The 175,924-nt window shown below is 60.0% G+C and carries 151 protein-coding genes; 90 read left to right on the forward strand and 61 right to left on the reverse strand.

Annotated features, from left to right (window positions below; genetic code table 11):
- The first annotated feature begins 90 nt into the window (after positions 1 to 90).
- Together recQ and JBO08_RS16335 are read left to right on the forward strand one after the other, a co-directional pair.
- The gene (gene recQ / locus JBO08_RS16330; RefSeq protein ID WP_065881174.1) at positions 91 to 2,217 is read left to right on the forward strand and encodes a DNA helicase RecQ; all 2,127 of its coding nucleotides are present in this window, start codon (positions 91 to 93) and stop codon (positions 2,215 to 2,217) included.
- A gap of 121 nt (positions 2,218 to 2,338) precedes the next feature.
- Entirely contained in the window at positions 2,339 to 2,773 is a 435-nt protein-coding gene (locus JBO08_RS16335; RefSeq protein WP_028617350.1) for a MarR family transcriptional regulator, read from the forward strand.
- Positions 2,774 to 2,958: 185 nt separating this feature from the next.
- On the opposite strand, the gene JBO08_RS16340 is transcribed toward JBO08_RS16335, so the two are convergent.
- A complete protein-coding gene (locus JBO08_RS16340; RefSeq protein WP_065881172.1) occupies positions 2,959 to 5,148 on the reverse strand; it encodes a patatin-like phospholipase family protein in 2,190 nt (729 codons plus the stop codon).
- Between the two features lie 84 nt (positions 5,149 to 5,232).
- On the opposite strand from JBO08_RS16340, the gene JBO08_RS16345 reads away from it, so the two are divergent.
- A complete protein-coding gene (locus tag JBO08_RS16345) occupies positions 5,233 to 5,520 on the forward strand; it encodes a SelT/SelW/SelH family protein (protein WP_065873766.1) in 288 nt (95 codons plus the stop codon).
- Between the two features lie 10 nt (positions 5,521 to 5,530).
- Here the strand turns inward: JBO08_RS16345 and JBO08_RS16350 are convergent, their stop codons facing one another.
- Positions 5,531 to 6,415 (reverse strand): DMT family transporter, encoded by an 885-nt coding sequence (locus JBO08_RS16350; RefSeq protein ID WP_065881170.1) that lies wholly within the window; start codon positions 6,413 to 6,415, stop codon positions 5,531 to 5,533.
- 99 nt (positions 6,416 to 6,514) lie between these two features.
- A complete protein-coding gene (locus tag JBO08_RS16355; RefSeq protein ID WP_065873764.1) occupies positions 6,515 to 7,264 on the reverse strand; it encodes an AraC family transcriptional regulator in 750 nt (249 codons plus the stop codon).
- Between the two features lie 150 nt (positions 7,265 to 7,414).
- Between JBO08_RS16355 and JBO08_RS16360 the strand changes: the two genes are divergently transcribed.
- Positions 7,415 to 8,224: a UDP-2,3-diacylglucosamine diphosphatase gene (locus tag JBO08_RS16360; protein ID WP_049712134.1), complete on the forward strand. Its 810-nt coding sequence runs from the start codon at positions 7,415 to 7,417 to the stop codon at positions 8,222 to 8,224.
- A 125-nt stretch (positions 8,225 to 8,349) separates the two neighbouring features.
- Here the strand turns inward: JBO08_RS16360 and JBO08_RS16365 are convergent, their stop codons facing one another.
- The 3 genes from JBO08_RS16365 to phhA all read right to left on the reverse strand — a co-directional run bounded on the left by JBO08_RS16365 (position 8,350) and on the right by phhA (position 10,803).
- Positions 8,350 to 9,543 (reverse strand): amino acid aminotransferase, encoded by a 1,194-nt coding sequence (locus tag JBO08_RS16365; protein ID WP_065873763.1) that lies wholly within the window; start codon positions 9,541 to 9,543, stop codon positions 8,350 to 8,352.
- Positions 9,543 to 9,899 (reverse strand): 4a-hydroxytetrahydrobiopterin dehydratase, encoded by a 357-nt coding sequence (locus JBO08_RS16370; RefSeq protein ID WP_010208721.1) that lies wholly within the window; start codon positions 9,897 to 9,899, stop codon positions 9,543 to 9,545. The genes JBO08_RS16365 and JBO08_RS16370 overlap by 1 nt, the downstream gene beginning before the upstream one ends.
- A 97-nt stretch (positions 9,900 to 9,996) precedes the next feature.
- On the reverse strand, positions 9,997 to 10,803 hold the full coding sequence (gene phhA / locus JBO08_RS16375) for a phenylalanine 4-monooxygenase (RefSeq protein ID WP_220074772.1): 807 nt from the start codon (positions 10,801 to 10,803) through the stop codon (positions 9,997 to 9,999).
- A gap of 257 nt (positions 10,804 to 11,060) precedes the next feature.
- Between phhA and JBO08_RS16380 the strand changes: the two genes are divergently transcribed.
- The 52 genes from JBO08_RS16380 (at position 11,061) to yegS (ending at position 63,898) form a co-directional block, all read left to right on the forward strand.
- The gene (locus JBO08_RS16380; protein ID WP_065945451.1) at positions 11,061 to 12,626 is read left to right on the forward strand and encodes a sigma-54-dependent transcriptional regulator; all 1,566 of its coding nucleotides are present in this window, start codon (positions 11,061 to 11,063) and stop codon (positions 12,624 to 12,626) included.
- Positions 12,627 to 12,933: 307 nt separating this feature from the next.
- Positions 12,934 to 13,674 (forward strand): flagellar basal body rod protein FlgF, encoded by a 741-nt coding sequence (locus JBO08_RS16385; RefSeq protein ID WP_065873760.1) that lies wholly within the window; start codon positions 12,934 to 12,936, stop codon positions 13,672 to 13,674.
- Positions 13,675 to 13,732: 58 nt separating this feature from the next.
- A complete protein-coding gene (flgG, locus tag JBO08_RS16390; protein WP_065873759.1) occupies positions 13,733 to 14,518 on the forward strand; it encodes a flagellar basal-body rod protein FlgG in 786 nt (261 codons plus the stop codon).
- Positions 14,519 to 14,571: 53 nt separating this feature from the next.
- The gene (flgH, locus tag JBO08_RS16395) at positions 14,572 to 15,267 is read left to right on the forward strand and encodes a flagellar basal body L-ring protein FlgH (RefSeq protein WP_010208725.1); all 696 of its coding nucleotides are present in this window, start codon (positions 14,572 to 14,574) and stop codon (positions 15,265 to 15,267) included.
- 27 nt (positions 15,268 to 15,294) lie between these two features.
- Positions 15,295 to 16,383: a flagellar basal body P-ring protein FlgI gene (locus tag JBO08_RS16400; protein WP_175402991.1), complete on the forward strand. Its 1,089-nt coding sequence runs from the start codon at positions 15,295 to 15,297 to the stop codon at positions 16,381 to 16,383.
- Between the two features lie 4 nt (positions 16,384 to 16,387).
- Positions 16,388 to 17,659, forward strand: coding sequence for a flagellar assembly peptidoglycan hydrolase FlgJ (gene flgJ, locus JBO08_RS16405; protein WP_065881165.1), 1,272 nt, complete (start codon positions 16,388 to 16,390; stop codon positions 17,657 to 17,659).
- A gap of 10 nt (positions 17,660 to 17,669) precedes the next feature.
- Positions 17,670 to 19,718 carry a flagellar hook-associated protein FlgK gene (gene flgK / locus JBO08_RS16410; protein ID WP_065881163.1) on the forward strand — a complete coding sequence of 683 codons (2,049 nt, stop codon included), beginning with the start codon at positions 17,670 to 17,672 and terminating at the stop codon, positions 19,716 to 19,718.
- Positions 19,719 to 19,732: 14 nt separating this feature from the next.
- The gene (locus tag JBO08_RS16415; protein ID WP_065910394.1) at positions 19,733 to 21,361 is read left to right on the forward strand and encodes a flagellar hook-associated protein 3; all 1,629 of its coding nucleotides are present in this window, start codon (positions 19,733 to 19,735) and stop codon (positions 21,359 to 21,361) included.
- A 276-nt stretch (positions 21,362 to 21,637) separates the two neighbouring features.
- Positions 21,638 to 22,567 carry a ketoacyl-ACP synthase III gene (locus JBO08_RS16420; protein WP_015885203.1) on the forward strand — a complete coding sequence of 310 codons (930 nt, stop codon included), beginning with the start codon at positions 21,638 to 21,640 and terminating at the stop codon, positions 22,565 to 22,567.
- 265 nt (positions 22,568 to 22,832) lie between these two features.
- Entirely contained in the window at positions 22,833 to 24,257 is a 1,425-nt protein-coding gene (locus tag JBO08_RS16425) for a flagellin (protein WP_065873754.1), read from the forward strand.
- Between the two features lie 73 nt (positions 24,258 to 24,330).
- A complete protein-coding gene (locus JBO08_RS16430; protein ID WP_049712143.1) occupies positions 24,331 to 24,681 on the forward strand; it encodes a flagellar protein FlaG in 351 nt (116 codons plus the stop codon).
- Between the two features lie 80 nt (positions 24,682 to 24,761).
- Positions 24,762 to 26,165 carry a flagellar filament capping protein FliD gene (gene fliD / locus JBO08_RS16435; protein WP_065873753.1) on the forward strand — a complete coding sequence of 468 codons (1,404 nt, stop codon included), beginning with the start codon at positions 24,762 to 24,764 and terminating at the stop codon, positions 26,163 to 26,165.
- A gap of 140 nt (positions 26,166 to 26,305) precedes the next feature.
- Positions 26,306 to 26,710: a flagellar export chaperone FliS gene (gene fliS, locus JBO08_RS16440; RefSeq protein ID WP_065873752.1), complete on the forward strand. Its 405-nt coding sequence runs from the start codon at positions 26,306 to 26,308 to the stop codon at positions 26,708 to 26,710.
- A 25-nt stretch (positions 26,711 to 26,735) separates the two neighbouring features.
- A complete protein-coding gene (locus JBO08_RS16445; protein WP_065873751.1) occupies positions 26,736 to 27,032 on the forward strand; it encodes a flagellar assembly protein FliT in 297 nt (98 codons plus the stop codon).
- Between the two features lie 169 nt (positions 27,033 to 27,201).
- Positions 27,202 to 28,677, forward strand: coding sequence for a sigma-54 dependent transcriptional regulator (locus JBO08_RS16450; RefSeq protein WP_049712146.1), 1,476 nt, complete (start codon positions 27,202 to 27,204; stop codon positions 28,675 to 28,677).
- A 269-nt stretch (positions 28,678 to 28,946) separates the two neighbouring features.
- Positions 28,947 to 30,158 (forward strand): PAS domain-containing sensor histidine kinase, encoded by a 1,212-nt coding sequence (locus tag JBO08_RS16455; RefSeq protein WP_258407131.1) that lies wholly within the window; start codon positions 28,947 to 28,949, stop codon positions 30,156 to 30,158.
- Positions 30,159 to 30,165: 7 nt separating this feature from the next.
- Positions 30,166 to 31,542, forward strand: a complete 1,377-nt coding sequence (locus JBO08_RS16460; RefSeq protein WP_065873750.1) for a sigma-54 dependent transcriptional regulator — start codon at positions 30,166 to 30,168, stop codon at positions 31,540 to 31,542.
- A gap of 144 nt (positions 31,543 to 31,686) precedes the next feature.
- Positions 31,687 to 32,016: a flagellar hook-basal body complex protein FliE gene (fliE, locus tag JBO08_RS16465; protein WP_049712148.1), complete on the forward strand. Its 330-nt coding sequence runs from the start codon at positions 31,687 to 31,689 to the stop codon at positions 32,014 to 32,016.
- Between the two features lie 16 nt (positions 32,017 to 32,032).
- The gene (gene fliF, locus JBO08_RS16470) at positions 32,033 to 33,814 is read left to right on the forward strand and encodes a flagellar basal-body MS-ring/collar protein FliF (protein ID WP_065873749.1); all 1,782 of its coding nucleotides are present in this window, start codon (positions 32,033 to 32,035) and stop codon (positions 33,812 to 33,814) included.
- Positions 33,807 to 34,823 (forward strand): flagellar motor switch protein FliG, encoded by a 1,017-nt coding sequence (fliG, locus tag JBO08_RS16475; RefSeq protein ID WP_015885192.1) that lies wholly within the window; start codon positions 33,807 to 33,809, stop codon positions 34,821 to 34,823. The genes fliF and fliG overlap by 8 nt, the downstream gene beginning before the upstream one ends.
- Positions 34,824 to 34,833: 10 nt before the next feature.
- The gene (gene fliH, locus JBO08_RS16480) at positions 34,834 to 35,598 is read left to right on the forward strand and encodes a flagellar assembly protein FliH (RefSeq protein WP_065873748.1); all 765 of its coding nucleotides are present in this window, start codon (positions 34,834 to 34,836) and stop codon (positions 35,596 to 35,598) included.
- Positions 35,588 to 36,946 (forward strand): flagellar protein export ATPase FliI, encoded by a 1,359-nt coding sequence (fliI, locus tag JBO08_RS16485; protein WP_065873747.1) that lies wholly within the window; start codon positions 35,588 to 35,590, stop codon positions 36,944 to 36,946. Before fliH ends, fliI begins: the two co-directional genes overlap by 11 nt.
- Before the next feature lie 3 nt (positions 36,947 to 36,949).
- A complete protein-coding gene (gene fliJ / locus JBO08_RS16490) occupies positions 36,950 to 37,399 on the forward strand; it encodes a flagellar export protein FliJ (protein WP_065873746.1) in 450 nt (149 codons plus the stop codon).
- Between the two features lie 273 nt (positions 37,400 to 37,672).
- Entirely contained in the window at positions 37,673 to 37,978 is a 306-nt protein-coding gene (locus JBO08_RS16495) for an STAS domain-containing protein (RefSeq protein WP_049712153.1), read from the forward strand.
- A complete protein-coding gene (locus tag JBO08_RS16500; RefSeq protein WP_065873745.1) occupies positions 37,975 to 39,693 on the forward strand; it encodes a fused response regulator/phosphatase in 1,719 nt (572 codons plus the stop codon). The genes JBO08_RS16495 and JBO08_RS16500 overlap by 4 nt, the downstream gene beginning before the upstream one ends.
- A 30-nt stretch (positions 39,694 to 39,723) precedes the next feature.
- A complete protein-coding gene (locus JBO08_RS16505; RefSeq protein WP_065873744.1) occupies positions 39,724 to 40,071 on the forward strand; it encodes an Hpt domain-containing protein in 348 nt (115 codons plus the stop codon).
- 540 nt (positions 40,072 to 40,611) lie between these two features.
- Complete coding sequence (locus JBO08_RS16510; RefSeq protein WP_065945453.1) at positions 40,612 to 41,952, forward strand: flagellar hook-length control protein FliK; 1,341 nt, start codon at positions 40,612 to 40,614, stop codon at positions 41,950 to 41,952.
- 219 nt (positions 41,953 to 42,171) lie between these two features.
- Positions 42,172 to 42,672, forward strand: coding sequence for a flagellar basal body-associated protein FliL (gene fliL / locus JBO08_RS16515; RefSeq protein WP_065873742.1), 501 nt, complete (start codon positions 42,172 to 42,174; stop codon positions 42,670 to 42,672).
- Positions 42,673 to 42,681: 9 nt separating this feature from the next.
- A complete protein-coding gene (gene fliM / locus JBO08_RS16520; RefSeq protein ID WP_010208755.1) occupies positions 42,682 to 43,650 on the forward strand; it encodes a flagellar motor switch protein FliM in 969 nt (322 codons plus the stop codon).
- Between the two features lie 46 nt (positions 43,651 to 43,696).
- Positions 43,697 to 44,164, forward strand: a complete 468-nt coding sequence (gene fliN / locus JBO08_RS16525; RefSeq protein ID WP_049712158.1) for a flagellar motor switch protein FliN — start codon at positions 43,697 to 43,699, stop codon at positions 44,162 to 44,164.
- A 1-nt stretch (position 44,165) separates the two neighbouring features.
- On the forward strand, positions 44,166 to 44,597 hold the full coding sequence (fliO, locus tag JBO08_RS16530; protein ID WP_049712159.1) for a flagellar biosynthetic protein FliO: 432 nt from the start codon (positions 44,166 to 44,168) through the stop codon (positions 44,595 to 44,597).
- On the forward strand, positions 44,597 to 45,340 hold the full coding sequence (fliP, locus tag JBO08_RS16535) for a flagellar type III secretion system pore protein FliP (RefSeq protein WP_049712160.1): 744 nt from the start codon (positions 44,597 to 44,599) through the stop codon (positions 45,338 to 45,340). The genes fliO and fliP overlap by 1 nt, the downstream gene beginning before the upstream one ends.
- 4 nt (positions 45,341 to 45,344) lie before the next feature.
- Positions 45,345 to 45,614: a flagellar biosynthesis protein FliQ gene (gene fliQ, locus JBO08_RS16540; protein WP_010208761.1), complete on the forward strand. Its 270-nt coding sequence runs from the start codon at positions 45,345 to 45,347 to the stop codon at positions 45,612 to 45,614.
- 4 nt (positions 45,615 to 45,618) lie between these two features.
- Positions 45,619 to 46,404 carry a flagellar biosynthetic protein FliR gene (gene fliR / locus JBO08_RS16545; RefSeq protein WP_049712161.1) on the forward strand — a complete coding sequence of 262 codons (786 nt, stop codon included), beginning with the start codon at positions 45,619 to 45,621 and terminating at the stop codon, positions 46,402 to 46,404.
- 3 nt (positions 46,405 to 46,407) lie between these two features.
- Entirely contained in the window at positions 46,408 to 47,544 is a 1,137-nt protein-coding gene (gene flhB, locus JBO08_RS16550) for a flagellar biosynthesis protein FlhB (RefSeq protein WP_065873741.1), read from the forward strand.
- Between the two features lie 449 nt (positions 47,545 to 47,993).
- Complete coding sequence (locus JBO08_RS16555; protein ID WP_256548043.1) at positions 47,994 to 48,209, forward strand: cold-shock protein; 216 nt, start codon at positions 47,994 to 47,996, stop codon at positions 48,207 to 48,209.
- Between the two features lie 44 nt (positions 48,210 to 48,253).
- Positions 48,254 to 48,457, forward strand: coding sequence for a cold-shock protein (locus JBO08_RS16560; protein ID WP_065873740.1), 204 nt, complete (start codon positions 48,254 to 48,256; stop codon positions 48,455 to 48,457).
- A 190-nt stretch (positions 48,458 to 48,647) separates the two neighbouring features.
- The gene (flhA, locus tag JBO08_RS16565; protein ID WP_189683241.1) at positions 48,648 to 50,762 is read left to right on the forward strand and encodes a flagellar biosynthesis protein FlhA; all 2,115 of its coding nucleotides are present in this window, start codon (positions 48,648 to 48,650) and stop codon (positions 50,760 to 50,762) included.
- 12 nt (positions 50,763 to 50,774) lie between these two features.
- Positions 50,775 to 52,091, forward strand: coding sequence for a flagellar biosynthesis protein FlhF (flhF, locus tag JBO08_RS16570; protein ID WP_065891081.1), 1,317 nt, complete (start codon positions 50,775 to 50,777; stop codon positions 52,089 to 52,091).
- A 106-nt stretch (positions 52,092 to 52,197) separates the two neighbouring features.
- Entirely contained in the window at positions 52,198 to 53,031 is an 834-nt protein-coding gene (gene fleN, locus JBO08_RS16575; RefSeq protein ID WP_003192912.1) for a flagellar synthesis regulator FleN, read from the forward strand.
- The gene (gene fliA / locus JBO08_RS16580) at positions 53,028 to 53,768 is read left to right on the forward strand and encodes an RNA polymerase sigma factor FliA (RefSeq protein ID WP_049712165.1); all 741 of its coding nucleotides are present in this window, start codon (positions 53,028 to 53,030) and stop codon (positions 53,766 to 53,768) included. Before fleN ends, fliA begins: the two co-directional genes overlap by 4 nt.
- Positions 53,769 to 53,937: 169 nt before the next feature.
- A complete protein-coding gene (locus JBO08_RS16585; protein ID WP_015885173.1) occupies positions 53,938 to 54,312 on the forward strand; it encodes a chemotaxis response regulator CheY in 375 nt (124 codons plus the stop codon).
- An 18-nt stretch (positions 54,313 to 54,330) separates the two neighbouring features.
- Positions 54,331 to 55,119 (forward strand): protein phosphatase CheZ, encoded by a 789-nt coding sequence (locus tag JBO08_RS16590; protein ID WP_065873738.1) that lies wholly within the window; start codon positions 54,331 to 54,333, stop codon positions 55,117 to 55,119.
- An 11-nt stretch (positions 55,120 to 55,130) separates the two neighbouring features.
- A complete protein-coding gene (locus JBO08_RS16595) occupies positions 55,131 to 57,347 on the forward strand; it encodes a chemotaxis protein CheA (protein WP_220074771.1) in 2,217 nt (738 codons plus the stop codon).
- Between the two features lie 47 nt (positions 57,348 to 57,394).
- On the forward strand, positions 57,395 to 58,525 hold the full coding sequence (locus JBO08_RS16600; RefSeq protein WP_065873416.1) for a chemotaxis response regulator protein-glutamate methylesterase: 1,131 nt from the start codon (positions 57,395 to 57,397) through the stop codon (positions 58,523 to 58,525).
- The gene (locus tag JBO08_RS16605) at positions 58,525 to 59,265 is read left to right on the forward strand and encodes a flagellar motor protein (protein WP_033900785.1); all 741 of its coding nucleotides are present in this window, start codon (positions 58,525 to 58,527) and stop codon (positions 59,263 to 59,265) included. Before JBO08_RS16600 ends, JBO08_RS16605 begins: the two co-directional genes overlap by 1 nt.
- Before the next feature lie 15 nt (positions 59,266 to 59,280).
- Complete coding sequence (gene motD / locus JBO08_RS16610) at positions 59,281 to 60,168, forward strand: flagellar motor protein MotD (protein ID WP_049712169.1); 888 nt, start codon at positions 59,281 to 59,283, stop codon at positions 60,166 to 60,168.
- Positions 60,169 to 60,219: 51 nt separating this feature from the next.
- The gene (locus JBO08_RS16615) at positions 60,220 to 61,008 is read left to right on the forward strand and encodes a ParA family protein (RefSeq protein ID WP_065873415.1); all 789 of its coding nucleotides are present in this window, start codon (positions 60,220 to 60,222) and stop codon (positions 61,006 to 61,008) included.
- The gene (locus JBO08_RS16620; RefSeq protein ID WP_065873414.1) at positions 61,008 to 61,799 is read left to right on the forward strand and encodes a CheW domain-containing protein; all 792 of its coding nucleotides are present in this window, start codon (positions 61,008 to 61,010) and stop codon (positions 61,797 to 61,799) included. Before JBO08_RS16615 ends, JBO08_RS16620 begins: the two co-directional genes overlap by 1 nt.
- A gap of 80 nt (positions 61,800 to 61,879) precedes the next feature.
- Positions 61,880 to 62,362: a chemotaxis protein CheW gene (locus tag JBO08_RS16625; protein WP_003236843.1), complete on the forward strand. Its 483-nt coding sequence runs from the start codon at positions 61,880 to 61,882 to the stop codon at positions 62,360 to 62,362.
- Positions 62,363 to 62,755: a DUF2802 domain-containing protein gene (locus JBO08_RS16630; RefSeq protein ID WP_065873413.1), complete on the forward strand. Its 393-nt coding sequence runs from the start codon at positions 62,363 to 62,365 to the stop codon at positions 62,753 to 62,755.
- Positions 62,756 to 62,977: 222 nt separating this feature from the next.
- Positions 62,978 to 63,898 (forward strand): lipid kinase YegS, encoded by a 921-nt coding sequence (yegS, locus tag JBO08_RS16635; RefSeq protein ID WP_065873412.1) that lies wholly within the window; start codon positions 62,978 to 62,980, stop codon positions 63,896 to 63,898.
- On the opposite strand, the gene JBO08_RS16640 is transcribed toward yegS, so the two are convergent.
- The 3 genes from JBO08_RS16640 to JBO08_RS16650 form a co-directional block, all read right to left on the reverse strand.
- The gene (locus JBO08_RS16640; protein ID WP_065873411.1) at positions 63,857 to 64,516 is read right to left on the reverse strand and encodes a response regulator transcription factor; all 660 of its coding nucleotides are present in this window, start codon (positions 64,514 to 64,516) and stop codon (positions 63,857 to 63,859) included. The genes yegS and JBO08_RS16640 overlap by 42 nt on opposite strands.
- Positions 64,513 to 65,406: a sensor histidine kinase gene (locus tag JBO08_RS16645; RefSeq protein ID WP_065873410.1), complete on the reverse strand. Its 894-nt coding sequence runs from the start codon at positions 65,404 to 65,406 to the stop codon at positions 64,513 to 64,515. The genes JBO08_RS16640 and JBO08_RS16645 overlap by 4 nt, the downstream gene beginning before the upstream one ends.
- Before the next feature lie 355 nt (positions 65,407 to 65,761).
- Positions 65,762 to 66,211, reverse strand: a complete 450-nt coding sequence (locus JBO08_RS16650; protein ID WP_175403045.1) for a hypothetical protein — start codon at positions 66,209 to 66,211, stop codon at positions 65,762 to 65,764.
- Between the two features lie 539 nt (positions 66,212 to 66,750).
- Between JBO08_RS16650 and JBO08_RS16655 the strand changes: the two genes are divergently transcribed.
- Both JBO08_RS16655 and JBO08_RS16660 read left to right on the forward strand, forming a co-directional pair.
- On the forward strand, positions 66,751 to 67,689 hold the full coding sequence (locus tag JBO08_RS16655) for a chemotaxis protein CheV (protein ID WP_065873409.1): 939 nt from the start codon (positions 66,751 to 66,753) through the stop codon (positions 67,687 to 67,689).
- A 45-nt stretch (positions 67,690 to 67,734) separates the two neighbouring features.
- Positions 67,735 to 68,541 (forward strand): MOSC domain-containing protein, encoded by an 807-nt coding sequence (locus JBO08_RS16660; protein ID WP_220074770.1) that lies wholly within the window; start codon positions 67,735 to 67,737, stop codon positions 68,539 to 68,541.
- Between the two features lie 66 nt (positions 68,542 to 68,607).
- Here JBO08_RS16660 and JBO08_RS16665 read toward each other — a convergent pair whose 3' ends face one another.
- From JBO08_RS16665 to JBO08_RS16700, 8 genes are all read right to left on the reverse strand, one after another.
- Entirely contained in the window at positions 68,608 to 68,892 is a 285-nt protein-coding gene (locus JBO08_RS16665) for a pyrimidine/purine nucleoside phosphorylase (protein WP_058424671.1), read from the reverse strand.
- A gap of 63 nt (positions 68,893 to 68,955) precedes the next feature.
- A complete protein-coding gene (locus JBO08_RS16670) occupies positions 68,956 to 69,498 on the reverse strand; it encodes an exonuclease domain-containing protein (protein ID WP_065873407.1) in 543 nt (180 codons plus the stop codon).
- Between the two features lie 73 nt (positions 69,499 to 69,571).
- Positions 69,572 to 71,455, reverse strand: coding sequence for an acetyl/propionyl/methylcrotonyl-CoA carboxylase subunit alpha (locus tag JBO08_RS16675; RefSeq protein ID WP_220074769.1), 1,884 nt, complete (start codon positions 71,453 to 71,455; stop codon positions 69,572 to 69,574).
- Between the two features lie 368 nt (positions 71,456 to 71,823).
- Complete coding sequence (locus tag JBO08_RS16680; protein WP_220074768.1) at positions 71,824 to 72,585, reverse strand: enoyl-CoA hydratase/isomerase family protein; 762 nt, start codon at positions 72,583 to 72,585, stop codon at positions 71,824 to 71,826.
- The gene (gene atuD / locus JBO08_RS16685) at positions 72,582 to 73,739 is read right to left on the reverse strand and encodes a citronellyl-CoA dehydrogenase (RefSeq protein WP_065873404.1); all 1,158 of its coding nucleotides are present in this window, start codon (positions 73,737 to 73,739) and stop codon (positions 72,582 to 72,584) included. The genes JBO08_RS16680 and atuD overlap by 4 nt, the downstream gene beginning before the upstream one ends.
- 44 nt (positions 73,740 to 73,783) lie before the next feature.
- Positions 73,784 to 75,400, reverse strand: a complete 1,617-nt coding sequence (atuC, locus tag JBO08_RS16690; RefSeq protein WP_065891079.1) for a geranyl-CoA carboxylase subunit beta — start codon at positions 75,398 to 75,400, stop codon at positions 73,784 to 73,786.
- Positions 75,401 to 75,403: 3 nt separating this feature from the next.
- The gene (locus tag JBO08_RS16695; protein ID WP_065873402.1) at positions 75,404 to 76,276 is read right to left on the reverse strand and encodes an SDR family oxidoreductase; all 873 of its coding nucleotides are present in this window, start codon (positions 76,274 to 76,276) and stop codon (positions 75,404 to 75,406) included.
- Positions 76,277 to 76,290: 14 nt separating this feature from the next.
- On the reverse strand, positions 76,291 to 78,069 hold the full coding sequence (locus JBO08_RS16700) for an acyclic terpene utilization AtuA family protein (RefSeq protein ID WP_065873401.1): 1,779 nt from the start codon (positions 78,067 to 78,069) through the stop codon (positions 76,291 to 76,293).
- A 153-nt stretch (positions 78,070 to 78,222) separates the two neighbouring features.
- Here JBO08_RS16700 and JBO08_RS16705 point away from each other — a divergent pair, with 153 nt between their 5' ends.
- Both JBO08_RS16705 and JBO08_RS16710 read left to right on the forward strand, forming a co-directional pair.
- Positions 78,223 to 78,846 carry a TetR/AcrR family transcriptional regulator gene (locus JBO08_RS16705; protein WP_065873400.1) on the forward strand — a complete coding sequence of 208 codons (624 nt, stop codon included), beginning with the start codon at positions 78,223 to 78,225 and terminating at the stop codon, positions 78,844 to 78,846.
- A gap of 93 nt (positions 78,847 to 78,939) precedes the next feature.
- The gene (locus JBO08_RS16710) at positions 78,940 to 79,728 is read left to right on the forward strand and encodes an ABC transporter substrate-binding protein (RefSeq protein ID WP_083207168.1); all 789 of its coding nucleotides are present in this window, start codon (positions 78,940 to 78,942) and stop codon (positions 79,726 to 79,728) included.
- 128 nt (positions 79,729 to 79,856) lie between these two features.
- On the opposite strand, the gene JBO08_RS16715 is transcribed toward JBO08_RS16710, so the two are convergent.
- Positions 79,857 to 80,408, reverse strand: a complete 552-nt coding sequence (locus JBO08_RS16715; RefSeq protein WP_027603895.1) for an RNA polymerase factor sigma-70 — start codon at positions 80,406 to 80,408, stop codon at positions 79,857 to 79,859.
- Positions 80,409 to 80,710: 302 nt separating this feature from the next.
- Here JBO08_RS16715 and JBO08_RS16720 point away from each other — a divergent pair, with 302 nt between their 5' ends.
- The 5 genes from JBO08_RS16720 (at position 80,711) to JBO08_RS16740 (ending at position 103,111) form a co-directional block, all read left to right on the forward strand.
- Entirely contained in the window at positions 80,711 to 81,463 is a 753-nt protein-coding gene (locus JBO08_RS16720) for a thioesterase II family protein (RefSeq protein WP_065873398.1), read from the forward strand.
- A 52-nt stretch (positions 81,464 to 81,515) separates the two neighbouring features.
- Complete coding sequence (locus JBO08_RS16725) at positions 81,516 to 94,397, forward strand: non-ribosomal peptide synthetase (protein ID WP_220074767.1); 12,882 nt, start codon at positions 81,516 to 81,518, stop codon at positions 94,395 to 94,397.
- Between the two features lie 131 nt (positions 94,398 to 94,528).
- Positions 94,529 to 97,231, forward strand: a complete 2,703-nt coding sequence (locus JBO08_RS16730) for a hypothetical protein (RefSeq protein WP_256530425.1) — start codon at positions 94,529 to 94,531, stop codon at positions 97,229 to 97,231.
- A gap of 174 nt (positions 97,232 to 97,405) precedes the next feature.
- Positions 97,406 to 100,123, forward strand: coding sequence for a hypothetical protein (locus JBO08_RS16735; RefSeq protein WP_220074766.1), 2,718 nt, complete (start codon positions 97,406 to 97,408; stop codon positions 100,121 to 100,123).
- 321 nt (positions 100,124 to 100,444) lie between these two features.
- Positions 100,445 to 103,111 carry a hypothetical protein gene (locus JBO08_RS16740; protein WP_220074765.1) on the forward strand — a complete coding sequence of 889 codons (2,667 nt, stop codon included), beginning with the start codon at positions 100,445 to 100,447 and terminating at the stop codon, positions 103,109 to 103,111.
- A gap of 55 nt (positions 103,112 to 103,166) precedes the next feature.
- On the opposite strand, the gene dsbG is transcribed toward JBO08_RS16740, so the two are convergent.
- The 3 genes from dsbG to dsbD are packed head-to-tail and all read right to left on the reverse strand — an operon-like array spanning position 103,167 to position 106,477.
- On the reverse strand, positions 103,167 to 103,928 hold the full coding sequence (gene dsbG / locus JBO08_RS16745) for a thiol:disulfide interchange protein DsbG (RefSeq protein ID WP_065873395.1): 762 nt from the start codon (positions 103,926 to 103,928) through the stop codon (positions 103,167 to 103,169).
- Positions 103,904 to 104,749: a TlpA disulfide reductase family protein gene (locus JBO08_RS16750; protein ID WP_065873394.1), complete on the reverse strand. Its 846-nt coding sequence runs from the start codon at positions 104,747 to 104,749 to the stop codon at positions 103,904 to 103,906. The genes dsbG and JBO08_RS16750 overlap by 25 nt, the downstream gene beginning before the upstream one ends.
- The gene (gene dsbD / locus JBO08_RS16755) at positions 104,750 to 106,477 is read right to left on the reverse strand and encodes a protein-disulfide reductase DsbD (protein ID WP_220074764.1); all 1,728 of its coding nucleotides are present in this window, start codon (positions 106,475 to 106,477) and stop codon (positions 104,750 to 104,752) included.
- 162 nt (positions 106,478 to 106,639) lie between these two features.
- Here dsbD and JBO08_RS16760 point away from each other — a divergent pair, with 162 nt between their 5' ends.
- The 5 genes from JBO08_RS16760 (at position 106,640) to JBO08_RS16780 (ending at position 111,540) form a co-directional block, all read left to right on the forward strand.
- A complete protein-coding gene (locus JBO08_RS16760) occupies positions 106,640 to 107,320 on the forward strand; it encodes a response regulator (RefSeq protein WP_065873392.1) in 681 nt (226 codons plus the stop codon).
- Positions 107,317 to 108,639, forward strand: a complete 1,323-nt coding sequence (locus JBO08_RS16765) for an ATP-binding protein (RefSeq protein ID WP_065873391.1) — start codon at positions 107,317 to 107,319, stop codon at positions 108,637 to 108,639. Before JBO08_RS16760 ends, JBO08_RS16765 begins: the two co-directional genes overlap by 4 nt.
- A 124-nt stretch (positions 108,640 to 108,763) precedes the next feature.
- Complete coding sequence (locus tag JBO08_RS16770) at positions 108,764 to 109,531, forward strand: N-acetylmuramoyl-L-alanine amidase (RefSeq protein ID WP_065873390.1); 768 nt, start codon at positions 108,764 to 108,766, stop codon at positions 109,529 to 109,531.
- Positions 109,532 to 109,841: 310 nt separating this feature from the next.
- Positions 109,842 to 111,236, forward strand: coding sequence for an aspartate aminotransferase family protein (locus JBO08_RS16775; RefSeq protein ID WP_065873389.1), 1,395 nt, complete (start codon positions 109,842 to 109,844; stop codon positions 111,234 to 111,236).
- A gap of 82 nt (positions 111,237 to 111,318) precedes the next feature.
- Entirely contained in the window at positions 111,319 to 111,540 is a 222-nt protein-coding gene (locus JBO08_RS16780; RefSeq protein WP_065873388.1) for an MbtH family protein, read from the forward strand.
- A 144-nt stretch (positions 111,541 to 111,684) separates the two neighbouring features.
- Here the strand turns inward: JBO08_RS16780 and JBO08_RS16785 are convergent, their stop codons facing one another.
- From JBO08_RS16785 to minC, 8 genes are all read right to left on the reverse strand, one after another.
- Positions 111,685 to 113,022 carry an amidohydrolase gene (locus JBO08_RS16785; protein WP_220074763.1) on the reverse strand — a complete coding sequence of 446 codons (1,338 nt, stop codon included), beginning with the start codon at positions 113,020 to 113,022 and terminating at the stop codon, positions 111,685 to 111,687.
- Between the two features lie 17 nt (positions 113,023 to 113,039).
- Complete coding sequence (locus JBO08_RS16790; RefSeq protein WP_065873386.1) at positions 113,040 to 115,205, reverse strand: mechanosensitive ion channel family protein; 2,166 nt, start codon at positions 115,203 to 115,205, stop codon at positions 113,040 to 113,042.
- A 52-nt stretch (positions 115,206 to 115,257) separates the two neighbouring features.
- A complete protein-coding gene (locus JBO08_RS16795; RefSeq protein ID WP_175402976.1) occupies positions 115,258 to 115,434 on the reverse strand; it encodes a hypothetical protein in 177 nt (58 codons plus the stop codon).
- 146 nt (positions 115,435 to 115,580) lie between these two features.
- Positions 115,581 to 116,870, reverse strand: coding sequence for a M18 family aminopeptidase (locus JBO08_RS16800; RefSeq protein ID WP_220074762.1), 1,290 nt, complete (start codon positions 116,868 to 116,870; stop codon positions 115,581 to 115,583).
- 196 nt (positions 116,871 to 117,066) lie between these two features.
- A complete protein-coding gene (locus JBO08_RS16805) occupies positions 117,067 to 117,702 on the reverse strand; it encodes an RluA family pseudouridine synthase (RefSeq protein ID WP_065873384.1) in 636 nt (211 codons plus the stop codon).
- Positions 117,703 to 117,797: 95 nt separating this feature from the next.
- On the reverse strand, positions 117,798 to 118,052 hold the full coding sequence (gene minE, locus JBO08_RS16810) for a cell division topological specificity factor MinE (RefSeq protein WP_003175252.1): 255 nt from the start codon (positions 118,050 to 118,052) through the stop codon (positions 117,798 to 117,800).
- 3 nt (positions 118,053 to 118,055) lie between these two features.
- Entirely contained in the window at positions 118,056 to 118,868 is an 813-nt protein-coding gene (gene minD, locus JBO08_RS16815; protein ID WP_017737535.1) for a septum site-determining protein MinD, read from the reverse strand.
- A 200-nt stretch (positions 118,869 to 119,068) separates the two neighbouring features.
- Complete coding sequence (gene minC / locus JBO08_RS16820; protein WP_065873383.1) at positions 119,069 to 119,806, reverse strand: septum site-determining protein MinC; 738 nt, start codon at positions 119,804 to 119,806, stop codon at positions 119,069 to 119,071.
- 118 nt (positions 119,807 to 119,924) lie between these two features.
- On the opposite strand from minC, the gene JBO08_RS16825 reads away from it, so the two are divergent.
- A complete protein-coding gene (locus JBO08_RS16825) occupies positions 119,925 to 120,857 on the forward strand; it encodes a lipid A biosynthesis lauroyl acyltransferase (protein WP_065873382.1) in 933 nt (310 codons plus the stop codon).
- Positions 120,858 to 120,890: 33 nt separating this feature from the next.
- Positions 120,891 to 122,039 (forward strand): patatin-like phospholipase family protein, encoded by a 1,149-nt coding sequence (locus JBO08_RS16830; protein WP_065873381.1) that lies wholly within the window; start codon positions 120,891 to 120,893, stop codon positions 122,037 to 122,039.
- Between the two features lie 48 nt (positions 122,040 to 122,087).
- On the opposite strand, the gene JBO08_RS16835 is transcribed toward JBO08_RS16830, so the two are convergent.
- From JBO08_RS16835 to puuE, 7 genes are all read right to left on the reverse strand, one after another.
- Positions 122,088 to 122,873, reverse strand: a complete 786-nt coding sequence (locus JBO08_RS16835) for an outer membrane protein OmpK (RefSeq protein ID WP_049712208.1) — start codon at positions 122,871 to 122,873, stop codon at positions 122,088 to 122,090.
- 437 nt (positions 122,874 to 123,310) lie between these two features.
- Positions 123,311 to 124,657, reverse strand: coding sequence for a nucleobase:cation symporter-2 family protein (locus tag JBO08_RS16840; RefSeq protein ID WP_220074761.1), 1,347 nt, complete (start codon positions 124,655 to 124,657; stop codon positions 123,311 to 123,313).
- 182 nt (positions 124,658 to 124,839) lie between these two features.
- A complete protein-coding gene (locus JBO08_RS16845) occupies positions 124,840 to 126,123 on the reverse strand; it encodes a urate hydroxylase PuuD (RefSeq protein WP_065873379.1) in 1,284 nt (427 codons plus the stop codon).
- Positions 126,124 to 126,174: 51 nt separating this feature from the next.
- Positions 126,175 to 126,678 carry an ureidoglycolate lyase gene (locus tag JBO08_RS16850; protein ID WP_065873378.1) on the reverse strand — a complete coding sequence of 168 codons (504 nt, stop codon included), beginning with the start codon at positions 126,676 to 126,678 and terminating at the stop codon, positions 126,175 to 126,177.
- A gap of 184 nt (positions 126,679 to 126,862) precedes the next feature.
- Positions 126,863 to 127,858, reverse strand: coding sequence for an allantoicase (gene alc / locus JBO08_RS16855; protein WP_065873377.1), 996 nt, complete (start codon positions 127,856 to 127,858; stop codon positions 126,863 to 126,865).
- 41 nt (positions 127,859 to 127,899) lie between these two features.
- On the reverse strand, positions 127,900 to 128,415 hold the full coding sequence (gene uraD, locus JBO08_RS16860) for a 2-oxo-4-hydroxy-4-carboxy-5-ureidoimidazoline decarboxylase (RefSeq protein WP_065873376.1): 516 nt from the start codon (positions 128,413 to 128,415) through the stop codon (positions 127,900 to 127,902).
- Complete coding sequence (gene puuE / locus JBO08_RS16865) at positions 128,412 to 129,338, reverse strand: allantoinase PuuE (protein WP_065873375.1); 927 nt, start codon at positions 129,336 to 129,338, stop codon at positions 128,412 to 128,414. Before puuE ends, uraD begins: the two co-directional genes overlap by 4 nt.
- Before the next feature lie 386 nt (positions 129,339 to 129,724).
- Between puuE and uraH the strand changes: the two genes are divergently transcribed.
- Together uraH and JBO08_RS16875 are read left to right on the forward strand one after the other, a co-directional pair.
- A complete protein-coding gene (uraH, locus tag JBO08_RS16870; protein ID WP_065873374.1) occupies positions 129,725 to 130,078 on the forward strand; it encodes a hydroxyisourate hydrolase in 354 nt (117 codons plus the stop codon).
- A gap of 155 nt (positions 130,079 to 130,233) precedes the next feature.
- The gene (locus tag JBO08_RS16875; RefSeq protein WP_220074760.1) at positions 130,234 to 135,498 is read left to right on the forward strand and encodes a dermonecrotic toxin domain-containing protein; all 5,265 of its coding nucleotides are present in this window, start codon (positions 130,234 to 130,236) and stop codon (positions 135,496 to 135,498) included.
- On the opposite strand, the gene JBO08_RS16880 is transcribed toward JBO08_RS16875, so the two are convergent.
- The 3 genes from JBO08_RS16880 to JBO08_RS16890 form a co-directional block, all read right to left on the reverse strand.
- The gene (locus JBO08_RS16880) at positions 135,485 to 136,120 is read right to left on the reverse strand and encodes a LysE family translocator (protein WP_065891070.1); all 636 of its coding nucleotides are present in this window, start codon (positions 136,118 to 136,120) and stop codon (positions 135,485 to 135,487) included. The genes JBO08_RS16875 and JBO08_RS16880 overlap by 14 nt on opposite strands.
- 11 nt (positions 136,121 to 136,131) lie before the next feature.
- Positions 136,132 to 137,478 carry an NCS2 family permease gene (locus JBO08_RS16885; RefSeq protein ID WP_065873371.1) on the reverse strand — a complete coding sequence of 449 codons (1,347 nt, stop codon included), beginning with the start codon at positions 137,476 to 137,478 and terminating at the stop codon, positions 136,132 to 136,134.
- A gap of 169 nt (positions 137,479 to 137,647) precedes the next feature.
- Positions 137,648 to 138,082, reverse strand: a complete 435-nt coding sequence (locus tag JBO08_RS16890; protein WP_065873370.1) for a MarR family winged helix-turn-helix transcriptional regulator — start codon at positions 138,080 to 138,082, stop codon at positions 137,648 to 137,650.
- Positions 138,083 to 138,163: 81 nt separating this feature from the next.
- Here JBO08_RS16890 and JBO08_RS16895 point away from each other — a divergent pair, with 81 nt between their 5' ends.
- The 7 genes from JBO08_RS16895 (at position 138,164) to JBO08_RS16925 (ending at position 144,348) form a co-directional block, all read left to right on the forward strand.
- Complete coding sequence (locus JBO08_RS16895; RefSeq protein ID WP_065873369.1) at positions 138,164 to 139,330, forward strand: PLP-dependent aminotransferase family protein; 1,167 nt, start codon at positions 138,164 to 138,166, stop codon at positions 139,328 to 139,330.
- 10 nt (positions 139,331 to 139,340) lie between these two features.
- Entirely contained in the window at positions 139,341 to 139,943 is a 603-nt protein-coding gene (locus JBO08_RS16900) for a glutathione S-transferase family protein (RefSeq protein ID WP_065873368.1), read from the forward strand.
- A gap of 179 nt (positions 139,944 to 140,122) precedes the next feature.
- Positions 140,123 to 141,082 (forward strand): 3-oxoacyl-[acyl-carrier-protein] synthase III C-terminal domain-containing protein, encoded by a 960-nt coding sequence (locus JBO08_RS16905; protein ID WP_220074759.1) that lies wholly within the window; start codon positions 140,123 to 140,125, stop codon positions 141,080 to 141,082.
- Positions 141,057 to 141,317 carry an acyl carrier protein gene (locus JBO08_RS16910; protein WP_065873366.1) on the forward strand — a complete coding sequence of 87 codons (261 nt, stop codon included), beginning with the start codon at positions 141,057 to 141,059 and terminating at the stop codon, positions 141,315 to 141,317. The genes JBO08_RS16905 and JBO08_RS16910 overlap by 26 nt, the downstream gene beginning before the upstream one ends.
- Complete coding sequence (locus JBO08_RS16915; protein WP_065873365.1) at positions 141,310 to 141,954, forward strand: hypothetical protein; 645 nt, start codon at positions 141,310 to 141,312, stop codon at positions 141,952 to 141,954. Before JBO08_RS16910 ends, JBO08_RS16915 begins: the two co-directional genes overlap by 8 nt.
- Positions 141,951 to 143,303 carry an MATE family efflux transporter gene (locus JBO08_RS16920; protein ID WP_065873364.1) on the forward strand — a complete coding sequence of 451 codons (1,353 nt, stop codon included), beginning with the start codon at positions 141,951 to 141,953 and terminating at the stop codon, positions 143,301 to 143,303. The genes JBO08_RS16915 and JBO08_RS16920 overlap by 4 nt, the downstream gene beginning before the upstream one ends.
- A complete protein-coding gene (locus tag JBO08_RS16925) occupies positions 143,293 to 144,348 on the forward strand; it encodes an alpha/beta hydrolase (protein WP_065873363.1) in 1,056 nt (351 codons plus the stop codon). Before JBO08_RS16920 ends, JBO08_RS16925 begins: the two co-directional genes overlap by 11 nt.
- Positions 144,349 to 144,591: 243 nt before the next feature.
- Here the strand turns inward: JBO08_RS16925 and JBO08_RS16930 are convergent, their stop codons facing one another.
- Positions 144,592 to 145,137, reverse strand: coding sequence for a helix-turn-helix transcriptional regulator (locus JBO08_RS16930; protein ID WP_065873362.1), 546 nt, complete (start codon positions 145,135 to 145,137; stop codon positions 144,592 to 144,594).
- Between the two features lie 427 nt (positions 145,138 to 145,564).
- On the opposite strand from JBO08_RS16930, the gene JBO08_RS16935 reads away from it, so the two are divergent.
- From JBO08_RS16935 to JBO08_RS16950, 4 genes are read left to right on the forward strand one after another with little or no spacing between them, the layout of a single operon-like run.
- Positions 145,565 to 146,815, forward strand: a complete 1,251-nt coding sequence (locus JBO08_RS16935) for an efflux RND transporter periplasmic adaptor subunit (RefSeq protein WP_065873420.1) — start codon at positions 145,565 to 145,567, stop codon at positions 146,813 to 146,815.
- 44 nt (positions 146,816 to 146,859) lie between these two features.
- The gene (locus JBO08_RS16940; RefSeq protein WP_065873361.1) at positions 146,860 to 147,576 is read left to right on the forward strand and encodes an ABC transporter ATP-binding protein; all 717 of its coding nucleotides are present in this window, start codon (positions 146,860 to 146,862) and stop codon (positions 147,574 to 147,576) included.
- Position 147,577: 1 nt separating this feature from the next.
- A complete protein-coding gene (locus JBO08_RS16945) occupies positions 147,578 to 150,007 on the forward strand; it encodes an ABC transporter permease (RefSeq protein WP_065880805.1) in 2,430 nt (809 codons plus the stop codon).
- Positions 150,008 to 150,055: 48 nt separating this feature from the next.
- Positions 150,056 to 151,468 (forward strand): sigma-54 dependent transcriptional regulator, encoded by a 1,413-nt coding sequence (locus tag JBO08_RS16950; RefSeq protein ID WP_065873359.1) that lies wholly within the window; start codon positions 150,056 to 150,058, stop codon positions 151,466 to 151,468.
- Positions 151,469 to 151,478: 10 nt separating this feature from the next.
- On the opposite strand, the gene JBO08_RS28310 is transcribed toward JBO08_RS16950, so the two are convergent.
- On the reverse strand, positions 151,479 to 151,829 hold the full coding sequence (locus tag JBO08_RS28310) for a hypothetical protein (protein ID WP_274611402.1): 351 nt from the start codon (positions 151,827 to 151,829) through the stop codon (positions 151,479 to 151,481).
- Between JBO08_RS28310 and JBO08_RS16955 the strand changes: the two genes are divergently transcribed.
- On the forward strand, positions 151,812 to 152,786 hold the full coding sequence (locus tag JBO08_RS16955; RefSeq protein ID WP_256534315.1) for a PAS domain-containing sensor histidine kinase: 975 nt from the start codon (positions 151,812 to 151,814) through the stop codon (positions 152,784 to 152,786). The two genes, JBO08_RS28310 and JBO08_RS16955, sit on opposite strands and share 18 nt — an antisense overlap.
- 58 nt (positions 152,787 to 152,844) lie before the next feature.
- Positions 152,845 to 153,507, forward strand: coding sequence for a 4'-phosphopantetheinyl transferase superfamily protein (locus tag JBO08_RS16960; protein ID WP_246750220.1), 663 nt, complete (start codon positions 152,845 to 152,847; stop codon positions 153,505 to 153,507).
- Here the strand turns inward: JBO08_RS16960 and JBO08_RS16965 are convergent.
- The 20 genes from JBO08_RS16965 to JBO08_RS17060 form a co-directional block, all read right to left on the reverse strand.
- Positions 153,444 to 154,109: a GIN domain-containing protein gene (locus tag JBO08_RS16965; protein ID WP_065873356.1), complete on the reverse strand. Its 666-nt coding sequence runs from the start codon at positions 154,107 to 154,109 to the stop codon at positions 153,444 to 153,446. The genes JBO08_RS16960 and JBO08_RS16965 overlap by 64 nt on opposite strands.
- Positions 154,110 to 154,123: 14 nt before the next feature.
- Entirely contained in the window at positions 154,124 to 155,194 is a 1,071-nt protein-coding gene (locus tag JBO08_RS16970; protein ID WP_065873355.1) for a MupA/Atu3671 family FMN-dependent luciferase-like monooxygenase, read from the reverse strand.
- Complete coding sequence (locus tag JBO08_RS16975) at positions 155,178 to 156,485, reverse strand: cytochrome P450 (RefSeq protein ID WP_065873354.1); 1,308 nt, start codon at positions 156,483 to 156,485, stop codon at positions 155,178 to 155,180. The genes JBO08_RS16970 and JBO08_RS16975 overlap by 17 nt, the downstream gene beginning before the upstream one ends.
- Positions 156,475 to 157,422, reverse strand: coding sequence for a 3-oxoacyl-ACP synthase (locus JBO08_RS16980; RefSeq protein WP_065873353.1), 948 nt, complete (start codon positions 157,420 to 157,422; stop codon positions 156,475 to 156,477). Before JBO08_RS16980 ends, JBO08_RS16975 begins: the two co-directional genes overlap by 11 nt.
- Positions 157,419 to 158,210 (reverse strand): hypothetical protein, encoded by a 792-nt coding sequence (locus JBO08_RS16985; RefSeq protein ID WP_189683649.1) that lies wholly within the window; start codon positions 158,208 to 158,210, stop codon positions 157,419 to 157,421. Before JBO08_RS16985 ends, JBO08_RS16980 begins: the two co-directional genes overlap by 4 nt.
- A gap of 59 nt (positions 158,211 to 158,269) precedes the next feature.
- Entirely contained in the window at positions 158,270 to 159,484 is a 1,215-nt protein-coding gene (locus JBO08_RS16990) for an acyl-CoA dehydrogenase family protein (protein ID WP_225930647.1), read from the reverse strand.
- Positions 159,429 to 160,433, reverse strand: a complete 1,005-nt coding sequence (locus JBO08_RS16995) for a 3-oxoacyl-[acyl-carrier-protein] synthase III C-terminal domain-containing protein (protein ID WP_225930646.1) — start codon at positions 160,431 to 160,433, stop codon at positions 159,429 to 159,431. Before JBO08_RS16995 ends, JBO08_RS16990 begins: the two co-directional genes overlap by 56 nt.
- Positions 160,399 to 161,220 carry an alpha/beta fold hydrolase gene (locus JBO08_RS17000; RefSeq protein WP_065873349.1) on the reverse strand — a complete coding sequence of 274 codons (822 nt, stop codon included), beginning with the start codon at positions 161,218 to 161,220 and terminating at the stop codon, positions 160,399 to 160,401. Before JBO08_RS17000 ends, JBO08_RS16995 begins: the two co-directional genes overlap by 35 nt.
- Positions 161,221 to 161,229: 9 nt before the next feature.
- Positions 161,230 to 161,709: a hypothetical protein gene (locus JBO08_RS17005; protein WP_065873348.1), complete on the reverse strand. Its 480-nt coding sequence runs from the start codon at positions 161,707 to 161,709 to the stop codon at positions 161,230 to 161,232.
- Positions 161,706 to 162,833 carry an acyl-CoA dehydrogenase family protein gene (locus JBO08_RS17010; RefSeq protein ID WP_065873347.1) on the reverse strand — a complete coding sequence of 376 codons (1,128 nt, stop codon included), beginning with the start codon at positions 162,831 to 162,833 and terminating at the stop codon, positions 161,706 to 161,708. Before JBO08_RS17010 ends, JBO08_RS17005 begins: the two co-directional genes overlap by 4 nt.
- Complete coding sequence (locus JBO08_RS17015; protein WP_065873346.1) at positions 162,830 to 163,234, reverse strand: VOC family protein; 405 nt, start codon at positions 163,232 to 163,234, stop codon at positions 162,830 to 162,832. Before JBO08_RS17015 ends, JBO08_RS17010 begins: the two co-directional genes overlap by 4 nt.
- Before the next feature lie 122 nt (positions 163,235 to 163,356).
- Positions 163,357 to 164,874, reverse strand: a complete 1,518-nt coding sequence (locus tag JBO08_RS17020; protein ID WP_065873345.1) for an AMP-binding protein — start codon at positions 164,872 to 164,874, stop codon at positions 163,357 to 163,359.
- Positions 164,843 to 166,396: an AMP-binding protein gene (locus JBO08_RS17025; protein ID WP_065873344.1), complete on the reverse strand. Its 1,554-nt coding sequence runs from the start codon at positions 166,394 to 166,396 to the stop codon at positions 164,843 to 164,845. The genes JBO08_RS17020 and JBO08_RS17025 overlap by 32 nt, the downstream gene beginning before the upstream one ends.
- Positions 166,397 to 166,651 (reverse strand): phosphopantetheine-binding protein, encoded by a 255-nt coding sequence (locus JBO08_RS17030; protein WP_065873343.1) that lies wholly within the window; start codon positions 166,649 to 166,651, stop codon positions 166,397 to 166,399. It lies immediately after the preceding gene.
- Complete coding sequence (locus JBO08_RS17035) at positions 166,629 to 168,224, reverse strand: class I adenylate-forming enzyme family protein (RefSeq protein ID WP_256530426.1); 1,596 nt, start codon at positions 168,222 to 168,224, stop codon at positions 166,629 to 166,631. Before JBO08_RS17035 ends, JBO08_RS17030 begins: the two co-directional genes overlap by 23 nt.
- Positions 168,225 to 168,235: 11 nt before the next feature.
- A complete protein-coding gene (locus tag JBO08_RS17040; RefSeq protein ID WP_065945316.1) occupies positions 168,236 to 169,213 on the reverse strand; it encodes a 3-oxoacyl-ACP synthase in 978 nt (325 codons plus the stop codon).
- A gap of 1 nt (position 169,214) precedes the next feature.
- A complete protein-coding gene (locus JBO08_RS17045) occupies positions 169,215 to 170,123 on the reverse strand; it encodes a hypothetical protein (protein WP_065873340.1) in 909 nt (302 codons plus the stop codon).
- A 10-nt stretch (positions 170,124 to 170,133) separates the two neighbouring features.
- A complete protein-coding gene (locus JBO08_RS17050) occupies positions 170,134 to 171,441 on the reverse strand; it encodes a diaminopimelate decarboxylase (RefSeq protein ID WP_065880812.1) in 1,308 nt (435 codons plus the stop codon).
- A complete protein-coding gene (locus JBO08_RS17055; RefSeq protein WP_065873338.1) occupies positions 171,422 to 171,727 on the reverse strand; it encodes a hypothetical protein in 306 nt (101 codons plus the stop codon). Before JBO08_RS17055 ends, JBO08_RS17050 begins: the two co-directional genes overlap by 20 nt.
- A 193-nt stretch (positions 171,728 to 171,920) precedes the next feature.
- Positions 171,921 to 172,808 (reverse strand): LysR family transcriptional regulator, encoded by an 888-nt coding sequence (locus tag JBO08_RS17060; RefSeq protein ID WP_065873337.1) that lies wholly within the window; start codon positions 172,806 to 172,808, stop codon positions 171,921 to 171,923.
- Positions 172,809 to 172,919: 111 nt separating this feature from the next.
- On the opposite strand from JBO08_RS17060, the gene JBO08_RS17065 reads away from it, so the two are divergent.
- Genes JBO08_RS17065 through JBO08_RS17075 form a run of 3 tightly spaced genes read left to right on the forward strand, consistent with a single transcriptional unit; the run spans position 172,920 to position 175,856 of the window.
- Positions 172,920 to 174,212: a CitMHS family transporter gene (locus JBO08_RS17065; RefSeq protein WP_065880814.1), complete on the forward strand. Its 1,293-nt coding sequence runs from the start codon at positions 172,920 to 172,922 to the stop codon at positions 174,210 to 174,212.
- A 1-nt stretch (position 174,213) separates the two neighbouring features.
- Positions 174,214 to 175,539, forward strand: coding sequence for an acyclic terpene utilization AtuA family protein (locus JBO08_RS17070; protein ID WP_065910855.1), 1,326 nt, complete (start codon positions 174,214 to 174,216; stop codon positions 175,537 to 175,539).
- Positions 175,536 to 175,856, forward strand: a complete 321-nt coding sequence (locus JBO08_RS17075; RefSeq protein WP_065873334.1) for a hypothetical protein — start codon at positions 175,536 to 175,538, stop codon at positions 175,854 to 175,856. The genes JBO08_RS17070 and JBO08_RS17075 overlap by 4 nt, the downstream gene beginning before the upstream one ends.
- Positions 175,857 to 175,924 lie beyond the last annotated feature (68 nt).

Below are 175,924 nucleotides of genomic sequence, written 5' to 3' on the forward strand. Positions count from 1 at the left end.
GAAAACTTCGCTTACGGATTATTTCCCGTGAGACCGGGTTTTTTCGACCAGCCTGTACAGAGGGATTTCCGCACTATTTTGGAGTTTTACATGCTCGAGCAGGCTCAACGCGTCCTCAAGGACATCTTCGGCTACGACAGTTTTCGTGGCCGCCAGGGTGCGATCATTGAGCGCGTGGCCAGTGGTGGTGACGCACTGGTCTTGATGCCTACCGGGGGCGGCAAGTCGTTGTGCTTCCAGGTGCCGGCGCTGTTGCGCAATGGCCTGGCGGTGGTGGTGTCGCCGCTGATCGCACTGATGGACGATCAGGTGGCAACCCTGGAAGAGCTCGGCGTCGCTGCGGCGGCCTTGAACTCTACCCTCAGTGCCGAGCAACAGCGCGACCTGGCGGCCCGTATCAAGCGCGGTGAAGTAAAAATGCTTTACCTGGCCCCTGAGCGCTTGGTGCAGCCGCGCATGCTGGCCTTTCTACAGAGCCTGGAAATCGCCCTGTTCGCCATCGACGAAGCCCACTGCGTATCGCAATGGGGCCACGATTTCCGTCGCGAATACCTGCAACTGGGGCAATTGGCTGAGTTGTTCCCCGACGTTCCGCGGATTGCCCTGACGGCCACCGCCGACAAGCGCACCCGCGAAGAAATCGTCGAGCGGCTGCACCTGCAGAACGCCGAGCGCTTTCTGTCGAGCTTTGACCGGCCGAATATTTTCTACCGCATTGTGCCCAAGGAGCAGCCACGCAAGCAGTTGCTCGCGTTCCTGTCCGAGCGGCGCAGCGACGCGGGCATCGTTTACTGCCTGTCGCGTAAAAAAGTTGATGAAGTCGCCGCGTTCCTCTGCGAGCAAGGTTATCCGGCCTTGCCTTATCACGCCGGCCTGCCCAACGAAACGCGCTCTGCTCACCAGAAGCGCTTCCTCAATGAGGAGGGGCTGATCATGGTAGCCACCATCGCGTTCGGCATGGGCATCGACAAATCCAACGTGCGCTTTGTCGCGCACATGGACCTGCCTAAATCCCTCGAGGCGTACTACCAGGAAACCGGTCGCGCCGGCCGTGATGGCCTGCCGGCGGATGCCTGGATGGTCTACGGCCTGCAAGACGTGGTGATGCTCAAGCAGATGCTGCAGAACTCCGAAGGCGACGAGCGTCACAAACGCCTGGAGCAGCACAAGCTCGACGCGATGCTCTCGCTGTGTGAAGAGACCCGTTGCCGTCGCCAGACCTTGCTGGCGTATTTTGACGAAGACATGCCTGAGCCTTGCGGCCATTGCGACAACTGCATTGATGGCGTGCAGACCTGGGACGCCACGGAGCCGGCGCGTCAGGCTCTGTCCGCTATTTATCGCACGGGCCAGCGTTATGGCGTCGGTCATTTGGTGGACGTGTTGCTGGGCAAGGACAACGAGAAAGTGCGCAGCTTCGGCCACGAGAAACTTTCGGTCTACGGCGTCGGCAAGGCCCGCGCCGAGGGCGAGTGGCGCTCACTGTTCCGGCAGATGGTTGCGCGGGGCTTGGTAGACATCGATATCGAGGGCTTTGGCGGCCTGCGCCTGAACGACAGCTGCCGACCGTTGCTCAAGGGCGAAGTGAGCCTGGAGCTGCGCCGCGACCTCAAGCCGCAGACCACCGCCAAGAGCAGCACCAGCCAGGCCAGTCAGTTGGTGCGTGGCGAAGAGCGCGAGCAGTGGGAGGCCTTGCGCACCCTGCGCCGCAAACTGGCGCAGGAACACAGCGTGCCGCCGTACGTTATTTTTCCCGATTCCACCCTGCTGGAGATGTTGCGCGAGCAACCCACCAGCATGGCCGAGATGGCGCGCGTCAGTGGCGTGGGCGCACGCAAGCTGGAGCGCTACGGCCAGGCCTTCCTTGAAGTGCTCGGCGGCCAGGCCGAAGCGCCGAAGGAAGTCGCCGATATCCGCCACGAACTGATCAGCCTGGCACGCGCCGGCATGACCCCGATCCAGATCGCCGGCCAACTGCAATGCTCGGAAAAGAACGTCTACACCTTGCTGGCGGAATCCATCGGCAAGCAGCAGTTGTCGTTGGAGCAGGCGCTTGATTTGCCAGAGGATCTGCTCGGCGAAATCCAGGATGCGTTTCTCGACGGAGAGGGCGAATTGCCACCTGTGGCGGAGATCGCGCCGCTGTTTACCGGCCGTGTTCCTGAGGGTGTTTTGTACTGCGTGCGGGCGGCTTTGCAGTCTGAATTCGAGATTTAGTGCGCCAATTACGACAATGTAATAGATCAGTACATAGCAACTCTTGCCTACTGGCAAAGCTCATGCTTAGCTGACTAATAATTAGCCACACTTTATTTTCAGTCTAAAACAAGAGTTTTTTATGCCGTTAACCGATCAACACCGATTTGGCATGCAACTGGCGCAGATGTCTCGTGGTTGGCGCGCCGAGCTGGACCGCCGTTTGGCGGGGCTTGGCTTGTCCCAAGCTCGCTGGCTGGTGCTGCTGCACCTTGCCCGTTTCGAAGAAGCGCCCACCCAGCGTGAGTTGGCGCAAAGCGTTGGCGTGGAAGGGCCGACACTGGCCCGGCTGCTGGACAGCCTTGAAGGCCAAGGCCTGGTGCAACGCCAGGCGGTGGTGGAAGACCGTCGTGCCAAGCGCATCCTGCTGTGTGATACCGCCCGGCCACTGATCGAGCAGATCGAGACGATCGCCACGGCGTTGCGTCATGAGTTGTTTGTGGGGGTGGATGAAGCCGATTTGAGTGTGTGCATGCGCGTGCACGGGCACATCCTGGCGAACCTGGAAAAGTCCTGATACGGCGGATTGATAATGGGGCTTGCTGTGGCGAAAGAGCTTGCTCCCGCTGGGCTGCGCAGCAACCCCATGGCAGACCCCGGTCTATCTGAAAAAACGAGTTAATCTTTTTAGGGCCGCTTCGCGCCCCAGCGGGAGCAAGCTCCCTCGCCACAACAAGCCCATACATTCGTGCTGTGGCAGCCCTAGAACGTCTGCCCCAGGTTCAGATACACCGCCTTCTGATTGTCATCGTTGAACCCATAGCTGAAGTTCAGCGGCCCCAACGGTGTATCAAAGCCCAGGAAAATACTCGCCGCGTTGATATAGCCGCTGTCGAACTCATTGTCGTTGTTCCACGCCCGGCCGCGTTCCAGTGACGCCCCCAGGTACAACGGGAAATCCAGCGGCAGGTACGAGCGTGGCGTCAGCCGGCGGTAGTACACCGCCCGCATCAAGCTGATGTTCTGGCCCGAGATCGCATCCTGGCGGAAGCCCGACAACTGCCGCGCGCCCCCCAGCAGGAAGCTGGAAATCACCACATCCGAATCATCCAGTGTGCGCCCATAGCGCCCGCCCAGCACAAGTGTGTCCGGGCCGTGGCTCATGGCCTTGTCCAGCTTGAACTCCCATTGGCGGTAGCGCTGGTCTGAGCCCAGCCCCGGTTCGAATTCGCGGTAGGCCAGGCCGATGTCTTCGCCGGTGTGGGGGAAGTACACATTGTCCAGGGTGTCGAAGGAGTACTTCAGCTCATAGAAGCCCTCGCTGAAACTCACGCTGGGCAGGTCGCGGTCGCCGATGCGCACGTCCGCCTTGCCCCAGGCTTCACCGACGCCGAAGCGGATCTCGCCACTGTTGCCAATCTGGCGCCCTACGTTCAAGCCGAAACCGTAGCGTTCCAGGCGGTATTCGGAGATGGGGTCGTTGTCCAGGATCAGTTCGACGTTCTGCGCCTGGGCGCTGATATAAGGGGCGACAAAGTAACGCGAGCCAGTGTCCATCGGCTGGTAGAACTCGCTGTACAGCTCTTGTCGATCACCGATCTGCACCCGTGTCAGCCATTCGGCGCCGAGGCGGTTGATACCGTTCACGCGGTAGCTCGCGCCAAGGTTGAAGGCGCTATCGCCGCGCATGTCATCCGACAGGTTCAGGCCCAGGCGCAGGTAATCGGTGCCGCTGCGCTTGCCGCGCGCGCTGATCACCAAGGTGTTTTCCTTGCCTTTCTTGATCACGCGGTATTGCACTTGCTCGAAGTAATCCAGGCCATACAGGGTGCCCATGTCCGTTTGCAGGCGGCCCAGGTCCAGCGGCTCGCCCAGGTTCTGGCGGATGTAGTAGCGGATCACGTCGTCGCTGACTTTCGAGTCGTTTTCCACGCTGATGGCGGTGATTGTCGGCGTGCGTTCTCCTGGGGTACGGGCCGCCATCAATTGCGGGTCGATTGGCTCGACGGGGCGCAGATGGGCGAGGCGGGCATCGAGGGCGCGGGTAGCGCGGTAGCCGGCGTCGATCATGTCCTTGGCGCGGCCAAAGTCGGTCACGCCATAGGCAGCGAGCGGCGGCTGGATCAGCACGTCCTTGGGGTGCAGGTCCTTGAGTTGCTCTTCGGAGTTGCGCCGGGTCATCAGGGTGATGGATTGGTTAAGCACGTCCACCACCGTGGCCAGTTGCTTGCGCGAGCGCAGCGGGGTGCCGATGTCCACGACAATGGCGATATCCACGCCCATTTCCCGTGCCACATCCAGCGGGATGTTGTCGGTCATGCCGCCGTCCACCAGCAGTCTTCCGTCCAACTCCACTGGCGCGAACACGGCCGGGATCGACATGCTGGCGCGGATCACCTGGGGCAAGTGGCCCTTGCTGAATACCACCTTTTCGCCCGTGGTGATATCGGTGGCAACGGCTCTGAAGGGGATTGGCAGCTTGTCGAAGTTACGCGTGTTGCTGCTGTGGGCGAACATGCTTTCCAGCAGCAGTGCCAGGTTCTGGCCCTGGATCACGCCCAGTGGCAAGCCGAGGCTGCCGTCATCGCGGAAGCTGAGTTTCTGTTTGACCAGGAAATCCCGGTCATCCTGCTTGCGCCGGAACGGTACGTCTTCCCGAGGCGGTGCGTCAGACAGCGCCTGTTGCCAGTCGATACTCAGCGCAAGTTTTTCCAGCTCATCGATCTTGTACCCCGACGCGTACAGCCCGCCGATCACCGCGCCCATGCTGGTGCCGGCAATCGCATCGATCTGAATGCCTTGCTCCTCTAGCGCCTTGAGTACGCCGATATGCGCCAGCCCACGGGCGGCGCCACCGGACAGCACCAGGCCGATTTTCGGGCGTGGCGTTTCAACGGCATCGGCAACAAGGGGAAGCAAGCACAGAAACAGGCAGGACAGCAGGCGGCGCATCATGAATCTCAAGGCTGGACGATAAAGGCCGGTATTATAGCCACTCGATCCGCCAAGCCCGTTACGCCTGGAGCTTCTCAAATTATGTCTTCGATCAAACCCGAGATCGTTATCACCTATTGCACCCAGTGCCAGTGGCTACTGCGCGCCGCCTGGCTGGCGCAGGAATTGTTGAGCACGTTTGCCGATGACCTGGGCAAAGTGTCACTGGCGCCCGCCACCGGCGGCGCGTTTCGCATCACCTGTGATGGCGTGCAGATCTGGGAGCGTAAGGCCGACGGCGGTTTCCCTGAAGCCAAGGTGCTCAAGCAGCGCGTGCGCGACCAGATCGACCCGCAACGGGATTTAGGGCACAACGACCGCACGCAGTGAGCGTTAGATATCAGGCCGTTGCCGCAGGCTGTTTGGCCTGGCTGGCGCCGCCCATCAACCCCGACAACACAATCGCGACGATGATCAGCACGCCGCCGAGCAGCATGCGCAGCGTCGGGGTTTCGGCAAACAGCAGCCAGGCCGCGGTGATGCCATAGACCGGCTCCATGGCAAACACCACCGAAGCCGTGCGCGCCTTGATCACCGCGAGGCTGGCGACAAACAAGCTGTGGGCCAGGCCCGTGCAGAACACGCCGAGCAAGCCGATCCACAGCCAGTCAATCGCCCGCACGTCCGCCAGCCCAGGTGCTGCCACGGGCAACAGGCACGCTGCAACCACCACGTTCTGGCACAGCGCCGCCTGCACCGCAGGGATGCGCCCGGAACTGGCGCGATTGTTCAGTGACAGCAGGGAAAACAGCAGCCCCGAGGCGATCCCCCAGAGCAACCCGCCGGTGGCTTCGCTGGCAAGATTGAAGTCCGGCGTGACCAGCACCAGGCCGATGCTGACCAGCACCACCAACAGCACTTCATTGGCGCGAATGCGCTCGCGGAAAATCAGTCCTTCGAGGATCACGGTAAAGGCCGGGAACGCGGTAAACCCCAGGGTCGCGACGGCCACGCCGGCCACCTTGACGGCAATAAAGAACGTTACCCAATGCGCGGCCAGCAATACGCCGCTGACCAGCAGCCGGCGCCAGTCGCGCAGCTCCAGCTTTTTCCAGGCAGTGTTGCTCGCGAACCGTGCAAATAGTGCCAGGGCAACCACGGCAAACACAGCGCGGCCAAAGACGATGATGGCGGGCGAGGCGGCCGCCAGTTTGCCGAATACACCGGTGAGGCCAAACATCAATGCGCCGATGTGCAGGGCGCCGAGGGCTGAGCGGGGAGTCATTGCGATCCTTGAATCAAGCGGGTGACAGAAGCGCAGTCTAGTGGGTCTGCCGTGTAGGCGTCTGTCGTCCGGCTCGCGATTTTTATCGCGGGACTCGTCCTACGTGTTGCGCCGCAATGCGCCCGGCGAGGCGCCAAACTCGCGCAGCATCGCGGCCGCAAATGCGCTTTGCGAGGTATAGCCCACGCGATCGGCGATTTCACCAATGGGTAACGGCGTTTTGCGCAGCAGGTCCAAGGCCATGTGCAGGCGCCGGCGGCGGATATAGTCCATTGGCGTCTGCCCGCATTCCGCCATGAACCGCGCGTGCAAGCGCGCCACCGACAGGTCTGCGATGCGCGCCAGGTCGGCTACCTGCAACGGGTGTGCAACGTGGCGCTCGATATGCGCATTGAATGCCTCGTACGGCAGGCGCCGGCCCGGCAGCGGTTGAGCCAGCGGGTGATTGAGGCTGGCCAACAACAGCACCGCGCCTTGCTGGACGATCAGCGGATCATCCACCGGGCTCTGCGCCAGCCATTGCACCAGTTGGCTTTGCCGCGAATCCAGGGCGAGTCGCGTGGGTTGATCAAGCAGGCGGCGACTGGCATCGGCATGTTCGCCCAACGATTGCAGCACCCAATGCTCGGTGGGCACATCCAGCACCAGGCAGCGGCTGCCATCGCGGCTGCCGCAGGCATGATGCGCGGAGAAGGGCAGCACCATCACGCTGCTTTCGCGCACCTGGCTGCCACGGCCGTCCACTTCGAAATCCAGGTGCCCGGACAGGCCGAACACCAATTGCGCATGGTCATGGCTGTGGGCGATGGGCGTGTCGAGGTAGTGGCGTAGCGTGAGAGTGGGGCTCATCGCGGTCTCCTAGGCTGCATGTTCCTGGATAGCCAAGCCAGTCTACAACGCTTCGTCGCCGGCCGGCGCTGTCATCAGACTGACGCACAGCTGTCATGGGCTATTAACCGCCAAGGCGCAAGCTCGCCAAAACAGCGTCGAGGGATGCCCATGACCAGTGCCGAGTTCGTCAAGCCCAGCCGTAAGCAACGGGTTCGTACCTTGTGGATTTCCGACGTGCACCTGGGCACCCGGGATTGCCAGGCCGAACATTTGTCGCAGTTCCTCAAGGGCTACCACGCCGATAAGGTCTACCTGGTAGGCGACATCATCGACGGCTGGAAAATGCGCGGCGGCATGTATTGGCCCCAGGCCCACACCAACGTGATCCGCCGCTTGCTGACCATGGCCAAGCGCGGCACCGAGGTAATCTACGTCACCGGCAACCACGATGAATTCCTGCGCCGCTACTCCAAGCTGATCCTGGGCAATATCCAATTGGTGGATGAAGCGGTGCATGTGACGGCTGATGGCCGTCATCTGTTGGTGATCCATGGCGATCAGTTCGACGTGATCACCCGCTATCACCGTTGGTTGGCGTTTCTCGGCGACTCGGCCTATGAGTTCACTCTTACGCTGAACCGCTGGCTGAACCATTGGCGTGCACGGTATGGCTATGGCTATTGGTCGCTGTCGGCTTACCTCAAGCACAAGGTCAAGACGGCCGTGAGCTTTATCAGCGATTTCGAAGAAGCGATCGCCCACGAAGTGACCAAGCGCGGGTTGCATGGCGTGGTGTGCGGGCATATCCACCATGCGGAGATTCGTAAGGTGGGCGAGGTGGATTACCTCAACTGCGGGGATTGGGTGGAGTCGTGCACGGCGTTGATCGAGCACTGGGATGGGAGTATCGAGTTGTATCGGTTGGCGGATGCGCAGGCGAAAGAGGCCCTACTGAAGGCTGAACTGGTCACAAGTTAAAGGCTTCACACGGTCAAAAATGTGGGAGCTGGCTTGCCTGCGATAGCGGTGTGTCAGCCCCACATTTTTTGTTGATAGACCGCCATCGCAGGCAAGCCAGCTCCCACAGTTCTGATTCGGTTTCGTCAGTTGGAGACGTCGGCGATGGCTTGAGCCAGCAACGTCAACCGCGTCGCATCAATCCCCGCCACGTTAGCCCGCCCCGAACTCACCATGTACACGCTGTGCTTCTCCCGCAGTTGCTTGACCTGCTCGGCACTCAAGCCGGTATAGGAAAACATCCCGCGCTGTGCCCCGATATGGGCAAACCGCTCCGATAAACCGTGGGGCGCCAACGCCTCCACCAGCCCGGATCGCAGGTGGGCGATCCGCGAGCGCATGGCTTCGACTTCATTGCTCCATCGCTTTTTCAGCTCGGCATCGCCCAGAATCGTGGCCACCACGGCTGCGCCGTGATCCGGCGGCGTCGACCACAGATTGCGTGCCGTGTTAGCAAGCTGGCTGCGCACATCCGTCAACTTCTCGGCATCCGCCGCACACACGATCAACGCGCCCACACGGTCGCTGTACAGGCCAAAATTCTTCGAGCAGGAACTGGTGACCAACACTTCCGGCAGCTCGGCCGCAAATAGGCGCACGGCCCAGGCGTCCTGCTCCAGGCCATCGCCAAAGCCCTGATAGGCGAAGTCGATCAGCGGCAGCAACTGGCGCTCACGCACAATCTGCAGCACCTGGCGCCAATCATCCTGGGTCAAGTCGAAACCGGTCGGGTTGTGGCAGCAGGCATGCAACAGCACCACATCGCCCTCTGGCACGCTGGACAGGGTAGTGAGCATCGCCGCCACATCCAGGCGGTTGTCTGCACCCACGTATGGGTAATGGCTGACCTTAATCCCGGCCTTGGCGAAAATGGTTTCGTGGATCGGCCAGGTCGGGTTGCTCAGCCATACGCCACGGCCGGGCAGATTGTGCGCGATGAAGTCGGCGCTCAGGCGCAGGGCGCCGGTGCCGCCTGGGGTCTGGGTGGCGCCGGCGCGGCGTTCACGGATCAGCGCCGACTCTGCGCCGAGCACCAGTTCGCTGATCAGCGAGCCGAACGCAGCATTACCGTGGCCGCCGATGTAGGTCTTGGTGGTTTGCGTGTCCACCAGGCGCTGCTCGGCCAACTTCACCGAGTGTGGAATCGGCGTCAGTCCCTGGTCATCCTTGTAGACGCCCACGCCCAGGTCGAATTTGTTCGGGTTGGTGTCCTGGGCATACAGGTCCATCAGCCCGAGGATCGGGTCGCCGGGCACGCGGCCAATGGCATCGAAATGCATTACTTGCGGCCCTCGGCGTCCTTGGCCACTTCGTCCGTGCGTGCGGCCATGATGAAGTCGTTGCGGTGCAGGCCCTTGATGGAGTGGCTCCACCAGGTCACGGTGACTTTGCCCCACTCGGTGAGCAGGCCTGGGTGATGGCCTTCGGCTTCGGAGATTTCACCCATGGCGTTGGTGAAGGCCAGGGCAAATTTGAAGTTCTTGAACAGGAAAACCTTTTCCAGCTGCATCACGCCGTCGCGGACTTCGATGTTCCAGTCGGGGATCTGCTTGAGCAGCACCGGCAGTTCTTCATCGCTGACTTGCGGGGCATCGGCGCGGCAGGCTTCGCAGTGGGCTTGGTTCAAGGTGGTCATGGAGGTGTCCTGAATTCGAATGTTTGAAGGTCAGTAGCGTTACCCTAAAGCAACGCGGGGCCAGGGAACAGACTCACCTGGCCTTAAGATGTAGGGTTCAAGCAGCCTTGGGCTTCGGGGGGACTGCCTTTGGGGTGAAGAGCGGGGCATGCAGCCCCAGCTGCATCCCGCGTTCAACCATGCCCATGATGTCTTCCTGCGCGACTTCGAACAGGCGCTTGAGGTTTGGCAGCACGAAGTACAGCGGTTGCAGGATATCGATGCGATACGGCGTGCGCATGGACTCCAGCGGATCGAAGGCTTGGTGTTCAGGCTCGGAAGACAGGCTGTACACCGTTTCCTTGGGCGACGACAGAATACCGCCACCGTAGATGCGCCGACCTTCGGGTGTATCCACCAGGCCAAACTCGATGGTCATCCAGTACAAGCGCGCCAGGTACACCCGTTGCTCCTTGGTGGCCGCCAGGCCGAGCTTACCGTAGGTATGGGTGAATTCGGCAAACCAGGGGTTGGTCAGCAGCGGGCAATGGCCAAAGATCTCGTGGAAAATGTCCGGCTCTTGCAGGTAATCCAGTTCTTCGCGGGTGCGAATAAAGGTCGCCACCGGAAACTGCTTGTTGGCGAGCAATTCGAAGAAAGTCTGGAAGGGAATCAGCGCCGGCACGCGGGCGACTTGCCAGCCGGTGGTTTCGGCCAGCACCTTGTTTATCTCGCCCAATTGCGGGATTCGGTCCAGGGGCAGGCCGAGCTTGTCGATGCCGTCCAGGTATTCCTGGCAGGCGCGCCCTTCAATCACTTTCAATTGACGAGTGATCAGGGTGTTCCACACCGCGTGTTCTTCTGGCGGGTAATGGATAAAACCTTGCGCATCGGGCTCGCGGGCCACGTACTGCGTCTGCTTCATACGGCTCTCCTGCTAGGCATTCGTTCTTGTTATGTCCTGCGTTGAGCCTATTGATAACCCGCGCGCGCCGGGATTCCATCTGTTTAAAACGCCTCTGAGTAGGAAAGTTTACCGTTTTTCGTAAAGTATTCGTTACGGATGTCGAGTTTGCTGCTGTGTTGGGCTGGGAAAACCCCCATAGCTGTCACATAATCTTGACGACTATCTGCGCCCAGCGACAAAAAGACGCGGCGCTTACCCAACTTTCGGGCCTTTTCATGCGTATCAAAGTGCACTGCCAGAACCGCATCGGCATCCTGCGGGACATCCTCAACCTGTTGGTGGAGTACGGTGTCAACGTCGCCAAGGGCGAGGTCGGCGGTGAGCATGGCAATGCCATTTACCTGTACTGCCCGAACCTGGTGAACATGCAGTTCCAGGCGCTGCGCCCGCAGTTCGAGGCGATTGCCGGCGTGTTTGGGGTGAAAAGGGTAGGGCTGATGCCCAGCGAGCGCCGGCACATGGAACTCAATGCGCTGCTCGGCGCCCTGGAGTTTCCGGTGCTGTCGATCGACATGGGCGGTTCCATCGTCGCCGCCAACCGTGCGGCGGCCCAGTTGCTCGGGGTGCGGGTGGATGAAGTGCCGGGGATTCCGCTGTCACGGTATGCCGAGGACTTCGACTTACCGGAGCTGGTGCGTGCGAGCAAATCGCGGATCAACGGCCTGCGGGTCAAGGTCAAGGGTGACGTGTTCCTGGCGGACATCGCGCCACTGCAATCGTCCGAACATGATGACAGCGAGGCCATGGCCGGCGCCGTGCTGACGTTGCACCGCGCCGACCGCGTCGGTGAACGCATCTACAACGTGCGCAAGCAGGAGCTGCGCGGCTTTGACAGCATCTTCCAGAGTTCCAAGGTCATGGCCGCCGTGGTTCGCGAAGCGCGACGCATGGCGCCGCTGGATGCGCCTCTATTAATAGAAGGCGAAACCGGCACTGGCAAAGAACTGCTGGCCCGTGCCTGTCACCTGGCCAGCCCGCGTGGTCAATCGCCGTTGATGGCGCTTAACTGCGCCGGCCTGCCGGAGTCCATGGCCGAGACCGAGCTGTTCGGCTACGGCCCCGGCGCGTTCGAAGGCGCACGCGCCGAAGGCAAGCTGGGGCTGCTGGAGCTGACGGCGGGCGGTACGCTGTTTCTCGACGGCGTGGGGGAAATGAGCGCGCGCTTGCAGGTGAAGTTGCTGCGCTTTTTGCAGGACGGTTGCTTCCGCCGCGTAGGCAGCGATGAAGAGGTGTACCTGGATGTGCGGGTGATCTGTGCTACCCAAGTGGACTTGTCTGAACTGTGCGCCCGTGGCGAATTCCGCCAGGACCTTTATCACCGGCTCAACGTGCTGTCCCTGCACATCCCGCCGCTGCGCGAATGCCTCGATGGGCTGGCGCCCTTGGTGGATCATTTCCTTGACCAGGCGAGCCGGCAGATCGGCTGCCCATTGCCCAAGTTGGCGCCCGCCGCGATGGATCGCCTGAGCCACTACCACTGGCCAGGCAACGTACGGCAATTGGAAAACGTGCTGTTCCAGGCGGTGTCGTTGTGCGAGGGCGGGATGGTCAAGGCGGAGCATATTCGGTTGCCGGATTACGGGGTGCGTCAGCCGCTTGGCGATTTTTCCCTGGAGGGCGGCTTGGAAGACATCGTCGGGCGGTTTGAGAAGGCGGTATTGGAAAGTTTGTACGCCGAGCACCCGAGCAGTCGGCAGTTGGGCAAGCGGTTGGGGGTATCGCACACCACCATCGCCAATAAATTGCGTGATTACGAAATCCTCAAGGCTGAGCGCGGTTAAAACCTGTGGGAGCTGGCTTGCCTGCGATTGCGGTCCTTCAGTCACTGATGAGCAAAAGGACACTCCGCTATCGCAGGCAAGCCAGCTCCCACATTTGATCTGTGTCGCCAATAAGACGGCTCCTTGCCGCAGGCGGCAGTAGTCCGCCGTTTTTTCGACTCGCGCTCGACCCTGAAATCCTCGCGCCTTGCCGCAAACCCCCGCCCCGCCTGCACTTGAGCCTCTTTTCAAAAGTTGGTTCGCAAATTGCTTAAGCCTCATCAGTACAGCGGTGGGCGGCAAGCGTCCGTCAGAAAGAGGAAAGAGCGTGGACAAGTACCTTTATGTGGCAATGACCGGCGCCAGCCAGAATGCTCTGGCGCAGAAGGCCCATGCCAACAACCTGGCGAACATTTCCACCAATGGTTTCCAGCGTGACCTGGAGCAGGCGCGTTCGATGCCGGTGTTCGGTGACAGCTTTCCGGCGCGGGCGTTTGCCTTGACCGAGCGCCCAGGCACCGACTTCTCCCCTGGCGCGATGATTGAGACCGGCCGAGACCTGGACGTTGCCGTCAGCGGCGATGGCTGGATGGCCGTGCAAACCCCGGATGGCGGCGAAGCCTACGTGCGCAGTGCCAGCATGAACGTCGATGCACTGGGCGTGCTGCGGGCCGGCAACGGCATGCCGATCATGGGCAACGGTGGCCCGATTGCCGTGCCACCCCAGCAGAAAATCGAAGTGGGTGCCGACGGCACCATCAGCATCCGCGCCATGGGTGAAGGCCCGCGTGTGATGGCTGAAGTGGACCGCATCAAGCTGGTCCAGCCGGACCTGAAGAACATGAGCAAAGGCCTGGACGGCACCATCCACACCAAGGATGGCCAGCCGGCTCAAGCCGACGCGAGGGTCACGCTGACCTCGGGCTTCCTGCAGGCGAGCAACGTCAATGCCGTAGAAGAAATGACAGCGGTGTTGGCGCTTTCCAAGCAGTTCGAGCTGCACATCAAGATGATGAACAGCGCTAAAGAAGACGATCAGGCCATGACTCGCGTCATGCAGATGAGCTGATAGCCCCTAATTAATTTGCAACGCAGCGCCAACAAACAGGCGCACGAAGGAGAACAGCATGCTTCCGGCTCTATGGGTTGCCAAAACAGGTCTGTCCGCCCAGGACACCAACCTGACCACCATTTCCAACAACTTGGCCAACGTGTCGACCACGGGTTTCAAACGTGACCGTGCCGAGTTCCAGGACTTGCTCTATCAGATCAAGAAGCAGCCAGGCGCCCAATCGACCCAGGACAGCGAACTGCCGTCGGGCCTGCAACTGGGTACCGGTGTGCAGATCGTCGGCACCCAGAAGAACTTCAGCGCCGGCAATCTGCAGCAGACCGGCCAGCCGCTGGACATGGCCATCAACGGCCGTGGTTTCTTCCAGATACTGCAACCGGACGGCACCACTTCCTACACCCGAGACGGTACTTTCCACCTGGATTCCAACGGCCAGATCGTGACGGCCAACGGTTTCTCCCTGGAGCCAGCCGTTGTCGTACCGGCTGATGCCAAGACGTTCACTGTCGGCAACGACGGCACCGTGTCCATCACCGTCGCCGGTAACCCGGCTTCGCAAGTGATCGGCAACCTGCAAACCGCCGACTTCATCAACCCGGCCGGCCTGCAGGCCATGGGTAACAACCTGTTCCTGGAAACCGCCGCCAGCGGCGCGCCGCAAATCGGCACCCCTGGCCTGAACGGTTTCGGCACCACGCTGCAAAGCACCCTGGAAACGTCCAACGTGAGCACGGTTGAGGAGATGGTCAACATGATCACCACCCAGCGCGCCTACGAGATGAACTCCAAGGTGATCTCCACCGCCGACCAGATGCTTTCGTTCGTAACGCAGAATCTGTAATCAAGTCTATGGGGCGTTCTTGAGAGCGCCTGCAACACCGTGAGGTAAGGGTCATGAATCGCTATGTTTCTGTTCTGGCATTGAGTGGGATTGCCGTGCTCGCGGGCTGTGTCGCCCCGACGCCAAAACCCAATGACCCGTACTACGCGCCGGTGTTGCCACGCACGCCGTTGCCGGCGGCTGCCAACAATGGCTCGATTTATCAGGCTGGCTTCGAACAGAACCTGTACAGCGACCGCAAGGCATTCCGGGTCGGTGACATCATCACCATCACCCTGAACGAGCGCACCCAGGCCAGCAAGAACGCCAACTCTCAAGTCGGCAAGACCAGTAAGGCTGGCATCGGCCTGACGTCGTTGTTCGGCGCCGTGCCCAACGTCAACAACCCATTGGGTGATGGCGACCTGAGCCTCAGCGCCGGCTACAGCGGCGACCGTGCCACCAACGGCAAGAGCGCGGCGGGGCAGGGCAATAGCCTGACCGGTTCGATCACCGTGACTGTGGCCGATGTACTGCCCAACGGCATCATCGCCGTACGCGGTGAAAAGTGGATGACCCTCAACACCGGCGACGAGCTGGTGCGCATTGCCGGCATGGTCCGTGCCGATGATATCTCCACCGACAACACCGTGCCGTCCACGCGGATTGCCGATGCACGCATCACGTATTCCGGCACGGGCGCCTTTGCCGATGCGAGCCAGCCGGGCTGGTTCGACCGTTTCTTCCTTAGCCCGCTGTTCCCTTTCTAGGTGGCCACTTTGAACTTCAAACAGCTGATGGCGGCCGCGCTCCTGCTTTGCTTAAGCGCTGTCGCCCAGGCCGAACGCCTGAAGGACATCGCGAGCATTTCCGGTGTGCGTTCCAACCAGTTGATCGGCTACGGCCTGGTGGTGGGGCTCAGTGGTACGGGTGACCAGACCACCCAGACCCCGTTCACCCTGCAGACCTTCAACAACATGCTCTCGCAGTTCGGCATCAAGGTGCCGGCGGGTTCGGGCAACGTACAACTGAAAAACGTCGCGGCGGTGTCGATCAGTGCGGACTTGCCGGCGTTCTCCAAGCCGGGCCAGGTGGTGGACATTACGGTCTCGTCCATCGGTAACTCGAAAAGCCTGCGCGGCGGCACCTTGCTGATGACGCCTTTGAAAGGTATCGACGGCAACGTCTACGCCATCGCCCAGGGCAACCTGGTGGTGGGCGGGTTTGATGCTGAAGGTCGCGACGGTTCGAAGATTACCGTCAACGTGCCATCGGCCGGTCGTATTCCGGGCGGCGCCACGGTTGAACGCACCGTGCCGAGCGGTTTCAACCAGGGCAACAGCCTGACCCTGAACCTCAACCGCTCCGACTTCACCACCGCCAAGCGCGTGGTCGACAAGATCAACGACATGCTCGGCCCTGGCGTCGCCCAGGCCATCGACGGCGGCTCGATCCGCGTCACCGCGCCGCTGGACCCAAGCCAACGCGTGGATTACCTGTCGATCCTGGAAAACCTCGAAGTGGACCCAGGGCAGGCGGTGGCCAAAGTCATCATCAACTCGCGGACCGGTACCATCGTGATCGGCCAGAACGTCAAGGTGTCTCCGGCAGCGGTGACCCACGGCAGCCTGACCGTGACCATCACCGAAGACCCTATCGTCAGCCAGCCTGGGCCTTTGTCCAACGGCCAGACGGCGGTGGTGCCACGCTCACGCGTCAACGCCCAGCAAGAAGCCAAGCCGATGTTCAAGTTCGGCCCCGGCACCACCCTGGATGAGATTGTCCGTGCGGTGAACCAGGTGGGCGCGGCGCCGGGCGACTTGATGGCGATCCTTGAAGCACTGAAACAGGCCGGCGCCCTGCAAGCCGACCTGATCGTGATCTGAGGCCATGGTCATGGACATGCGCAAGAGCGGTATCAGCAGCACGGCGGACTCGGGGTCTTACTCCGACTTGAACCGGCTTAACCAGCTCAAGGTCGGCGACGACAAGAACAGCGAAGGCAACATGCGCAAGGTCGCGCAGGAGTTTGAGTCGCTGTTTTTGAGCGAGATGCTCAAGTCCATGCGTTCGGCCACCGAGGCGTTGGGTAAGGACAACCCGCTGAACACGCCGGCCGCCAAGCAATACCAGGAAATGTACGACCAGCAACTGGCGGTCTCGATGTCCCGCGAAGGCGGGGGTATCGGCCTGGCCGATGTGCTGATGCGCCAGATGCAGAAGAACAAACCGGTGGAGGCCCAGGCCGCCACCCTGCAGGGCCCGGCGGCGGCTGAGGCTGCCAAGAAGGTCAACGTGCCGACGGAAATTGCCGCCGGCACCCAGGCCGAAGGTCCGTTGGGGCGTTCCAACGGCCAGCGTCCGCTGTGGGCTTACCGCGTGGCTGAGCCACAGGCTGGCGCTGCTGCATCGCACAGTAATGACATGGAATTGATGAACCAGCGCCGGATTGCCTTGCCGAGCAAGCTGACTGATCGCTTGCTCGCCGGCATTGTGCCGAACGCGCCGGTTGCTATTGATGCCAAAAGCGCGCCACTGCGTAACAGCGCGGCCGATGACAACGTGGTGAACAGCACGGCGCGCACGTTCGCGGTGCCCGGCGACCGCATGCAGGTCTACGGCCGTGCCGTGGCCCAGCCACCGTTGGCGCCGGCGAAGAAGGCCTTCAGTTCGCAGGATGAATTTGTCGCGACCATGTTGCCAATGGCCAAGGCGGCCGCCGCGCGCATTGGTGTCGATCCGAAGTACCTGGTGGCCCAGGCCGCCCTGGAAACCGGTTGGGGTAAATCGGTGATGCGCGCCGAAGATGGCAGCAGCAGCCATAACCTGTTCGGCATCAAGGCTGGCCAGAGTTGGCAGGGCGGCCAGGCGCGTGCGATCACCAGTGAGTTCCGTGATGGGGCAATGGTCAAGGAAACGGCGCAGTTCCGTTCCTACAACTCTTACCAGGACAGCTTCCATGACCTGGTGACATTGCTGCAAAGCAATGATCGCTATAAAGAAGTTGTGAAGTCGGCCGACAACCCGGAACAGTTTGTACGCGAGTTGCAAAAAGCCGGTTACGCAACTGACCCGGCCTACGCCAGCAAGATTTCGCAGATCGCCAAAACGATGGACAGTTACCAGAACTACGCTGCCGCTGGCGCAACCACACATTTATAAGGTCTGAACCATGAGTTTGCTCAATATCGGGATGTCGGGGCTTAACGCTGCTCAAGGATCGTTGTCGGTCTTGAGTAACAACATTGCCAACGCCAACACGGCGGGCTATTCGCGTCAGCAGACTACCCAGAGCGCGAATGCGTCGAACCAGTATGGCGGCGTATTCATCGGCAGCGGCACGACCCTGGCCGACGTGCGCCGGGTGTACAACGAATACCTGGACACGGCGTACCAGAACAGCACCTCGCTCAACAGCGATGCCAAGGCTTACCTGGATCAAGTGAGCGCCGTGGACAAGACGTTGTCGGATAAGACGACGGGCATGTCGTCCGTACTCAGCTCGTTCTTTGCCGCTGTTCAGACCGCCTCGGCCAACCCGAGCGATACCTCGGCTCGCCAAATACTGCTGACGAGCGCCCAGACATTGAGCAACCGCTTCAACTCGATCTCCAGCCAGTTGAGCCAGCAGAAAGAAACCATTAACAGCCAGCTGACCTCCCTGACCGATCAGGTCAACCAGCTGACTTCGTCGATTGCTTCGCTCAACAAGCAGATCACCCAGGTGCAGGGGTCTTCGAACACCACCCCGGCCAACCTGCTGGACGCGCGCGCCGAAGCCGTACGTTCGCTCAATGAGTTGATCGGCGTGAACGCCAGCGAGAAGAACGGTGTGTTCAGCGTCAGCACCGGTACTGGCCAGTCCCTGGTGCTGGGCGATCGGTCCAACACCCTTTCCGCCGTACCGAGCAAGAGCGACACCAGCCAGTACACGATTCAGATGAATGCGTCTGGCGGGACGGCGATGGACCTGGGCAATGTGATCAGTGGTGGCAGCATCGGCGGCTTGCTGCGCTATCGCAGCGATGTGTTGATGCCGGCCATCAATGACCTGGGTCGCATTGCTATCGTCACTGCCGATACGATCAACAGCCAGCTGGGCCAGGGCATCGACCTGAACGGCGAATTCGGCTCGTCGATGTTCAAGGACATCAACAGCGCTGCGTCTGTCGCGCTGCGTAGCCTTTCCGCTCAAGGCAATCAGGGCGTTGGTAGCCTGGGTGTTACGATCAAGGACACCAGCAAGCTGACCAACTTCGATTACAAGGTCACCTTCAGCGACCCTGCCGATCTCAACAAAATCACCGTCGAGCGCTCTGATGGCAAAGCCATGGGCACGTTTGATATCACGGCCACACCGCCCTCGGTGATCGATGGTTTTACCCTGGAACTCAAGAACGGACCGATGCAGGCGGGTGACAGCTTTAAAGTCAGCCCGACCGCCAGTGGCGCCCAGGATATCGGTACTGTCCTCAACGACCCGAGCAAGATTGCGTTTGCCGCGCCGCTGAAAGGGGAGGCCAGCAAAACCAACCAGGGCACCGGTAGCTTCACACCGCCGACCCTGACCCTGCCCTTGGACATCCAGGGTGGCGCCACTACCGCGCAACTGCGCGTTGGCATTGAAAATTCGATGCCGGTGAAGATGGTGTTCGGCAAGCCGGCGGCTGATGGCACTCAGAGCTATACCCTTAACGACGCCAAGGGCGATCCTATCGGTTCGGGGACCATCATTCCGGGGCAGGCCAATAAAATCACCGTCAACGTGCCGATGCGTGATGCCAGCGGTGCCCTGGTTGTGCCGGCCAAGAGTTTTGGCTTTGACACCACGGTTGCGGGCTCGCCAACCGATGGCGACAGCACCACCTTTTCGTTTAACGCCACGGGCGTATCCGACAACCGCAATGCCCAGCAACTGCTGAATCTGCAAACCAAGGCCACCGTGGGCGTGGCGACAGATGGCACCGGCGGCACCAGCCTGGTCGGGGCCAACAGTAAGTTGGTGTCCACCGTTGGCGCCAAGGCCGCTGCGGCCAGCACTGACACTAGCGCCACCAATGCGTTGTTGACGGCTAACAAGAATGCGCGCAACTCCGTGTCCCAGGTCAACCTGGACGAAGAGGCGGGCGACATGATCAAGTTCCAGCAGTACTACACAGCGTCGTCGCAGATCATCAAGGCTGCGCAAGAAACCTTCAGCACGCTGATTAATAGTCTTTAAGGGAGTCTGGGACGATGCGCATTTCTACACAGCAGTATTTCGACACCAGTGCGAGCAAGTATCAGAACAATTATTCCAGCGTGGTTAAGGCCCAGGAGCAGGCGAGTTCCGGCGTGCGTGTACAGACCGCTGGGGATGATCCGGTGGCCGCGCAGCGTTTGCTGATGTTGCAGCAGCAGAAAGATATGCTGGCGCAGTCCAGCGGCAATATCAGCTCCCTGAAAAGTTCGCTGACCAACGAGCAGAGCATCCTGGATGCGCTCGACAAGGCGATGCAGGCTGGCAAGCAACTGGCCCTGCGGGCTGGCGGTGTGACCAGCGATGCTGATCGCAAGTCCATCTCGGTCGAAGTGGGGGCCCTGGAAGAGCAGGTATTGGGTTTGCTCAACAGCAAGGACGCGGCGGGCAATTACTTGTTCTCCGGCTCCAAGACCCAAACACCACCGTATTCGCGCAACAGCGATGGCACCTACAGCTACCAGGGCGACGAAAACGAACTGAGCCTGCAGGTTTCCGAGACGCTCACTGTGCGCACGGGCGATACCGGCAAAACCATTCTGGAAGGCGCGGCCAACAGCAGCCGCACCCAATCTACCTACATTGCACCTGCGACCGCGCCGCTGCCGCCAGCGATTTCTCCGCCGCTGGTCGATGACAAGAAGGTAGCGATCTCGGCCGGCCTGGTGACCTCGGGCGTCGATTACACCAAGCAGTTTGCCGACGGCCAGCCGTATAAGCTCACCTTCACCAGCAGCACCCAGTACACGGTGACGGACAAGGACAACAATGACATTACCTCAGAGATTGCGGGTAATGGCACGTTCGATTCCACCAAGGAAGGCAGCGGCAGCGTGAACCTTCGCGGGGTTAAGTTCGACATCACCATCGACCTTACCGACACTGCCACCGGGCCGAATGCCGATGCGTTGGTCAAGGGCCGCGAGTTCAGCCTGGCTGCCAAACCGGATACGTTCAGCGTTTCGCGTACCGCAAGCAACCAGTCGGTGGCACAACTGACTAATGGCAACGTCAGCAGTGCGACAGACTATGCCAGTACCTTTCCCGGCAATAGCGGGGTGCTGATCAAGTTCAGTGACACCGACCCTACGGCCTTCCAGGTATTTGCGCAGCCGTATAGCACGAACAGCAAGGCGATTGACTCGGGCGTGATAGACACGACGACCACACCGAATTCGATCACCGCAGCGGGTGTTACCTTCGGTCTGAGCAGTGCGCCTGCGGTCGGTGACCAGTTTTCAGCCGGTGCCAGCACTCAAAAAACCCAGAACGCCCTCGACACGTTGAGTCAGCTGCGCCAAGCGCTGGAAAAACCGGCTGACGGTATTCCGGGCGCGCGCGTGAAGCTTCAGGATGCGCTGAACGCCGCAGTCAGTAACCTGGATAACTCGACTACCCAACTGGGCAATGTGATCGGCTCGATTGGTGCGCGCGAAAACGCGCTCGATGTGCAATCCGACGCAAACGCCAGTATCGGCCTGGCCAACACCACCACCATGAGTGCACTTGCCAATATCGACATGGGCGAAGCCGCGATCAACCTGACCCTGCAGCAAACCATGCTGGAAGCCTCACAGCTGGCGTTTGTAAAAGTCTCGCAGTTGAGCCTCTTCAACAAGATGTAAGTGGCGTAACGCCAAGCGGCCCGCTCTGGAAACAGGGCGGGCCGTTGTCGTTTATGGGGTTTAATTGTTTGAAGGTTTTGCACAAAGCACACAAAATTGAGTGACCTGTGAGTCATAAAGCGCATCTTCACTGTATCGTGTGAAAAGGATAAGTCGTCACAGGGTCCTTGCGGGGCGGCTTTCAGCGAGATTTTTATGGGGTTATCCCCTTTATTGTCAGCACTCCGGGCGCAGTCCCAGGGGTGTTCTCCAGCTATTTAGTATTGGGAAGCCACAATGATTGGCATAAAAAGCATCGCCAGTTACGTGCCGGCAGACGGGATCGATAACTACGCCCAGGGTGCCAAATTCGCCAAGGATGAAGAGTTCATCATTGGCAAGATCGGTTCGGCGTTTTTGCCGCGCAAGGATGCCGCGCAGGAAACGTCTGACCTGTGTGTCGAAGCGGTCAACGCTTTGTTTGCCAACAACCCGGATTTGAAGCGCGAGTCCATCGACGCACTGATCGTCGTGACCCAGAACGGTGATGAAGAGGGCTTGCCCCACACCGCCGCCATCGTCCAGGACAAACTCGGCCTGCCGACTCACGTCGCGGCGTTCGATATTTCCCTGGGCTGCTCCGGCTACGTGTATGGCATCTATGCGATGAAAGGCTTCATGGAAGCCACGGGCCTGAAAAACGGCCTGCTGATCACCGCCGACCCGTACTCGAAGATCGTCGACCCGGAAGACCGCAACACCACCATGCTGTTCGGCGATGCTGCCACCGCCACCTGGATGGGCGAAGACGCGCCGTGGTTGCTCGGCAAGTCCAAGTTCGGCACCGACGGTTCCGGCGCACCGCACCTTAAGGTCAGCGACGGCGTGTTCTTTATGAATGGCCGCCAGGTGTTCAACTTCGCGCTGCTTAAAGTGCCGGCGCATTTGCACGAGCTGCTCAACGAGTCGGATCTCAAGGCTGACGAGATTGATGCCTTCTGCATTCACCAGGGCAGTGCGGCCATTGTCGACGCCGTGGCGCGCCGTTTTGAAGACGCCCCGGTGGACAAGTTCATCAAGGACATGGTCGAGACCGGCAACACCGTTTCATCGAGCATTCCGTTGCTGCTGGAAAAACACGTGATGGACGCCACCTGGAAGCGCGTGGCCATCAGTGGTTTTGGTGTGGGCCTGTCGTGGGGTTCGGCGATTCTCTATCGTCCGTGATGCTTAAATAGCTTCAATAAAAAAACGCCGATAATCGAAAGATCATCGGCGTTTTTTATTTGGCGCCAGAAAACCTAATGAAATCTGGGTTTCGAGCCTGCGTAAACCCTTGAATTACAAGGGGTGGCACGACGCCATTAAATAATTTCAAAAAAATCCTCAAGCATCCGGCTACCACGACGATAACTATTACGTAGGTTCTCAGGCCACACCCGGCGGTTGCCAGGGCCGGAAGCCGCAGTATCCATCCAACGAGGATTTCGTCATGGCTTTAACAGTAAACACCAACATTGCTTCGATCACTACTCAGGGCAACCTGAACAAAGCCGGCGGCGCCCTGGCCACTTCCATGCAGCGCCTGTCTTCCGGCCTGCGTATCAACAGCGCTAAAGACGACGCTGCCGGCCTGCAGATCGCTAACCGCCTGACCAGCCAAATCAATGGCCTGGGCCAAGCAGTCAAGAACGTGAACGACGGTATCTCGATCGCTCAGACCGCTGAAGGCGCGATGCAGGCTTCGACCGACATCCTGCAAAAAATGCGTACCCTGGCTCTGTCCTCGGCAACTGGTTCCCTCAGCCCTGACGACCGTAAGTCGAACAACGACGAATACCAGGCTCTGACTTCGGAACTGACCCGTATCTCCACTACTACCACCTTCGGTGGCCAGAAGTTGCTGGACGGTTCGTACGGTACCAAAGCCATCCAGGTTGGCGCAAACGCTAACGAAACCATCAACCTGAGCCTGGAAAACGTTTCGGCCAACAACATCGGCTCCCAGCAGCTGAAAAGCGTTGCCATCGCTCCAGGTACCGGTACTGTTGCCGGCGCGATCAACGTCACTGGTAACGGCCAGACCGGTACCTACACTGCTGGTGCCGGCGACTCGGCTAAAACCATCGCCAGCAACCTGAACGGCCTCATCGGTGGCCTGACTGCAACTGCCAGCACCGAAGCCAAGTTCACTGTAGACGAAGCGGCTGCCACTACTACTCCTGCTTCGTTCACCCTGACCGTTGGCGGCGCTGCCGTTGAGTTCAAGGGCGTTACCACCCAAGCCGGCCTGGCCGACCAGCTGAAATCCAACGCCGCCAAACTGGGTATCAGCGTCAGCTTCGACGAAACCAAAAAGACTCTGGAAGTCAAGTCCGACACCGGTGAGAACATCGTGGTCAGCGGTTCGACTGCTCCAGGTTCGGTGACTGTTGCTGCTAAAGATGGTGCTGGTGCTTACGGTACTGCAGTTGCCTTGGCGGACGCCCTGATCGTTACCGGTCAAGTGTCGCTGGACTCCGCCAAAGGCTACTCCCTGAGTGGTGCTGGTGTTGCTGGTCTGTTCGCGGCCGGTGCTGCTACCGAAGCAGCTGCGACCAAGACCACCGTTGCTCAAACCGACGTGACCGACGCCACCAAGGCCCAGAACGCCCTGGCTGTCATCGACAAAGCCATCGGCACCATCGACGGTGTTCGTTCGGGCCTGGGTGCTACCCAGAACCGTCTGACTACTACTGCAGACAACCTGCAGAACATTCAGAAGAACTCCACCGCTGCACGCTCCACCGTTCAGGACGTCGACTTCGCTTCCGAAACCGCCGAGCTGACCAAGCAACAAACCCTGCAATCGGCTTCCACCGCGATTCTGTCGCAGGCTAACCAGCTGCCATCCGCTGTACTGAAGCTGCTTCAGTAACTCCAGCGCTTGGTCACTAACGGAAGGGCGCGCTAAGTGCCCTTCCGTTTTTTCGGTTTAGAGGAGATTGGACATGGACATGAGTGTAAAGCTGAACCAGTCTTATCCGCCGGTTGCCCCTCAAGGCGCACCTGTGCAGGTGGCCGCCGACAAGAGCGTCACTAAAGTCCAGGAAACCCCGGCAACAGGCAAAGAGCCTGAGCGTGCGGACCTGGAAAAAGCAGTTACCGATATTCGCGAATTCGTACAAGCGTCCGAGCGCAAGCTGGACTTTTCAATTGATGACTCCACCCATCGTGTGGTGGTCAAGGTGATCGCCACCGACAGCGGTGAAGTGATCCGTCAGATTCCGTCGGAAACGGCGCTGAAGCTGGCACAGAACCTTTCCAGCGCAAGCCACCTGTTGTTTGACGACAAGGCCTGAGCTGGCATGAAACTTGTTGCTGTCGTGTCTTGAGGTGTAATAAGTCAAGATAACGGCAGCCACCGAACAGGAGATAGATGATGGCGGGTTCAACGGTAAGTGGTATCGGTTCGAACATCGATACGCAAGCGATCGTGAAGTCCTTGGTGGACGCCGAAAAGGTGCCCAAGCAGACGCAGATCAATACCGCGTCCCAGAAGGCGACCACCACGCTGTCTTCGATCGGCAAGATTCAGGCAGCGCTGGATGCGTTTCGTGGTGCCCTGGACACTATGTCCACCGGCAACAGCTTCACCGGCTTGACGGGTTCATCCTCGGATGAAAAGGTCGCCACCATGACGGCGAGCAATACGGCGTCCAACGGTAGTTTCCGTTTGATCGTGAGTCAGTTGGCCCAGGCGTCCAAGTTGTCCAGTACAACGTTCTCCGCGGGTGCCAATGCGGTGGTAAACGCTACTGATAAGCCGACGAAGTTAACTATCACGCAGTCGGGCAAGGGCTACGACCTGAGCGTCCCGGCTGGTGCGACCCTGCAGCAGGTGCGTGACTCGATCAATACCCAATTCGGTACTTCGGGGTTGAGTGCGAACATCCAGACCGACGCCAATGGTTCGCGGTTGATCCTGACCTCGACCACCATGGGGACGGGCTCGGACCTGACGCTGTCGGGGACTTCGGGATTGGATGTCGGCGCTACGGTCGTTGATAAACCGTTGGATGCTCTATACAGCATTGATGGGGTCAATTCCGTTTCCAAGTCCAACAGCATCGAAGGCGCCCTGAGTGGGGTGAACATCAAGCTGGTCTCGGTCTCGGCTACCGTGACGGCTGGTGACGATTCCGAAAATGCGCCGAGGAACGCCACGCTGATCACGGTCAGCACAAACAACGCGGCCCTCAAATCCGGGGTCAAGGGCTTTGTCGATACTTACAACGCCTTGATGACTGCGATGACCGCCGAGACCAAGGTCACTACCAACCTCGATGGCAGCACTACGGCGGCGGCTCTGACGGGCGACTCCAGCATGCGTGCGCTGCAGAACGCTATCCGCAACGAGTTCAACAAGCTGTCTGGCACCGGTACGTTCAAGTCCCTGGCTCAATTCGGCGTGGGTACGAGTTCGACGACCGGCATGCTGGCGCTGGACGATAAAAAGTGGGACGCGGCGGTCAAGACCAACGCAGCCGACATCAGCAGCATGTTTTCCGGCAAAACCGGCATGCTGGCGCGGATGAAAAGTGCGACGGATGATTACGCCAGGGCAAGCACGGGCGTACTGGCTACGCGCACGGCTTCTTTGTCGAACACGTTGAAAGATCTGTCCAAGGATCAGGCAACGCTCGATGAGCGCATGACCCTGCTCACCAGCAGCCTCTCTGCCAAATACAACGCCATGGACACCCTGGTCGCCCAATTGCGCCAGCAAAGCACCAGCGTCATGACCACGCTCAATGCGTTGAACAATCCAAAAACCAATAATTGATTCCAAGTAAATAAAGAAGGCCAGGCAAACTGCCTGGCCTTTTTGTATCAGACGACGACTCGCGCTAAAGCTTTTTGCGAGCCAGTCGACATATTGGTTACTGAAATCCTTTCCGCTGTCGCCTGTCACGAGGTAGAAACATGAATCCCATGAGAGCCCTTCGCCAATACCAGAAGGTCAATTCCCATGCTCAGATCTCCGAAGCCAGCCCACATCGCCTGGTGCAGATGCTGATGGAGGGCGGTCTGGACCGCATGGCGCAGGCCAAAGGCGCGCTGGCGCGTGGCGACATCGCGGCCAAGGGCCTGATGCTCGGCAAGGCGATTGATATCGTGATCGGCCTGCGTGACGGCCTGGATGCAGCAAAGAGTGATAACCCGGCTTACGTCCAGCAGTTGGAAAGTTTGTATGCATATATGACCAACCGACTGATGGAAGCGAACCTGCATAACGACGCCGACATGATCGACGAAGTGGCGCGTTTGCTGATCACCGTAAAAGAAGGCTGGGACGCTATCGCGGCGCCACAGGCAGCAGCAGAATAAGGCCATCGGCCTTGAGGAACACGTCATGAGCCAAGCACTGCAACGCATTGATGAAACCCGTGAGGCGCTGATGGGCGCGCTGGCGGACCGTAACTGGGACGCCATCGGCGAACTGGACCTGGGCTGCCGTCACGTGATCGATGAGGTGCTCAACGAAGCGCCGGTAGATGAGGATGCGTTGCGCGAAAAGCTTGAGAGCCTACTGGCGGTGTACCAGCAATTGCTCGAGGTGACGACTGGCGAGCGCCAGGCGATTTTCGAAGAGATGTCGCAGATCAACCAAGCGAAAAACGCGTCAAAGGTTTACCATCTGTTCGGCTGAACAGGCGCAGTTAATCCGATTCGGCGCGTCATAAATTTGACCGTGCCAGCTTTTTTGACTTAACTAGTGCTGTTTTCAGATTTCAGACGTCTATAGAGTAAGAAGTCCTACAGCCGTCTCGATTGCCCTCACACCGGGCAGGAAGTTTTACTAGGGAAGTTGCTATTGCATGTGGCGTGAAACCAAAATTCTGCTGATCGATGACGATAGCGTCCGCCGCCGCGACTTGGCGGTGATTTTAAATTTTCTCGGTGAAGAAAATTTGCCCTGCGGCAGCCATGACTGGCAGCAGGTGGTCAGCTCATTGTCGTCGAGCCGTGAAGTCATATGCGTGCTGATCGGGACGGTAAACGCTCCTGGCGCTGTTTTGGGCTTGTTAAAGACACTGTCCACATGGGATGAGTTCCTTCCTGTGTTGCTAATGGGCGATATTTCTTCTGTCGATCTGCCAGAAGACCAACGCCGCCGCGTGCTTTCCACCCTGGAAATGCCGCCCAGCTACAGCAAATTGCTGGACTCCCTGCACCGTGCCCAGGTTTATCGTGAGATGTACGACCAGGCGCGCGAGCGCGGTCGCCATCGCGAACCCAACCTGTTCCGCAGCCTGGTCGGCACCAGCCGTGCCATCCAGCATGTGCGCCAAATGATGCAGCAAGTGGCCGATACCGACGCCAGCGTGTTGATCCTCGGCGAGTCGGGCACTGGCAAGGAGGTGGTCGCGCGCAACCTGCACTATCACTCCAAACGCCGCGACGGGCCTTTTGTGCCGGTCAACTGCGGGGCGATCCCGGCAGAGTTGCTTGAAAGCGAACTGTTCGGCCACGAGAAGGGTGCCTTTACCGGGGCGATCACCAGCCGTGCCGGGCGTTTCGAGCTGGCCAACGGCGGCACCCTGTTCCTTGATGAAATCGGCGATATGCCGCTGCCGATGCAGGTCAAGCTGCTGCGCGTGTTGCAGGAGCGCACCTTCGAGCGCGTGGGCAGCAACAAGACCCAGAGCGTCGACGTGCGCATCATCGCGGCCACCCACAAGAACCTCGAAAGCATGATCGAGGTCGGCAGTTTCCGCGAAGACCTGTACTACCGCCTCAACGTATTCCCCATCGAGATGGCTCCGCTGCGTGAGCGCGTGGAAGACATCCCGTTGCTGATGAACGAACTGATCTCGCGCATGGAGCACGAAAAGCGCGGCTCGATCCGGTTCAACTCCGCTGCAATCATGTCCCTGTGCCGCCACGGCTGGCCGGGTAACGTGCGCGAGCTGGCCAACCTGGTGGAGCGCATGGCGATCATGCACCCCTACGGTGTGATCGGCGTGGTCGAGTTGCCGAAGAAATTCCGCTACGTCGACGACGAAGACGAGCAACTGGTCGACAGCCTGCGCAGCGACATGGAAGAGCGCGTAGCCATCAACGGCCATACTCCGGACTTCGGTTCCACCGCCATGTTGCCGCCTGAAGGTCTGGACCTGAAGGACTACCTCGGCAACCTGGAACAAGGCTTGATTCAACAAGCCCTGGACGATGCCAACGGCATCGTCGCCCGCGCCGCTGAGCGCCTGCGTATCCGTCGAACCACGCTGGTGGAGAAGATGCGCAAGTACGGTATGAGCCGCAAAGAAGGTGATGAACAGGCGGATGATTGACGCCTGTTTTTCAAGCCGCTGATTTTGGGTGTCCGGCCTCGCCAATACTGTTCCGTTTTTGACGGCGTCTGTTGCCGTCATACTGCGTTGCAGCTCCTCCCCATAGCCAGCTATGAGTCGTCGCTGCGCCTTGTCTGACGGCAACAGCCACTCGTCAAAACGAAACTGTATTGGCGAGGCCGGGCACCTTGGTTTTTTTTCGGCACAAGTATTGCTACAGCCCTCGCAACGTTCCGTTTAACTGACGGTCAGCCAAGCGAGAGAGCATGATGCCCCACGCCGCCCAACTATCTTCGGCCCCTGTCATCCAGGGGTTGATCCCGCCTGTAGAACCGCCGACCCGTCAGGGTCTTGAGCACGCGTTCTCGCAGTTCAAACAAATGTCGAGCCAACTGACCGATTCCTACAGCCTGCTCGAAGCCCGGGTGTCCGAGCTAAAAGGCGAGCTGGCCGTGGTCAGTGCCCAGCGCATGGAAGAATTGGCCGAGAAAGAGCGCCTGGCCAACCGTCTGCAGAACCTGCTCTCGCTATTGCCTGGCGGCGTGATCGTCATCGATGAAGACGGCCGCGTGCGCGAAGCCAATCCGGCCGCCTGCGACATGCTTGGTCTGCCGCTGGAAGGCGAGCTGTGGCGGCACGTCATCACCCGCTGTTTTGCGCCGCGTGAAGACGACGGCCACGAGATCTCGCTCAAGGATGGCCGCCGGTTGTCCATCGCTACCCGTTCCCTGGACGCGGAGCCGGGCCAACTGGTGCTGCTCAACGACCTGACCGAAACCCGTCACTTGCAAGATCAACTGGCCCGCCACGAGCGTTTGTCCTCGCTGGGGCGCATGGTCGCTTCTCTGGCGCATCAGATCCGCACGCCATTGTCGGCAGCGTTGATCTACGCCAGTCATTTGACTGATGAGCAATTGCCCGCCGCCACCCACCAGCGCTTTGCCGGACGCCTCAAGGAGCGTCTGCATGAGTTGGAACACCAAGTGCGCGACATGCTGGTGTTTGCCCGCGGTGAACTGCCGCTGACCGACCGCATCACGCCATCCGAGTTGATGCAGGCCCTGCAAGCGGCGGCCGCCACGCATATTCAAGACGTCCAGGTGCGCTGGCAGTGCGACAGCCACCTCGGTGAGCTGTTGTGCAACCGCGACACCCTTGTCGGTTCACTGCTCAACCTGATCGAAAACGCCACCCAAGCCAGCGGCCCTGGCGCGCGGCTCAAGGTGCACCTGTACAACCGCGAGCAAACCCTGCGCCTGTGCATCAGTGACAGCGGCAGCGGTATCGAACCCGCCGTGTTGCAGCGTTTGGGCGAACCCTTTTTCACCACCAAGACCAACGGTACAGGCCTGGGCCTGACCGTGGTCAAGGCAGTGGCGCGTGCTCATCAGGGAGAATTGCAGCTGCATTCCCGTCTGGGGCGTGGCACTTGTGCATTGATGACCTTGCCGCTGTTTTCATGCGCGGCAAGCGCGGAGTAGAGAGGATATGGCTATCAAGGTTCTGTTGGTGGAAGACGATCGCGCCCTGCGTGAAGCATTGGCTGACACGCTACTGCTGGCGGGCCACGACTACCGGGCGGTCGGTTCTGCCGAGGAAGCCTTGGCGGCAGTGGAACAGGAGTCCTTCAGCCTGGTGGTCAGTGATGTGAATATGCCCGGCATGGACGGCCACCAGTTGCTCAGCCTGCTGCGTGCACGCCAGCCGCAGTTGCCGGTGTTGCTGATGACCGCCCATGGCGCCGTTGAGCGCGCGGTCGACGCGATGCGCCAGGGCGCGGCAGATTACCTGGTCAAGCCCTTCGAGCCTAAAGCACTGATTGAGCTGGTCGCGCGGCATGCCCTCGGTGTGATCTCGGCCAGCGAAAGCGAGGGCCCGATTGCCTTCGAGCCGGCCAGTGCTCAGTTGCTGGAGCTGGCGGCCCGCGTGGCGCGCAGTGATTCCACTGTGTTGATCTCCGGCGAGTCCGGCACCGGCAAGGAAGTGCTGGCGCGTTACATCCATCAGCAATCGACCCGCGCCAAACAACCGTTTATCGCGATCAACTGCGCGGCGATTCCTGACAACATGCTCGAAGCCACGCTGTTCGGCCATGAAAAAGGCTCGTTCACCGGCGCCATCGCGGCCCAGGCTGGCAAGTTCGAACAGGCCGACGGCGGCACCATCCTGCTCGATGAGATTTCGGAAATGCCCCTGGGCCTGCAAGCCAAGTTGCTGCGGGTGCTGCAGGAGCGTGAAGTAGAGCGTGTCGGCGCACGCAAGCCGATCCAGCTGGATATCCGCGTGGTCGCCACCACCAACCGCGACCTGGCGGGCGAAGTGGCGGCGGGGCGCTTCCGTGAAGACCTGTTCTACCGCCTGTCGGTGTTCCCCCTGGCCTGGCGCCCGCTGCGTGAGCGCCCGGCAGATATCATCCCGCTGGCCGAGCGCCTGCTGAACAACCACGTCAAAAAAATGAAGCATGCTCAGGCACGCCTCTCCGCCGAGGCCCAGGCTTGCCTGATCAGCTATCCGTGGCCGGGCAACGTGCGGGAATTGGACAATGCCATCCAGCGCGCGCTAATCCTGCAGCAGGGCGGGCTGATCCAGCCGCAGGATTTTTGTTTGGCCATGGGCAGCGGTGTGGCGCCGCTCCCGACCTTGGCGCCTGCGCCCGTGGTGGCTGAAATCGAAACTGCCGGCGCCCTGGGCGACGACCTGCGTCGCCGCGAATTCCAGATGATTATCGACACCCTGCGTTCCGAGCGCGGCCGCCGCAAAGAGGCCGCCGAACGCCTGGGCATCAGCCCGCGCACCCTGCGTTATAAGCTGGCGCAGATGCGCGACGCCGGCATGGACGTGGAAGCGTATCTGTTCGCTACCTAGTTTGATCGCGGCCGTTGGTGTCAAGGCCGACAAGCTTTGTCGCCTTTTCTTACGAGTTGATACAGAGCTGGCACCCTTGTTGCTACTTCCCTAGTAATTGCGGCGTAGCGTCAAAAAACTGCGGGTTGTCGGAGAGAGAAGGTCATGAGCCAGGGTATTGAGTTCAATCGGTTGATGTTGGATATGCGCTCCATGCAAATGGACGCCATGGCTCAACCGAAATCCGTCGCGCCAGCGCCGGAATTGGGCCAAAGCAGTTTTGCCGACATGCTGGGTTCGGCGATTAACAAAGTCAGTAGCACCCAGCAAGCCTCCAGCCAGTTGGCCAATGCGTTCGAGATCGGCAAAAGCGGCGTGGACCTCACCGACGTGATGGTCGCTTCGCAAAAGGCCAGCGTTTCGTTCCAGGCGCTGACCCAAGTGCGTAACAAGCTGGTTCAGGCCTACCAAGACATCATGCAGATGCCGGTTTAAGGACGAGATTTAAGTCATGGCAGAAGCAGTCGTGGACAACGCACCCGCCAAGGCAGACGGCAAGCCGCCGCTGTTTGGCCTGTCGTTCCTGGAAAACCTCTCCGAAATGACCATGTTGCGTCAGGTGGGCCTGTTGGTCGGCCTGGCTGCCAGCGTGGCGATTGGTTTTGCCGTGGTGCTGTGGTCGCAGCAACCTGATTACCGGCCGCTGTACGGCAGCCTGGCGGGCATGGATTCCAAACAGATCATGGAAACCCTGGCCGCCGCCGACATCGCCTACACCGTGGAGCCCAACTCCGGGGCCCTGCTGGTCAAGGCCGACGATGTGGCCCGAGCGCGCATGAAGCTCGCGGCGGCCGGCGTGACCCCGTCCGACAGCAATATCGGTTTTGAAATCCTCGACAAGGACCAGGGCCTGGGGACCAGCCAGTTCATGGAAGCCACCCGCTACCGTCGTGGCCTGGAAGGCGAACTGGCGCGCACTATCTCCAGCCTGAATAACGTCAAGGGTGCCCGCGTGCACCTGGCCATTCCGAAAAGCTCGGTGTTTGTGCGCGATGAGCGCAAGCCAAGTGCTTCGGTATTGGTTGAGCTGTTTTCTGGCCGCTCCCTTGAGCCTGGCCAGGTCCTGGCGATCATCAACCTGGTGGCCACCAGTGTTCCTGAGCTGAGCAAGTCGCAGATCACCGTCGTTGACCAGAAGGGCAACCTGCTGTCCGACATGGCCGAAAACTCCGCGCTGACCCAGGCCGGCAAGCAGTTCGACTACAGCCGTCGCATGGAAAGCATGCTCACCCAGCGTGTGCACAACATCCTGCAACCGGTGCTGGGCAATGATCGCTACAAGGCTGAAGTGTCCGCCGACGTGGACTTCAGCGCCGTCGAGTCGACCTCCGAGCAGTTCAACCCGGACCAGCCGGCGTTGCGCAGCGAGCAGTCGACCAGCGAACAACGCACCGCCGCCAATGGCCCGCCGCAAGGCGTGCCGGGTGCCCTGAGCAACCAGCCACCGGCCCCGGCCTCGGCTCCGCAAACCACAGGTGGCGCTGCCGCTACCGCGGGTGCGATCCAGCCTGGCCAGCCATTGCTGGATGCCAACGGCCAGCAGATCATGGACCCGGCCACTGGCCAGCCGATGCTCGCACCGTACCCGGCGGACAAGCGTAACCAGTCCACCAAGAACTTCGAGCTTGACCGTTCCATCAGCCACACCAAGCAGCAACAGGGGCGCGTCAATCGCCTGTCGGTGTCGGTGGTGGTCGATGATCAAGTCAAGGTCAACGCTGCTGACGGTGCGGTAACCCGCGCCCCATGGAGCGCCGACGAATTGGCGCGCTTCACTCGCCTGGTGCAGGACGCCGTCGGTTTCGACGCCAGCCGTGGTGACAGCGTCAGCGTGATCAATATGCCGTTCTCCGCCGAACGTGGCGAAGTCATCGCCGAGGCTGCGTTCTACACGCAGCCGTGGTTCTGGGACATCGTCAAGCAAGTGCTGGGTGTGTTGTTTATCCTGGTACTGGTGTTTGGCGTGCTGCGCCCGGTGCTCAACAACATCACCGGCAACGGCAAGAAACAACTGGCTGCCTTTGGTGGCAGCGATGTCGAGTTGGGTGGCATGGGCGGCCTGGACGGCGAACTGGCCAACGACCGCGTCAGCCTGGGCGGCCCGCAAAGCATTCTGTTGCCAAGCCCGAGCGAAGGCTATGACGCTCAGTTGAACGCAATCAAGAGTCTGGTAGCAGAAGACCCGGGCCGTGTGGCCCAGGTCGTGAAAGAGTGGATTAACGCAGATGAGTGATCGAGCCGCTGTTGCCAAGCTCACCAAGGTCGATAAAGCCGCAGTCTTGCTGCTGTCCCTCGGTGAAACCGACGCCGCCCAAGTGCTGCGCCACATGGGCCCCAAAGAGGTTCAACGAGTCGGCGTGGCCATGGCGCAAATGCGCAATGTGCACCGCGAGCAAGTCGAGCAGGTGATGAGCGAGTTCGTCGAGATCGTCGGCGACCAGACCAGCCTGGGCGTCGGCTCCGACAGCTACATCCGCAAGATGCTCACCTCGGCCCTGGGCGAAGACAAAGCCAACGGCCTGATCGACCGCATCCTGCTGGGTGGCAATACCAGCGGCCTCGACAGCCTGAAATGGATGGAGCCGCGCGCCGTTGCCGACGTGATCCGCTACGAGCACCCGCAGATCCAGGCGATCGTAGTGGCGTACCTCGACCCCGACCAGGCCGGTGAAGTCCTCGGCCACTTCGACCATAAAGTGCGCCTGGATATCATCCTGCGCGTGTCGTCGCTGAACACTGTGCAGCCGGCGGCCCTCAAAGAATTGAACACCATTCTGGAGAAGCAGTTCTCCGGCAACTCGAACGCCTCGCGTACCACCTTGGGTGGTATCAAGCGCGCGGCCGACATCATGAACTTCCTCGACAGCTCGGTCGAAGGCCAGTTGATGGACTCGATCCGCGAGATCGACGACACCCTGTCCGGCCAGATCGAAGACCTCATGTTTGTGTTCAACAACCTCTCCGATGTCGACGACCGTGGCATCCAGGCGCTGCTGCGTGAAGTGTCGTCTGATGTTTTGGTGCTGGCCCTCAAGGGCTCGGACGAGGGCGTCAAGGAAAAGATCTTCAAGAACATGTCCAAGCGCGCTTCGGAACTGTTGCGCGACGACCTGGAAGCCAAAGGCCCGGTACGCGTCAGCGACGTGGAAACCGCGCAGAAAGAAATCCTCACCATTGCCCGCCGTATGGCCGAAGCCGGAGAAATCGTTCTCGGCGGGAAGGGCGGCGAAGAAATGATTTAAGGCGCTTTCCATGTCGAACAAAGATGAGGCACCCAGCGATCTGATTCGCGCACGGGATGTCGGCGGGTTCGACATCTGGTCGTTGCCCAGCTTCGACCCGCACGTGCCGGAGCCTGAACCGGAACCGGTTGTAGAAGCCCCGGTGGAAATGGAAGAAGTGCCGCTGGATGAAGTCCAGCCACTGACCCTGGAAGAGTTGGAAAGCATCCGCCAGGAGGCCTACAACGAAGGCTTCGCCGCCGGTGAAAAAGACGGTTTTCGCAGCACCACGCTCAAGGTGCGCCAGGAAGCCGAGGCAGCGCTGAGCGTCAAGCTGGCCAGCCTGGAACGCTTGATGGGCTGCCTGTTCGAGCCTATCGCTGAGCAGGATTCGCAGATCGAAAAGTCCATGGTCGACCTGGTGCAGCACATTGCCCGCCAGGTGATCCAGCGTGAGCTGGTGCTGGACTCCAGCCATATCGAAAGCGTGATGCGCGAAGCGCTCAAGCTGCTGCCCCTGGGCGTCGGCAATGTGCGGTTGTACATCAACCCGCAGGATTTCGAACAGGTCAAAGCCCTGCGCGAGCGCCATGAAGAAACCTGGCGCATCGTCGAAGATGCGGCGCTGCAACCCGGTGGCTGCCGTGTCGAGACCGAACACAGCCGCATCGACGCCACGGTGGAAACCCGCATCAGCCAGATCATGGCCAAGCTGCTGGACCAGGCCCACGAGCAGGTGTTGAACCCGGCCGAACCGGACCTGAGCGTGGACCTGGACACCCCCGATGCGCCTTGATCGCACCAGCTTCGCCAAGCGCTTGAGCGGTTACGCCGACGCCACAGAGTTGCCCGGCCAGCCAATCCTTGAAGGGCGCCTGCTGCGCATGGTCGGCCTGACCCTCGAGGCCGAAGGCCTGCGCGCCGCCATGGGCAGCCGCTGCATGGTGATCAACGACGACAGTTACCACCCGGTGCAGGTCGAAGCCGAAGTGATGGGCTTTTCCGGCAACAAGATTTTCCTGATGCCCGTCGGCAGCCTGGCGGGCATTGCCCCCGGCGCTCGCGTGGTGCCATTGGCCGACACCGGCCGCCTGCCCATGGGCATGAGCATGCTCGGCCGCGTACTTGACGGTGCCGGTCGTGCGTTGGATGGCAAAGGCGGCATGAAGGCCGAAGATTGGGTGCCGATGGACGGGCCCACCATCAACCCGCTCAACCGTAACCCCATCAGCGTGCCGCTGGATGTGGGCATTCGCAGCATCAACGGATTATTGACGGTCGGTCGCGGCCAGCGCCTTGGCCTGTTCGCCGGTACCGGCGTGGGTAAGTCGGTGTTGCTGGGCATGATGACGCGCTTCACCGAAGCCGACATCATCGTGGTGGGGCTGATCGGCGAGCGGGGCCGTGAGGTGAAGGAATTCATCGAGCACAGCCTCGGCGAAGAAGGCCTCAAGCGCTCGGTTGTGGTCGCGTCGCCGGCGGATGATGCGCCGCTGATGCGTTTGCGCGCCGCCATGTACTGCACCCGCATCGCCGAATATTTTCGCGACAAGGGCAAGAACGTCCTCTTGCTGATGGATTCGCTCACACGTTTCGCCCAGGCCCAGCGGGAAATTGCCCTGGCCATTGGCGAGCCGCCTGCCACCAAGGGCTATCCGCCGTCGGTGTTCGCCAAGCTGCCCAAGCTGGTGGAGCGCGCCGGTAACGCCGAGGCCGGCGGTGGCTCGATCACCGCGTTCTACACCGTGCTGTCCGAGGGCGATGACCAGCAGGACCCGATTGCCGACTCGGCGCGGGGCGTGCTCGATGGTCACATCGTGCTGTCGCGGCGCCTGGCAGAAGAGGGGCACTACCCGGCCATCGACATCGAAGCGTCCATCAGCCGGGTTATGCCGGCGGTGGTCACGCCGGAACACATGGCCCGCGCGCAACAGTTCAAGCAATTATGGTCGCGTTATCAGCAGAGCCGCGATTTGATCAGCGTCGGCGCCTACGTGGCCGGCGGCGATCGCGAGACCGACCTGGCCATCGCCCTGCAACCTCAGTTGGTGACCTACTTGCGCCAGGGCCTCAACGACAAGATCAGCATGGGCGAAAGCGAAGCGCACCTGCAGACGATCTTTGCTCCCGCGCCGGGCGGCTAAGCCATGGCCAACAGCCGCGCTGCGCGCCTGGCTCCGGTGGTGGACATGGCCGAAAAGGCCGAAAAAACTGCCGTTCAGCGCCTGGGTTATTTCCAGGGCCAGGTCCGCCTGGCGGAAAGCAAACTGGGTGACCTGGAGCGCTTTCGCGGCGAGTACCAGCAGCAATGGATCGAGCGCGGCACCAAAGGTGTCTCGGGCCAATGGTTGATGGGCTACCAAGGCTTTCTCAACCAACTGGAAACTGCCGTCGCCCAGCAACGCCAGAGCCTGGCGTGGCACCAGAACAACCTCGACAAGGCCCGCGAGAGTTGGCAGCAGGCATTTGCCCGCGTCGAAGGCTTGCGCAAACTGGTGCAGCGCTACATTGATGAAGCGCGTGCGCTGGAAGACAAGCGCGAGCAGAAGCTGTTGGATGAACTGTCACAGCGCCTTCCACGCCAAGAACAGTATTAATGAGCGGGCTTACCTGCGATGGCCATGGGTATTTACACACTATTGTAGTAAGCGGGCTTGCCCCGCGCCGGGGGGCGAAGCCTCCCCAACAAGGCCATCGGGTTTTTCAGCTAAAACGCGGTGCCAGGTTTTAGGGCCGCTTCGCAGCCCGGCGCGGGGCAAGCCCGCTCACTACGATATTGCATCGCCCACACACATTTGATTCGTTGTGTTGCCCATAGCCGGTTCACCTGCTAAACCTTGTGTCATTGCCAATGACAAGGAAGCAGTCGCATGTCAGTTGAGTCAGAAGTATCCCTGGATGGGAAGAAATTGACGATCGTGATCAAAGGCCGGTTCGATTTCGGCAGCCATCAAACCTTTCGCGACGCCTATGAGCGGTTCTACAAAGTGCCTGAGTTGTACGTCGTCGACTTGAAGGACACCACCTACATGGACAGCTCGGCCTTGGGCATGCTCCTGCTGTTGCGTGATCACGCGGGGGGCGACGAGTCGGAGGTCCGGGTAATCAACAGCAACTCCGATGTGCGCAAGATCCTCGCTATCTCCAACTTCGACAAACTGTTCGACATCAGTTGAGCGTCCTGGCCCCCGTTCTTGAGCCGCTGACGATCCTGATCGCCGAAGACAGCGCCGCTGACCTGCTGTTGCTGGCGACCATCGTACGGCGCCAGGGCCACCACGTGCTGACGGCCACCAACGGTGCGGAGGCGGTCGAGGTGTTTATCCGTGAGCGCCCGCAGTTGGTGTTAATGGATGCGCTGATGCCGGTGATGGATGGCTTTGAGGCCGCGCGCCGGATCAAGCAGTTGGCGGGTGAAGAGCTGGTGCCGCTGATTTTCCTCACCTCCCTGCGCGAGAGCGAAGCCCTGGCCCAATGCCTGGATGCCGGCGGCGATGATTTCCTGCCCAAACCCTATAACCAACTTATTCTCGCGGCGAAGATCAATGCGATGGACCGTCTGCGGCGGTTGCAGGCCACGGTCCTGCAGCAGCGAGACCTGATCGCCAAGCATCATGACTATCTCCTGCATGAGCAGCGGGTGGCCAAGGCGGTGTTCGACAAGGTCGCGCATTCGGGCTGTATCAACGCCGCGCCGAATATTCGCTACCTGCAATCGCCCTATGCGTTATTCAACGGCGACTTGTTATTGGCCGCCTACACGCCCTCCGGCGACATGCATGTGTTGCTCGGTGATTTCACCGGCCACGGCCTGCCGGCGGCGGTGGGCGCCATGCCCCTGGCAGAAGTGTTCTACGGCATGACCGCCAAGGGCTATGGCCTGGCGCAAATCCTGGGCGAGATGAACGCTAAGCTCAAGCGCATCTTGCCGGTGGACATGTTCTGCTGCGCCACGCTGTTGTGCCTGAGCACGCAGCGGCGGGTGGTGGAGGTGTGGAACGGCGGCATGCCCGAAGGGTATGTGCATGAAGTCGCCACCGGCAAGCGTACGCCACTGGCGTCCCGACATTTGCCGTTGGGGGTGCTGGCGGCTGAGGCCTTTGATGATCGCACCGAAGTCTGGCCCATGGCCCTGGGCGACCGGGTGTTCTTGCTGTCCGATGGCGTGTTGGACACCGCTGACGCCAATGACCAGTTGTTTGGCGCAGAGCGTTTGCAGCAGGTGTTCGCTGCCAATCGCGAACCTGACCGTTTATTTGAAGATATCGAACAGGCCCTGGCGGCGTTTCGAGGTGAAGCGCGGGATGACGTGAGCATGGTGGAAATCACCCTGCAAGCCGGCCAGCAGCCGCGTGCCACCGGGCAGTTGTACGCCGACAGCGGGCAGGCATGCCCGCTGGATTGGTCGGTGAGTTTTGAATTCCGCGCCGAAACGTTAAAACGTTACAACCCTTTGCCGTACCTGCTGCAACTGCTGCTGGAAATCCATGGCCTTCGCGAGCAGAGCGGGGCGCTTTACAGCGTGATGGCCGAGCTGTACTCCAATGCGCTGGAGCATGGCGTGCTGGGCCTGGACTCCCGGCTCAAGCGCGATGCCCAAGGGTTTGCCGAGTATTACCACCTGCGCAATGACCGCCTGAACCTGCTAACCAGCGGTTATGTGCGCGTGCATGTGCAGGTGGTGCCGACGCAGGGGGGCGGTCGCCTGAGCCTGAGTATTGAAGACAGCGGCGCGGGCTTTGACGTGGAACAGGTGCTGGCGCGGCCGCTGGACATCGACCGTCTGTCTGGCCGGGGGTTGAGCTTGGTACGGCAGTTGAGCAGCGATGTACGCTGGTCCGACGGCGGGCGCAGTGTCTGCGTGGAGTTTTGCTGGGAGGCTCTGGCATAATCCGCCGATTCTTGATCAAGGAGCGAGCAAGTGGTTGATCTACATCTGGACCCGGATGTGTTGTCGGGTTTGCAGGAAGTCATGGAGGGTGAGTATCCCAAATTGCTTGATACCTTTCTCGATGATTCCCAGAAGCGTGTCGAGGCGCTGCGCAAGGCTAGGGATGATGCGAAGGCGTTGGGGCGGATTGCGCATAGCTTCAAGGGGAGCAGTGGGAACCTTGGGGCGGTGCGGTTGGCACAGTTGTGTCAGCGGTTGGAGGTTGAATCGGTTGGACCTGCGGTTGGGGATTTGGGCGAGTTGGTGGATCAGATTGATCGTGAGTTTGCTTTGGTTAAGCCGATGTATGAGTCGGAGCGGCAGCGGTTTGGGGTTTGAGTTGAGTGTGTGCATATCCGTTATTTAGGTAACGGCCACTATTGGTTCCGCTCTTACAGCGGGTCACTTTTGGAAGGACCCAAAAGTAACCAAAAGGTCCTCGCCCCAACACTCGGCACCTCGCCTAGGCTCGGTGTGCCCTCACTCCGGCTTTGGAGCGTGGGCTACCGCGATGGGCCATCCTTGGCCCAGCGCGGCTAACCCGGCGTCCTGCCGGGTTACCCACGCTCCAAAGCCTGCGTTCGGCCAGCGTGTTTGACGGGGCGCCCCAGATCAAGACCAAAAGCGCGGCGGCCTGAAAGCCGACCGGTTTCTAACTGTCGATCTCGGTTCAAATGTGGGAGCTGGCTTGCCTGCGATGGCATCACCCTGGTTTACCTGATGTACCGAGTTGCCTGCATCGCAGGCAAGCCAGCTCCCACCATTTGGCCGTTACCGAAAAAATGGATATTTACTCGGTCGATATACCAACCTGGCCCAACTCTTGCTGTACCTCCTGATACTGCATCCCCGATCCCCATGCAGTGGAGACCTTTACCTATGCCAGTCGCCCCGAATTCGCTCCTTCAGGCTGCCCCTGCGGCCAAGCCTCAAGCACCCGTCGCCAACCCACCGGCAGCGGCTGCGACCCCACGGGACACGGGCCCTGGCTTCGCTCAAGTGTTCGCCAGCCAAGGCGCCAAACCCACGGTCAAGGCCGACGATAACTCGCCCAAACCCACTGCCGGCAAGTCTTCGGATACAAGTGCCAAACCCGCAGCGGGCAACGACAAACCTGCCGCCAGCACGCCAGCAGTTGCCGATAGCGGCAAACCCTTGCCTGCCACCCCGCCGGCGAAGACCGACGACTCTGCCAGCAAAGACGATGACGCACCGGCCGACCCGACCCTCGTGCAGCAGCCTCCGGCTGATCCGGTGGTCGACCCGGCATTGATTGCCACCGTCACCCCGGTGGCTGTGCCGGTAATACCGGTAGAAACCCCGGCGCCCGTGACCACCGCCAAGGATGACAAGGCTCTGCCGGTAGTCGCGGCACCGATCGCAGCAACCGAGGAGGCCAAGCCGGCCTTCGACCCGCAAGCGGATCCCCTGGATGCCATGCCGGCCGTGCGCCTGGCGATGGAGCAGGGCGGTCATGTCTCAGCCAGCAGCCAGGCGCAGGCGAAAGCGGCCCCGGCCCCGACCCAGGATCAACCGACCGCCGCACAGAATTTCGCTGCTGGCCTGGCCACTATGGTCGACCAGCAAGCCACCAAGGACAGCACTGACCAAGGCGGCGACAAAGCGTTCAGCGGGCTGATCGAAGATGGCCTCAAGGATCTGAAGAACGCCAGCAGCGACACCCGTGTCGATGACTTCGCCAACCGCTTGGCCGCGTTGACTCAAGCCGCCACGCCGAAAACCGCGAATGCCTTGCCGCCGGTGACCAATGCGCCATTGGCCATGCACCAGAGCGGCTGGACCGACGAAATCGTCAACCGCGTGATGTACCTGTCCAGCGCCAACCTCAAGTCGGCGGAGATCCAGTTGCAACCGGCTGAGCTCGGCCGTCTGGATATCAAGGTCAACATGACCGCCGACCAGCAAGCCCAGGTCAACTTCATGAGCGCCCACCCGGTGGTGCGCGAGGCGCTGGAAAGCCAGTCGGGCCGTTTGCGGGAGATGTTTGCCCAGCAGGGCATGGGGCAGGTGGATGTGAACGTGTCTGATCAATCGCGGGGGCAGGAACAACAACAGCAGCAAGCTCAGACCCGTGGAGTGGGCGGCGCCAGCGGGCGTGGTGACAGCGGCGACAACGGCGCTCACGTTGACGTGGCTGAAGCTGTCGCGCCCGTGACCTCTACGGTGATCGGCTCCAGCGCTGTCGATTACTACGCCTGATCCCTGGTTAAAAACACTCAATGTGGGAGCTGGCTTGCCTGCGATGGCGGTGTATCAGTGCAAGAGATGCCAACTGACCCACCGCCATCGCAGGCAAGCCAGCTCCCACATTTGGTTCGCGGTGTCCCTTCTTCCCCGATTGCCAGACAACTCTGGCATAACACTTGCTCTTGCCTTTCCGTAGATCTATGAATCCCCGAATAGTGACGGATTATTGGCATGGCGAAGAGCGACGACGCAGCAAAACCACCCGCAGGCAAAGGTAAGCTCAAGCTTATCCTGTTGATAGTCGTGGGCCTGCTCCTGGCCATCGGCGCCTCGGTGGGTGGCACCTGGTACATCATGCACAGCAGCGCCGCCAAACCGGCAGCCCCCGCTGAAACCGCCAGTAACGTCAAGCAACCGGCAATCTTCGAGCCGATGCTTCCGGCCTTTGTCGCCAACTTCAATCAGAACGGTCGTCAACGCTACCTGCAGGTGAGCATCACCTTGCTGGCGCGTAACCAGTCGGACCTGGATGCCCTCAAGGTGCATATGCCAGTGATCCGCAACAACCTGGTGATGCTGTTCTCCGGCCAGAGCTTCGACACGCTCGCCACCCCGGTAGGCCAGGAAATGCTGCGCCAGAAGGTCACTGCCAGTGTGCAGGAAGTGGCCCAGAAGGAACTCGGCAAAGTCGTGATCGAACAGGCGCTCTTCACTAACTTCGTATTGCAGTAGGATCACGACATGGCCGTGCAAGACCTGCTGTCCCAGGATGAAATCGACGCGCTGCTGCATGGTGTCGACGATGGTCTGGTACAGACCGAAATGGCTGCCGAGCCCGGCAGCGTCAAAAGTTATGACCTCACCAGCCAGGATCGCATCGTCCGTGGACGCATGCCGACCCTGGAGATGATCAACGAACGTTTCGCCCGTTACACCCGCATCAGCATGTTCAACATGTTGCGCCGTTCGGCGGACGTGGCGGTGGGCGGTGTGCAGGTGATGAAGTTCGGCGAGTACGTGCATTCGCTGTACGTGCCCACCAGCCTCAACCTGGTCAAGATCAAGCCGCTGCGCGGCACTGCGCTGTTCATCCTTGACGCCAAGCTGGTGTTCAAGCTGGTGGACAACTTCTTCGGTGGCGACGGCCGTCACGCCAAGATCGAAGGCCGTGAGTTCACCCCCACCGAGCTTCGGGTGGTGCGCATGGTGCTGGAGCAAGCCTTCATCGACTTGAAGGAAGCCTGGCAGGCGATCATGGAAGTCAATTTCGAGTACATCAACTCGGAAGTGAACCCGGCCATGGCCAACATCGTCGGCCCCAGCGAAGCCATTGTGGTGTCGACGTTCCACATCGAACTCGATGGCGGCGGCGGCGACCTGCACGTGACCATGCCGTACTCGATGATCGAGCCGGTGCGCGAAATGCTCGACGCTGGCTTCCAGTCCGACCTGGACGACCAGGACGAGCGCTGGGTCAAGGCCCTGCGCGAAGACCTGCTGGACGTCGACGTACCGCTGAGCGCCACCGTGGCCCGTCGCCAGTTGCGTCTGCGCGATATTTTGCACATGCAGCCGGGGGACATCATCCCTGTCGAATTGCCGGAAGAAATGATCATGCGCGCCAACGGCGTGCCGTCGTTCAAGGTCAAGCTCGGTTCCCACAAGGGCAACCTGGCACTGCAAGTGGTCGAGCCGATCAACCGTCGCTGATTCGCCCTAATTAATTTATGAATGTTTGCTCCGCCGAGGACATGTAATGGCTACCGAACACGAAAACACTTCCGCCGAAGACCAGGCCTTGGCTGACGAATGGGCGGCTGCCCTGGAAGAAACCGGCGATGTTGGCCAAGACGATATCGATGCGCTGCTGGCCGCTGACGCCGCCACTGCACCGGCCGGCAATCGCCTGCAAATGGAAGAATTCGGCAGCGTGCCGAAGAACAACGAACCGGTGACCCTCGACGGCCCGAACCTGGATGTGATTCTCGACATTCCGGTGTCGATCTCCATGGAAGTCGGCAGCACCGAAATCAACATCCGCAACCTGCTGCAACTCAACCAGGGCTCGGTCATCGAGCTCGACCGCCTGGCCGGCGAGCCGCTGGACGTGCTGGTGAACGGCACGCTGATTGCTCACGGCGAAGTGGTCGTGGTCAACGAAAAGTTCGGTATTCGCCTGACGGACGTGATCAGCCCGAGCGAACGCATCAAGAAGTTGCGCTGATATGAAACGGCTGATCGTGGGACTGTTAGTCGCATTGCCCCTGGACGCCTGGGCTGCTGAGCCGGTGGCCCAGGCCGCCGCTGCGCCCGTGGGCAGTGTCGGCGGGCAGCTCACTCAGCTGGTGCTGGGCCTGTTGCTGGTGGTCGGCTTGATTTTTGCGCTGGCCTGGCTGATGCGCCGCGTACAGCGCGTGGGCCCGGGCAACGGCCAGGTGATCGAAATGATCGGCTCCCGCGCCCTCGGCCCGCGTGATCGGCTGGTGCTGGTGCAAGTGGGTGAGGAACAGATCCTGCTGGGCATTACCCCCGGACGTATCACCCCGCTGCACGTGCTCAAGACGCCGGTGAACGTGGATCAGTCCAAGCCCGCCACGCCAGAATTCGCCCAGCGCCTGATGGAGTTGCTGGGCAAGGATCAGAAGGATAAGAAGTAATGCGCGTTTTATTGACGCTCATGCTGTTGCTGGCCGCGCCATTGGCGTTTGGCGCCGACCCGCTGTCGATCCCGGCTATTACGCTGGGCACCAACGCGGACGGGGCGCAGGAGTATTCGGTCAGCCTGCAGATCCTGCTGATCATGACCGCGCTGAGCTTTATCCCGGCGTTTGTCATGCTGATGACCAGCTTCACGCGGATCATCATCGTGTTCTCCATCCTGCGCCAGGCCCTGGGCCTGCAACAGACGCCGTCGAACCAGATCCTGACCGGCATGGCATTGTTCTTGACGATGTTCATCATGGCGCCGGTGTTCGACAAGGTGAACCAACAAGCGCTGCAACCGTACCTGGCGGAGAAAATGACCGCCCAGGATGCGATCGACAAAGCCCAGGTCCCGATCAAGGATTTCATGCTGTCGCAGACCCGCTCCAGCGACCTTGAGCTGTTCATGCGCCTGTCCAAGCGTACCGACATCGCTACGCCGGACCAGGCGCCGCTGACCATCCTGGTGCCGGCGTTTGTCACGTCCGAGTTGAAGACCGCGTTCCAGATCGGCTTCATGATCTTTATTCCGTTCCTGATCATCGACCTGGTGGTGGCGAGCGTGCTGATGGCGATGGGTATGATGATGCTGTCGCCGCTGATCATCTCGTTGCCGTTCAAAATCATGCTGTTTGTGTTGGTGGACGGCTGGGCGCTGATTATCGGCACCCTGGCCGGCAGTTTCGGCGGGGTATAGCGCGATGACACCTGAAGTTGCCGTCGACCTGTTCCGTGAAGCGTTGTGGCTGACCACCGTGATGGTCGCCGTGCTGGTAGTCCCAAGCCTGTTGGTGGGCCTGCTGGTGGCGATGTTCCAGGCCGCGACCCAGATCAACGAGCAGACCTTGAGCTTTTTGCCGCGCCTGCTGGTGATGCTGGTCACGCTGATCGTTGCCGGCCCGTGGCTGGTACAGACCTTCATGGAATACATCCTGCAGTTGTACGGCAGTATTCCGCAGTTGATCGGCTGACCCGATGCAGTCTTTGCTGGCATTGACCGACACCCAGATCAGCACCTGGGTGGCTTCCTTCATCCTGCCACTGTTTCGCGTAACGGCGATGTTGATGGCCATGCCGGTGTTCGGCACGACCCTGGTGCCACGGCGCGTGCGCCTGTACTTTGCGGTGGCGATCACCGTGGTGATCGTGCCGGGTTTGCCGCCGATGCCGCCGGTCAATGCCATCGACCTCAGCGCACTGCTGCTGATTGCCGAGCAGGTCCTGATCGGCGCGATGTTGGGGTTCTCCCTCTCGCTGTTTTTCCAGGCCTTTGTCATTGCCGGGCAAATCATCTCGATCCAGATGGGCATGGGCTTCGCGTCCATGGTCGACCCTACCAACGGTGTGTCGGCGGCGGTGATCGGGCAGTTCCTGACCATGCTGGTGACCCTGCTGTTCCTGGCGATGAATGGGCACTTGGTGGCGTTCGAGGTGTTGACCGAGAGCTTCACCACCTTGCCGGTCGGCTCGGGGCTGGTGGTCAATCACTTCTGGGAAATCGTCGGGCGCCTCGGTTGGGTGTTGGGCGCCTCGCTGTTGCTGGTGCTGCCGGCGATCACCGCGTTGCTGGTGGTCAACATTGCGTTTGGCGTGATGACCCGCGCGGCGCCACAACTGAACATTTTCTCGATCGGTTTCCCGTTGACCCTGGTGTTGGGCATGGGGATTTTCTGGGTCGGCCTGGCTGACATTCTCAATCAGTATCAACCGCTGGCGACCGACGCCCTGCAGTTCTTACGTGATCTGGCACGGGCGCGCTGAGCCATGGCCGAGAGCGAGAGTGGTCAGGACAAAACAGAAGACCCCACGGAGAAACGTAAAAAGGACTCCAGGGAAAAGGGCGAGATTGCGCGCTCCAAAGAGCTCAACACGGTTGCGACCATGATGGCCGGCGCCGGCGCCTTGCTGATCTACGGTGGCGGCCTGGCGCTGGACTTGATGGAGTTGATGAAGCACAACTTCGCCTTGCCCCGCGAGGTGCTGCTCAACCCCGACGCCATGGGCCAGTACCTGCTGCACTCGGGGAAAATCGCGCTCCTGGCGGTGCAGCCGATCCTGATCACCTTGCTGCTGGCCGCGCTGATCGGCCCGGTCGCCCTCGGCGGCTGGCTGTTCGCCGCCGGCAGCATGGCCCCCAAATTCAGCCGCATGAACCCCGGTGCCGGGCTCAAGCGCATGTTTTCCGCCAAGGCCTTGGTGGAACTGCTCAAGGCCCTGGCCAAATTTATTCTGATCTTGTTTGTGGCGCTGATGGTGTTGTCGTCCGACATCGACGACCTGCTGCGCATCGCCCATGAACCGCTGGAGTCGGCAATCATCCACAGCGTGCAGGTGGTGGGCTGGAGCGCGCTGTGGATGGCCGCCGGGCTGATCATCATTGCCGCCGTGGATGCACCGATCCAGCTGTGGGAAAGCCACAAGAAACTGCTGATGACCAAGCAGGAAGTGCGCGACGAGCACAAGGATTCGGAAGGCCGCCCCGAGGTGAAACAGCGTATTCGCCAACTGCAACGGGAAATGTCCCAGCGCAAGATGATGGCCGCGGTGCCCGACGCCGACGTGGTCATCACCAACCCGACGCACTATGCCGTGGCCCTCAAGTACGACCCGGAGAAGGGCGGCGCGCCGATGTTGTTGGCCAAGGGCAGTGACTTTACGGCCCTTAAGATTCGTGAGATCGCGGTGGCCAACGACATCCTGTTGCTGGAGTCGCCGGAGTTGGCGCGGTCGATCTTCTACTCCACCGACCTCGACCAGGAAATCCCGGCCGGGCTGTACCTGGCCGTGGCGCAGGTATTGGCCTATGTCTATCAGATCCGCCAATACCGCGCGGGCAAGGGCAAACGCCCGGACCCGCTCAAAGACCTGCCGATTCCGCCGGATTTGCGTCGCGATTCCTGACCGTCGCGAGCCTGCAATTGTGCGGCTACCTGTCAACGTTGACAGTAGTCAATACGCCGCGCCCACGGTTTGATAGCACGATGAGGCGCGCAGCCTGCGCGGCTCGGGAGGCGGTGATGGATAGGCGTACGGTCAGTTGGTCTGATGCCGTCAAAGGCATCGGCTTTATCGCTCGGGATCGCGATGGCAACGAGGTTGCCGCTCAGTCGACCGGCATTCAGCACAGTGACGTCCCGCCAGCCCCTCCCGCGCCGCGACCCCCCCGCAAACGCAAAAGATCATCGGACGCATGAGCCGCAGAACGTGCCGTCTCCACCCCCCTGGATAAGCCGCTGATTGCCACCGTGCCATTCGTCTTGAAATCTCCTCTACCTGTCAACTTTGACAGTAGTCAGTGTTGGACGCTTGCGGTTCCATGGCGCCAGACACTGCGCGCAGGTAATCAAGAGATGCAGGAGGTGATCATGGAAAGGGTGATAGGCACGATCAAATCTTATAGCCGCACCACCGGAGAAGGTCTGATCGAACCGGACGGTGAGCGAGAGCCAGTAATGTTGGATCTCAATAGTTCGGCAGGGCTGTGGTTTAGAAAGGGCCAGCGGGTGCAGTTCTCCAGAATCCACCGCCCCAAGGGCATCTACGCGTATCGCATGAAACTGATCTAGCACGCCCGGCGCAAATCCTTGGAAGTGACGGCAGGAGAACGGTGATGGAAACAGGCACGGTGAAGTGGTTTAACGCGGAAAAAGGGTTTGGCTTTATCACGCCCGAAAATGGCGGTCCGGATGTTTTTGTCCACTACTCAGCCATTCAAAATGCTGGCTATAAAAGTTTGGATGAACATCAAAAAGTGGAGTTCGAAATTACCGAGGGGCCTAAAGGACCACAGGCCGGGAACGTGCGTAAGCTCTAACTCATTCATAAGTCGAACACAGTTAAAGTGTGGAATCGGTTTACACCCTGTGAGCTCGGTCGCTTGTAAGGTTATCCACGCCCGGAACCAAAGTTGGAAGGCTTCTTGCAATACCGCCTCCAGGACGCCTCCCAGCGTCAAAACTTTGCTTCAAGGGATACGAGGAATACCGGTGGTGGATCGCTCTCAAATGCTCGGCACTGCACGTACCACCCTGACTGACCTCTCACGGGGCAATCTGGGTGTGCCGTTGTTGTTGCTGGTGATGCTGGCAATGATGATGTTGCCAATGCCGCCGTTCCTGCTGGACGTGTTCTTCACCTTCAACATTGCCCTGTCCGTCGTCGTCTTGCTGGTGTGCGTCTACGCTCTGCGCCCGCTGGATTTCGCGGTATTCCCGACGATCCTGCTGGTGGCGACCCTGCTGCGGCTGGCGCTCAACGTGGCCTCCACCCGCGTGGTCATGCTCCACGGCCAGGACGGCCACGCCGCCGCCGGTAAGGTGATCCAGGCCTTCGGTGAGGTGGTGATTGGCGGTAACTACGTGGTCGGTATCGTGGTGTTTGCGATCCTGATGATCATCAACTTCGTGGTGGTGACCAAGGGTGCCGGGCGGATTTCCGAGGTGAGCGCACGCTTTACCCTCGACGCCATGCCCGGCAAACAGATGGCCATCGACGCCGACCTCAACGCCGGCCTGATCGACCAGAACCAAGCCAAATCCCGTCGCCTGGAAGTGGCCCAAGAGGCCGAGTTCTACGGCTCCATGGACGGTGCCAGCAAATTCGTGCGCGGTGACGCCATCGCTGGCTTGCTGATCCTGTTCATCAACCTCATCGGCGGCATCGCGGTCGGCATCTTCCAGCACGGCATGACCTTTGGCGATGCGGGCAAGGTTTACGCCTTGTTGACCATCGGTGACGGTTTAGTGGCGCAATTGCCATCACTGTTGTTATCCACAGCGGCAGCGATCATGGTGACCCGTGCTTCGGGCTCCGAAGACATGGGTAAGCAGATCAGCCGGCAGATGTTTGCATCGCCCAAGGCGCTGGCCGTGGCGGCGGGCATCATGGCGATCATGGGTATCGTGCCGGGCATGCCCCACGTCTCGTTCCTGAGCATGGCGGCCCTTGCCGGTGGTGGTGCGTACCTGTTCTGGAAAAAACAAAATGCGGTCAAGGTGCAGGCCTTGCAGGACGTTGCGCGTCAGCAGGAGCTGCTGCCATCCCCGGCCCGCGCCCAGGAAACCAAGGAGTTGGGCTGGGATGACGTGACGCCGATCGACATGATCGGCCTGGAAGTGGGCTACCGCCTGATTCCGCTGGTGGACCGCAACCAGGGCGGCCAATTGCTCGCGCGGATCAAGGGTGTGCGCAAGAAGTTGTCGCAGGACTTGGGCTTTCTGATGCCTACCGTGCATATCCGCGACAACCTCGACCTGGCGCCGAGCGCCTACCGCTTGACCTTGATGGGCGTGATCCTGGCCGAAGCCGAGATTTACCCGGACCGCGAGCTGGCGATCAACCCAGGGCAGGTGTTCGGCAGCCTCAACGGCATCACCGCCAAAGATCCGGCTTTTGGCCTGGACGCGGTGTGGATCGAAATCAGCCAGCGCAGTCAGGCGCAGTCCCTCGGTTACACGGTGGTGGATGCCAGCACCGTGGTCGCCACGCACCTCAATCAGATTCTGTACAAGCACTCCCACGAGCTGATCGGCCACGAGGAAGTCCAGCAATTGATGGGTTTGCTCGGCAAAGCCTCGCCAAAACTCGCCGAAGAGCTGGTGCCGGGCATCCTCTCGCTGTCGCAATTGCTCAAGGTGTTGCAGGCGCTGCTGGCCGAACAGGTACCGGTGCGCGACATTCGCAGCATCGCCGAGGCCATCGCCAACAATGCCGCCAAGAGTCAAGATACTGCCGCCTTGGTGGCTGCGGTGCGCGTCGGATTGTCCCGCGCAATCGTGCAAAGCATTGTAGGGCTTGACTCCGAGCTGCCTGTGATCACCTTGGAACCAAGGTTGGAACAGATTTTGCTGAATAGTATTCAGAAGGCAGGGCAAGGCCAGGAAGAGGGCGTCCTGCTGGAGCCAAGCATGGCTGAGAAGCTGCAACGTTCGTTGATCGACGCCGCGCAGCGCCAGGAAATGCAGGGCCAACCAGTGATCCTGCTGGTGGCGGGCCCGGTCCGGGCGATGTTGTCGCGGTTTGGGCGCCTGGCAGTACCGAATTTGCACGTTTTGGCTTATCAGGAAATTCCTGACAATAAGCAAGTGACTATCGTCGCGACAGTAGGGCCGAACGGCTGAGGGTAGTGGGTTATGCAAGTTAAGCGTTTTTTCGCCGCCGATATGCGTCAGGCCATGAAACTGGTTCGTGATGAGCTGGGCGCCGACGCCGCGATTATCGGAAACCGTCGTATTGCCGGCGGTGTCGAGCTGACGGCTGCCCTGGATTACACCCCCTCGGCACTGGCGCCGCGCGTGCCGAACATGGAGCTCGAAGACGAGCTGCGCAAGACCGCGTCGCGCATTGTCTCGGCCCAGGCTGAACTGAGCATGCGTGGCGACAGCGATGCCACCACCAATCGCCAATTGTTCGCTGGCTTGCCGCTGACGGCTTCCGAGCCGTTGGTTGAGCCGACCTTCAAAGAACCGCCGCGTCCCGCCGCACCAGCCCCGGCTGCTGGCGTCGACCAGCGTGTGTTCGACTCGATGCGGTTTGAACTCAACGGCCTGCGCGAACTGCTCGAAGTGCAGCTAGGCTCGCTGGCCTGGACGCAGTTGCAAGGCAGCAAGCCGCTACAGGCCAACCTGTGGCGCCGCCTGCAACGCATCGGCCTGTCCGGCCCGTTGTCGCGCGACCTGCTGGCCCTGACCACCGAAATCGAAGAGCCACGCCAGGCCTGGCGCATGTTGTTGGCGCACCTGGCGCGGATGATCACCACGCCGGAAATCGAACCTCTGGAAGAGGGCGGTGTGATTGCCATGGTCGGCCCTGCCGGCATGGGCAAGACCACCACCCTGGCCAAGCTGGCGGCGCGTTATGTGCTCAAGTACGGCGCGCAGAATATCGCGCTGGTGAGCATGGACAGCTACCGTATTGGCGCCCAGGAACAGCTCAAGACCCTGGGCCGAATTCTCAATGTGCCGGTGACCCACGTCGATCCGGGCCAGTCCCTGGCCAACGCCCTCGACCCGTTGCTGCGCAAGCGCGTGGTGCTGATCGATACCGCCGGCCTGCAAGCCAGCGACCCGGCCTTGCGCATGCAGCTGGAAAGCCTCGCCGGGCGTGGCATCAAGTCGAAGAATTACCTGGTGCTTGCAACCACCAGCCAGAAACAGGTTCTTACCGCTGCGTATCATAGTTACAAGCGTTGTGGCCTGGCCGGTTGCATCCTCACCAAGCTCGATGAAACCGCGAGCCTGGGTGAAGTGCTGAGCCTGGCCATCAGTCATGAATTGCCGGTCGCCTACCTGACCGACGGGCCGCGGATTCCGGATGATCTGCATCTGCCGCGCCGTCATCAGTTGGTCAGCCGTGCAGTCAGCGTGCAAATGCAAGAAGAGCCTAGCGAGGAAGCGATGGCCGATATGTTCGCCGACCTTTACCACAGCCCCGCAAAACGGGTGGGTTGAGGTCAGGATGAACACAATGAAATGTATCTACATCGATGGTCTGCAAGCGATTCACGCGGCCAAGCCATGTAGCCTGCGTCTAAGCAAGACAAGGTAAAGAAATAAAATGGGCAGCATGCATCCCGTACAGGTGATCGCGGTGACCGGCGGCAAAGGTGGCGTCGGAAAAACTAACGTGTCAGTGAATTTGTCCCTGGCCCTGGCAGAGCTTGGCCGTCGCGTCATGCTGCTGGATGCTGACCTGGGGCTGGCGAACGTCGACGTTCTGCTGGGGCTGACGCCCAAACACACCCTTGCCGATGTGATCGAGGGCCGCTGCGAGCTGCGCGATGTGCTGCTGCAGGGCCCCGGTGGCATCCGCATCGTGCCGGCCGCCTCTGGCACCCAGAGCATGGTGCACCTGAGCCCAGCGCAGCATGCCGGCCTGATCCAGGCGTTCAGTGATATCGGCGACAACCTCGACGTGCTGGTGATCGACACCGCCGCCGGGATCGGCGAGTCAGTGGTCAGCTTCGTGCGCGCCGCGCAGGAAGTCTTGCTGGTGGTCTGCGATGAACCCACCTCGATCACCGACGCCTACGCCCTGATCAAACTGCTTAACCGCGACTACGGCATGAACCGCTTCCGCGTCCTGGCCAACATGGCCCAGAGCCCGCAGGAAGGGCGCAACCTGTTCGCCAAGTTGACCAAGGTCACGGACCGCTTCCTCGATGTCGCCTTACAATACGTTGGCGCAGTTCCCTACGACGAGTGTGTGCGCAAGGCTGTGCAAAAGCAGCGTGCAGTCTACGAAGCGTTCCCTCGTTCCAAATGCGCATTGGCGTTCAAGGCTATTGCCCAGAAGGTCGATACCTGGCCGTTGCCCGCCAACCCTCGGGGGCATCTGGAGTTTTTCGTCGAGCGATTGGTGCATCAGACGAGCGCAGGACCGGTGCTATGACAGCGAACGGCTACAACGCTTACAAGAAGTCTGCCCGTGACAGCCAGGGCGAGTTGATCGAGCGCTACGCGCCCTTGGTCAAGCGCATTGCCTATCACTTGCTGGCACGCCTGCCCGCCAGCGTCCAGGTCGAAGACTTGATCCAGGCCGGCATGATCGGTTTGCTCGAAGTGTCGACCAAATACGACGCGAGCAAGGGGGCGAGTTTCGAGACGTATGCGGGTATCCGTATCCGTGGCGCGATGCTCGATGAAGTGCGTAAAGGCGACTGGGCGCCGCGTTCGGTACACCGCAATACGCGCATGGTCAGTGACGCAATTCGCGCAATTGAAGCAAAAACCGGTCGCGACGCTAAAGATCACGAAGTTGCGGCCGAACTCCAATTGAGTCTCGACGATTATTACGGGATTTTGAACGATACCTTGGGCAGCCGCTTGTTCAGTTTCGACGACCTGTTGCAGGACGGCGAACACGAAGGGCTGCACGAAGACGGCGCGAGCGCTCATATGGAGCCATCGCGCGACTTGGAAGATGAACGCTTCCAGGGGGCGCTGGCGGAAGCGATTGCCAATTTGCCGGAGCGTGAGCGGCTGGTGTTGGCGCTGTACTACGACGAAGAGCTGAACCTCAAGGAAATCGGTGAGGTCCTGGGGGTCAGTGAATCGCGGGTCAGCCAGTTGCATAGCCAGTGCGCAGCCCGCTTGCGGGGGCGTTTGGGAGAGTGGCGAGCGCGCTGACAGGCAGTGTGGGGGGCACTGCAGACGATACCGCGACGGTGATTGACCTTCGCGGGTTCGACCCGTGGTGGCCCCGGCAGTCCTTTTTGTGTAATGCCTGTTGAATGAAATGGCGCGTCCAGGTGCTGGGCGCGTTTAAGACTGCTTGGAGGTCGAATTGGACAAGAACATGAAAATCCTCATCGTTGATGACTTCTCAACGATGCGGCGGATCATAAAAAACCTGTTGCGTGACCTTGGGTTCACTAACACGGTCGAGGCGGATGACGGCATCACAGCCATTCCGATCCTCAACAGCGGCAGCATCGACTTTCTGGTAACAGACTGGAACATGCCGGGCATGACCGGTATCGACTTGCTGCGCCACGTGCGTGCTGACGAAAAGCTGCGCAGCCTTCCTGTGCTGATGGTGACCGCCGAAGCCAAGCGTGAGCAGATCATCGAAGCCGCCCAAGCCGGGGTTAACGGTTACGTGGTCAAGCCATTCACTGCATTGGCCTTGAAAGAGAAGATCGAAAAAATCTTCGAACGCATCCACGGCTAATGCCATCGCGGGGGAGCTATGGAGCATAAAGAAACGTCACAGGGAGACTTTGAGTCGACCCTGAAAAAGCATGCTCACCAGTTGGTCGAAAGCCTTGAAAAAGGCCAGTTCGGCGACGCGGTGCAGTTGATCCATGAGCTCAACCAGACCCGTGACCGCGGCCTGTATCAGGAAGTGGGCAAGCTCACGCGCGAGCTGCACAGTGCGATCGTCAATTTCCAGATTGACCCGCATATGCCCCAGGCCGAAGAAATTTCGCAAATCACCGATGCCACCGAACGCCTGTCCTACGTGGTCAGGCTGACTGAGGCGGCGGCCAACCGCACCATGGACCTGGTGGAAAATGCCACGCCCCTGGTCAATGGCATGGCCACCGAAGCCCAGGCCCTCAGCGTTGACTGGGGCCGCTTCATGCGTCGCGAAGTCGGGGCTGAAGAGTTTCGTGAGCTGGCGCGTCGGGTCGAAGGGTTCTTGTCACGCAGCGAGCAGGAAAACCGCACGGTTTCCAGCAACCTCAACGACATTCTGCTCGCCCAGGATTACCAGGACCTCACCGGCCAGGTGATCAAGCGTGTGACCCAGTTGGTCACCGAAGTGGAAAGCAACTTGCTCAAATTAGTGCTTATGGCAGGCCAGGTAGACCGTTTTGCCGGTATCGAACATGACCGCGAAGCGATCCTCTCGGAAAAAGATCCACAAAAACATCTCGCCAAGGGTGAAGGTCCGCAGATTCATGCCGATAAACGTGAAGACGTTGTATCGGGTCAGGATGATGTTGATGACCTGTTATCCAGTTTAGGCTTCTAAGGAGCACCCACATGAGCTTCGGCGCCGATGAAGAAATCCTTCAGGATTTCCTTGTAGAGGCCGGCGAAATTTTAGAGCAGCTGTCCGAACAGCTGGTCGAGCTGGAAAGCCGACCAGATGATGCGAACCTGCTCAATGCAATTTTTCGCGGTTTTCACACTGTAAAAGGGGGCGCCGGCTTCCTCCAGCTCCATGAGCTGGTGGAGTGCTGCCACATCGCCGAGAACGTGTTCGACATCCTGCGCAAGGGTGAGCGTCACGTTGATTCGGAGTTGATGGACGTGATTCTCGAAGCACTGGATGCGGTCAACGGGATGTTCAGCGAAGTCCGCGAACGTTCCCCGATCACCGCGGCCACGCCGGAACTGTTGGCTGCGCTGGCACGTTATGCGGAGCCCGCCGACCTGTCGGCTGCGCCGGTAGCAGAAGCGGCGCCTGAGCCGTTGGCTGAGGCCGAGCCGGACGTGACCGACAGCGAGTTCGAACAGCTGCTCAACTCCCTCAGTGCCGTCAAGGCCGAGGCAGAAGCACCGGCCGCCGTTGCTCCGGCAGCGGCGCCGACCAGCGAAGACATTACCGACGCTGAGTTCGAGTCCCTGCTCGACCAGTTGCACGGCAAAGGCCAGTTCGCGGCCGACGCCGTGCCACCGGCGGCGGCTGCCGCGGCACCTGCCGCGCCCGTCAGCACTGACATTACCGACGACGAATTTGAAGCGTTGCTCGACCAACTGCATGGCAAGGGCACCTTCGCGGCCGATGCCTTGCCGGCCGTCGCCGCCACGCCTGCAGCGGCTGCCAGCAGTGCAGCGCCTGCCGCTGCTGCACCGGCAGGCGATGGGTTGATTTCCGATCACGAATTCGAATCCCTGTTGGACGAGTTGCACGGCAAGGGCAAGTTCAGCGAAGTTGCTCCGGCCGCTGCGGTGGCCACGGCTGCACCGGTTGCCGCCAAAGCCGCCGCCCCTGCACCGGCCGCCAAGCCTGCGCCCGCACCGGCCGCCGCTCCGGCGCCTGCACGTGCTGCAGCGGCACCGGTTGCCGAGAAGCCTGCCAGTGAAGCCGAAACCACCGTGCGCGTTGATACCGCACGCCTGGACGACATCATGAACATGGTCGGCGAACTGGTACTGGTGCGTAATCGCCTGGTGCGCCTGGGCCTGAGCAGCGGCGATGAAGCCATGCAAAAGGCCGTGTCGAACCTGGATGTGGTGACTGCCGACCTGCAGACCGCCGTGATGAAAACGCGGATGCAGCCGATCAAGAAAGTCTTCGGCCGCTTCCCGCGCCTGGTTCGCGACTTGGCGCGCCAGTTGAAGAAAGAGATCAACCTGGAACTGGTGGGTGAAGAAACCGACCTCGACAAGAACCTTGTCGAGGCCCTGGCCGACCCGCTGGTCCACTTGGTGCGCAACGCCGTCGACCACGGCGTCGAAACCCCGGAAGAACGCGAAGCCTCGGGCAAGTCCCGTGGCGGCAAGGTGATCCTGGCGGCGGAGCAAGAGGGCGACCACATCCTGCTGTCGATCACCGATGACGGCAAAGGCATGGACCCGGCCATATTGCGTAATATCGCAGTCAAGCGTGGCGTGATGGACAAGGACGCCGCCGACCGCCTGACCGATAGCGAATGCTACAACCTGATCTTTGCCCCGGGCTTCTCGACCAAAACCGAGATTTCCGACGTGTCTGGTCGCGGTGTGGGCATGGACGTGGTGAAGACCAAGATCAGCCAGCTCAACGGCTCGATCAACATCTACTCGACCAAGGGCCAGGGCTCGAAGATTGTCATCAAGGTGCCGTTGACCCTGGCGATCATGCCGACCCTGATGGTGATGCTGGGCAACCAGGCCTTCGCCTTCCCGCTGGTCAACGTCAACGAGATCTTCCACCTCGACCTGTCGCGCACCAACGTGGTGGACGGCCAGGAAGTGGTGATTGTGCGCGACAAGGCGTTGCCACTGTTCTACCTCAAGCGCTGGCTGGTCGCTTCGGCTGCCCATGAAGAGCAGCGCGAAGGCCATGTGGTGATTCTCTCCGTGGGCACCCAGCGTATCGGCTTTGTCGTCGATCAGTTGGTTGGCCAGGAAGAGGTGGTCATCAAGCCTTTGGGCAAAATGCTGCAGGGAACCCCGGGCATGTCGGGTGCGACCATCACCGGTGACGGTCGGATCGCGCTGATTCTCGATGTTCCGAGCATGCTCAAGCGTTACGCCGCTCGGCGTATTTGATTCTGGTGGGGCAGGGCGGTTAGCCCGCCCCGCCTAACGGAGTGTTTATGGCAGTCAAGGTCCTGGTGGTGGACGATTCGGGTTTCTTCCGTCGCCGCGTCTCGGAAATTCTTTCCGCTGATCCAACGATCCAGGTGGTCGGCACGGCCACCAACGGTAAAGAGGCGATTGATCAAGCCATTGCGTTGAAACCGGACGTGATCACCATGGACTACGAGATGCCGATGATGGATGGCATCACGGCAGTTCGGCACATCATGCAACGCTGCCCGACCCCGGTATTGATGTTCTCCTCGCTGACCCACGAAGGCGCCCGAGTGACCCTCGACGCGTTGGACGCTGGCGCAGTGGACTTCTTGCCGAAGAATTTCGAAGACATCTCGCGCAATCCTGAGAAGGTCAAGCAGATGCTGTGCGAGAAGGTGCACAGCATTTCGCGCAGTAACCGTCGCAGCTTATTCAGCGCGCCAGCGCCTGCACCGGTGGTGGCCCCTGCTGCACCCGCTAGTTCCTCATTCAGTCGCCCAGCTCCGGCCCCGGCCCCGGTTGCACGGCCTGCGGTGATGCCGGCACGTGCGTCTGCGCCAAGTGCGCATTCGCCTGCACCTAAGCGTAAAGCCTACAAGCTGGTCGCTATTGGTACGTCCACGGGCGGCCCGGTTGCCCTGCAACGCGTATTGACCCAACTGCCGGCCAATTTCCCGGCGCCGATCGTGTTGATCCAGCACATGCCTGCCGCCTTCACCAAGGCCTTTGCCGAGCGCCTGGACAAGCTGTGCCGCATCAGCGTCAAGGAAGCCGAGGATGGCGACATCCTGCGTCCTGGCCTGGCGCTGCTGGCCCCGGGTGGCAAGCAGATGATGGTGGATGGCCGTGGTGCGATCAAAATCCTGCCGGGCGATGAGCGCCTGAACTACAAGCCGTGCGTGGATATCACCTTTGGTTCGGCCGCCAAGTCCTACGGCGACAAAGTTCTGGCGGTGGTGCTCACCGGCATGGGCGCCGACGGCCGTGAAGGCGCGCGCCTGCTCAAGCAGGGCGGCAGCGCCATCTGGGCCCAGGACGAAGCCAGCTGTGTGATCTATGGCATGCCCATGGCCATCGTCAAAGCGGACCTGGCCGACGCGGTCTACAGCCTGGACGACATTGGCAAGCATCTGGTGGAGGCTTGCCTCTGATGGATGTCTTGAGCCTGATCGGCATCATCATGGCGTTTGTCGCGATTATCGGCGGCAACTACCTTGAGGGCGGCCACCTCGGCGCCCTGGCCAACGGCCCGGCGGCGCTGATCGTGATCGGTGGCACCGTGGGCGCGGCGTTGCTGCAATCGCCCATGAGCTCGTTCAAGCGCGCCATGCAGATTCTGATATGGATCATTTTCCCGCCTCGCGTGGACCTGCCAGGCGGCATCGACCGCGTGGTCAACTGGAGCCTCACCGCACGCAAGGAAGGCCTGCTGGGCCTGGAAGGCGTGGCCGATGCGGAGCCCGACAGCTACGCGCGCAAAGGCCTGCAATTACTGGTGGACGGCGCCGAGCCGGAAGCGATCCGCAGCATCCTGGAAGTGGATTTCTACACCCAGGAAAGCCGCGACATCAACGCCGCCAAAGTCTATGAAAGCATGGGCGGCTACGCGCCGACCATCGGCATCATCGGTGCGGTGATGGGCCTGATCCACGTGATGGGCAACCTCGCCGATCCGTCGCAACTGGGCAGCGGTATTGCCGTGGCATTTGTCGCCACCATCTACGGTGTGGCCAGTGCCAACCTGGTGTTGTTGCCGGTGGCCAGCAAGCTCAAGTCGATTGCCATGCGCCAGTCGCGTTACCGCGAAATGTTGCTCGAAGGCATTCTGTCGATTGCCGAGGGCGAGAACCCGCGTTCCATCGAATTGAAGCTCCAGGGCTTCATGGATTGATGGGAGATATCGATTATGAGCCGTCGTCGTCGCGAGCCTGAAGAACACGTCAACCACGAACGGTGGCTGGTGTCCTACGCGGACTTCATCACTTTGCTGTTCGCGTTTTTCGTGGTGATGTACTCGATCTCGTCGATTAACGAAGGCAAGTACAAAGTCATTTCCCAGGCGCTGATTGGCGTGTTCAACGACGCCGACCGCGCCCTCAAGCCGATCCCGATCGGCGAAGAACGGCCCAAGACCGTGACCCCGGCCAAGCCGCTGGTCAACGATAGCGATGAAACCGCTGCCGGCGTCGGTGGCACCAGCGATCCGCTGAAAAGCATCGCCGACGACATCAGTGCCGCGTTTGGCGACTTGATCAGTTCCAACCAGATGACCGTGCGTGGCAATGAGTTGTGGGTGGAGATCGAGCTTAATTCCAGCCTGCTGTTTGCCAGTGCCGATGCGATGCCCAGCGACCAGGCATTCACCATCATCGACAAGGTGGCGACGATTCTGAAGCCGTTCGAAAACCCGATCCACGTTGAAGGCTTTACCGACAATTTCCCGATCGCCACCGCGCAGTACCCGACCAACTGGGAGCTTTCGGCAGCACGGGCGTCGAGCATCGTGCGCATGCTCGCGATGCAGGGCGTGAACCCCGGGCGCCTGGCGTCGGTAGGGTACGGCGAGTTCCAGCCGGTGGCGAATAACGCCACGGTAGAAGGCCGCGCACGCAATCGTCGGGTGGTGCTGGTGGTGTCGCGCAACCTGGATGTGCGCCGCAGCCTGACCGGTACCGGCACTGCCAATGCAACTCCGGATGCGGCGTTGAAGCGGGCTGGCACACAAACTGCACCGGCACCTGCAAAGCCGCCGGTTCGTCAGAGTGCCGTCAATTCTCCGTCGCCGGCTCAATAACCCTATGCAATGTCTCGGTCGCGCCTGTGCCCGCCGGGAGGAACCAACCGAATGAGAGTCTGGGCAGTTGCCAATCAAAAAGGTGGAGTCGGCAAGACCACCACCTCCATCGCCTTAGCCGGTTTGCTCGCTGAGGCGGGCAAGCGTGTGGTCGTGGTGGACCTGGACCCTCACGGCTCCATGACCAGCTATTTCGGCTACGACCCGGATGCGCTGGAACACAGCAACTACGACCTGTTCCTGCATAAAGGCAGCGTGCCGGCCGATTTGCCGGGCCAACTGCTGCTGCCTACCAGCAACGAAAGCATTTCCCTGCTGCCCTCCAGCACCGCCCTGGCCACCCTGGAGCGCCAGTCGCCGGGGCAGAGCGGGCTGGGCCTGGTGATCGCCAAGACCCTGGCGCAACTGTGGCAAGACTTCGACTACGCGATCATCGACAGCCCGCCGTTGCTTGGCGTGTTGATGGTGAACGCCCTGGCAGCCAGCCAGCAACTGGTGATCCCGGTGCAGACTGAACACCTGGCGGTTAAAGGCCTGGAGCGCATGGTCAGCACTCTGGCGATGATCAACCGCTCGCGCAAACAGGCGCTGCCGTACAGCATCGTGCCGACCTTGTTCGACCGTCGCACCCAGGCGTCCCTCGGCACCCTGCGCGTATTGCGCGATGCCTACCCGGAGGCCATCTGGAACGGCTACATCCCGGTGGACACGCGCCTGCGGGACGCCAGCCGTGCAGGCCTCACACCGTCGCAGTTCGACGGCAAGAGCCGTGGCGTCCTTGCCTACCGCGCATTGCTCAAGCACCTGCTGTCCCAGCAGCTTGTGGCGCAGGTGGCGTGATGAACCGGCCCACCAAACTCAAGACCCGGCCGCAACTGGCACTGGAATCCTACCTGGATGCCTTGCTGCAGGATGCGACCGCGCAAGAACTGCCGGAACCGATCCTGGTGCTGGAGCCGGCTGTCGAACCAGTGGCCTTGCTGGATGAATTCCAGTTGGCGGTGCTGGAAGAGCAAGCCCGAGATGCGCAGGTTGTGGTGCCGATTACGCCGGTTGTGACCGCGCCTGTGGTGGTTGCGCCCGTCGTGCTCGAGCCGGTGGTGGAAGTGCACCTGCCACCGAGCATCACGCCGCCGCCGGTGACCGGTGATGGCCGCCCGAGCTGGGCTGCAGAGCCGTTTGAATGCCTGCTGTTCGACGTCGCCGGGTTGACCCTGGCGGTGCCGCTGGTGTGCCTGGGCTCGATTTATTCACTGGAAGGCCAGGAACTGACGCCACTGTTCGGGCAACCGGAGTGGTTTCTCGGCATCCTACCCAGCCAGGCCGGCAACCTGAAAGTCCTCGATACCGCGCGCTGGGTCATGCCTGACCGTTACCGCGACGACTTCCGCCAGGGCTTGCAATACGTGATCTCGGTGCAGGGCTACGAGTGGGGGCTGGCCGTGCATCAAGTCAGCCGCTCGTTGCGCCTGGACCCGAACGAAATCAAATGGCGCAGCCATCGGGGTCAACGGCCTTGGCTGGCGGGCACCGTGATTGAACACATGTGCGCGTTGCTTGATGTTTCCGAACTGGCCGAGTTGATCGCCAGTGGCGCCGCCAAGTCGATGCCAATAACTAAACGCAGTTGATTGAACAATAAGGGCCGCATGTGAATGCGGTCAGCGAAGCACACACGCCGTGTAAAACGGCATTTGAAGGGGTCAGGGGTATGAACAAGTCAGCGTCCGCACAAGGTTTGGATGATCCGATCCTGCAATGGGTTACCTTCAAACTGGACAACGAGTCCTATGGCATTAACGTGATGCGCGTGCAGGAAGTGCTGCGCTACACCGAGATTGCCCCGGTACCGGGTGCACCGAGCTACGTGCTGGGCATCATCAACCTGCGCGGCAACGTGGTGACGGTGATCGACACCCGCCAGCGTTTCGGCCTGGTGCCGACCGAAGTCAACGACAATACGCGTATCGTCATCATCGAGGCCGACAAGCAAGTGGTCGGGATCATGGTCGATAGCGTGGCCGAAGTGGTCTACCTGCGCCAATCCGAAGTTGAAACCGCGCCGAACGTGGGTAACGAAGAGTCCGCCAAGTTCATCCAGGGCGTGTGCAACAAGAACGGCGAACTGCTGATTCTGGTTGAGCTGGACAAGATGATGAGCGAAGAAGAATGGTCGGATCTGGAGAACATCTGATTGTTTCTTGAAGCAGCGGTAATTGTCCTGGCCCTGTTGTGGGCCGGGACGTTGGCATTCCTGCTGCGCTATGTGCGCCAGCAACGCGAGTTGTTGTTGCAGCAGGCTGAGCGCGATGCTGTGCGTGACCGGCGCGTGCTTGAGTTGGTAAAGCGAGTCGATCATTACCAGCAGAGTGCGGTGAAGGTTGGGGATGAGGTGCATGAACTGCGCGCGATCCTTGCGCCGATCCCGGATAAGCTGGCGCAGATTGAGCAGCGGGATCCCTCGAGTCTGTCGTTTGCCCAGGCCGCCAAGTTGGTGGGGATGGGGGCTACGGTGGATGAGCTGACGCAGTCGTGTGGGTTGACGCAGGCTGAGGCGCAGTTGATGAGTAAGCTGCATAAGAGCTGACTGTGGGCTTTGCTCGGCGTACATATCCATTCCTGCGGTAACGACTACCTATGGTTCCGCTCTTACAGCGGGTCACTTTTGGAAGGATCCAAAAGTAGTGGCCGTTACCTAAAAAATGGATAGGTACTCAGTCATCCAATTATTTTCCCATTCCATGGCTTTTTTCTCCTCGCCAAAGGTCCACATCCTTCAAGCACCTTTGAATCCAGGAGTAACCCACCCATGACCACCCCCAAGGCACTGTTGATCCTCCACGGCAAGCAAGCCCTCAACGAGGATGTGCGCGATGCCGTGAAGGCCCGGCGCGAGCAGGGCGGCGAGCTGGCGGTGCGGGTGACGTGGGAGGGCGGTGACGCCCAGCGCCTGGTCAATGAAGCCCTCACCGACGGCTACACCCATATCATCGCCGGCGGCGGCGACGGTACCTTGCGTGATGTGGCCGAAGCCATGGCCCAGGCCAAAACCGACGCCAGCCTGGTGCTGATGCCCTTGGGCACCGCCAACGACTTCGCCAAGGCTGCCGGTGTGCCGCTGGAACCCGCCCAGGCCCTGGCGCTGCTGGACGTGCCGCCACGGGCCATCGACCTCGGTAAGGTGGGCGGGCAAATTTTCCTCAATATGGCCACCGGCGGTTTTGGCAGCCAGGTCACTGCCAACACTTCCGAAGACTTGAAGAAGGTGCTCGGCGGCGCCGCATACCTGTTCACCGGCCTGTCGCGGTTCAGCGAGTTGAAGGCCGCCTACGCCGAGCTGGATGGTCCCGATTTTCACTGGAAGGGCGAGTTGCTCGCCTTGGGTATCGGCAACGGTCGCCAGGCGGGGGGTGGGCATGAGCTATGCCCCGGTGCAATGGCGGATGATGGCCTGCTGGACGTCAGTATCCTGCCCGCGCCGCAGGAAGTGGTCGGCACGCTGCGTGAGCTGATGACCAATGGCTGGGGCCTGGACACCATGTTTGTCCGTGCACGGCTGCCGTGGGTGAATATCAAGGTTGCGCAAGGCTTGTACATCAACTTGGATGGCGAGCCGCTGGAGGGCGACGACCTGCACTTCGAGGCCTTGCCCAAGGCCTTGCGCGTGCACCTGCCGGTGGATTCGCCGTTAGTCGTCCAGGCTGATGATCTGCTCGCGCACGGCAAATAACACCAGGCCGGCCACGTCGAAAATCTGCAGGCGTTTCATGATTTGCGAGCGGTGCGCTTCCACGGTCTTGATGCTCAAGCCCAAGCCGTGTGCGATTTCCCGGGTGGACTTGCCGCGCACGATCAAGCGCAGGATTTCCAGCTGCCGCGCCGTGAGGTTATGGCTGTGCGCGGCGGGCGTGGCGGGCCCCTGGCTACGGACCAGCGCCTGGTTGATTACCGTGTGGGCAATCGCCGGGCTCAGGTAACGTTCGTTGTTGCGCAAGGCCAGCAGCGCGTGTTCCAGCTCGTTGGCGGTGGTGTCCTTGAGCAGGTAGCCATGGGCGCCGGATTCCAGCGCGCGCATGATCAGTTCCGGGTCAGTGTGCATCGACAGAATCAGTACGCGGCTCTTGGGGTAGGCTCGCTTGAGTTGCTGCAAGGCATCCAGGCCGCCGGTGTGCTTCATCGACAGGTCCAATAACACGATATCGGGCAGCAAGGCGCTGAACTGCTCAAGTAGTTGCGCGCCATCGCTGGCTTCGCCGATGACGGTGTAGCCGGGAATGTCCTGGACCAGCGCGCGTACGCCGGCCCGGATCAAAGCGTGGTCATCCACCAGGAGTAATTTGCAGGTCACTCGATAACCTTAGGGGAACTGGCCCGTTCAAGGGCGCGGGGCGCCCAGGGGAAAAGCGCGTCGATCCGTGTCCCTTTGCCTGGCTGGCTGCTGACGGATAATGAACCGCCAAGCTGATCAACCCGCTCGGACATGCCGGCCATGCCCCGTTGGCCTTCCAGGGCAGGGTTGATGGCCGGCGAAAAACCCTGGCCGTCATCGCAGATACTCAGCGAGAGGCCCTCGGGCAGGCGTTGCAGGCGGACCAGCAGGTTACCCGCCTGGGCGTGGCGTAGCATGTTGGTCACCGCTTCCTGGGTGATGCGAAAGGCCGCTACCGCCATTTCTTCCGGAATACCGGTCAGCCGTTGCTGGCATTCCAGGCTCCAGCACACCTGGGTGTTTTCCAGGGTCTTGAGCAGGTGCGCGCGCAGGCTGGCTTCCAGGCCCAGGCTGGCCAGCTGGCGAGGATTGAGAATGGCGGAGACGTCGCGCACCTTGGCCAGGGTTTCATTCAGGGTGTTGCACAGCACCGTGCACTGGCTTTGCAGGTCGTCCGGCAGGCGGCGCTTGAGCCATTCGCTTTGCAGCTTGGCGGCGGTGAGCAGTTGGCCGATATCGTCATGCAGCTCGCGGCTGAGGCGGTGGCGTTCGTTTTCCTGGACTTGCAGCAGGCGGTCGGCCAATTCCTGGGGCTGGAACTTGATGGATTTGCGCGAGCGCCACTGTTGCAGGCCCATCACGAGCAGGGTGGCCAGGTTGAGCACAATCACCAGCAGCGGCAAGGGCGCAGAACGGGTATAGGTCCAGAGGCTCAGCAACAGCGAGCCAAGGCACAGGGCGAGGATCAAACGGCGTGCATTGCTGCGGGACGCGGACCTTGCGATGAGTGTCTTGAGGCTGGCGTACATAGCGGATGGAGCCAATGAGGGTTCGCTGCGGGAAGACCGGTCATGGCGGCTGACAGGGCTCTGTTTGGAATGCGTTATCGAATCGTTTTCAAGCTTGATGAAGTTGGGTCACTTCGAGCGGGGCATAGTACCACCACTATTACCGTTGGTCGCCTGGCTGGGTTATTAAACGTGCAAATGTTCCAGGCGGTATTCCCGGAGTTCATGAAGTGAGGGGTTATATTACTTCCGTGAATTTGTATCGTTATTACCGTTAATGGCTAATTGATATTGCGTGGGTGGGATTCAATTCCATTTGATGGGTGGCGATGTCGTTTTTAGATACCTTCAGGTTTAAACACGACCTGATATCCGCTCAAGACGTGTGGTGCATTCGCTGCTGAGGTTTAAAGCTGAAATCCTTTTGTGGAATATGCAGAGTTACCGTAGCAATCAGCGTCGTTTGCTCCGCTTCATCCAATGCCAGTTGGCCGGTTCTTACATCAATCAACTCCAGCTGCCAGGCGAGCAATTTCAAGCACTCTTCCAGGGCGTCCAAGGCTTGATCATGCAACTGCAAGGGGCTCTCGGCATTGGCGATCAGGTACTGAATATGCCGCGAGAACTCGCTGATCGCCTGCAGTGCAAGGTGATCGGCGCTCTCGGCGAGCTTGATCAAGCTGGCCTTCATGCAGTCGATGGCGTCACTGTCGTTTCGGATCAAATGCAAGTGGCTCAAGCATTCCTCCGATTTGGCCAGCAGCTTTTCCGCCTCGTGCAGGAATTCGGGAAGTGCAAGTTGCCACTCTCTACCGTTGTTCATCATGCAAGTCTCCACAACATAAGGTCGGGTGATGAGATGTCGCACCGGGTGAATGGCTTAAAAGTAGCGCTGAAATATGACTGAAATCTGTAGGTTGGTTCTGAGATTTCAGTAGGACGTTTATTAGAGTGACGGCGACGGCTGTGCGCGGCCCTCATGAATGGGGTCAATTGCACACCTTCAAGTGCCGACATCTGAGTGTCTGGAAGACCCGCGGGCTGAGGGCTTGGGATGGCAAACAAAAGCCTGACTCCATTCATGCATTGAGAATGGCGTCACATTAATGGCTATTAGATATTGCGAATATCAGGTCGGGCCTGATTGCGCATAGGGGAATCCCTTACATGGCGGAACCTTGCGTCGAACTTAATGTCGCGCAACGTCGCTGCACCGCTACTTGTAGAGCCAGAGCAGTAAACCATGATGTCAGTGTGACATCAATGCATTTACGTGGCATTTTACAGGGGTCAAGGTCTGGCGCTCGCCGCCGATAACAAACCTTATGTGAACTGCACAATCCCCTAGCGCATCAGGAGCTTTTAATGGCCGGCATTCTCGACACGGTAGATCAACGCACGCAACTGGTGGGTGAGAATCGCCTTGAGATCCTTATGTTCCGCCTGGCCGGGCGGCAGCTGTTCGCGATCAACGTGTTCAAGGTGCAGGAAGTCCTGCAACTGCCCAAGCTGACGTTGATGCCGCAACGCCACCCGTTCGTATGCGGCGTGGTCAACCTGCGGGGCCAGACGCTGCCGGTGATCGACCTGTCCCAGGCCATCGGCATGCGCCCGCTTGTGCCGGGGCCCAACAGCACCATTATTGTCACCGAGTACAACCGTTCGGTGCAGGCGTTCCTGGTGGGCGGCGTGGACCGCATCGTCAACATGAACTGGGAAGCCATCCTGCCGCCGCCAGCCAGCGCCGGGCGCCAGCATTACCTCACCGCCATCAGCAAGGTCGACGACCAGTTGGTGGAAATCATCGACGTGGAAAAAGTCTTGGCTGAGATCGTGCCGTACAACGCCAAGGTCTCCCGTGAAAAACTCGAAGACCCGGTGCTGGAACGCGCCCGTGGCCGTGAAGTGCTGCTGGTGGATGACTCCAACGTGGCCCTCTCGCAACTGCGCGACACCCTCGGCCAACTGGGCGTGAAGATGCACATCGCCAGCGATGGTCTCAAGGCCTTGAACATGCTCAAGGCCTGGGCCGACAGCGGCCAGGTGATGACCGACAAGCTGTTGATGATCTTCACCGACGCCGAAATGCCCGAAATGGACGGCTACCGCCTCACCACCGAGATCCGCAATGATCCGCGCCTGCGCAGCCTCTACGTGGTGCTGCACACCTCGTTGTCGGGCAGCTTCAACGACTCGATGGTGAAGAAGGTCGGCTGTGACAACTTCCTGTCCAAGTTCCAGCCCGACAAGCTGGTGGACGTGGTGCGCCAACGTCTGATGCTGGACGAAGTGCCCGCCATGTAGTGAGCGGTTATAGTGTGGGCTTTACTCGTTCAGGAATGCAGGCTCATGCTTCGTCTCAGCGCGTTGTACCGTTACCCTTTGAAGTCCGGCAAGGCCGAAATACTGCAACAGGTCGGCCTGGATAAGCTCGGTGTGGACGGGGATCGACGCTGGATGCTGGTGGATGAAGCCAGCGGGCGTTTCCTCACACAGCGCGCCGTGGCGAAGATGAGCCAACTGTCGGCGCTGTGGAACAGCCGCGGTGGCCTCACCCTGAGTTCGCCTGGCTACACGCCGCTGGACGTGGCGCTGCCGGCCAGCGACGACGCGTTGCGGGGTGTGACCATCTGGCGTGACACCCTGCGCGTGCCGGATGCCGGCGACGCGGCGGCTGCCTGGGTCAGTGACTTTATCGGCAAACCGACGCGACTGGTCCACATCCCCCTGGCGCGCGCGCGTACCACCCAGGCGGGTTACGGCAAGGACGATGACCAAGTCGCGTTTGCCGACGGTTACCCCTTGCTCGTGATCGGCCAGGCCTCCCTGGACGACCTCTCGCAACGCATCGGCCGCCCCATGGAAATGCTGCGCTTTCGTCCCAACCTCGTGATCGAAGGCAGCGAAGCCTTCGCCGAAGACGGCTGGAAACGCCTGCGTATTGGCGATGTGGAGTTCCGTGCGGTCAAGCCGTGCTCGCGCTGCATTCTTACCACCATCGACCCGCACACCGGCGAACGCAGCGCCGACCGCGAGCCTTTTGCGACGCTGGAGACTTATCGCAAGACTGAGGATGGCGCGATTTTCGGCCAGAACCTGGTCAATGACGGCGTTGGGCGACTGGAGATTGGAATGCCGGTGACCCTTCTCGAGTAATTCACCCGCCCATAAAAAATGCCCGTCTCGCAGGAGATGGGCATTTTTTTGAGCCTTGGAAAACCCTTACCCGCGGTATTCGCACAGGTAAGCGGTGTCCACGGCGACCTTGAGCTGGAACTTGCTGTTGGCCGGTACGTTGAACTGGCTGCCGGCAGCGAAGGTTTCCCAGTCGCTGGCGTCAGGCAGTTTGACGGTCAGGGCGCCGGAGACCACGTGCATGATTTCACGCTGCGCCGTACCGAACTCGTATTCACCCGGGGCCATTACGCCGATGGTCGCCGGACCTTCTGCAGTGCCGAAAGCGATCGACTTGACGGTGCCGTCGAAGTACTCGTTGACTTTAAACATGGGCGATTCCTCGGAAAAGGGTCTGGAAAGGTCGGCCAGTATGCCCAAGGGCAGGGGAGCTGCCTAGACCGGCAGAATCAGCGGTAACAAGCGCGCCGTATTGCGCGCATCCTCCAGCGCCCGATGCTGCTGGCCATGGAACTGCATCCCCGCCAATTGCAGGGCGCCGTTGAGGCCCAGAGGCTTGTCCAGACGCCGGGCCTTGGCGAAGCGCTGCTTGAGGTTTACATGGGGCGTGTTGGCGAGCGCGCTGGCCAGGCCATTGCGCTGCCACTCCAGCTCCAACTGCTTGCGATCGTAATCGCCCCAACTGGCCCAGCCTTCCAGGCGCGGCTGATGCTGGCCCAGCCAGCGTTCGAACAGCGGCCACACCTCGGTGATCGGCGCCGCGCCATCGATGTTTGCCTGGGTGATGTGCGTCAGTTGGCGACAGAAAGGCGTCAGCAATGGCCGGCGCAGCGGGCGTACAAAGCGCTGGAAATGATCCAGCTCGCGCCCCTGGCGGTTGACCAGGCTCGCGCCGATCTCAATGACTTCCATCTCCGTCACGGGCCAGCCGCCTTCATCCGTTGTGGCTTCAAGGTCAATAATCAGCCAATGAGGCATCGCGCAGGTTCCTGTACTCTTCCCTTTCTGTTGGGGATAGAGCGTAGCCCGGCCGTGTAGTTCCGCCTAGGGGCTATTCGATCTCCAGTAAAACCTGACGATTACGCACTTGATCTCCGGCAATAACCTGCACGCCCTTGATCACGCCGTCGATACCGGCGGTCAGCGGATGCTCCATTTTCATGGCTTCGAGCACCAGCAGCAGTTGGCCTTTGTTCACGCTGTCGCCGGCGCAAACCCGCACATCGACGATGGCGCCGTCCATCGGTGCCTTGACGGTGCCGCTGCTGGCGTCGGCCTGGCGGCTGGCGACTTGCTGGGTGCGGTTGGTCACCGTGAGGCCGGGCAGCCACAGTTGGTTGCCGTCAAGATGATAGGCAACGCGGCGGCGGATGCCGTTGAGTACCACGGTGGCGTAGCGCCCGTCGGTGGTGAGTGGCAGAGGATCAGCGCTGACGCTGTGGATTTCGCCGTTGACTTCAAGGCGATAGGTGCCTGGGACGCTGGCGCTGTTGCGCCATCCCGCCAGGGCTTGCGGATGCGGGTCGGCGCTGTGCGTATAAAACAGCGCGGCGGCCAGGGCGAGTTGGTCGTTTGATGCGGACTGGGGCAGGACTTCGTTGAAGTGTTCTGCGATAAATCCGGTGCTGAAATCCCCAGCGATAAAGTCCGGGTGCTTGAGCATATCGGCCAACAGCTGCCGATTGGTCGCGACCCCCAGCAACACGGTGTCTTCAACCGCCCGCAGCAGTTTGCGCCGCGCCTCTTCACGTGTGGCGCCATGGGCAATGATCTTGCCCAGCATCGGGTCGTAGAACGGGCTGATGCGCTGGCCCTCCACCACGCCATGATCGATGCGCACGCCCACGGCCGGTTCCCAGAGCAGCACATCGCCGGTTTGCGGCAAGAAGCCCTGGGCCGGATCTTCGGCGTACAGGCGCACTTCCATGGCATGGCCGCCCAGGGTTACGTCGGCTTGGGTCAGTGGCAGTGTTTGGCCGGCGGCGATCTGCAGTTGCCAATCCAACAGGTCCAGCCCGGTGATGAGTTCGGTCACCGGGTGCTCCACCTGCAGGCGGGTGTTCATCTCCAGGAAGTAGAACTGACCGTGGCGGTCGAGCAGGAATTCCACGGTGCCCGCACCGACGTAATTCACCGCACGCCCGGCCTTCAGGGCGGCTTCGCCCATGGCTTGGCGCAGTGCTTGGGTCATGACGGGGCAGGGGGCTTCTTCGATGACTTTCTGGTGGCGGCGTTGGATTGAGCAGTCGCGTTCGCCGAGGTAGATCAGGTTGCCGTGGCTGTCGCCGAACAGTTGGATTTCGACGTGGCGTGGGTCGATCAGGGCTTGTTCGAGGATCAGTTCGTCGCTGCCAAAGGCATTTTTGGCTTCGGAGCGGGCGGTGTGCAGGTTGTTCAACAGGTCTTTTGGATGGTGCACCAAGCGCATGCCGCGACCGCCGCCGCCGGCGCTGGCTTTGATCATCAGAGGGTAGCCGATGCGTTCGGCTTGTTGTTGCAGGGTGGTGTCGTCCTGGGCGCTGCCTTGGTAGCCGGCGATGCAGGGGACGCCGGCTTCGAGCATGGCGAGTTTGGATTGGCGTTTGCTGCCCATCAGTTCGATGGCCTCAGCGCTGGGGCCGATGAAGGTGAGGCTGGCGTCCTGGCAGGCACGGGCGAAATGGGGGTTTTCGGAGAGGAAGCCGTAGCCGGGGTGGATGGCGTCGGCGCCTGTTCGTTTGGCTGCGTCGAGGATGGCCTCGATGTTGAGGTATGACTGGTGGACCGGGGAAGGGCCGATATGGACGGCTTCGTCGGCCATCTGGACGTGCAGGGCTTGGGTGTCGGCGTCGCTGTAGACCGCGACCGTGCGATAGCCCAGGGCTTGGGCGGTGCGTTGGATGCGGCAGGCGATTTCGCCGCGGTTGGCGATAAGGATTTTGGTGAGCTGTGGCATTTTTTTGCTCCGTGGGTATATCCGTTATTTAGGTAACGGCTACTTAGGGTTCCGCTCTTACAGCGGGTCACTTTTGGAAAGGCCCAAAAGTAACCAAAAGGCCTTCGCCCCAACACTCGGCACCTCGCCTAGGCTCGGTGTGCCCTCACTCCGGCTTTGGAGCGTTTGCCGCCGCGATGGGCCATCCTTGGCCCAGCGCGGCTAACCCGGCGTCCTGCCGGGTTACCCACGCTCCAAAGCCTGCGTTCGGCCAGCGTGTTTGACGGGGCGCCTCAGATCAAAAGCAAAAGCGCGGCGGCCTTAGGGCCGACCGGCTTTGTGTGTCGTATGCGGTCAAAAATGTGGGAGCTGGCTTGCCTGCGAAGGCGTCATCTGCACCACCCCGGCTTGCGCTTCTGCACAAACGCCTGCGTCCCCTCAATCCCTTCTTCGCTCCTCACCGCCTCGGCAAACCACTGCGCGCCTCGATCCAGCACGCCTTCAAGCGGTTCATCCACACTCGCCAGCAACAGCGCTTTAGTCCGCCCATTCGCGCCCGGCGCACACCGCAGCACTTGCCCCAACACCTCATCCAAACGCTCCGCCAATGCCTGCGGGTCGCGCTCGGTGAAGTGCACGACGCCCAGTCGCTCCGCTTCCACCCCATCAAACCGCGCCGCCGTCAGCGCCAGCCGTCGTGCCTGGGTCAGACCAATGCGCTTCACCACAAACGGCGCAATCTGCGCGGGTAATAACCCCAGACTGGTCTCCGGCAATCCGAATTGCGCCTGGTGATCGGCAATCGCAATATCACTCACACACGCCAACCCGAACCCACCGCCCAGCACCGCGCCTTGCAGCACTAAGATCACTACTTGCGGCACCGCTTCCACTTCTTGCAGTAACGTGCCAAACGCCCGATTCAGCGCCTGTAGTTGGTTGCCCGCAGTGACCAGGTCCTTCACATCCGCCCCGGCGCAGAAATGTCCGCCCGCGCCGCTGATCACCAGCGCGCGCACCTGGCTGTCCAGCTGTGCCAATACGGCGCGCAGTTCGTTGACCATCTCCAGGCTCATCGCATTGCGGCTTTCCGGTCGGTTGAGGGTGATGTGCAGCACGCCGTTGTGCGGTTCCAGCAGCAAGGTATTCATGATTTTTTCCCCGGCAGGGTGCCCATCAGTTTGCAGATGATGCCCAGCATGATTTCGTCGGCGCCGCCGCCAATCGATACGAGGCGCACATCGCGGTAAGCGCGGGCCACAGGGTTGTCCCACATAAAGCCCATGCCGCCCCAGTATTGCAGGCAACTGTCGCTGACTTCGCGGCCCAGACGCCCGGCCTTGAGTTTGGCCATGGAGGCCAGGCGGGTTACGTCCTTGCCTTTGACGTATTGCTCGGTGGCCTGGTAGACCAACGCGCGCAGGCATTCGATTTCGGTGGACAGTTCGGCCAAGCGAAAGTGGATGACTTGGTTGTCGATCAGCGCCTTGCCGAAGGTCTGGCGCTCTTTGCAGTAGTCGATGGTGCTGTCGATGCAATGCTCCAGGCCCTTGATCATATTGGCCGCGCCAAACAGGCGTTCTTCCTGGAATTGCAGCATCTGCATCATGAAGCCTGCGCCTTCGTGGCCGATGCGGTTGCGCTGGGGCACGCGCACGTTGTCGAAAAACACCTGCGCGGTCTCGGAGCTGTGCATGCCGAGTTTTTCCAGGGGCGGGCTGACGCTGATGCCGGGGGTGTTCATCGGCAGCATGATCAGTGATTTGTTGATGTGCGGTTTGTCGTCGGAGGTGTTGGCCAGCAAGCAGATAAAGTCGGCGCTGGGCGAGTTGGTGATCCACATTTTGCTGCCGTTGATCACGTAGTCGTCGCCGTCTTTGCGCGCATGGGTCTTGAGCCCGGCCACGTCGGAACCGGCGCCGGTTTCCGAGACGCCGATGCAGCCGACCTGTTCGCCGCTGATGGCCGGGCGCAGGAATTCGTCGCGCAGTTCATCGGAGCCGAAGCGGGCGAGGGCGGGGGTGCACATGTCGGTTTGCACGCCGATGGACATGGGGATACCGCCGCAACGGATGGTGCCGAACTCTTCGGCGGCGACGATAGAGTAGCTGTAGTCCAGGCCCATGCCGCCGAATGTCTCCGGCTTGGAAATGCCCAGCAGGCCGAGGTCGCCGGCCTTGCGGAAGATCTCGTGGATGGGAAAGCGCCCGGCTTTTTCCCATTCATCCACATGGGGGTTGATCTCGCGGTCGACGAAGGCACGGACGGTGCGGCGCAGTTCCTGGTGTTCCTGGGTGAAGATCATTTTTATTGTTCTCCTGATCGCGACGCGGAGCGTCCCGGCGAAATTTAGAGACGCGCTACACCGAAAGTATTGGCTTGCAACTCACGCACCTCGGCCTCGTGGCAGGTATCCAGCAAAAAGCCCAGCAAGGTCCGCGTATCCCGTGGATCAATCAACCCGTCGTCCCACAGGTTGGCGCTGCCGTACAGCGCGGTGGACTGGCTGTCGAGCTTCTGCGCGGTGACCTGCTCCAACATATCCAGCACTTTGGGATCCGGCACCAGGCCGTCCTTCAACTGCTTGGCCTCGGTGACAATCCGCAGCACCTTGCCCGCCTGCGCGCCACCCATGACCGCGGTGCGGCTGTTGGGCCAGGCGAAGATAAAACGCGGGTCCAGGCCGCGGCCGCACATCGCGTAGTTGCCCGCGCCATAAGAGCCGCCCACCACCACCGTGAGTTTAGGCACGCGGGCATTGGCCACCGCCTGGATCATCTTTGCGCCGTGTTTGATCACGCCTTGTTGTTCCGACTCGGTGCCCACCATGAAACCGGTGGTGTTGTGCAGGAACAATAGCGGCGTTCGGCTCTGGTCGCAGAGCTGGATGAATTGCGCGGCCTTGCTCGCGCCCTTCGGCGTGATGGGGCCATTGTTGCCAATCACGCCGACGGCGCGGCCCTGGATGTGCAGGTGGCCGCAGACAGTGTGCGCATCGAACTCGCCTTTGAACTCGAGGAACTGCGAGCCGTCTGCCAGGCGCGCGAGGATTTCGCGCACGTCGTAGGGTTTTTTCGGGTCGTCGGGGATCAGGCCCAGCAGTTCTTCGATGGGGTACAGCGGCTCTGCGAAGGCGCGTTTCGGCACCGGCGGCAGGCGATCGTCCCAAGGCAACAGGCTGACAATCTCACGAGCGATGCGTACGCCGTCGGCGTCATTTTCCGCCAAGTACTCGGCGGTGCCGGCCGTTTGTGCGTGCATCTCGGCGCCGCCCAGTTCTTCATCGGTCGCCACTTCGCCGGTCGCGGCCTTGAGCAGCGGCGGACCAGCGAGGAACAGTTTGGCGCGTCCGCGCACCACCACCACGTAATCCGACAACCCCGGCTGATACGCACCACCCGCCGTGGCCGAGCCATGCACCACGGTGATCTGCGGCAAGCCCATGGCCGACATGCGCGCCTGGTTGGCAAAGCTGCGCGCGCCTTCGACGAAAATCTCGGCGGCATAGTTGAGGTTGGCACCGCCGCTCTCGGCCAGGGTCACCACCGGCAGTTTGTTCTCCATGGCGATCTGTTGCAGGCGCAGGGATTTCTTCAAGCCCGTGGGGGAAATGGTGCCGCCCTTGATCGCGCTGTTATTGGCCACCACCAGCATGCGCACGCCGCTGACGTAGCCGATCCCGGCGATCAACCCACCGCCGGCGGCGCTGCCGTCCTTGTCGTCGTGCAGCTTGTAGCCGGCCAGGCTGGCCAGCTCCAGAAACGGCGCGCCGGGGTCCAACAAAAGGTTGAGGCGTTCGCGGGGCAGCAGTTGGCCGCGCTTGTCGAACTTGGGCTTGGCGTCCTGTGCCTTGCTCAGCAGGGTGTGTTCCAGTTCGCGCACGTGGGTGATGGCGGCGAGCATGGCTTCACGGTTCTGCGCGAACTGTGGGCTGTGGGTATCGATCAGGGATTCAATCACCGGCATGGCTTATTTCTCCGCCTTGAGCACATCCGGCAGGTAGGCGCGGTGGAAGCCGTTGAACGGTTCGCTCGACGGTTGCGCCTTGTGCAACGGCCAGGCGCGGCTGCCGAGGCTGGCGGCGCCGTCAATGCGCAGGGTGCTACCGCTGATAAAGGCGGCGGCGGGGCTGAGCAGGAAGACGATGGCCGCGCTGACTTCCGACTCGGTGCCGATACGCTTGAGCGGCACATGCTCGCGCAGGGTTGGAATCACTGCCTTGAACGCACCTTCGTAGGTGTCCATGCCGCTGGAAGCGATCCAGCCCGGCGCGACGGCGTTGACTCGCACGCCGGCACAACCCCACTCAAAGGCGGCGGTCTTGGTGAAGTTGTCCATGCCGGCGCGCGCCGCGCCCGAGTGGCCCATGCCGGGCATGCCGCCCCACATGTCCGCGAGCATGTTGACGATGGCACCACCGTGCTTGCTCATGGATTGGTTGAACACTTCACGGGCCATCAGGAAACCGCCGACCAGGTTGGTGCGCAGCACGGTTTCAAAGCCTTTCTGGTTGATCGAGGCCAATGGTGACGGGTACTGGCCGCCGGCGTTATTCACCAAACCGTGGATCGGGCCGTGATCACTCAGGATCTGGCTGACCAGCGTCTTCACCGCCTCCTCATCGCGAATGTCGCAGGCCTGCCAATGAGCGATGCCACCGTCTTCAGCGATTTCCGCTGCGACCGCTTGCAGCTTTTCCGGCTTGCGTCCCACCAGAATCACCTGGGCGCCCAAGGCTGCCAATTCGTGTGCAGTGCAACGGCCAATCCCGCTGCCACCGCCGGTGACAATCACGGTTTGCCCCTGAAACAGGTCGGCTTTGAAGATCGAGTCGAAGGCCACGGCAACGCTCCTGGTTATACGAGTTGATCGGCTATGTGCTGCGGCACGGCAATCGGGATTTCCAGCAGTTGCTGGGCGAAGGCTTTACCTTGCGGGTCAATGCGCAGGCTGGCGATGCCACCACCACCGAGTGCGTTTTCCAGCAAAAAGTTGAGGCTGTGGCTGCCGGGCAAATACCAGCGCTCGACGCGGCCATGCACGGGATCCAGTACGTGGCCCATCCAATCGACAATCACCTCCGGGGTCAGCGCCTCGGCGATCCACGGCAGGTAGTCGGGGTCACGGGCGATTACGCCGATGTTGCTGTGGTTACCCTTGTCGCCGGAGCGCGCCACGGCCAGTTTCACCAGAGGCACGCTGGCGTCGGCGCGGCCTTGGGGTTTGGGTGGGACGATCGGTGCAGCGGGCAGGGTGGGGGCGTCGGCAATCGGCAGTGCGCAGGTGTGGCGTTCGCCTCGGAGGTCGATTTCCAGCTCGCAGGCGGATTTGTCGATCAGGAACGAAAACAGCCGAATCAGCGGATACACCGTTGGCCGCCCGCCGACGATGCCGGTCAGCCCTGGCGCCATGCCGGTGGCGGCCTGGGCAATCTCGCGGGCGAACAGCACCAGCGCCTGTTTACTGGGGTGTCGCACCGCCAATTTCACCACCACTTCGCGGCAGTCCTGGCGCATCGCATGGGCGCCATAAGTCGCTTCGCTGCCCAGCAGTTCGATATTCACCTCGGTGTAGGGCGCCCAGCCGCGTTGGCTGAACAGCTCCGAGGTTTTGTTGATGATCGCCTGGCCGACCCGTTCGGCCTTGGCCACCGCATCGATTCCGGCGATCAGGCAACTGGCGGTGCAGCGAAAACCCTCCGGGTAGGTGGCGCTGACTTTGTACTGGTCGGTTGGGGGCGAGCCCTTGGCGCCATGCAGGCGCACCCGGTTCTTACCTTGCTGCTGCAATTTGACCTGGCTGAAATCGCAGATGACATCCGGTAGCAGGTAGGCATGCGGATCGCCGATTTCATACAGCAACTGTTCGGCCACGCTGAGTTCGCTGATCAGCCCACCGCTGCCGTCGACTTTACTCACAATAAACTGGCCGTCGGCGCTGACGTCTACGATAGGAAAGCCGATGTGCTCGTAGTCCGGTACCTCGCGCCAATCGGTGAAATTGCCGCCGGTGCACTGCGCGCCGCATTCGATGATATGCCCGGCCAGTGCGGCCTGGGCGAGGCGGTCGTAGTCCTGCCAGGACCAGTTGAACGCATGCACCAACGCCGCGCTGACCACCGCACTGTCCACCACGCGGCCGGTGATGACGATGTCCGCGCCCAATGCCAGCGCCTGTGCAATGCCCGGTGCGCCGAGGTAAGCATTGGCGGACACGCACATCGGCGGCAGCGGTGCGCCATTGAACATATCGGTGATGCCGTGCAGCCGTTTGAGCTGAGGCTGCAGGTCATCCCCCAGCAACACGGCGATGTTCAGTGCAACGCCCGCATGGTCACAGGCTGCTTGCAGAGCGGCGGCGCAGGCCTGGGGGTTGATGCCGCCAGCGTTGCTGATCACACGGACGCCCTGGCGTTGGATATCGCCCAGCAACGGCGTGAGCACGTCGACAAAATCCGTGGCGTAGCCGGCCTGGGGATCTTTCATCCGCGCACCGGCCAGGATCGACATCGTGACTTCCGCCAGGTAGTCGAAGACCAGGTAATCCAGCTCACCGCCGTGCACCAACTGCGCGGCAGCGGTACACGTGTCGCCCCAGAAGGCGCTGGCACAGCCGATACGAACCGTCTTGCTCATGAGAAATCCTTCCTCGAATGGCTGTTAGCGAGACTACCAAGCAAGCGCTTGGTTTGTAAACTCCATGCACAAGTTTTAGCCAAGCGCTTGCTTGGGTGGCTGTCACGGCCTAAATTGCCGGCCAAGACGTCCGTGGAAGTAGAGGAGAGAGGCATGGATGAGCATAAAGCCCTGCGGGTGATGCGCACCATGATCGACGGCGGCCAATTGACCGACCCCGAAAGCGCTCGTGGCAAGCTGCTGCAAACGGCGGCCCACCTGTTTCGCAACAAGGGCTTCGAGCGCACCACCGTGCGCGACCTGGCCAGCGCCGTGGGTATCCAGTCCGGCAGTATCTTTCATCACTTCAAGAGCAAGGACGAGATCCTGCGCGCGGTGATGGAAGAAACCATCCACTACAACACCGCGATGATGCGCGCATCTCTTGAGGAAGCCACCGACGTACGCGAACGTGTGTTGGCGCTGATCCGCTGCGAATTGCAGTCGATCATGGGCGGCAGCGGCGAAGCGATGGCGGTGCTGGTGTACGAATGGCGCTCGCTGTCGGCTGAAGGCCAGGCTCAGGTGCTGGCTCTGCGCGATGTGTACGAGGCGCTGTGGCTGCAAGTGCTGGGCGAGGCCAAGGACGCCGGCTATATCCGTGGCGATGTGTTTATCACCCGGCGCTTCCTGACCGGCGCTTTGTCCTGGACCACCACTTGGTTCCGCGCCGAGGGCAGCATGACCCTCGAGCAATTAGCCGAAGAAGCCCTGCTGATGGTTCTGAAGGCCGATTGAGGCGCAAGGTATTAATTTGCCGGAGAAAAGTTGTCTCGCCAGACAAAAACGCCTAGCTTATCGCCATTAGCGTGTTGAACGGTGTGTGCCTTGATGTTTTCGCCATGGCGGCTGGCTGCAGGACTAACTTTTTGGGCAGTGGGCGCCGCGTGGTGGATGCCGGCTTCGGCTGCCCAATTGGTCAGGATCGGCGCGGCGCATTTCCCGCCTTACACCGTGCGTCCGGAGCAGGGCGCTGACACCGGTTTGCTGCCGCAACTGGTCGAGGCCTTGAACGCCTCGCAGACCGATTATAAATTTGTGCTGGTGCCCACCTCAATTCCGCGACGTTTTCGCGATTTCGAGCAGGGCCGGATTGATATGGCCATCTTCGAAAACCCCGACTGGGGCTGGCAGGAGATCCCCCACACGACAGTCGACATGGGCCTGGAAGACGCGGAAATTTTCGTCGCCCAGCGTGAGCCTGGTCGCGACCAGGCCTATTTCGCTGACCTGAACGGCAAGCATTTGGCGGTATTCAGCGGTTACCACTACGCCTTCGCACATTTCAACCCCGATCCCAAGTACATGGCTGAGCACTTCAACGCCACGTTGACCTACTCCCATGACAGCAACCTGTTGATGGTCGCGCGCGGGCGGGCCGACATCGCCTTGGTGACCCGTTCTTACCTGAGTGATTTCATGGTGCGCAACGTGGACATGGCCGGGCAGTTCCTGGTGTCGGAGCGTATCGACCAGGTGTATCACCACTACGCATTGCTGCGCCCCAAAGCGCCGATCACGGGGGAAGCGTTTTCCGCGTTGCTCAAGCGCTTGCGCGAAAATGGCGAGATGTTGAAGATTTTCGAGCCGTATCGGATTGATGTGACGCCGGTACCCTGAGAGGCACAACACAGATCAAAACTGTGGGAGCTGGCTTGCCTGCGATAGCGGTGTATCAGGGAAAACATGGGTAGCTGACCCACCGCTATCGCAGGCAAGCCAGCTTCCACATTGTTTACAGCGGCGTGTCAGACCCGCCGCGCAAACGTATCGCTGTGGTTGCCCGACACCTTGCGGCAATGCACCAGCGCATCCCGAATCATAAAATTCACCAAGGTCGGCGATACGCCGAGTTCCTTGGCGATATCCTTTTGCGGCACGCCATGCAGGCGGTACATCTCGAACGCGTAGCGGGTGCGCTGCGGCAACTCCGTCAGGGCGTCGGCGATGTTTTCCAGGGTATTGAAATTGATGTGCGAGGTTTCCGGTGAAGCGCCGTGAATAACCACATTCAAGCCTTCCTCTTCGGTGCCTGAGTATTTGAGCTCCAGGGCCTGCTTGCGGTAGTGATCGATCGCCAAGTTGCGCACGATCTGGAACAGATAGCTGAGCTGGGCCTTGAACGATGAGGTGATCGTCGGCGCCGACTGCAGGCGGAAGTAGGCATCCTGCACTACGTCTTCGGCCCGGGAGCGGCACCCGGTAATACGTGCCGCAATCTTCACCAGAATCAGTCGATTATCGACGAACGCCTGGAGAAGCGGTGAGTCGCACCTGCCTGTGGATACTTGTTCCGTCATGGAAATCACCTTGTCGCAAAAGAGGTTAGGGGAGGGCGTCCTTGCTGAGGCCTCCTACACATCGGGCAACAAATTATGCTGAATGATAATGATTGTCAAATGAGAAGGCGAACTAATCTTATGCTTTCTGGTTAGGTGTGAACCGCGTCTCGCTTGTACCCGACGACTAATTATTTGCCGGTGCCGTCCGTTCTTCTGGGTGACAGGTCCGTTAGTAAAACGACCAAGGATCAGCACCCGCAGGAGGACGAGATGGGTTTGCATCGTGCACACAGCGTGTTTCAGTTTGGAGTCGTCGCCTGATGAGTACGCCGGCTCGACTGCGCCTGTTCTGCCTGCCTTATTCGGGCGCCAGCGCTATGGTTTACGCGCGTTGGCGCAGGGCCCTGCCAGAGTGGTTGCACGTTTGCCCATTGGAATTGCCTGGCCGTGGCATGCGCATGGACGAACCGTTGCAGCGCGATATCAAAGCCTTGGCTGCGCAGCTCGCGGATGAAATCAGCCGTGACTTGAACGGCCCTTATGCCTTGTTCGGCCACAGCCTCGGCGGCCTGCTCGCCTTCGAACTGGCCCACGCGCTGAATGCACGCAATGTGCCTGCGCCGTTGGCGCTGTTCGCTTCAGGTACAGCCGGGCCGGCACGTCGTGACGTGAGCGAATACGCCATCGAAAAGACCGACGAACAACTGATCACCCGCCTGCGCGAGCTGCAAGGCACCGCCGAAGAAGCCCTGGCCAACCCCGAGTTGATGCAGTTGATGCTGCCAATCCTGCGCGCCGATTTTCTCTTGTGCGGCAGCTTCACCTATGGCGAGCGGGCGCCGCTGGGCATGCCGATTCATGTATTTGGCGGCAAACAGGACAGCGTGCGCGCCGACCAGTTGCTCGACTGGCAACTCGACGCCGCCAGTGGCTTTTCCCTGGACATGTTCGACGGCCACCACTTCTTCCTCATCCAACACGAAAGCGCCGTGCTGCGCTGCGTGCGGCGCTACGCCGACGAACACCTGGCCCGCTGGCGCAACGGCGCGGCGCGGCAACTGGCCGCCGGCTAAAAGCCCCCCCAATTCCCGAATTTCCCGCAAGCCGATTTCAGGCAGGAACCCCATGATGGACGCCTTCGAACTTCCCCAAACGCTGGTCCAGTCCCTTCAACGTCGCGCCGTGCAGACGCCTGACCAGGTCGCTCTGCGCTTCCTCGCTGAGTCGGCCGAGCACAGCGTTGTGCTCAGTTACCGCGACCTGGACCTGCGCGCCCGCAGCATCGCCGCTGCCTTGCAAGCCAATGCGGACCTGGGCGACCGTGCGGTGCTGTTGTTCCCCAGCGGCCCGGATTACGTCGCGGCGTTCTTTGGTTGCCTGTACGCCGGGGTCATTGCGGTGCCGGCTTACCCGCCGGAGTCGACCCGTCGACACCACCAGGAACGCCTGCTGTCGATCATCAGCGATGCCGAGCCGCGCCTGCTGCTGACCGTCGCGAGCCTTGCCGATGGCCTGGCGCAGATCGAAAACGCCCCAATGGTATTGAGCGTCGATACTCTGGAGAGTGCCGGCACTTGGATCGCCCCCGACCTGCACCCCAATGACATCGCATTCCTGCAATACACCTCCGGCTCCACCGCATTGCCCAAGGGCGTGCAAGTCAGCCATGGCAACCTGGTGGCCAACGAAGTGCTGATCCGTCGCGGCTTTGGCATCGACCTTAACCCGGATGACGTGATCGTCAGCTGGCTGCCGCTGTACCACGACATGGGCCTGATCGGCGGCCTGCTGCAACCAATCTTCAGCGGCGTGCCCTGCGTGTTGATGTCGCCGGCGTACTTCCTCGGTCGGCCATTGCGCTGGCTGGAAGCGATCAGCGAATACGGCGGTACCATCAGCGGCGGCCCGGATTTCGCCTATCGCCTGTGCAGCGAAAGGGTCAGCGAGTCGGCGTTGGAGCGCCTGGACTTGAGCCAGTGGCGCGTGGCCTATTCCGGCTCCGAACCGATCCGCCTCGACACCCTGGAACGCTTCGCCGAGAAGTTCGCGGCCTGCGGTTTTACCCCGAATAATTTCTTCGCGTCCTACGGCCTGGCTGAAGCGACCCTGTTTGTCGCTGGTGGCATTCGCGGCCATGGCATCCCGGCGCTGCGCGTCGACGAGCAGGCATTGGCTGCCAACCGTGCCGAGCCGGGGCAGGGCAGTGCGATCATGAGTTGCGGCACCAGCCAACCCGAACACGCGGTGCTGATCGCCGACCCGCACACCCTCACCGAACTGGCCGAGAATAACGTCGGCGAGCTCTGGGCCACCGGGCCGAGCATCGCCCACGGCTACTGGCGCAACCCCGAAGCCACCGCCAAGACCTTTGTGCGACACGCTGGCCGTACCTGGCTGCGCACCGGCGACCTGGGTTTTATCCGCGACGGTGAGGTGTACATCACCGGCCGCCTGAAAGACCTGCTGATCGTGCGCGGTCATAACCTGTACCCGCAGGACATCGAGCAGACCATCGAGCGCGAAGTGGAAGTGGTGCGCAAAGGCCGGGTCGCGGCATTCGCAGTGAATGACCAGGGCCTGGAAGGTATCGGCATTGCCGCCGAAATCAGCCGCAGCGTGCAGAAAATCCTGCCGCCCGATGCGCTGATCAAGGCGATCCGCCAAGCCGTCGCCGAGGCGTATCAGGAGGCGCCGAGCGTGGTGGTGCTGCTCAACCCGGGTGCCTTGCCGAAGACCTCCAGCGGCAAGGTGCAACGTGCAGCGTGTGCGCTGCGGTATGTCGATGGCAGCCTCGACAGCTATGCGCAGTTCCCTGGCCAGCAAACGCAGGTCAACGATGCAGCGCTGGGATCGGAGCTGCAAAATCGGATCGCCGCGATCTGGTGCGAGCAACTGCACGTCGCGACGGTTGCGGCCGATGATCATTTCTTCCTGCTCGGCGGCAACTCCATCACCGCCACCCAGGTGGTCGCGCGCCTGCGTGAAACACTCGGCCTGGAGCTGAACCTGCGCATGCTGTTCGAAGCGCCAACCCTGGAAGGCTTTGCCGCCTATGTTGCGCAGTTGCAGCAAGACGGCGGTGTCGCCCAAGGCGCCATCCAACCCCTGTCACGCCAGGAAGACCTGCCCCAATCCCTGGCGCAAAACCGCCTGTGGATCACCTGGCAACTGGACCCCCACAGCAGCGCCTACACCATCCCCGGCGCCCTGCGCCTGCGCGGCGAGCTGGATGAAGACGCCGTGCGCTTGAGCTTTCAACACCTGGTCCAGCGCCACGAAGCCCTGCGCACCCGCTTCTACGAACGCGACGGCCAGGCCTTCCAGCGCGTCGAGGCCAAGGCGGATTTCGAGCTGCAAGTCATCGACCTCAGCGACCTGCCCGCTGCCGAGCGTGAAGCCCGCGCGCAACAGATCCGCGAAGACGAAGCGCGCACCCAGTTCGACCTGGAAAAAGGCCCGCTGCTGTGGGTGACCCTGGTGCGCCTGGACGATGAAGATCTCCAGTTGCTGGTGACGCTGCACCACATCATCGCTGATGGCTGGTCGCTGAATATCCTCATCGACGAATTCTCACGCCTGTACGCCGCCGCAACCCAGGGCGAAACCCTTGAGCTGCCGCCGCTGGCCCTGCAATACGCCGACTACGGTAGCTGGCAGCGCCAATGGCTGGCCGAAGGCGAAGGCCAGCGCCAATTGGCGTACTGGAAAGCGCAACTCGGTGAAGAACATCCAACCCTGAGCCTGGCAACCGACCACCCGCGCTCGGCGCAACACCGGAACAGCGCTTCGCGTCATACCGTACGAACTAGCGTGCACCTCAGCGAAGCGATCCGCCAGACCGCCCAGGCCAACCAATCCACCCCGTTCATGTTGTTACTGGCAGCATTCCAGAGCCTGCTCTACCGCTACAGCGGTCAGCGTGACATTCGCATCGGCGTGCCCAACGCCAACCGTCCGCGCCAGGAAACCCAAGGCCTGGTCGGCTTTTTCATCAACACGCAGGTCATGCGTGCCGAGCTGGACGGGCGTCTGCCGTTCAACGACCTGTTGGCCGCGACTCGCCAGGCTGCGTTGGGCGCCCAGGCCCATCAGGACCTGCCGTTCGAACAACTGCTGGAAGCCTTCCCGCAAGCGCGCGAACAGGGTCTGTTCCAGGTCATGTTCAACCACCAGCAACGCGACCTCAGCGCCTTGCGCCGTCTGCCGGGCATGCTCGCCGACGAGCTGCCATGGCACAGCCGCGAAGCCAAGTTCGACCTGCAACTGCACAGCGAAGAAGACCGTAACGGGCGCCTGAGCCTGTCGTTCGACTACGCCGACGAATTGTTTGACAGCGCGACCATCCAGCGCCTGGCCGAGCACTTCATCAACCTGTTGCAAGGCGCGTGTGACCAGCCGCAGCAAGCCATCGGCGATCTCAAGCTGATGCAGGAAGACGAGCAGCAACCGTGGAGTGAAGCGCCGTGCGCGCCCGCCCAGCAATGGCTGCCAGAGCTGCTCAACAGGCACACCTCGGACAGCCCCGCACTGGTCTGGGAGCGCAGCAGCCTGACCTTCGCGCAATTGCACACCCAGGCCAATCGCCTGGCTCACTATCTGCGCGACAAGGGTGTCGGCCCGGATGTGTGCGTGGCGATCGCCGCCGAGCGTTCGCCGCAACTGCTGATCGGCCTGCTGGCGATCATCAAGGCCGGTGGCGCCTACGTGCCGCTGGACCCGGATTACCCCGCCGAGCGCCTGGCCTACATGCTGGAGGACAGCGGCGCGCATCTGCTGCTGACCCAGACCGCGTTGCTGGACCACGTGCCAGTTGCCTGCGGCGTCTGCGTGATTGCGATGGACAGCCTGCACCTCGACAGCTGGCCGACCCAGCCGCCCGGCCTGCACCTGCACGGCGATAACCTCGCCTACGTGATCTACACCTCCGGCTCCACCGGCCAGCCCAAAGGCGTGGGCAATACGCATGCGGCCCTGGCCGAACGCTTGCAGTGGATGCAGGCCACCTATCAACTGAATGACACCGATGTGCTGATGCAAAAGGCACCGATCAGTTTCGACGTGTCGGTGTGGGAATGTTTCTGGCCGCTGATCACCGGTTGCCGCCTGGTGCTGGCCGGCCCTGGCGAGCATCGCGACCCGCACCGTATCGCGCAGTTGGTGCAGGAACACGGCGTGACCACGTTGCACTTTGTGCCGCCGCTGCTGCAGCTGTTCATCGACGAACCGCTGGCCGCCGAATGCACCAGCCTGCGTCGCCTGTTTTCCGGTGGCGAAGCCTTGCCCGCCGAACTGCGCAACCGCGTCCTGGCGCAGTTGCCGGCGGTGCAGCTGCACAACCGTTATGGCCCGACCGAAACCGCGATCAACGTGACCCACTGGCACTGCCGCGCGGAGGACGGCGAGCGCTCGCCGATTGGCCGCCCGCTGGGCAATGTGATCTGCCGCGTGCTGGACGATCAGCTCAACCCCGTGCCGCGGGGTGTGCCGGGTGAACTGTGCATCGGCGGTATCGGCCTGGCCCGGGGTTATCTGGGGCGCGCCGGGTTGACGGCTGAGCGCTTTGTCGCCGACCACTCGGGTGCGCGACTTTATCGCACCGGTGACCGTGCCCGTTGGAGTGCCGATGGTGTGCTTGAGTACCTGGGCCGTCTCGACCAGCAGGTCAAGCTGCGCGGTTTCCGCGTGGAGCCGGAAGAAATCGAAGCGCGCATGCTGGCCCTGGACGGCATCGCCCAAGCCGTGGTGCTGGTGCGTGACGCGCAGTTGATCGGCTACTACACCGCCCACGGCGAACGGGATGAACAGCAGGTCAAAATTGCCCTGGCCGCCGAGCTGCCGGAGTACATGGTGCCCGCGCTGCTGATGCGCCTGGACGCCATGCCCCTGAGCCCCAGCGGCAAGCTGGACCGTCGCGCGTTGCCTGAGCCGGTGTGGCAAACCCGCGAACACATTGAGCCCGGAACCCCACTGCAACAGCAGATCGCCGCCATCTGGCGCGAAGTCCTCGGCCTGCCAAAAATCGGCCTGCGCGATGACTTCTTCGCCCTCGGCGGCCACTCGTTGCTGGCCACGCAGATCATCTCCCGTACCCGCCAAGCGTGTGACGTCGAGCTGCCGTTACGCACCTTGTTTGAAGCCAGTGAGCTGGGCGCTTTTGCCGAGCAGGTCGGCCTGATCCAGGCGTCGGGCCTACGCAACCAGCAGACGGCTATCGCTAAGGTCGACCGCAGCCAGCCGGTGCCGTTGTCCTATTCCCAGCAGCGCATGTGGTTCCTGTGGCAGATGGAACCGGACAGCCCGGCCTACAACGTCGGCGGCATGGCGCGCTTGCGTGGCGTGCTCGATGTGGGGCGTTTCGAGGCAGCGTTGCAGGCCTTGATCATGCGTCACGAAACCCTGCGCACCACCTTCCCGAGCATCGACGGCGTGGCCTATCAAAAGGTCTCGCCGCAGACCGGCTTGCGCATGGATTGGCAGGATTTTTCAGGCCTGAACGAAACCGAGCGCCAGCAGCGTCTGCAGCAGTTGGCTGATCATGAAGCGCACACGCCGTTCAACCTGGAAACCGGGCCGTTGCTGCGTGCCTGCCTGGTCAAGGCCGGCGAACAGGAACACTACCTGGTGCTGACCCTGCACCACATCGTCACCGAAGGCTGGGCCATGGACATCTTTGCCCGTGAACTCAGCGCGCTGTACGAAGCCTTTATCGACGAGCGCGAATCGCCGCTGGCGCCGTTGCCGGTTCAATACCTGGATTACAGCGTGTGGCAGCGCCAGTGGCTGGAGTCCGGCGAGCGTCAGCGCCAACTCGACTACTGGACCGCGCAACTGGGCACTGAACATCCGCTGCTGGAACTGCCCGGCGACCGCCCACGGCCACCGGTGCAAAGCCATCAGGGCGAGCTGTACCGCTTCGACCTCAGCGATGACCTGGCCGCCCGCGTGCGTACCTTCAATGCCGAGCGCGGCCTGACCCTGTTCATGACCATGACCGCCACCCTGGCCGTGTTGCTCTACCGTTACAGCGGCCAGACCGACCTGCGCATCGGCGCCCCCGTCGCCAACCGTATTCGCCCGGAAAGCGAAGGGCTGATTGGCGCGTTCCTCAACACCCAGGTGCTGCGTTGCCAGCTCAATGGGCAGATGAACGTCGCTGAACTGTTCGAGCACGTGCGCCACACGGTGATCGAAGGCCAGTCCCATCAAGACCTGCCGTTCGACCACCTGGTGGAAGCCCTGCAACCGCCGCGCAGTGCGGCGTACAACCCCCTGTTCCAGGTGATGTGCAACGTGCAGCGCTGGGAATTCCAGCAAAGCCGCCAACTGGCCGGCATGACCGTCGAGTACCTGGCCAACGATGCCCGCGCGACCAAGTTCGACCTCAACCTGGAAGTCACCGACCTCGACCATCGCCTGGGTTGCTGCCTGACCTACAGCACCGACCTGTTCGACGAACCGCGTATTGCGCGCATGGCCGACCATTGGCGCAATCTGCTGGAAGCCTTGATCGCCAATCCGCAGCAACGCCTCAGCGAGTTGCCGTTGCTGAGCGCCGATGAACAGCGTGTGGTGCAAGACAGCCTGGGCGTTGAACAAGGTCAGCACCGTCTCGACCAGTGCATCCATCCACTGTTCAGCGAGCAGGCGATGCATCGCCCTGATGCCCCGGCCCTGACCTTTGCTGGTGAAACGCTCACCTACGCCGAGCTGGACGCCCGCGCCAACCGCCTGGCCTGGATGCTGCGTGAGCGTGGCGTCGGCCCGCAGGTGCGCGTCGGCCTGGCGTTGCCGCGTTCCCTGGAAATGGTCATCGGCCTGCTGGCGATCCTCAAGGCCGGTGGCGCCTATGTGCCGCTGGACCCGGAATACCCGCTGGACCGCCTGCACTACATGATCGAAGACAGCGGCATCGGCCTGCTGCTCAGCGATGCGGCGATGTTCGAAGCCCTCGGCAAGTTGCCGGAGACGGTCGCATGCTGGTGCCTGGAAGATGACTTGCCGGTGCTCGCCAACTACCCGTGCGATGCGCTGCCGTTTATCAGCCTGCCGCAACACCAGGCGTATTTGATCTACACCTCCGGCTCCACCGGCAAGCCGAAAGGCGTGGTGGTGTCCCACGGTGAAATCGCCATGCATTGCGCGGCGGTGATCGAGCGCTTTGGCATGCGTCCCGATGACTGCGAGCTGCACTTCTATTCGATCAACTTCGACGCCGCCACCGAGCGTCTGCTGGTGCCGCTACTCAGCGGTGCCCAGGTAGTGTTGCGTGCCCAGGGCCAGTGGGATGCCGAGGAAATCTGCGGATTGATCCGCACCCATGGCATCAACATCCTGGGCTTCACACCGAGCTACGGCAGCCAGTTGGCGCAGTGGTTGGCGACCCAGCAGCAGACCTTGCCGGTGCGCATGTGCATCACCGGTGGCGAAGCGCTGACCGGCGAGCACTTGCAGCGCATCCGTGCCGCATTTCTGCCTGAGGTGTTCTTCAACGCCTATGGCCCGACCGAAACCGTGGTGATGCCGCTGGCCAGTCTTGCGCCCGAGCAGTTGGAGGAGGGCGCCGCAAGCGTGCCGATCGGCAGCATCATCGGTGAGCGCGTGGCCTACATTCTCGACGCCGACCTGGCGTTGGTGCCGCAGGGTTCGACCGGCGAGTTATACGTTGGCGGCGCCGGTCTGGCGCAGGGTTATCACCAGCGCCCGGGCATGACGGCGGAGCGCTTCGTTGCGGATCCGTTTGCCACGCATGGCGGGCGTCTATATCGCACCGGCGACCTGGTGCGCCAGCGCGCCGATGGCCTGGTGGAGTACCTGGGGCGCATCGACCATCAAGTAAAAATTCGCGGTTTCCGTATTGAACTGGGCGAGATCGAAACCCGCCTGCTGGAGCACGATGGCGTGCGCGAAGCGGTGGTGCTGGCGCTGGATTCGCCAAGCGGCAAACAGTTGGTGGCGTACTTGGTCAGCGACGCAGACCATGGCGCGTTGCGCGACGCACTCAAGGCCCACCTCAAGGCGCAGCTGCCGGACTATATGGTGCCCGCGCACTTGATCGTGCTGGACAGCATGCCGCTGACCGCCAACGGCAAACTCGACCGCCGTGCCTTGCCGCAGCCCGACCCCGAGGCCAATCGCCAACAGTACGTGGCGCCCCGCAATGAGCTGGAAAGCACCTTGGCGGCGATCTGGTGCGCGGTGTTGAATGTGCAGCAAGTCGGCCTGGACGATAACTTCTTTGAACTGGGCGGCGACTCGATCCTGTCGATCCAGGTGGTGAGCCGTGCGCGGCAAGCGGGCATTCACTTCAGCCCGCGCGACCTGTTCCAGCACCAGACCGTGCAAACCCTGGCCGCCGTTGCCACGCGCGCCGAGCAAATCACCGCTGAGCAAGGCGTGCTGACGGGCAGCTCGGGCCTCACGCCGATCCAGCATTGGTTCTTCGATACTGAGATTCCGAATCGTCAGCACTGGAACCAGGCGCTGGTCCTCAAACCGCTGCAACTGCTTGACCCGCATCGCCTGGAGCAAGCACTGCTGGCGGTACTGGAACACCACGACGCCCTGCGCCTGAGCTTCACCCAGCGTGACGCGCAATGGCACGCCGAACACCTCGCCGTACCGCAAGGCGGCGTACTGATGCAGGCGCAAGTACGCGACATGGACCAGTGCACCGCGCTGTTCACCGAGACCCAACGCAGCCTCGACCTGGCACACGGCCCGCTGTTGCGCGCTTTGTTGGTGGATGGTCCCGAGGGCCAGCAACGCCTGCTGATCGCGATCCATCACTTGGTGGTGGACGGCGTATCGTGGCGCGTATTGCTCGAAGACCTGCAAAACGTTTACCGCCAACTGAGCGACGGCCAATCCGTCAGCCTGCCAGCCAAGACCAGTGCGCTACGTGATTGGGCCGCGCGTTTGCAGGCCTACGCCGGCAGCGAATCCCTGCGCGAAGAGTTGAGCGTCTGGCAGCACCAACTGGCCGGCCCGCAGGCCGTACTTCCTGTGGCACTCCCGCAAGGCTCGCTGCGCAACCGTGACGCCGACACCGTCAGCGTGCGCCTGGATGCCGAGCACACCCTCCAGTTGCTGCAACAGGCCCCGAGCGCCTACCGCACCCAGGTCAACGACTTGCTGCTGACCGCGTTGGCGCGCGTGTTGTGCCGCTGGAGTGGTCACGCTTCGGCGCTGATCCAGCTGGAAGGGCACGGCCGCGAAGCCCTGTTCGATGAGGTCGACCTGACCCGCAGTGTCGGCTGGTTCACCAGTGCCTATCCATTGCGCCTCACCCCGCAAGCCGGACAGGGCGATTCGATCAAGGCGATCAAGGAACAACTGCGTGCCGTGCCGCATAAAGGTGTGGGCTATGGCGTGCTGCGCTACCTGGCGGATGACGTGTGGAAACGCGCCATGGCTGCACTGCCGAGCGCGCAGATCACCTTCAACTACCTCGGCCAGTTCGACCAGAGCTTTGGCGCCGATGCACTGTTCCACCCGCTGGATGAGTCCCCGGGCCTGGCCCATGATCCGGATGCGCCGTTGCCCAACGAGTTGAGCGTGGACAGCCAGGTGTACGGCGGCGAGCTGGTGCTGCGCTGGACCTTCAGCCGTGAGCGCCACGATCAACAGACCATTCGCGAATTGGCCGATGCGTATCTGGCCGAACTGCGAAGCCTAGTCGCGCATTGCCTTGAGGACACCGCTGGCGGCCTCACACCGTCCGACTTCCCGCTGGCGCACTTGACCCAGTCACAGCTCGACAGCTTGCCGGTTCCGGCCAGTGCCATCGAAGACGTTTACCCGCTGACCCCGATGCAGGAGGGCCTGCTGCTGCACACCCTGCTGGAGCCGGGCACCGGCCTCTACTACATGCAGGACCGTTACCGCATCAACAGCGCGTTGGACCCGGAGCGTTTTGCCCAGGCCTGGCAAGCGGTGATCGCCCGCCACGAAGCCCTGCGCGCCTCGTTCTGCTGGAACGTCGGCGAAGACATGTTGCAAGTGGTCCATAAACCGGGCAGCACGCCGATTGAGTATCTGGACTGGAGCAACGATCCGGAAAGCGAACAGGAACCGCGCCTTCAAGCCTTGCTCAAGCAAGAGCGCGAAGCCGGTTTCGATCTGCTCGAGCAGGCGCCGTTCCACCTGCGCCTGATCCGTGTCGGTGCTGAGCGTTACTGGTTCATGATGAGCAACCACCACATCCTCATCGATGCCTGGTGCCGGTCGTTGCTGATGAACGACTTCTTCGAGATCTACATGGCCCTGGGCGAAGGCCGCGATGCGCAACTGGCCACGCCACCGCGCTACCGCGACTACATCGCCTGGCTGCAGCGCCAGAACCTGAATGAGGCACGCCAGTGGTGGCAGCAGAACCTGCAAGGCTTCGAGCGCACCACGCCGATTCCGAGCGACCGGCCGTTCCTGCGTGAACACGCGGGCCACAGCGGCGGCATGGTGGTGGGCGATTGCTACACCCGCCTCGATGCCTGCGACGGTGTGCAACTGCGTGAACTGGCCCAGGCCCATCAACTCACCGTCAACACGTTTGCCCAGGCCGCATGGGCGCTGGTACTGCGCCGTTTGAGCGGCGATCGCGACGTGCTGTTCGGCGTCACCGTGGCCGGACGCCCGGTGGACATGCCGCAGATGCAACGCACGGTCGGCCTGTTCATCAACAGCATCGCGCTGCGGGTGAAACTGCCCGAGGATGACCAGCGCTGCAGCGTGCGCCAGTGGTTGAGTGGCCTGCTCGACAGCAATATGCAGCTGCGCGAGTACGAATACCTGCCGCTGGTGACGATCCAGGAACACAGCGAATTGCCCAAGGGCCAGCCGCTGTTCGACAGCCTGTTCGTGTTCGAAAACGCCCCGGTGGAAGTCTCGGTGCTGGACCGCGCGCAAAGCCTGAATGCCACCTCGGACTCCGGTCGCACTCACACCAATTTCCCGCTGACGGCTGTGTGTTATCCGGGTGATGACCTCGGTTTGCATCTCTCCTATGACCAGCGTTATTTCGACGAAACCACCGTGCAAGGCATGCTCGGCGAGTTCAAGCGCCTGCTGCTGGCGCTGGTGCAGGGCTTCCATGGCGACATGGCCGACCTGCCGCTGATCGGCGAGCAGGAGCGCGCGTTCCTGGTGGACGGCTGTAATCAGAGCGAACACGCCTATCCGCTGGAGCGCAGCTATATCGAGTTGTTCGAAGAACAAGTGGCCGCGCATCCGCAGCGCATCGCCGCCAGTTGCCTCGACCAGCAGTGGACCTATGACGAACTGAACCGCCGCAGCAACGGTCTGGGTCATGCGCTGATCGCAGCAGGCGTCGACCTGGATCAACCGGTTGCCTTGCTGGCCGAACGTAACTTGGATTTGCTGGGCATGATCATCGGCAGCTTCAAGGGCGGTGCCGGCTACCTGCCGCTGGACCCGGGCCTGCCGAGCCAGCGTCTGCGCAGCATCATCGACCTGAGCCGCACGCCGTTGCTGGTGTGCACTGAGGCCTGTCGCGAGCAGGCCATCGCGTTGCTGGACGGTTTCGACTGCCAGTTGCTGGTGTGGGAAGAAATACCGGCGCGTGGCGAAAATCCTGGCATCTACAGCGGCCCGGGCAACCTCGCCTACGTGATCTACACCTCGGGCTCCACCGGCCTGCCCAAGGGCGTGATGGTCGAGCAGCGCGGCATGCTCAATAACCAACTGAGCAAGGTGCCGTACCTGGCCTTGAGCGACGCGGACGTGATCGCGCAAACCGCTTCGCAGAGCTTCGATATTTCCGTGTGGCAATTCCTCGCTGCACCGCTGTTCGGCGCACGGGTGGATATCGTGCCGAATACCATCGCGCATGATCCCCAGGGCCTGCTGGAGCATGTCCAAGCCCAAGGCATCAGCGTGCTGGAAAGCGTGCCGTCACTGATCCAGGGCATGCTGGCCCAGGACCGTATCAGCCTGGACGGCCTGCGCTGGATGCTACCCACCGGTGAAGCGATGCCGCCGGAGCTGGCGCACCAATGGCTGCTGCGCTACCCGCAGATTGGCTTGGTCAACGCGTATGGCCCGGCGGAATGCTCGGATGACGTGGCGTTCTACCGCGTCGACCTGGCGTCTACCCGCGGTACTTACCTACCGATTGGTACGCCCACCGACAACAACCGTTTGTACCTGTTGGACGGTGCGCTGGAGTTGGTGCCCCAAGGCGCTGTGGGCGAGCTGTGCGTCGCCGGCACTGGCGTCGGTCGCGGCTACGTCAGCGATCCGCTGCGCACCGCCCCGGTGTTCGTGCCCAACCCCTTCGGCGCACCGGGCGAGCGCCTGTACCGCACCGGCGACCTGGCGCGGCGTCGCAGCGATGGCGTGCTGGAGTACGTCGGGCGTGTCGACCACCAAGTGAAGATTCGCGGCTACCGCATCGAACTGGGCGAAATCGAAGCGCGCTTGCACGAACAACCGGAAATACGCGACGCGGCGGTGGGTGTGCAGGAAGGCGTCAACGGTAAGCATTTGGTTGGCTACCTGGTGGCAGCTGATGAAGCGCTCAACCCAAGCGAACGCCTGGACCGCATCAAACAACGCCTGCGCGCCGAACTGCCGGAATACATGGTGCCGCTGCACTGGCTCTGGCTCGACCGCCTGCCGCACAACGCCAACGGCAAACTCGACCGCAACGCCCTGCCGGCCCTGGAGATCGGCCAGTTGCACAACCAGGACTACCTGGCGCCACGCAACGAACTGGAAACCACCCTGGCCGCGATCTGGGCCGAGGTGCTGAAAGTCGAAAGGGTAGGGGTGCAGGACAACTTCTTTGAGCTGGGCGGGCACTCGTTGCTGGCGACGCAGATTGCCTCGCGGGTGCAGAAAACATTGCAGCGCGATGTACCGCTAAGGGCGATGTTTGAGTGCAGCACGGTGGCGGAGTTGGCTGAATATATTGAGGGGTTGGCGGGGAATGAGATCAGTGCGGAGAAGGTGGATCGGTTGAGTGATTTGATGGCGGAATTGGAGGGGCTTTGATGGGGTCGCTTGTCAGAACTGTCAATTCTGACAGTAGGCAAGTGGGCTCATACGAGGTTTAGATAACCATTGTTTCCTGGCCTGCAGAGGCGGGCCGGGTGGTTATCTTTCCTTGGATGGGAGTGCCGATCGTGGCTAAACCGACTAAACCAAACACAACAGGCTCAGCGAATACAACGGCTTCGGGCCGGGGCAGCTCGGCCGGCGTTCCCAAAAAACCAGCCAACCAATACCTGTTGCCGACTGTAAAGAACGCCACGACTAACAACACGTTGTATCCGATAGATGCAACGGCGGGGACGACGGTAACGTGCCCGTCAGCGATTCCCGCAGGCACTCAAATTACGCTGAGCGTGGCGATCAAGGGCCAAGAAGCCAATCCCGTTTTCACCGCCATGACCCAAGGCACCGGAGCGCCCAATGTCGAGGTAAATGTTCCCGCATGGGTCATTGGCTATTGCATCGGCCGGACCGTGATCATTTGGTACAAGACGGCGGCGGGTGAGTCCTTCCGGCTGGAACTCTTCATTGAAGTGATCAAGCCTGATGACATGCCTGTTCCCAGGTTCACCGACCTGTCCTTCGTTGACGGCTCCTGGTGGCTGGACATGGCCACTTTTCCAGGCGATGCCGGCGTCGAATTGTGCGATTTGCCCTTTATCGCTGCCGGGCAGCGCATATGGTTTGAAGCGGTTGGCAATGAACACCATGCACAGCCGCGTTTCTTCTGGATTCTTGAAAATCATGTCGTGACGGAAGAGGAGGCGCAGAGTGGTTTCTGTTTCCTGTTGGGCATCCTGCGCGCGTGGCTGGCTGAAAATGACGATTATTCGTCGGTCACCACGGGGGCGGGCATCATCTACTCAGATGCTGAGGCCACCGCACCTGAGGACCCGCGAATTTCCCGGCTCCCGGGGAACGCGCAGTTGTCTCGACGAGCCACGGCTAACCTGCGAGTGCGTGAGCCGGAGTTGACGCTGTATGCGCCGACTATCCGGGAAGCCGTGTATGTCGAGGGGAAAGGGTATTTGATCAACCCGGCGAATACCGTCAATGGGGCCCATGTCGTGGTGGCGTACGACGGCATTAAACCCGGTGATAAGGTATGTGTAGAGTTGGCAGGTACGCCGGGACCAGGCACTCCGGTATTGGCGTGTCAGGTCGTGCAGCAGGGGGAGACCAGCCTGTTGTTCGGCGTGCCTGCTTCGGCCATCAGTGCGAACTTCGGTAAACCCATTAAGGTGTCTTACACCGTCCTTCGTGGCAGTGTGTGGCCTTCGTCGGAGTTACTGGCTCGGGTGCTTGAACCCACCGGATTGAGCGGTATAGACGTTGATGAAAAAACCGGCGGTAAGATTTGCCTCAACACTTTTCCCGGTGACGCTACGGTCAGGGTTTCGATTTGGGATTACATTGCCTTAGGGCAAACCGTTTGTTTGTGGATAACGGGAGAACTAGGAGACGGCAGCCCATTTCACTGGGACATACTCACTGCTGAGACCGTAAAACCCGAGTGGGTGACCGCTGGCGTGAGTGCGGCACTGATTCGGGATGAGTTGGAAAAACTGGCCGACTGCCAGGTATTCCAGATTCATTTTTCAGTGAGCTTCAGCGGCTCGACCCAGATGGAGGACGCAATTGCATTCCTACCGTTGTCATTGGAAATGGTTCAGAAAGACCTCGAGCTGGTGGCGCCTTCGGTGCGAGAGGCAGTCGGTAATTTATTGACCGTCTGGAATGGCCGTGATGGCGTGACGGTGAGAGTGGCCTATGACGGCATGTGCGATCGCCACACCATCGCGTTGTGCTGGGAGCAAGCGGGTGGTTGCCTGGCGTTAGCTCCCCAGCCGGGAGACTCCGTTGCGGGCTATGTGGACTTCCATATCCCTCGCGCAGCGGTCATTCATGGGATTGGCAAAACAGTGCCGATCCGCTTCAGTGTCGTTAGCCGTTGCAAGCACGCGACGTCGCCGGATCTTGAGTTGGAGATCAGTGTGCCTGTGTGCCTGCCGACGCCGGTAGTGCCTCAAGCTACGCCGCCTGCGACGCAGGGTGGCATTCTGGATTTGGCCTCCTTTCCTGGCGATGCATCAATCACCGTTTCGGCCTGGTGGTTCGCTCTGGCGGGACACCACGCCTGGTTGAAATGCACCGGCACAAATAAGGACGGGAGCCCCCGCACGTTCTACGCGGTGCAAGGCAGACGGCTCACGCACGACGAGGTCCTGAACGGGCTGGCAGCACCTTTGATCCGAGCAGAGCTGGATGGGTTGAAACACGATTCCTCTCTGACCGTCACCTGTCTTGTCGCATCCGATGGCAGCGAGCATGAGAGCGGTGCGACCATTTTCCCAGCGCTGAAGCTGACTATCAAGCGACCTTTGATTTGTGGCATCGAGCGTTTCGAATCACTGCCGCTGGGTACTTTTGGCGTGGGTGGGAGTGTGCAGACTTCTTTGATGAAGATCACCTTTGCGTCGGGCTCTGGTGTGGCGGGTATAGTCACGTACGCTAATGATGAGTTCTATTCGGGCAAGCACTTTGTCATGTGTGAAAACGTCGACAATCAAGTTCCGCCACAACTGCACCGAATTGACTTCGTCCGGCCATTGGAGTCCGTCAAGTTTGCCTGGGCCTGGAAACAACAACCCGCGACGGTCGTCTATTATGATGAAGGCGGTAAGGTCATAACCAGTGTCGATTATCCTGACGATTGGCGAGGAGGTTTCTGGGTCGAGCATGTGACAGAACCGGGGACGGCTATCAGTTGGTTGACCATTCTTGTGCGCGACTATTCGTTTATCGATAACTTCCATGCCTGCTATCGAGACTGAAGTTATGACGTCGAAGATTTTGAGTTTGCCGTTGGTCGGGGAAGTCGTGAGTTGGCGGCAGAACTGTCAGATCTGACAGTAGCCAAGATTTCTCATCCGAGCGTTAGATAACCGAAGTTTCTGGCTGGCCTGGCCAGCCTCGACGGTTATCTAACGTTGGACAGGAGTCTTATCGTGGCTAAAAAACCGATCTCTAAAAAAACCTCCCCAGCTCAGGCTATGAGCGTTGCGCCCGCCCCATCAACCAAGGTGGCCACGGCTGAATTACCCTTTGCAATCATCCAGTACGCTACGAACAATAGTCTGCTTTACCCTCTGGATGCAGCCCAAGGTACGACCGCGACACTGGCGCTTCCCGCAGGGAGCGCGCAGGTCATTGTGCATTTCGCTATTAAAGGCCAGAGCTGCGCGACGTTCCCGCCGATCAGTGTCGCAAGCGGTGATGTAGCCGATATTCCCTGGCAATGGATCAGTACCTGTATCGGGCATACCGTGCTGATCTGGTACGAGGCCGTTGTCGGTGGTGCACACAAAGAGTCACTGGTACTGGAGCTTGAGATTCAGGACGTCCGCGAAGAGGATCTGCGTGCGTCAATGCCTGGGTTCGCGCATGCCGAATTGGAGTGGGGCACGTTGTGGTTGAACATGTTCAATTTCACGGGGAATGAAACGATCCGGGTCAAGGCCTGGCCGATGATTCGGGCGGGCTCGCGATTGTTTGTTGTTGTCGCCGGTAATGAGCAAAATGTACCACCTGAATTTTGCTGGGCAGCCTTTGATCACGTAGTAACTGACGAGGAAGCGCATGAGGACTACGTGTTTGAGTTCTTCTTGTCGCGCCCATGGTTAGCACACTTGGATGATTACACGTCCTGTACCTGCCATCTGGGGGTTATCTGGGACGGTTGTCACCCTGAGGCTCCGGTGTCGAATGTGAACCCGCTGCCTAGAAACGCTCAGGATTTCCACCAGCGTTCTACGGTGCTGCTGCGCGTCGATCCTGCGCTGGATTTGAATCCGCCTCGTCTACAGGAAGCGGTGCAGATATCCCCGGGTAACTGGCAGGTCAACCCGGCCAACACCACCCAGGGCGGCCATGCATTAGTGACCTACCCAGGCATGACCGAAGGTGATCATGTTTGTATGCAAGCCTCGGGGCCGAATTATGGGCCCTTATCGCTCGGTTGCCAGGACGTGAAGCTGGGCGATGTAAGTCTTTCATTCGAAGTCGCCCCTGAGATCTTCGCAGCCCTGTTCTGCCAAACGTTGACACTGATCTATAGCGTTCAATTTAACAATTACCTGCCTCAGAACTCTCCCGGGTGTGTAATCCAGGTGCTTGGTCCTCAGTTGACCAAGCTCTGTATCGAACAAGCAACGGGTGACACCCTCGACCTCAAGACATTCGACGACGATGCAACGGTGCTGGTGCCTATCTGGGACTACGCTGCTGTCGGGCAATGTGTCTGGGTTTGGATTAGCGGAACCCTGGAGGGCGGTAGCCCTTACCAATTCTTCATCCTGATGGATGAGCCGCTGACTGCAGGCTGGATGACTAATGGCGTCGACGCCCCCATTCCCAGGGCTGAACTGCAAAAACTGGAAGATTGCAGTGACTTTGAGCTGCATGCGGCGGTGAGCTTCGATGGCAACTGCGATCTGGCGACGGCCCTCGAATTTCCGGTTCAGACCTTCAGTATCGATCAGGTAGATTTTGCGTTGAATCCGCCTGAAGTGCGCGAAGCTGTGGGCAATCAACTGACGATTTACAACGGGCGGGACGGGGTCACCGTCCGGGTGGCCTACCCACACATGAGCAGCAGGCATCAGATCCAGTTGAACTGGAAACGATCAGATGGCACTGATGTGCCGTTACCCCCCAAACCGGGCAACTCCAATCCGGGTTATGTGGACTTCAGCGTTGCCCGCGAAGAAGTGATTCATGCCGCTGGCAAGACGCTGACGCTCAACTACACCGTTACCAGTGCGTGCAAGCTTCAGACATCGGGGGATTTGGATCTGGAGGTCAGCGTGCCTGTACGTCTGACGACGCCGGAAGTGCAGCAGGCAACGCCACCCGCCACCCAAGGCGGCATTCTGGATTTACGTACGTTTGCCGGGGACGCTCGCATAGGCGTGCCGGACTGGTGGTTCATGCTGGTCGGGCAACGGGGCTGGCTGGAGTGCTCGGGCCCGCTGTGGGATGGATCGGTCCATACCTTTAAGGTGATGGACGCCGAGGTGATTACTGCAACGGATGTCACCAACAGTTTGTCGCGTGTACTCAAACGGCTCGAATTGGATAAATACGAAACCGGCGCTAAATTGACCTTCACATTCAGGCTGACCGCGGATGGCAGCGCTAATATCGATGAGGCTATCCCTTTTCCACCGTTGAAGTTGATCTTTCGCAAGCGCTTGCTTGACCAAACGCCCTTCGATCCAAACAGGAAAGGGTGGAATGGTTGGCAGAGAGGTGCGGGCGCCACCGATCCCAGGGATCTGGTGCTCAAGTACGGTCCTTATCCTTGGGAAACGGGGATGGGTTATTGGTTGGTAGACTGGGGATATACGAATACATCCAACCCGGCAACGCAAAGTGAGAAACTGTTCAGGATTTTCACCAACCTGGAGCCGGGGAACTCCTATACGTTCCATGCATGGATCCGCGATTCTGTTGGCCTACCCTTGCCGCCTCGCATGGCACTCACAGTGAATGGGAAAGACATAACCCCAGTAATCGAACCTGGCACAAACTGGTTTTTACTGGAGGGCAAGTTTGTTGCTGATTCAAGTACGGCCAGGCTTGGCATTGATAATCGCAGGATGGGAATAGATCCCGCCAATGATTTTGATGTGACATGGATCAGGGTGTTTGAGGGAACACTCTGATTTTCCGAGACGATGTAAAGATAGGGCCTTCACTGTGTGAAGGCCCTTTTCGTAAGGCCGTTGAGTAACTTACCTCGGTTCCAAAATCTTCCCCAATTATTCCGCGAAGGCGCTCGTTGCTGATTACTCGATTCACATTGGGGGTAGCACAATAATGAAGTTATGGCGTTGTGGGATGGTCATTGATCGGAGAGCAAGGGAAATTCGTCAAAACTGTCAATTTTGACAGTAGGCGAAGAAGCGTTAAAAGTGCTCACTAATAGGAGACCTCGGCCTTAGACTGGCTTTGGGTTACAACCCTTGGAACACGGAGTTCTGACCATGGCTAAAAAAATAACGGCGCCTAATGCTTCTTTAAAACCGGTTAATACGCGCAAACCCAAGGCTATCGAGGTTTTAGCCCCAGTGGTTTACAAAGGGGAAGGCGGAAGCATATATCCGCTCGATGCGAAAGATGACCCGCACCTGACCACGGATCCGGACATGGATGACTCGGATATTGTCGTCACAATTTGGGTTGAGGATGGCGGCGGACCCGTATTCGAAGAGATTGTGGATAGAAGTGGTATTGGTGGCGCCCGGAAAATCCCAATCCCCCTGAACATCCTTACATCCGGTATGGGTCACACGCTGTTGTTCAAGTATAGAGGGAAGGTGGGAGGGAAGGCCGCAGAGTCTCGGGTAGCAGAGGTGGAAGTACGTTTTTACGATGAAATAGACCTTGAAAGTTATGTGCCCCGGTTTGTCCACTCCAAGTCTGTTCACAACACGGATACCTTGGACATGTATACGTTTACCGGGGATGAAACGATCGTGGCGTATGCCCATCCTCTCGTTAAAGCACGCGATCAACTATTCGTGAACGTAGCGGGTGATCAGGACGGCACGCCCTTTGCATTCAAGACAGTGGCTTTTTCTCGCGTTGTGACTGCTGATGAAGCAGTGCCGGGTCATGAGTTCAGACTTTCTTTGAAACGCAGTTGGATGGGACGTCGTCGACCCTGGGGGGCGTTGACGATTCATTGGGGATGGATTTGCGATGGTCGCCACCCACGCCCTCCGGCTAGTGTCGATCCTATCCATGAGACGCGTCTCCCGGAAAACGCACTTGAAGGTCGTCCTCGCCCTACCAGTGCCCTGATTGTCGATCCTCGCATGGGAAATATGCCGGCCCCTCATCTACGACAGTCGACGTTTTACAACAATGAGTGGTGCCTTAACTCTGCGCTCACCAAAGATCGCGGAAATGTAGACGTCCCCGACTTGGAAACCTATGCAGGCGACCAGATCTGTTTTTATGTGGGCGGGCCCGGTCACGAAAAAAAGCCACTCGGCTGCGTGACAATTAAAAATGACGGGGATCCGGCAACCATCGAGCTTTCTGCCTGTGATATTGCTTGTTTTTTCAGCATGTCGATGACGCTGACTTATACCGTTCAATTCGCCAGTAGCGGTGAAGCACAGCAATCACCTGAGCAGGTGGTCAACGTATTGTTGCCCCAATTCACTCATCCAGGGATTGAAGATGCAACGGGTCATATCCTGGACCTCGGCACATTTACGGAGGAAGCGACAGCTTTTGTGGCTGAATGGGATTATGCCGAGTGCTCGGAATGTCGCTGGATGTGGATCACGGGTGAGCGTGAAGACGGCAGTGCTATCCGCATTGATATTTTGGTGGATGCCCCTGTTAAGGATGCCAGAAAAACTAATGGAGTCGCTGCCTCGATACCAAGGGTCGAGCTGCAAAAGCTGGCAGACTGCAGCGAATTTGAGCTGCACTTTGCGGCGAGTTTCTGTGGCAAGTGTGAGCTGGAGGATGCCCACGAATTTCCTGTTCAGACTTTCAAAATCGAGCAGGAGCCTTTGGCACTGATCGAGCCGTCAGTGAGGGAGGCGGTGGCTGACCAATTGACCGCATATAATGGGCGCAACGGCGTACATGTTGAAGTGAAGTACACCGGCAGCAATCCCAAGCACTCCATCATTATCTGCTGGGAGAGACCGAACGGTTCTTGCTGGTTGGTGACCTCCCAACCTGGTAGCACGACGGGCGCGGTGATCTGGTTGCTGCCGTCGGAGGCCGTGATCGAGAGCTTGGGTAAAGTGGTGGAGATCACGTTTACTGTCACCACCGCCTGCAAGGTGCAGACTTCACCGCCTTTGCACTTGAATATCAGTCTGCCAGTGCGCCTGGAAACGCCGAACGTGCCGGAGGCTACGCCGCCCGAGACTCAGAATGCCTCTCTGGACCTGAGAACATTTGCTGGGAATGCCAATTCACACATGAAGGCTATGTGGTTCTTGCGGGCAGGGCAGAAGTGCTGGCTGCAGGCAGCCGGGACGGATAAAAACGGTAATCCTTACTCGTTCAATGTGTACGCGGCCAGAGCGATTAAGGTGGCAGAGGAGACCGCTGGGGTGGCGAGTCCTGTACTACGATCCGAGCTGGACAAGTTGAAGGACGAAAGCAACCTGACCTTAACTTACAGCGTAGCTACAAACGGCAGTTCGACTGCGAATGTGGTGTGCCCTCAGCGGGTGCTGCAGGTGCTTTCGCCGCTGGATGATTTCACATCGTTTGCCGGCAATAACTGGAACGGATGGATTCCCGGACCAGCAGCCCTTGGCGAGATGAGGTATGCCTCGTTTTTTGGCAAGACCTGCGTGGCAAATGGCACCGCGAGTACTGCTGGCGTGGGCAACGTCCTGTATAAAGTCTTCACGGGGCTCGTAGTCGGTGCGACGTATGATTTCAGCATTCTCGCCTGCACCTACAACGGCGCCGCTCCATTGCCAAGGTTGTCTCTGTGGGCCAGCGCAGGTGCTGTTACGCCGGTCACGACCTTTTACAACATGGCATGGACACTGCTGAGGGGCACGTTTGTTGCGAATGCACCAACGATGCAACTGGAGATACGCAGCCATGAGTCGTCAGGCGCTTCCGGCAATGACTATGCGATCACTGATATTCGAGTGAGCGGATAGTCGAAAAGTCGTTTTACCGTGAAAAATGCTCCTGCCTGTTGCAGGAGCATTTTTCTCACTTGGGCCCCATAATCTTCCCCAACTTCTCCGGCGAAGGCGCCCCTTGCTGTTGCTGTAGCCCGCCCTTGTCATCCAGATAGAAAATCGCCGGCGTCGCCGACAATTCCAGCTCCTCCATCAACTTCATATTGGCATCAAGCTTGGCCTCGATATCCGCCGGAATCTTGTCCAGTGCCTGCAACTTGCTGCCTTTACCGGCGGCTTCATGTTCTTCCAGAGCTTTTTGCGGGTCCTTGGCGGCGAGCAGCGCGGCGGATTTGCCTGGGCTGTCTTCGCGGATGATGCCGACCATGATGTGGCGCAATTGCACCTTTCCGGCTTTTACCCACGGGCGTGCCTGTTCCCAGAACATGTTGCAGTACGGGCAGTTGGGGTCGCTGAACAGGTAGACGGTGCGCGGCGCGTTGACGTCGCCGTCCTGGATCCAGCTGCTTTTTTGCATCTTGGCCCAGACTTCCTTGGCCATCGGTGCGTACACCAGTTTTTCCAGGGGCGCGGTGCTGAGGTCGTTGCCCTGGGCGTCGTACAGGTTGCCGGCGATCACGTTTTTGCCGTCGGCGGTCAGGTACAGGGCCATGCCGCGGTTCTGGTACTGCGCGGCGTAGCCGGTGAGGCCGCTGGGGGCGTCGAATTTGCCGAGGATCTTCGCGCCCTTGGCCTCGATCTGTTTGATCGGCGCCGGCCAGTCTTCGGCCTGGGCCAAGGTGGCGGCGAGCGTCAGCGGCAGCAGGGTCAGCAGGTGGCGGAGGCGGGGCATGTCGGTTTCCTTATTGGAGCGGTATCGAAGGGTTCCATGGCGCGGGCCAGGCTGGCTTGCGACAGTTCGCCCAAGTGGCTGTTGATCAGGCGTCCATCGGCTCTGTAGAACAAGGTGGTTGGCAAGGCCATCGAGCCCACGGCCTGGCCGAGGCGGCCGCTGGCGTCGAACAGCACGTTGTCGAGGGTCAGGCCCTGAGTCGCGAGGAAGGTGCTGACGCTTTGCATGTTTTCTGCCTGGTTGACGAACAGGAAGGTTACGTCGGGGCGTTGGTGTTGGGCGCGTTCCAATACCGGCATTTCGCGACGGCACGGCGGGCACCAGGTGGCCCACAGGTTGATCACCAGCGGGCCGCCCTTGTAGTCGGCCAGTTGCACCACGTCGCCGTTGGCATTGCGCAGGGTGATGTCCGGCAGTTGCGAGCCTTTGTCGTAGAGGCTCAGGGATAAACTGGTCATGCCCCAGAACACCAGGCCGGTGATCACCCCGGCACTCAGGGGCTTGCGCAGGGCCGGACGACGCCAGCCGTAGGCCAGGGCGCCGACGACCAGAGCGATCACGCCGGGCCAGGCGAGGAAACCGCCGTCGCGCAGGTCGACCATCTGCAACGGGTCGTGGCGGTAATCACTCCAGTACATCAGTACAAAGCTGACGCGAGCTACCAGCATCGCCAGCAGGAACAGGCTGAACAGCACCGATTCCGGGTTTTCACCGCCACGCTTGGCCACGCGCCAGCCCACCAGAGTGGCGAGAATCAGCGCGGTAATCAGCAGCAAGTGATTCAGGGCGATGGCGAAGGTGCCGATGGTCAGGGTCAGCATTCAGAGGGCGTCCCGGGTGCGCGTCCAGCGTTGCAGGAAGGTGACGGCATCGACTTCGCCGGTGATGCGTTGGGCGCGGCGCTCTTCACCGTCCGGGCCGATCCACACGAAGCTCGGTGGGCCAGGGACTTTGTAGCGGCCGAGCAGCGCGCGGCTGGCGGCGTTGTCGGCGGTAACGTCCAGGCGCAGCAGTCGCACGTCCTTCAGGGCGTCCATGACCTCGGGTTTGCCGAAGACCTGTTTTTCCATGATCTTGCACGACACGCACCAGTCGGCGTAGTAGTCCACCAGCACCCATTGGCCCTGAGCCTTGGCGCTGTCGAGTTGGCTTTGCAGCACGGCGGGATCGTTGATGGTCATGAACGCGTCGTGGGCGGTCGGTGCAGCGACGGTCCGCGAGCCGCTGTAGACTTTCAGCGGTTGCCACAGGTCATCGCTGCCACCGGCTGCGCCGAACATCAGCACGGCGCCCCACAGGCCCAGCACCAGGGAACCGGCGCCAAACACCTTGGCCGCGAGGCCGTATTCGCGGGCCAGCGTCCAGCCGCAGTAAGCCATCACCAGCGCGAGTACGCCCCACAGGCCGATCCACAGGCTTTCGCCAACCACCGGGCGCAGCATCAGCACGGCGGTGCCGAGGAACAGGAAGCCGAAGACACCCTTGAGCACGTTCATCCAGGTGCCTGGCTTGGGCAGGAAGCGATTACCCACGGTGACCAGCAGCAACAGTGGGATGCCGATGCCGATGCCCATGGCGAACAGGATCAGGCCACCGTGCAGCGCATTGCCGCTCTGGGCGATGTAGAGCAAGGCGCCGGCCAGCGGCGCGGTCATGCATGGGCCCACCAGCAGGCCGGACAGTGCGCCGAGAACCCCGGCGCCGACCAGGCTGCCACCGCTTTGCTGGCGGCTGACGTTGTCCAGGCGGTCGCGCAGGAAGGCGGGCAGTTGCAGTTCAAAGAAGCCGAACATCGGCAGGGCAAGGATCACGAACAAGGCGGCGAAGCTGCCGAGGATCCACGGGGTTTGCAGCAGCGCGGCTAGATTGCTGCCGAGCAGCGCGGCCAACACGCCCAGTGCGGCATACACCAGCGCCATGCACACCACATAGCTGCTGGCCAAGGCAAAACCGCGACGTGGGCTGGCGCCACTGCCGACGACCAGACCGGCGAGGATCGGCAGCATCGGCAGCGAACAGGGGGCAAACGCCAGCAACAGGCCTAGGCCGAAGAACAGCAACAGGCTCCAACCCAGGCTGCGTTGTTGCAGGCCACTGGCCAGGCTTTGGTCCTGAGCTTCGGCGGTCGCTGCGACGGCCGGGTTGCCGCCAAGGTCCACGGTGATCGACTGCGGCGGATAACACAGGCCCGCATCGGCACAGCCCTGCCAGCCGAGCTTGATCTGGCCGGTTGCGCCGGCCGGGATCTTCACTTCCAGGCCTTGGCGATACACCTCTTGGTCACCGAAGAATTCATCGCTATGGGCCTCGCCTTGCGGCAGCGTGGGCTTTTCAGCCAAGCCATCGAACTTCATGCGCTGCTTGTACAGGTAATAACCGTCGGCAATCTGCCAATACAGCTGGGTCTCGCCACTTTCAAGACGTTCGGAGGTAAAGGTGAAGGCTTTGCCCACCGGAAGGAAATCGGGTTTGGTCTCAAACGGGTTACCAGGCGCGGCCTGGGCAAACCCTGCGAACAACACCAGCAGAAAGGTAAACAGATGCCGCATGGTCAAGCCTTAGTTCGATGCAAGTAGGCACACAATGTGTGGCGTTGATTAACCGATGATTAACCGAGGCTATTCTAGAGGGAGTGTGGACCATTTAGCGGCATAATCTGCGCTTAATCCGCTGCACTTCTAATCACCCCCATCTTTCATGAAGGGTTCACCATGCACGTACTGGTCTGTGAAGACGACGAACTGATCGCCAGCGGCATCGTGGCCGGCCTTACCGCCCAGGGTTTTACCGTCGAGCGCGTGGCCTCGGCCGGCGCGGCGCGCGCCATGCTCAAGGCGGCGACATTCGACATCATGGTGCTCGACCTCGGCCTGCCGGACGAAGATGGCCTCAAGCTGCTGCAACAACTACGCAGCCAGGGCCTGGAAATCCCGGTACTGATCCTGACCGCACGGGACTCGGTGACCAACCGCGTCGACGGCCTCCAAGCCGGCGCCGACGACTACCTGCTCAAGCCCTTCGACCTGCGCGAACTTGCCGCGCGCCTGCAAACTCTGCTGCGGCGGATGGCGGGGCGCAGCGTCAACCTGATTGAGCACGGTCGCCTGGCCTACGATCCGAGCAGCCGCGAAACTTTCCTGGGCGGCCAGCCAGTGGACCTGTCACGCCGCGAACAGGCGCTGTTGCAAGCCCTGCTGCATAACAAAGGCCGTGTGCTTTCCAGCGAGCAACTCAAGGACAGCGTCTACGGCTTCAACGATGAGCTGGAAAGCAACGCGCTCAACGTGCATATCCACCACCTGCGGCGAAAATTGGGCAATGGCATTGTCGAGACCGTGCGCGGCCTCGGCTATCGCCTGGGCTCGGCCGACGGGGGCGAGGACGCGTCGTGAAAAGCCTGCGCCTGCGATTGACGTTCAAGCTGGGCGCCGCTTTTGTGCTGATCTGGGCCCTGGCGGCGGCCTGGATGCTCAGTGACCTGCGCAACCAGATGATGTTCTCCCTCGACCAACGCCTGGTGGCGTCGGCGCGCATGGTGGCGGGGCTGACCGAGCAGATGCCGGGCCTCGCCAGTGTGGGCGGCGGCGCGCATTTCCATGGGGCACAACTGAATGTGCCGGGGGGCATGGCGTGCCAGGTCAGCTCCTTGCGCGGTGAAGTACTGGCGCGTAGCCACGCCACGCCGGATGAAGGGCTGGAATCGCGCCAGAGTGGTTTTCGTGACCAGGTGATCGATGGCGTCAACTGGCGCAGTTTTACCCTGTCCCGTGGCGACCTGTTGATCACCACCGCCGACCGCCAAGTGGAACGCGAGGCGCTGAACCTGTCGATCCTGCTGGCCGCGTCGGTGCCGGTGGGTGTGGCGATGCTCGGCTGCCTGTGCTTGTTGTGGCTGGGCATCGGCCAGAGCCTGCTGCCGCTCAACCGCATGCGTGACGCCTTGATGCGGCGCAGCGCCGACTCTCTCGAACCGCTGCAGATCCACCCATTGCCCAGCGAACTCAAACCGCTGCTCGATACTCAGAATCAACTGTTGCAGCGTATCGCCAAGACCATCGAGCGCGAACGCCGCCTCACTGGCGACGCCGCCCACGAACTGCGCAGCCCCTTGACGGCGATCAAGACCCACCTGCAAGTGGCGCGCATGACCGACGGCGCGGCCCGCGATCAGTCCCTGGCCCATGCCGAGGCGGGCGCCGACCGTTTGCATCGCACCCTGGAGCAGTTGCTGTTGCTGGCCCGCGTGGAAGGCAGCCTGTCATTCGACGATGGGCTGCAGTCCAGCGCCGAAGAAGTGGCACGCCTGGCGATCCAGGATGCGAATGCCGGCGACAATTCGCGCATTGACCTGATCCTGCCGGACAACCTTTCGGCCACCCCGGTGGAAATGCCTGTGGGCCTGGCAGTCGCAGCCCTGCGCAATCTGCTGGACAACGCCTTGCGTCACACGCCTGCGGATACGCGGGTGGAACTCAGTGTATTCACCGACACCGACAACGTGGTGTTCCGCGTGCGTGACCACGGCACGCAGATTTCCGCCGATGACCTGCAATACCTGACCCAACGCTTCTGGCGTAATGGCAGCAGCGAAGGCTGCGGCCTGGGGCTGGCGATCGTGCAAGCCATTGTGCAGCGGTGTTCCTGTTCCTTGAAATTCGACAGTCAACCGGATGGCCTGCGCGTCGACCTGGGCATGCCGCTGCGGCGCTGATCACTTTTCTTTCACGTGCCAAATAGTTACCGCCTTCCTGAAGTTCAAGCCTTCAGGATGGCGGTAATTTTTTTGCGCTTGAACGGGCTGAACGACTCTGCCTGTATTGAAAAGGACGGTTCTTATGTTGGTCATCGATACCAGTTTTCCTGCTACAGGCTTCAACGAACGTAACGGCGAGCCTGTGGGGCAGGTCATCCTGCATTACACCGCGGCGCCTTTTGGCTCCTCCCTGCGCACCCTCACCCAGGACGGGGTGAGTGCGCACTACTTGCTGCCCGACCCAAAAGATCCCAGCTACCGCGCGGCTGGCTATGAAGAGTTGCGTGTCTTCCGCTTGGTGGAGGAAGACAAGCGCGCCTGGCATGCCGGGGTCAGCCATTGGGCAGGGCGCGATAACCTCAATAGCCGCTCGATTGGCATCGAGATCGTCAACCTGGCGCGGGATGTCGGCGGCGTGTTCACGTTCCCTGAGTACGGTGAGGAACAAATTGAGGTGTTGATTGCGCTAGTGCGCGACATTCTCGGGCGTTACCCACAGGTTGGGCCCACGGACATCCTCGGGCATTCGGACGTGGCATACGCGCGCAAGAGTGATCCTGGCCCCAGGTTGCCTTGGCAGCGCTTGCATGAAGCGGGGCTGGGGGCCTGGTTTGATGAGGCGACGCGGGCGATGTATCAGCGACGCTTTTGTGTCGGGTTGCCACCGGAAGCCGAGGTGGAGCGGGCGTTTCAGCGGTTCGGGTACGCACCTGCAAAGAACCGGCAGGGGTTTCAACAGCGCACGCGAGCGTTTCAGATGCACTTCAGGGCGCGGGATTATTGTGGGTTTCTGGATGGCGAGACCTGCGCGATTTTGTATGCGCTGAATGAAAAATACCGCGGGCTCTGATACTGGCTGCTCTTCTGTGGGAGCTGGCTTGCCTGCGATGGCATCGACCGGATTTTCCTGATACGCCGAGTTGACCGCATCACAGCATAGGTATCGACACCTCCAAAGCGAGCCACCCGCGTAGCAGTGAGAAATGTGTAGATACGGGTGCCCGAGCTGCGGTCTATAGGCTTTTCGCGACCGGAGGAGTAAATCCCGTCGGCGCTGGTGCGTTTCCAGAACAGTAAATCCGTTCGCACGCTCCCTCGGGGCCAGACGCCAGCGGATCGGCAGTTTGGTCACCACCATCAGCGTATTGAGGGATCGAGAAATGTCAGTCGCTACCAGCCGTATCGAAGACGCCCAGGTGCATGAAACGCTCTACCAGTTCGACGAAACCCCGCTGCTCGCCCGCCAGCGCCAGCAGGAGTCCAACGCCCGCAGCTACCCACGCCGCATTCCCCTGGCGCTCAAACGCGCCAAGGGCATTTACGTGGAAGACGTGGAAGGCCGCAGTTTCATCGATTGCCTGGCGGGCGCCGGCACCCTGGCGCTGGGGCACAACCACCCGGTGGTGATCGAAGCTATCCAGCAAGTGCTGGCCGATGAACTGCCGCTGCACACGCTGGACCTGACGACGCCGGTCAAAGACCAGTTCGTGCAGGACTTGTTCGGCCTGTTGCCACCAGCGCTGGCGCGGGAAGCGAAGATCCAGTTCTGTGGCCCCACCGGCACCGATGCCGTGGAAGCCGCGTTGAAACTGGTGCGCACCGCCACCGGTCGCAGCACGGTGTTGTCCTTCCAGGGCGGTTACCACGGCATGAGCCAGGGCGCCTTGAGCCTGATGGGCAGCCTGGGGCCGAAGAAACCTTTGGGCGCCTTGCTGGGCAACGGCGTGCAATTTTTGCCGTACCCCTACGACTACCGTTGCCCGTTCGGCCTGGGTGGCGCGCAAGGCGTGCGGGTCAACCTGCATTACCTGGAAAACCTGCTGAATGACCCAGAAGCTGGTGTGTTGCTGCCGGCGGCGGTGATTGTCGAGGTGGTGCAAGGCGAGGGCGGTGTGATTCCGGCTGATCTGGACTGGCTGCGCGGCCTGCGCCGCATCACCGAGCAAGCGGGTGTGGCGTTGATCGTCGATGAAATCCAGAGCGGTTTTGCTCGCACCGGCAAGATGTTCGCCTTCGAGCACGCCGGCATCATCCCGGATGTGGTGGTGATGTCCAAGGCCATCGGCGGCAGCCTGCCGCTGGCGGTGGTGGTCTATCGCGACTGGCTCGACACCTGGCTGCCGGGCGCGCATGCCGGGACGTTCCGTGGCAATCAGATGGCGATGGCGGCGGGTTCGGCGGTGATGCGCTATCTCAAGGACCACGACGTGGCCGGCCATGCGGCCGCCATGGGCGAGCGCCTGGGCGAACACCTGCGCATCCTGCAGCGCGACTTTCCGCACCTGGGGGATATTCGCGGTCGCGGGCTGATGCTCGGCGTGGAACTGGTTGAGCCGGATGGCGCACTGGATATCCAAGGCCACCCACCCGTCCATCGCCAACTGGCGCCGCTGGTGCAGCGCGAATGCCTCAAGCGCGGGCTGATCCTGGAACTGGGCGGTCGACATGGCAGCGTCGTGCGTTTCCTGCCGCCGCTGGTGATCACTGCCGCGGAAGTTGATCGGGTGGCGGATATCTTCGGTCGCGCGTTGGCAGCGGCGGTCGCCAGCCTCTAATTTTTTTGCAACTTGATACGTTTCTACAGATATCAGTGCTGCGTGCAGTGCGCAGCCGGCCTTTTAGCGATGGAGAACAGCAATGACCTCAGTATTTGACCGCGACGACATCCTGTTTCAGGTAGTGGTCAACCATGAAGAACAGTACTCCATCTGGCCCGACTACAAAGCCGTGCCGGAAGGCTGGCGGACCGTGGGTAAGAGCGGCATGAAGAAAGAGTGCCTGGCCTACATCGAAGAAGTCTGGACCGACATGCGCCCGCTGAGCCTGCGTCAGAAAATGGACGGTGCCACGCTCGCCTGATCTGTAGTGAGCGGGCTGCCTCGCGCTGGGGGGGCGAAGCCGCCCTAAAACCAGGCGCCTGAATTCTGTCTGGCAGAACGCGGTGGCCGGATTGGGGCGGCTTCGCCCCCCAGCGCGGGGCAAGCCCGCTCACTACAATAGCGGTCAGTTGGCGTACAGGTAATCCGTCGCCAACGACGCCAACGTCCTCACCCCTACCACCAACGCCGACTCATCCACAAAGAACCCTGGATTGTGATTCGGCGCAGCTTTGCTCATGTCCTGATCCCGCGGCGTCACCCCCAGGAACACAAACAGCCCCGGCGCCTCCTTGGCATAAAACGAGAAGTCTTCCGCGCCGCCCACCAGCGGGCCCTGCACCACATCACCCTGGGCCGCCCAGCGCAGGCTTGGCAGCATCTTCTCGGTCAGCGCCGGGTTGTTGATGGTGGGGTCGTACTTCTCGATGATGGTAACTTCAGCCTTGGCACCGCCGCTTTCGGCGATTTTCTCCACGGTCTGTCGTACGTCTGCGTGCAGTTTCTGGCGGATGCCATAGTCGTAGGAGCGAATGGTACCGGCCATGTCCACCGACTCAGGAATGATGTTGTAGCGCGTACCGCCATTGATGGTGCCAATGCTCACCACCGACGGAAACGACGAGATGTCGGTGCGGCGGCTGACCACGGTTTGCAGGCCGACAATGGTCTGCGCGCCCACGGTAATCGGGTCAATGCCATCCCAAGGGCGACCGGCGTGGGTTTGCTTGCCGAGGATCTTGATGCGCAAGTCATCGGAGCTTGCCAGGGTCGGGCCCGGGCGATACGCAATCCGGCCGGCGGGCACACCGGCCCATACATGCAAGCCAAACACCGCGTCCGGCTTGGGCGCCTTCATCACGCCTTCCTGCACCATCATTTTGGCGCCCCAGGTGTTTTTGCCGTCGGGGATGAAATCACTCGGGCCTTCCTCGGCCGGCTGGAAGTAGAACACCACGTTACCGGGCAGGCGTTCACGCATGCCGGTCAGGATCTTTGCAGTGCTCAGCAGAATGGCAACGTGGGCGTCGTGGCCACAGGCGTGCATCACGTCGACTTCCTTGCCCAGGTAGGTGCCCTTGGCTTTTGAGGCGAAAGGCAGGTCAGCGACTTCCTTGACGGGCAGCGCGTCCATGTCGGCGCGCAGGGCGACGGTCGGGCCGGGCAGGGCACCTTTGAGCACGGCAACAACGCCGGTGCGCGCTACGCCGGTTTTCACCTCGAGGCCGAGGTCGCGCAGCTGCTTGGCGACCAGCTCGGCCGTGCGGGTTTCGGTATTGCCCAACTCAGGGTGGGTGTGAATGTCGCGGCGGGTTTCCAGCAACGCCGGTTCAAGGATTTTTGCCTGCGCGGCGATTTCCTCCCGGGCACTGTCCTGGCCGCTGCTGGCGGCAATCACGGCACTGCTGGCGACCCCGCACAGCATGCCGAAAACCCATGGGTGTGTCAGACCGGTTAAACGCATAAGGACCTCTCCTGAGTTTATTGTTGTAGCGCTTTCTCCTGCACAGTGCCGGCGGTGACCACCTGCACACTCAAGCGCGGCGTCGCCAGGTCCAGCCCGGCTTCATCCAGATGACGCTTGAGCGACAGGTTGAACGCCCGCGACACTTCCCACTGCTTGATCGGCGCCGTCTTGAAACGCGCACGTAGAATCGCACTGCCTGACTCGAAGCTCTCCACGCCCTGAATCTCCAGCGGCGACCAGATGTTGCGGCGCTGCAGTGGGTCGTTGCGCATTTTCTGGCCGACATCGCGCATCAGCTTGATGGCGTCGTCGATTTCCATGTTGTAGGGGATCGCCACGCGGAAGATCGCGTAGCCGAACTCCCGCGAGTAGTTCTTGATGCTCTTGATCTCGCTGAACGGGATGGTGTGCACAATGCCGTCGATATCGCGCAGGCGCACGGTGCGGATGGTCAGGCCTTCCACCGTACCGAGGTGGCCGCCGACATCGACATAGTCATCGATGGCCAGGGAGTCTTCGATGATGATGAACAGGCCGGTGATCAAGTCTGCCACCAGCGATTGCGCACCAAAGCCAATGGCCAGGCCGATCACACCGGCACCGGCCAGCAACGGCGTGACGTTCATGCCCATGTTCGCGAGGGCAACAATGGCAGCGATGATAAAGATGGTCACAAACAGCACGTTGCGGATCAACGGCATCATCGTCTGCGCGCGGGCATTGGCCAGGCCTTTGCGCGAGCGGGTGAGCGCGTGGTGGATCGCGGTGTCGCTGAGGATCCAGATCAGCCAGGCAAACAGCAGCGTGCCGCCGAGGCCGAACAGCTTGACGCTGATTTCATGCCCGTCGCCTTCGGTAAAGCGAATCAGCGACAGGCCCCAGACCCGCAGGCCCAGTTCGATAAACACCAGCCAGACCACCAGATGCGCCAGGGTATAGACGAAGCTCTTCAGCCGCTCGGAGTACAACGCATGGCGTTTGTGCCCGCGTTGCGGCTTGAGCGCATGGCGGCGAACAAGGCCATTGATCACCATGCACAACACCAACAAAACGGTGCACAGCAGCGACTGGCGCAATGCCGTGCTGGTATCGCCGGCAGACACGAAGGTGGCGAACAGCGAGATGCCCACCAGCAGCAAGGCCGGGATGTACCAGAAGGAGCCGATGATTTCGATGGTGTCGCTGAGTGCCCTGCGGGTCAGGCGACGGGACAGCGGCTGGTTGCGGATCAGGTGGGCGATGGGCCGGCGGAAACGCAGGATAAACACACCGGTCGACAGTGCTGCCATGACATTGGCGATCGTCGCGGCAGTGTGTGACAGGTGCTGGCCCAGAGCCAGGACGAGGCGCGGGTCGCTCAAGGCCTCACCGAAGGCGGCAAAGCTGCCGATCCACCACAGGGGGCGGAACGCTTGGTGACGCAGGATGTACAGCGCGCGATGGCGATGCGGGCCGTCGAGCACCGAAAAGGCAATCACGCAGATGGCAGAGAAGCAGGTACCGACCACCAGCGCGTAGGCCAAGACCATCGCCAGGGATTTGCCCAGGGACGAGGGCAGGGCATAGCTCAGGTAGACCGTGATCACCAGCGCGATCAGCCATGGGCCGAGCTTGCGCAGCGCGAAGCGCACCATGTCCCAGGTGCGTGGGTGTTGCGGCAATTCTTCGGGCAGGCCGAAGCGTTCGCGGACGCGGTGGCTGAGCCAGATCAGCGCGGCGGCGAGCAGGCTCCACACCGCCAGGATAAGGGCGAACCCGAAAATGATCGGCAGCCATTCGTTGGCCGGCAGCATCAGCGCACTGAGTTCTTCTTTGGCCAGGTCGACTTCGTTGGACCAACGCCCCACCGGGCTGTCTTCGCCGGAGAACTGCTGCTCAAAGCCCGACAGCGTACTGCCGATGAGCCCTAGTACGCCTTGCTCGGCGGCGGGCTGGGCTTTTTGCGTGGCGGCGCGCAGCTTTTTCAGGTCGCTCAGCAACTGAGTGCGCTGCTGGTCGTTTTCCAGGGTCTTGATCACCTCGTCCAACGACTGCCCCAGTGGCACGTCGGCCTGGGGCTGGGTTTTGCTGTTGTTACCCAATAGGCCGGGCAGGCCCACGGCTTGGGCAGGCGTGAGCGGCAGCAAGGTGAGCAGGGCAATCAGGCAATAGCAGGGCAGGGCAAACAGACGGGAAAGCACGAGGCGGTCAACCTTGAAAACGACGGGTTGAGCGAGTGTACGAGTGCAATCGTCATTCGGCCAGTTTGGCGAGGATCTTGTACACCACGGTGCCCAGGATCAGCAGCATGCCGACCCACATGCCGAAGACGCCGAGGGGCTTGTCACGAAAGTTGAAGCCTACAGCCAACAGGATCATGCCGATCAGAATCGGGATAAGCATGGCGTGGAAAGAGGACATGGAGATCATGGTGCGACGGCCTTGTCGGAGTGGGAATACTGACAAGTCTAGGTCGGATCGCAGAAAGTGCAGGTGATGCAGATCAGGTGTGCACAGAACCAAATGTGGGAGCGAGCAAGTCCGCTCCCACATTTTAAACCCCATCCGGCCCTGAATCAGGGCAGGTCACGGCTCGCATAAAACGCACCCAGTACCTTCACCAAATGCGCCAGGTCATGGCTGCCGCACAGCTCACGAATCGAGTGCATGGCAAACGTCGGCAAACCGATGTCCACGGTGCGCACGCCCAGGTGGCTGGCGGTGATCGGGCCGATGGTGGAGCCGCAACCCATGTCGCTGCGCACCACAAAGCTCTGCACTGGCACTTCCTGTGCCATGCACAAGTGACGGAAGAACCCTGCGGTTTCGCTGTTGGTGGCGTAGCGCTGGTTGCTGTTGACCTTGATCACCGGGCCCGCGTTGAGCTTGGGGCCGTGATTGGCGTCGTGCTTCTCGGCGTAGTTTGGGTGCACGCCGTGGGCGTTGTCCGCAGACACCAACAGAGATTTCTGAATGGTGCGTACGAATTCATCACCCTCTGGTAGCAGGCGACGCAGGGTCTGTTCCAGCATCGGGCCATCCGCGCCGCACGCCGAGCAGGAGCCGACTTCTTCGTGGTCGTTGCACACCAGCACGCAGGTTTCATCGGTCTCGCTGGTGAGCAAGGCTTGCAGGCCGGCGTAGCACGACAGCAGGTTGTCGAGGCGCGCGCCGGCGATGAAGTCACCGTTCAGGCCAATCACTGCGGCACTTTGGGTGTCGTAGAAGCTCAACTCGTAGTCCAGCACTACGTCGGCGTTCAGCCCGTGTTCCCGTGCCAGCTGCTCAGTGAGCACGGCACGGAAGTCTACGCGCTCGTCACCGGCAAATTGCGCGAGGATCGGCGGCAGCTCGGTCTGGGCATTGATCGGCCAACCCTGGTTGGCTTCACGGTTCAGGTGAATGGCCAGGTTGGGGATGATGGCGATGGGCAGCTTGAAATCGATCAACTGGCTTTCGACCTTGCCGTCACGGCGGAAGGTCACGCGGCCAGCCAGGGACAGATCACGGTCGAACCACGGCGCCAGCAGTGCACCGCCATAGACTTCCACACCCAACTGCCAGAAACCCTGGCGTTGCAGCTCCGGCTGAGGTTTGACGCGCAGGCATGGGCTGTCGGTGTGGGCGCCGACCAGGCGAATACCGCCCTGCAGCGGCGAATGGCGGCCAAGCTTGAAGGCAATGATCGAGGAATCGTTGCGGGTCACGTAATAGCGCCCGTTGGCTTCGGTGGTCCAGGTCTCGCGCTCGTCGAGACGCTGGAAACCGGCCGCTTCCAGGCGCAGGGCCAGGGCGGCAGTGGCATGAAAAGGAGTAGGGGAGGCCTTGAGGAAGTCGATCAGGCCTTGATTCAACGCTTCGCGCATAAATAGCTCCAGACAGCAGTGCGCGGAGTTTACCGTATTGGCTCGCGATTTGGCGTGAAGCTACCTTCTTGAGCACCACACAAAACGACTGTGGGAGCTGGCTTGCCTGCGATAGCGGAGGGTCAGCCAATACATTTGGCACAGATGGACCGCTATCGCAGGCAAGCCAGCTCCCACATTGAATGCATTTGCAGCGTTAGAACGGGGCGGAGCACTCGAAGCGCAAGCGCTCGCCGCTCTGCGGATGCGTGAAGCTCAGCATGCTCGCGTGCAGGCACAGGCGCGGCCAGGCAGCCAAGGCTTGTTCGTGGGCATAAAGACCATCACCGAGCAGCGGGTGGCCGATGGAGAGCATGTGCACACGCAACTGGTGCGAACGCCCGGTAATCGGCGTCAGCTCGACGCGGCACCAATCGCCGCAACGTTCCAGCACTTTCCAGAAGGTCAGCGCATGCTTGCCAAACTCGTGGTCGACCACATGGCGTGGCTTGGTCGGCGGGTCGTAGCGCAGGGGCAGGTCGATACTGCCGCTGTCCAGTTCCGGTTGGCCCCAGGCCAGTGCGGTGTAGGCCTTTTCGGTTTCGCGGTCGTGAAACTGGCGGGACAGTTCGCGGTGGGTATCGGCGTCCCGGGCCAGCAGGATAATCCCCGAGGTTTCCCAGTCCAGTCGATGGACGATGCGGGCTTCGGGGTAGCCGTTTTCCTGCAGGCGGGTGATCAGGCAGTCCTTGTTGTCATCGGCACGGCCAGGCACCGAGAGCAGCAGGGTCGGCTTGTTCACCACCAGGACAGCGTCGTCCTGATGGAGGATGTGGATATTGGACAACGGCATTAAACAGCCTCGCAACAAACGCCAACGGCGGCTCGCCCACCCGGCCCTTAAAAGGGATCAGGGTGAACGAGCCGCCGTGGCGGCCGCCTTTTCGATTAACGATCAGGCAGGGTGATATTGAGTTCCAGAATCGAGCAACTGCCGTCATTTTCCAGGGCGACATGCACGTCATCGTTGCCGATATTGACGTACTTGCGGATTACCTCGACCAGTTCCTTCTGCAAGGCTGGCAGATAATCCGGCGTGCTGCGTTGGCCGCGTTCGTGCGCCACGATGATCTGTAGACGCTCTTTCGCTACCGACGCGGTACTTGGCTTTTTGTTGGCGCGAAAGAAGTCGAGAAATTTCATTGTTTAGTTGCCTCCAAAGATACGCTCGAAGAATCCCTTCTTCTTCACATCGAGGAAGCGGTGTTCCACGGTCTTGCCCAGCAAGCGATCGACGGCATCGCTGTACGCCTGGCCGGCGTCGCTCTGGTCGTCAAGAATCACCGGAACACCCTGGTTGGAAGCCTTCAGGACTGCCTGGGATTCTGGAATCACACCCAGCAGGGTCACTGCGAGGATGTCTTTCACGTCTTCAACACCGAGCATTTCGCCGTTGCTGACGCGCTCAGGGTTGTAACGGGTGAGCAGCAAGTGCTCCTTGATCGGGTCTTCGCCTTTTTCGGCGCGCTGGGACTTGCTGGCCAGCAGGCCGAGCATGCGGTCCGAGTCACGTACCGAGGAGACTTCCGGGTTGGTCACCACGATGGCCTCATCCGCGAAGTACATCGCCAGGTGAGCACCGGTTTCGATACCGGCCGGTGAGTCGCAGACCACGTATTCGAAGGTTTCCTTCAGCTCGGCCAGGACTTTGCCTACGCCTTCTTTGGTCAGCGCGTCTTTGTCGCGGGTTTGGCTGGCGGCCAGTACGTACAGGTTCTCAAGGCGCTTGTCCTTGATCAGGGCCTGTTGCAGGTTGGCTTCGCCGTTGACCACGTTGACGAAGTCGTACACCACGCGGCGCTCGCAGCCCATGATCAGGTCGAGGTTACGCAAACCGACGTCGAAGTCGACGATAACTGTCTTGTGGCCGCGCAAAGCGAGGCCGGTACCGATAGCGGCGCTGGTGGTGGTCTTACCCACACCACCCTTGCCGGATGTAACCACGAGAATCTTGGCCAAGGTGTTTCACCCCTAAGGAAAAAGGACTTTTCGGTCCCTGAAAAACATCTCTTGGAACTCGCCGCAGGCGGACAGCCTTTGTAGGAAAAAGATGTGGTTTCCGCTGGGAAACGCCAACTTCCAATTATTCCTACGCAAGTATTGCCGGTTTCGCTGTGCTATCAGAGTCTAGAGATGCTTGGAAAATGCGGCAGTATCCGTTAAAGACGGATGATGTTCAACACATCGCCCGACAGGTTGATCTGCACCGAAGCCCCCCACAGCGGATCACGGCGCAAATCTTCTGAAACCTTGTACTGGCCTGCGATGGACACTAGCTCAGCGGTCAACTGCTGGCAAAAAATACGCGCCTTGGCATCGCCCTTGATGCCGGCGAGGGCACGTCCGCGCATCGGGCCGTATACATGGATGTTGCCATCGGCAAGAAGTTCCGCCCCCGGGCTGACCGAGGAGATCACGACAAGGTCACCCCCCTGGGCGTAAATCTGCTGCCCGCCGCGTACGGGCGAGGTGATGATCTTTGTCGGCTTGATCGTCGGCTCCGGTGGTTTTTCCGGTTTTTTCTTCTCTTCACCGACCAATGGTTCAAGCGGTCGCTCGCGCGCGCCGGACGGTGGCAGTACTGGCAGTTCAATGGCGATGGCCGCAGCAATGTCTTCAATGCGGCTGGCGCGAATCGCCAACGTGCGCAGGCCATGGGAGCGACAGACGCGCATCAGGCCAGGCAGATCGATACTGCCCTGGCCGGCGGGCAGTTTGTCCAGCGCCAGCACCAGCGGGGCGTTGTTGAAAAAATTCGGCGCCAGGGCGACCTTGGCGGCGAGCTGGCGGTCCAGGGCCTCGAGGTCGTTACGGGCGAGTTCCAGCACGGTGATGGCGAGCATGCTGCCTTTCAGCTGGAACACGGGATCTTGGTCTAGCGGTTCGGTTTGGCTCATGGTCGGCAAAGCGGCTTGTCACGAAAAGTGTCGAGACTTATAACGAGAACACTCACCCGCCGCAAGCCGAGTCGAACCGTTGTAGAATGCGCGGCCCTTGTCTTTACCGGAATCTGTAATGGATCGCCCGCGTTTTCGAGCTGTTTTTTTTCACCCGCGCTTTTGGCTGTTATGGCTGGGGCTCGGCCTGCTGTGGCTGATTACCCAACTGCCATACCGCGCGCTGCTGACCATTGGTCGCCTGCTGGGTGCTGGCATGTACCGCGTGGCGGGCGAACGTCGCCGTATTGCCGCGCGAAACCTGGAACTGTGCTTCCCGGAAAAATCCGCTAAAGAGCGTAAACAATTGCTCAAGGAAAACTTTGCCTCCACCGGCATCGCCTTCTTTGAGATGGCCATGAGTTGGTGGTGGTCGCGCCAGCGCCTGGCGCGCCTGGCCCATGTCGAAGGCCTGGAACACCTCAAGCAGGCCCAACTGGATGGCAAGGGCGTGATTCTCATGGCCCTGCATTTCACCACCCTGGAAATCGGTGCGGCACTGCTTGGCCAGAAGCACACCATTGACGGCATGTACCGCGAGCACGGCAACCTGCTGTTCGACTACATCCAGCGCCGTGGTCGCGAGCGTCACAACCTCGATTCCCTGGCCGTGGAGCGCGAAGACGTGCGCGGCATGCTTAAGCTGCTGCGCGCTGGCCGCGCCATCTGGTACGCACCGGACCAAGACTACGGCGCCAAGCAAAGCATCTTTGTGCCGCTGTTCGGCATCCAGGCGGCCACCGTGCCCGCCACCAGTAAGTTCGCCAAGCTGGGCAAGGCGCTGGTCGTGCCGTTCACTCAACAGCGCCTCGCCGATGGCAGCGGTTACCGCCTGGTGATCCACCCGCCGCTGACTGACTTCCCTGGCGAAAGCGATGAAGTCGATTGCCTGCGCATCAATCAGTGGGTCGAAGCCTCGGTGCGTGAATGCCCTGAGCAATACCTGTGGACTCACCGCCGCTTCAAGAGCCGGCCACCGGGTGAACCCAAGCTGTACGAAAAACGCCGCTGATAAGACCGATTTTTTCCCACATGGAGTGAAGCAATGCGCCCAGCTGAACCGGTTACAGGCTTGATTCTTTCCGGCGGCGGGGCGCGAGCGGCTTATCAGGTGGGGGTGCTGGCGGCCATTGCAGAGTTGTTGCCGCCGGGAGCACCGAATCCTTTTCCGGTGATCGTCGGCACCTCCGCCGGCGCGATCAATGCGGTGAGCCTGGCCAGCGGCGCCATGGACTTCAGGGCCGCGATCCAACGTCTTACCGCCTTCTGGCAGGGCTTTCGTAGCCACCAGGTGTTGCGCAGCGACTGGCCGGGGGTGATTCGCCAAGCGAGCCGCTTCTTTATCCACAGTCTGCTGGGCCTGGGCGCCCGGGTGCCGGTGGCCTTGCTCAACAGCTCACCGTTACGCGACCTGTTGCAAGAGCGCTTGAACCTGGACGGCATCGACGAGGCCATCCGGCATAAACATCTGCACGCGGTAGCAGTGACGGCCTTTGGTTATGAGTCCGGGCAAGCGGTGACCTTTTATCAAGGCGGCGGCACCATCGACGCCTGGTTGCGCCATCGCCGTATCGGCATGCCCACTCAGTTGACCGTTGAACACCTGCTGGCCAGTTCGGCGATCCCTTTGCTGTTTGCGCCGGTCAAACTCGACCAGGAGTTCTTTGGCGACGGCGCCGTGCGGCAATCGGCGCCCATCAGCCCGGCCCTGCATTTGGGCGCCAATCGCGTGCTGGTGGTGGGGGTCAGCGGCAACCCGCGTGGCAATGAACCGGCCGTGCAACGCACCTACACCGGCCAGGAACCGACCCTGGCGCAGATCGGCGGGCACATGCTCAACAGCACGTTCATTGACAGCCTGGAAAGCGATATCGAATTGCTGGAGCGCTTGAACCAGTTCAGCCATTTCCAGCCGGGCGACAGCGCGGCTCAGGGCCTGGCGCCGGTTGAAGTACTGGTGATTGCGCCGAGCCAGCCCATTGATGAGATCGCCGCGCGGCATCGCCAGGAATTGCCGGCGGCGTTGCGCTTGTTTTTACGCGGGCCGGGGGCGACCAAGACCAGCGGGGCAGGGGTGTTGAGTTACTTGCTGTTCGAGGCGGGGTATTGCAGCGAGTTGATTGAATTGGGGCGGCGGGATGCGTTGGCCAAGCGTGAGGAAATCACTCGGTTTTTGAGGTTGCCCCCAAACTAAATGTGGGAGCGAGCAAGCCCGCTCCCACATTTTGTATTGCGGTGTGAGTTAGAAGTGGTACTTGACCAAAAAGCTCGCCGTATCCTGCGTCGTCTTGAACGCACCCGAATCTTCAATCCCGTACTTGTTCTTCCAGTAGTCGTATTCAAAACCGACATACAACTGCTTGTCGCCCCAGTGCAATGCCTTGCCCAAGTCATATTTGACCTGTGGGTTGAAGTGCAGGTTGGCGTGGTAAGTGCCACGGGCATTCTTGTCGTTGTCCACGACCCAGTCCATGAAGCCGTCGATCAACACGTCGGAGTTGCCCACCGGAATCGTGTACGACCAGACCGGCGTGATCTGCCAAACGCCATCACCCGGGCGATTGCCTTCGGTCTGGCGCTGGTAGAAGTTCAGCTGGAAGTAGTCGAAACCCGGAATGTTCAAATCGAAGCCAGGACCGACCAGGTACGATTCGTTATCGCCTTCACCAAACTCGTAAGTCATCGCCAGCAATACATCCTTGATCGGACCAAAGGACAGGTCCTTGTCGAGAATCTTGCCAAACGACAAACGCGGGCTGAACTCGCCGTAATAAGTATTCGGGCCGACGTTGCCATCTTCTTTGCCGTTATAAAAGATGCGGTCGAGGAAGAAGAAGTTGTCGCCGTACTTCCAGGCATCGGCATGTTCGAACGTGACGGTTTGTTGGATCTGCGGGTTGACGGTGAAGCTCTTGCCCCACAAGTAAGTCAGGCTGTTGTTCTGCCACTGCAACAGGTCACCGGCCACGGCTTGACCACCTGCCAGCAGGGATCCCGCCAGCATCAGGCCTTTGAACATAGGTTTCATTCGGTTGCTCCCGAGTTAAAATTTTATGGTTTTTCTTCTACGCAGGCGCTCTGGTGTGGCGCCTTTTGGTCAGCTGCAAAAATCGTCTGTTCGGTCAGCTTTAGTGCATTTAGCAAGAGCTGCGCCAAGGTGTTTAAAAAGCCAAAAAATCCCCGTCGGCTGCATGGGATGCAGTCGAATTCAGGGGACTTTTGCGCACATTGGCCGCAGACATAAGGCCGGGATAAGTTGGCCTTGCAGTCAGCTTTTACATTCGCTGTTTTTTTTTGAGTCGATTCGAGCGGGCGCGGAGAATACTGGCTCTTATGCCTGGGCTCAAGTGCGCTGTAACAGAGCGCGTGGGGCGAGAATGGGGCACGGCTTGTGGCCGGCCCCGGGTGAATGGCGTGCATGTCGTGGTTCCCAGTATCGTTATTGTTTTTGTAAGAACGAAGGAATCAATGCGTAGGCGCGACGGCAGGTCGTTCTGACCCGCCGAGGATGTTGAACAGGATATTCAGCGACAACGCGCTGAGGGTGGCCATGGCGATGCCACTGTGGGTGATCGGGCTCATCCACAGCGGCAGCTGCGCGAAGAACTCCGGGCGCACCACCGGGATCAGGCCCATGCCGATACTCACCGCCACCAGCAGTTGGTTGCGACGGTCGGCGATATCGGCTTCCTGCAGGATCTTGATCCCGGTGGCCGCCACCATGCCGAACATGGCAATCGCCGCACCGCCCAGCACCGCCGGTGGAATCGACGCCACCAGGTATGCCGCTTTGGGCAGCAGGCTCAGCACAATCAGAAAGGCCCCCGCCATGATCGTCACCGAGCGGCAACGCACGCCGGTCATCTGCACCAGGCCGATGTTTTGTGCGAACGAAGAGTGGGTAAATGTGTTGAAGAACCCGGCAAAGAACGACGCGCCGGCATCACACAACAAACCACGGCGCAGCATCTTTGGCGTGACGTCCTGGCCGGTGATCTTGCCCAGAGCGAGGAACATCCCGGTGGACTCGACAAAGATGATCACCACCACCAGGCACATCGAGAGGATTGGCGCCAACTCGAACTTAGGCATGCCAAAGTGCAGCGGTGTCACCACCTGCACCCACGGTGCCTGGGCCAGGCCGCTGAGGTCGACCATGCCAAGCAGGCCGCACAAGGCGTAACCCAGGCCCATGCCGACCAGTACCGAAATGTTCACCCAGAAACCGCGCATGAAGCGGTTGATCAGCAAGATGGTGGCGAGTACCAGCGCGGCAATCGCCAGGTAGATCGGCGAACCAAACGTCGCAGCGGCACTGCCGCCACCGGCCCAGTTCACGGCGATCGGAAACAGCGAGAGGCCAATCGCGGTGATCACGGTGCCGGTCACCAAGGGCGGGAAAAAGCGCACGATCTTGGACATGAACGGCGCGATCAACATACCGAAGAACCCGGCGGCGATGGTCGCGCCGAAGATACCCTGCAAGCCGATACCGGGCATGCCGGCCATGGCGACCATGCTGCCGACGGCGGCGAAACTGGCGCCCATCATCACCGGCATGCGGATGCCCACTGGGCCGATGCCGAACGACTGCACGAGGGTGGCTATGCCGGCTACCAGCAGGTCGGCGTTGATCAGGAAGGCGATTTCTTCACGGCTCAAGCCGGCGGCCTGGCCAATGATCAGGGGCACGGCGACGGCGCCGCCGTACATCAGCAAGACGTGTTGCAGGCCTACCAGAATCAGTTGCAAGAGGGGCAGCCGCACCATCGCGGGCACGGCAGGAATCTGCGGTTCGACTAACTCGGTCATGCAACACCTCGGATCTTTTTTATTTTTGTGTTGTGTGGAACGCAATCTCTACATCACCACAAATCCCCTGTGGGAGCGGGCTTGCTCGCGAATACGGCGTGTCAGTCACTGAATGTGCTGACTGATCCAGCGCCTTCGCGAACAAGCTCGCTCCCACATTTGGATCTGTGTGAATCAGTTAATTAATTGGTGCGGGCCCCCTGGTTGATCCAGGTACCAATCAAATCCCGCTCCTGCTGGGTCATCTGGGTGATGTTGCCCAACGGCATGATCTGGCTCGCCACGGCTTGCGCTTGAATACGCGCGGCCTGCTGCTGGATCTGCGCCGGTGTGTCAAACATCACCCCGGCCGGAGCGGTGCTGAACAGCGGGCTGGTGGGCTTGGCCGAATGGCACACGGTGCAGCGTTGTTCGATCACGCTGTGCACTTGGCCAAAATCCGTCGTGGCCTGAGCCGGTACCGGTTCAGCTGCGGGCGCTGGCGGCGCGGCGGGCTTCAAACCACCCCCCAATGCCGTTTCCGGCAGCGGCTGGTACTCAATGGCAGCCGGTGCCTTGGCCACTTCGGCGACGGGCTTGGGACCGGTCACATAGGCCAGGCAAATCATCGCCAGCGCGCCCACCGGCAAGGTCCACGCATACTTCTGGCTGTTATGCCGGGTGTTGAAGTAATGGCGCACCAACACCGCCGCCACCGCGATACCCGCCAGGATCAGCCAGTTGTATTGGCTGCCGTAGGTGCTCGGGAAATGGTTGCTGATCATGATGAACAGCACCGGTAAGGTGAAGTAGTTGTTGTGACGAGAACGCAGCAAGCCTTTGGCGGGCAGCGCCGGATCCGGCGTGCGGTTTTCCGCGATAGCCGCCACGAGCGCGCGTTGCGCCGGCATGATGATGCGGAACACGTTACCGACCATGATCGTGCCGATCACGGCACCCACGTGCAGGTACGCACCACGCCCGCTGAACACCTTGCTGAAACCATAGGCCGCCGCAATCAACAGCACAAACAGGATGAAACCGAGTAGGGCAGGGCGTTTGCCCAGGGCCGAGTCGCAGAGGAAGGAGTAGATGAACCAGCCGGCGAACAGTGAGCCAATGCCCAGCAATACGCCTTCGGTGCCGCTGAGCGTGCTGCCGGGGGCGAGCAGGTACAGCGTCGGGTTGAGGTAGAACACCACGCACAGCAGCGCGACGCCCGACATCCAGGTGAAATAGGCCTCCCATTTGAACCAATGCAGGTTGTCCGGCATGGTCGGTGGGGCCAGTTTGTATTTTTCCAGGTGGTAGATACCGCCACCGTGGATCGCCCACAAGTCACCGGCCAGGCCGCTCTTGGGGTTGACGCGGTTGAGGTTGTTTTCCAGCCAGACGAAGTAGAAAGAAGCGCCGATCCACGCGACGCCCGTGATCATATGAACCCAGCGCACGCTCAGGTTCAGCCATTCCAACAGATGTGCTTCCACAGTCTTTACCTCTCGCCTGTCACCCTTGTTGTCGGGTGATCCGGCCTTCTCTTATTGGTGGGGGGCGAGGATCAACCGCTCATCCTCTTCAAAAAAATGCTCATCGCAGTTATTGCCTGTGCCACTGCGATCAACCACCAGGAAGTCATCCCGCTTTTCGATCGTCAGCACCGGGTGGTGCCAGACGCCGCGATGGTAATTAATGCCCTGCCTGCCGTTGGTGACGAAGGCGCGGACCAAACCTGATACAGGTGCATCGCCAAGTGGCGCGACCACGATCAGAAAGGGGTTGCCGAGCAGCGGTATGAACGCTTGGCTGCCCAGCGGGTGTCGTTCCAGCATGCACACGGTCAGCGGCATGTCCTGCGCGTCGGCGCGGAAGATGCTGATGATCGCGTTGTCCTCAGGCTGTGCGGTTTCGACCGTCGCCAGCTTATGAAAGCGCATGGTCGACCCATTGTTGATCATGAAGTGATCGCTGCCATCGGTTTCGATAACGTCTCCGAAAGGGGCGAAGGCTTCTTTGGTCAGGGGTTCGATCATCAGTGTGCGCATGGCTGTCTTCTTATCCAGATTCTATGTGTTTGTTTTGCTTCTGTAGCGAGCGGGCTTGTCCCGCGCTGGGTGGCGAAGCCGCCCCAATCCAGCCACCGCTTTCTGCCAGACAGCACTCAGGCGCCTGGTTTTAGGGCGGCTTCGCCACCCAGCGCGGGACAAGCCCGCTCACTACAGGCAGTGTCTATTTCGCGACCTTGCCGAGGACGCGCAGGCGACTTACACCCCCATCCGGGAACACATTCAGGCGGATGTGGGTAATCGGCCCCAGTGCCTTGATCTGCTCGGCAAAGGTGTGTTCGGCGTGCATTTCCAGCTTTTGCGCCGGCAGCAGTTCGCGCCAGAACAACGATTGAGTTTCGATCTGGCTGTCGGTGCCGCCCTTGACGAACGCGCCCTGGATCGAGCAGGTGTCCGGGTAGTTGCCCTTGAAGTGCAGGGTGTCGACGATGATCTTCTCGATCTCGCCCGGGTGGCCCAGGGCGACGATCACCCAGTCATTGCCCGGTGTACGACGACGTGCGGTTTCCCAGCCGTCGCCCATGTTGATGCCACGGCCTGGGTTGAGAATGTTGCTCATGCGGCCGAAGTGTTCATCGGAGCAGGCCAGCGCGCGGCCACCGTTGAGGGCTGAGGCCAGGTCGACTTGTTCGTTGTCGCCGACCGACGACCAGTCGCGGAATGGAATGCCGTACACACGCAGACGCGCCACGCCGCCATCCGGATAGATGTTGAAGCGCAGGTGGCTGTAGGCCTGGTCGTTGTTGATCTCGTGGTAGTGGTGGCTGTTGCCTTGCAGCTCGACGGCCGACAGCACTTCCACCCACTGGGTGTTCTCATCCGGGTCGCCCGAGGCCAGGAAGCAGGCTTCCAGCGACGCCGACGGCGGGTAGTTGCCGGTGAAGAATGAAGTGTCGATGTCCACGCCTTTGATCGAGCCGGGTACGCCCAGGCGGATGACCGCGCTGTCGTAGCCTTCGAAGCGCTTGCGGCGCGACTCCCAGCCGTCCATCCACTTGCCGTTGTCATCGAAAACGCCCTCCTTCCACACGGCCGGGGTCGGCTGGAACAGGCGGTTGGCGTCAGCGAACCAGTCATCGGTCACCGAAAGGATCTTGGTGCCCAGACGGGCGTCGGCCAGGTTGACGAACTTCTCGAAAGGTACGGCGTAAGCTTTCATTCTTCTTGTCTGCCTTAGATAGAGTGGCTGGGGATGGTCGTTTAGAGGGTCAGTAATCGGAACAATGCGATCTTGTTGATCTCGGCCAGTGCGCACTTGAACTCGGCGTCTGCCGAGTGGTGGATGCGCGTTTCGAACGCGGCCAGGATCTGATGCCGGTTGCTGCCTTTTACCGCCATGATGAAGGGAAACTTGAACGTGGCCTTGTAGGCGTCGTTCAGCTCGGTGAAGCGTGAGAACTCTTCGGCCGTGCATTGGTGAATACCCGCGCCGGCTTGTTCATCGGTGCTGGCTTGGGTCAGTTGGCCCTGGACGGCGGCTTTGCCGGCCAGGTCCGGGTGAGCGTTGATCAGGGCCAGTTGACTGGCATGATCGGCGCTCAACAGGATGTCGCTCATGCGCTGGTGCAGGGTTTCGATCTCGTCGATCGAGGCGTCCTGGCCCAGGTCGAAGGCCTTCTCGGCCACCCATGGCGAATGTTCGTAGATGTCGGCGAAGGCGGCGACGAATTCATCGCGGCTCAGGGTCGATGGTTTAAGGGTTTGGAACGCAGTCATTTCGCTGCTCCCGTGTACGGGTGGGTTTCGTGCCAGTGACGGGCAATGTCCACGCGGCGGGTGAACCACACCTGTTCGTGACCTTTGGCGTACTCGATAAACCGCTTCAACGAAGCCAGGCGCGCAGGGCGGCCGATCAGGCGGCAGTGCAGGCCGATGGAAAGCATCTTCGGCGCCTCGGCCCCTTCGGCGTAGAGTACGTCGAAGGCGTCCTTGAGGTATTCGAAAAAGTCATCGCCCTTGTTGAAACCCTGCACCTGGGTAAAGCGCATGTCGTTGGTGTCCAGGGTGTAGGGGATCACCAGGTGCGGCTTGCCGGTAGGGTTGTTAGGCTCCCAATAGGGCAGGTCGTCGTCGTAGGTGTCGCAGTCATACAGGAAACCGCCTTCCTCCATCACCAGCCGGCGGGTATTCGGGCCGGTGCGCCCGGTGTACCAGCCCAATGGGCGCTCGCCGGTGAGTTCGGTGAGGATGCGGATGGCTTCGAGCATGTGCTCGCGCTCCTGGGCCTCGTCCATGTACTGGTAGTCGATCCAGCGGTAGCCGTGGCTGCAAATTTCGTGACCGGCCTCGACCATCGCGCGGATCACGTCCGGGTGACGCTGGGCGGCCATGGCCACGGCGAAGATGGTCAGTGGAATATCAAATGCTTTAAACAGCTTGAGGATGCGCCACACGCCAGCGCGGCTGCCGTATTCGTACAGCGACTCCATGCTCATGTTGCGCGCGCCTTGCAGCGGCTGCGCCGAAACCATTTCCGACAGGAAGGCTTCAGACTCTTTGTCACCGTGCAAAATATTACGCTCGCCGCCTTCTTCGTAATTGAGTACGAAAGACAACGCGATGCGCGCCTTGCCCGGCCAGTGGGGGTGAGGAGGGTTACTGCCGTAACCGATCAGGTCGCGTGGGTAGTCAGCGCTCACTGCAGTCTTCCTTCTTGTTCGTGATCATTCATGTGGCGGCCGGGCAGTGAAAAGACTGGGTGGCGTCACGGCGATGAGTGATTGTATACAACTTGTCGGCAACTTTGTAAGCCTGCATTTATGCATTTTTTCCGCAGAGCTCTGTGTAAAGGGTGTAGCAAGAAACTTGCCTGACTGGTCAGCTAATGGGCAAAAGGTCGTTTAAAAGCAAGGATTACCCATTGATCAGTCTGTCGAGCATCAGCGGTGTGCTGATCCGAGGCTTTGTGATTTTTATTGTGTACAATTTTTTTTAAAAGTGTCTTAATCAGTCATCGCCGGCTTTTTCGATGCCCTGAAAAAGTGCGGATCACTCTTCTACTGACCACGGGAGGCGCGTAGACGCCATGGGACGCTTGACCACACACGTTTTGGACGCCGCACACGGCTGCCCCGGCAGCGCGATCAAGGTTGAACTGTATCGCGTCGACGGCACTCAGCTTGAGCGGGTCGCTACCGCCGTGACCAACAGCGACGGCCGCTGCGACGCGCCATTGCTGCAAGGCGACGATTACCGCAGCGGTGTCTACCAGCTGCAATTCAGCGCCGGTGATTACTACCGCGCCCGTGGCGTGCAATTGCCTGAACCGGCGTTTCTCGATGTGGTGGTGCTGCGCTTCGGCATCAGCGCCGAACAGGATCATTACCATGTCCCGCTGCTGATTTCGCCTTACAGCTACTCCACCTATCGCGGTAGCTGAGCGTCACCTCGCTTCACACCCCCAAAGCTCTTCGTTGGTTTTTCGCCCGCCCACACTGCGGGCTTTTTTTTGCCTGCAGTGGGTTCAATTATCTAGCGCCTTCTGACCGCCTGCGTTGCTTAGGCTGAGTGTTTTCCTCCACGAGAAAAAACACCATGACCTCGGCCACCGAAAGTCAGTCCGCTCCTCCCGTTTCCAGCCCTGCGTCCGACACCGACGACATTGACGACGCCAGCGATGCTGAAGAGACCGTCGACGCCGAGTTACGGGCCATTCGCAACCAGTTGAAAGTACGGATTCGCACCTCTACCCATCCCAGCCGTCTGATCAATCAGATCTGGCTGGCCGACATGCGCTGCCGCGAGTCGGCGCAGACGCTGACACATCTGCTGGGGCGCTCGCCCAAAATCTTGAAGGTGATTCGCGCCGAGCTGTACAAGGAATTCAAGGAGGAACCGGATGATCTGCTGTTTACCGTGCCTGCGAAGGGCGGTGAGCCCGAGAAAGTCGACAGCCTGACCAGTCGGGCATTGTCGTTGCTTTTTGAGCCCTGGACGGCTGCCAGTGTTTCCCCGTCAACCACCCTGACCATCAAAGGAAAGCCCGGCTCTGGATTGACGTTGACGCCGTTGGAAGCCCTTCAACGAGTGGTCGCGATGCGGCTCTATGAGCGATTAATCCACACGGCCGCTCACTATTGGGACACCTTGGCATACGGTTCCTGGCGGACGCGCCGGGAGCGCTGGGTAGCGTTGCACGAGGAACTCTTCGCCGACCGTGCCTTGATCGCGCGGCAACTGGATGAGCTGTCGAGTACCGGAATGGCCATGGTTCAGGCCGTGATTGATGCCCCGAGCGCGCAGGCGCGTCAGGTCGCGGGGGGGGATTGGGCCGGTGTGCGAGTGGGCCAGTTACTCTGGCCGGGTACACCTGCGATGGTGATTCCAGGTGCCTTGCATATCTATCGCGAGGGTGACCCCAGTGGTGTGCCGCATATCATTTACCTGCCGGGTGTGGCCCGCAATCTCTACGAGTACCCTTCCTTCGTCGCGCTTCAGTGCGGTGTGCTGGAGCTGAGCAAGTCGCGGTTTGACGAGCTCTGGCAATGCTTGCCTTTAAATCGTCGCCCAGTGTTATGCCGTCCTGCGGACTTATCCCCGGCGTCCAGCGTTGTGCGTGGCTTGGAGATTTTAGAGGATGCGTTGGCGCTGGGCGCGCAGGAGTTGCTGAGGCAGCAATGGAATAACGAGTTGGCCTGTGTTTCGGTGATTTATCACCCGCACGTATTTGCCACAGAGCGGCCGCAGCCACTTGATGCAGGTTCCTTTCTCAAGCACGTGGAGGGCAACAGGAAACAACTGGTCGGGGGGGCTCGGCTCGGCGCGCTGCGTGACGAATTGCTCGATTGGGACCACCAGCGACGAAGCACAGAAATTATTTTTGCCAGTATCGCGCCCGGCTTGGCGCTGCGCACGGCAGAGCAGCAGATCAAGCGTTACGAAAAAGGCCTGGTCGCGCTGCTGGATCCGGATAATCCAAGCGCCGAGACACCGGAATATCAGGAGGTCGTCGCCTGGGTGGACCAACTCAAGGTTCACGCCCAAACCTTGCATGCCTTGTCGCTGGGTGCCGGGCAACGATTGCTTCACGTTGATTTTTGGTCTGAGCGCCCAGGTGGGGAGGGGACGCCCAGGCGGGTTGTGTCGTTTATGCACGCCCAAGCCGAGGCCTTGCGCTGCGAAGTGCAGGTGCAACACAGGCTTAAGTTGCTGAGTGCGGCGCATCGTGACTTGATGATTGAAGTGGTGGAGCAGCCTTTGCCCGCCCGGCGTCCGAACAGTCAAACCCAGGTATTGTCGATCGCCATTGGCAGCGAGCTGGATGCCTTTTATTCGCTCCATAACATCAGGGTGGTGACGACCGCCGCAGCGGTGAGGGTCCCGCTTCGCCAGCTACCCGTGGTGCTGTATGCCTTTGGCGAAGTGGGCGGAGTGATGGCTTTTGCCGGGCTGGACGCCCTCACCCGAAGTGTCAAGGCCAGCCTCGTCAGTCGGGACGATTCCGTGCTGTGGGGCTGTGTCGCGCGCGATAAGCGCAATGACTTACGCACACATGCGGCGCGTAAAACCTTAGAGGTGCGCTACGTGCCTATCCCTGGCAAGCCTGCATTGGCCTCCCTCAAGAAGCTCATTGGGACTTGTTATCGCTTGTACAACAGCGCCGATGACATCACGCGTATTTTCAGTGAGGTAAAGGATGCCGAGTTGAGTCGTGCGCTGTTGCTGACCGAGCTGGAGCAACACCTGCAGGTTCCCGTCAATAGCGCTCTGAGCCGCGCGCAGGCGAATGTCGAGCTGCTGCGCAAGGTAGCGCTCGAAGCGAAAAAAATGCCGGGATGGTTAACGGGGGCAACCCGTGCGCAGCGAAAACACTTCAGACGCTCGCAGAGGCTTTACATGAGCAGCACCTGGGCATTTTTAGCCCGGCTCGAGCAACGTCTGCCGGACTTGAACACCTATGCCCGCCAAAAGTTGACCGCCCGGTTGCGCCACGAGGGGCTCTCCTTGGGGGTGGAGATAGACGAGCCCTTTATGGCGATGTCCGGAGATATCCACGGCACGTATTGTGATCATAAAGACGCTTGCCGCTTGAAAGACCCGCAAAAGCTACTACCCGCGTCTTCTTCGTGCAGGGCCTTCAGTCTGTTGGAGCTGGCGCTGCACAACCTGGATCCGCTGGCACCGTGGACGAACCATAAATTGAACCGTGCTTGCCCTCTGCGACGGACGTGGCCAGACAGTCTTTCTACCGGGCATTTGAGGCAAATCATCTCTTCGCTGGATATAGGCGGCCAGTACGACGCGTTGATCAATAAGGTGTTTTATCCACCTGTTAACCCCAACCGCCCGCTCAGCGAAGGACGTATTCCCGAGTTATTGAATCGCGTGTTGCGAGCGGGTGGTAAGCATCATCTGTTTTCAGCGGTTCAACAGGGGCTGTCGGCGACAGCACAAAGCGTTTTCAGCACTGCAATGGCCGCACGGACACCGCAGGACCTGATGAAAAACCAGCATGAGTTACAACTGCACGTGGTTCATTTGGTGGGCCATACGATGCAGCATGATCGCTATGTCGCAGGGATAGTGGTCGTGCAAGACAAGCGCTCGGAGCTTTGCGTGGTCTATTGGCCCCAGGCCCCCCTCGCCTTGGTACTCACTGAGTACGGCAACCTTGAAAAGGCCAAGGCTGAATTGAACCGTCTAGGCGCATTGCCCGATAACGTTAAGACGCTGGCACGCCAGGTCGCACCCGGCTGGGCTTTTCAGGCAAAGCATCAGTCCCCGTTCGAACCAAAGGTCTTCAACCTATTTGATGTGCTTCCTGGCAGTTCCCTCGTGAGAGGGATTTGGCGGTTGACCCGCCTGTTCTCCGTCAAGCATCTGGAACCGTCGCTGTTGCTTGATGAGATTGAAGAACAGGTGCTCGAGCAGATTGCCAGTGATCCACGGGATTGGCTGGCGATTGTCGCCACGTCCAACTGCAATGCCCAGGCGTTGCTGTACCACGGCAAAGTGCACGAGTTGCAACGCCAGACACAGGCAGCCAGTTACTCCAATAAAGCGCTGAAGGAATACCGAATCCGCCGCCTTCGCGACGATAGCTTAGCCAAAACACGGATGGTGTTAAGTGCCTTTATTCCAATACTCGGAGTGTTCAGTGACATCTATGAGTTGTACGTTGCAGCGCGGCATTACAAGCGTTATGGCGACACCAGTGATAAGCGCGTGTTGGCCGATACGATTAAATTTTTTATGGTCAACCTGGTAATGACTTTCGTACCCGGCCCCAAGCGGGCGGGCGTTGCGGCAGCTTCCGCGATACGGTCTGCGCTGCCCCCGGCTCTGGGGCGGATACGCCGCTGGCGGGTGGAACCGAGTGGTGTTCCCCGTTCGGCGTCATCCGTGAGGCAACTTCCGGCCCTGGAGCGTTTCAAGACTGCATCGGCGCCGGAGGGGGCCGTGGCGTTGAAGGGGCCGGGTCGGGAAGGTGTCTACGTCAAAAATGGAGAGCTATTTGTGGCGGATGACACACACCATTATCCGGTTTACAAACGGGACAGCGGGCAAGGGTTTCGTCTGAAAAACCAGCAGTCGCCGGGTCAGGACGAACTGATTCTGGATATCCACCAGTCCAGGGAGTGGTTACTCGGCGCAGACGCGCCGCAACCGGTGGCGGGAACGAGTACGAGCCTGCTTACCCCGTGGACACCCCCGGTACCACCGCCGCCGGATTGGTGGCCACCCGTGGTGCGCAGGGCGACGGAAAGCCAGATACGCCAGTCCTCCTCCACGTCCACCCACTGGTTGGATTGGCGTGTGCAGGTTCTGAACCACCAGCAATTGACGTCCCCGGCGCCCGGCGTATTTCACGTCCCGGTAGATAGTCGAGGATTTTCCTACAATGTCCTCCGGCTGGCGCCTCCCTATACGGCCCTGAACGATCCTTTGAGCGGTTATTACCGATTGCTCCCCCAGGGTGGGCAGGCACCCTTGGGTTACATAGTGTTTATCACACAGGATGAACCACTGGTTTCATTGGCTCGCGTTGATATTGAGCGTTGGGCAAGCACATCACGTGCTGAACAGCCCCTTCCTGTATCGCGCACGCCAACGGGCGGGTGGCAGCTCCATGCCCCTCTCTTTGACAGGCCGTTGGCGGAGTACGTCGGCACGGCATTCCCCACCATGACCACCAAAAGCCGAGAATTTACAGTGGCACGAATTATTGAGTTATCAGGCCCGGAACGCCCTGCAACGGCCAGTCATATGCTCAATCTCCGTGCGACGTTGAACGATTGGTTGCCAGCGGCCCCCGCGATACCAGGGCAAACGGATGATGTGTTGAGATTGCTGAGGCCTACTGACAGACAAAGTAAATCGATATTCATAGGGGTAGAAGGCAAAGCGCCAGGCTTCACCCGAGTCGACTTCCGGATATCAGGTTTAGATCTAGATCCTGCGCTTCAATTCCGCCTTCCCAAGCGCCCGGTCCAGCGCGGGGTTGCCATGCGCCAGGCGATTACACACGTGTTGCAGCAGCAAGGCTTTGACGTGCATGAAGTGCTGGTGAAGCATTTCAATAAAACCACCCGTGATTTGATCGTGACCCACCCTCTGTCCAATAAGGTTTACTACGTTTCAATCCATTGGACCTACGGTGGGACGATCGAGTTGGATACGCGACTGACGGCTCAGTGGCTCAATGAAACCATTCGCTTTAATCCGGGTGTGCTGCCACTGGTAGACGTCAGCAGCGCCATGAGCGAAAACCGTCTGGTTCTGATCGTAGCAGGCATCCAGTGGCGCGGTATGAGGGGGAGCCGACCGAGTGTCTATTTCGCCAAAGTCAGCCGGTCCTAGCCTTTATCAATGCCATCACGCCAGCGCCACCGAATAGCCCGGCGCTGATGCGGTTAAACCAACTCTGGCCCTTGCCACTGCGCAGGTAGCGAGCAGCGCCGTGGGCACCCAGGCCGTAGGCCAGCTTGCACATCAGGTCGAGCGCCGTCCAGGTGACGATCATGATCAGCAGTTGCGGCAGAAAAGGCTGTTGGCTGTTGAGGAATTGCGGCAGGAAAGCGGCAAAAAACAGGATGTCCTTGGGGTTGCTCGCGCCCAGTACGAACGCCCGGCCAAATAGCGCACGAAAGCGTGGGACGGGGGCGGCGTACGGCACCTCGGCACGCTGGGCCGGTTGCCGCGATTGCTGCCAGCTCTGCCAGGCGAGATAAAACAGGTACACCGCGCCAACCATCTTCAAGGCGCTGAACAGTTGCTCGGAAGCCAGTAACAACGCACCCAAACCCAGCGCCGAGGCGCTGAGCAGGCAGATCGAGGCAAACACCCCGCCAAGAAACGCTGGATACGAGCGGCGCAGCCCATAGTTGAGGCTGTTGCTGATCATCAGCAGGGACAGTGGCCCCGGTATGAGGATCACCACCAATGCTGCGCCGCTGAACAGTAGCCAGGTTTCCAGGTTCATCCGTTGCTCCTTTATAGAAATATGAATTTGGCGATAAAGATCGCGCACAGCACCCACAGGCTGACAGAAATCTCGCGGTACTTGCCAGTGCCAGCCTTGAGCGCCACATACGTGATAAAGCCCAAGGCGATACCGTCGGCGACCGAGAAGGTCAGCGGCATCATGATTGCGGTGACAATCGCCGGGATGCTGTCAGTGGCTTCATCCCAATTGATATGGGCCATGCTCGCCATCATCAGCATCGCGACATAAATCAGCGCACCCGCCGTGGCGTACGCTGGAATCATCCCGGCCAGCGGTGCAAAAAACATCGCCGCCACAAACAGAATGCCCACGGTCACGGCGGTCAGCCCGGTACGCCCGCCAGCGGCCACGCCGGCAGCACTTTCCACGTAGCTGGTCACCGGTGGTACACCCACCATGGCACCGAATACGCTGGAAGCACTGTCGGCTTTCAACGCACGGGACAGGTTATCGATCTTGCCATCGGCATTGACGAGGCCGGCCCGCTGGGCGACGCCCATCAGTGTACCGGCAGTGTCGAACATGTGTACAAAAAGAAATGCAAATACCACGCTGATCATGCTGACATTGAATACACCTTTTACGTCCATCGCCATCCAGGTCGGTGCCAGGCTCGGAGGTGTGGCAAGAATACCGTTGTAGTGCACCAGGCCCAGGCCCCAACCCGCGATGGTCACGGCGATGATGCTGATCAGGATCGCGCCGAACACGCGGTGGTAGCTGAGGATCGCGATCAGCAGGAAGCACACGGCTGCCAGCAATGGCGCGGGCTCGTGCAACGAACCGAGTTTGATCAAGGTCGCCGGACTGTCGACGATGATCCCCGCAGTCTTCAGGCCGATCACCCCGAGGAACAGGCCGACACCCGCGCCCATCGCATGGCGCAAGCTGACAGGGATGCTGTTGAGCAGCCATTCGCGCACGCGGGACAGGGTCAGGCCCATGAACAGAACGCCGGAAATAAACACCGCGCCCAGCGCAGTTTCCCAGGTGTAGCCCATGGTGCCGACCACGGTGTAGGTGAAAAACGCGTTCAAGCCCATGCCCGGCGCCAGGCCTACCGGCCAGTTCGCGTAGAGGCCCATCAGCAGGCAGCCCAGCGCGGCGGCGATGCAGGTGGCGACGAATGCCGCGCCGTGATCGATGCCGGCGTCGGCCATGATGTTCGGGTTGACGAAAATGATGTAGGCCATGGTGATAAAGGTGGTGAGGCCGGCGATCAGCTCGGTCTTCACTGTGGTGCCATGCAAGCGCAGCTTAAACAGGCGTTCCAGCCAGCCGGTGCGGGTGGGTTGGAGGTCCAGGGGTGAGGCTTCGGATTTGCGGCTGTCCACAGCGAGTACTCCTCAAGCATTTTATTGTTATGGCCAGCGCTTAGGCGCTGTGAGGTACTGGCGGGTTTGTTGACCAATAGGTCAGGAACTCGCACGAGGCGAATTATGCTTTTGTATACAAATAAAGCAAATAATGTTTTCGATCGGCTGCGTAAAAGTGGATGAAAGGCTAGTTCAGGCCACTTAGCGCCTGGTTCACCGCTAGCCATCCGGCCACGGCTTCAGCCCCCGCGTCACTGAAGGCGCGTTGCAACAACTTCACCTGTTCGCGGCGCAGGGATTGCTCAAAACGCAGGCCTTCTTCAGTGAGCGCCAGCAGGCGTTTGCGCTTGTCGGTTTCGGAAGCGACGCTGTCGACCAGATGCATTTCCTGCAATTGGCGCAGGGGCATGTTCAGCGCCTGCTTGCTCACACCGAGTAATTCCAGCAGTTCCTTCACGCTCAAGGCGGGGTAGCGCGCGATAAAAAATACGATGCGCTGGTGCACGCGGCTCAGGCCGCGACGTTCGAGCATTTCGTCGGCTTTGGCGGTGAAGGCCTGGTAGCCGAAAAAGAACGCCTCCATGGCCTCTTGTTGGCGGGTCTGGTTTTTAAGGTCAAGCATATTGACGTATCCACTGAAGTCGTCGTAATTTCGGTCAACCAGTTTGACGTATTTAACGCACTCTTCGCTACCGGTGACCCCATGGCCTTCTCTGAACGTGTTACGCGCCTCAAAAGCTCCCTGATCCGTGAAATCCTCGCGGCAGCCCAGCGCCCGGAAGTGATGTCGTTCGCCGGGGGCCTGCCGGCGGAGGCCATGCTGCCAGCATTGAACTGGGATGACATGCCGCTGAACATCGGCCAATACGGCATGAGCGAAGGCGAGCCACAATTGCGCGAGTTGCTCGCCGCCGAGGCCCGAGCCCTTGGCGTGCCGTGCCAGGCCAGCCAGGTGCTGGTGGTCAGCGGTTCCCAACAAACCCTGGACCTGGCGGCCAAGCTGTATATCGACAAAGGCACGCAGATCCTGTTGGAAGGCCCGACCTACCTGGCTGCCTTGCAGATCTTCCAGCTGTTCGGCGCCGAATGCCTCACCGTGTCATTGGAAGCCGATGGCCCCGACTTGGCCGCTCTGCGGGTCAACCTTGAACGCCACCGTCCGGCGTTCATTTACCTGATCCCGACGTTCCAGAACCCGTCGGCCGTACGCTACAGCGAAGTCAAGCGCGCCGCCGTCGCCGCCTTGCTCGACGAGTTTGGCGTGACCCTGATCGAAGATGAGCCCTACCGCGAACTGACGTTCGACGGCGGCAGCGCCAAACCGATTGTCGGACGCCTGAAAAAAGCCAGTTGGATCTACACCGGCACCGTGTCCAAGACCCTGTTGCCGGGCCTGCGCGTTGGCTACCTGATAGCCAGCCCGGACCTGTTCCCGCACCTGCTCAAGCTCAAGCAGTCGGCGGATTTGCACACCAACCGCGTCGGCCAGTGGCAAGCGATGCAGTGGATCGGCACGGAGAAATACCAGCATCACCTGGTGGAACTGCGCAGCTTTTACCGCGAGCGTCGCGATGCGTTCCAAGCCGCATTGGAACGTCACTTCGCCGATCTGGCCGACTGGCAAGTGCCCCAGGGTGGATTATTCTTCTGGCTGACCTTGAAACAGCCGCTCGACACCCGCACCTTGTTGGCTCAAGCGCTCGACCAGAACGTCGCGTTCATGCCCGGTGAACCGTTCTTTTCCGAGCCGGACCAGCACCACGGTTCGCTGCGACTCAATTTCAGCCATATCGACCCGGCCCGCCTCGACGAAGGTCTCAAACGCCTGGCCGCGGTGGTCCGTCAAGCACAGCACGCGCAAGCGGCATAAGGGGAGCCCCATGTACAAGGTTTATGGCGATTACAAGTCGGGCAACTGCTACAAGGTCAAATTGATGCTCAGCCTGCTGGGCATCCCGTATCAATGGATCGATGTCGATATCCTCAACGGCGATACCGAGACCCCCGAGTTCCTGGCCAAGAACCCCAACGGTAAGATCCCGGTGCTGGAACTGGAAGACGGCACCTGCCTGTGGGAGTCCAACGCGATTCTCAACTTCCTCGCCGATGGCAGTGAGTTCCTGCCCACCGAGCCACGCCTGCGCACGCAAGTGTTGCAGTGGCAGTTCTTCGAGCAATACAGCCACGAGCCGTACATTGCAGTGGCGCGGTTTATCCAGTTTTACCTGGGCTTGCCGCAAGACCGCCTCGAGGAATACCAGAAGCTGCACAAGGGCGGTTACAAGGCGCTCAAGGTCATGGAGCGCCAACTGCAACTGACGCCGTATCTGGTGGGCGACCAGTTCTCCATTGCCGATGTGGCGTTGTACGCCTACACCCACGTGGCCCATGAAGGTGGTTTTGACTTGGACGCTTATCCGGGTGTTCAGGCGTGGATGGCGCGCGTCGCCAGTCATCCCCGCCATGTGGCGATGTTGGACTGACCTGCAGGCCGCCAGCGGTCCAGCTGGCGGCCAGTTAGTTGTTAAAAATTCCATTTGTGGGACCAGCAAATGGGAAAAATCTGCCTTTTAAGCAATTTGAGGCAAAAAGCACGACGCGTTTCTGGGACGATGTGGGTAATTGATAGTTGCGTTAAACAATTACTCCATGCGGAAACTGTATGCTGCCACTTAATTATTTATGTTGGTTGCCGGATCGTATTTCTTTAGTTCCCTTGAGTTCGCTTGAGCACTCCCATGATTTAAAATCGGGGGCTGGCAAGGTACTCCAGCGCTATTATTCCTTGGCGTCGGTCGGCCTGTCTTCCACGACACATGCCGAGATGCTGGTGGAAACGTTGCGCGCACTGGTAAGTGCGAACCCCCAGGTCAAACAGTTAAACGGTTGCCTCGTGTATGCCAAGACACAAACACATAACACGTTCTTTGATAATCATTGGTTGGACGAGATTGCCCACGCGTGTGGCCTAGCGCATTGGCAAGTATTCAGCGTCAGTTTGAATCATTGTTCGTCTGCCCTGTCGGCCATTCACTTGTTAAAAAGCCGATTGATTAAGAAGGGCGAGCCTATGCTCCTGCTGACGGGAGAGAAGGCTTTTCACAGTGCTGTCAGTCGACTGGATAACAGCGTCCTGGCCGAAGTGCCGGCGGCGATGCTGCTCAATGCCGGGCCAGCGCTGTGGAACTTGAAACACACCGCCGTCAGGCATTTATCGTCTTTTTATGACAATCACCGGGGTGAGTCGGCTGTACGTCGGCGCGAGTTATATGCGTCGCTGGAACAGGAATATTATGATTTTTATCGTTACGCGCTGGATAAATTCAATGTCTCGCCTGACAGCATTGATGCCATCGTTCCGAATAACCTGGATCTGCCGTTGCTGAAAAAAGTGTCCGCCAGGCTGGACTTCAAGGGCGTCATGTTTACCGAACATATTGCCAACTACGGGCATGCGTATTGTGCCGATATCTTGTTTAACTTGTCGGCGCTGTTGGAAACATTCACAGGCAACAGAATCCTCTGCATCACCATGGGCATGGGCGTTACGCTTTCATGCGTGCTAATCGAAAGAAACCACTCCAGCGAGGTTTTACATGTCACACCTTCTCTTGGCTGTTAATGAAGCGCTTAACGATATTATGTCCTCGGCCGTGTCGGTCAATCTGGAAACTGACTTTAACGAAGACCTGGATTTGGACTCGGTGCTGTTTGTGCAGTTCTTATTGACCCTCGAAGAGAAAGTGCCTGGTTTGATGTTTGAGCCTGATCAAATCGACCAGGATGCCTTCACGACGGTGGGTAAATTGATCAGTTGGATCGAGCAGCATGTGCAGTTGGAGAGCTCCTATGCCTGACGGTCTGTTTGACAGGGTTTTTCAGCTGTTTGCGGGCAATGAGCCCGCAGATGCTGTGCGGCTGTTGCGTCTTGAGTCTACCGACCCGGCTCGGTGCGCATTCAGCCAGGGTTATCAACTCGTGCCGAACGAACGAACCGTGGTAGCCGGGCAACCACCGCAGGCGGACAGGGTGCTTGCCGCCCTCGGCTTGGAGCTGAAGTTTTTCGGAGAAAAGCAGACGAGCGCCGCCGACGGCCTCCAACTCATTGTCTCTGTCGCTGCCCGCCTGGGGTTGTTGATGCGCATGCTCGGCATGAGCTGGGCGCACTTGTCCAACCGCAGGAGCTTTGGCGTGAAAGCCACCCGGCATCAGCTGATCAAGGCTGAGTTCGCGGACCTCAGCAGTCAGTGCAACCAGTTGGCTTTGCAGTGGGAAATGCGCATCGCCGCGCAGGACTACCAGGACGCCGAGGAAGACCACTGGCAGATCACGCTGCTGAACAACAGAGCGGAAAAATTGATGGGGGGGCATGGCTACCTGCTGGGTGCGACGCACACGCTGTCCTATCTCTCGATGATGCTCTACAGCCTGTATGGAAAAACGACGGGGCACTACCCCATGTCACGGCGCGACAGCCTGGGAGAGGTCATGTGAATACCTCACCCGGCATAGTTCTGTCGCAACACCAGGGCGCAGGCCGGGATATTGCAGATCTGCTGAAGCTTGCCTGGCCCATGATTGTGGTTGCCGTCGCGGTGTCTTTTTCACAAAACATACAGACTGCCATTTTGGGGCACGGCGCTGAGACAACATCGATTTACTGGCTGTCGATGATCCAGCCGTTCAGCTTTTTGTTCCTGGCGATTCTCGAATGCCTGGCCATCAGTAACCAGGTGTTCAGCGCCCGGTCTGTGAACCTTTGGTCAAAACAGAAAGTATTCAGGGCAACTTCGCTTTTATCGGTGCTGGGTGTTTTGATCGTTGCATTGCTGAGCGGCGCGATTGCGTTGACTTCGCCTTGGTTGGAGAAGTTACTTCCCGTCTCTGGTGGTCGCTTTTATCAAGAGGCACTGCCGCTGTATTTCCTTTCGATGTTGCCGTTCATTCAGTTGGAGATGTGTAACAGCGCGCTCCGGGGGCAGGGCAGGAGCGCGGTGAGCATGCTGCTTGTGATTGCCTATATCATCCTGAACGCCGGCATTTGCTACACCAGCTACCACCTCTACGGTTTGGGCTTTTATTCCATTATCGTCGCCAATGCCCTGGCGTCCGGCTTGTTGATCCCGATCGCGACCTGGCTGGTCAGGCGAGTCAGTTACCTGGAGCAGGATGACCGGCCGCAAGCGTTCATCCCGCGCTTGAAAGGTTTGCTGCAGCAGGTGGGGTTGCCGATTTTTGCGTCTTTCATTGTGGTGTTTTTCAGTTCACTGCTGGTATTTCCACTGATAGGGACCCTGGGTGAGCAATATGTCGCCGCCTTCTTGATCATTACCAAGATCAGGATGTTTGTGGTCATTCCGGCCGTGGCGTGCGGCTCTGCTTTGGCGATATTGATAAATCAGCGCCTGTCGATCAGTAGCGGTGGGGAATTGAAACGGCTACTGCACCGTGGGCTGATGTTTATCGGTGGGCTTTATCTTGTGCTGACCGTCGCGATTTACTTCAGTGAAAAGATGCTGATTGGCCTTCTTTCAGGCGATGGGGCGATCAGAGACGCCAGTAGCCAGATGATGCTGATTTTATTGCCGACGTTTTTTATCACGGCGTTTGTTGCGTCCTTGCAAGCGTTACTTGAGCAACTTGATCAGGCGCGTCGCGTGTTGATTCTGACGGTCATCATAGAGTTACTGATGGTCGTCGTCTTGTTGGTCGGATGGGAGCGGTTCTCTAACCTGAACTCAATCATGAGTATCATCATCCTGTTCAGTACCATCAACTTGTTCGCCTTTGCCAATGAGTATTGGCGGCTGGCGAGCAAGATAGGGAACGAGCATGTTCTTTAGTGTTATCTATCCGCTCTTGCTGGTCGTTTCGCTGATCCATCAGAACTATCTTCGTGTACTGGTGGTGATGCGACTACGGCCTACCTTGTTGATGAAGGCCAGGGTCAGGCCAACGACTCACTATGTTCGTGTGTGTCGTTTCATCAGGTTGTTCGATCTTTACTCGCTGGACATGATGTCTTCCTACCTATCAGCGCTGTATGCGATGCATCTGTTTGAAAAAACCCGACCGTTGCCTTACAAACCCGCAGAGATGATGCTGCTCAGCCAGTGCCGGCAGGAAAACCTCACCTGGCGGCACACGTTCGTGAAGATGTTCGTTTACCCTCAAGCCGAGCAGCAGGCAGAAAAAGTATTGCTGCTGCACGGCTGGGATGGCCGCAGCATCATGCTCAGGCACCTTGCTCAGCGCCTGCAGGCTAAAGGGTATACGGTTTTTGCACCTGACCTGCCGGCACACGGGGTGTCGCCGGGCAAGGGCGTCTCTTTTTACGATCTCTCCCGGGCAGTCATCGATATCGAGCGACAGTGCGGTCCTTTTTCAGTGGTGATCGGGCATTCGTCCGGTGGGTTGGTAGGCTGCATGGCTGCACTGCAAGGGCTGCGGTTCAAGAGAATGGTCTTGATCAGCAGTCCGTGCAGTTTTGGCGAGGTGCTGGACAACTATGTACTCAGCCATAAACTACCCCGGCATATTGCGACGTCAATGAAGAAGCTCTACCAGTTACGCTACGGTGTGAACCCCGATAAGATTGGCCCCGAACTGATCGCCAAAATACAACAGCCAGTGCTGATATTGCATGACCAGGCCGACGTCAGTATTGATTTGGAAGAGGCCATGGTACTCAACCATGTCTTGGGAAGAAGCAAACTGATAGTCACCGAAGGCATAGGACATAATGGCGCACTGCGTGATGCCACGGTGTTCAGCCGTATTTCCAGTTTCCTGGACGCTACTGCGCAAGAAGATTATGCCGCTATGGGGCATCCCGCACTGCGCTTGCGCGCCGCGATTCGTAGACGTGTCAAACATCCAAGGCATTAGCCTTATGCTCGCTGATTGCAGAAAGTCACTAGACTATTCGAGTACCCCCTGTGCACTTTCGTGCATTCCCCTCAAGTACCCATCAAACGTCCACGACGAATGTTAGAATCACTTCATCTGTCGCGCCCACTGTCTCCCGACGCTAGGGGGAGCGGCTGCACAGTGACGTTGATTGTTCTAGCCTTGCCGTATCGAATGGATGAGTGACTTGAGGTTCGTGCGTAGTCGGCTGGTTTTTATTGATCAGAGTGAGTTGATGTTGTTGATCAGCATCGTGCGTGAAAAGCCATTTCTTTGTATGCCAAAGATAAAGTCATATTCCGAAGACTCTTTCTTGGCTTCCGGTCGCGTGGACTTCATGACGCACTGCTTCAGTTTCAGCGGTGTTTCATTATAGGTTTTACTGAAACTACGCGAGAAGTGCGGCAAGGAGGAAAACCCGCAGGCATAGCTTATATCAGTCAATGACCATTCCGGGGCCAGATGAATAAACTCTTTTGCCAGTGCCAGGCGGACCCTCCACATCCATTTGATCGGTGTCACATTGTAGAACAAGTTGAACATCCGACAAATATCAAAGCGGGATTTACCACAAATCTGCTCAAGGTCCTCCAGGGTGATCTCCTCTGAAATGTTTTCCACGATATGGTTAATCACATTGACAATACACAGGGCTTTTTCCATGTGGGCATGTTTGCCGTAGATATCAAAATGACGTTTATACAAATCGTCCATTATGTGTTGTGTAAATAAGGTCTTTTCTGCGTCTGAAATTTTACGTTCCCACATACAGACTCCGTTCTGCAGCGCTCAATGGCGAAGAGATTTATTATGGGTGTTGCGTTTGTCAGCGCAGATGAACACGCAATTGCTATGCCATTTTTTTAGCCGCCTCAAGTGGCTGTTTGTTAAGTGCTTTTTAAGTGAATCTCGATTCAGGGAAAAGCCAGTCCCATTTTCGAAAGCTTTTTACGCGGTAAGTTGTGTTGCGTCCCGATAGTGGGATCGGCGATTTACAACGGATTGTCCTTGGGAACCCGATAATAGGCGCTGGCATATCGCGTTCGTTCCGAAAGTGAGACGCCCGGCCGTGTGGGGTAGGTCGTATTAATTGGTTCTACGTTTTTACTTTATAAGTATCAATTAGTTATAGGGCTTTCTTATTCTGGCATGGAATATGCTTTTGCTTGGGCAGAACGTTAACTTTGGTGTTGTCATGGATATTTCGATCCCGCAGCCGGGAAATAAGCGCTTATTCAAGAAGCACAGTAAGGCCATTGCGGGTGGCGTGTTTTTGCTGGTGCTATTGCTGGTTATCTATACCTATCGGTTCTCGCCTTACCAGGTTGCCCGTAGCAGCGTGACGGTCGCCGAAGTCAAGTACGGTGAGTTTGCCGTCGAGGTGCGTGGTAATGGCGTACTGTTGCCCTGGGATATCAACTGGGTGGCGGCGAACGTTGATGCTCGGGTGGAGGAAGTTGTCTATAAGGCCGGGATGAAGGTCAGCAAGGGAGAGTTGCTGGTTGTCATGAGTAATCCGACGCTCGAACAGCGACTTCAGGAAAACCAGCTGGAACTTAACGCGCAACGGGCAGAAACCGAGGCAAAAAATGCCGAACTGCAAAATAAAATTCTTAATCAAGAGGCGTTGATGCTGGAGGCCAAGAGTCGCTTGCTGGGCTCGACACTTCGTCTTGCCGCCCAGAAAAAATACATCGCGGCCGTGCCCCGGCTGGAATATGAAACCACGCGCATCCTCACTGAGCAGTACACGCAACAGGTTGTGTTTGAAGAACGGCGGTTGAAGACACTTAAGCTCAGTGTCCAGGCTGATACAAAGGCGAATATCGTGCGCCTTAATAAAATGGAGTCATTGGTTGCGTTGAGTCAGCAGGAGGTTGATTCGCTCAGGGTCAAGTCTCCCATAGATGGCATTCTGCAAGATGTGAAAGTCCAGGTCGGACAACGGGTCACGATAGGCAGCGATATTGCCCGACTGGCCAAGGAGAAGGAGCTGTATGCCGAACTCAAGGTGCCCGAGTTGCAGTCGCGTGATCTGGCGGTCGGCCAGGCTGTCACGATCAACACAGGTCGAAGCCGCTTTACCGGCGTGCTGTCGAGGGTCGATCCTGCGGTTACCAACGGTACGGTCAAGGTGGATGTTACGTTTAATCAACCACTGCCTCAGGAAGCCCGTCCCGACCTGAGCGTCGACGGTTTGATCGCTGTGACGACAATCAATAATTCCTTGTATGTCGAGCGGCCGCCATTCGCGCAGAATAACTTGCCTTCTATGCTCTACCGGCTGGATGACAAAGACCGCTCAGCGACCAAAATGAAAGTGGATTTCGGGCAGGGTTCGGCTGACTACATTCAGATCACCAGCGGGCTCAAGGCTGGCGACAAAATAATTCTCAGTGACAGCACCGCTTGGCAGGGTGCCGATCACATTCAAATCGCCAATTGATGCCGCTCGCGCCGGCTGCCGGACAATGCCCTGGAGACAATAAGATGGAACCTTTGGTAGAACTGACAGATTTGAACAAGATTTTCCTGACTGATGAAATCGAAACCCATGCACTCAGCAAGATCACGCTCACCATCTCAAAAGGCGAGTACGTGGCCATATCGGGGCCTTCAGGCTGCGGGAAGTCCACGCTGCTTTCAGTACTGGGGCTGCTGGATACGGCATCGAGCGGCACTTATCAGTTGGCCGGTCACAACGTCGAGAATATTTCCAAGAAACAGCGTGCGCAGGTGCGTAATCGAGACATCGGCTTCATCTTCCAGTCGTTCAACCTCATCAGTGACTTAACCATTGAGGAAAATGTTGCGCTGCCACTGACCTACCGCAGTGATATCTCCAAGTCTGAACGGCAGCAGCGAGTCGCCGAGGCCTTGCACAAGGTCAATATGTCTCACCGCAGTCGTCACTATCCTTCTCAACTTTCCGGCGGGCAGCAGCAGCGCGTGGCGGTGGCTCGGGCCATCGTCGGTAACCCCTCGATCCTTCTCGCGGATGAACCCACGGGTAACCTGGATTCGCACAACGCCGAAGCGGTATTGAATATCCTCGATAAGTTGCATCAGGAAGGCGCCACCATCTGCATCGTGACTCACGATCCTCGCTCTGCCGAACGCGCACAGCGCAGTATCGTCCTGTCTGACGGAAAGGTCGTCGGCGATGGTGAACAGGCGCCGCAACTGACCCTGGTGAAGGAAGCATAAGATGCTTTTTGACATTCGCTATGCCTTGCGTTTACTCCTGAAAAGCCCCGGCTTTACTTTCATCACCGTGCTAATCATGTCCTGTGGGCTGGCGTTGACCCTGTATATGTTTTCGGTGATCAATACCATCATGTTCACGCCGCTCCCTTACCCGGACGGAAAAAGCATGGTGCTGATCAACCCGACCGTGAATGGTGTGAGCCTGAGCGATTCCGGGCTGAACTACATGGATTACAGCGATATCAAGGCGCGCGTGACCCAGCTCGAGGATGTGGGGTATTTCTACGCGGAGCGTGCGGATATCAGTGATGGCAGCAAGGCCGTTTCCTATATGGCCATCAGAAATACCCCACAAATGTTCTCCTATACAGCTGTTCAGCCCTTCCGCGGGCGTGTGCTAAACGAGGAAGACGTTCAGTCGGGCGCTGAGCCTGTCGCGGTGATCAGCTACGCAATGTGGCAAAACTACTTTGCTGGCGACGCGCAACTCATTGGCCGCGATATCAGGATCAATGGCGTACATACCCGCATCGTTGGCATCATGCCGGCCGATTTTGCCTTTCCTTTCTTCCATGACCTGTGGCTGCCTTCCCAGCTCGAACCTTCGCAGTACCTGGTGCGTAAAGGCGCTCCGGAAGTCTCCGTGTATGCGCGTTTGAAGCCCGGAGCGACGCTTGAAGACGCTGACCGCGACCTCAACGGTGTCATGCGTTCACTGGCGCTGGAACATCCGGAAAGTAATAAGGGACTGTCTGCCCAGGCGCTGACGTTCCAGGAAAATTTCATGGGCGAGGAGACCACACCGATCTTTATCGTCATGTTGCTCGCGGTCAGTTTTGTGCTGCTATTGGCGTGCTGTAACGTCGGGAATTTATTGCTGGCAAGAACGACCGAGCGTTCCAAGGAAATTGCCATCCGGGTCGCATTGGGCTCTCCCGCAGGCCGCCTGGTACTGCAAATGATGCTGGAAAGTCTGTTTATCTGCTTCCTGTCCGGTGTCGTGGCGGTCCTGCTGGCGGCGTGGGGCCTGGAGATCACCAATACGATACTGCCTGGCTTCGTGCCCAATAAGATCCCGTTCTGGTGGCACTTGTCGCTCGATAACCTGTTGATCGTCAATGCCCTTGTCCTCGTGATCATCACCGCTGTGCTGACCAGCGCACTGCCGGCCTGGAAAATCGTCCATGGCAACTTCAATGATGTGCTCCGTGATGGCACCCGAGGTGCGCAAAGCCGTGGCGCAGGTCGGGTTTCGCGGATCCTGGTGGTGTTTGAGGTAGGGCTCTCCTGCTCGATCCTGTGCATCAGTGCGTTGTTCGCGTTGCTGGTCTATCAGGCGACCCGCGCTGATTACGGTGTCGACACCCATAACTACCTCACCGCGCAAGTCCACCTCAACGTCAATAATTACCCTGACGATGCCAGCCGTGTGCTGTTTTACCAGCGCCTGCGCGACGCCACCGCCGCGATCCCCGGGGTTCAAAGCGCAGCATTGACCACCAGTGCTGTAGGGCAATTTACCGTGCCGCGTCAGGTGGATGTCGACTCGTCCACCAATAACACCAACGAGCGCTGGTCTTTCCCGATGGTCAATGACGTGCAGGTCATGCCCGGCAGCCTGTCGGCCATGGGTATCACACCTACAGCGGGCAGGGAGTTCGCCCACGGTGATACGCGGGACTCACAGCAGGTGGTTGTTGTCAGCCAGTCTTTTGCCGAACGGTTCTGGCCAGGAGAGCGTGATGTGATTGGCAAGCGCCTGCGCTTTCGCGATAGCGATGACCAGCGCTGGTACAACGTAGTGGGCGTGGTGCCCAGCGTCATTCATGGCCGGCCTTTCAGCGCCTTCCGCCACCGTGCCACGGTGTACCGCTCTCTGGAGCAGCAGCCCGCGTCCTCATTGATGTTGGTGCTGCACGCCCAGCATCCAGAGACGCTCGGGCCTGCGCTGATCAACGCGGTCCGTCAGGTGGACAGCAACTTGTCGGTCAATCAGATCCAGACGTTGGATGACCGCTTGGCCCGCAACACTGCCGGTTTGCATTTTATTGCCAACCTTTTCATGTTATTCGGCCTGGTAGCGATGATACTGGCGGCGACAGGTATTTATGCGGTGATGTGCAACCTGATCAATCAGCGGACCCAGGAAATTGGTTTGCGCATGGCCATGGGGGCTACCGAGAATAATTTGTTGCGTATGCTCATGCTCCAGGGCGGTAAGCAATTGTTGACCGGCCTTGCCATCGGCTTGCCCCTGGCATTCTTTGTGGCACCCAAGTTGACGAGCGTCCTGGGTAATGGAAGCACGCCCTTTGTGCTCCTGTTCTGGATGGTCGCGCTTATGATTTCGCTGGTGGTGGCGCTCGCAGTCTGGCTTCCTTCGCGACGGGCAACCAATATGTCGCCCGCCGACGCGATTCGATATGAATAAACGACCGCCGTGCTCCCCGGGCACGGCGGTACAAGCTGGATGCTTACAATGAACGATAAAAAACACATCCTTGTGATAGATGATGACGCGGGCATCCTGACCAGCCTCGATATCCTGCTGCGCATGCAAGGGTACGACGTGACCGTGGAAACCCAGGCCGATCGCCTGCTGACGCATTTGTCGGCCAGGCCTGTGGATCTGGTATTGATGGACATGAATTTCCAGAAAGACACCACCTCAGGCATGGAAGGGCTGCAGTTGCTGGCCGAGCTGAAAAAATTTGATGATTGCTTGCCGGCTGTCGCGATGACGGGGTGGGGCAGCGTCGACATCATCGTCAACGCGATGCGTTCGGGGGCCGCCGATTTTATTCAAAAGCCTTGGGACAACGAGCGTCTGCTGAGCATCGTTCAGCAGCAGATCACCCTCAGCCAGGCGCGTCGTTCCGGTGATTGCCTGCGCGAAGAAAACAAGTTGCTCAAATTGGCGCTCGAAGATGATATGGACAGCGAATGGGTTGTCCGCTCACCGGCGATGAAACGCCTGATCAGCCTGGTGGAAAAGGTTGCGGTGACCGATACCAGCGTGCTGATTCTGGGCGAGAACGGCACCGGGAAAAGCTTGCTCGCGCGGTATATCCACCAGATTTCTTCGCGGTGCGAACACAGTATTGTCGAAGTGAACATGGGGTGCATTAACGAGCAGTTGTTTGAAAGCGAGATGTTTGGCCATGTCAAAGGCGCCTTCACCGATGCGCGAGAAAACCGTATCGGGCGCTTTGAACTGGCCGACAAAGGGACGCTGTTCCTCGACGAGATCGGCAACCTGCCCCTGACGCAGCAAGTGAAATTGCTGCGGGTGCTGGAGGAGCGGCAGTTTGAGCGCGTCGGGTCGTCGCGCACCCAGACCACTCAATGCCGGATCATCGCCGCCACCAATTCCGACCTGGATAAGGCCGTGGCAGAAGGGCGTTTCCGTCAGGATCTGCTGTACCGCATGAACCTGATTCAAATCCAGCTGCCGCCGCTGCGCGAACGGCTGGAAGATATCGAGCCGCTGACCGAGCGCTTCCTGAAACGTTTTGCGCGTAAATACAACAAGCCTCGACCGGTCTTGTTGCCTCAGGCACGCCAGCGGCTGCTGGACTATTCATGGCCTGGAAACATCCGCGAACTCAGCCATTTGCTCGAGCGCGCTGTGTTGCTGTGTCGTGCCAACGTGATTGACCTGGAAGACCTCTGCCTGCCGCTTCTGGTGCCAGCCCAGGACGCAGCCGGCCAGGCCAGCGAGTTGCCGTCAGGATTGACGGACGCGTGCACGCTTGCCGAAGCGGAAGAAACCCTGCTGTTACAGCGCCTGCGTCAGTATGACGGTAACGCGGTCAGGGCAGCCGAATCGCTGGGGCTCAGCCGCAGTGCTTTTTACCGTCGGCTTGAGAAACTGAAAATCTGCCATGAGTAAGTTTTTTCAATCATTTGAACTTCGTCACTTGTTGCTCTGCAGCCTGGCCCCCATAGGCGGAATCATTGCTTACCTGCTGCTCTGGCTTTTTCCGCAGCAGTCCGTTTACCTCAAGTTCTTCACCCTGTTTATGCTGTGCGTGACGCTGGTTTATTTCTGCTATCACTTTTTTCAGCAGCTGATCTATAAAATCAACGTCATTTCCAATCTGCTCGAGGCCGTTGAACAGGAGGATTTCAGCCTGCGCGGTGTGACCAACGGGGCCGGGGCCTTTGAGGGGGTCATCGAGCAAATCAATGATATTTCCGGCCAACTGTCGCGACACCGTCAGCAGCAGCGCGAGATGGATTTCCTGCTGCAAAAAGTGATCTCCAATATCACGGTTGCGATTTATGCCCTGGACGGCAGTCATCGACTGATCTGGTGTAACAGCGCCGCCTCGCGGATGTCGGGCACATCGTTGGAAAAGTTGATTGGCAATACGGCCAGCACCTTGCAACTGGACAGTCTTTTGCACAACGCCAACACGGAGCAGCCGGTCGTGTCCGATCATGAAGGGCGACCGGGGCGCTACAAGGTGACCAGCGACACCTACATGGTGGACGGTGTGCAGAACGTGCTGTTGTTTGTCAGTGACGTTGACGACATGTTGCGTCAGGAAGAGCAGAAAGCCTGGCAGGACTTGTTGCGTGTGATAAGCCACGAAATCAACAACTCCCTCAGCCCCATCGCCTCTATCAGCCAAATGCTGCAACAGCATTACCGGCAAAACGCTGACAATTTGCCGTCCGGTTTTGCCGAAGGCATCGACCTGATCAACCGGCGGGCACGTGAGCTGATTGCGTTCATCAGCAGCTACAGGCAGTTGAGCAAACTGGCGCCGGCGATGAAGGAATGGGTGGATCTGACGGCGCTGGTGGGCGAGCTGCCGCTGCTGTTTTCGCACCGCGTGATTACCCTGAAGGGACCGCGCCCGCTGATGGCAAGCCTCGACCGGGTACAGATCCATCAGTTGCTGATCAACTTGATCAAAAATGCCGACGAGTCGATGGGTGGCAGCACCGACAGTATCGATATCGAATGGGCCGAGGAGAAAGGGCGCTTGTTGATCTCCATCCTGGATCGGGGCGTGGGGCTGACCAACCCGAAAAATCTGTTCGTGCCGTTCTACACCACCAAACCCAATGGCACCGGCATCGGCCTGATCTTGTGCCGGCAAATTGCCGAGAGCCACGGCGGCTACTTGTCTCTGGAAAATCGACATGAACAGACCGGTTGCAAGGTCACCATCAATTTACCGCTGCAATCCCCTGCCTGAGTTGATCGCAGGCAGGGCCGTGTGCCTGCTGCAGCACTTTGACGATGGGCTGCCGGAAATGACGGTTCGTCAACGTGCACAACATTGGTTGCATCAGGTGCTGTCTGATTGCCTGGCGATCCCGGTTGATCAGGTGTGCCTGGCCAGGACCGCGACCGGCAAACCCTGGCTGCCTGAGCACCCTTGGCTGCGTTTCAACTTGAGCCACAGCGGTCAGTCGGCCGCGATCGCGTTGTGCAAGGACTATGAGGTCGGGGTTGACCTGGAAAAAGTCAGCGCAAACGTGGCGGCAAAAAAAGCCATCGCCCGGCGCTTTTTTCACCCGGACGAGCAACGCTGGCTGGCGCTGGACGAAGCCAACTACCTCACGCGCTTTACCCGGCTATGGAGTATCAAGGAAGCCTGGTTAAAAGCCCGAGGCACGGGGCTGACCAAGCCGCTTGCCAGCTTTTGTGTGATCCCCCAGGCAGGCGAGAGCGGTGTGGCGCAGGTCATGGTTGAACTTGGCGTCAGCAGTGGGCAGATCCATTATTGCCAGGTGCAAGGGGAGGGGCTTTTCTGCCTGGCTTATGGCGCGATCATTACTGCGCAACGTACCCCGGTGCAATGGCAGCTCGGCTGCCATCACACTGCGAGTGACCCGTTTACACAGGCTGTTTACGAGCAATCAGAGGTTGAAATTTCGCTGGCGAAAGACCCCGTAGCACCGGTATCGACCTGAGCCGATGGGCTGACGGCCATGCGGGCACCGGCAGACAGGCTGCCGTTGATTCGTGGGATGTTGCACAAGGATGATTCAGCTCCCATGCTCATGCGCACGTTCGCCACCTCTGCAATGAAGGGCAGCGGTTTTTTGTTGAAGGTGCCGCCCATGGCCAGGTCAAGCGCCAGCTCGCCCGTCTTGCCTTCAACCTGGATGTCGGTGCCCATGCTGCCGGCAACCGCCAGTTTGGACGGGGCGACGGCACAGGCCGGCGCCACGATCTTAACCCCTGCCTTGCCGGCCAGCCCGGTCAGTGGTTCGCTGGTGTACAGCGTGATATCCAGTGCATGGGTGACGAAGCGATCATTCTCCGCCGCCGCATTGACGAGCAAAAGTGCCTTGTTGTTTGTCGTCACCTGGAGCTTGCTCAGCGTCTCGGGAGCGCCTGAAACCACCATTGAAGATGTCGCGGCGCATTTGATCGACAGGTTGATACCCTGTCGCACTTCGACGCTGTTGAACGCGGTGAGCGCAAAGGTTTTTTCTGAGGCCACCGCAGCGTAAGCGGTGGTGCCGGCCAGCAGCGCAAGTACCCATTTCATTGTGTTCATGTTGTTCATTCAACCTCCGTATTTCACAGTAATGTCGCCAGAGTGCGCAGTGTTGTTTCAACACTGTCCTGAGGCATGCCAAAGTCCACCAGCCCCGCCACCTCGTCGATGCCTTCACGCTTGAGCTGCTTGAGCTGCGTCAGGCACTCGGCTGCCGAGCCGAACAAACCGTAGTGGTGAAGGTATTTTTCCACGCCCCACTTAAGAGCGTAGTCCTGCTTCTTGTCCGTCGTTTCTTGGCCCTGCGCCGGTGGCGCATTAAGGTTTTCCGACAGCTGCATAAACGCGCGCAGGTAGCCCGCCAGCGCGGGTCGCAGGCACGGCGACAGCGATTCCCGCTCTTCTCCGGCCTGGGTATGCATCATCAGCGTGATCGTACCGCCCGCCGGATCCAGCCCAGCGTGGTGACGTGCAAGGCGATAGCTGGCGCAGTTTTCCTGCAACTGGTCACGGGTTTGTGAGATCAGGTGCGTCAGCACATTCAGGCCGCGCTTTCCCGCCTCGCTGAACAACAACGGATTGCTCCCCGTCGTGACCCAGACCGGAATCGTGGCCTGATAGGGCGGTGGCCAGGTTTGCAGCGTGACGGGTTCCGGTTGCCCCGGCCGGGACAGTTCGTGGCGTGTTACGGACTCGCCGCGCCACAGCGCCTGAATCTGCTCCAACGAAGAAAAAAGCACCGCATGACGGTCGCTGTAGTTCTGCGCATTGAGCACGAAATCGTTGCGTTGCCAGCCCGAGGAAAACGCAACGCCGGCGCGGCCGCGAGACAGGTTATCCACCAGCGCCCATTCTTCAGCGACGCGCAACGGATCATGCAGGGGCAGCACCACGCTGCCTGCGCGGATCCCGATACGCTGGGTACTCGCGGCCAGCGCAGCGCTGACCACCGAGGGGTTGGGGAACATGCCGCCAAAGGTGTGGAAGTGTCGTTCAGGCGTCCAGATAGCATGAAAGTTGAGCTCATCCGCCAGCCTGGCGGTGCTCAGCAACTGTTCATATTTTTGCGCAAAGCTGTCGCGGGCCACGTCCGAAAAACAAAACACACTAAGTTTCGGGATGGCATCTCCCGCCAGGTCAGGCGATGCATTCATGCGCAGTGGCTCTGTCTACAGATTCAAGGGTGAAACAGATAGTGCCCCTGGGCATCACATTCAGACCGTACAGCGGTGTGAGTGCGGCGGGGGCGGTCGATGGCGCCAAGCTGAAATGACAATGGCTGCACAGCGTTTCAACAGCAGTGGTGAGTTGGTCCAGCGCGAGCGCCATGCCTACGCAATTGCGCTTCCCCACGCTGAAGGGCACAAAGTGCTCCCGGGCAATTTTGCGGCCTTCAAGAAAACGTTCTGGCCTGAAACTCAGCGGCTCGGGCCAGTAAGCCGCATCGCGATGGATCAACCAGGGTGAAAACAGCACTTTGGTTCCGGCTGGCACGCTGACGCCGTCGATCTCCAGAGGGGCGAGGGTGCCGCGCTCGAAAAACGCCGTCACCGGGGTCATGCGCAACGATTCCTTGACGATGGCGCTGGCCATGTCGCGCGTTCCGTGGCGCGCCTCTTCAAGCACCTGGTTCTGGTAATGCGGGTGCTGTGACAGATGGGTCAGGCACCACAGCAGCGCGATACCGGTGTTATCCACGCTGGCAACCAGATTACCCAGCAACATGCTGATCGCCCGTTCCCGTTCCTGTGGGTTGGCCTTGATATCGAGCGCCTGGCAAAAACGTTGCAGCATGTCGACGTTCCCGCCGCCGTCTCCCGTGATCAACGGCCCGATCATGGCCTCAAGTTCCTCGCGGAACGCGGTCAGGGCCGGGTGTTGGCATAACGCGGTGTAATCCTCGGTCGGCTCGTCGACAATCAGTTGCAGGTAGATCGTGCGAAAGTGATTGATCAGGCGATCCAGCTGCAGAGGACCCAGCGTGGAGCCGACGAACCCTTGCGCAACACACATCAACGCCCATTGCAGGCAGATCTCCCGCATGGAACCTGTCTGCGGGTCCTGGAGAATGTCCACCAGCCACTGCGCGGCATGTTGGGTGCCTTGTTTGAGTAACACTGATTTGGGATTGACCAGCGGTGCGGTGAGCTTTCTGGCCAGGTGCCATTCTTCACCTTCCTGCGCGGTGATCAGCGACTGGCCCAGTAATAGCCGCCTGGCTGACTGGCCGTTGTCGAGCTCCTTGTGAAAGTGGCTTTCGTTCTCAAGGAAAAACCGGATATGTCGCGCGCCAGCCAGCAGCAGCACTTCATCCTTGCCCTCACCGATCCAGACCTTGTCCCCGTGCTGGCGCACGGCAGCCTCTGCAATTTTCAGAAAGCCCAGCTGCGCAAACTTGGCTGCGGACGGCTTGACGATCGCAATCGCATTGGGGTTATTGAGCATGGACAGCCTCCGGTAAGGCGTCTGAGGTAATGGCGGCGCAACCTACCCAGCCTCCCAGGCCCACCGATAGCAGCAGCGCAGGGCGGCCAGTATCGTGCGGGGCGTAGCGGTCGAGCAGGAGCAGAGGGTCCGCGGTATAGCAGTGCCCACATTGGCTCAGCAGGTCAGTGGCGACCGATCGGTCGCGGTTTTCTGGATGGCGCAGCCAGGTTTGCCAACTGAGGCGGTTGATGTTGTGCGGCAGCAGCCAGGCACGCTTGCGCACGTCGTCGGGGTAGGACGACAGGGCATGTTCGACCAGGTGGTTGTGGGACTGATAGAAGCGCTTGGTGTCCTCGCGAGTACCGTCCAGGCCTTGCCAGAACCCAGGATGATAAAAGCACTGGATGCCTGACACCCTGCGTTGACCGCCACCGGGTTTGAGCAGGGCGGCCACGAAGCCGTCGGCAATCATTGTGCAGCCCGGGATATAGCGCTCGGCCAGGTCAAAATCAGCGAGCGTGTCCCCCGCCAGCAGCGCCACGCAGCGGTGTCTGCCGCTTGCCAGCAATCGTTCGGCCAGCCGCAACCCCCAGAACAGGGTGGCGCAGTTTTGCTGGTTGAGCGTCAGCAGCGGTGCCTGCACGGCGATAAAGTCTGACCGTTGACGCAGGGCTGACAGGTTGACGCTTTGGCGCACGGAGGGAGAGGGCAGGCCCTGGATCAAGATGACCGCATCAATCTGCTCCCCTTCATCCAGGCTCTCGCCCAGTTGCTGGAGCAAGGCGTGAAAGCAGCCCTCGGCACTTTCCTCATCCGCCAGGGTCGATGCCTCCCGCATGCCGAACAGTTGGCCAAATGTGCGGGCTTCTGACGGACTGCCGCCGCGATGCGCGACGACCTCCTCGAGCGACACGCGAGTCGAAGGAATATAAGTGGCCAGGGAGGCAATGTTCATCGTGGACCCTCTTCGGCTGCGAGCCCGCACAGGCTGATCCCGTTATCATTTTCGCTGATCAGCAGGTAGTCACGTTGCGGCTCCCAGAAGGTACGCAGCGCAACGAAAGGGGCCGCGCACAGCAACCTAGGGTTGATGGCAAACGAGCGAGCGCCGGCATGCGCGGCCTCCAGTAGTTGGGCGGGGCCGATCAGCGTCAGGCGTTCGTGGGTCAACCCCAACTGTTCAACGGCGTGAGCAAGGTACTCGCTGGACCATTGCGCATGGCGCGCGCGCCTGAAGCCCCGGTAGCGCAAGCCACGTTGCTGCTTGTTGAACAGGCAGACGCAGGCATTGTTTTCCGGTTGCAGGGCTGCCATCAGCGGCGAGGCATACATCAGGTTTTTCTGCTCGGCAATCAGCAGTAGCCCATCCTCGTTTTTGCCGGCCAGACAATCATTGAGGCCGTCCAGCGCATACAGGCCGGCGTCCGCTCCGCGATCGCTGATCGCCAATGCCAGGCAGGCGGAGAGTCCCAATTGATGGATGGCGGCATTCACCACCGAACTGCCCATGTGCAGGTCTGGCGTCCAATGCGCCATCAGCACGGTTTTCACTCGCGCAGGCGTAATGACGTTGGCCAGCCGGGGCAGCAGCACGGCGATCATATCGCTGAAGGAGGCGCGCTCCGTGCTGGTGACCCACTCCAGCGCCCGATCGTCCTGCGGGCTGAGCGTCTCACCGTTCGCCCGAAAGAAATGCTGCGTATAAGAACGCCAGTGCGGGATATGGGGGTCTGACTCGGGCATGGCCGGATCAGTATGGTGAAACGACTGGAACACGATATCGGCAGGATCGAGGCAGAGTGTCACAGGCTGGTCCCTTGGGTTACGGGCGGACGGAAGCTATTGAGCAGGTGAATGTGGCTGGTGCCCTCCATGTACTCAAACGCAAAGCTGTCGCGATAGCGCTTGCGCAGCAAGCGATCTTCCAGCCAGTCATCGCGGTTGAGCCAGTGGGGCAGGTGGCACGCGGTTTCCTCGACCAGGCGGGTAGCATTACGCTTGAGTTGGCTGGTGAGGGCGTGCTGATGCTGGCCGTTGCTGTAGCCTTCTGCCACGGTCAGCATTTGTTGGTAGATCGCGTGGTATTTTCGCCACAGCCGCGCGACCGAGCGCCTCGCAATGGCCGGCAAGGGACGGGTGTCGAGGGCGGTAAGCAAGCCAAATGTGGTGCCCAGCGCCATGGCGGCCACCATGGGACGATGACGCTCGAATACCAGGCTCAACGCGTTGAGCCCCTGCAGGAGTTCGCGCCGCTCGTGCCCCAGAATATCGTCTTCCTGGACGCGATAATCCTTGAACGTCAGGCGTGTTAAACCCGCACCTGCCAAACCGACGGTACCCAGTGGCTCACGCAGTAAGGCGGGCTCGGTTTCATCAGGGAAAACCATCACCAGGCGCTGGCTTTGTTGATAGCGCGCAAACACAAGGCCGGCGCTTGCCAGCATCGCGCCCCCAATCAATTTTTTGGTGCCGTTGAGCCGCCAGCCCTGTTCGCTGTGCGTGAGCTCAGTGGAAATGGCCCCGGCATCTGAACCTATGTCGGGCTCCGTGACGGCAAAGAATGTCCAGGCCGGGCGTTCGGCAAAGCAGGCAAAGAAACGTGTCTGCTGCTCTTCATTGCCCAGGGTCAGGATGGCCCGGGTACTGAGGGATGCGCCCGGCAACAGCATCATGGCGCTGGCGTCCGTTCGGCTCAGGTATTCGATGATTTGCAAGTGCCAGGGATAGCTGACATTGGAAAAGACCGGCGTTTCCCAGGGGTTGAACTGTGAAGGTATGCCGATACAGGCCAGGCTTCTAAGCTCTAGGTCATCCAGATAGGCGATCGCCAGTGGGAGATTGCTTTCCTCGAGCTGTCCGGCGGCAAGAAGTCGCTCTGACAGCGCGTAAAGTTGTGGGTAGCGGCGGGTGATATCGCTCATGGGTGGCTGCGTTCGCATAGAGGAATAACTAGGCGTTAACTTAATCGGGCCGCACATCCGGGTATTGCTCGAGGTTGCAAAAAACGGGGGTTTCATTGCCGGCAGGTAACTCAAGCAACAGCGAGGAAAAGGTGGCGCCCATGCCGACGCTGACCAGCATCACTTTGGCGCCGGGAGCAAGCTGTTGCCCACGAATGAGTGCGGCGAGATTGAGGTAGGGGTCCGCGCCAAAACAATGGCCATAGCGGGGAACATTCTGCAAAAACACCTTTGTGCGGGGGATAGCGAGCGCGTCGGCTATTTTCTGCCAGGACGACAGGTTGACGTTGTGCGGGGCTATCCAGTCCAGGGCATCCAGCGCGCAGTCGAACTGCTGCGCCGCACGGCGCATGGCCGTGCTGACGAAGTCGAAATAGGCATCGGCGAATTCCGGGTTGGTCCTGGGTTCATTCCCCTTGTGTTGACTGAACTGGCCGGCCTGCTCACTGTGCCGGGCAATGACCCTGGCGCGGTCTCCTGATCGACTGAGCAGCACGGCACAGCCGGCTTCGCCCATGATGGTGGTGTCGTCCAGAAGCTCCACCTTCGGGTGGAAGGCTTTCTCGCCGATCAGCAGTAGCGCGTATTCCCCGTCCTTGAGGCGGCTGCACAGATATTCCACGCCCGACAACGAGGTTGCACAGTGGCCCATCGTCAGGCTGGCGTACTCGGTGTCGTGGGCAAACCCGCAGGCGTCGAGTACGGCCCTGCCGGTCTCGTGAAACGGCCGCAGGGTCGGCACGGTATGCGCATGCACCACATGCCGGATGCGTGCGACGACGTCAGGATGAGTGGCGACGAATTGTTCTAGGAGCTGGCGTATCAGGTCATCCACCGTACCGGGATGACGCGGGAAGCTCTCCAGGCCGTAGAAGCGTGAAAACATCCTGACATCCAGCGCGGTCAACCCAAGGGTGAGGCCGGCCTCGACCAGTGACGTGCGCTGCTCGGGAATGTGAAGGGTGATGGATTCAATATGCCCCAGCATGGGTGTTCCCTTTTTCATGATTGGCGTCTTTCGCGCCGAGAAACCCGGCCAGCACTTGCTGGGTACGCTGGTGCGAGAGAATTCCCAGGTGGCCTGTATTGTCGATGATATGCAGTTGACTATCCGGCAACTGAGCATGAATTTGCCTGGCGTCGGCAGGGTTGATTCGTTGGTCTTGCGTGCCGTGCAAGATGAGTGCACGTGCCCCGTGGAAGGTGTACGGGTGTGCGGTCTGCAAGTCGGCGGGCATGGGGTAGCGGCTCTGGTAATAGCGACCGAGCAGTGGCAGGTACTGTTCGTCTGCCTTGAGCAGCGTCAAATAATGCTGCAACAGGCTGGACAGTGATGCCGGGGCTGACAGCAGTGCTACGTGGTTGAGAGTAAAACCCAGCCAGTGCGCCATCGCCGTGATTAGCCCGCCGGCCGAGTGGGCAACCACGGTATCGAACGGGCCGTATCGGGTCTGCATTGCCAACAGTAAGGAGCACTGGCCGGGCAAATCGCAATTGGCCGGCGCGAGAGGATCATGGCCCAACAGGAAGGGGGTGTAGACCCTGTATCCCTGGGCCTGCAGCACTGCTTGCAAGTCAGACATCATCATCGGATGACCACCCCAGCCGTGCAGCAACAGTGCGCTTTTGGCCTGTGGGCCGTGGTTGTCCTCTATCAGCACCCGGCTGTGGTATTCGCCGCAGGTGAGCACCTCGGCCTTCAGGGTCGCCAGCTGTCGCGACTCACCCGGACGCATCGGCAGCAGGGTGGGTTTGGCGAGGCGCTCGATCAATGAAGCAAACTGGGTATCCATTGCTTGCCCCTAGGCTTGTGCAGAAAAGATCAGGTAGTGCAGCGTCGCCAGTTGGGGCGTCGGGTCACCACTCAGGCGCTGCAGCGGGTCATACAGATACAGCAGGCGTTGCCCGGGTTGAAGCAGGGTGTTAGCCAGAGAACCGGCGTAATGCGGATCAAATTGCCCACTGCACACGCCCCAGATTTCGATGAAGCCCGGGCATTGGGATATCAGGCTTTGCAGCAGGGGCGTTGCACCGCGCGCTGCCGGGTGCAGGCTGTCGTAAACCAACTGGGTCGGGTACGGCTCACTGATGACGCGGCGGCACAGGTCCACAGCGGCCTTGGCGTGCAGGCGCTCGCCGCAATCGATGTGTGGCCAGTGTTGATACCAGCGCGCCTGGGTCGATAGCTCCCGGGTAGCAAGAAAGTGCCGGCTGTCCGGCGTGATGGCTTCACAGGTACTGACGATATTCAGTTGACCCTGCACGAGAGGGGCGAGCGTCATCGGCACTCCTGGCTGGCTGGTCGGGGTGAAAAACGCTGGTTCAGGCGGTGGATCTGTCGTGTGCCTTCGGTGTACTCAAAGGCTTTTACATCACGAAATGCCTGCCACAGGGTTGCCGGTACAGGCTGAGCGTCTGTGGGGAACGCGTGGATCAGTTCACTGACAATTTCATCGGCGAGGATCACGCAGGCGGTTTTCACCATGCCAGGGCTTTTTTCCAGGGTGTGCTGCTCATCGACTTGCTGACAGACCCTCGACGCCTCACGGTAAGCGGCATACCAGCGGCGCTTCATATGCGACAGCCGTTGTGACTGTGCCGGGGTCGGCGTGACGCAGGCTTGCCATTCATGCAATGCGCGTCGCGCCACTCCCAGCGCCAGGGCGCCGACGCAGGGGCGCAGCGCATCGAACGTGGCCATCGCCGACTGCGCAAAACGCTGGGTCGGTTTCAAGTGTTGCCCGAGCAAATCCCCTGCCGGGATAAACAGGTTGTTGAACTCCATCAGCGCCAGGTTTGTACCGTCAAGCCCTGTCAGTTCAAGGCGGTGGCGGGTGATGGCCGGGTCTTGTGGCGAAAACACAAAAGCATTGATCCCCAATTGCCCCGGTGCGGTACGCGCAAATACCACACCGGTTTCGGCGATGACACCGTTGCCGATAAACATCTTGCGCCCGCAGATAAGGTACCCGCCGTCAACCGGTGTCGCTGTGGTCTGCATGGCCCCGGCATCGCTGCCCTGTGTAGGTTCGGTCATCGCAAAACAGGACCAGCACAATGCCTTTTGGAACTGGCCGAAGAAGGCATCCTGCTGCTGTTCGTTGCCCAGCCCGGCCACCACATAGGCGGCCATGCTCGGCCCGGGTGCGCTGAATATCAGCGCCGGGGAGAGGAAACCGATCTGCTCGTAGAGCTCATAGCGTTCAGCCAGGCTGATCACCTGACGGCTTGGCGGTACCTGGTACCTTTGCGGCAAGCCGAGATGGTTCAACGTCGCCGCGAACGACCACTGCTCCATGATCTGCCGTGTGTCGCCGAAGTTGCGCAGTTGGTCGGCAATCTGCTGGGCGTCTGCGCCCAACGGGCAGGATTGCCCGGCGAACGTGTCATCGTAGAGTTGACTCATAGCGGGCCTGACATGATTTCAATGACCCCGGCATCAGGGTGATAGAGGTGGCTGGAGCGGTGGTTGCTGTCAAAGGCGTTGAACGGGCGTGTCAGTACGATCCAGCCGGCGCTCTTCATGACGTTGAATTGCTCATCAAAGTCATCGACTTCAAAGCAGATGTGGTAGGGCAGCGACGACTTGCCGGATTTGGCCAATAGCTCGCGCAAGGGAAGATTGTTTTCCAACGGTTCGACCAACTCTATCTGGCTGTGCCCGTCATCCGTTTCCAGCAGGGTGATGAACACTTTTTGTGCGCCAACATATTCTTTGTATCGGACGATAACCGGGAAAAACGGTTTAACCGCGACAGCCGTTGCGTCGCTGTCGCCCACCACATAACCGATATGACTAAAACGCATCGCGACGCCCTTATCCTTGGGGAAAACGATTGACGCCGGCGCCTGTCCGGCGCCGGTGCGTGAGTGATGGGCATTTTCGCCGTGGTGGCGGGAAGTTTTTTATATGTGCTTGCAGGTGGCCATCAGCTGACGGACAGCGGCTCTTTGTGTTGATCCACCAGCTGTTGGCGGTCGATCTTTCCATGCAGTGTCACGGGGAAGGTCTGACAAAAGAACAGGGATTTCGGGATCATGTAGGCCGGTAATTGTTCTGCCAGGAACTGGCGCAGTGCGGCGCGGTGGGTTGCACTGTCCTCGCGCAATTGAATGAAAAGTTGCAGGTCGATGACCTTACCCTCTTCCTTGATCGGCACCGCGCAACACTGGGTCACCTCCACATAGCGGCATACACTGCTTTCAATTTCGGCCAGCTCGATACGGTTGCCGTTCAGTTTCAGTTGCCCATCATCCCGACCGTGGATAAACAGCGATTGTTCGTTATCCAAAAAACCCCGGTCACCTGTGGCGTAGTAACGTCCGAACTCGTCATGGCTGAATGCACTGTTACGTGGGTCGTCCTCAGGCAAGTAGCCCAGTGCGACTTGCGGGCCGTACAAACGCACTTCGCCTATTTCGCCTGGCGGGAGGCTCTGACCCTCGGCATCGACGATCCTGATCCCGGTCAACCCGCAGGCAGCGCCAAGGGACAGTAGGCCTGCGACGTGCTGGGGCGGCTGGCCAAGCTCGAAGGTATGGGTCATGCCGGTGGTCTCGGTCGGGCCATAACCGTGCATTACCTCCAGGCCCGGGAAACGCGTCTGCAACTGGGTCACCAACCCCAGCGAGGCGCGCTCGCCGGCCATGAAAAACCGCTTCAGGTCCGGAAACTGCTCCCCGCTGAACAAAGGGTCCTTCAACATCAAATCGACAAAGCTTGGCGTGGAGAACCAACTGGTGACCGGGCTTTGCGGATAGCGCGACATCAGGCGGATATTTTGCCGCGGCAGCATGTTGTGGCGGTGATCCAGCATCAACAGGGCTCTGCCCTCGCACAGCACCGGGAAAAGGTCGAGCAAGCCCATGTCGAAGGAGAAACAGGCGTGGCTCACATGGCATCCGTGTGCGATACCGTCACGGATCATCGGGCTGTACCAGATCGAGAATGCGGCGAAGTTCTCATAGCTGACGACGACACCCTTCGGTTCACCGGTGCTGCCCGATGTTGGGAGAATATAAAAGGCTGGCTGGGTCAAATTGGGTTCGAGTGGCAGTGATGCCGGGTCGCCGTTCTCCAGGGTGGAGGTCACCCATTGGGGCCAAGGGTCCAGACCCTCGAGCTTCTGGGGCGTCGCCGTGAGGATCAGCTCGGCGCGGGTCAGCCGGGCAATTTTTTCAATTCGCGCAATGGGGTTGGACTGGTCGGCAAAGCTAAAGCAGCAACCCTGGCTGATACACGCCAGCATGGCGGCCACGGCATCCATTTGCTTGTGGCCGTGAACCAGCACGTTACGGCCTGCCCATGGTGCGAGCACCTGCGCAATCGCGGCGGTGCGCACGCCCAGTTCGGCAAAGCTGTAGGTGCCTTGCTCGTTGATCAACGCGGTCGCTGTGCTCTGATATTTCAGCCGCTCAAACAGCGGTTTGATTTGCGATAAAAACATATTTTTCTCCGTTGTCCAAAGCCAGTTGGCGGGCAGCTGAACGATCCAGTTTGCCGTTGTGATTGAGTACGGTGCGGGGCGTGCTGTACCAGTAACGCGGGATCGCCCACGGGGGGAAATGGGCTTGCATGGCGTGGCCAAGTTGTGAAAGTTCGCAGGTTGCATTGAGGATCACGCAGGCCTGGATTGCCTCTGCGTTGCCTTTGCGCCAATACGGCTCTACCACCGCATCGGCGACCAGGTTGCGGTCGCGCAGGAAACGTTCGATTTCATGCAGGTCAATACGGTATCCCTGGATTTTGACCTCGCCATCTTCACGCCCCAGGAAGTAGTACCAGGTGCCATCAAACAGGCCGATATCTCCGGTGGCGTAAGTCGGCTGCCCATCCGCATGGCTGAAACTGGCCTGACGCGCAGGCGCTGCATTGAGGTAACCCGGGCCGACGCACTTGCCGCTGATCAACAGTTGCCCGCGGCCAGCAGCGTCCACGGGCTGGGCCAGTTGCAGCACTGCGCCGGGCCTGGCGCGACCGATCGGCAGGGGCAGTGACGAGGTCACCATGTCCTGGGTAATCAGCACTTGTGACGCCGCCACGGTACATTCGGTAGGGCCGTACGTATTGACCACCTCACTGCCTGGGAAGCGCGTCCACAGCTGGGTGACGATCGCTTTGGGCAGCGTTTCACCGCAGAAGATAAACCGGCGCAACTGCGCCAGTGTCTGCCCAGTGAAGGTCGGGTCCAGCAAGTAGAGGCGCATCATCGACGGCGTAGATACCCAGCAGGTCAATGCCATCTGTGCATGCTGGGCAATCATTTTGCGGGTGTTGATCAAGTCTCTATGGTCGAGCACCGACAGCGGTTGCAGAAACTGCCAGGCGAGCCAGATTTCAAATAGGGAGACATCGAAGCAATACCGCACATTTCCGGTGATAGCCCCATCAAGTGGAAAGTCGCTGCGTATCCACGCCACGAAATCGACTAAATTGGCCTGACTGACCTGAATGCCCTTGGGCTCCCCGGTGGTTCCCGAGGAAAACATGATGTAAGCCAGCAGGGGGCCGCTTGCGTTGTCTATCCACTTGCGCGTGTCGTCCAGCAAATGCCGCAGCGCTGCAGGGGCATGGTGCTGCCACGGCAAGGCGGCGAGGTCAATCACCTTGGCATTGGTGGCGTACAAGGGAAGGGCGTCGGTGTTCAGAATCAAACGGGCGCCGACCGTACGGGCGATCCGTTCCAGCCGCTCGGGAGCGTTGTCAGATTCAACCGGCACAATCGGACAACCACACAGCAGGCAGGCCCACCAGGCCGCCAGGAAATCGAAGGATTTGTGGCCATAAACCAAGACCGGCGCCAGCGGCGTCTCGCTGCGTGACGGCTGGCGCACTATTTCAATGGCGATATCCTGCGCGCGGTGGGCGAGCGCCGCGTAGCTGTACGTCATTGAGTGGTGGCGCCATGCGGTATGCGCTTGATCCTCAAAGCGCATAAACACCGTTATGAGCTCAGACCAGGCGTCCATTCATGCCGCCCGGCTGGCGAGTTTGAGTTCGATGAAGTTCGACAGGCTGCCCACGGTCTCGAAGTGCTGGTATTCCAGTGTGGCCGGGTCGAGCACCAGGTCCTCGATGCGCTCCTCAAGGTACATAATGAGTTCGATATACAAACCGCTTTCAAATCCCAGGTCGCGCTCCAGGTGTGTGCGCGCACTCAGCTCCGAGAGGTTTGACGTTTCCAGAACCAGCCCGATGGCTTCAATAATGGTTGGCGTATACATGTTGGCTCCCTGTTTGTTGTGTGCTCCCGACGTTCAGGCTGTTCTCCCGGTGCGGCAGTAGGGCGGACAGCTGGCCGCGGTCAACTTTCCCGTTATTGTTTTTGGGCAAAGCCTCACTGAAGTAATAGCGGTGCGGCCGCTTATAGGCTTCAAGATGAGCCTGGCAAAAGGCTTTGAGCTGCGCGGTGTCGAGGGGCGCGACGCATTCGATACAGGCCACGATTTCGTCACCATAGACAGGGTGGGCAACACCGAGCACTGCGACCTGGAGCACTCCCGGCATGCGTTTGAGTACGCTTTCGACTTCCCGGGGAGCGACTTTTTCGCCATTGGTTTTCAGGATGTCATCGCTGCGCGAAAGGAAATACAGCAAGCCCTGCTCATCCAGCCGGCACACGTCGCCGGTGTAGAGGACCGACTCACCGGGCAATGGGCCAGGCCGCAGCTTCTTCGCGGTCTGCTCCGGGTTGCGCCAGTAGCCGCGCATCACGGTTGCCCCGCGGATCACCAGTTCACCCGTGGCATTGCTGCGGTGTGCAACGCCGCTGTCGTCCACCACCCAGAGTTCGGTGTTCGGGATGGCATAGCCCACGCTGTCTTTGTGCTGGGACAACAGGGCCGGGGGAAGCCAGGTACAGCGATGGCACTCGGTCAGCCCATACATGGAAAAAATCTCGGCTTGCGGGAAGAGCGAGACCAGTAGGTCGATGTCGCTCGCGTGCAGTGCCGCTGCGGTGTTAGTGATTTTGCGCAGGGAGGAAAAGTCATAGCGCTTGGCCAATGGCGCAATGATCGCCAGCAGTGTGGGAACGATCGGCAGGATGGTTGCTTGGTGCTTGACCAGCTGTTTGAGGGCAAACAATGGACGGCTGAAATCCTTTTCGATAATCAGCGTTGCGCCCACCTTGGTCGCCATGATCGCTTGATACAGCCCATAGTCGAAGCTCATGGGGATCGTGCAGAAAATCCGGTCGCTGGCTGCCAATTGCAAATAGGTGGCGACGGAGTCCGCCGCGCTGAGCATATTGCGCTGGGTCAACATGACCCCCTTGGGGTCGCCCGTCGAACCTGAGGTGTAGATCAGGCAGGCCAGGTCAATATCCAGTGCGCCCTCGACCACCAATGGCATCGCTGAGGTGATTGCCGCCATTTGTTGCAGGGAGAGCAGTGACGAATGACTTTCTGGCGCGTCGGGAACCTGGTCAAACAGCACGCGTAGTTCAAGGTCATTTGTCGCCGCTGCCAACGCGGCGGCTTGCCCTGACTGGGCAATCAGCAGGTGCGACGCTGCGTTGTCGAGTAACCAGCCGACTCGGGCCAGCGGCGTGTCCGGGTTTACTGGCACAAACACGGCCTGCAAATATTGCACGGCCCAAAAGCAGACGACGAAATCCACCCCGTTCGGCAGCCAGACCAATACCCGGTCGCCGCGTTCGACCTGCAGCTGGCGCAAGTAGGCGGCCGTATTGATCACGCGTTGATGGAGCGCGGCCCAGGTCACGGCATGTTCACCCTCGATCAGTGCTGTGCCCTCAGGGCACTGGTGTGCAGCGTGCACCAGCCACTGGGTCAAATGGTTTGTGCTCATGTCTGATCCTCATTATTCAATTCAAGAACGACGGCTGCAAAGGTGCCCGCGATGCCGGACGCCACGGCGAGAATAGGGCCTACGGCTACAGCGTTATCGCGGTGCGTCAGCAGGCTTTTCAGGTTGAGGAACGTGTCGCTGCAAAAGCAATGTCCCAACTGGTACAGATGACGGCGGTAAATGATGTCCCGGGAAAAGCCTGCTGCGTCGGCAATCCTGTCGAAGGTGGGTGGGCTGATGTGGTACGGGATCAGCGTACGCAGCTCTTCAGGACGTCGGCCCGCGTTCAGCAGCGCGGTGTTTACGGTTTCCAGCATGGTGGGAATGAAGGCATGATCGTAGGCGTTTTCACGTTCGCGACTGGTCTCGCGCGTCCGTGTGCCGTAGGCGGCCAGTTGCTGGACATGCATGCCACTCATGCATAAGGCGCCGGGCGAAGGACGTGCGCTGAGCAGGGTGGCGCAGAATGCTTCGCCGAAAAAGCCATTCTGATTGACGTATTGCACGGTGCCGTGGAAGCACTTTTCCCCCGTGATCAATAGGCCGCAGACGTTTTCCTGCCTGGCGTGAGCCGCTGCCAGTTTGGCATCGAGAAACTTCAGTCCGACCAGCGCCGACGCGCACGACGCTTGGGTAACAGAGAAAAACTCTACCTCTGTGCGCCCCAGAAAGCTGCGCACCTTGTTGGCCAGGACAGGCCCAAGATCAAAAGGGCTGGGGCTATTCAGAGAGTGCGCCCAGACCACATAGCCAATCTGCTCGAACAGTACCGGGTCACACTCGGCCCGGAACTGTTGCAAAAGCTGCATCATCAGGTCAGGCAAACCCCCGTGTTCAAACAGGCTGGCCGACTCCATCCGATGAAAACGGCCAAAAATTCGCGTGTTGCGCTCACCCCAGGCATATTTTTCTGCCAGCGCGGACAGCGGCGTGAGGTCTGCAGCGACCAGGCTGGTTATCGTATTGATATACATCTCAGGCTCCCGCCACAAAGCCGGCGCAGGACAGAGAGTCGCCCTGTGCCAGCATCAGCAGAATACGGTGGCTGCTCGGCGCAATTTGTTCCAGCCGAGCCCAGGGGGCACAAGACAACAAAGACTCATCCCAGCTCTCGATACGGTGGCTCGCCAACGGCGCATGCTGGCGCAACTGTTCGGCAAAAACCGGCGTGGTCAGGATCAGCAGGGGCAGCCGGTCTTCGCTGGGCGTGAACATAGCCAGCGTGAGGAGTAGGGCATCCAGAGCCTGGCGCGTGGCCGGAAAAGGCACCTTGCGATAGTGTTTGAACGCGATGCTTCCAGGTTGGCCGCCGGCCCGTTCGCTCGGCACGCTGCGCAACAGTACAACGCAGGCGCTGGCTGCTGGGTTGAAACGGGCCAGGCCAGGGCAGTCATACATGATGGCGTCCTGGTCGGCGATCAACAGCAAGGCCTTTTTTTCACGGTTTTCACGGTGGCTGTCATCGAGGTAATCCTCAATGACCTGCAGTGCCAGGAACGTGCTGCTCAAGCCGTGATCGCTGAGAGCAATACCAAACGCATCATGGGCACCGGTCTCATGAATAATGGCGTTGGTTACCGAGCATCCTACCTCTACGTCCGGCGTCCAGTGGGCGAGCACCACCAGATCCAGGTCTTTGAGCAGGGCCTGGCTTGCCAGCTCGCCGACCAGCTGTTTGAGCATGACCTGGAATGCCTGGTTCTGTGCGGCGTACCAGCGAAAGGCATGGGCGTCCTGGGCCTGGCCCACATGGCCATGGGAGTGAAAAAAGCCGTTGACGAAGTCCTTCACGAGCTTCAGTTGTGCGTCGTCGACGGCGGGCGTGGTGGTTGGTTTTTCGAACTGGCGCCATACGATATGGGAACTCGCAAACTCAAGGGACATGGCGATTCCCTCAGGCCTTGGCCAAAGACAAACGCTGACACACCTGCGGAGCCAGCATGGTGTCTACGCTATCGGCTGTGCGGATCAGGAAGGCTTGGTCGTTTTCGACAAGCACTTCGGCCGGGTGACCAAAGCTCAAAAAGCCCACCGGCGACGCACTGGCACCATAGGCCCCGGAATGCGCGATACCGATCAGGTCTCCCGAACGAAGCTCAGCCAGCATGATGTTCTCGCCCAGCAGGTCCGTGGGCGTGCACAGCGGACCGGTCACTTGGTAGCGATGCAGGTCACCGGGCCGGGACGGGCCGAGGCGCGCCATCGGGAAATTTCGACGGATCAGGGAGTTGATGCCGGCAGCGCTGCCGTGGCAGTTTGCACCGCCGTCACACACCGCAAACCACTCTTCACGGGACGGTTTGAGGTAGTTGACCCGCGTCACAAAAATGCCTGCGCGTGCAATCAGGAAGCGGCCCAGCTCAATAACAATTCTGCAGTGTGGAAAGGCCTGTCGATAGTTATTCATCAGCGGAAGCAGTGCCTCGCCCAGGGCGGGCAGGTCGAGCGCTTTTTCCTTGTCGAAATAGCGCACGCCAAAGCCACCACCGACATCCACGAAGTCGAGGGCGATTTCATAGGTTTGCTGGAGTGTGGCGGCCAGTGTCAGGATATTTTGCGTATTGTTGGCAAGGGCCTGCCAATCCAGAATGCGCGTGCCAAGATAAATATGGATGCCCGCCAGGCGCAGTTGCGTCAACTGCCCGAGCAGGGCGAATGCCTGCGGCAATAGTTGCTCATCAATACCAAATTGTCGGGGCTTGCCACTCATCACCAACTTGGCTTTTTCGCCAGTGAAGTCGGGATTGATACGCAGGGCAATGTTTTGGATTACGCCCAGGCCCGCGGCAATATCATTGAGCAAGCGCATTTCTTCGATGGACTCGACCACCACGGCTTTAATGCCCGCCAGGCAACATTGCGTCAACTCGTTAATATGTTTTCCCGGTCCGACAAAAATGATATCGCTTGGTGCCACACCTTGGCGTAGTGCGATTTCCAGTTCCACCAGGGAACACACTTCACAGCCCGTCCCCGCCTCATGCAAGAGCGCAACCAAGGTTTTATTCGGGTTGGCTTTCAGGGAGTAGAAGTAATCGATGTCGTGGGGGAGCGAGCGTTTGAGCTCTGCAAAGTCTGTTTTTATCTGTGTGGCACTGTAGGCATAAAACGGCGTGGGTACGTAGTCTGCCAGCAGCTGATAGGAGATGTTTTCAATTTTGTCGGTGTGGATATAGCGACTATCAGGCGCAAAAGCTGACATGACTGAATTTCCCGTTCAATAACGATTCGATTCGATTGATATCTTTAAAGTTGTCGAACAGATCGTCATCGAGAATATCGAAGAAACTCTCGGAATTACCGGCGGTGGTGTCAACCCATTCACCAATCGCCGAGATAAGGCCAACTAAGTGGATAGAGTCCAATAGCCCCTGCGGTCCATAGATGTCTGCACCGTGGTTGATGGCCTGCAACTTATCCTGAGCAACGCCCAGGTTATGCAGCGATGCGAGTATAAAAGCCCGTGCCGTGTTTTCTGATGCGCTCATGAATGTGACAACCCCTTAAACGTCGTAGGCGTGATCATAGCCATGGCGTACACGGAGATTTGCTTGAAATTGCAAGGGCGCGCGTCGCTATCTTCTTATTGATAACGCCTGTTTTCGCAACGAGTGCGAAGCCTGTTTGGACCGGTCTCTTGAAGCTTTAATATCAGTCACAGCGTGTGCGCTCCGGTCCTGTCTACGACGGCGAAAGTTGCTCACTCAGCAAATCGAAACAGCGTTGCGCCGCCGGACTCAGCCCCATCCCGCTGCGACTGATCAATCCGATCTCCCGGTTCACCCCTGGGTGATCGATATTGATGCGCTTCAACCCTTCCAGACTGTCCGCCGCCGACTCCGGCAGCACACTGATCCCCAGCCCCTGGCGCACCAGCGCCAACACGGTCGACATGTAGTTGGCCTCCATTCCCGCGTTCATCGTCAGCCGTGTCTCGTCAAACAGCGCATCCACGTGCTCACGCACACTGCTGTCGCGGCCGGTGAGGATGATCGGCTGGTCCGCCAATTGTTCCAGGGTCAGTTGGCGATGGCGGGTGAGGGGATGATCCAGCGGTACAAACGCACACAAACGATCATCCAGCACCGGTACGAATTCCAGGCCGTGGCTGAGCCGTGCGCGCACGCCGATGCCGAAATCCACTTCGCCGGAACGTACTTGGGCGTGAATGCGATGGGCCACCAAGTCATGCAGGCGTACTTCGATCCCGGCAAAACGCTCGCGAAACAGGCGCAGAACCGGCGGCAGCGAACCGGCACACACCGAGGGCAGGGCGGCGATGGTGACCACGCCTCGGCGTAAGGCGGCGAGGTCCCGGGAGCCGGTGACGATGTTGTCCAGGTCCAACAGCAGTTTTTCCATGGGCCCGCGCGCCTCCAGGCCGGCGGCGGTGATACTGACGTGACGTGGGCTGCGGTCGAGCAGGGCGACGCCGAGCCAGTCTTCCAGCTGTTGCACCTGCACGGTCAGCGCGGAAGGCGACAGGTGCAGCTCATTGGCAGCCTTGGTGAAACTGCCCGTGCGGGCCACGGCAAGGAATGCCTGGATGTGTTGGATACTGTTCTTCATTTTGTTTTTCCGAACACCAGCTGGTGAATATTCCAATTTACAAAGACTAACCCGCTTCCAATACTCCAGGGAAAACAATAACCGGCCACAAAGGCCGCTCTGGAGTAACCCATGCTCGCTACCCTGGGTGTCATCACCATCCTGTGCCTGCTCGCTGCCGTCATGAGCAAACGCCTCTCGCCGCTGGTCGCCTTGATCGCTTTGCCGATCATTGCCGCGCTGCTCGGTGGGTTCGGCCTGCAAACCAGCGCCTTCATCATCACCGGTATCAAGAACGTCGCCCCTGTGGTGGGCATGTTTGTGTTTGCGATCCTGTTTTTCGGAATCATGACCGATGCCGGCATGCTCGACCCCATCATTGATCGCATCCTGCGCACGGTGGGGACGCGTCCTACAAGGATCGTCGTGGGTACCGCGACCTTAGCGTTGCTGGTGCACCTGGACGGCTCCGGCGCGGTGACCTTTCTGGTGACGGTGCCGGCGATGCTGCCGCTGTACACGCGGCTGGGCATTGATAAGCGCATCCTCGCGTGTGTCTGCGCGATGGCGGCCGGGGTCAACTTCTTGCCGTGGACCGGCCCGGTGCTGCGCTCCTCCGCGGCGTTACATGTGCCAGTGGCGGATTTGTTCCAGCCGCTGATCCCGGTGCAAATCGTCGGCCTGATCTTCGTATTTGCTTGCGCCTGGTGGCTGGGTCATCGCGAAGAAAAACGCCTGGGCCTCGGCGCCGGCTCGACCGTCGATGCGATGCCGCAGCGGGTGCTCAGTGACGACGACATCAAGCTGCGTCGCCCGCGTCTGTTCTGGGTCAACCTGGTCCTGACCGTGCTGGTGATGGTGGTGATGATTGCCGGCTGGGTCGACCCGGTAGTGATGTTTATGCTCGGCACCGTGGTGGCGCTGTGCATCAACTACCCGAACGTCGACGCCCAGCGCGCCCGCATCGATGCCCATGCCAAGACCGCGCTGACCATGGCCAGTATCCTGCTGGCAGCCGGCGTGTTCACCGGCATCATGCAAGGCACCGGCATGCTCAAGGCGATTGCCGAAGTGGCGGTGGCGCAGATTCCGGCCGGCCACGGCAAGTTGATCCCGGCGGTGGTGGGCTTTATTTCGATGCCGCTGAGCATGCTGTTTGACCCCGACTCCTACTATTTCGGCGTCATGCCGGTGATCGCTGAAGTCGGCAAGGCCTTGGGCGTCGACCCGCTGCAAGTGGCCCAAGCCTCATTGCTGGGCGTGCACACCACCGGCTTCCCGGTCAGCCCGCTGACCCCCGCGACCTTCCTGTTGGTGGGCCTGTGCAAGATCGAATTGGCCGATCACCAGCGCTTCACCATTCCGTTTCTGTTCGCCGCGTCGGTGTTGATGACCCTGACGGCGTTGCTCCTGGGAGTAATTTGAGATGAAAACCTTGCGCATCGGTTCCGGCGCCGGCTATTCCGGCGACCGTATCGAACCTGCCGTGGAACTGGCCGAGCGGGGCGACCTGGATTATCTGGTGTTCGAGTGCCTGGCTGAACGCACGATTGCCTTGGCGCAACAGGCGCGTATCAGTGATCCACAGGGTGGGTACGACCCCTTGCTGAGTGAGCGCATGCGCCGGGTGTTGCCCTTTGTTGGCCGGCCTGAAGGTCGCCGCCGCCTGCGGGTGATCACCAACATGGGCGCCGCCAATCCGGTATCCGCGGCTATTGAAGTGCGGCGGATTGCCGACGAGTTGGGCCTTGATCTTAAGGTGGTTGCGGTCGTCGGCGACGACGTGTTGCACGTGTTGCAGCCCGAGTTTCTGTTGGATAACGGCCAGACTGTCGGTTCCCTGGGCGAACGGCTGATTTCCGCCAATGCCTACCTGGGCGTAGACGGTATCCTGGAGGCGTTGCGCGCCGAAGCGGATGTGGTGATCACCGGGCGCGTGGCCGACCCGTCGTTGTTCCTGGCGCCGCAGATGTTTGAATTTGGCTGGGCGCCTGATGATTGGCGGCGTCTGGGGCGCGGCACGTTGGTGGGGCATTTGCTCGAATGCGCCGGCCAAGTCAGCGGTGGGTACTTTGCCGATCCCGGTTTCAAGGACGTGGATGACCTCGCGCGCCTGGGCTTCCCCTTGGCGGAGATCGATGCCGACGGCGACGCCTTGATCACCAAGGTTGCCGGCTCAGGTGGGCGGGTCAGCCGCGCCACCTGCGCTGAGCAACTGATCTACGAAGTACACGACCCGGCGGCGTACCTCACGCCGGATGTGACGGCCGATTTTTCCCAGGTGGGGTTTGTCGAGGAAAGCGTTGATCGCGTACGGGCCAGCGGTGCCGACGGCCGCGCGCGGCCCGAACAATTGAAGGTCAGCGTCGGCTATCTGGATGGCTGGATCGGTGAGGGGCAGATGTCCTACGGCGGCCCCGGTGCTGTCGCGCGGGCGCAGCTGGCGCGGGATGTAGTCCTCAAGCGCCTTGAGTTGATGGGTGTGAAGATGCAGGACCTGCGGGCGGAGCTGATCGGCATGGACTCGCTCCACGGCCCCCGCAGCACAGTTGAACCCTGGGAAGTGCGCCTGCGCGTGGCGGCCCGCTGTGAGGATCGCGGCGAAGCGGTGCGCGTTGGCAATGAAGTTGAAACGCTCTACACCAACGGCCCGTCCGGAGGCGGCGGCGCGAGCAAAAGCGTGCGCCAGGTGGTGGCCGTGGCGTCGTTGCTGCTGCCGCGCAATGCGGTCAACCCGAGGATCGAAGCATGAAGTTGCACACGCTGGCCCATTCCCGCACCGGGGATAAGGGCGATACGTCAAATATCTCGATCATTGCCTACCGTGCCGAAGATTATCCGCTGCTGTGCGAACAGCTCACGGCCGAACGCGTGGCTGAGTTTTTCGCTGGCTTGCGGGAACCGGGTGCGGCACCTGTGCGGCGTTATGAGTTGCCCAATGTGCAGGCGTTGAACTTTGTATTGCCGGGGATTTTGCGCGGCGGCGTAACCCGGTCACTGGCGCTGGATGCGCATGGCAAGTGCCTGGGTTCCGCGTTGCTCGATTTCGATTTGGTAATGCAGGACTAAATGTGGGAGCAACTGTCTTGATGGTTTTCATCAAGCCATTTTTTCCAGAGGCGGCAACGCTCCCACGG

Origin of the sequence: Pseudomonas sp. LAP_36, assembly GCF_019456785.1 — a bacterium.
GTDB classification, from domain to species: Bacteria; Pseudomonadota; Gammaproteobacteria; order Pseudomonadales; family Pseudomonadaceae; genus Aquipseudomonas; species Aquipseudomonas tritici.

Excerpts from the sequence above, each read along its gene's own strand:
- JBO08_RS16945 (WP_065880805.1), top strand. The coding sequence starts at position 147,578 with ATGCTTTTTGACATTCGCTATGCCTTGCGTTTACTCCTGAAAAGCCCC.
- JBO08_RS16890 (WP_065873370.1), bottom strand. The coding sequence starts at position 138,082 with ATGCTTGACCTTAAAAACCAGACCCGCCAACAAGAGGCCATGGAGGCG.
- JBO08_RS16980 (WP_065873353.1), bottom strand. The coding sequence starts at position 157,422 with ATGAACATTGCCTCCCTGGCCACTTATATTCCTTCGACTCGCGTGTCG.
- recQ (WP_065881174.1), top strand. The coding sequence starts at position 91 with ATGCTCGAGCAGGCTCAACGCGTCCTCAAGGACATCTTCGGCTACGAC.
- JBO08_RS16825 (WP_065873382.1), top strand. The coding sequence starts at position 119,925 with ATGGATCGCCCGCGTTTTCGAGCTGTTTTTTTTCACCCGCGCTTTTGG.
- JBO08_RS16785 (WP_220074763.1), bottom strand. The coding sequence starts at position 113,022 with ATGCGTTTAACCGGTCTGACACACCCATGGGTTTTCGGCATGCTGTGC.
- JBO08_RS16770 (WP_065873390.1), top strand. The coding sequence starts at position 108,764 with ATGTTGGTCATCGATACCAGTTTTCCTGCTACAGGCTTCAACGAACGT.
- JBO08_RS17015 (WP_065873346.1), bottom strand. The coding sequence starts at position 163,234 with ATGCGTTTTAGTCATATCGGTTATGTGGTGGGCGACAGCGACGCAACG.
- JBO08_RS16925 (WP_065873363.1), top strand. The coding sequence starts at position 143,293 with ATGTTCTTTAGTGTTATCTATCCGCTCTTGCTGGTCGTTTCGCTGATC.
- JBO08_RS16605 (WP_033900785.1), top strand. The coding sequence starts at position 58,525 with ATGGATGTCTTGAGCCTGATCGGCATCATCATGGCGTTTGTCGCGATT.
- JBO08_RS16380 (WP_065945451.1), top strand. The coding sequence starts at position 11,061 with ATGCGTATCAAAGTGCACTGCCAGAACCGCATCGGCATCCTGCGGGAC.
- JBO08_RS17045 (WP_065873340.1), bottom strand. The coding sequence starts at position 170,123 with ATGTCCCTTGAGTTTGCGAGTTCCCATATCGTATGGCGCCAGTTCGAA.
- minC (WP_065873383.1), bottom strand. The coding sequence starts at position 119,806 with ATGAGCCAAACCGAACCGCTAGACCAAGATCCCGTGTTCCAGCTGAAA.
- JBO08_RS16975 (WP_065873354.1), bottom strand. The coding sequence starts at position 156,485 with ATGCTCAATAACCCCAATGCGATTGCGATCGTCAAGCCGTCCGCAGCC.
- flhA (WP_189683241.1), top strand. The coding sequence starts at position 48,648 with ATGCTCGGCACTGCACGTACCACCCTGACTGACCTCTCACGGGGCAAT.
- JBO08_RS17055 (WP_065873338.1), bottom strand. The coding sequence starts at position 171,727 with ATGAGCGCATCAGAAAACACGGCACGGGCTTTTATACTCGCATCGCTG.
- atuD (WP_065873404.1), bottom strand. The coding sequence starts at position 73,739 with ATGATCTTCACCCAGGAACACCAGGAACTGCGCCGCACCGTCCGTGCC.
- JBO08_RS16460 (WP_065873750.1), top strand. The coding sequence starts at position 30,166 with ATGGCTATCAAGGTTCTGTTGGTGGAAGACGATCGCGCCCTGCGTGAA.
- JBO08_RS16595 (WP_220074771.1), top strand. The coding sequence starts at position 55,131 with ATGAGCTTCGGCGCCGATGAAGAAATCCTTCAGGATTTCCTTGTAGAG.
- JBO08_RS16625 (WP_003236843.1), top strand. The coding sequence starts at position 61,880 with ATGAACAAGTCAGCGTCCGCACAAGGTTTGGATGATCCGATCCTGCAA.
- JBO08_RS16835 (WP_049712208.1), bottom strand. The coding sequence starts at position 122,873 with ATGAAACCTATGTTCAAAGGCCTGATGCTGGCGGGATCCCTGCTGGCA.
- fliG (WP_015885192.1), top strand. The coding sequence starts at position 33,807 with ATGAGTGATCGAGCCGCTGTTGCCAAGCTCACCAAGGTCGATAAAGCC.
- flgG (WP_065873759.1), top strand. The coding sequence starts at position 13,733 with ATGCTTCCGGCTCTATGGGTTGCCAAAACAGGTCTGTCCGCCCAGGAC.
- JBO08_RS16560 (WP_065873740.1), top strand. The coding sequence starts at position 48,254 with ATGGAAACAGGCACGGTGAAGTGGTTTAACGCGGAAAAAGGGTTTGGC.
- JBO08_RS17025 (WP_065873344.1), bottom strand. The coding sequence starts at position 166,396 with ATGGACGCCTGGTCTGAGCTCATAACGGTGTTTATGCGCTTTGAGGAT.
- JBO08_RS16740 (WP_220074765.1), top strand. The coding sequence starts at position 100,445 with ATGGCTAAAAAAATAACGGCGCCTAATGCTTCTTTAAAACCGGTTAAT.
- fleN (WP_003192912.1), top strand. The coding sequence starts at position 52,198 with ATGGGCAGCATGCATCCCGTACAGGTGATCGCGGTGACCGGCGGCAAA.
- uraD (WP_065873376.1), bottom strand. The coding sequence starts at position 128,415 with ATGACTGCGTTCCAAACCCTTAAACCATCGACCCTGAGCCGCGATGAA.
- fliI (WP_065873747.1), top strand. The coding sequence starts at position 35,588 with ATGCGCCTTGATCGCACCAGCTTCGCCAAGCGCTTGAGCGGTTACGCC.
- JBO08_RS17005 (WP_065873348.1), bottom strand. The coding sequence starts at position 161,709 with ATGACGCTCGCCCCTCTCGTGCAGGGTCAACTGAATATCGTCAGTACC.
- JBO08_RS16415 (WP_065910394.1), top strand. The coding sequence starts at position 19,733 with ATGCGCATTTCTACACAGCAGTATTTCGACACCAGTGCGAGCAAGTAT.
- JBO08_RS16715 (WP_027603895.1), bottom strand. The coding sequence starts at position 80,408 with ATGACGGAACAAGTATCCACAGGCAGGTGCGACTCACCGCTTCTCCAG.
- JBO08_RS16425 (WP_065873754.1), top strand. The coding sequence starts at position 22,833 with ATGGCTTTAACAGTAAACACCAACATTGCTTCGATCACTACTCAGGGC.
- JBO08_RS16960 (WP_246750220.1), top strand. The coding sequence starts at position 152,845 with ATGACGGTTCGTCAACGTGCACAACATTGGTTGCATCAGGTGCTGTCT.
- fliP (WP_049712160.1), top strand. The coding sequence starts at position 44,597 with ATGCGCGTTTTATTGACGCTCATGCTGTTGCTGGCCGCGCCATTGGCG.
- JBO08_RS16365 (WP_065873763.1), bottom strand. The coding sequence starts at position 9,543 with ATGCATTTCGATGCCATTGGCCGCGTGCCCGGCGACCCGATCCTCGGG.
- JBO08_RS16335 (WP_028617350.1), top strand. The coding sequence starts at position 2,339 with ATGCCGTTAACCGATCAACACCGATTTGGCATGCAACTGGCGCAGATG.
- fliQ (WP_010208761.1), top strand. The coding sequence starts at position 45,345 with ATGACACCTGAAGTTGCCGTCGACCTGTTCCGTGAAGCGTTGTGGCTG.
- JBO08_RS17030 (WP_065873343.1), bottom strand. The coding sequence starts at position 166,651 with ATGTATACGCCAACCATTATTGAAGCCATCGGGCTGGTTCTGGAAACG.
- JBO08_RS16910 (WP_065873366.1), top strand. The coding sequence starts at position 141,057 with ATGTCACACCTTCTCTTGGCTGTTAATGAAGCGCTTAACGATATTATG.
- JBO08_RS16400 (WP_175402991.1), top strand. The coding sequence starts at position 15,295 with ATGGCGGCCGCGCTCCTGCTTTGCTTAAGCGCTGTCGCCCAGGCCGAA.
- JBO08_RS16345 (WP_065873766.1), top strand. The coding sequence starts at position 5,233 with ATGTCTTCGATCAAACCCGAGATCGTTATCACCTATTGCACCCAGTGC.
- JBO08_RS16510 (WP_065945453.1), top strand. The coding sequence starts at position 40,612 with ATGCCAGTCGCCCCGAATTCGCTCCTTCAGGCTGCCCCTGCGGCCAAG.
- JBO08_RS16660 (WP_220074770.1), top strand. The coding sequence starts at position 67,735 with ATGCTTCGTCTCAGCGCGTTGTACCGTTACCCTTTGAAGTCCGGCAAG.
- fliE (WP_049712148.1), top strand. The coding sequence starts at position 31,687 with ATGAGCCAGGGTATTGAGTTCAATCGGTTGATGTTGGATATGCGCTCC.
- JBO08_RS16600 (WP_065873416.1), top strand. The coding sequence starts at position 57,395 with ATGGCAGTCAAGGTCCTGGTGGTGGACGATTCGGGTTTCTTCCGTCGC.
- JBO08_RS16585 (WP_015885173.1), top strand. The coding sequence starts at position 53,938 with ATGAAAATCCTCATCGTTGATGACTTCTCAACGATGCGGCGGATCATA.
- fliA (WP_049712165.1), top strand. The coding sequence starts at position 53,028 with ATGACAGCGAACGGCTACAACGCTTACAAGAAGTCTGCCCGTGACAGC.
- JBO08_RS16650 (WP_175403045.1), bottom strand. The coding sequence starts at position 66,211 with ATGATGAACAACGGTAGAGAGTGGCAACTTGCACTTCCCGAATTCCTG.
- JBO08_RS16965 (WP_065873356.1), bottom strand. The coding sequence starts at position 154,109 with ATGAACAACATGAACACAATGAAATGGGTACTTGCGCTGCTGGCCGGC.
- fliO (WP_049712159.1), top strand. The coding sequence starts at position 44,166 with ATGAAACGGCTGATCGTGGGACTGTTAGTCGCATTGCCCCTGGACGCC.
- yegS (WP_065873412.1), top strand. The coding sequence starts at position 62,978 with ATGACCACCCCCAAGGCACTGTTGATCCTCCACGGCAAGCAAGCCCTC.
- JBO08_RS16895 (WP_065873369.1), top strand. The coding sequence starts at position 138,164 with ATGGCCTTCTCTGAACGTGTTACGCGCCTCAAAAGCTCCCTGATCCGT.
- JBO08_RS16795 (WP_175402976.1), bottom strand. The coding sequence starts at position 115,434 with ATGATCTCCATGTCCTCTTTCCACGCCATGCTTATCCCGATTCTGATC.
- fliM (WP_010208755.1), top strand. The coding sequence starts at position 42,682 with ATGGCCGTGCAAGACCTGCTGTCCCAGGATGAAATCGACGCGCTGCTG.
- JBO08_RS16350 (WP_065881170.1), bottom strand. The coding sequence starts at position 6,415 with ATGACTCCCCGCTCAGCCCTCGGCGCCCTGCACATCGGCGCATTGATG.
- JBO08_RS16850 (WP_065873378.1), bottom strand. The coding sequence starts at position 126,678 with ATGCGCACACTGATGATCGAACCCCTGACCAAAGAAGCCTTCGCCCCT.
- JBO08_RS16670 (WP_065873407.1), bottom strand. The coding sequence starts at position 69,498 with ATGCCTCATTGGCTGATTATTGACCTTGAAGCCACAACGGATGAAGGC.
- JBO08_RS16995 (WP_225930646.1), bottom strand. The coding sequence starts at position 160,433 with ATGAAAAAGGGAACACCCATGCTGGGGCATATTGAATCCATCACCCTT.
- JBO08_RS16880 (WP_065891070.1), bottom strand. The coding sequence starts at position 136,120 with ATGAACCTGGAAACCTGGCTACTGTTCAGCGGCGCAGCATTGGTGGTG.
- JBO08_RS16805 (WP_065873384.1), bottom strand. The coding sequence starts at position 117,702 with ATGCCGTTGTCCAATATCCACATCCTCCATCAGGACGACGCTGTCCTG.
- JBO08_RS16800 (WP_220074762.1), bottom strand. The coding sequence starts at position 116,870 with ATGCGCGAAGCGTTGAATCAAGGCCTGATCGACTTCCTCAAGGCCTCC.
- JBO08_RS17060 (WP_065873337.1), bottom strand. The coding sequence starts at position 172,808 with ATGAAGAACAGTATCCAACACATCCAGGCATTCCTTGCCGTGGCCCGC.
- JBO08_RS16355 (WP_065873764.1), bottom strand. The coding sequence starts at position 7,264 with ATGAGCCCCACTCTCACGCTACGCCACTACCTCGACACGCCCATCGCC.
- JBO08_RS17000 (WP_065873349.1), bottom strand. The coding sequence starts at position 161,220 with ATGGATACCCAGTTTGCTTCATTGATCGAGCGCCTCGCCAAACCCACC.
- flgH (WP_010208725.1), top strand. The coding sequence starts at position 14,572 with ATGAATCGCTATGTTTCTGTTCTGGCATTGAGTGGGATTGCCGTGCTC.
- JBO08_RS16950 (WP_065873359.1), top strand. The coding sequence starts at position 150,056 with ATGAACGATAAAAAACACATCCTTGTGATAGATGATGACGCGGGCATC.
- fliR (WP_049712161.1), top strand. The coding sequence starts at position 45,619 with ATGCAGTCTTTGCTGGCATTGACCGACACCCAGATCAGCACCTGGGTG.
- alc (WP_065873377.1), bottom strand. The coding sequence starts at position 127,858 with ATGAAAGCTTACGCCGTACCTTTCGAGAAGTTCGTCAACCTGGCCGAC.
- JBO08_RS16665 (WP_058424671.1), bottom strand. The coding sequence starts at position 68,892 with ATGTTTAAAGTCAACGAGTACTTCGACGGCACCGTCAAGTCGATCGCT.
- JBO08_RS16450 (WP_049712146.1), top strand. The coding sequence starts at position 27,202 with ATGTGGCGTGAAACCAAAATTCTGCTGATCGATGACGATAGCGTCCGC.
- JBO08_RS16420 (WP_015885203.1), top strand. The coding sequence starts at position 21,638 with ATGATTGGCATAAAAAGCATCGCCAGTTACGTGCCGGCAGACGGGATC.
- JBO08_RS16930 (WP_065873362.1), bottom strand. The coding sequence starts at position 145,137 with ATGTGGGAACGTAAAATTTCAGACGCAGAAAAGACCTTATTTACACAA.
- flgK (WP_065881163.1), top strand. The coding sequence starts at position 17,670 with ATGAGTTTGCTCAATATCGGGATGTCGGGGCTTAACGCTGCTCAAGGA.
- atuC (WP_065891079.1), bottom strand. The coding sequence starts at position 75,400 with ATGCCGGTGATTGAATCCCTGATCGATACCCACAGCCCACAGTTCGCG.
- JBO08_RS17020 (WP_065873345.1), bottom strand. The coding sequence starts at position 164,874 with ATGTTTTTATCGCAAATCAAACCGCTGTTTGAGCGGCTGAAATATCAG.
- JBO08_RS16590 (WP_065873738.1), top strand. The coding sequence starts at position 54,331 with ATGGAGCATAAAGAAACGTCACAGGGAGACTTTGAGTCGACCCTGAAA.
- JBO08_RS16940 (WP_065873361.1), top strand. The coding sequence starts at position 146,860 with ATGGAACCTTTGGTAGAACTGACAGATTTGAACAAGATTTTCCTGACT.
- JBO08_RS16955 (WP_256534315.1), top strand. The coding sequence starts at position 151,812 with ATGGATTTCCTGCTGCAAAAAGTGATCTCCAATATCACGGTTGCGATT.
- JBO08_RS16775 (WP_065873389.1), top strand. The coding sequence starts at position 109,842 with ATGTCAGTCGCTACCAGCCGTATCGAAGACGCCCAGGTGCATGAAACG.
- fliH (WP_065873748.1), top strand. The coding sequence starts at position 34,834 with ATGTCGAACAAAGATGAGGCACCCAGCGATCTGATTCGCGCACGGGAT.
- JBO08_RS16985 (WP_189683649.1), bottom strand. The coding sequence starts at position 158,210 with ATGCCCGAGTCAGACCCCCATATCCCGCACTGGCGTTCTTATACGCAG.
- JBO08_RS16710 (WP_083207168.1), top strand. The coding sequence starts at position 78,940 with ATGTTTTCGCCATGGCGGCTGGCTGCAGGACTAACTTTTTGGGCAGTG.
- JBO08_RS17065 (WP_065880814.1), top strand. The coding sequence starts at position 172,920 with ATGCTCGCTACCCTGGGTGTCATCACCATCCTGTGCCTGCTCGCTGCC.
- JBO08_RS16830 (WP_065873381.1), top strand. The coding sequence starts at position 120,891 with ATGCGCCCAGCTGAACCGGTTACAGGCTTGATTCTTTCCGGCGGCGGG.
- fliJ (WP_065873746.1), top strand. The coding sequence starts at position 36,950 with ATGGCCAACAGCCGCGCTGCGCGCCTGGCTCCGGTGGTGGACATGGCC.
- JBO08_RS16990 (WP_225930647.1), bottom strand. The coding sequence starts at position 159,484 with ATGAAACCCCCGTTTTTTGCAACCTCGAGCAATACCCGGATGTGCGGC.
- JBO08_RS16905 (WP_220074759.1), top strand. The coding sequence starts at position 140,123 with ATGCTGCCACTTAATTATTTATGTTGGTTGCCGGATCGTATTTCTTTA.
- dsbG (WP_065873395.1), bottom strand. The coding sequence starts at position 103,928 with ATGCCCCGCCTCCGCCACCTGCTGACCCTGCTGCCGCTGACGCTCGCC.
- JBO08_RS16680 (WP_220074768.1), bottom strand. The coding sequence starts at position 72,585 with ATGAATACCTTGCTGCTGGAACCGCACAACGGCGTGCTGCACATCACC.
- JBO08_RS16900 (WP_065873368.1), top strand. The coding sequence starts at position 139,341 with ATGTACAAGGTTTATGGCGATTACAAGTCGGGCAACTGCTACAAGGTC.
- JBO08_RS16430 (WP_049712143.1), top strand. The coding sequence starts at position 24,331 with ATGGACATGAGTGTAAAGCTGAACCAGTCTTATCCGCCGGTTGCCCCT.
- JBO08_RS16360 (WP_049712134.1), top strand. The coding sequence starts at position 7,415 with ATGACCAGTGCCGAGTTCGTCAAGCCCAGCCGTAAGCAACGGGTTCGT.
- fliF (WP_065873749.1), top strand. The coding sequence starts at position 32,033 with ATGGCAGAAGCAGTCGTGGACAACGCACCCGCCAAGGCAGACGGCAAG.
- JBO08_RS16675 (WP_220074769.1), bottom strand. The coding sequence starts at position 71,455 with ATGCCACAGCTCACCAAAATCCTTATCGCCAACCGCGGCGAAATCGCC.
- JBO08_RS17075 (WP_065873334.1), top strand. The coding sequence starts at position 175,536 with ATGAAGTTGCACACGCTGGCCCATTCCCGCACCGGGGATAAGGGCGAT.
- JBO08_RS16750 (WP_065873394.1), bottom strand. The coding sequence starts at position 104,749 with ATGCTGACCCTGACCATCGGCACCTTCGCCATCGCCCTGAATCACTTG.
- JBO08_RS16760 (WP_065873392.1), top strand. The coding sequence starts at position 106,640 with ATGCACGTACTGGTCTGTGAAGACGACGAACTGATCGCCAGCGGCATC.
- JBO08_RS16620 (WP_065873414.1), top strand. The coding sequence starts at position 61,008 with ATGAACCGGCCCACCAAACTCAAGACCCGGCCGCAACTGGCACTGGAA.
- JBO08_RS16700 (WP_065873401.1), bottom strand. The coding sequence starts at position 78,069 with ATGAGCAAGACGGTTCGTATCGGCTGTGCCAGCGCCTTCTGGGGCGAC.
- fliL (WP_065873742.1), top strand. The coding sequence starts at position 42,172 with ATGGCGAAGAGCGACGACGCAGCAAAACCACCCGCAGGCAAAGGTAAG.
- JBO08_RS16455 (WP_258407131.1), top strand. The coding sequence starts at position 28,947 with ATGCCCCACGCCGCCCAACTATCTTCGGCCCCTGTCATCCAGGGGTTG.
- dsbD (WP_220074764.1), bottom strand. The coding sequence starts at position 106,477 with ATGCGGCATCTGTTTACCTTTCTGCTGGTGTTGTTCGCAGGGTTTGCC.
- JBO08_RS17040 (WP_065945316.1), bottom strand. The coding sequence starts at position 169,213 with ATGTATATCAATACGATAACCAGCCTGGTCGCTGCAGACCTCACGCCG.
- JBO08_RS16615 (WP_065873415.1), top strand. The coding sequence starts at position 60,220 with ATGAGAGTCTGGGCAGTTGCCAATCAAAAAGGTGGAGTCGGCAAGACC.
- flgJ (WP_065881165.1), top strand. The coding sequence starts at position 16,388 with ATGGTCATGGACATGCGCAAGAGCGGTATCAGCAGCACGGCGGACTCG.
- JBO08_RS16705 (WP_065873400.1), top strand. The coding sequence starts at position 78,223 with ATGGATGAGCATAAAGCCCTGCGGGTGATGCGCACCATGATCGACGGC.
- flhB (WP_065873741.1), top strand. The coding sequence starts at position 46,408 with ATGGCCGAGAGCGAGAGTGGTCAGGACAAAACAGAAGACCCCACGGAG.
- JBO08_RS16495 (WP_049712153.1), top strand. The coding sequence starts at position 37,673 with ATGTCAGTTGAGTCAGAAGTATCCCTGGATGGGAAGAAATTGACGATC.
- JBO08_RS16555 (WP_256548043.1), top strand. The coding sequence starts at position 47,994 with ATGCAGGAGGTGATCATGGAAAGGGTGATAGGCACGATCAAATCTTAT.
- motD (WP_049712169.1), top strand. The coding sequence starts at position 59,281 with ATGAGCCGTCGTCGTCGCGAGCCTGAAGAACACGTCAACCACGAACGG.
- fliN (WP_049712158.1), top strand. The coding sequence starts at position 43,697 with ATGGCTACCGAACACGAAAACACTTCCGCCGAAGACCAGGCCTTGGCT.
- JBO08_RS16655 (WP_065873409.1), top strand. The coding sequence starts at position 66,751 with ATGGCCGGCATTCTCGACACGGTAGATCAACGCACGCAACTGGTGGGT.
- phhA (WP_220074772.1), bottom strand. The coding sequence starts at position 10,803 with ATGAAGCAGACGCAGTACGTGGCCCGCGAGCCCGATGCGCAAGGTTTT.
- JBO08_RS16780 (WP_065873388.1), top strand. The coding sequence starts at position 111,319 with ATGACCTCAGTATTTGACCGCGACGACATCCTGTTTCAGGTAGTGGTC.
- JBO08_RS17070 (WP_065910855.1), top strand. The coding sequence starts at position 174,214 with ATGAAAACCTTGCGCATCGGTTCCGGCGCCGGCTATTCCGGCGACCGT.
- JBO08_RS16370 (WP_010208721.1), bottom strand. The coding sequence starts at position 9,899 with ATGACCACCTTGAACCAAGCCCACTGCGAAGCCTGCCGCGCCGATGCC.
- JBO08_RS17050 (WP_065880812.1), bottom strand. The coding sequence starts at position 171,441 with ATGTCAGCTTTTGCGCCTGATAGTCGCTATATCCACACCGACAAAATT.
- JBO08_RS17010 (WP_065873347.1), bottom strand. The coding sequence starts at position 162,833 with ATGAGTCAACTCTACGATGACACGTTCGCCGGGCAATCCTGCCCGTTG.
- JBO08_RS16915 (WP_065873365.1), top strand. The coding sequence starts at position 141,310 with ATGCCTGACGGTCTGTTTGACAGGGTTTTTCAGCTGTTTGCGGGCAAT.
- flhF (WP_065891081.1), top strand. The coding sequence starts at position 50,775 with ATGCAAGTTAAGCGTTTTTTCGCCGCCGATATGCGTCAGGCCATGAAA.
- JBO08_RS16935 (WP_065873420.1), top strand. The coding sequence starts at position 145,565 with ATGGATATTTCGATCCCGCAGCCGGGAAATAAGCGCTTATTCAAGAAG.
- minE (WP_003175252.1), bottom strand. The coding sequence starts at position 118,052 with ATGAAATTTCTCGACTTCTTTCGCGCCAACAAAAAGCCAAGTACCGCG.
- uraH (WP_065873374.1), top strand. The coding sequence starts at position 129,725 with ATGGGACGCTTGACCACACACGTTTTGGACGCCGCACACGGCTGCCCC.
- JBO08_RS16720 (WP_065873398.1), top strand. The coding sequence starts at position 80,711 with ATGAGTACGCCGGCTCGACTGCGCCTGTTCTGCCTGCCTTATTCGGGC.
- JBO08_RS16875 (WP_220074760.1), top strand. The coding sequence starts at position 130,234 with ATGACCTCGGCCACCGAAAGTCAGTCCGCTCCTCCCGTTTCCAGCCCT.
- JBO08_RS16340 (WP_065881172.1), bottom strand. The coding sequence starts at position 5,148 with ATGCGCCGCCTGCTGTCCTGCCTGTTTCTGTGCTTGCTTCCCCTTGTT.
- JBO08_RS16970 (WP_065873355.1), bottom strand. The coding sequence starts at position 155,194 with ATGAATGCATCGCCTGACCTGGCGGGAGATGCCATCCCGAAACTTAGT.
- JBO08_RS16725 (WP_220074767.1), top strand. The coding sequence starts at position 81,516 with ATGATGGACGCCTTCGAACTTCCCCAAACGCTGGTCCAGTCCCTTCAA.
- JBO08_RS16445 (WP_065873751.1), top strand. The coding sequence starts at position 26,736 with ATGAGCCAAGCACTGCAACGCATTGATGAAACCCGTGAGGCGCTGATG.
- fliS (WP_065873752.1), top strand. The coding sequence starts at position 26,306 with ATGAATCCCATGAGAGCCCTTCGCCAATACCAGAAGGTCAATTCCCAT.
- JBO08_RS16840 (WP_220074761.1), bottom strand. The coding sequence starts at position 124,657 with ATGACCGAGTTAGTCGAACCGCAGATTCCTGCCGTGCCCGCGATGGTG.
- fliD (WP_065873753.1), top strand. The coding sequence starts at position 24,762 with ATGGCGGGTTCAACGGTAAGTGGTATCGGTTCGAACATCGATACGCAA.
- JBO08_RS16645 (WP_065873410.1), bottom strand. The coding sequence starts at position 65,406 with ATGTACGCCAGCCTCAAGACACTCATCGCAAGGTCCGCGTCCCGCAGC.